Here is a 226,597-nt window from a genome sequence, read left to right as displayed (position 1 = left end):
CGCCGCCGATGGCAGCCACAAGCCCGATTACCAGCCGGGCATGGAAATCCAGGCCAAGTACACGCTGTTTGCCGAAGGTGCCCGTGGCAACCTGACCAAGCAGATGAAAGCCAGGTACGACCTCGAGGCCGATTGCGAGCCGCAGGTCTATGGACTTGGCATCAAGGAGCTGTGGGACATCGACCCGGACAAGCACGTGCCGGGCCGCGTGATCCACACGCAGGGCTGGCCGCTTTCCGAGAGCGACACCTGGGGTGGCGGTTTCCTCTACCACCAGGCCAACGGCCAGGTCGCGCTCGGTTTCGTCACCGCGCTCGATTACAAGAACCCTTATGTCTCGCCGTTCCAGGAATTCCAGCGCTGGAAGACGCATCCGGCGATCCGCGAATACCTGGAGGGCGGCACCCGCGTTGCCTATGGCGCGCGCGCCATCAACGAGGGTGGCTGGCAGTCCGTGCCCAAGCTTGCCTTCCCCGGCGGGGCGCTGGTGGGCTGCGCGGCGGGCTTCGTCAACGTGCCGCGCATCAAGGGCAGCCATACCGCGATGAAGAGCGGCATGCTGGCCGCAGAGGCAGTCGCTGCGGCGATTGCGGCCGGGCAGGAACACACCGAGGTCAGCGAATACGAAGCGAACCTGCGCGAAAGCTGGATCGCTACCGAGTTGAAGAACGTGCAGAACGCCCAGCCGCTGGTCGCCAAGTTCGGCGGAGATATCGGCACCGTGCTCGCAGGCGCGGACATGTGGCTGCGCACCATGGGCCTTGGCCTTGGCGCGATGGGCCACCATCGCGACTACGAAGAGACGCAGCGTGCCGACCTGCACCAGCCGATCGACTATCCCAAGCCCGACGGCAAGATCAGCTTCGATCGCCTGACCAGCGTCTCCTACTCCTTCACCAACCATGCCGAGGACCAGCCCAATCACCTGAAGGTGGCGGACCTGGAACTGCAACGCGAAAGCGAGCTGGGTGTCTACGCCGGCCCGTCGACCCGCTATTGCCCGGCAGGCGTCTACGAATGGCTGATCGAGGAGGGTGAGGAGCCCAAGTTCCAGATCAATTCGCAGAACTGCGTCCACTGCAAGAGCTGCGACATCAAGGACCCGAATCAGAACATCAACTGGACCACGCCCGAAGGCGGCGGCGGGCCGAACTATCCGAATATGTGAGGAGGGCTTGGTCCTTCGCGAAACAGCATATGCCAAGATCAACCTCGCGCTGCATGTTCGCAGGCGGCGCGAGGACGGCTATCACGAACTGGAGACCCTATTCGCCTTCGTCGATGCGGGCGATGAACTTGCGGCCCGCAAGGCTGAGGCGGACCGGCTGACCACGGTCGGCCCGTTCGCACAGGCGCTGGAAAACCCGTTCGACAATATCGTGATGCAGGCACTGGGCGCCTTGCCTCGGCCTGACGGTCTCGACGTAACGCTGGAAAAGAACCTGCCGGTGGCAGCCGGCCTTGGCGGCGGCTCTGCCGATGCGGGCGCGCTGTTTCGACTGGTGGAGCAGGCCTACGGTCTCCCCGACGACTGGCATGCGCGGGCCGAGAAACTGGGTGCAGACGTTCCCGCTTGTGTCCGCAGCGAGATGGCCGTGGGTCGTGGCACCGGCACCGAACTGGAGCCGGTGGAGAACGACATGGCAGGCATGGCTGTGCTGCTGATCAATCCGCTGGTTCCCGTCCCGACGGGGCCGGTGTTCAAGGCATGGGACGGGATCGATCGCGGCCCGCTTCCCGGAGGGTCTGCGCGCAAGATCGCGCAAGAGGGGCGCAACGATCTGCGTGACCCAGCTATCGGAATTTGCCCGGAAATCGCGGAAGTGTTGCAAGCGCTGGCAGCGACCGACCCGTGGATGCACGAGATGTCCGGTTCCGGGGCTACGTGCTTTGCCCTTTATGAAACGGCGGAAATCCGCGATATAGCGGCGCAAAAGCTGGCATCGGGCCATTCTGGCTGGTGGCAGATGAAAGGACTTTTGCGATGAGCGAGACGGTCTGCCGCCTGATCGGCGAGGCCAGCAAGGGCGGTATTGTCGCGGTTTGCGACCACGCCTCCAACCGGGTGCCCGAAGGCATCGAGCTGGGCGTGTCAGCCGCCACGATGGAAAAGCATATTGCCTGGGACATCGGCGCTGCCGGCGTTTGCGAACGCCTGGCGCGGCGGCACGGCATTCCCGCGCTGCTGAGCGACATCAGCCGGCTGGTGATCGACATGCACCGCGAGGAGGAATCCGACGCGCTGATCCCGATCAATAGCGACGGCATCCTGATTCCCGGCAATATCGGCGCCAATCGCGAGGCGCGGCTGAAGGAATACCATCGGCCTTATCACGAGGCGCTGGAGGCTTGGTTCGACGCAGTTGAGCCGGGGCTGATCCTCTCGATCCACAGCTTCACGCCCGAACTGGAAAGCAAGCCCGATGAAGAGCGTCCGTGGGAAATCGGCCTGCTCTACAACGAGGATGACCGCGCCGCGCAGCACGCCATCCGCCTGTTCGGCGAGCTGGGTGTGACGGTGGGCGACAACGAGCCCTATTCGGGCAAGCAGCTTAATGCGACGATGAACCGCCATGCAGAGGCCAAGGGCCGTCCCTATTGCGCGATCGAGATCCGCAACGACCTGATCTCCACCGAAACGGGGCAGGCGCGCTGGGCTGCGATCATCGCCGACGTCGCCGGCCGGGTGAAGCTGGCGCTCGATACCTTCGAGTAGGGTCGGATCATAAATCCGGCTTAGCCGCGGAAAAGCATTTCCTCTTTCGGACCCCGACCCGCTTCCTCTAGGGTTCGGCCAAAGATTCAGACCGAGATTGCCCATGCCTGCTTATCGTTCCCGTACCTCCACCCACGGCCGCAACATGGCCGGTGCCCGCGGCCTGTGGCGCGCCACCGGCATGAAGGATGGTGACTTCGGCAAGCCGATCATTGCCGTTGTGAACAGCTTCACCCAGTTCGTGCCGGGACACGTGCACCTCAAGGACCTTGGTCAGTTGGTCGCGCGTGAGATCGAGGCGGCAGGCGGTGTGGCCAAGGAATTCAACACCATCGCCGTGGATGATGGCATCGCCATGGGCCACGACGGCATGCTCTACAGCTTGCCGAGCCGCGACCTGATTGCCGACAGCGTCGAATACATGGTCAACGCCCACTGCGCCGATGCCATGGTGTGCATTTCCAACTGCGACAAGATCACCCCCGGCATGCTGATGGCTGCCATGCGCCTGAACGTGCCCTGCGTCTTCGTTTCTGGCGGACCGATGGAAGCAGGCAAGGTTGTGCTGAAGGGCAAGGAAGTGGCGCTCGACCTGGTCGATGCCATGGTGGCTGCGGCCGATGACAGCATGACCGACGAGGAAGTGGCCGAGATCGAACGCTCGGCCTGTCCGACCTGCGGCTCGTGCAGCGGTATGTTCACCGCCAACTCGATGAACTGCCTGACCGAGGCGCTGGGCCTCTCGCTGCCGGGCAATGGCTCGCAGCTGGCGACCCACTCGGACCGGCAAGGCCTGTTCGAGCGGGCCGGGCGGCTCGTGGTCGCTCTCGCCAAGCGGTATTACGAGGAAGACGATGCCAGCGTGCTGCCGCGCTCCATCGCCAGTTTCGAGGCGTTCGAGAACGCCATGAGCCTCGATATCGCCATGGGCGGTTCCACCAACACGGTGCTGCACCTGCTGGCCGCAGCGCACGAGGCGGGCGTGGACTTCACCATGAAGGATATCGACCGGCTGAGCCGCAAGGTGCCTTGCCTGTCGAAGGTCGCCCCGGCCAAGCAGGACGTGCACATGGAAGACGTCCACCGTGCGGGCGGCATCATGTCGATTCTGGGAGAGCTTGACCGCGCCGGCCTGCTGCATACCGCGCTGCCCACGGTCCATTCGCCCACCATGGGCGATGCGCTGGACGACTGGGACATCGTGCGCACGGGCAATCCGAAGGTGCACGAATTCTACAAGGCCGCCCCGGGCGGAGTGCCGACGCAGGTCGCCTTCAGCCAGTCCCGCCGCTGGGACGAGCTGGACATGGACCGGGAAGGCGGGGTGATCCGCAGCGCCGAACATGCCTTCTCGCAGGACGGTGGCCTCGCCGTGCTCTACGGCAATATCGCGCTCGATGGCTGCATCGTGAAGACCGCCGGCGTGGACGAAAGCATCCTCAAGTTCACCGGCCGCGCGCGCGTCTACGAGAGCCAGGATGCCGCTGTTGCCGGAATCCTGGGCGACGAGGTGCAGGCAGGCGAAGTGGTGGTGATCCGCTACGAAGGCCCCAAGGGCGGGCCGGGGATGCAGGAAATGCTCTACCCGACCAGCTACCTCAAGTCGAAGGGCCTTGGCGCCAAGTGCGCGCTGCTGACCGACGGACGCTTCTCCGGCGGCACTTCGGGCCTGTCGATCGGCCATGCTTCTCCCGAAGCGGGTGAGGGCGGCGCTATCGCGCTGGTCGAGACCGGCGACATCATCGCCATCGACATTCCCGGCCGCACGATCAATCTCCAGATCGACGACGAGGAACTTGCCAGCCGCCGCGCGGCCATGGAGGCCAAGGGCGATGCCGCCTGGCAGCCCGCAGAGAAGCGCGAACGTCGGGTCTCTCCTGCCCTGCAGGCCTATGCTGCGATGACCACCAGCGCCGCCAAGGGCGCCATTCGTGACGTGACGCAGGTAACGCGGGGCGCGAAACCGTGAGAGCGGTCTGCCTCGCCGGTGTTGTCGCCCTGCTGACGGCAGGATGCAGCGAGGCTGGCGACGCATCCTCCGCCCCCGTGGCTGACGGGGGAACCCTGATCGATTGCTCGCTCAACGGCGCCGGCGGCTTCGGGCGCGACTGCACCATGGAACGGGCCGAGCAGGACGGTGAGAGCTTCGTTATCGTGCGCCACCCAGATGGCGCGTTCCGGCGTTTCCAGCTTGGCGTTCCGAACCGCGGTCTGGTGACTGCCGACGGAGCACAGCCAGCCGAGGTCACCGACATGGGCGGCTATGTCGAAGTTCGCGTCGGGTCGGACCGCTATCACCTGCCGGTGGCCGAGTGATGGCTGCTGCCCCGCACCAGATCCTCACCGCCGCGCAGATGCAGGAGGCGGAGCAGGCGCTGATCGCGGCGGGCGACAGCGTCGAGACGCTGATGGAACGTGCCGGTGCCGGTGCCGCCGACTGGGTATGGCGCATGGCTGCGGGTCGTCCGGTCACCGTGCTGTGCGGCCCCGGTAACAATGGCGGCGACGGTTACGTGATCGCGCGCGTCCTCTCGGAGCGCGGATTGAAGGTGCAGGTCGTGGCCCCGCTCGAACCGTCTACCGATGCAGCCAAGACCGCACGGCGGAAATGGGGAGGAGAGCCGGTTAGCCACGCGCAAGGCAGCGTGTTCGTCGATTGCCTGTTCGGTACCGGCCTCGGGCGTCCTTTGGGCGATGACCTGCTGGCGCACCTGCGCACCCTGGCCGATGCGCATGAGCTGCGGGTTGCCACCGACCTGCCCAGCGGCATCGACAGCGACAACGGCGAGGCGCTTAACGAGGGCTTGCCCAGCTATCATCTCACTGTTTCGCTGGGAGCGTGGAAGCACGCGCACTGGCTGATGCCCGCCATGGCAAAAATGGGAGAGCGCAGGCTGGTGGATATCGGCGTGAGCAAGGTGCACGGCGCCGCCCGTCTCTCGACACCGCCGCGCCTTTCCGCCCCGACACCCGATGCGCACAAGTATTCACGCGGCCTGCTGGCCGTCATTGCAGGGCAGATGCCCGGCGCTGCGATCCTTGCTGCGCGCGCGGCCCAACATGGCGGGGCGGGCTATGTGAAGATCTTCCTCGACGAGGAAGACGATCCCATCGACGCTCCGGCAGATCTGGTGGTGGAGCGCGGCTCGCTGTTCCAGCTGGTGCGCGACCACCGGATCGACGCCTTCCTGATCGGCCCCGGCCTTGGTCGCAGCGAAGCGGCACAGTCCCGGCTCGACTGGGTGCTTGCCTGCGACGTGCCGACAGTGGTCGATGCCGATGCCCTGACGCTGCTCGAGCCGCCGATGCTTGAAGACCGCGAGTGGCCGATCATCGCCACCCCGCACGCGGGCGAACTGGAGACCATGGCGCGCGCCTTCGACGCCGTGGGCCTCGACCGGATGGAGCAGGCCACCGAACTGGCCGAGGGCATCGAGGGCGTGCTGGTGGCCAAGGGGCCCGACACGCTGATCGCCGCTCAAGGTGCCTCGCTCGCCATCATGCCACCTGCCACCAGCTGGCTCAGCACCGCCGGAACGGGCGACGTCCTCGCTGGCCTGATCGCCAGCCGCCTCGCCAGTGGAGCCAGTCCGCGCAAGGCGGCGGAGCAGGGCTGCTGGCTGCATTCGCTGGCGGCGGGCAATTGTGGTCCGGTTTTCACCGCAGGCCAGTTGATCGAAGCTATCCCTGCAGCCTACGCGCAATTGCTGTGAACGAAGAGTCGACGATTGTCCGCATCGCCGCCAAGGGCGATGGCGTTACCGCTGACGGTCGGCACGTTGCCGGTGCCGCGCCGAGCGACGTGCTGCGCGCCGATGGCTCGCTGGAGCACGGCCCGCATCACGCCACGCCGCCGTGCCGTCATTTCGGCACCTGCGGGGCATGCCAGTTGCAGCATTGCGATGATCAGACGCTGGCCAATTTCGTGCGCGACCGCGTGCTGCATGCCGCCCAATCTCAAGGACTCGAGCCTAAGGTTGTGGCCGCGCCCGCCATGTCGCCGCCGCACTCGCGTCGCCGTGCCAGCCTGCGCGCCATCAATGGCGGTGGTCGTCCGCTGATCGGCTTCACGCAGGCCGGTTCGCACAAGGTCGTCGACATGCGCGAATGCCATGTGCTGCTGCCGGACCTGTTTGCGACGATGGAGGCCCTGCGCGGCTATTTCGCGAAGCTGAAGGGGCGCTATTCCATCGGCATCGAGATGACGAAGGTCGACCAGGGCGTTGACCTTGGCCTGACGGGCTTCACGCCCGAAGGCCTCGACCAGACCGAGGACCTGCTCGATTTCTGTCGCGACCGGAAACTGGCCCGGCTCACGCTCGACTACGGTTTTGGCGCGGAAGGCTTCTGGGAGCCGGAGCCCGTCACCGTGACGCTGGGCGGAACGCTCGTGGCATTTCCGTCCGGTGCCTTCCTGCAGGCGACCGACCATGGCGAGGCGGCGCTGGTCGGCGCGGCGCAGGAGTGGCTGGCGGGTTCGGCGCAAGTCGCGGACTTGTTCGCGGGGCTGGGCACCTTCGCGCTCTCGCTGAGCGGCGTGAACAAGGTCATGGCTGCCGAAGCGGACCTTGCGGCCATCACCGCGCTTCGGACAGCTGCCAATCGTGGAGGATTGCCGGTCGAAGCGCTCCATCGCGACCTGTTCCGCAACCCGATGCGGGCAGACGAACTGGCATCGCTTGATGGCGTGGTGCTCGACCCGCCGCGTGCCGGTGCGCGGGCGCAGGTGGAGCAGGTGGCGCAGAGTAGCGTCGAACGAGTGGTCTACATCAGCTGTAACCCGTCAAGCTGGGCGCGTGATGCCGTGCAGCTGAAGGAGGCAGGCTATCGCTTGGTCGAGCTGCGCCCGGTGGGACAGTTCCGCTGGTCAACCCATGTCGAGCTGGCCAGCCTGTTCCTGAAGGACTGATTCGACGAGGTCCTGCAGTTCCACGCGGTCCGCACCGCCCGAGAATGCGTGATCGGCGCCTTCGAGGACCAGCACCGTTCCACCGCCTCGCCAGCCGGCCCTGAAGGCCTGCCCGGTGCGATCCAGGCCGGATACGAGAAACACCACCTTGCCGGTGAACTCCGCCATGCCGTCCTGCATCTCGGCCATCAAATGGCTTTGCGGCTGACGGAAGGAGATGGCGCGGCGCAGACCGGCCAGCAACTTGCCGAGCGAGACTCTGCCCGTCAGCAGCCGCTTCCATTCGCCTGGACTGCGCAGCTTCCCGGCGTAGCGGGATCGGACTGCTGCCGCGGCCTGGCCTGCATCATCGTCTTCATCGAAGGACCACGGATTGCTGAGGACAAGCCCCTGGCAACCCGCGCCGCCTTGCAGCATCAGCGCGCTGGCAGCATCGCAATTGCCGTAGGCGACGATGCGCCGGAGATGCGGGCTGGCTTTGCGGAAGGCGGTGATTGCAGCCGCGATGTCCGCCGCGGAAGAGCGAAAGCCGCCGTTCTCGCCCTCGCTGTCGCCAACGCCGCGGCGGTCGAACCGGAAGACGGGATAGCCGCGTTCCTTGATTTCGTCGGCAAGGTCAGCCTGGCCGGCGAAGGGGCCGCTCCTGATTTCGTTGCCGCCGCTGACGATAAGCAGGCCCACCGCGCCGGTGGTTTCGTCGAGGGTGCCAACCAGCGTCGATCCCTCGCACGTGAACTGCACGAAACGCCGGGTCATACCAGCCACTCCTGCACGATCCGCGCAAGCGCTTCCGACTGTTTGCCGTCCTTGGACGGCTCGGCGCGCAGCCAGAGGCCGGGACCGCCGAGCTGCGGTTGTGCGATTGCCAGGTCGGTGGCTGGGGGATCGGCAGCTTCAAGGTCGCGGATCAGTTGCGCGGACCAATCGTAGCCGACCATGCACAGGCCTTCCTTGCGACCTTCCGCCAGTTCGTCTTCCATCTTGAGATGGACCCCAGCCTCGCGTTTCTGCATCAGGTGCGCGCGGAGCAGGCCCCGCAGGATCTTCGCGCCGGAGACCGGGGCATACTGCGCTGTCGGCAGGTCGACCGTGGCAACCAGGCACCCGCCGCGGATTGACAGTGCGTGAGTAGCGCCGAAATGCTGCGCTGCGCCAGCCATGGCCGCTCGCCATTTCGCCAGGTCCTGTTCGAACGGCCAGTCGAGGCTCTCGTTGGTTCCCGGCAGGTCAGGCAGGAAGGTGTCGATGCCAGCCGCGTCCAGCCGCCGCATCGTTTCGACGGTGAAGCGCCGGAGCTTGTTGGCTTCATCGAACAGCGCCGGGATCACCAGCAGGCGACGCTCGCGCTGCCGGTCGAACGTCAGCGCGTATTCGTCAAATCCGGCAGGGGAGGGCCAGCTTGCCGCTAGCATGACGCGTCACGCGTTGTTGCGCTTGTCCGCGAGGAAGGACAGCAGGCCGCCGTAGGTCTCCAGCATTTCGCCGTCGACCTCGTCATCCTCGATGAGGATGTCGAGCCGGTCTTCCAGTTCGGTGAGCAGGCCGGCGACCGCCATCGAATCCAGTTCGGGCAGGTGTCCGAAGAGGCCGGCATCGTCGTCGAGTTCTGCCAGGCGTTCTGCCGAGAGGCCGAGGACGTCGGAAAGAACCTGGCGCAGGACGAGATCGGTCTCGCCCGCCTGTTCGGAAAGCGCGGGAAGGTTGGTCGCCATGATTTCTGCGCCCTAGCCATGGGAAAGCGCGGAGACAAGCTTGCGTGCGGATTTGCGGGCGGCGAGCGGCCAGTTGCGCGGCGAAGCGGCGCGCAGGCAGGTAAGCTGCCAGCGGGTGCGGACCTGCTCCATCCAGTCGCGCTTGTAGGGATCGTCGCCGGTGCCGAAGTCGACCATCTCGACGCCGTCCACATCGATCACCCGCTCGAACAGCGCGGCGGTCAGCGTGGTGCCGGGGGAGAGCTTGTGCGCATCCTTCCGGTGCGCCAGCTTGTGGATGTAGGCGGTTGCGCCATCGACGGTCCAGAACTGCGCCGCGACTGCCTGGCCCTCGTGATGGGCGATGGCGAAGCGATAGCGCCCGGCTGCGCTCTCGGCCTCCGCGAAGCCACGCAGCAGGGCTGGATCGCCTTCCCCGGGCTTCCAGCTGTCGGCGTAGATGTCTTCGTATGCGGCCCAGTCCGCGGGATCGAAGCTGTCGGTAACGTGCACCTCCACCTTCTTCGCCTTGCGCTTCAGCGTGGTGCGCAGCGGACCGGGGCGATCGGCGAGGAACTCGGCGTAGCTGCGTCCGGCCACGCGCAGCACGTGATTGGTGTCGCAAGGCTCGGCGAAGACCAGCCAGCCTGCCATGCGAAAGGCGAGGATCATGCGCTGCATCGTGCCGTCCTCGTCGGGCAGCTTGGTCAGCAATACGCGGTCGGTATGCTTGGCCAGGTCGCGCGCCAGCTCCTCCAGCAAGGTGGGTGACGTCACGCCACCGCTGCGCAGGTCACGCCAGGTGAAGGCATACCAGTTGGTCAGCGCTTCCCAGCCGTCGTCGCCCTGCCGCAAGGGGAGGGCGACAGCCTGGCCATCGGTACGGGCGGTGGCGATCAGCGGGGTCATGCCGCTCTGTTCGAGCAGGGCGAACCATTCCGGCCGGGCAAAAGGGCCCTCGCCAGACCAATCAAGGTCTTGCAGATCGTTAACCGTGTCGTGATAGCTGATGGCCGTCACTTCGCTCGTCCAATTCCCGGGAACCCGATGTCCTCTGCGCCTGATCCAATACCCTATCCGCTAGACCACCTCGCCATGCGCGGGGCGGATGCGGATCCGGCACTGGTCCTGCGCCGCGAAACCCTTAGCTGGAAGGACTTAAGAACCCGTGTCGCGCACATGGCGGGCTGGCTGGCCGCGCAGGGCCTGGAGCCGGGCGCGCGGGTGGCGACATGGGCGGCGAAGGGCGAGCTGACTTGCCTCATGCCGCTGGCGGCGGCGCGGGCAGGGCTGGTGCACGTGCCGATCAATCCGCTGCTCAAACACGCGCAGGTTAAGCATATTCTTGAAGATAGCGGCGCGAGCCTGCTGCTGGCGAACGCGGCGCGGATCGCTTCGCTGCAAGATGGCGACGCCACATGCCCGATTGTCGAGGAAAAGGCGGTTTCGGAGGCTCTCGGTGCCGCTCAGCCGCTTTCTGCACCCTCTGAAGCGGACCCGGAATCGGTCTGCGCCATCCTTTACACAAGTGGCTCGACGGGCCGGCCCAAGGGCGTTGTGCTGAGCCATGCGAACCTGTGGCTGGGCGCCGTCAGCGTTGCGCATTACCTAGGTATGGCGCGCGATGACGTCACGCTGGCCGTGCTGCCGCTCAGCTTCGACTATGGCCAGAACCAGCTGCTTTCGACCTGGTATGCCGGCGGCAGCGTGGCTCCGCTCGACTATCTCACGCCGCGCGATGTGCTGAAGGCCTGCGCGAGGCATCAGGTTACGACTCTGGCGGCGGTCCCGCCGCTATGGGTGCAACTGGTGGCCCATGAGTGGCCGGAGGAAGCCGTGGTTGCGATGCGTCGGCTGACCAATAGTGGTGGCGCACTGACCGAAGACCTGGTGCGAGACTTGCGTGCTATCTTCCCGAAAGCACGGCTTTTTCCAATGTATGGCCTGACCGAGGCTTTCCGCTCCACCTATCTCGATCCGGCGCTGGTGGACGAGTTTCCGACCTCGATGGGTACGGCCATTCCATTCGCCGAAATTCTCGTCGTGGACGAGGCGGGAGAAGTGGCGAGCGAGGGTGAGCTGGTGCATTGCGGGCCGCTGGTAGCGCAAGGCTACTGGCAGGACCCGGAACGCACCGCACAGCGCTTCAAGCCTGCGCCTGCTGCCTCCAGCTACGGGGGAATGGCGGTATGGTCGGGCGACAGGGTGCGTCGTGCCGAGAACGGTTTGCTCTATTTCATCGGCCGCAGCGATGCCATGATCAAGAGCGCGGGCAATCGCATCAGCCCGCAGGAGATCGAGGAGGCGGTCATCGCGACAGGCTTGGCGGAAGAGGCCGTGGCATTCGGCGTGCCGGACGCGCAACTGGGCCATGCCATTCACCTGGTCGTGCGTGGCTCGGGCGATGAGGAAGGCCTGCGCGATGCGCTGCGCCGCGAATTGCCCAATTTCATGCAGCCGGCGGTGATTGAATGGGTGGCGGACATGCCGCTCAATCCGAACGGCAAGATCGACCGTGCCAGGCTGGCGAGGGAAGCGGCATGAAGGCGCTGGGACCGATACCGGCCGGATATTCGGCAATTGATGGCGAACTCGCGATCGGCGGCCGTCTTGCCAGCGCGCTGGCAGACGAGGCGGGCGATACGCCGCTGTTCGTCTATTCGCGTGACCTGATCGCGCAGCGCATCGCTGATCTGCGCGCAGTTATGCCGGAGCGTTTGAATATTCATTATGCCATGAAGGCAAACCCTTATGGCCCACTTCTCGAATTCATTGCAGATCTGGTGGACGGGTTGGATATCGCCTCCATCGGCGAGTTCGAAATGGCGCGCGAGGCGGGTTACCTGCCGCGCGAGATCAGTTTTGCCGGGCCGGGCAAGCGCGACGAGGAATTGCAGGCCGCAATCCGTGCGGGCGTGACGCTCAACCTTGAAAGCGAGGGTGAGGCCGAGCGTGCGCTGGATACTGCGAAAATGCTGGGGGTGACGCCGCGTCTGGCCATCCGGGTGAACCCTACCTTCGAATTGCGCGGTTCGGGCATGAAGATGGGTGGCGGCGCCAAACCCTTCGGCCTCGATGCCGACCGTGTGCCGGCTCTGGCGCGCAAGCTTGTCGACGCCGGCGTGAACTGGCGCGGGTTCCACATCTATTCGGGCAGCCAGGCGCTGGATGCCGAGGCGATTATCGAATCCCAGGGGCATGTGCTCGACCTCGCGGCACAGCTAGGTGCGGAGGCCGGCGTCGAAGTACCGCACCTGAACATGGGCGGCGGCTTCGGCATTCCCTATTTCGACAAGGACACACCGCTGGATATCGCGGCGGTCGGCGCGGCCCTGAAGGACCGTTTCGACAACTTGCCGGACATCCTTTCGGAAACCGAATTCGCCATTGAACTTGGCCGCTATCTCGTTGGGGAGGCTGGCGTTTATCTGACTCGCATCGTCGACCGGAAAGTGAGCCACGGCACCACTTACCTTGTTACCGACGGTGGCCTGCATCACCAGCTCGCGGCCTCCGGCAATTTCGGCACGGTGGTGCGTCGCAACTATCCGGTTGCCATCGCCACGCGCTTCGATGCGCCGCCGGAGGAAGAGGTGAATGTCGTCGGCTGCCTGTGCACCCCGCTGGATCGACTTGCCGACCAGGCCCACCTGCCACGCGCCGAGGTGGGCGACCTGGTCGCCGTTTTCTGCGCCGGAGCCTATGGCGCCAGTGCCAGTCCGTCCGCCTTCCTGGGGCAGGGACCGGCCTGCGAAATGCTCGTCTGAGCAACCTCCACGAATAGTCCCGATCCGGGACACCCCCTCACAAACCCCGCCACCAAGGCGGTTTTGGGCAAAAGGCTAACGCAATGTTCACCCTTTTTCGGGAGAACGCGAGGCGGATCCAAAGGGCGAATTGCGTCGACGGCACACCGGACCGTTGCAGCGATGCGCCCGACATTCGCGAAGGACGCTTTCGATGCGTAGCAAGACGCCGGTTCGTATCATCCTTGCCAGCCTGGGGGCAGCTGTCGGCCTGACCGGCTGCGGCGGCGGTGCCAATGGCCCGCAGCTTGAATCCGCGCGCTTCGTGGCGATGCAGGAGGAGCCGGGCGAGGAATACATCATCGGTCCGCTCGACAAGCTGACCATCCACGTATGGCGCAATGACGAGCTGGGGGCCGAGGTGCAGGTGCGCCCGGATGGCCGCATCACCACGCCGCTGGTCGCCGACATGCCCGCCGTGGGCAAGACGCCGACCATGCTGGCGGAGGACATCCGCCTGCAGCTCTCGCAGTACATCGAGGAGCCGCTGGTCACCGTCATCGTCAACGAATTTGCCGGGACGTTCAGTCAGCAGGTGCGCATCGTCGGGGCCACGGCCGAGCCGGCCTCGCTGCCGTACCGCGCCAACATGACGCTGCTCGACGCGATGATCGCGGTGGGCGGCCTCTCCGAATATGCCGCCGGTAACCGCGCAAAGCTGATCCGTTTCGATCGCCAGACCGGCCAGCAGCAGGAATATGCGCTGCGGCTGTCGGACCTGCTGCGTCGCGGCGAGAGCGACGCCAACGTGATGCTGCGCCCGGGTGACGTGATCATCATCCCGGAAAGCATGTTCTAAGGGAAGGGCAGGGCATTGAACCAACTTCTCGAGGAATTGCGCGCAGGGCTGTGGGCGGTGTGGAACCGTCGCTGGCTGGCGCTGGCCGTGGCCTGGGGTACCTGCCTGCTGGGCTGGCTGGTCGTCGCGCTGATCCCCAACACCTACGAGAGCGAGACGCGGCTGTTCGTGCAGCTGGATGACGTGCTGGCCGAACAGATCGGCATCGGTGCCGCAAGTCGCGCCCGTGACATCGAGCGCCTCCGTCAGACGCTGGTAAGCTCGGTAAACCTCGAGAAGGTGGTCAACACCACCCGTATCGGAGACAGCGTTTCGACGCCGACCGAGATGGAAGCCGCGATCGAACGCCTGACCGAGGACATCGAGGTCGTCAGCGAAGGCGAGAATATTTTCGAAATCACCGCGTCGAGCGGTCGTGGCGACTTGTCCGAAGCCGAGAATGCCGAACTGGCGCAGACCATCGCCCAGCGCATGATCGACATCTTCCGCGAGGAAAACCTCGGTAGTGCACGGCAGGACATGCAGGAATCGATCGAGTTCCTGAACCAGCAGCTGGCCGCGCGCGAAGCGGAACTGGCCGCTGCGGAAGAACGTCGTCTGGCCTTCGAAGCGGCCAATCCCGACCTGATCGGCGGCGCGCAGGCCATTGCCCAGCAACTGGCCGCCACCCGCGCCGAATTGCGGAGCGTGGAGGCCGACCTCGCCGCTTCGCAGAGTGCGCTCGCCGCGCTCGAAGGGCAGCTTTCGAACACGCCGCGCGTGCTGGTTACGCCGGGCTCCGGCGGTCCGCAGGCCTCGCTGGCGCAGGCGGAAGCCCAGCTTGCTGCAATGCGCGCGCGCGGCCTGACCGAAGAACACCCCGACATGGTCGCGGCCCGGCGCACTGTCGCCAATCTGCGAGAAGCAGCGCAGTCCTCCGGCCCGACTGGCGGCACCAACAATCCTGCCTACACCACGCTGCTGTCGATGCGCGTGGAGCGGGAATCGAACGTGCAGTCGCTGCAGTCGCGTGCTGCAGCGCTGCGTTCCGAGATCGCTGCGATCATGGCCAGCCAGGCGCGCGAGCCGGGCGCCGCGGCGGAAGCCCAGCGCATCAGCCGCGACTATGACGTGCTGCGCGAACAGTATGACCAGTTGCTGCAGGATCGCGAGGAACTGCGCCTGCGCGGCCAGGTCGAAAGCGAGCGCAACGCCGTGCAGTTCGAGGTGGTCGATCCGCCCACCACGCCGCGCTCACCCGCTGCGCCGAACCGTCCGCTGCTGCTGTTTGCAGTACTGGTGCTGGGCCTGGGTGCCGGCGCGGGGACCGCCTATGCGCTGAGCAAGCTCGGCTCCACCTTCGCCACGGCGAATCAGTTGGAGCGCAGCTTCGGCCTGCCGGTGATCGGCACGATTTCGCACACTTTCACCGAGGCCGGGCGCGAACTGCGCGCGAAGCGCCTCAAGTATTTCGCAGCCGGGGTCGGTGGCCTTGGCGTCATGTTCGTGGTGCTGCTGGGCGTCGAGCTCATCCAGCGCACGACGGTGGCGTGAGGGGAGACGAGCGATGACCGAACAGCGCAAGCTTCCCGATCCGCCCAAGACGCTGCTGGAACGTGCCGAAAGCATGTTCGGCCTTGGCGGCTACAAGCCCGCACCGGTGCCTGATGAACTGGCGAAGCCGGTCAACCGCCGCGTGTCCAAGCGCAAGGAAGAGGCCAGTCCCGCAGAGGTCGCCAAGCCTGCCGCGCAGGCACCGGTCGCGCCATCCGTGCCGGAAGTTGCACCCGAGCCGGTCTATGAGGACGTCCGCTTTCCCGATGCAATCCACCCGGTCGATCGCGATTGCCTTGCCCGCCACGGCCTGATCCAGCCGGAAGGGCAGGTTACCGCGCTGCTGGAGGAATTCCGTATCGTGAAGCGCCGCGTGCTCGCGGCCGTGCGCAAGGCGCAGGAAAGCGGCTCGGACGCAATGGCGCAGCGGGTGCTGGTCTGCTCGCCGCTGCCGGACGAGGGCAAGAGCTTCTGCGCGGTCAACCTGGCGCTGGCCATGGCTGCCGAGAAGGATAGCGAAGTCCTGCTGGTGGATGCCGATTTCGCCAAGCCGTCCGTCCTCAAGATGCTGGGCCTGCCCAAGGGGCCTGGCTTCATGGACGTGCTCGCGCGCGACGACCTGAAGGTGGAAGACTGCGTGCTGGCGACAGACATTGCCGGGCTGCACGTGCTGCCTGCGGGCAATCACACCACCTCGGACAGCGAATTCCTCGCCAGCCATCGTACGGCAGAGGTGCTCGATCGGCTGACGCGCGGCTCGCCCAAGCGCATCGTGATTTTCGACAGCCCGCCGGCACTGGCGGCTTCGCCCGCCGCCGAGCTGGCGAACCATGTCGGCCAGGCAATCGTCGTCGCCCGCGCGGATCGCACCGGGCAGAGCTCACTGGAAGACGCGCTTACGCTGCTGTCTGCCTGCCCCGACATCAAGCTGCTGCTCAACGCGGCCCATTTCAGCCCCAGCGGCAGGCGCTTCGGCGCCTACTACGGGGAGGAGGCGTAGCCATGCGCAAGGTCCGCACAGTCTCGCTGACGCTGGCGATGGCGCTGGTTGCCCTGCCGCACGCGGTGACGGCACAGGATCGTCCTGCTGCCGAGGCGCAGACTGGCGACAGCGACGACCGTGACACCCGCACCGGCGGCGCCGAAGTCGTGCCCTATATCGAAGCAGCGCAGGTCGTCACCGCGCAGCTGGAGCCGGGCAACGACGTGCTCACCTACACCCAGCTTGCCGCTGGGGTGGATGCGACCGTCGTGGGCCGCAACAGCGCCGCTTCCGCCTCGGTGCGCTATGAACATTCGATCGGCTACGGCGATGCCCGCGATGTCGATACGATCTCCGGCATCGCGCGTGGCTCGTTGGCGCTGGCGCAGCGCGGAGTAACACTGGAAGCCGGTGCCCTGGCTTCGCGGACGCGGGTGGAAGGTTCCGGCTTTACCTCCATCGGCGGCCTGATCGACGCCGATTCCACCAGCCAGATCTATTCGGTCTACGCCGGCCCCTCGATCCAGAGTCGCAGCGGCCCGGTCGAGGTGAGCGCTGCCTACCGCCTTGGTTACACACGCGTGGAATCGCCCGACGTGGTGTTGGTGACGCCCGGTGCGAAACCAGTCGACTACTTCGACGACAGCCTGACCCACAATGCCACGGCCCGCGTCGGCGTGGCCCCCGGCACCGTCGCCCCCATCGGGGTAGGCGTGGGTGCAGGCTGGAACCGCCAGGATATCTCCAACCTCGATCAGCGGATTGACGACCGTTACGTGCGCGCCGACGTGACCGTGCCGGTCTCGCCCAATGTCGCGCTGCTTGGCGGGGTCGGTTACGAGGATGTCGAGATCTCCAGCCGCGATGTGCTGCGCGATGGCAACGGCGACCCGGTCATCGGCCCCGACGGTCGCTTCATCACCGACGAAAGCCAGCCGCGCCAGATCGCTTACGAAACCGACGGTCTGATCTGGGACGTCGGCGTCCTGTGGCGGCCCAGCCGCCGTACCTCGCTGGAGGCGCACGTCGGTCGTCGGTATGGCTCAACGACCTACTACGGTACGCTGTCCTACCAGCCGAACACGCGCTCGGGCCTCAATGTCTCGGTCTACGACAGCATTACCGGGTTCGGCGGCCAGCTGACCACGGCGCTGGACGGGCTGGGCACCAATTTCGCTGCCTATCGCAACCCCATCTCGGGTGACCTGGGCGGCTGCGTGGTTGGCCTCGAAGGCAACAATTGCGCGCTGGCACGGCTTGGCTCGCTGCGTTCCTCGGTATTCCGCAATCGCGGTGTCGCACTCAGCTATGGCCGTTCCGCCGGACGCACCTCGTTCGGCATCGGCGCGGGTTACGACCGCCGCAGCTTCATCGGCGGAGAGGATACCATCCTCGCCGACTTCGACGGCCTGACTGACGAGACCTTCTGGATTGCCGCCAACCTCCACCGCGAATTGGACCGCGATTCCGGCCTCTATGCCGGGGCCTACGCCAGCTGGTTCGCCGGCGGTGACCAGTCGCTGGGCGACGGCTTCGGCTATTCCGCCTCGCTTGCCTACAACCGCCGCATCTGGCGCCGGCTGAGCGGCACGGCCGCAATCGGCCTGGATGGCTTCAACCGCGACGATCTGCCCGATTATGCCGCCGCATCGGCCCTGCTGGGCCTGCGCTATTCGTTTGATTGACGGGTCAAAAGGAGACCAGACCCATGTTCGACAACTTCTATGGCCTTACCGGTAAGCCGTTCCAGCTTACCCCCGATCCGGAATTCTATTTCCGCTCGATCACGCACCGCAAGGCGCTGTCCTACCTTGGCTATGGCCTGGCGCAGGGTGAGGGCTTCATCGTCATCACCGGCGAGGTTGGCGCGGGCAAGTCCACGCTGGTTGCGCACATGATGCAGAGCCTCGATCCGAACCAGGTAACCGTGGCGCAGGTCGTCACCAGCAAGCTGGACGAGGAAGAGGTGATCCACGTGGTCGCTGCCAGCTTCGGACTGGATATCGAGGGCCACGACAAGGCGACGGCACTGACCGAAATCGAGAGCTTCCTGCACGAGGAAGCTCGCGAAGGGCGCCGCTGCCTGCTGGTCATCGACGAATCGCAGAACCTCTCGGTCTCCGCCTTGGAGGAACTGCGGATGCTGTCGAACTTCCAGTTGGGCAATCACCCGCTGCTGCAGACTCTGTTGCTGGGACAGCCGGAATTCCGCACGACCTTGCAGGGTGACGAACGGCTCGAACAGTTGCGCCAGCGCGTGATCGCGGCGCACCACCTGGAGCCGATGCAGAAGGGTGAGATCGAGCCCTACATCACCCATCGCCTGAAGAAGGTGGGCTGGGACGGCAACCCGGCGTTCGACCAGCGCGTGTTCGCCGAGCTTTTCGAAGCCAGCGGCGGCATTCCGCGCCGGATCAACCAGATCGCCAACCGGCTGATGCTGCTGGGTGCGGTGGAAGAGCGCTCGCGCATCGACGCCGCCATGCTGCAGAACGTGCTGAAGGAAATGGACGAGGAGCGCGCCTTCCCCGAAGCCGCGCCTGCGCCGATGCCGGAAGTCGAAAAGAACTTCGAGCCGGTCGGAGCCATGCCCACCACGCCGCGCGTCGATGAGGAGATGCTGCAGCAGGCATTGTCGGAACGCGATGTCCAGATTGCCGAACTGCAGCAAGCCATCGTCGAACTGGCGCAGCAGCAGGACGCCGCGCGCGCCGAGACCGAGAATCCTGAAATCGAGACCTTGCGCGAGCAGCTCGCGCGGGTCGAGGCAAAGTGCTTCGAACAGGAACGCACGATCCGCCAGACGCTGACCATGCTCATCGACTGGATCGAAAGCGAGATGGATTCGAGCAAGGCCGCCTGAGGAGCCGCCACGCCGTGAACGCGATTACATTCGATCCGATGTCCGGACGTCCGGGGCCGATCATCAACGGCCTGTCGGTCGATGTCGAGGACTGGTTCCAGGTGGGCGCGTTCGAGGACGTAATCGAACGCGACCAGTGGGGCTCGCTCGACGATCGCGTTGACCATAATGTCCGGGCCATCCTCGACCTGTTCGACGAAGCCGGGGCCGATGCGACCTTCTTCACGCTGGGATGGGTAGCACAGCGACACGGCGCCCTGCTGCGCGAAATCGCCGTTCGCGGGCACGAAATTGCCAGCCATGGCTGGGACCACCAGCGCGTGTTCCGCATGACGCCGCAGGACTTCGCTGCCGACATCGATCGAACGCGCAAGGTGCTGGAAGATGCCAGCGGCGTTGCGGTGAAGGGCTACCGCGCGCCCAGCTTCTCCATCGATGCCCGCACGCCCTGGGCCTTCGAGGTGCTGGAAGAGCAGGGCTATCTCTATTCGTCCAGCGTCGCGCCGGTGGCGCATGACCATTATGGCTGGCGCGAGGCACCTCGCTTCGCGTTCAAGCCCCTGCCTGACGGCAAGCTGCTGGAACTGCCGGTGACCACCGCGATGTTTCGCGGCAAGCGCCTGGCTGCCGGCGGCGGGGGCTTTTTCCGGGTGCTGCCCTATGCCTTCAGTCGCTGGGCGATCCGGCAGGTCAACCGGCGCGAGCAGCGCCCGGCGGTGTTCTATTTCCACCCCTGGGAGATCGATCCCGGCCAGCCACGTGTCGCCGGTGCGCCGCTGCGATCGCGACTGCGCCATTACACCAATCTCGATCGCATGTCGGGCAAGCTGGAACAGTTGGTGCGCGAATTCCGCTGGGGCCGGATGGACGCTGTCGCCAAGCGCGAAGGGCTGCGCTTGCGGCTCGAACGGGCGGTAGGACAATGAACGCGCCGTTCGCCCTGACCCGAGAATATGTGCGCGAGGCAGACCTGCGCCAGTCGGACGAGGTGGCCCGGATCGAGGGCTTTGTCGCGGAGCATGGCGGCAGCTTGTTCCACCGGCCTGTTTGGCTGCAGGCCGTGGAAACAGGCACGGGGCAGCGCGCACTGGGCCTGGTGGCGGAAAAGGCCGGGGTGCTGACGGGCTGGCTGCCGCTGACGGAAGTCCAGTCGCCGTTTTTCGGCCGGATGCTCGCGTCCAGCGGCTTTGCGGTCGAAGGGGGCATCCTTGCCGAGACGGACAAGACGGCCGCCAAGCTGGGCAGGGCGGTGCGCGAACTTGCCCTGCGGCGGGCTTGCCCGACGGTGGAACTGCGCGGTGGCCCGGCAGGGGCCGAATGGACCGTCCGGACGGACAGCCATTGCGGCTTCGTCGCGCCCCTGGCCGCTGACGACGACGAGCAACTGAAGTGGATTCCCCGCAAGCAGCGCGCGGAAGTTCGCAAGGGCCTGCGCAAGAACCTGCGCGTCACCACCGGCACAGCGCCGGTCGACCGCCGGGCCCATTACGCGGTCTATGCAGAGAGCGTGCGCAACCTTGGCACGCCGGTCTTTCCGAAGAGCCTGTTCGACGCCGTACTGGACAGTCTCGATGCTGATATCCTGACGGTGTGGGACGGGCAGGACCCGGTCGCCAGTGTCCTGTCGCTGTATCATGGCGGCGCGGTCATGCCGTACTGGGGCGGGGGCACCTGGGCGGCACGGCAGCTGCGGGGCAATGACCGGATGTATTTCGAGCTGATGCTGCATGGCCGCCACCGCGGCTGCGACCGGTTCGACTTCGGGCGCAGCAAGACCGGTAGCGGCGCCTATCACTTCAAGAAGAACTGGGGTTTCGAGCCGGAACCGCTGTCCTACGCCACCTGGACGGCACTGGGACACGAAGCGCGCGATGCCGACCCGACCAGCGACAGGCACCAGGCGCGCATCTCGCTGTGGAAGCGCCTGCCGTTGCCCATCGCCAATCGCATCGGACCCCTTATCGCGCGCGGCCTTGGTTGAGGGGGCAGGGATGAATGGTGATATCCTCTTCCTCGCCCACCGCCTGCCGTTTCCGCCGGATCGCGGTGACCGGATCCGCTCGCACCACGTCCTGAAGGCACTGGCGCAGATTGCGCCCGTTCATGTGGGCTGCTTCGTCGACCGCGAGGAAGACCGCGCGCACGTGCGCGATCTGGATCGCGTCACCGGGTCGCATTGCGCGGTGCTGCGCGACAAGCCGGTGGCTCTTGCGGGGCTGGAGGCGCTGCTGCGCCGTGAACCCGTCAGCCTGAGCGCCTTTCGCAGCGGTAAGCTGGCGCGCTGGGTCGAGAACCTGCTCGCCAGCGACAGGATTGGCGCGATCTACGTGTTCTCCGGCCAGATGGGACAATTCGTTCCGCAGCATTGGTCCGGGCGACTGATCGTTGACCTGGTCGATGTCGATTCCGCCAAGTTCGAGGCATATGGCGCTGCCGGTCAGGGGCCGCGCAGCTGGATCGACAGGCGCGAAGGTCGCCTGCTTGGCTTGGTAGAAGCCGATCTGGCACGGCGTGCGGATCGCACCCTGCTGGTGAGCGAGGCGGAAGCTGCCCTGCTGTGCGCAAGGGTTGGCAAGGTCGATGGTATCGAGGCACTGCGCAACGGTATCGATTGCGACGCTTTCGATCCCGCCAGGGTCGCGCCGCATCCCGAACTCGTCGGAACTCCCGGTCCGCACATCGTCTTCACCGGCCAGATGGACTACGCGCCGAACGTCGCAGCGGTGCAGCGGTTCGCGGTGAACGTCATGCCCAGCCTGCGTGAGCGTTTTGCGGAGGCGACATTCCACATCGTCGGTCGTGCACCGACGGCGGAGGTGCTCGCGCTGGGCAAGGCCGATGGCGTCCGGGTCTGGGGCGAAGTTCCCGACGTAAAGCCCTTCCTTGCCGCTGCCGACCTTGTCACCGCGCCGCTCACCATCGCCCGGGGCGTGCAGAACAAGGTGCTGGAGGCAATGGCGATGGAGCGTTGTGTGCTCCTTTCGCCCGAGGCCGCAACCGGCATCGAGACGACCCACGGGGAGCATTACGCGATCGCGGCCAGCGACAATGAGATGATTGCCGAAGCAATCGAACTCCTTGCGCGCGCGCAGGATCGCGCGATCATCGGCAAGGCCGCGCGCCGTTTCGTACAGCAGGAGATGAGCTGGCCCGCCATGCTCTCGCGGCTGCCCGAAATCGTATTGGGTGACGACGCTAACGGGGGCTGTCGCGATGCCGCCTGAGGTCGGTTCCCTCAAGCGCGGCTCGCTTGCCGCGAGCATTACCCCGCAATGGCAGCAACCGCTGCTGTGGCTGGCGCTCGCCTGGGCTGTCTCGATTGCGCTGCACGCTGCAGACTGGGTCGCCATGGTCGGGCAATGGTGGGACAGCTCCACCTACAACCATATCCTGCTGGTTCCCGGCATCCTCGCCTGGTTGGTGTGGCAACGCGCGCCGGAGCTGGCAAAGCTGTCTCCGCAAGCGTGGTGGCCGGGGCTCGCACTCATAGCAGGGGCGCAGTTCCTCTGGCTGCTGGGCGACATCTCCGCGACGGCTACGGCTAGCCAGCTGGGCGCCGTCCTGTCGCTGCAAGCGGCAACCGTGGCCCTGCTGGGGCCGCGTGTGGCGTGGGCGCTGCTGTTCCCCATTGCCTATGCCACCTTCCTCGTCCCGCTGGGTGACGAACTGGTGCCGGCACTGCAGATGATCACCGCCGAAATCACCATTGCACTGACGCAGGCGAGCGGCGTGCCGGCCATGATCGAAGGCGTGTTCATCGATACGCCAGCCGGCCTGTTCGAAGTCGCCGAGGCCTGTTCGGGCGTGAAGTTCCTGATCGCGATGATCGCGCTGGGTACGCTGATCGCGCATGTCTGCTTCCGCTCGTGGAAGCGACGAGCCATCTTCATGGCGGTTGCAGTGACGCTGCCGATCATCGCCAACGGCATTCGCGCCTGGGGCACGATCTACATCGCCCAGTCGCAGGGGATCGAATTCGCCGCCGGGTTCGACCACGTGTTCTACGGATGGATTTTCTTCGCGCTGGTGATGGCCACGCTGCTGGCGATTGGCTGGAAGTTCTTCGACCGCTCTACCAGTGACAGTTTCATCGATGGCGAACGGCTCGCCGCCGCCGACTGGCCGATGCCGCTGGAACGATTCTCTGGTGCTGCATTGCACGTTCTTCTGAGCGTGCTGGCGATGGTGACCGTGTTCAGCGCGTGGTCGGCAAGTGCGCGCGGTGTCGAGGCGGAGCTTCCGCCGGTCATCGACCTGCCTGCCGTGCCGGGGTGGGAACGCTCGGTCATCGAGCAGTCCTATCCATGGCAGCCGGGAATGCAGGGTGCGGACCACAGGCTGATCGGTGCCTATCGCAATGCGCAGGGTCAGGTCGTCGATGTGACCTTTGCCCTCTACGCAGCGCAGGACGAAGGACGCGAGGCGGGCGCTTTCGGGCAGGGCGCTCTTCCGCTCGACAGCGAGTGGCGCTGGCTGTCTGCCGCCGATGCACCCGAAGGTGGGCAGGGCGACCGCCTGCAGGCGCTGGGCCAACACCAGCGCGTGGCGCAGACCTGGTTTCGCCATGGCGACTGGACCGGCAGCAGCCGGGCGCAGCTGAAATTGCTCAACATGCGCGACAGGTTGCGGGGCATTCCGGTGCCAACCTCCATGCTCATCATTTCCGCCGAGGATACCGCTTCGCAGGATGCCGAAGCCGCGCTGGCCGACTTCCGTCAATCCACCGCCGAGATCGGTGAATGGATGGACGCTGTCGCCGGGCTCGACTAGTCCGCCCTGCATGTGCGGGATCGCCGGCCTCTTCCACTGCGGCACGATCAAGCCGGTCCACCCGGGCCGGGTCGAGATCATGACCGAGGTGCTTGCCCATCGCGGCCCTGACGGTGCGGGCGTCTGGACGGGGCCGGGCGTAGGGCTTGGACACCGCCGACTATCGATCATCGACGTCGAGGGTTCGCCGCAACCGATGCAATCGCCGTCGGGCCGATCGGTGGTCAGCTTCAACGGCGAAATCTACAATTTCCGCGAACTGCGGCGTGAGCTGGAGCAACTTGGCGCCGAATTTCGTACCGAAGGCGATACCGAGGTCATCCTTGCCGCGTGGGAGCAATGGGGCACTGATTGCGTGCGCCGCTTCAACGGCATGTTCGTCTTCGCGATCCACGACCAGCGCGATCGTACCCTGTTTCTCGCCCGCGACAGGCTGGGGGTGAAGCCACTCTTCTACGCCGAGCTGTCGGATGGCTCGGTCGCCTTCGCGTCGGAGCTGAAGGGGCTGCTGGTCCACCCGCTGATGCGGCACGAGGTCGATCCGCTGGCGGTGGAGGACTACATGGCCTGGGGCTACGTGCCCGACCATCGCTCCATCCTGAAGGGCGTTCGCAAGCTGCCTGCCGGACATACGCTGCTGCTGAAGCACGACGCCCCGGTGCCCGAACCGCAGCAATACTGGGACGTCTCCTTCGAGAACCGCCACACGGCCAAGGCACGCGATCTCGAGGCTGAATTGCTGCACCACCTGCAGGAAGCGGTGACGAGCCGGATGGTATCCGACGTTCCGCTTGGCGCTTTCCTCTCGGGTGGAGTGGATAGCTCCACGGTCGTTGCCTTCATGGCCGAGGCGAGTCGGCAGCCGGTGAAGACCTGCTCCATCGGGTTCGACGTCGCCAGCGCGGACGAGACCAGTCACGCCGAGAAAGTCGCGCAGTTGTTTGCCACCGATCACCGCGCGCGGACAGTCAGCGCCGACCAGTTCGATGTCATCGACACCATCGCGGGCATGTTCGACGAGCCCTTCGCCGATGCCTCGGCCCTGCCGACCTGGCGGGTCTGCCAGCTGGCGCGGGAGAATGTCACTGTCGCGCTGTCAGGCGATGGTGCGGACGAGGCGTTGGCGGGGTACCGCCGGCAAGTGTTCCATGCGCACGAGGAGCGGCTGCGCGACCTGATCCCGACCACGGTGCGCGAGAAGGTGCTCGGCCCGCTGGGCCGCGCCTATCCCAAGGCGGACTGGGCGCCGCGTCCCCTGCGCGCCAAGACGACCTTGCTCTCGCTCGCCGGCTCGGGAGAGCGGGGCTATGCGCGGGCGCTGGCAGTCGTTCCCCCGGAGATCCGTGGCGGACTGTGGTCAGAGGGCTTTGCCGCGCAGTTGGGCAGCTATCGCGCGGAAGACCCGCTGCTGGAGATGATGCGCAATGCCCCCGTGCGTTCCGGTCTCGATGCCGCGCAATACGTCGACCTGAAGTTCTGGCTGCCTGGCGACATCCTCACCAAGGTCGACCGCACCAGCATGGCTGTGAGCCTGGAAGCGCGCGAGCCGCTGCTGGATCACCGCCTGGTCGAGTTCGCCGCTGCCTTGCCGGAGAAGCTGCGGGTTCGCCGCACGCAGGGCAAGTGGCTGCTCAAGAAAGCGATGGAGCGCTATCTGCCGGAAGACATCCTCTACCGGCCCAAGCAGGGCTTCGTCACCCCGATTGCCGAGTGGCTGCGCGGTCCGCTGGCGGGCAAGGCGCGTGGCATTTCCAAGAGCGCCATGCTGGCGCGTACAGGGTGGTTCGACAATGATCGGCTCGCCGTGATCGCCGAGGACCACATCTCCGGACGCTCCGACCATTCGCGGCTGCTGTGGCAGCTCATCATGCTCGATCGTTCATTGGCGAGGCTGGGGATTACCTAGCCCGCAGCGCCGTGGCCCAGCGCCATGTACTCGTCGCTCTGCATTTCCTTGAGGCGGCTGACCGTGCGCTCGAATTCGAAGGCACCGTCGCCTGATGGATAGAGGTTCTCCGGTTCCGCCGCAGCCGTGGCGAACAGCTTTACGCGGTTCTCGTAGAGTGCGTCGATCAGCGTGACGAAGCGCGCGGCCTCGTTGCGCATGTCCTTGCCCATCTGCGGTATGCCGACGATGATCACCGTGTGATAGGCCTGTGCGATGGCGAGGTAATCGGGCGCCCCGCGCGCCTGTTCGCACAAGCGCTTGAAACTGAACACGGCCACGCCCTTCAGGCTCTTGGGCACATGCAGCATGCGTCCGCCGCCCACGTCCAGTTCGGCGCTGGGGACGTTCTTTGCATCTTCGGGCGGATAGTCGGTCAGGCGGAAGAAGGCCTCGCGCACCTTGGCCGTGGCTTCGTCGCCGATCGGCGTGTGCCAGGTTTTCAGACCGGCAATGCGTTCCAGCCGGTAGTCGGTCAGCCCGTTCAGTTCGACCACGTCCATCTCGGCATGGATCAGGTCGATGAAGGGGAGGAAATGCTCGCGGTTCAGTCCGTCCTTGTAGAGATCGCGGGGAGGGCGGTTGCTGGTGGTGACGACGGTGACGTTCAGTTCGCAGATCAGCTGGGTGAACAGCCGGCTCATGATCATCGCGTCGGCCGAGTTGTTCACCACCATCTCGTCGAAGGCGAGCACCTTGAGGTCTTTCGCAAGCGCCTGGGCCACGGGCGGGATCGGGTCGCCGCTCTCGCTCTTGCGGGCTTCGCGCAAGGCGGCGTGGACCTCCTGCATGAAGGCGTGGAAATGCACGCGGCGCTTTTCCGGAATGTCGAGCGAGGCGTGGAACAGGTCCATCAGCATGGACTTTCCGCGTCCCACGCCGCCCCACATGTAGACGCCCTGCGCGCGCACCTTCTTGCGGCCGAACAGCTGGCCGAGCAGGCCGCCCGATTGCTCTGCTTCCAGCTCACGCTCCAGCGCGTCGAGCCGCTCGGCAGCGCGGCGCTGGTCCGGGTCGGCGCGTAGCTCGCCGGCAGCGATCAGGCGTTCATAGCGGGCGAGGACGCCGCTCAGACGTGCCTCTCGGCCTGCATCTTCTTGATTTCGGCGATCGCCTTGGCGGGCGACAGGCCCTTGGGGCAGACATTGGCGCAGTTCATGATCGTGTGGCAGCGATACAGGCGGAAGGGATCTTCCAGTTCGTCGAGCCGCTCACCGGTCATCTCGTCGCGGCTGTCGGCCAGCCAGCGATAGGCCTGCAGCAGAATCGCCGGGCCAAGGAACTTGTCGCTGTTCCACCAGTACGACGGGCAGGAGGTGGAGCAGCAGGCGCACAGGATGCACTCGTACAGGCCATCCAGCTTCTCGCGCTGTTCGGGCGACTGCAGGCGTTCCTTGCCCGAAGGCGTGGTGGAAACGGTCTGCAGCCACGGACGGATCGAGGCGTACTGCGCGTAGAAGTGGGTGAAGTCGGGAACGAGGTCCTTGATCACTTCCATGTGCGGCAGCGGGGTGATGCGGATATCGCCCTTCACGTCCTCGATCGCGGTGGTACAGGCGAGGCCGTTCTTGCCGTTCATGTTCATCGAGCACGACCCGCAGATCCCTTCGCGGCAGGAACGGCGGAAGGTCAGCGTCGGGTCGATCTCGTTCTTGATCTTGAACAGCGCGTCGAGGACCATCGGGCCGCACTCGTCGAGGTCGATCTCGAAGGTGTCGTAGCGCGGGTTTTCGCCGCTGTCGGGATCATAGCGATAGATGCGGAACTTGCGGATCCGGCCGCTTGTCTCGGCCTTGTGAACCTCGCCGTCCTTGCGGATCTTGCTGTTCTTGGGGAGGGTGAAGGTAGCCATGAAAATTCGTCCCTATCGCTTGCGCGTCCTATCTAGCCATACCTGCCGATAGGGCAAGTCGCAGGCACCACACCGGCAGGGAAAATCTGCTTTCTCCTGCTAATGTGGAACACATGGAACACTGTCCTGGGCAGGAAACCTGAGCCCCATATAGGCACTCGCAAAGGCGCGGAAATACGAGACTTTGGACGGGTGGAAACGGGCATGGTGTGCCCCTAGGTCGGGCAACGGCTCGTAGGAAAGGAAGCCCATGGCATTCACGCGTGCAGCGGTTTTCGGCAGCAGCGGCGGAATTGGCGCGGCGCTGGTGGAGGCACTGGCCATGCGCGGGATCGAGGTGTTTGCGGGTTCGCGCTCAGGTGCAGGCCCGGATTTGCCGCGGGTGACCCCGTTTCGGTTCGATTTCGACGATGAAGCCTCGATTGCCGCCGCGGCAGAGGGTTGGCGTGACGCGCCACCCGATCTCGTGATGGTAACCACCGGCGTGCTGACGCTGGAGAACGGCACCGGACCCGAACGCAGCTACAAGCAGGTCGACCCCGAGGCGATGGCGCGGGTGCTCTATCTCAACACCATCGGGCCGGCCCTGGTGGCAAAGCACGTGCTGCCGCTGTTCCCGCGTAATGCGCCTGCGACCTTCGCCGCCATCTCGGCCCGGGTCGGCTCCATTTCGGACAATCGCATCGGTGGCTGGCACAGCTATCGCGCCAGCAAGGCCGCGCTGAACCAGCTGATCCGCAATTTCGCCATCGAGTTGGGCCGCACGCACAAGCAGGCCGTGGTCGTCGGCTTGCATCCCGGAACGGTCGACACCGCGCTGTCCAAGCCGTTCCAGTCCAATCTGCCAGAAGGCCAGCTGATCACGCCGGAGAAGTCGGCGTCATGCCTGCTGGACGTGATCGACAACCTCGCTCCCGCGCAAAGCGGCGGGCTGTTCGACTGGAAGGGAAAGCTGGTCGAACCCTAGCTGATCAGCGCATTGCGGCGCCAGCATTCCGCCAGCAGGGTTTCCATCAGGTCTGCATGGCTGAAGCCGGCCTGGGCGGCGGCCTTGGCCATCACCTTTTCCGACCACAGGTTGCAGTTGAGGTTGATCTCGATGAAGTTGATGTCGCCGGTCTTCAGGTCGACGCGGAACTCTATGCGGCCATAGTCGAAGGGCACGAATTCGCGAGCGACCTTCCTCGCCATTTCCTCGATCTTCGGGGCCAGTTCAGGATGGTCGAACCGCTTCAGCGCCGCCTTCTCCGTATTCGGGACAAGGTCGCGCTTTTCGTAATAGGTCCACAGCTTCTGCGTGTTCTCGCGCTCGTACCACAGCATCGGCAGGGCCACCGGCTCGTTGTCGATGGTGATGAAGGCGCACTGCACATCATACCCGTCCAGATAGGGTTCCACGATAGCATCGTGGCCCTGGCCGTGGATGTCGGCCAGCGCATTGGTTACCCCGTTCCAATCGAAGGCATCGGATATGCCCCAGCTGGCGGAGGAGGCATTGGGCTTGATCACCCAGCGGCCATCGGGCGAGGGCGGCAGGTCCTGTTCCAGCACCGGGGCACCGCGGCGATAGCAGAACCACGGCGCCGTCGGCACTCCCGCGTGAGTCGAAACCAGCTTCGAGACCGACTTGTCGTCGCCCAGCCCGCGCAGGAAGGGCATCGCCCCCAGGTACGGGATGCGGTGCATGTTGCACAGGATGGGGATCAGCATTTCGGAGTTCACGAAGCCCCCGCGATTGAGCAGCGGGAACACGAAGTCGACGTCAGGCCGTGTGAACAGCACGTCATAACTGTTTGCAAACTGGAGATTAAGCCCAAGGCCTTCCAGCGTCGTGCGCACCTCGTGGTGATAGATGGCGTGGTTGCCGTCCTCCGGGTGCATGCCGCCGCCCCACAGGGCGTGCTTCGCCATGAACAACATCCGCACGCGCTCTTTCGCCTCTTCGGGGATGCGGAGCGGGGCAATTTCTTTGCTCATGGCGGGCCTTTTCATGGGGTGCGGGATATCGCTCGCCCGTTAGGCCCAAAGCATAGGTCGCGCAACGGGGTGTGCGATTTGCGATTGCAAAATGCGCCAATCCGGCGAAACTGTGCGACGAAAGCCCTTGGGGGAGGCGCTATGGGATTGGCCCAGTGGTATGACGAGACCATCCTGCCGAAGGTGGTCAAGTTTGGATGCGGTTCGGAGGACGTCGACGAACTGCGGCGCCAGGTAGTGCCTTTGGCAAAGGGCGCAGTATTCGAATTGGGGTGCGGCGGTGGCTATAACCAGCGGCACTACGATCGCGAGGCAGTCACCAGCTTTTCCGGCATCGATCCGAACGCCAGCCTGCTGCAAGACGCCCGGCAGCGGGCGGCTGAAAGAGGGTGGGACGCCGATATTCGCGAAGGCAAGGGAGAGGCCATCCCGTTTGGCGATGGCGCCTTCGATACGGTTGTCTGCACCTACACCTTGTGCTCGGTCGACAATCCGCAGCAGGTCCTGTCGGAGATGCGCCGCGTGCTGAAGCCTGGCGGGCGGCTGCTGTTCCTTGAGCATGGCAAGGCGCCTGACCCAGGCCCGGCGAAATGGCAGCGACGGATAGAACCGGTGTGGAAGCACCTGGCCGGCAACTGCCACCTCACGCGCGAAGTCGGCGGCTCGATCCGCAAGGCCGGATTCGAGATCGAGCCGATCGGACAGGAATATTTCGAGAAGGCCCCGAAATGGGCGGGCTGGATGGAATGGGGAATGGCGCGGCGCGCCGGCGCCTGACGGCTCAGGCGTCCGGGGCGATTTCCGGCTTGGGAATGTCCATTCCCAGCCGCTGTCCCAGCACCCACTCGCAGATGGCATAGGTACGCTCGTTATCGACATCGATGGCGAGCGCGCCGTCTTCGAAGATCACCGGCTCCAGCTTCGCTCCGAAGCGCTTGCCGACGCGGCGCAGGCCGTTGGGGAAGGTGACGAGACCAAAGCGCATCAGCAGGATGTTGAACAGGCCCACGGCCCGCAACAGGCGACCGGGATTGGCCTGGAACTGGCCGCCTTCACGGAAAATTTCCGCCGCGTTCAGTCCCTTGCGGTTGGCCAGCCCGTATAGGTTGCAGTTCGCGTAGCCGGCATCCTTGAAATCGTAGAATCCGCGTTGGCCCTGGCGGTGCACGGCCCATACACGTTCGCGGGTGGTGACGCCGATAACCCCGTCGGCTTCGCGCATCGCCTCGCGGACCTGTTCGAAGCCATCGTGGGTCAGCAGCACGTTGTCGGCGGTGGTGACGACGAAGGGACCGTCTTCGCCTTTCGTCGCCGCCAGCACGCTTTCAACGATGTTGGGATTGCTGTCGACCAATGTGATCGGCATCCCGCGACTGCGGAACTGTTCCAGCACGGTGTCGACTTCGGCCTGTCCCTCCGGCTCCAGCACCACGCGAATCTCGCGGATGGCGGGCAGGGTGGTCAGCGCTTCCATCACGTGCTCGATCAGCGGTCGCTCGCAAATCGGTGCCAGGCACTTGTGGCTTACTCCCGCGCGCGCGGCGAGGGGGTTGACGACGCCAGTGCGCTGGGCAGCCAGCACGATGACGGTTACCGGTAGCGGATCCATGGAAGTGCTCCTGCGCCCGGGCGCGATTAGTTACCGAAGGTGCGCTGCCACCAGCCACCGCGACGCGGTGAGCCGTCGTCTTCGACACCATCGGCATCGGCGACGTCTGCCTCGGGTTGGTCTGCGGCAGCTTCCGGCGCAGCGACTTCGGTGACGGCGGGACCGTCGTCACTGCTTTCATCCGTTGCCTTGGCGACCGTTTCCGCCTTCTTGCGACGGGTGCGCTTCGGCTTGGGAGCTTCTTCGGCCGCAGGTTCCTCGGCCTTGGGTTCTTCCTTGGCTTCGGCGGTGTCGGACTTCTTGCGACGGGTGCGCTTCTTCGGCTTCTCTTCCTCGGCAGGAGCTTCCTCTGCCTTGGCTTCTACCTCGCCCTCGCCCTCGGCCTCTTCCTTGGGTTCGGCCTTCTTCCGACGCGTGCGCTTCTTCGGCTTGGCCTCTTCGGCAGGAGCTTCCTCTGCCGGAGCTTGGGCCTCGGCGTCAGCGGTCTCCTCTTCCTTGGCTTCGCTGTCCTGCGATTCCTCGGACTGGTCCTCGTCCTGGCGCTTGCGATTGCGGTTGCGTCCGCCGCGACGGCCACGGCGGCGACGGGGCTTGCTTTCGCCGTCTTCGCTGTCGTTCTCGGCGCTGTCGTCGGCCGAACCTTCCTCGCCATCGTCCTCGGACGAGTCTTCGGAGTCCTCGTCCTGCTGGCGGTTCTTGTTGCGGCCACGGCCACCGCGACGGCGGCGGCGGCGCTTCTTGCGCGAAGCGCCGTCATCATCGTCCTCGGCGGCGGTATCGTCGTCGTCTTCCTCGATGTCGTCGTCGTCATCGTCGTCGATGATCGGGTCGAACTTCGGCGCGGAAGAGGGCTTCGGACCGGACGAGGTGACGCGCATCTTGGCGCCTTCGTCCTCGCCTTCCGGCTTCACTTCCACGGTCACGCCATAGCGTTCCTCTATCTCGGCAAGGTCGGCGCGCTTGGCGTTGAGCAGGTACACGGCCGCTTCGGTGGAGGCATAGAGCGTGATTACCGTGCCCTTGCCCTTGGCTGCCTCGTCCTCGATCAGGCGCAGGGCCGACAGGCCGGCGGAGCTGGCGGTGCGGACCAGGCCGGTGCCGTCGCAGTGCGGGCACTGGCGCGTGGTGGCTTCGAGTACGCCGGTACGCAGGCGCTGGCGGCTCATCTCCATCAGGCCGAAGCCCGAAATGCGGCCCACCTGGATGCGCGCGCGGTCGTTCTTGAGCGCATCCTTCATGGCGCGCTCAACCTTCCGCACGTTGCCGGTGCGCTCCATGTCGATGAAGTCGATCACCACCAGGCCGGCCATGTCGCGCAGGCGCAGCTGGCGGGCGATTTCACGCGCGGCTTCAAGGTTGGTGTGCAGCGCGGTCTGCTCGATCCCGTGCTCCTTGGTGGAACGGCCCGAGTTGATGTCGATCGACACCAGTGCCTCGGTCGGGTTGATGATCAGGTAGCCACCCGATTTCAGCTGCACCATCGGGTCGTACATCGCCGACAGTTGGTCTTCCGCGCCGTAACGCTGGAACAGCGGCACGGGGTCGGAATAGTGCTTCACCCGCCGTGCGTGGCTGGGCATCAGCAGCTTCATGAAGGCCTTGGCGGACTTGTAGCCCTCTTCGCCCTCGACCACGACTTCCTCGATCTCGCGATTATAGATGTCGCGGATGGCGCGCTTGATGAGGTCCGAATCCGAATGGATCATGCTCGGCGCGCTGGAACCCAGCGTGCGTTCGCGGATCTCGTCCCACAGGCGGGCGAGATAGTCGAAGTCGCGCTTGATCTCGGTCTTGGTGCGCTGGAGCCCGGCGGTGCGAACGATCAGGCCCATCGACTTGGGCAGTTTCAGCTCGTTCACGATCTGCTTCAGGCGCTTGCGATCCCCGCCGTTAGAAATCTTGCGCGAGATGCCGCCACCGTGGCTGGAATTGGGCATGAGGACACAGTAGCGGCCAGCCAGCGAGAGATAGGTGGTGAGGGCGGCGCCCTTGTTGCCACGCTCTTCCTTGGCGACCTGCACCAGCAGCACCTGGCGGCGCTGGATGACGTCCTGGATCTTGTAACGGCGACGCAGAGCCTGGCGCTTGGCGCGAGCCTCGTCGATTTCCTTGGCACGCGAGCCGCCGCGACGGCCCTGACGACGCCCGCGAGCACGACCGCGACCACGCGGCTTTTCCTCGCCGCTTTCGCCGTCGTCTTCTTCGGAATCGTCCGCGTCTTCAGCGGCATCTTCGCCGTTTTCTACGTGGCCATCCTCGATGGTGGCGACGTCGTCCTTCTCGCTGGTGTCGATCTCCTCGACACCGGCTTCCGGCTCGTCGTCATCCTCGTCGTCGCCGTCACCAGCGTCCAGTTCGGCGTCCTCGCCGTCCTCGTAATCGTCTTCCTCGGCGCGAAGCTTGGCTTCTTCCTCGGCCGCAGCCTGCTCTTCGGCGAGCAGGGCTTCACGATCGGCTGCCGGGATCTGGTAGTAGTCGGGATGGATTTCGCTGAAAGCGAGGAAACCGTGGCGATTGCCGCCGAAGTCGACGAAGGCCGCTTGCAGCGACGGTTCGACCCTGGTGACTTTTGCTAGGTAGATATTGCCCTTGATCTGCTTGTGCTCGGCAGATTCGAAGTCGAACTCCTCAATCCGGTTTCCCTTGAGCACCGCCACCCGCGTTTCTTCCGGGTGGCGCGCATCGATAAGCATGCGCGTTGCCATTGAATATTCTCCGGGCAGCCGGCCCTGCTCCAGCGTGGCTGGGGGATTGCGGCTGCCGATATGTGTGGGTCTCGCGTGTTGTGCGAGAATCAAAGATCATCACCCCGTCGCCAATCTGGCAAACGGAAGTGCGAAACGTGTCTGTCGCATTGAAAAGGCGCAGGGTTTTCGTCTGCGCTGGAAGCCCCGCAACCGTCGGCAACCCCTGCGGGTGCTGTGCGGTTAGCTGGCTGTAACTTTGCATTGCGGCATCAACCTGTAAGCTAGGCCCGGTAGCGCATTAGGGCGGTTCCCGGGCGGCCGTGGCGACATTTCGCCCCGACAAGCAATTAGCTAGCAGCCGGGGAAAGCCACGGCAACCTTGTTGCGCATCTACGCAAATTTCCCTTCTGTCTGCGGAGATCACGGCGCCTTCACGGCGCGCCAGAGAGGATGTGAGCCAGCCTGTATGTCGCAGCGCTTGCAGATCGGCCTGCTGTTTTCCCTCCCGGTGCTGTTGCTGGGGGCGCTCTATGCGGTCGGCGCAGCGATACCCGTGCCGGTATTGTGGCGTGATTACGTGGTTCGCGTGCCCTTGCCGGAGGAAGGCGGGACGATCGGCCTTCCCGAAATCCTTGGTCCCGACGATCCGACTCGCCCGCTGATCGTGATCGACGCAGGGCATGGTGGGCCTGACCCGGGCACCGTGAGCGAGGATTATCGCGAGAAGGCCATCGTGCTGGGCCTCGCCCGCGCACTGCGGGACAGGCTGCTGGAGGAAGGCGGCATCCGCGTCGCCATGACGCGGGATGACGACAGCTTCATCGTGCTGGATGAACGCGCCGAGATTGCCCGTGCGCTGGGGGCGGACCTGTTCCTGTCGATCCACGCCGATTCCGCCGGCGACCGCGAAGGCGTGACCGGTGCCAGCATCTACACGCTGTCGGAAACCGCCTCTTCCGAGGCTGCCGCCCGGTTCGCGGAGAAGGAAAACAGCGTCGACGTGGTCAACGGGGTGGACCTTTCCGGGCAGGACGAGACGGTGAATGCCATCCTCGTCGAACTTTCCCAGCGGCGTACGTCGGAGCAGTCTGTCGAATTCGCCGAACTGATCCAGCGCGAGGGGGAGGGCGTGCTGCGCTTCCATCCCCAGGCACGGCGTTCTGCCGCCCTGGCCGTGCTGCGGGCGCCCGATGTTCCCGGCGTATTGTTCGAGGCCGGCTTCGTCACCAACCCGGAAGACGCGGAGAGGCTGGCCTCGGCCGAAGGGCGAGAGCGATTTGCCGATGCCATGGCCCGCGCCATCCGCATCTATTTCGCGCGCCAGTCGGGGGCGACCTGACCACTATTCATTCTGGCGCCAGCATGACTTGGCATGTAAGGCGCAGGACAAGCCTATGACGAACGACATTTCTTCCACCCTGCAGACCGCCTGGGGCCGATTCCGCGACAGCACCAGCTGGCTGGGCGAGCCCTTGCGCGCGGCCTGGCGGGAAAAGCGCTGGTTCCGCATCGGCGGTTATCTGGTCGGCTTCGGCCTGGTCATGACCCTGCTGGGTTGGATCTTCCTGACGCGTGATCTGCCCGACGCCGAGACGCTGCTGGATTACGAGCCGAACCTGCCCACCGTGGTGCGCGGCGTGGATGGTGAAATCGTCCACCGCTACGAGCGTGAGCGACGCATCGAGCTGCAGTTCAAGGATTTCCCCGAGCAGCTGATGAACGCCTACATCTCGGCCGAGGACGAGACGTTCTGGACCCACGGCGGCATCGATGCCGGCGGCTTCATCAACGCCGTGATCGACTACGTTTCCAAGATGGGGTCTGACGAGCGCGCCGTGGGCGGCTCCACCATTACCCAGCAGGTCGCCAAGAACATCCTCGTCGGCAACGAATACTCGGTGACGCGCAAGCTGCGCGAGATGATCCTGGCCACCCGCATCGAGGGCATTCTCTCGAAGGAAGAGATCATCACGCTCTACCTCAACGAGATCCCGCTCGGCCGTCGCTCGCATGGCGTGCAGGCCGCGTCGCTGGCCTATTTCGACAAGGACGTGGGCGACCTGGAGCTGCACGAGATGGCCTATCTGGCGATCCTGCCGCGTGCGCCCGAAGTGTACAGCCGGGAAGCCAATTTCGAGACCGCGCGGGCGCGCCGCAACCTCGTGCTCGACCAGATGGAGGACAATGGCTTCATCACTGTCGCAGAACGTGATGCGGCCAAGGCTCGCCCGCTGGGCATCGTCCAGGGCCAGCGGCGCGAGCGCTTTGCCGATGCCGGCTATTTCCTCGAGGAAGTCCGCCGCGAACTGATCGAGCGTTTCGGCGAGGAAGCTGAGGACGGCCCGAACAGCGTCTACGCCGGCGGCCTGTGGGTGCGGACCTCGCTCGACACCGAGCTGCAGGATGCGGCCCGCGATTCGCTGCGTGCGGCCATGCTGCGCTATCACGGAAACCGGGGCTGGGAAGGGCCGATCGCCACGATCAATCCCGACAACGGCGACCTGACCGAGCAGCTGCGCAGCTCCTATCTCTCGATCAATTACCAGAACTGGCGGGTGGGCGTGATCACCGCGCGCAGCGGCGCGTCCGCCACCATCGGTTTTGCCGACGGCGTGGAGGCTCCGCTGACCGATTTCGCCGATGCGGTGAAGGTGGGCGATGTCGTCGCCGCTTCGCCGAATGGCAACAGCTGGCGCCTGCGCACCGTCCCGACGGTATCGGGCGGGTTCCTTGCCATGGCGCCCGACACCGGCCGCGTGCTGGCCATGCAGGGCGGTTTCGATTCACGCCTCGGCAGCTTCAACCGTGCGGTGCAGGCCAATCGCCAGCCCGGTTCGACGGTGAAGCCCTTCGTTTATGCCACCGGTCTCGAAAACGGGATGACTCCGGCATCGATGATCCCGGACGAGCAGTACTGCTACTATCAGGGCGCTAACCTTGGTGAGCACTGCTTCACCAACTTCGGCGGTGAGCGCGGCGGCGGCGAATACCCGATGCGCTACGGACTGGAGCAGTCGAAGAACCTGATGACCGTCCACATCGCCATGGATTCGGGCATGGAGAACGTGGTCGATACCTTCGAGCGCGTGGGCCTTGCCGAAGAAGGCGCCTACGACCCGCTGCCCGCCATCGCGCTGGGTGCGGGCGACACCACGGTCGAAAAGATGACCGCCGCCTATGCCATGCTGGTCAATCACGGGCGCCTCAACGATCCGACCGTGATCGACTATGTGCAGGATCGCCATGGCCGCGTGATCTGGCGCGCCGACGAGCGCGAATGCACCGGCTGCAACATGGACGAGTGGGATGGCGAGCCGATGCCGCGCTTCGGCCGTCGCGGACGGCAGGTGCTGGATGCGCGCACCGCCTTCCAGACCGTGCACATGCTCACCGGCGTGGTCCAGCGCGGTACCGCCGTGCGCCTGCGCTCTCTCGACATGCCGCTGTTCGGCAAGACCGGCACCAGTTCCGGCCCGACCAATGCCTGGTTCGTCGGCGGCTCGCCCGATATCGTGGCGGGCACCTATCTGGGCTTCGACCAGCCACGCAACATGGGTGGGTGGATCCAGGGCGGCAACACGGCGGCGCCGATCTTCCGGCAATTCGTGGAGGAGACGCGCGACCACTGGAGCGGACGCCCCTTCATCGCCCCGCGCGGCGTGCGCATGGTCCGCGTGGACCGGCGCACCGGGCGCCGGGTGTTTGACGCCTGGCCGACGGACGATCCGCTCGCGCCAGTCATCTGGGAAGCCTTCAAGCCCGATACCGAACCGCGCCGGAACCAGCGGCAGGACGAGATCGACGCCATGCGCGAGCTGATCATCGCCCAGCTGCGGCGCCAGCGCGATGGCGCCTTCGACCGCACCAACCAGGGTGAGCGCGAGGACTTTGCCGAGGAGCAGGGCGGCATCTACTGATGCGACGCAGGCCACTGGCACTTCCCACTCTCACCGGCCCCTGCTAGGCGCGCCAACTCATTTTGGAAGGACACTTGTTATGCGTGCCGAAGGGCAGGCCCATATCGACCGGATCGAAGCGGCGCTGGCGCTGGTGCGCAAGTCGCTGGACTGGGAACACGCGCTGCGTCGCCTCGACGAGCTGGAGGCGCGCGTGCAGGACCCGGATCTGTGGAACGACCCGAAGCAAGCCCAGGCCATCAGCCGCGAGCACAAGACGCTCAAGGACGCCGTGGAAACGGTGAACGAGATCTCATCGGAGATGGCCGATGCCACCGAATTCGTCGAAATGGGCGAAGCTGAGGGTGACGATGACGTGGTCGCCGAAGGCCTCGCCAGCCTGTCGGCGCTGGCCGACCGGGCCGACCGCGACAAGGTGAACGCGCTGCTGTCGGGCGAGGCGGATGCCTACGACACCTACCTGCAGATCAATGCCGGCGCCGGCGGTACCGAGAGCCAGGACTGGGCCGAGATGCTGATGCGCATGTATGCGCGCTGGGCCGAACGGCGCGGGTTCAAGGTGGAAACGGTCGAATATGCCGCCGGCGAACAGGCGGGCATCAAGTCCGCCACGCTGCTGATCAAGGGCGAGAACGCCTATGGCTATGCCAAGACCGAGAGCGGCGTGCACCGCCTCGTCCGCATCAGCCCCTACGACAGCTCCGCCCGTCGCCACACAAGCTTTTCCAGCGTGTGGGTCTACCCGGTGATCGACGACGACATCGACATCGAGATCAACGAAGGCGACCTGAAGATCGACACCTACCGCGCTTCAGGCGCGGGTGGCCAGCACGTCAACACGACCGATTCCGCCGTGCGTATTACCCACAAGCCGACCGGCATCGTGGTCGCCAGCCAGAACGATCGCAGCCAGCACAAGAACCGCGCCACCGCGATGAACATGCTGAAGGCGCGCCTCTACGAGGCCGAACTGGCCAAGCGCGAGGCCGAGGCTGCCGGTGAATATGCCGAAAAGACCGAGATTGGCTGGGGCCACCAGATCCGGAGCTACGTCCTCCAGCCGTACCAGATGGTGAAGGACCTGCGCACCGGCGTTACCTCCACCGCTCCGGGAGACGTGCTGGACGGCGACATCGACGATTTCATCGCCGCCGCGCTGGCCCAGCGCGTGACCGGCGAAAAGGTCGATGTGGAGGACGTGGAGTAGCCCCCGGCGTGGGGCTGTCCACGCTGCCAATGCTTGCAAGGGAGGCGGTGGACGACGCCGCAATGGAGCTTTGCCAAGCCAGAATGCACAAGCTAGAGCCGCTGGGATGAACCGGAGGGTCATTACTGCTGCACTTGGAGCACTGGGCGCATGCCTGGCGCTGGCCGCCTGCGACGTGGCGGAGGAAGACCGTCCGCTGACCGCGCGCGACTTCCCCCGTCCCTATCGCCCGGTGTCCGACCTGGGCAGCAATGCCTTCTCTACGGAGCAGGTGCGCGACGACCGCCGCGAGGCAGCCACCGTCATGGACTGGGCCAATATCATCCGCGGCATGACCGTCGCCGATATCGGTGCGGGCGATGGCTATTACACGGTACGCCTGGCGGCGCGCGTTGGCGCAGATGGGCGCGTGCTGGCGCAGGATATCGACGAGGACGCGCTACGGCGCCTGGGTAACCGGGTGGAACGCGAGCGCCTCGACAACGTTTCCATCGCGCTCGGCGATCCGGACGATCCGAAGCTGCCGGAGAACAGCTTCGATCGCATCTTCATGGTACACATGTACCACGAGGTGACCGAGCCCTACGCGCTGCTCTGGCGCATGCGCCCGGCGCTGCGTGAAGGCGGCCAGGTGATCGTCGTCGACGTCGACCGCCCATCGTCGGAGCACGGCATCGACCCGCTGCTTCTTTCTTGCGAATTCCAGCGGGTCGGCTATCGCCTCATCGAACTCGAGCGCAAGCCTGAGATCGCTGGCTATATCGCTCGTTTCGAGGTTGCCGGAGAACGTCCGGAACCCCGCGACATCGAACCATGCGTCCAACCGGGCGAAACTGATACCGAGTTCTCCCTCACGATCGATGAGGAGAGCTCTTCTGGGGATAGTAATGAGTTTCAAGGGTCTTAAACCCATCAACTACGGCGGCCGCGAAGTCTGGCCGCTGATCGAGGGCGGCAAGGGTGTGTCCGCGACCAACCACGCCAGCAGCGGCGCCTGGGCGGCGGCCGGCGGCATCGGCACGGTCAGCGCGGTGAATGCCGACAGCTACGATGCCGAGGGCAAGATCATTCCGCAGGTGTACGATCAGCTGACCCGCAAGGAGCGGCACGAGCAACTGATCCGCTATGCCATCGACGGCGCGACCGAGCAGGTGAAGCGAGCCTACGACATCGCCAGCGGCAAGGGCGCGATCAATATCAACGTGCTGTGGGAAATGGGCGGCGCGCAGCAGGTCCTGGAAGGCGTGCTGGAGAACTGCAAGGGCCTGGTGACGGGCGTGACCTGCGGTGCCGGCATGCCCTACAAGCTGGCCGAGATCGCCGCGCGGTTCGAGGTCAACTACCTGCCGATCATCAGTTCCGCCCGTGCCTTCCGCGCACTGTGGAAGCGCAGCTATCACAAGGTGTCCGAACTGATGGCCGCGGTGGTCTATGAAGATCCGTGGCTGGCCGGCGGGCACAACGGCCTGTCCAACGCCGAAGATCCGACCAAGCCGGAAGATCCCTATCCCCGCGTTGCCGCCCTGCGCGAGACGATGCGCAAGGAAGGCGTTTCCGAGAACGTGCCGATCGTGATGGCCGGCGGCGTCTGGTACCTGCGCGAGTGGGAAAACTGGATCGACAATCCCGAGTTGGGGCAGATCGCCTTCCAGTTCGGCACCCGTCCGCTGCTGACCGAGGAAAGCCCGATCCCGCAGGGTTGGAAGGACATGCTGCGCACCCTGGAGCCGGGCGACGTGCTGTTGCACCGCTTCAGCCCTACGGGCTTCTATTCCAGCGCGGTACGCAACCCGTTCCTGCGCAACCTGGAAGCCCGCAGCGAACGCCAGATTCCCTATTCCAAGGTCGAGGCCGGCGAGCACACCGTGCAGCTGGACGTGGGCGTGAAGGGAAAGAATTTCTGGGTCACCCCGAAGGACCGTGATCGTGCCCGTGAATGGGTGGCGGCAGGCTATACCGACGCGCTGAAGACGCCGGACGATACTGTGGTGTTCGTGGGTGCCGAAGAACGTGCCGAAATCCGCAAGGACCAGGCCGACTGCATGGGCTGCCTGTCGCATTGCGGTTTCTCGTCGTGGAAGGACCATGACGACTACACCACCGGGCGCCTGGCCGACCCGCGCAGCTTCTGCATCCAGAAGACGCTGCAGGACATTGCCCATGGCGGCGACGTGGACCAGAACCTCGCCTTCGCCGGGCACGCGGCATACCGCTTCAAGGAAGACCCGTTCTACTCGAACAACTTCACCCCCACGGTAAAGCAGCTGGTCGACCGGATCCTGACCGGCGACTAACCCCGATTGTCATCGCGCTGCGCGGTCTCCGCTGGATCGGCCAGCAGGCGGCTGCGCAGGCGATTGATATGCTGCAGGCGCCCGAGGTCGAACGCGGATTCCAGGTGCAGGCCGAAAGCCTGGCCATCGGTCCAGCGGACCTGGCCGCGCAGTTCGTCACCCGTGGCAAGGGTGATGCAGACATGCTCGCCGATGTCGGGAAGCTGGCCATGCGTGGTCGCCCCGACGCCGAATTGCGAGATATCGCGCACCACCACTTCCTGCGGCGTCGCGTATTCGCATTGCATCAGTCCGCTGACTTCGGTGCGCTCCCGATTCTCACGCGGAACGTGCCTGCGTGGCGGTCCGTCGGTCCTCTTGCCTTCCGCAATCGCGCTGCGGTCACCCATGGGCTGCATGTCCGGTCTCCGTAATCTCGCCGGCAAATGGCAACGCCAGCTTGGTCCCTTCGGAGAGAGACCCTATCTAGCAGCAAGCGAAGATTGTTCTGCCGTGCGACCAGGGGTTTGTACCTAGTCGCGCAGGAGGTCCGGATATGACTGCCAAGCCGCCGCCATTGCGAAACACCCTGCGGGAAGGGCTGGCGGTTCCGCGCGTGCTGCTGAACCCGCTCCGGCTGCCCAAGCGCGGTGTCGATATCGGACATGGGCGCGCTGCGGTGGTCATCCCCGGCCTGACCACGGGCGACATTTCCACCTCCTTGCTGCGGCGGACCTTGCGCGCGCGCGGCTTCCAGCCCGAGGGGTGGCGGCAGGGCATCAACCTCGGGGCCGATCCGGCCAAGCTGCACGTGCTGGAGACGCGCATCGCGCAACTCCACCAGCAGACCCACCAGAAGGTGGTGCTGATCGGGTGGAGCCTTGGCGGGCTGTATGCGCGCGTGCTGGCGCACCGGCTGCCCGAACATGTCGACATGGTGGTGACCGTGGCCAGCCCGTTTTCGGGCGATCGCCACGCCAACCGCGCGTGGAAGCTCTACGAGGCCATCAACGACCACACGGTCGACAACCCGCCGTTTTCAGAGCCGCTGTCGGACAAGCCGCCGATCCCGACGCTGGCGGTATGGTCCGCCACCGATGGGATTGTCGCGCCCGAATGTTCACGCGGTGAACAGGGCGAGAGTGATGTCACCCTGCAGATCGACGCGCCGCACTTCACGCTCTGCACCTCGCGCCGCTGCATCGAGCAGATCCTCGCCAAGATGGCGGAGATGGAGGCGGCGCCGGCCTGACCTATTCGTGCAGGTGCCAGCTACGCTCGCCGTGGCTGGTCTTGTCGAGGCCTTCGACTTCCTCGTCTTCCTTGACCCGCATCGGAATGAACAGCGAGACGCCGATGGCGATCAGCGCGGTTGCGATGGCGGAGAAGATGGCGACGACGACGATACCCAGGGCCTGCACGCCGACCATTCCGAACATGGTCACGCCTTCGTCATAGCCCGTGCCGCCGAGGTCGACGGACATGAACACGCCAAGCAGCAGCGTGCCCAGCATGCCGCCGACACCGTGGACGGCGAAGACGTCGAGCGAATCGTCGATGGCCAGCTTGTTCTTCACCGCGACGATGGCGGCGTAGCAGACCACCGCGGCAAGGATGCCGAACAGGATGGCGGCACCCGGCGAGATGAACCCTGCCGCCGGGGTGACCGTTGCGAGGCCGGCAATCGCGCCCGTGGCGAAGCCGACGTTGGTCGGTTTGCCGAACTTGATCTTCTCGATCAGCACCCAGAGCAGGGCGGCCGTGGCGGCAGCGGTGTGAGTGTTGATGATGGCCATCGAGGCATCGTCCGTGGCGGTCAGCGCGCTGCCGCCGTTGAAGCCGAACCAGCCGACCCACAGCAGCATGGCGCCCAGCATGGTGAGGCCCGGTGCGTGCGGCAGCAGGGCGCTGGACGGGAAGCCCTGGCGCTTGCCTAGCAGCAGGGCGATGACGAGGGCTGATGCGCCGGCCGTGGTATGCACCACCAAGCCGCCGGCGAAATCGAGCACGCCCATCTCGCCAAGCCAGCCGCCGCCCCAGATCCAGTGTGCGACCGGCGCGTAGACGATGAGGCCCCAGATTGCGGTGAAGGCGAGCACCCAGCCGAACCGCGCCCGGTCCACCCAGGCACCAACCATCAGCGCCGGCGTGATAGCGGCGAAGGTGAGCTGGAACATGGCAAAGGTGCTTTCGGGGATTGTCAGCCCGTCGCGCACGGCCATGAGGTCGATCAGCATCCATGCCCGGCCATCACCCAGCCAGCCGCCGGTCGTATCGCCGAAAGCCAGAGTGTAGCCGACCACGACCCACAGGATCGACGCGACACCGGCAACCGCCGCCACCTGCAGCATCACCGAAAGGAAGTTCTTCGCGCGCACCAGTCCGCCGTAAAACAGGCCCAGTCCCGGCAGCGTCATTAGCAGCACCAAGGCGGTGGCGACGAGGATCCAGGCGGTATCGCCGCTGTCGTTCTGCGCGATATTGGTGAATTCCCCGGCGGTCTCGACAACCTCCTGGGCAAGGGCGGTTTGCGGCAGCGACAAGAGTGCCGTGGCGGCGGCCAGTTTGCGAAGCATTCGTGTTCCCCTCACTCCCGCACTGATGGCGAGATTACGTCCGGGCGCCCTGTTAGGACAGATTGTTCCAATTGGGCAAGATGCACCGCGATTATTGCCGCGTTTGCACACAAGCGGCTAATCAGGGCGCATGTCCAAGTGCCTGCGACTCGCTGTCATCGCCTCCATTTTCGCCGCAACACCCGCCGTCGCTCAGGACGTGGAGTTGCCCTACTGGGCCAGCATCGACACGGAGGTGGCTAACATGCGGGTAGGGGCTGGGGAGCAGTTTCCCATCGAGTGGGTCTATACCCGCGAGGGATTGCCGGTGAAGGTGATCCGGCTGATGCAGGGCTGGCGTTATGTGCAGGAGCCCGACGGGACGACGGGCTGGATTTCCGCCAGCCTGCTGAGCCGGGAACGCACGGCAATCGTGACCGGAGACGGACTTGCCCCGATGCGGGCCGAGCCGGGTGATGGAAGTGCCCTCAAGTGGAACCTCGAACCGGGCGTGCTCGGCCTGCTGGGTGACTGCCAGGATGGCTGGTGCGAACTCGACGTCGACGGTCATGCGGGATGGGTCGAACAGCGGCGGCTATGGGGTGCAGGCGAACCCTAAGGCGCAAAAGAAAAGGGCGTCCGCGCGGGACGCCCTTTCCGACTGGAGTAGGTGACGGTCAGCTGACCTTGGTCACCGTGTCTGATTCACCGTCGGCCCCGGTGACGGTGACGCTGCCGTCTTCGCCCACTTCACCGAAGGTGTAGCAGTCTTCCTCGTCAGGCTCTTCACCTTCGGCGGTATCGGTGATGAAGCAGGTCGTGCCATCGTCGGCCGAGCGCCAGGTGCCGGTTTCTACGACTTCGCCATCCACCGTGACGGAAGTCGTCCCGTCCTCGTTGATGGTCGCGCTCCATTCCTCGCCTTCATCAGTCGTGCCGTTGTAGGTGCCGACCACGGCCGCCACTTCGACTGCTTCTTCGACGACCGCTTCTTCCTCGGCCACCTCGGCCTCGCCGCCGCAGGCTGCAAGTGCCAGGACGCCGGTAATGATTACCAGTTTACGCATAGTATTTCCCCCTATTGAGACTGCCGACACTACGAAGAATGGCGGATGAAGCAAATACAAAAAGGGCGGCCCGCAAGGACCGCCCTTCAAGCGTTGATATAGCAATGGCTTAGCTGACTTTGGTCACGGTATCGACTTCCCCGTCAGAGCCTGTGATTTCCATCGTGCCGTCTTCGCCGAGTTCCCCGAAGGTCATGCAATCTTCCCATTCCTCGCCTTCGTCGTCGGTGCCGGAAAGACAGACCTCGCCCTCTTCATTGCGCGCCCAGGCGATTGTTGGATTCGCTTCGCCGTTGACTTCGGTATAGGCGGTGCCATCGGCATTGATGTAGCCGGTGACTTCGTTGCCCTCGTCATCGGTCCAGGTATAGGCGCCGACTGCCGGATCAACCTCGGCAACCTCTTCCTCGACCGCTTCTTCCTCGGACACCTCGGCTTCGCCGCCGCAGGCCGCGAGCGCCAGGACGCCGGTCACGATTACCAGTTTACGCATTTAATCTCTCCCCCTGTTGAGGCGGAGAAAGGTAATTTATCCTCGTATAGTTTGCAAAAAGAAAGGGCGGCCAAAGTTGACCGCCCTTTCATTGATAGAATTGAATGAGTTAGCCTTCGAAGCTGTAGCTCATCGTTTCTCCATCGGCACCGGTAACGTCCATCATGCCTTCTTCGGCACCAGGCTGGATGTTCCAGCAATCTTCGCCGTCACCGCCTTCTGCAGTCAGGCAGGTACCGCGAATATTGTCTTCCCAGGTGCCGGATTCCACCATCTCGCCACCCTCGCTGACGGTATAGGTGCCGTCCGCGTTCAGCGCGACCGATACTTCGACGCCTTCCGGATTGGTGGAGGTGTAGGTGCCGGCGCTCGTGTCGGGGATCACGGCATCGACTGCATCGTCCAGGCTTTCGTCTTCCACCGGGTCATCGGCAGAACCGCCACAGGCTGCGAGAGCGAAAGCACCGGCGACTGCAATAATCTTCTTCATCATAACTTCCCTGTTGCTAGGATTGGAGTGAACCCGGCCAGCCTGGAGGGCAGCAACTTTCGTCCCCCTGAACCGGCTGGTTGGGTGGGCGACTATGTGTCGCCCACGTGATCTTCAAGGCTGCCTTCGACCGGCACGACCGTAGAGACATCACCGGCCTCGGACGTGGTTTCCATGCTGCCATCGGGCTGTGTCGGGCCATCTTCGAAGCAGGCTTCATCCTCGTCACCTTCCACCAGGAAGCAGGTCTTGCCACCCTTCATGAAGATGACGCCGCCCGTCGCGTTGCCTTCGGCGTCGACGCGCGAGAAGGTCATGCCCGGGTGGATCTCGATGTAGTCGACCTCGCCGCCGCTGCGGGTCACCTGGTAGGTGCCGGGCGCAACCGCCTCGAAACCGGGGGCATCGCCTTCGAGCATGGTATCGCCGGTTTCGGCAGCGACCTCGGTAGTCTCGGCGTCCTCGGCGGTGCCGTTACAGGCAGCCAGCGCAAGCGCGGTGCCGATAGCGATGAATGTCCTCATGTCGAATTCCCTTCCAGTTCCCATTCGCACCATGTTGTGCACTCACAGGAAGGTAATGCAAAGGACGGACTTGCGGTTCCGCCCTTTGCCTAATCAGTGACTTCAGACGAGTTCGACCGCCACGGCCGTGGCTTCGCCGCCGCCAATGCAAAGCGAGGCGATGCCGCGCTTCTTGCCCTGCTGCTTCAGGGCGTTGAGCAGGGTGACGATGATGCGCGTGCCGCTGGCGCCGATCGGGTGGCCAAGCGCGGTGCCGCCGCCGTTCACGTTGATCTTCTCGTGGGGGATGCCGATGTCGCGCATGGCGAACATTGCGACGCAGGCGAAGGCCTCGTTGACTTCCCACAGGTCGACATCGTCGACGCTCCAGCCGGTCTGCTCGAGCAGCTTCTGGATCGCGCCGACCGGGGCGATGGTGAACTCTTCCGGAGCCTGCGCGTGTGCAGTGAGGCCGATCACGGTCGCCACCGGGGTCAGGCCCTTGGCGTCGGCCACGCTCTTGCGGGTCAGCACGACAGCCGCCGCGCCGTCGGAGATCGAGGACGAGGTCGCAGCGGTAATGGTGCCATCCTTGGCGAAGGCCGGGCGCAGCTGCGGGATCTTGTCAGGACGGCCCTTCGACGGGGCTTCGTCGGTATCGACGGTCACATCGCCCTTGCGGGTGGAGAAGGTGACCGGAACGACCTCGTCGGTAAAGGCGCCGCTGGCGATGGCGTTGTTGGCACGCTCCAGCGAGGCGATCGAGTAGTCGTCCATCTCCTCGCGGGTGAGCTGGTACTTGTCGGCCATGTCCTGCGCGAAGGTGCCCATGGCACGGCCTTCTTCGTAGGCATCTTCGAGGCCGTCGAGGAACATGTGGTCGTAGACGCGGTCATGGCCTAGGCGCGCGCCGCCGCGATGCTTCTTCAGCAGGTAGGGCGCGTTGGTCATGCTCTCCATGCCGCCCGAAACGATCACGTCGACGGTGCCGGTGGCGAGCGCCTCTGCCCCCATGATGACGGTCTGCATTCCGCTGCCGCAGACCTTGTTCACCGTGGTTGCCTGTGCCGACAGGGGCAAGCCGGACTTCACGGCGACCTGGCGGGCAGGGGCCTGGCCAAGGCCGGCCGGCAGCACGCAGCCCATGTAGACGCGGTCCACGTCCTCGCCGGCAACGCCCGAACGCTCCATCGCGGCCTTCACTGCGGTGGCGCCAAGGTCGGTCGCGGAAACGTCGGCGAGGGCGCCCTGCATGCTGCCCATCGGGGTGCGGGCGTAGGAGAGGACGACGATCGGATCGGCTTCGTTGAAAGTGGCCATGGGGGACTTGCCTTTCGGGTTTGGGATGGCTGTTCGAATTGGCGTCTGTCTAATGCTGCATTGCAACAAATGCAAACTTCACGGAATGCAGATAGGGGTGCCTCATGCACCAACGCAAGACGTCTGACAGGTGAGTCGAATGGCAATCGAAAATGAACTGAAACTCATGCTGGAAAAGCAACGGGATGCCTTCGTCAAGGCTCGGCCCGAGCCGCTCTCCGTGCGTCGTGACCGGCTCGACCGGCTCATCGCGCTGGTTGCCGACAATGCCGAGGCGCTGTGCGATGCCATGAACGAGGATTACGGCAACCGCTCGCCGGTGCAGAGCATGATTTCCGACGTGCTCGTCTCGATCCAGTTCGCCAAGTATTGCCGCAGCAAGATGGGCCATTGGGCCAAGCCAGACCGGCGCAGCGTACAGTTCCCGCTCGGCGCGCTGGGGGCAAAGGCGGAGGTGCGCTACGAGCCGAAGGGCGTGATCGGCATCATCAGCCCGTGGAATTTCCCGGTAAACCTCGCTTTCGGTCCGCTGGCGCAGGTGCTGGCGGCGGGCAACCGCGCGATGATCAAGCCAAGCGAGTTCACTCCCGTCACCAGCCAGCTGATCGCCGATCTGGTCGGCCAGCATTTCGCGCCAGAAGAAGTGACCGTAGTGACGGGCGGTGTGGACGTGGCAACGGCCTTTGCCAGCCTGTCGTTCGACCACCTGGTCTTCACCGGTTCCACCGCCACCGGGCGCAAGGTGATGCAGGCGGCAGCGGCGAACCTCGTTCCCGTCACGCTGGAGCTGGGCGGCAAGAGTCCGGTGGTCATCGGCAAGAGTGCGGACCTGGAGCGCGCAGGCTCGCGGATCGTATCGGGCAAGCTGATGAACGCGGGCCAGATCTGCCTCGCGCCCGATTACCTGCTGGTGCCCGAAAACATGGAAGACGGCGTCATCGCGTCACTCGAGCTTGGCGTCATGAACCAGTACCCTACGCTCCGCGACAATCCCGACTATGCCAATGTCATCAACGACCGGCAGTTCGCGCGGCTGCAGCAGATGGTCGAGGATGCCCGCGCCAAGGGCGGGGAGGTCATCGAGATCAATCCGGCCGGAGAGGACTTCTCCGCGGGCAACCAGCGCAAGATGCCGCTGACGGTGATCCGCAACGCGACCGACGACATGCAGGCAATGCAGGAGGAAATCTTCGGCCCCGTCCTGCCGATCCTGACCTACGGCGAAGTCGACGAGGCGATCGGCCGCATCAACCGCAGCGACCGGCCGCTTGGCCTCTACTACTTCGGTGACGACGCCGAGGAGCGCGAGCGCGTGCTTGGGCAGACCATTTCCGGCGGCGTGACGGTGAACGACGTAATCTTCCACGTCTCTGCCGAAGACCTGCCTTTCGGCGGTATCGGCCCGAGCGGCATCGGCTGCTACCATGGCCCAGAAGGCTTCCGCGAGTTCAGCCACGCCCGCGCCGTGTATACGCAGCCCAAGCTGGACGTGGCCGGACTGGCCGGTTTGAAGCCGCCTTTTGGCGAGCGGGCAAAGAAGCTGTTGAAGCTGATGGCCCGCAAGTAGAGTGATTGACCTGGTGAGGGGAGGGGACAGGTTCGTGGACATGATGCGCTTCAGCGCCTTGCCAATGGCGACCGTGTTGCTTGCCGCCTGTGCTTCCTATCCGGAACCGCCCGCCGTCACAGCGTCGGGCGAGGTGCCAGACGCTTGGTACCCGGTTGACGCCACTTCCGGCCAGATCACCGACGTCGCAGGGCTGGAGGCCCTGGTCGAGGCCTTTCCCAATTCCTCTTCGGTGCGGTTGCGGCTGCTAAACGCCCTACTTGCGGCAGAAGACCTGCCGCGAGCACTGCAAGTTGCGGAGAGTCTGGCTGCCCACGGCTATGCTTTTTCACCGGCAGCGCGCGAATACCTGCGGGGGCAGATCGAGGGAGAGGCTCCCGCATGGCTTGCGGCCAATGCGCAGATCGCCGCGTCGCTTGCCACCAGCGAGGTTGTGGCGACCATTCCGGCGGAGGCACGGTTGCCGGAAAGTCTGGCGGTAAAAGCGGATGGATCATTCCTTGTCACAACTGTCGTCTCGCGTGAGCTTTGGTCCAACAGCGGGGGCGAGTGGGAAGAGCAGTCCTTGCCACTGGCTGGCAATCTGAGCGGTGTGCGCCTGGGTCAAAGGGTCGTAGTTGTCGCATCCGGAAATCTTGGCATGTTGGGCGAGGGAGAGGCATTCGCGTCCGGTATCTTTGCACGTCAGTCAGGCAACCAGTATTCCCTGCACCGCGCGCCGGAGGGCGTGCAATTCTCCGACATTGCCGTTGGTGACGATGCGACGCTCTATGCCAGCGATCCATTGGGCGGCGGTGTCTATTCCAGCCCGATCGAGGGTTTGCGCTTCTTGCAGCTTGTCCCGCCGGGCGTGCTGCGCTCACCGCAAGGGATAGCGCCAAGCGGCGATGGCTCGCGCCTCTACATCAGCGACTATCGCTACGGCCTCGCCATGATCGATCTCGAGTCAGGCGAAGTCTCGCGGCTTGCGGCGGACATTCCTGTCCTGCTCGACGGCATCGACGGCCTCTGGCTTCACGAGGGTGAACTCATCGCCGTGCAGAACGGCGTGAACCCGATGCGGATCGTTGCCCTGCGGCTCTCCGAAGACGGGAATCGCATCATCGGCGTGCGCACCCTGGAGCGCGCCAATCCGGAATGGACCGAACCGCTCGGCGGCGACATTCACGAAGGCGCGCTCTATTATATCGGCAACGGCAGCTGGGACCTTTTCGAAGAGGGCGGGGTGCTGCGCGAGGGTTCCGAATTGCGCGAGACGCACATCCGTCGCCTCGAACTTGCGGAGAAACCCACGGATTAGGCGCAACTGGACCTTCGGACCGCCTTGCATCGCGGCATGGCTTTGCCTAGACGCGCCTCGCAAACCTCAGCAATCCGAGTCCGTCCGTGGTCGACCTCAGCCAATACTTTCCGATTCTGCTCTTCCTCGCCATCGCTGTGGCGCTGTCGGCAGCTTTCGTGTTCTTGCCCATGGGTGTTTCCCGCCTCACCGGCGCGCACAACCCGCAGGCCGAGAAGCTCACCGAATACGAATGCGGCTTTCCCGCTTTCGAGGACCCGCGCAGCCAGTTCGACGTAAAGTTCTATCTGGTGGCGATCAGCTTCCTGCTGTTCGACCTTGAGGCGGCATTCCTTTTCCCATGGGCGGTCAGCCTCGACATCACCGGTTGGCCGGGCTGGATCGGGATGATGATCTTCCTGACCATCCTTGCCATCGGGCTCGCCTATGAATGGAAGAAGGGAGCGTTGGACTGGCAATGACCATGCAATCCCAAGCCAATCCCTTGCAGAATGCGCCGACTGCGCAGGCTGGCGAAATCAAGCAGCCTGACCAGGATTATTTCAACGCGCTGCAAAGCGAAGTGAACGACAAGGGCTTCCTCGTCACCTCGACGGAAGACCTGTTCCAGTGGGCCCGCACCGGTTCGCTGTGGTGGATGACCTTCGGTCTCGCCTGCTGCGCGGTGGAGATGATCCACGTCAACATGCCGCGTTACGACATGGAGCGTTTCGGCGTCGCTCCGCGCGCCAGCCCGCGCCAGTCCGACGTGATGATCGTTGCCGGCACGCTGTGCAACAAGATGGCCCCGGCCCTGCGCCGCGTTTACGACCAGATGTCGGACCCGAAATACGTCATCTCGATGGGCAGCTGTGCCAACGGCGGAGGCTACTATCACTACAGCTATTCGGTTGTCCGTGGCTGCGACCGCATCGTGCCGGTCGACATCTATATCCCGGGTTGCCCGCCGACTGCGGAAGCGCTGCTCTATGGCGTGATGCAGCTGCAGCGGAAGATCCGCCGCGTCGGGACGATCGAACGATGAGCGCGCTCAGCACTATCTCGGCCCGCAAGGTCGGCGCCGTTGCGCTGGGTGCGCTGGCGACCGGTGCGCTGGCCGTGGGCGCCGTGGCGCTGGGCCGCCTCGTCATCGGCAAGCTCAGCATCGGCTCCGGCCGGGTCAAGCGGCTGGAAATCGACGAGCTGATCGTCGGCAAGGTCATTCGCAAGGAGGATGCGGAGTAATGAGCGTCCTGCATTCCGCCCCCAAGTTCGCCTCCAACGAAGGCGTGCGCGACGCGCTGGTCGCCGCGCTGGGCGATCACGTGGTCGAAGCTCGCGAGGAGCATGGCGAAATCCTGCTCACCGTGAAGCGCACCAGCATCGAGACCGCGCTGCGCATGCTGCGCGACGACCACGATTACCAGCAGCTGATGGAAATCGCCGGTGTCGACTACCCCGGCCGCGTCGAGCGGTTCGAGGTCGTCTACATGCTGCTCAGCCTGACCAAGAACCACCGCGTGATGGTGAAGGTGAGCACCGACGAGGACACCCCGGTTCCCACCGTCACCACGCTGTGGCCGGTTGCCGGCTGGCTGGAGCGCGAGGTGTTCGACCTCTACGGCGTCACCTTCGAAGGCAACACCGACCTGCGTCGCATCCTGACCGACTACGGTTTCGAAGGTCATCCCTTCCGCAAGGACTTCCCGCTGACGGGTTATACCGAGCTGCGCTATTCCGAAGAGGAAAAACGCGTGGTGTACGAGCCGGTCGAGCTGGCGCAGGATTTCCGCAGCTTCGACTTCACTTCGCCGTGGGAAGGTGCGGACTATGTGCTGCCGGGCGACGAGAAGGCCGAAGCGCCAGAGGTGGACAAGCCCAAGACCACCGAAAGCGCCAAGCAGACCGGTGCCGGCGCGAATGCGGATGACAAGGCGGCCGAGGATACCGAAGCCGATCCGCCTGCCATGGATGACAAGGAGGACGGCGAATGAGCGGCCTCGTCCAGGAAACCTCACCGACCACCGACGGCGAGGAAATCACCAACTACACGATCAACTTCGGCCCGCAGCACCCTGCCGCGCACGGCGTGCTGCGGATGGTGATGGAGCTCGACGGCGAGATCATCGAACGGATCGATCCGCACGTCGGCCTGCTGCACCGCGGCACCGAGAAGCTGATCGAGTACAAGACTTACCTGCAGGCGCTGCCGTACTTCGACCGGCTCGACTACTGCTCGCCGCTGGCGCAGGAATACTCCTACGTCCTCGCGATCGAGAAGCTGCTGAATGTCGAGGTTCCCGAGCGCGCCCAGTACCTGCGCGTGCTGTTCGCCGAGCTGACCCGCATCTGCAACCACATGCTCAACATCGGCGCGCACGTGATGGACGTCGGCGCGATGACGCCGAACCTGTGGGTGTTCGAACTGCGCGAGGACTGCCTCAACTTCTTCGAACGCGCGTCGGGCGCACGCATGCACTCGGCCTGGTTCCGTCCGGGCGGTGTGCACCAGGACGTGCCGCTAAAGCTGCTGACCGACATCGGCGACTGGGTCGACGGACGCCTGCCCGAACTGTTCGGCGACGCGATGAGCCTGGTGCAGGACAACCGCATCTTCAAGCAGCGCAATGTCGACATCGCCGTCGTTTCCAAGGAAGACGCGATCAAGTGGGGCTTCTCCGGCCCGATGATCCGCGCTGCCGGCATCCCGTGGGACTTGCGCAAGGCGCAGCCCTACGACGTCTATGACCGGATGGACTTCGAAGTCCCCGTCGGCACCAATTCCGACTGCTACGACCGCTTCATGGTTCGTTGCGAGGAAGTCTACCAGTCGGCCCGCATCATCAAGCAGTGCCTGGCGGAAATGCCCGAAGGCCCGATCTGCACCGACGACCGCAAGGTTTCGCCGCCCAAGCGCGCCGAGATGAAGCAGTCGATGGAAGCGCTGATCCACCACTTCAAGCTCTATACCGAGGGCTTCCACGTGCCCGCGGGCGAAGTCTACGTGGCGACCGAAAGCCCCAAGGGCGAATTCGGCGTCTACCTGGTCAGCGACGGTTCCAACAAGCCGTACCGCTGCAAGATCCGCCCGACGGCGTTCAGCCACCTGCAGGCAATGGACTTCATGTCCAAGGGCCACATGCTGCCCGACGCGACCGCCATCCTTGGCGCCATCGACGTGGTGTTCGGGGAGTGTGACCGTTGATCCTGCGCGAGATCTTCATCTTCGTCGCAGCTTTTGCGGCGTTCGCTTCGGCCGTGGCCGCCTACCTGGCGGCATTTCACGGCGAGGCTTCGCTGAAGGAAGTTTTGTCCACCGCCTTTGCCGCGGTGGTCGGCCTCTACGTGGGCCGTTTCATCGAACGGAGGCTGGCTGATGGCCGCTCGTAAGATCGCCACAGATACCCCCGAACTGCGCGAGCGTTGGGGTGGCTGGACTTTCACGGACGCCAACCGTGAGAAGGCCGACTGGCACATCAAGAAGTATCCCGAAGGCCGCCAGAAGAGCGCGGTCATGCCGCTGCTCGACCTGGCCCAGCGGCAGGTTGGCGAAGAGACCAACACGCAGGGCTGGCTGCCGCTGCCGGTGATGGAATATGTCGCCGACTACCTGGGCATGCCGATCATCCGCGTGCTGGAAGTCGCGACCTTCTACACCATGTACAACCTTGAACCGGTTGGGAAATTCCACGTGCAGGTCTGCGGTACCACGCCGTGCATGCTGCGCGGCTCGGATGACCTGATCGCCGCCTGCAAGAAGCGCGGGATGAAGGCCGGGCACGTCTCCGAAGACGGGCTGTGGTCGTTCACCGAGGTGGAATGCATGGGCAACTGCGCCACCGCGCCGATGGTGCAGATCAACGACGACAACTACGAGGACCTGACCGCCGAACGGCTCGACAAGGTGCTCGACGCGCTGGCCGCGGGCGAGCAGCCGAAGACCGGCACGCAGGAACCGGGTCGTCACACGTCGGAGCCTGCGGGCGGTCCGACGTCGCTGAAGGACATGGTCACCGAGAACCACGACTATCGGGGTGAGTGGTGACCGATCAGATCATCCCCATCCTCGTCGCGGTCGTGCTGATCGCCATCGCCTGGAAGGTGCTGAAAGGCATCGTCAAGACGATTGCGCTGGTCGCCATCCTCGCCCTGGTAGCAATCTTCGTGTTCGGAGGCTTCGCCTGATGCTGGCTGACAAGGATCGCATCTTCACCAATGTCTACGGCTTCCAGCCGTGGAACCTCGACGCTGCCCGCAAGCGCGGCGACTGGGACGATACCAAGAACCTGATGGCGAAGTCGCAGGACGACATCATCGAGGAGATCAAGGCATCGGGCCTGCGTGGGCGTGGCGGCGCTGGCTTCCCCACCGGCATGAAGTGGTCCTTCATGCCGAAGGAGAGCAAGGATGGTCGTCCGTCCTTCCTCGTTATCAACGCCGACGAATCCGAACCCGGGTCGTGCAAGGACCGCGAGATCATCCGCCACGATCCGCACAAGCTGATCGAAGGCGCGCTGATCGCCGGTTACGCCATGCGCGCGCGAGCTGCCTACATCTACATTCGCGGGGAGTACATTCGCGAGGCTGAAACGCTGCAGGCCGCCATCGACGAGGCCTATGACGCCGGCCTGATCGGCAAGAACGCCAGCGGCACGGGCTACGATTTCGACGTCTTCATGCACCGCGGTGCGGGCGCCTACATCTGCGGTGAGGAAACCGCGATGATCGAAAGCCTCGAAGGCAAGAAGGGGCAGCCCCGCCTGAAGCCGCCGTTCCCGGCCGGCGCGGGCCTCTACGGCTGCCCGACCACGGTCAACAACGTGGAATCGATCGCCGTGGTGCCCACCATCCTGCGGCGCGGCGCCAGCTGGTTCGCCAGCTTCGGGCGCGAGAACAACAAGGGCACCAAGCTGTTCCAGATCAGCGGCCACGTGAACAACCCGTGCGTCGTCGAAGAAGCGATGAGCATCACCTTCGAGGAGTTGATCGAGAAGCACTGCGGCGGCATTCGCGGCGGGTGGGACAACCTGCTGGCGGTGATCCCCGGCGGTTCCTCGGTGCCGCTGGTGCCGGGCGAGCAGATCCGCAGCGCGCACATGGATTTCGACGGGCTTAAGGAGCTGGGCTCCGGCCTCGGCACCGCCGGCGTGATCGTGATGGACAAGTCGACCGACATCGTCCGCGCCATCAGCCGCCTGTCCTACTTCTACAAGCACGAGAGCTGCGGCCAGTGCACGCCGTGCCGCGAAGGCACGGGCTGGATGTGGCGCGTGATGGAGCGCCTGCGCGTGGGCGAAAGCTCGCCGGCAGAGATCGACATGCTCTACGAGGTCACGAAGCAGGTCGAAGGCCACACTATCTGTGCGCTTGGCGATGCCGCTGCCTGGCCGATCCAGGGCCTGCTGCGTCACTTCCGCCCGGAACTGGAGCGTCGCATCGCCGAACGCGAAGCCTCGCTGGCGGAGGCTGCCGAGTGAGGCGACTGCTCGCCTTGATCCTGTTTGCGGCGCTGATTGTCGTCGTCGAGCCTGTCGCGACCGGCAGCAATGCCGCGCTCGCGCAGAGCAACAACGACGACTACACGCCGCTGAATTCGCGCATCCCGCGCTCGCGCCAGTTCCCCACCATGCCGCGTTTCGTCCCACCCTCGGAAGTCTCCGAAGTGACGCGTCGGCGCAGCCTGGGCATGGTCGATCATTTCGCCAACTGCATCTGGGACCGTTCGAACGAAGACGGTCTGGACCTGCTGGCGCGGACCGATTTCGGTTTCCGCAACTTCGAGCAGATTGGCATCAGCAACAACGAGATCGGCGACTACTACCCGGTGCGCACCTGCCTGCGCCGCGTCGCCAGTCGCAACAACACCGGCGTGCAGCTGAGCTACAATGCCGAGTCGATGCGTCGCTGGTATATCCAGGCCGCCTATCTCGACATGTACGAGGACGGCGCCACCTGGGTGCAGCCCGGCTACGTCGTCGGGGAGCGCGAGTATCCGCTTTCTGCCGGCAACCCGATGATCCACTCGGCCATGATGCTGGCCGACTGCGTCGTGGCGCAGGACCCGCATGGCGCGGACCTGTTCTACCGCACCGAGCCGCAGTCCGAGGAAGAGTCCGCCGCGCTGCGTGCGCTGGTCCCGGCGATCAGCCCCTGTGTCCCGCAGGGCCAGGAATTCACCCTCGATCCGTTCGCCATGCGGGTGTGGCTGGGCGAGGGGCTATGGCACGCGTCGCAGACGCTGGCACCGCCGCCGGCAGGCGCCGAGCTGGAGGGCGAGGACTGATGCGCGCACTATTGCCCGCTCTTGCCGCACTGGCACTGGCCGCACCGGCCGCAGCCCAGATCAACGGCTCCGCCTCCGGGTTCTCCGATGCGCCGACACAGGCGAGCGAGGCCGAATACTGGAGCATGCTCGGCCAGATGGGCACCTGCCTTGCCGAGCAGAAGACCGAGGAATCGACCGCTTTCCTCGCCAGCAATATCGACAGCAGCGACGAGGACGCCGCGTTTGACGCGCTGTTCCACCGTTCGCGCAACGGCTGCATGGGCAATTTCGTCCAGGCCGGCTTCCTTCGTTCGCATGTGCGCGGCGTGGTGGCCGAAGGCCTGTTCGAAGCCCTCCCGGACGCGACTGTCGAGGCCTTCATCGCCGCGCCGCCGACCGGTCCCGAGGTGATCGCCTCGCTGCACGATTTCGCCCGTTGCTATGTCGTCGCCCATCCGGCAGAGGCGCGCGCCTTGCTGCGCGAAACCCGCGTGGCGACGCAGGGCGAGCTTGAATTCATCCGCACCATCGCTGCCGATTTCGCACCCTGCCTGCCGCAGGATCGCGAAGTCCGGTTGCGTCCCACCAGTGTGCGCATGGCCATTGCCGAGGCAGCTTATCACGCTGCCACCGGTGGTGGAGTTCCGATTATCCAGGGTGCCGAATAATGCCTAAGGTCACAGTAGACGGACAGGAAATCGAGGTCCCCGCAGGCGCTACCGTCCTGCAGGCCTGCGAACAGGCGGGGAAGGAAATCCCCCGCTTCTGCTATCATGAGCGGCTGTCGATTGCCGGCAACTGCCGCATGTGCCTGGTGGAAGTGAAGCCGGGGCCGCCCAAGCCGCAGGCGTCCTGCGCGCTGCCCGCCACCGAGGGGCAGGAAATCCGCACCGATTCCGAAATGGTGAAGAAGGCGCGGGAAGGGGTGATGGAGTTCCTCCTCATCAACCACCCGCTCGACTGCCCGATCTGCGACCAGGGCGGCGAATGCGACCTGCAGGACCAGGCCATGGCCTATGGCCGTGGTGCCTCACGCTACCACGAGAACAAGCGTGCGGTGACGAGCAAGAACATGGGCCCGCTGATCAAGACGATCATGACCCGCTGCATCCACTGCACCCGTTGCGTGCGCTTCTCCGAAGAGATCGCCGGGGTGGACGAAATCGGCGCGCTCTATCGCGGCGAGGACATGCAGATCACCACCTACCTGGAACAGGCCGCCAAGCACGAGCTGTCGGCCAACGTGATCGACCTGTGCCCGGTCGGCGCGCTCACCAGCGGCCCCTATGCCTACGAGAGCCGCCCGTGGGAGCTGAAGAAGACGCTGGGCATCGACGTTTCCGACGCGGTGGGTTCCAACATCCGGATCGACAGCCGTGGCCGCGAAGTGCTGCGCGTGCTGCCGCGCATCAACGATGACGTGAACGAGGAGTGGATCTCCGACAAGGCGCGCTACCAGGTCGACGGCCTGACCCGGCGTCGCCTCGACAAGGTCTTCATCCGTCGTCGCGGCAAGCTGCAGGCTGCCAGCTGGGACGAAGCGTTCAAGAAGATTGCCAAGGAAAAGCCGGGCAGCAGCATTGCCGCCATCGCGGGTGACATGGTGGATTGCGAAACCATGTTCGCGGCCAAGGCGCTGCTGAAGGCGAGCGGTTCCGACCTGATCGAGAGCCGCCAGACCGGCATGGACTACGACACGTCCAACCTCGCTGCGGTGAACTTCAACAGCACCTTCGCCGGGATCGAGGAAGCAGACGCCATCCTGATCATCGGCAGCCACGTGCGCTGGGAAGCCCCGCTGGTGAACGTCCGCCTGCGCAAGGCCGCCAAGCGCGGTGCCAAGGTATTCATCGTCGGCCCCGAGTGGGAAACCACCTATCCGGCCACTTTCCTGGGTGACGACCTGGCGGTGCTCGACAGCCTGCCGACTGCAGTCTCCGACGCCTTCAAGGATGCCGACAAGCCTGCCGTCATCCTCGGCGCCGCAGGTTTCGGCGCGGGAGCGCATGGCAAGGCACTGGCGCTCGCGCACGAACTGGGCGCAGAATTCAACGCGCTGCACATCTCGGCTGCCCGCATGGGCGCGCTGATGCTGGGCTTCGCGCAGAAGGGCGGCCTCGCCGACGTGGTCGAGGCCAAGCCCAAGGTGGTGCTGGCGCTGGGCGCGGACGAAGTGGACTGGAGCCAGTTCGACGGTTCGCTGAAGGTCTACATCGGCCACCACGGCGACAAGGGCGCGCACGCGGCGGACATCATCCTGCCCGCCGCCGCCTATACCGAGAAGCCCGGCACCTATGTGAACACCGAGGGCCGCGTGCAGATGTCCGACAAGGCGATCTTCGCTCCCGGCGATGCGCGCGAGGACTGGACCATCCTGCGCGCGCTGGCTGATGCGCTGGGCGTAAGCGTCGGCTTCGACAGCTTCGACCAGCTGCGCGATGCCATGGTCGCAGAAGTGCCTGCGCTGGGCCTGGAAGGGCTGGCCGACTACGGTCCGCTGCCCGCGGCCCCGGCCAATGCCGCGGCTTCCGGCAGGATCGGGCAGCCGATCAAGGACTTCTACCTCACCAACCCCATCGCCCGTGCCAGTACGGTGATGCAGCAATGTTCGGCTGAACTGCTGCACGGCGATGAGCTGAAGGAGGCAGCGGAATGACCGAGTTCTTCGTCTCTCTCGGAATGGATGAGGGCTGGGCCCTGTTCGTCGCCTCGATTGTCGGCATCCTGGCCATCGCGCTGCCGCTGATGCTGGCCGTTGCCATGATCATCTATGTCGACCGCAAGGTGTGGGCGGCGATCAACCTGCGTCGCGGTCCCAACGTGGTCGGCCCCTTCGGCTTGCTGCAGAGCTTCGCGGACGGCCTGAAGGTGTTCCTGCAGGAAACCATCATTCCCTCGGCCTCGAACAAGGGCATCTTCCTGCTCGCGCCGATCATCACCTTTACCGTGGCGTTGCTCGCCTGGGCGGTGATCCCCTTCGATGCGGGCGTGGTGCTGGCGGATATCAACGTCGGCCTGCTCTACATCCTCGCGATCTCCTCGCTGTCGGTTTACGGCATCACCATGGCGGGCTGGGCTTCGAACTCGAAGTACCCGTTCTTCTCCGCCATGCGCGCCGCGGCACAGATGATTTCCTACGAAGTCTCGATCGGCTTCATCCTCGTATGCGTGGTGCTCTACGCCGGGACGTTCAACCTCAGCGACATCGTCGATGCGCAGAAGGGCCACGGCCTCGGCTTCGTGAACGGCTACTGGTTCAACCTGCTGCTGTTCCCGATGTGGGTGGTGTTCTTCATCTCCAGCCTCGCGGAAACGCAGCGCGTGCCGTTCGACCTGACCGAAGCGGAAAGCGAGCTCGTCGCCGGTTACCAGACCGAATACAGCTCGATGGCCTTCGCGCTGTTCTGGCTGGGTGAGTATGCGAACATCCTGCTGATGTGCGCGCTCAACACGCTGCTGTTCTTCGGTGGCTGGCTGCCGCCGGTGGAGATCGAGGCGCTGTACTGGGTGCCGGGCATCGTCTGGTTCCTGCTCAAGACCTTCTTCTTCTTCTTCATGTTCAGCTGGGTGATGGCGACGGTTCCGCGCTATCGCTACGACCAGCTGATGCGGCTTGGCTGGAAGGTGTTCCTGCCGATGAGCCTGATTTTCGTCGTCGTTATCTCGGGATGGCTGATGTTTACCCGTTACGGAGGTGCGGCATGACCGTCGCGCAGCTCGTCAAGTCGTTCACCCTGTGGGAGTTCGTGAAGGCGCACGCCCTCACGCTGAAGTACTTCTTCAAGCCCAAGGTGACGATCAACTACCCGTTCGAAAAGAACCCGCTCAGCCCGCGTTTCCGCGGTGAGCACGCCTTGCGCCGCTATCCCAACGGGGAAGAGCGCTGCATCGCCTGCAAGCTGTGCGAGGCCGTCTGCCCGGCGCAGGCGATCACCATCGAAGCGGAACCGCGTGACGACGGCAGCCGCCGTACCACGCGTTACGACATCGACATGACCAAGTGCATCTACTGCGGCTTCTGCCAGGAAGCCTGCCCGGTGGATGCCATCGTCGAAGGGCCAAACTTCGAATACGCGACCGAAACGCGCGAGGAACTGCTCTACGACAAGGCGAAACTGCTGGCGAACGGGGACAAGTGGGAGCGGGCGATTGCCGCGAACCTTGAAGCCGATGCGCCGTATCGATAGGGGGCGCGCGAAACCGTCATGACCGTCTTTACCTTCTATCTCTTCGCCGCGCTCGTGATCGCCTCCGGTGCGATGACGATCCTCGCGCGCAACCCGGTCCACAGCGTGCTGTGGCTGATCCTCGCCTTCTTCAATGCGGCCGGCCTGATGATCATCGTCGGCGCCGAATTCCTCGCCATGCTGCTGGTCGTCGTCTACGTCGGCGCAGTCGCGGTGCTGTTCCTGTTCGTCGTGATGATGCTCAACATCGATTTCGCCGAGATGCGCGCCGGTTTCATGAAGAATGCACCGCTCGGATTTGCGATTGCCCTCATCCTGCTGGCCGAACTGGTTCTGGGCATCGGTGCCTACCGTGCCGGCAACCTCACGCTTGGCACGCCGGACGGCAGCGCCGCTCCGCTGGTGGGTGAAAGCAACATCGAGAGTGTCGGTGCGCTGCTCTACAGCCAGTACCTGTTCCTGTTCGAGATAGCCGGCATCATCCTGCTGGTAGCCATGATCGGCGCCATCGTGCTGACCCACCGGGAGCAGGGGCATCGTCGTGGCCACCAGGATATTGCCAAGCAGAATGCCCGTCGTCCGGAAGAGGCGACCCGCAACACGCAGCCGGAAGTCGGCAAGGGGGTGGAGCTGTGATCGGTATCGAACACTATGTCGTCGTCAGCTCGATCCTGTTCGTGCTCGGCGTGCTCGGCATCTTCCTCAACCGCAAGAACATCATCGTCATCCTGATGGCGATCGAGCTGATCCTGCTGGCGGTGAACATCAACCTGGTGGCCTTCAGCGCCTTCCTGAACGATCTCACCGGACAGGTCTTCGCCATGTTCGTGCTGACCGTGGCCGCTGCTGAAGCAGCCATCGGCCTCGCCATCCTCGTCATTTACTTCCGTAACCGCGGCTCCATCGCCGTGGACGACGTCAACCGGATGAAGGGATAGACCTTGAACTCCATCCTGATCATCGTTTTCGCGCCCCTGCTGGCCGCCATCGTGGCGGGGCTGGGCGGTCGCTGGATCGGTCACACGGCTGCCAAGCTGGTGACCACGGGTGGCCTGTTCCTTGCTGCCGCGCTGAGCTGGCCGATCTTCCTGTCCTTCGTGGGCGGAACCGGCGAAGCCAGCGTTACGCCGGTGCTGACCTGGGTGCAGTCCGGCGCCATGACCTTCGACTGGGCGCTGCGCGTCGACACGCTAACCGCGGTTATGCTGGTGGTGATCACCACCGTTTCCGCGCTCGTCCACCTCTACAGCTGGGGCTACATGGAGGAGGATCCGGACCAGAGCCGGTTCTTCGCCTACCTCTCGCTGTTCACCTTCGCCATGCTGATGCTGGTGACCGCCGATAACTTGGTGCAGATGTTCTTCGGTTGGGAAGGCGTGGGCCTCGCCAGCTACCTGCTGATCGGCTTCTGGTACAAGAAGCCCAGCGCCAATGCCGCCGCAATCAAGGCCTTCGTGGTCAACCGCGTGGGCGACCTCGGCTTCATGCTCGGCATCTTCGGCACCTTCCTGGTGTTCCAGACGACCAGCATCGACGCCATCCTGGAAGCCTCGCCGGCCATGGCCGGCAGCACCATCACCTTCATGGGTGCGCGCTGGGATACGATGACGATCCTGTGCCTGCTGCTGTTCGTGGGTGCCATGGGCAAGTCCGCACAGCTGGGCCTGCACACCTGGCTGCCGGACGCGATGGAAGGCCCGACCCCGGTCTCCGCGCTGATCCACGCCGCCACCATGGTGACGGCGGGCGTATTCATGGTCTGCCGCCTGTCGCCGATGTTCGAAACCTCGGCCGATGCGCTGGCGGTCGTCACCGTGATCGGTGCCGCCACCTGCTTCTTCGCCGCGACGATCGGCACCACGCAGTGGGACATCAAGCGGGTGATCGCCTATTCCACCTGCTCGCAGCTGGGTTACATGTTCTTCGCCGCCGGTGTGGGTGCCTATGGCGCGGCCATGTTCCACCTGTTCACGCACGCCTTCTTCAAGGCGCTGCTGTTCCTTGGTGCCGGCTCGGTGATCCACGCCATGCACCATGAACAGGACATGCGCTATTACGGCGGCCTGCGTAAGCACATCCCGCTCACCTTCTGGGCGATGATGTTCGGCACGCTCGCGATCACCGGTGTGGGTGTCTATCACCTTGCTGCAGGTTTCGCGGGCTTCTGGTCGAAGGATGCCATCCTCGAAGTCGCCTATGCTGCCGGTACCGAGTATTCGACGCTCGCCTTCTGGCTGGGCACGATCGCCGCGCTGCTCACCAGCTTCTATTCCTGGCGCCTGATGTTCCTCACCTTCTGGGGCAAGCCGCGCTGGATCGAGAGCGAGCACATCCAGCACAGCGTGCACAAGACGCCGGAAGAGGCGGGCGAGGACACCACCGGTGGGTATCACCCGCACGAGAGCCCGTGGACCATGCTGGTGCCGCTGGGCGTGTTGAGCCTCGGCGCGATCTTCGCCGGCCAGGTGTTCCACACCCCGTTCCTCGACGGCGTCGACTTCTGGAACGGCTCGATCGCCTATGACGAGCACCTGATGCACGCCATGCACGAGGTGCCGTACTGGGTGAAATACGCCGCTTTCGTGGTGATGCTGATTGGCCTCGCCAGTGCATGGTACGCCTACATCCGCAACAAGGACGTGCCGCGCGAAACCGTCGAGCAGCTCGGCCCGGTATACCGCTTCATCTACAACAAGTGGTATTTCGACGAGCTCTACAATTTCCTCTTCGTGAAGCCCGCATTCTGGCTCGGTCGCCTGTTCTGGAAGAAGGGTGATGAGGGTACGATCGATCGCTTCGGCCCCAATGGCATTGCCTGGGTGGTCGAGCGCGGCAGCGGCCTCGCGAAGAAGGTCCAGTCCGGTTATCTCACGAGTTACGCACTGATCATGCTGCTAGGCCTTGTCGCCGCTATCACCTGGGTGCTGTTCTGATGGGCGACTTCCCGATCCTGACCGCCATGCTGGTGGTGCCGCTCGTCGGCGCCATCCTGTGCCTGTTCCTCGACGCCAAGCCTGCGCGCATGGTCGCGCTGCTGGCCACGCTGATCGACCTTGCCTTGGGCATCCTGCTGTGGGCCAATTTCGATATCGGCGGGGCGCAGTGGCAGTTCACCGAGCGCGCGAGCCTGTTCGCAGGCTTCGAATATGCCCTGGGTATCGACGGCATCGCGCTGATGCTGATCATGCTCAGTGTCTTCCTGATGCCGATCTGCATCGGGGCGAGCTGGGAAGCCATCACCAAGCGCGTGGGCGAATACATGTCCGCCTTCCTGCTGATGGAAGTGCTTATGATCGGCGTGTTCGCCGCGCAGGACATCTTCCTGTTCTACATCTTCTTCGAAGCCGGCCTGATCCCGATGTACCTGATCATCGGCGTCTGGGGTGGCCAGAACCGCATCTACGCGGCCTACAAGTTCTTCCTCTACACGCTGCTCGGCTCGGTGCTGATGCTGATTGCCATGCTGTGGATGGTGAACGAGGCCGGCACGACCTCGATCCCCGTCCTGATGCAGTACGACTTCGCGCCCGAGGCGCAGACCTGGCTGTGGCTGGCCTTCTTCGCCAGCTTCGCGGTGAAGATGCCGATGTGGCCGGTCCACACCTGGCTGCCCGACGCGCACGTGCAGGCGCCCACCGCCGGTTCGGTGATCCTGGCCGGCGTGCTGCTGAAGCTCGGCGGTTACGGCTTCATCCGTTTCAGCCTGCCGATGTTCCCCGATGCCAGCGCCGACTTCGGTTGGCTGGTCTGGGGCCTGTCGATGGTGGCCGTGGTGCTCACCAGCCTGATCGCGCTGGTCCAGCACGACATGAAGAAGCTGATTGCCTACTCCTCGGTCGCCCACATGGCGATCGTGACCGTGGGCCTGTTCGCCTTCAACGTGCAGGGCCTGGAAGGCGCGATGATGGTGATGCTGGGCCACGGTCTGGTGTCGGGCGCGCTGTTCCTCTGCGTCGGCGTTATCTACGATCGCCTGCACACCCGCGAGATCGACCGTTACGGCGGCCTCTCCATCAACATGCCGGCCTATGCCACGCTGTTCATGCTGTTCACGATGGCCAGTGTCGGTCTGCCGGGCACCAGCAACTTCGTCGGTGAATTCCTGTCGCTGGCAGGCATCTACCAGGCGAACAGCTGGGTGGCCTTCGTCTGCACCACCGGCATCATCCTGGGCGCGGCCTACATGCTCTACCTCTATCGCCGCATCTGCTTCGGCGAGCAGAAGAACGCCGATGCCGCGGCCATGCCCGACCTGTCCCTGCGCGAATACCTGCTGCTCGGCCCGATTGCCGCAGCGGTGCTGTGGATGGGCGTCTATCCCGAAAGCTTCCTTGCACCCATGCGCTCCGACATCGAAATCCTCGACGCCCGCCTTGCCGCTGCCGCACCCGAAGGTGACGCGCAACTGGCCATCGGGGAGGGCGCACCTGCCGAAGAAGAGCATGCCGAAGGGGAGGCCCACTGATGGACATTGCAACCTCCCTTGGCCTGATCGCGCCTGAGATCATCCTGTCCCTGTCGGGGCTGGCGCTGCTGCTGGTTGCCGCGTGGGGCGGCGACAAGGCCGCTCGCGTTATCTCGATTGCCGCAGCCATCGCGCTGGGCGGTGCCTTTGCCCTGGTCGCGCCTGCCGTCTGCGCCGGCGCTTCGGGTCCGGACACGCTGGCCTTCGGTGGCCAGTTCCGCGCCGATGCCTTCGCCGGCCTCGCCAAGCTGATGATCTTCGCCGCCAGCGGTGCCGCCCTGGTCGTCGCGCCGCGCTTCTTCGAGCGTGCGGGTACCATGCGGGCGGAATTCCCGGTGCTGGTGCTGTTCGCCGCCCTCGGCATGAGCATCATGGTCTCTGCAGCGGACCTGGTGACGCTCTACATCGGCCTCGAACTGAACTCGCTCTCGGCATACGTGCTTGCCGCTATCCTGCGCGATGACGAGCGTTCGGCCGAAGCCGGCCTGAAGTACTTCGTGCTGGGCGCCCTGGCTTCCGGCATCCTGCTGTTCGGTATGAGCCTGACCTACGGCTTTGCCGGCACCACCAACTTCACCGGCATCGCCACCGCCGTTTCCGGCGGCTTGAGCATGGGCCAGATGTTCGGCCTGACCTTCGTGCTGGCGGGCCTTGCCTTCAAGATCAGCGCCGCGCCGTTCCATATGTGGACGCCGGACGTCTACGAGGGCGCGCCCACGCCGGTCACGATGTTCTTCGCCAGCGCCCCCAAGGTCGCGGCCATCGCCCTGCTGGCGCGTGTCGCCCTGGAAGCTTTCGGCTCGCAGGCCCTGGCGTGGCAGCAGATCGTCATCTTCGCCGCGCTACTCTCCATCGTGATCGGTGCGCTGGGTGCCATCGGGCAGCAGAACGTCAAGCGACTGCTCGCCTATTCCTCGATCAACAACGTTGGCTTCATCCTGATCGGCCTTGCCGCAGGTACCGTGGCCGGCGCGAGCGCAATGATGGTCTACCTCGCCATCTACGTGGTGATGACCGTCGGCAGCTTCGTCGCCGTGCTGCTGCTGCGCGACGCGGACGGCAATCCGGTGGAAGGCATTTCCGACCTCGCCGGCCTGTCGACCACCCGCCCGGCGCTGGCATGGTGCCTGATGGCGCTGATGTTCAGCCTGGCAGGCATCCCGCCGCTGTTCGGCTTCTGGGGCAAGTTCGTGGTGTTCCAGGCCGCTGTCGAGGCCGACCTCGTGGCGCTAGCCGCCATCGGTATCGCCGCCAGCGTGATCGGCGCATTCTACTACATCAAGATCGTCAAGGTGATGTTCTTCGATGAGCCTGCCGACACCGTAAAGGGCGAAGCCGACACGCCGCACTGGGCCTTGCTGGCAATCTGCGCCGTGCTCATTTCGCCGCTCGGCTACCTGCTGACGGGCTGGCTGGGCAACCTGGCCGACATGGCCGCCGCCTCGCTGTCGCTCGCCTTCTGACTTGACGCCGACGATCGAGTACATCCCTGAAACCGGCAGCACCAATGCCGACCTGCTGGCGCGCATCGCCGGTGGCGAGTTGGTGCCGGAGGGGCATTGGCTGGTAGCCGATCGCCAGACTGCCGGTCGCGGCAGGCAGGGCCGCAGTTGGATCGATGCGCCGGGCAATTTCATGGGCTCGACCGTGGTGCGCCTGCACGAACGCGACCCGTCTCCTGCGACGCTCAGCTTCGTGGCGGCCTTGGCAGTCTACGAAACCGTGGTTCCCCATGTCGGTGCCCCGCAATCGCTGATGCTCAAGTGGCCCAACGACGTGCTGCTGGCAGGCGCGAAGTTCTGTGGCTTGCTGCTGGAAATGGCGCAGGGGGCCGTGGTGATCGGGATCGGGGTCAACCTGGCGGCGGCGCCGGAGATAGAGGGACGCAAGACCGATGCCCTTGCGGGCCTGTCCCGCGACGCCTTCGCCGAGGGGCTGGCCGCACAGCTGGCACTGGAGCTGCAGCGCTGGCGCGAATTCGGCCCCGAGCCGATCATGCGCCGGTGGCAGGCGGCTGCGCACAAGCCCGGTACACCGCTTGGCGTGCATGGCCGCGAGGGCGAGCAGCTTTCCGGCACCTTCGATGGCCTAGACGCGGCAGGCGCGCTAAGGCTGAAGCTGCCCGACGGGACCGTGCAGGTGATCCACGCGGGTGATGTAATGCTGGAGGACGGCTGATGCTTCTCGCAATCGATGTCGGCAACACCAATGTGGTCTTCGCCCTGTTCGAGGGGACAGAGGTGCGCGCCCGCTGGCGCATCGCCACCGATGGCCGGCGCACGGGCGACGAATATGCGACCTGGCTGCTGCAACTACTCGCCATCGAGGGGATCGAGCGCAGCACGATCAAGCGTATCATCTTCGGTTCGGTGGTGCCGCGCGCGAACCACAACCTCACCGTGCTGGCGCAGAAGTATTTCGGGATCGAGCCGCTGGTGGCGGGCGAGGGCAAGGCCGCCTGGGATTTCGAGATCGACGTCGAGCAGCCGCACACCCTGGGTGCGGACCGCGCGCTCAACTGCATCGCCGCGCACGAACTGGTGGGTGGGGACATGATCGTGGTCGACTTCGGCACCGCCACCAAGTTCGAGGCGGTTGACTTCAACGGCGCCTACAAGGGCGGCATCATCGCGCCGGGGATCAACCTTTCGCTCGATGCGCTGGTGGGCAACACCGCCAAGCTGCCGCGCATTGCCATCGCTGCGCCAAAGACCAGCAGCGTCATCGGACGTAATACCGAAGACCAGATGTTGATCGGCGTCTTCTGGGGCTATGTCGCCATGATGGAAGGACTGATCGACCGCATGAAGGCCGAGATCGGCCGACCGGTGAAGGTCGTCGCCACTGGCGGCCTGGCCATCCTGTTCGACCAGAAGACCGACATTTTCGATGTCACCGATACCGACTTGACGATCCGCGGCCTGCAGATCCTCGCTGACCGTGCCGGAGCCAAATGAAGAAGAATTTCAAGCCCGAAGACGAATTGCTGTTCCTTGCCCTCGGGGGCTCCGGCGAGATTGGCATGAACGTCAATCTCTACGGCTGCCAGGGCAAGTGGCTAATGGTGGACCTGGGGATGAGCTTCGGCTCGAACGAATACCCCGGTACCGAGCTGATGTTCGCCGATCCCGAATTCATCGAGGAACGGTCCGAAGACCTGCTCGGCATCGTGCTGACCCATGCGCATGAAGACCATATCGGCGCGATTCCCTATTTCGCCGCCGAACTGGACGTGCCGCTCTATGCCACGCCCTTCACGGCAGACCTGATCATCCGCAAGCTGGACGAGGCGGGGCTGACCACGCAGGTCGAGCTCAACGTGATCGACGATGACCACGGCGAAATCGACATTGGCCCGTTCACCATCACCTACATCCCGCTCGCCCACTCGATTGCCGAGGGCAATGCCCTGCTGATCGACACGCCGCATGGCCGCGTGTTCCATACCGGCGACTGGAAGCTGGACGAGGAGCCGCAGATCGGCACCCCCGCCACCGACGAGGAACTGACCGAGATCGGCGACGAGGGCGTGCTGGCCCTCGTCTGCGACAGCACCAACGTCTTCAATCCCGCGCCTTCGGGCAGCGAGGGGGCGGTTTATCGCGGGCTGCTGGAAGAAGTGCAGAAGCATGCGGGCAAGCGCGTGCTGGTGACGACCTTCGCCTCCAACGTCGCGCGCCTGCAGACGCTGGGCGAGGTGGCCAAGCGCACCGGGCGGCAGCTGTGCGTTGCCGGCCGCTCGCTCGACCGCATCATCGAGGTGGCGCAGGCCAACGGCTATCTCGAAGAATTCCCGCAGACGGTCGATTTCGACGGTGCCATGTCGCTGCCGCGTGGCGAGGTGATGATCCTTGCCACCGGCGGGCAGGGCGAGCCGCGCGCCGCGCTTAGCCGCATTGCCGAAGACACCCACCCGCTGGGCCTCGACGAGGGCGACGTGGTGCTGTTCTCGAGCCGCGTCATTCCGGGCAACGAGATCGCCATCGGTCGCATCCAGAACATGCTGGCCGAACGGGGCATCACCATGGTGACCGACCGCCAGAGCGAAATCCACGTTTCCGGCCATCCTGGCCGGCCCGAACTCGAAGCCCTCTATGGCTGGCTGCGACCGGAACTGCTGGTGCCCGTGCACGGCGAGATGCGGCACATGCAGGAACAGGCCCGCCTAGGTCGCGCTTCGGGCATCCCGCAGGCCGTGGTGCAGAAGAACGGCGACATCATCCGGCTTGCTCCCGGCACACCGGAGAAGCTGGCAGAGGTACGTACCGGTCGGCTGGTCCTCGACGGCGACATTATCGTCCCCGCCGATGGCGATGCCATCACCATGCGCCGCCGCCTGTCGCGCGATGGCATGCTGATCGTCGTGCTCGATGGGCAGGGCGGGGTCCAGATCGAAGGTGTCGGCCTGCCGCTGGACGAAGACTACGGTGATTTCGTGGAGGAAGCGGAAGCCGATGTGATCACCGCGATCGGCAAGCTGAAGGGCGGGCGTGCCCGCGATCGCGAGGTCGTCTACGAGGCAGCGCGCCTCGCAGCGCGCCGCGCCGCACAGCGCTGGTCCGGCAAGAAGCCGCAGACCAAGGTAATCTTCGCAGGCGAGTGACACGATGAAGCTGACCTCCATCATAGCCATCTATGCCCTGTTCTGGGTGATGAGCGCCTTCCTGCTGCTACCCTTCGGCGTGAGGACTGCCGACGAAGCGGGCGTGGAGAAGGTGCCCGGACAGGCAGACAGTGCTCCCGTCAACTTCCGTCCCGGCCGGATCGCCTTGCGCGCCACCATGGTGGCGGCCGTGCTGACGGCGCTCTACATCGCCAATTACGAGCAGGGCTGGATTACCGTCGAGGACATCAACATCTTCGGCACGCCGCCCGGCACGGAGCCGGCGCAGGACTAGTCACGCAGCCGGTCGATGGCCTGGGCAAGGATCACGTAGAGCTTGCCCATGTCGGACGAGAGCAGCGTCACCGCCATGGCATTGCCGTCGCGGGTGGAGAGCACGCCGCGCAGCATCGCCTCGAAATCGTGGATGTAACGGTTCACCACGTCACGGAATTCGGCGTCCTCATCGTAGATCTCGTGGATCTGGTGGACTTCCTTACGATCGAGCAGGCGCACCGCGCGCCGGGTGAAGATGCCGCGGTCGCCACGCAGGTAATTCGCCCACTGGGTGTCGCCGACATCGTTGTCGAAGGCCTTGGTAATATCGATAGCGGCTGAATGCAGCGCTTCGGTGATGAGCGCGGTGCGACGCGAGAAATCGTTGTCGACCTGCTCTTCGGCCCGCGCCCTGGCGTATTCCACCCGCTGTTCCAGATTGTCGGCCAGTTCGGCCACACGATCGAGCTGGTCGCGCAGCATGCGGGCGGTTTCGCGTCCGGAACTGTCCGCGCGCTGGGTCGCGGCCTCCAGCTCGGCAATCGTCGTCTCCGCATTGCGCCGCATGGCTTCCGCAAGCTGTTCGCGACTGGCCTCCGCGACCTGCTCCGCCAGCGCTGCCACGGCTGCGGTCTGGTCGGTGCGCAGGTTCTCCAGCACGTCCTTGGAGGTATTCGAGAGCAGTTCGATGGCTTCGCGCAGTTCCTGCGAAGTGCGCTCGGCCACCTGCTCCGTTTCGACGGCGACGGCCGCCAGCTTGTCTTCCAGGCTCTGCAGGTCTTCACGCGTGGCCGTGCCTGTCTCGCGCGCCTCCTGCAGCTGGATGGCGAGGCTGGCGCCGCGCGTTTCGGTCTCCGTGACCAGTTCGTGCAGTTCGTGCGCCGTGGTGCCGAACGCCTGTAGGCGCTTTTCCGCGCTTTCCACGGCATCGGACAGCGCGCCTTCGGAATGATCTGCCGTGGAGCGGATGATTTCCAGCAGGCGCACACTGTCGTCGGTCAGGCGGGTAAGAAACTGGCCATTGTCCTCCAGCACCGCTCGGCTCTGCGACAGGCGGTCTGCCAGCAGGTCGGCCGCGTCCGACAGCGATCCGCTGGTGCTTTCCGCCTGCGAGCCAAGTTCCTTCATCTGCGCATCCAGCGCGGTCAAGCGCTCTGCCAGGCCTTCGCCCCGCTCGGCGAGGCCGGCGACATGCGCCAGGTGCTCTTCCTGCCGTTCGGCAATGCGTTGATCGAATTGCGCAAGGCGCTCTTCCAGCGCGGCGAGGGCGTCCGCTTCCTGCTGCTGGTGCTGTTCACGCCGCCGCGAGAAATCCTCCTCGAAGGCGGTCATGCTGCCTTGCAGGTGCTCGTCCACCCGCTGCGCTTCCTCGTGCAGGGCGGCAAGCCGGACGCGGGCATTGGTCATCGCCGATTCGTCCAGCTTGATGACGCCTTCCAGCACCTGCTTCATGCGCTCTTCCAGCGCGTCGATAGCCTTGGTCCAGCGGTTGGCGGCGGCTTCCTGTCCGCCGTCCATCTCCTGTACCAACCGTTCGCCTTCCACCCGCAGCGAGACCAACCGCTCGCGCATCAAGGCGGAGGCTTCGGATTCGCGCTTGCGCAGCGCCTCCGCATCGTCGGAAAGCTGGCGAGCCAGTGCTTCGGAGCGTGTTGCGATCGCGTCGATCACGCGCTCTTCCGACTTGTCCAGCTCGCGGCGGAATTCGTCGCCTTGCGCCCGCAAGCGTTTGAACCGCTGCGAGGCCAGGTCTCCCAGTGCCACCAGCTGTTCCTCGAAGCCCCGCAGAGTCGCTTCGACTTCTTCGTTGACCTTGGCGACATGGGCTTCGCCTGCCTCGCCGAAGGTGTTGAGCCGTTCGAAGGCGGCGATCAAGGCGTCGACCTGCCCCTGGGCGGTGTTGCCCGCCTGGCCGATCTGGTTGTTCATGTCGCGCGCGGAATTGGCGATCACCGGCAACTGGTCGCGCAGGGCCTCCATATTGCTCACGGCAGTTTCGCTGACGCGGCCGATCGATTCGATCTGTGCGCTGTTCGTGTTGAGCAGGTCTTCGATATGCGACGCATTGGCCGTCAGGTTCTCGCTTGCCATGCGGCCGAACGTCTCGAGATCGCGGCCTTGCGCCTCGATGAAGTTGCGCGCCAGGGCGAGTTCGCGGTTCACCACCAGCAACCGCCGCTCCAGCTGCGAGGATTCGCGCGACAGGGCGCGCGCGGCGTCGGAGAAACGATTGGCTTCGCGGCGGCTGTTGCGCATCGCCAGCAGGTACAGCCCGATGATCAGCACCATGGGCACCGACCACTGCACGATCCAGTCGATCCACTGTGCCGGCGCGGCGCCGGCGAGCATGGCCTGATGGTGGACCCATCCGAAAAAGCCCGTCCAACCCAGCGTCACGAGGCTGGTCAGCGCCGGGGCAACCCAGGTGAAGCGCGGTCCGATCGGCTCGTCATCCCAGTACTGCTCTTCGTAGACCTCGTCCTCGGATGTCTCGTAAGCATCGGCTTCGACCGCTGCTGGAGCGGTCGTTTCCGGCGTTTCGCCTGCACTGGACGAAGCAAAGGTGCGCCTGCGGTTCATCATTAACTCCTACCACAGGGCAAAAAGCTTGGAACCCCAAGGATTCTCCGCTTTCCCCCGCGAAAGGTGGTTAATGCGTTTTTCGGAAGCTTGCGCGCGCGAATGGCTTGGCAGCCCGGCAGCAGGTGCCTAGCACTGTGGGACATGTCGTGGAGTAAGGCCTGATATGCGCGCCTGCCTGATCAGCCTGCCCGAGTCTGGCGGACAAGCCTTGCCGTCGATCGCCGGCAAGTCGCTGGCGCGGCGACAGCTGATGTTCGCGCGCGAGGCAGGCTGTACCAGCGTGATCGCCTTTGGCGGCGGTGCGTCGGCCGATGCTATCGACCTGCGGCATGCGGCTGAACGTAGCGGTATGAAATACCAGGTTATTTCCACCAGCCACGCATTGCCGGGCATCATCGGGGACGAGGACAGCCTGCTGGTGCTGCAACCCGGTCTGCTACCGGAATCGCGGGCGGCGCTGGACCTGCTGCGAGCCGAAGGCGACCGCGTACTGGTGGTTTCCGCCGGGCCAGGCGTAACCGCAGGACTGGAGCGGATCGACCTTGACCGCGCCTGGGCCGGGGCCCTCACCATGCCGGGGCGCTGGCTGGGGAAGCTGACCGGCTTGCCCGAAGATATCGCGCCGCACGGTGCTCTCCTGCGCATTGCGCTCCAGCACCGCCTGCCCGAAGCGCGCCTCGCCGACTCGACGCTCGACGAGGGGCGGTGGTCGGTCATCACCACCAGTGAGGCCGCGCGTATCCGTGCCGCCGAGTGGCAACGGACGCACCTGGGCGAGACTTCGCCGGGCGCCATGTCGCGTTGGCTGGGCAGGGGTCTCGTGACCGGACCAGGGAGCGGCCTGCTCGACAAGCGCTATGCCCGGCCGGCCATACTGGCAGTGGTTGCCGCCTTGCTGGGCGGCGGCATTGCCGGGGGCTTCTATGAAATGCCGATCCTTGGCTTCGCCCTGGTGGCCGCGGCGGTCCCGGTCCTGGAGGCCTTCATCGCCATTTCCCGGCTCGGCGTCGCGCCATTCGGCAAGCTGAAGCGTTGGCCGTGGCTTCGTCGGGCCATCGATGCCGCCATCCTTGCGCTTGGCATAATGGCCATCGACAGCCTTTTGCACCGGGCGATATTTCCGCCCCTGGTCCTCGGCGCGGCATTGCTGCTGCTTGATCGCCGCCAGCTCCCCAGTTGGCTGGAACCGGCGCGGGATCGCATGCTGGTTGCGGGCCTGGTTGCCATTGTTGCGGCCCTTGCAACGCCGGAACTTGCCATCATGCTGGCGGGTATCCTCGTGCTCTTGGCCAATATCGCGCCAGATCGCGGCTAACGCGGGCTTAACCAAGCTACGGTATGGCCCGAAGCATGAACGAATCCGGCAATACCCCGTCTTCCGCCGAGGCCATGGAAGACCTTTTGCGTGCCGAACTGGCGCAAGGCGACGTCATCCTGGCGACCGCCCGCCCGATCCTGCGCCACCTGCTGGCGCACGACGAGCACGCGCTGTTCAGTGACGAAGTGATCGCCCGGATTCGCGGGATGATGACGAGCCTCGCCAGGCAGCTGATGCTGGAACTGGCGAAAACCGCTGCAATCGGCGATCGCGGAGCCTTCGCCGACGAACGCCAGGATGAACTGGCTGTCGAACTGATGGAAGACACCGCGCTGCTGGGCCATGCCCATGCGCTGATCATCGAGGCGCAGATGGCGGATCGCCTGCAGCATCGCAGCGGCATCGACCCGGTGCTGTCGCCGCTGATGCAGGAACTGGCCGCATCGAACGAACAGGCGACGGCTGCGTCCGCCATGCGCGTGGTTGCAGCACAGGCGCGCTTCATGCAGCAGGTGCGGCGGATGGAAGTGCCGCTGGCCGAATTGCCGGCGGAACTGTTCCACAAGGTCACCAGCCTGCTCGACAGCCATGGCGCGGAACATTCCGCTGCCGCGAAGGAGACGCGCAAGCGCCTCCGCAAGGAATTCGACGAAGGTGATGGCCGTATCGGGCAGATCACCCGCCTGATCATGGCGATGGGCAAGAAGGCGCAACGCGCGCTGGCCGTGGACCATGCCGGGCTGGCCATCTTCACCACCGCGCTAGCCATGGCTTCCGAACAGGATCGCAACGTGGTGGTGCTGTCGTTGGGCGAGAACCAGTGCGCGCGCCTGGCCCTGACCCTGCGGGCGGCAGGTCTTGGACCGGATGCCGTGACCGAGCAATTCCTCTACCTGCACCCGGAGGTGACGCTTCCGGAAGGTTTCGACAGCCTCCGCGTCGAGCGCGCGATCGACTTGCTGGGTTCCACTTCGCTCGACATGGCGAACTGATACATGGCCTCGGTGCCTCCCCAGATTACCCGCGCACGAACCGATGCGCACGATCGCCTGGTGGAGGCTGACGAACCCCTGGCGAGCTTCCACATGCGCGCTGGTGGCGAATTGCCAGGCGCGCTGGTCACGCCCGCATTGCTGGAAATGGTCCGCAAGGCCCGCGTTTACGGACTCCGCCTGGCGCGCATGATCAAGGCGCAGGACGACAGCGAACAGGTAACGGCCTGGGTCGAGGTCGAGCCGGAAGGCGAAGGCGCCACGATCGCCATTGCCGACTGGCAGGCGGAACCGCTGGCTGTTGCGCCCCGCCTTGAAGGCAGCGAGAACAAGCTGGCTCTGTTGCGCCACGCCGCCGGACTGTCGGCGCGTCTTGGCCCCTCGCAGGAAATCCTGGCAGTGGATTGCACGGCGGAAGACCTGGCCGAGATCGCGGCGCAAATGAGCGAGGGCACCGGACAGAACTGGACCGAGTTCGTCTCGCCGGCGGCCGGCAAGCATCACCAGCCCCTGCATTGGCGACTGCTCGATGGCGCCTCGGTAGAGATCCCCGGTTCGTCGCGGGCCTGGGGAGTGCATCTCGTGCCCCTCGGCAAGCCGCAGCCGGGAAGTGCCGGCTTCGAACTCTACCTGGTCCCGCGCAAGGCGACGCCCGATCCCGCTCCCGCCCCGGAGCGAGAAACCGAGCGGCCGAACGGCATCGGCCGGGAGATCGCCCCGGTCCTGCGCCAGCCTGTCAGCCGCATCATCGCCAACGCGGAGACGATCCGTACGCAACTGGCCGGGCCGCTGGCGGATGAGTACAGTGCCTATGCCGCCGACATTGCCGCTGCCGGCGAACACCTGCTGGCGCTGATCGACGACCTGACCACCCTCGAACTGGTCGAGGACGAGGAGTTCGAGACCGCGCCGGACAAGATCGACCTTGGCGACGTGGCGCGACGGGCCGTGGGTATCCTCGGTGTCCGGGCACGCGAACGGGGAATTGTGCTGGACGCCCCGAAGCCGGGAGAGAACGTGCCGGCGATCGGTGAATTCCGCCGGGTTCTGCAAGTCCTGCTGAACCTGATCGGCAATGCCATCCGCTACTCTCCGGAAGGCGGGCAGGTTTGGATCCGCGCGGAAGTCGAGGATGGACGCGCGCGCATTACCGTCGCCGACCAGGGCGAGGGGCTGGACGCGGAAGAGCAGGCAAAGGTCTTCGCCAAGTTCGAACGGCTAGGCCGCAGCGGCGACGGCGGTTCCGGCCTCGGCCTCTATATCTCGCGTCGACTTGCCGAAGCCATGGACGGTTCGCTCACGGTCGAAAGCGCGAAGGGGCAGGGTGCCCGCTTCACGCTTGACCTTCCGACATTCGAAGAGCGGCGCAAGAAGCCGCGCTGACGTTTACCGCTGGTCGAGCGGCACGTAGTCGCGCTGCGTCGGTCCGGTATAGAGCTGGCGCGGGCGACCGATGACCTGGCCGGGATCGGAAATCATCTCGTTCCACTGCGCCACCCAGCCCACGGTACGGGCGAGGGCGAAGAGCGCGGTGAACATGGTAGTCGGGAAACCGATCGCCGACAGGATGATGCCCGAGTAGAAGTCCACGTTCGGGAACAGCTTCTTTTCCTTGAAGTAATCGTCGTTCAGGGCGATTTCTTCCAGCTGCAGGGCGGTTTCGAACACCGGGTCCTTCACGTTCAGCGCCTCGAACACCTCGCGCACGGTCTTCTGCATGACCGTCGCGCGCGGATCGTAGTTCTTGTAGACGCGGTGACCGAAGCCCATCAGGCGGAACGGGTCGTTCTTGTCCTTGGCGCGCTCGATGTAGTGCGGGATGCGATCGGGCGTGCCGATTTCGCGCAGCATGTTAAGCGCGGCTTCGTTGGCGCCGCCGTGCGCCGGACCCCACAGGCAGGCGATGCCGGCGGAGATACAGGCGAAGGGGTTGGCGCCCGACGAACCGGCCAGGCGCACGGTGCTGGTCGAGGCGTTCTGTTCATGGTCGGCATGGAGGATGAAGATCCGGTCCATGGCCTTTTCGACCGCCGGGATGACCTCGTACTCCTCTGCCGGCACGCCGAACGTCATGCGCAGGAAGTTGCCGGTGTAGCTGAGCGAGTTCTGCGGCTGCATGAAGGGCTGGCCAACCGCATACTTGTAGGCCCAGGCCGCAATGGTCGGCATCTTGGCGATCAGGCGGTGGCTGGAAATCTTGCGGTGCTCGGGGTCCGAGATGTCGGTGCTGTCGTGATAGAAAGCCGACAGCGCGCCGACCACGCCGCACATCACCGCCATGGGGTGCGCGTCGCGACGGAAGCCCTGGTAGAACTGCCGCATCTGGTCATGCAGCATGGTGTGATAGGTGATGGTGTTGGTGAAGTCGTTGTATTCGTCCTGGCTCGGCAGTTCGCCATTGAGCAGCAGGTAGGCGACTTCCATGAAGCTGGAATGCTCCGCCAGCTGTCCGATGGGGTAGCCGCGGTGCAGCAGGACGCCTTCGTTGCCGTCGATGAAGGTCAGCGCGCTTTCGCAGCTGGCCGTGGACTTGTAACCCGGGTCGAACGTGAATTTGCCGGTCTTGCCGTAAAGCTTGCGGATATCGATGACATCGGGGCCGCAGCTACCTTCCAGTGTCGGAAAGTCGTAGCTTTCGCCGCCTACCGTCAATTCTGCCTGCTTGTCAGCCAAAGCCGTTCTCCTTCAATAAGTTAAACGCCGCAATCCAGACAGCGTCTCAGCTGCCTGCCTGGGCGTCGATCCGCGCAAGGCTCTCTTCTCTGCCGAGAAGCACCAGCACATCGAAAATACCGGGCGAGGTGGTCTGCCCTGTCAGTGCCGCACGAAGCGGCTGCGCGAGTTTGCCGAGACCGAGATCCAGCTCCTCCGCATAGGCCTTCAGATTGGCCTCCAGCGCCTCGATTGTCCAGTCCGTTTCCGCCTGCAACCGGCTTGAAATCGCCGCCAGGCGCTCGCGCGCCTCGTCGTCGAGCAGGGCCGCCGCCTTTTCAGTCATTTCCAGCGGGCGCTGCTTGAACAGGAAGGCTGCGCCATCGGCCAGTTCGTTCATGTCGCGAGCGCGGGTCTTGAGCACCGGCATGGCCTGTTCGAGCAGTTTCTCGTCCGCTTCGGGGCCGATCAGTTCCGCTGCCAGCCTGGCCAGGCGAGCATCGTTGGCGGCGCGAATGTAATTGCCGTTCATGTTCAGCAGCTTCTTCATGTCGAAGCGGCTCGGGCCCTTGTTCACGGCGTCGATATCGAACAGCGCGATGGCCTCTTCGCGGCTGAATTCCTCCTGGTCGCCATGACCCCAGCCAAGGCGCAGCAGGTAGTTGAACAGCGCTTCGGGCAGGATGCCCATCTCGCGATAGTCGCGCACACCCAGCGCGCCGTGGCGCTTCGACAGCTTGGCGCCATCGTTGCCGTGGATCAGCGGGACGTGGGCATAGGTAGGCTCGTCCCAGCCTTCCTCGATTCCCTGCATGGCGCGGATCACCTGGATCTGGCGAAAAGCATTGTTGAGGTGGTCGTCGCCGCGGATGATGTGGGTGCACCCCATGTCCATGTCGTCGACCACGACGGCCAGCATGTAGGTGGGCGTGCCGTCGGCACGCAGCAGGATGAAATCGTCGATCTCGCGATTGTCCACCTTCACGCGGCCCTGCACGGCATCCTCGATCACCGTCTCGCCGCCCTCGGGCGTCTTGATGCGCACGGTGAAGGGCGCGCCTTCAGGGGCTTCCGAGGGGTCACGGTCGCGCCAGCGGCCGTCGTAACGCAGCGGTTGCTTGGCGGCGCGCTGCTGTTCGCGCATTTCGGCGAGTTCTTCAGGCGTGGCGAAGCACTTGTAGGCCTGGCCCGCGTCCAGCAGCTTTTGCGCCACTTCCGCGTGCCGCTCGGCCCGCTGACTCTGGAACACCGGCTCACCATCGAATTCGAGGCCGAGCCAGTCCAGCCCGTCGAAGATTACGTCGATCGCTTCCTGGGTGGAACGCTTCTTGTCGGTGTCCTCGATGCGCAGCAGGGCCTTGCCGCCGTGATGGCGGGCATAGAGCCACGAAAAAAGCCCGGTGCGGGCATTGCCGATGTGCAGGAAGCCGGTGGGGCTGGGCGCAAAGCGCGTCACGACCGGACGCTGCACAGAACCATCACCACTCGAACTTGCCATAACCCTCTGTTTCCTGTCCTATATTTGCATGGCGACGCGCCAGCCACCATTGGTCCCGATGGGGGACGAGCAGGGCGATGCTGCGACGCAGCACACGCCTTGGCGAAAGCGCGCGTCTTTGTCCAGCGTGGCTACGTTTGCCGAGCGATTCCTGGCCGATTCCGGCTTCGATCGCGGCCCGTGGATGGCAGTCGCCATGGCAGCCGGGATCGGCGTCTGGTTCGTGCTCGATACGCCGGGCGCGTGGATCGCCAGCATGGCCGTAGGCCTGCTCTGCGCAATCGGTGCGGTGGCCTTGTGGAAGGGGCGGGAGACCCGTGTCCACCTCGTCGGGGCACTGGTCGCTTGCGGCCTCCTGTTGGCCTTCGGGACAGGGCTGGCATGGACCCGCTCGGAGCTGGTCGGCGCCGAGGCTTTCGAGCGACCGGTTTCGGGCACCTTCATGGGCCGCGTGCTGGAGCGTATCGAGCAGCCGGCGCAGGACCGCGTGCGCCTCGTCCTGGCCATCCGCCACCCGGACACCGGCGAGGCAGCCAAGGTCCGCGTGAATGTGCCGTCCGAGGAGGATGATCCGGCTTTCGGCGAAGGCGCATTGCTGCAATTGCAGGCCCGACTGATGCCGCCTGCCGCACCCATGTTGCCCGGTGGCTACGACTTCGCGCGCACGGCCTGGTTCGAAGGATACGCTGCCACGGGCAGCGTGCAGGGCGCGGTGACAGTGATCGAGCCGCCGGACACCGACGAAGCCTTGATTGCCGGATTACAGCGGCGTCTATCGGCCCATGTGCGCGAGCAATTGGGTGGCTCCGCCGGCAGCATTGCCGCCGCCTTCGCCAGCGGAGACCGCGGCGCGATCGGCGAGGCGGACGAAGATGCCATGCGCGATGCCGGGCTGACCCACCTGCTATCCATCAGCGGGCTGCATGTCAGCGCTGTTATCGCGGGAGCATACCTGCTTGCCATCCGCCTGCTGGCCCTGTGGCCATGGCTGGTCCTGAGGGTGCGCTTGCCAGTAGCGGCCGCTGCGATCGCCGCCCTGGCCGGTATCGGCTACACCTTGCTGACCGGAGCGCAGGTGCCGACGGTGCGCAGCTGCATTGCCGCGCTGCTGGTACTGGTTGCGCTTGCCCTTGGGCGTGAACCCTTGTCCTTGCGCATGGTGGCGGTCGCGGCGGCGGCCGTGATGCTGTTGTGGCCGGAAAGCCTGGTCGGGCCGAGCTTCCAGATGAGCTTTGCCGCCGTCATCGCCATCGTCGCACTGCATAATGCGGGGCCGGTAAAACGCTTCCTGGCAACGCGCGAGGAAAGCCGCACGAGGTGGTTTGCCAGACGCGCGACGATGTTGCTGGTGACCGGCCTCGTGATCGAAGTCGCGCTGATGCCGATCGTGCTGTTCCACTTCCACCGGGCGGGCGTTTACGGCGCCTTTGCCAACGTCATCGCCATTCCGCTGGTGACCTTCGTCTCCATGCCGCTGATTGCGCTGGCCCTGGCGCTGGACCTCGTCGGGCTGGGAGCGCCCGCCTGGTGGCTTGCAGGCCAGTCGCTCGACCTCTTGCTGGGCATTGCGCACTTTACCTCCAGCCAGCCCGGCGCCGTGAAGCTGATCCCGCAGATGACCCTGCCGACGATACTGCTGTTTGTTTCCGGCGGGCTCTGGCTGGCACTGTGGCGGGGCAAGGCACGGCTATGGGGCCTGGCACCTGCTGCACTCGCTACGCTGGTATTGCTGCGCACGCCGATCCCTGATGTGCTGGTTTCGAGCGATGGCCGCCATGTCGGCATTACCGGTGAAGGCGAACAGCTGCTGGTGCTGCGCAATTCGCGCAGCAGCTTCACCCGCGACAACCTGCTGGAACTCTCCGGTGTCGAGGGCGAACCTTTACCGCTAACCGAGTGGCCGGGGGCACGGTGCAGTTCCGACTTCTGCGCCATCACCCTGGAACGCGGTGGCCGGGAATGGGAACTGCTGATGAGCCGCAGCCGGAACATTGTTGCCGAACGGGCGCTGGCCGCGGCTTGCGAGCGTGCCGATATCGTCGTGTCCGATCGCTGGCTACCGAGTTCGTGCGCGCCACGCTGGTTGAAGGCGGATGGCCGGATGCTGTCGCAAAGCGGCGGACTGGCAATTGTCCTCGGTGAGGAACCACGGCTAACCAGCGTCGCCCAATCGCAGGGCGAACATGGCTGGTGGCGCGGCCGGCGGAAAGATTAATCGCAGCGCACATGCAAACGGAGGCGAACCCGCCGGGGTCCTCCTCCGCCCAGAATCCCTGCGTCAGGTCAGTGGTAGCGGCGCAGCAGGCCCGCGAGCTTGCCCTGAACCTTCACCTGCCGATCTTCATAGACCTGCGGATCGTAAGCGGCATTGGCCGGATCGAGCCGGATCTTGCCGCCATCGTGGTACAGGTACTTCAGCGTCGCTTCCTCGTCATTGACGAGTGCCACCACGATATCGCCGTCGCGGGCAGTATCGGCCTTCTTCACCAGCGCGAAGTCACCGTCGAAGATGCCCGCTTCGACCATAGAGTCGCCGGAGACTTCGAGCGCATAATGCTCACCCGAGCCGAGCAGCGCGGCAGGGACGGGCAGGGTCTGGCTGTCTTCCAGCGCCTCGATCGGGACACCGGCGGCAATCCGGCCGTGCAGCGGGATTTCGATCACGTCATTGGCAGCCTGAGGCTGGTTGGCAGGAGGCGTGGTCACCTTGGCGACGGCCTCCGCCCCCTTGCCGCCCATGTTCTCCGGCATCTTCACCACTTCAAGCGCGCGCGCGCGGTTGGGCAGCCGGCGGATGAAGCCGCGTTCCTCGAGCGCGGAAATCAGGCGGTGCACGCCCGACTTGCTCTTCAGGTCGAGCGCTTCCTTCATCTCTTCGAAACTCGGAGAAATGCCCGACTCTTCGAGCCGGCGATGGATGAACAGCAGCAATTCGTGTTGCTTGGCAGTCAACATGGGTGAACCCCTTCCGCAATGTTCCACTTCCGCAATGTTCCACATGGGGAACGAATACGGAACAAGTATGAAACAGATTCGCTCAAGTCAAGCGTTACCGCCATTTTGGAGCGGATAGATCGGCACCAGTTGGCCATCCGCGACTGCCGGAGCTGCGATATCGCGCCGGATCAGCGCTTCGGCGGCGGCGAGAGCCCGCAGGGCGCTACTGTCGCGCTCGTCGATGGGTTCGATACCGCCGTTGACGATCCTGCCGCGCAGGAATTCCGTCCGAGAGCCGCCAGCCTCCAGCTGCCCTCTCAAGGGCATCAGCAAGGTTCTTGGCAGCACGTCGCGGGCGCCCGCCAGTTTGCGCAGCAGGGGAAGCAGGAACAGCCAGGCGGTGACGAAGCTTGAAACGGGGTTGCCCGGCAGGCCCAGGATAGTGGTCTGCCCCTTGCGGGCGACCATAAGCGGCTTGCCCGGCTTGATCGCCACGCGCCAGAAATCGATCGCCGCTCCCCATTGTTCGAGCGCCGGCTTCATCAGGTCGTGATCGCCGACTGATGCTCCGCCGCTGGTAACGATGACATCGGCCTCCGATGCCCGTTCGAACGCGTCGACGACATCAGCCAGCTGGTCGCGGACCGGTCCGATCCGGACGATGTTGGAGGTGAGCGACGCGCCGAGGGCGGCAAGGGCGGGGCCGTTGCTCGCCGGGATCTGGTGCGGGCCGCAATTGGCAGGATCGGTGCAGAGTTCGTCGCCGCTGTCGATCACGGCCAGCCCGGGCAGGCTTGGTGCGGAGATCTCTCCGTGACCGGCAGAGATCGCCAGGGCGAGTTGCGCAGGGCCGATACGGGTGCCGGCGGCAAGCACTCGGTCGCCATCAGCGAAGTCGAAGCCCTCGCGTCGGATATGGCGCGGTGTCGGGCCGTCCTCGTTCGAAAGGGTAAGCCTGTCGCCGTCACGGATCGCATTTTCCTGCAACAGCATTGCGCCCGTCCCGGCAGGCATATGCGCACCGGTCGAGATGCGGGCTGCTTCGCCGCGCCTGATCTCGCCTTGGTAGGGATGTCCGGCAGCACTTTCACCGACCACGCGCCACGGACCTGCAAGATCATCCCCGCCGACCGCGTAGCCATCCATCGCCGACAGATCCGCCGGGGGCTGGGTACGGCGGGCGCGCAGGTCTTCCGCGAGGTACCGGCCGATCGCCCGTTCGACAGGCACCTGCTCGACCGGAAGCGGGGACACCAGGTTGCACAGCCGGGCTTGAGCTTCCTCAAGCGGGATCGGTTTGGGCGGTGCCACCTTGCGATTACTCCGCGCGCCAGTCGCCGCTCTTGCCGCCGGTCTTCTCCAGCAGGCGGACGTTCTCGATGACCATGCCTTTCTCCAGCGCCTTGGCCATGTCGTAGAGAGTGAGCAGGGCGACCGAGGCAGCCGTCAGGGCCTCCATCTCGACCCCTGTCTTGCCGGTCAGCGCAGCGCGGGCCGTCACCTCGACCCAGTCTTCGGCGAAGGCGAAATCCACGCTGACGGTGTCCAGCGCCAGCGGATGGCACAGCGGGATCAGTTCGCCGGTCTTCTTCGCCGCCATGATGCCGGCAATGCGCGCGGCGGACAGCACGTCTCCCTTCGGGCCGCTGCCGTCGCGAACGGCGGCCAGCGTGGCAGGCGACATGAGGATACGGCCTGCAGCGGTTGCGCTGCGAGCCGTTTCGGGCTTGCCGCCGACATTCACCATACGGGCAGCGCCCTTGTCGTCGAGATGGGTGAGCTTGCTCATGCGGGAAGCCTATCGCAGCCCGTCGCTAGCCTTGCAACAAACGCCGCGTGGCAGCTTCGACATCGTCCTGTCGCATCAGGCTCTCTCCGACCAGGAAGCAGCGTACGCCGGACTGCGCCAGACGTTGGCAATCGGCATGGCTGTTGATGCCGCTTTCGCCCACCAGCAGGCTGCCTTCCGGCGCCAGCGGTGCAAGCCGCTCAGTGGTGGCGAGATCGGTGGTGAAGGTCTTCAGGTCGCGATTGTTCACACCGATCAGGCGCGAGCGGAGATAGGCCGCGGCGCGTTCCATCTCCTCTTCGTCATGCACTTCGACCAGCACGTCCATGCCCATGGCGAGGGCCGCAGCCTCGATTTCCGCCATCAGCGCATCCGACAGGGCGGCAACGATGATCAGGATGGCATCGGCACCGATCGCGCGGCTTTCGGCCACCTGCCAGGGATCGACCATGAAATCCTTGCGCAGCACCGGCAGCGCGCAGCTGGCGCGGGCATCGAGCAGGTAATCCTCGTGACCCTGGAAATAGGGCGCGTCGGTCAGCACCGAAAGGCAGGCAGCACCGCCGGCGGCATAGTCCATGGCGTGCTGGTGAGGGCGGAAATCGTCGCGAATCAAGCCTTTGGAAGGAGAGGCCTTCTTGATCTCCGCGATGAGCCCGAAGCCATCGCGGGACTTCTCTTCCAGCGCTGCCCGGAAACCGCGCGGCGCCGAAGCCTCGCTCGCTAGCAGTTCGAGATCGGCCAGCGTCCGTTCCGCCTTGCGGGCAAGCACTTCCTCGCGCTTGGTGGCGCAGATTTCTTCCAGCTTGTTCACTTGGCGGCCGCAATCCAGCAATCGAGCAGCGCCTTGGCGAGGCCCTTGTCGAGCGCCTCGGCGGCCTCTTCCACGCCTTCCTTCCAGGTCTCGACTTCGCCGGCCACGATCAGCGCGCCGGCGGCGTTGAACAGAACGGCGTCGCGATAGGGGCCGGGCATGCCCATCAGCAGCGCCTGCAGCGCCTTGGCGTTGTGCTCCGGATCGCCGCCGCGAATGGCCTCGACCGGCGCGTGCGGCAGGCCGGCATCCTCGGCAGAGACGCGGCGCATCGTCACCTCGTTACCCCGAACATCGGCAACCTCGTTGCCTTCGTCGAGGCTGAGCTCGTCGAGCCCCTCGTCACCGGAGACGATGAAGGTCCGCTCGGTGCCGAGGCGGGCCATGGCATCGGCATAGATCGGGACATAGGCCGGGCGGGCGATGCCGATCAGCTGGCGACGCACGCGGGCCGGGTTCGACAGCGGTCCCATCAGGTTGAAAATGGTGCGCTTGGCCAGCTTTTGCCGAATGGGCTGGATGCGGGCCATGGCCGGGTGGTGGTTCTTGGCGAAGAGGAAGCAGATGCCGATCTCGCGCAGGGTGTGCTCGGCAGTGCGACCGGCCGCGTCCATGTCGAGGCCCAGAGCCTCCAGCGTATCCGCTGCCCCGGCCTTGGAACTGGCTGCGCGGTTTCCGTGCTTGGCCACCGGTACGCCGCAAGCCGCCACCACCAGCGATACCGCGGTAGACACGTTGAGCGTGTGGTGGCCATCGCCGCCCGTGCCGCAAACGTCGATGGCGTTCGCTGGAGCGTCGATCGGGATCAGGCGTGCGCGCATTGCGCGGGCCGCGCCGGTGATTTCCTCGGCGCATTCGCCGCGATCCGACAGGTCGGACAGGAACTTTGCGATCTCCTCGTCAGACGGCTTGCCGTCCAGCATGTCGGCAAAGGCCTGTTCGGCCTCGGCCTCGGTCAGCGGGTGTTCGACGGAAGGTAGCACGCTCATGCCATCATCCTTTCCGGCACCTTGGCCTCCAGCCCGCAGATCCGCAGGAAATTGGCGAGCAGGTCATGCCCGTATTCGGTCGCAATGCTCTCCGGGTGGAACTGCACACCGTGGATCGGCAGGTCCACGTGGCGGAAGCCCATCACGCAGGTGCCGTCGAGGCCGGGAGTCTCGCTGGTGGCATTGACCACCAGGCAATCGGGAATGTCCTCGACGATCAGCGAGTGATAGCGGGTGGCGGTGAAGGGCGAGGGGATACCCGCGAACACGCCCGTGGAATCGTGATCCACGGGTGAGGTCTTGCCGTGCATCAGGCCGCCGCGCGCCACGCGTCCGCCGAAGTGCTGGCCGATTGACTGGTGGCCCAGGCACACGCCCAGCAGCGGACGCTCCGCATCGGCGCAGGCCGCCACCAGGTCCAGGCTGACGCCCGCCTCGTTCGGGGTACAGGGGCCGGGCGAGATCAGGATACCCGCAGCATCACTGGCGATCGCCTCGCGCGCGGTGATCGCATCGTTGCGCACCACGTCCACCTTCGCCCCCAGTTCCATCAGGTAATGGACGAGGTTGAAAGTGAAGCTGTCGTAGTTGTCGATGACCAGAATGCCGCTCATGTGACGCCCATTGCCTGCCTGACGCTCATGTTCAAGCCGATTTGCCTGCCAATTCGTCCGTCGCGCGGACGAGACCGTCGATAATGCCCGGTTCGCCGGCGCTATGCCCGGCATCGTGCACGATGCGTAGATCGACTTCGGGCCATGCCTTTTTCAGCTCCCAAGCCGAAACCGGCGGGGTGCAGATATCGTGGCGACCCTGCACGATAATGCCGGGAATGCCCTTCAACTTGTCCGCATCCCTGAGCAGCTGCGCTTCCTCGAGGAAGAAGTCCTTGAGGAAGAACAGCGCGCAAATCCGGGCGAAGGGCATGGCCTTGGCCGGATCGGCGAAGCTGTCGAGCAGTTCGGGGTCGGGCAGCAGGGTGGCGACATTGCCTTCCCACAGCGACCATTCGCGCGCGGCTGCCAGGCGGATTTGCTCGTCGTCGCTGGTAAGGCGATCATAATAGGCCTGCACCAGGTTGCCGCGCTCGGCCTCCGGGATCAGGCCGCTGAAGGAATCCCACTGCTCGGCCATGATCTCGCTGGCGCCATAGGTGTAGAGCCAGTCCTTTTCCTTCTGGCGGCCGAGGAAAATGCCACGCAGCACCAGTTCGCTGACGCGCTCGGGATATTTCTGCGCATAGGCGAGGGCGAGGGTGGATCCCCAGCTGCCGCCGAACACCTGCCAAGTCTCGAACCCGCACATCTCGCGCAGACGCTCCATGTCCTCGACGATGCGCCAGGTATCGTTGTGCTCGATCTCCGCAAAGGGCAGCGACTTGCCGCAGCCGCGCTGATCGAACAGCACCACGTCGTACAGTTCCGGGTCCCACTGGCCGCGATGCGAGGTGCTGATCCCGCCACCAGGGCCGCCGTGCAGCATGACGGCAGGCTTGGCCCCTTTGGTGCCGACCCGTTCCCAGTAAAGCGAATGGCCTTCGCCAACGTCCAGCATGCCGCTGTCGAAGGGTTCGGTGACGGGATAGAGCGAACGGTATTCGGGCATCAGGGTTCTCTTTCGGTAACGACGATCAGCGGCCCGATTTCCGGTCCGGTGTCGAGCCGGCCATTGGGAGGGTCCCACATCTGGGAAACGCTGCCGTCGAGGAACAGGGCGTTGTCGATTTCCAGCACATCGCGATAGAGCCGCGCCAGCTTGCCGAAGCTTACGGGGGCCTCGCTGATGACGAAATGGGCGCGTCCGGCGAGGTCGACACCCACGGCATTGCGGGTCTTGCGACTGCTGCCATCGGGCGCAAAGCGGCCATGCAGCTCGCCATCGATCACCAGCATCGGGCCGGACTGGGTAGCGAAATGGGGTCGATCCTCCACGTCGCGGGCGAAGCGGCGGGTGTCCCACACCCGCCATGGCCCGGCAGGCGTCTCGCCGAAAAAGACGCCGTTCGGGAGCATGTGGAAGTTGCCAGGCCCATCATTCTCGTTGAGCACCGTCAGGCGCAGGCCATCCTCGACATAGTAGCCGATGGGCTGGCCTTCGGGATCGAACATGCCGCCGTTCATCACCAGCGCGATCACATCCGCCCGATCGCCCATCTCGTCGGCATAGATCTCCAGCGAGCGATAGGGCTTGTCGCTTTCCTCCGGCGAGAGATCCATGGCGATCTCGTGGTCACCGGGCTCCGCCACGCAATGCGTGAAGGGCGAGTCCTCGAAACGCAGCGGTTCGCAGATCGAAATGCGCTCGGGCTTTTCGTCGCCCTCGCTGCGGATGGAGCAGGCGGCCAGCACCAGCAGCAGGGCAAGGGCGGGCAGACCCTTCACTGGCCGAAGCCCGGCTCGCTGGCGACCTCCACGGCTTCACGTGCGGCGGCGATCAGCGCACCGGCCTTGTGGCGGCATTCGGCGGCTTCGTAGGCGGGGTCGCTGTCCGCGACGATACCGGCGCCAGCCTGCACATGCATCACGCCATCCTTAAGCACCGCAGTGCGCAGCACGATACAGCTGTCGACCGAGCCATCGGGAGCGAAATAGCCGACGCCGCCCGCGTAGGGGCCGCGCGTCTCCGGCTCCAGCTCGGCGATGATCTCGCAAGCGCGGATCTTCGGCGCGCCGCTGACGGTTCCCGCGGGGAAGCCCGCGAACAGCGCGTCGAGTGCGTCCTTGTCGTCCGCCAGTTGGCCGACGACATTGCTGACGATGTGCATCACGTGACTGTAGCGCTCGATGGTGAAACTGTCGGTGACGGTCACGCTGTCCGACGCCGCCACGCGGCCCACGTCGTTCCGGCCAAGGTCGAGCAGCATCAGGTGCTCGGCACATTCCTTGGGATCGGCCAGCAGACTCTTCTCGTTCGCCTTGTCCTCGCTCTCCGTCGCGCCGCGCGGACGGGTGCCGGCAATGGGACGGATGGTGACTTCGCCATCGCGCACACGCACCAGGATTTCCGGGCTGGAGCCGACCACGGCGAAGCCGGGCAGGTCGAGGAAATAGAGGAAGGGCGAGGGGTTCACCCGCCGCAAGGCGCGATAGAGCGCGATCGGCGGCAACGGGAAGTCGCAGGTGAAGCGCTGTGCCAGCACCACCTGGAAGATGTCGCCGGCGGTAATGTAGTCCTTGGCCTTGAGCACGATGCGCTCGTAGTCGGCCGGGTCTATCACCGCTTGCAGTTCGAGTTCGGGCGCGCTGGCGAGGCGCTCTGCTTCGGGCACCTTCTCGCCAAGGCGACGCAGCGCCTCGTCGATCCGGTCGGTGGCGCGTCCGATCTTGCCTGCGGGCTCGGCATCGTCGGCCCACAGCGGCGCGATCAGGTAGAGGCCGTCAGTCAGTCGATCGAACACCAGCACCAGCGCCGGGCGGGCAAACAGCATGTCCGGCAGGTCGAGGTCACTCTCGGGTGCGCGCGGCAGGGTCTCAACGAGACCGATGGTCTCGTAACCGAAATAGCCGACCAGGCAGGCGAGGGCGGGCGGCAGGCCCGCGGGCATGTCGATCCTGCATGCCTGTGCCAGCGCGCGGAGCTCAGACAGGCTGTCGGCGGGCAGCGGCTCGAAGGCCTCCCGGTCATGCCGCCACTGGCGATTGATCTCCGCGGCAGCGCCGGTGGCACGGAACATCAGGTCCGGATCGAGGCCGAGCAGGCTGTAGCGCCCGCGAATTTCCCCGCCTTCCACCGATTCCAGCAGGAAGTCGCCGCGCCCCTGCTGCATCAGCTTCAGTGCCGCGCCGATAGGCGTTTCGGTATCCGCGACCACGCGCCGCCAGACGAGGGTGTTGCGCCCCGCGTTCAGCGCTTCGAGCGCTGCTTCGGCATTGTGCGGAGCGGCTGTCACACCTCGTTGCCCATTATTGGGTGAGGCCGAGCAGCTGCGAACGAACGGCGTCGATCGCGGGCTGGTTGGTCTCGACCTCCAGCGCTTCCTGCGCACCGGCGATGAACTGGGTGACATATTCCTCGCCCACCATGCCGCCGAGCTGCTGCCTGGCCTGCGCCAGCAGCGGATCGTCGGCGGCAAGTTCCGGCGCCTGGATCTCGTCGAGCTGGACGACGAACCAGGTGTTGGCTTCGTCCATTTCCACCCGCTTGGTGGTGCCTTCGGCCATCGAGAAGAACAGGATGCTGGCGCGCGAGAGCTGTCCCTGGGCCGCCAGTTCGCGGCGGCTGAGATTGAGGGGCTCCGGTGCGGGCAGGCGAACATCTTCCTCGGCCAGGGCCTCGGCCAGGGTCGCGCCGCCCTCGACGCGCTCCAGCACCCGGCCAGCGGCCGCGCCAGCCTCGGCCATGCCGCGTTCGCGGCGCCAATCGAGCGTCACCTGCTCTTTGATTTCGGCCAGCGGCGCAGTCGCGCTGCGGGTGATCTGCGAGACTTCGAACAGCAGGAACTGCTGCCCCGGCACGATCTCCGCCAGTTGCGGCTGACCTTCGTCCATCTGGAAAGCGAAATCGAGCACGCGGGCCAGTTCCTCGGGTGCGCGTTCCGGGCGTTCGTAGACCTGACCCGTGGCGATCAGCGGCTGCGTCGTAGCGAGGTCCAGGCCAAGTTCGGCAGCGGCCTCGGACAGGCTGCGGCCATCGGCGAATTCGTCTTCGAGACGCACCGTCAGCTCGTTCAGGGCGAGGCGGCGACGCTCTTCCTGCAATTGCTGGCGGATGTCGGGGGTGGCCTGCGCCAGCGTCTGGCCGGCGATCTGGTTTACCTCATCCACGCGCAGCACGTACCAGCCCAGCTCGCCGCGCTGCGGACCGACAAGGGCACCTTCCGATCCAGCGAAAGCGGCTGCTGCCACCTCGGCGGAAGTCTGCGACTGGAACGCGGCGCGGTCGATGGCTTCGATACTGACCGTATCCAGCCCCTTGGACCGGGCCGAAGCCTCCAGCGCCATGCCGCCGTTCACCTCGTCGATAACCGCCTGGGCTGCTGCCTCGGTCGGCACCACGAGCTGGGTAAAGCTGCGCTCTTCGCTGGCGGCATAGATCGCCGCATCGCGCTCATAGCGACGGGCAACCTGCTCGTCCGTCACCGGAGCCAGGTCACCAAGCGCGGAGTCGTCGAAGGTGACGTAGCGCAGCACGCGGCGCTCCGGGCGAATGTAGCTGCCGCGATTGGCCTGGTAGTAGCCCTGCAGTTCTTCCTCGCTGGGATCGCCTTCTGGCGCGAAGGCGGCCGCAGGGATCGGGACGGCGCTGCCGATTCGCCGCTCGTTGTTCAGCGCGGCATAACGGCGGGTGATGCTTTCGGGCAGCGTCGCGGAATAGGCGATGGGCAGCACCAGCTGCCGGGCCAGCAAGCCCATGCCGAGGTCGTCGCGCACCGTGGCTTCGGACAGGCCCTGCTGCTGCAGCGCCTGGCGGAAGCTGTCGGCGCTGAAATTGCCGTCGATCCCGCGGAAGGCCGGGATGGTCACGATCTCGCTATCGATCAGGCGCGGCCCGGCGCGCAGGCCCAGCATCTCGGCAAAGCCGCCGATCGCGGCGCGGCTGATCATCTGGTCGAGCACATCCTCCATGCCGCCCTGCGAGACGAAGGCTTCCATCGTGATCGTGGGGTTGTTGGCCCGCTCCTGCGTCACGGCGCTGTTCACGCCGGTAATCAGGTCCGAGGTCGAAATCCGGCGATCGCCCACCACGGCGACACGGTCACCGCCGGTGACACCGCCGAACATGCCGGTGTTGGCGACATCGGAACTGGCGAAGGCAATGGCGATCACGCCAAGGAATGCCAGGGTGACGCCGATACCGAGTTTCGACTGGAAAAACTTGCGGAAGAGCTGGATCATCGATCTGTCGTTTTCTGTATTGCTGGGCAGGCGGACGGGATGCCGCTGCGCGGGATTGCGGCCGCTTTATCCGCCATGCGACTCTCCCGCAACAGCAAGACGCGGCTTTCCGTCAAAGTGGAAAACCTGCTTTGACAAGCAAGTGGTGGCGGACTAGCGCGCAACTCACTATTTATGCGATCCAACCACGCGTTGGGTGCGCAGCATATTGAAATCACGGAAATCGAACGAAAAATGTCCAATCGACCCTATATTGTCGGCAACTGGAAGATGCACGGAACCCGCGCCATGCTGGCCGAAGCGCGCGCAATTGACCGAGCAGCAGAGCGGCTGATCAAGGTTGAAGTTGCCCTGGCACCGCCGTTCACGCTGATTCACGCCTGTCGCAAGGAAGCGACGCTGATCGGCATCGGCGCGCAGGACGTGCACCCCGCCGATGGCGGCGCGCACACCGGTGACGTGTCGGCGGCCATGGTCAAGGATGCCGGTGCCGGCTTCACCATCGTCGGCCACAGCGAACGCCGCGCGGACCACAAGGAATCGAACGCGCTGGTCAAGCAAAAGGCCGAAGCCGCGATCGAGGCAGGCATGAACGTCATCGTCTGCGTCGGCGAGACCGAGGAAGAGCGCGATGCCGGCAAGGCCGAAGCCGTCGTCGGCCGCCAGCTGACCGGCTCGCTGCCGACCGGCGAAGGCGTGGCCGAGAAGGTGACCGTGGCGTACGAACCGGTCTGGGCCATCGGCACGGGCCGTACGCCCACCGTGGACGATATCGGTGCCATGCACCGTCACATTCGCGAGAAGCTCGTTTCCATCTTCGGCGAAGCCGGAACGGAAATCCGCATTCTCTATGGCGGTTCGGTGAAGCCGGACAACGCTGCCGAACTGCTGGCTGCCGATGAAGTCGGCGGCGCACTGGTAGGCGGTGCCAGCCTGACGGCCGAAAGTTTCCTCGGCATCATCATCGCCGCTGCCGAAGGCGAGGGCGACTGAGCGCCGGCGCCCTGTCCCTTGTGGGGCGGGGCGAGGGCGACTACATGACGCTGCAACTCAAGACACAGCAAGAATTGCCATGACCCTGTTTATCTTCCTCACCGTCATCCAGGCCTTCATCGCGGCAGGCCTCGTTATCCTGGTGCTGATGCAGCGCTCCGAAGGTGGCGGCCTCGGCATCGGTGGCGGTGGCAGCCCGGGCGGCATGCTGTCGGCCCGCGGCGCGGCGGACTTCCTGAGCCGCGCGACCAAGTGGTTCGCGATTCTGTTCGTTGCCCTGTCGATCGTGCTGGCCGCGGTGGCGGTGGACGCTTCGGGACAGCGCGACTTCGACGAAACCCTCGATCGCACGACCACTTCGGCTGCGGATACCGCTGGTGATGATGCCTCGGCCGCGGAAGTTCCCGCCGAAGACCCGCTTGCCGATCTGGGCGAATAACTTTTTCCGCAGGTGATCTGCTCGCAGCGGTGAAAATCTTCACCAAAGCGCTTGCGCCGAATCCGTTACGGGCCTTAAGGCCCGACTCCCATGGCGCGGTACATTTTCATCACCGGCGGCGTGGTCTCATCGCTCGGCAAAGGTCTCATGGCGGCATCGCTTGCCGCCCTGTTGCAGGCGCGCGGCTACAAGGTCCGCATCCGCAAGTTCGACCCCTATCTGAATGTCGATCCCGGGACCATGAGCCCCTACCAGCACGGCGAGGTCTACGTCACTGACGACGGGGCCGAAACCGATCTCGATCTCGGCCACTACGAGCGGTTCACGGGCGTCTCGGCGCACCAGAACGACAACATTACCTCGGGCCGCGTCTATCGCGACATCATCGCCAAGGAGCGCCGCGGCGACTACCTGGGCGCCACGGTGCAGGTGATCCCGCACGTCACCGACGCGATCAAGGAATTCGCGCTCGCCGACCAGGGCGACCACGATTTCATCCTGTGCGAGATCGGCGGCACGGTGGGCGACATCGAAAGCCTGCCGTTCATGGAAGCCATCCGGCAGCTGCGCAACGAGCTGGAGCCGGACCAGACGGTGTCGGTCCATGTCACGCTGGTGCCCTATATCGCGGCCGCAGGCGAACTGAAGACGAAGCCCACGCAGCACTCGGTGCGCGAACTGGCCTCGCTCGGCATCAAGCCCGACGTGCTGCTTTGCCGCTGCGAGCACCCATTGCCCGATGGCGAACGCCAGAAGATCGCCAACTTCTGCAACGTGCGCAAGGAATCGGTGATTCCGGCGCTCGATGCCAGCAGCATCTACGCGGTGCCGCAGCAGTACCATGCAGAGGGCCTCGACAGCGAAGTGCTGCGTGCTTTCGGCATCACCGATGCACCTGCGCCCGACCTCACGCGCTGGGCCGACGTGGTCGACCGCTACGAGAACTACGAGGGCGAAGTCACTATCGGCGTGGTCGGCAAGTATGTCGGCCTGCCCGATGCCTACAAGTCGCTGAACGAGGCGCTGGTGCATGGCGGCATGGCCAATCGCACCAAGGTCAACATCAAGTGGATCGACGCCGAAATCTTCGAGCAGGACGATGCCGAGATCGCCGCCGCGCTGGAGCCGATGCACGGGATCCTAGTGCCGGGCGGCTTCGGAGAACGCGGTTCGGAAGGCAAGATTGCGGCGGTACGCTTCGCCCGCGAGCGGAAGGTGCCTTTCTTCGGCATCTGCCTCGGCATGCAAATGGCCTGCATCGAGGGCGCCCGGAACACCGCCGGCATCGCCGAAGCTTCATCCACCGAGTTCGGCGAGACCTCGGAGCCGGTGGTGGGCATCATCACCGAATGGATGAGCAAGGAAGGCCTGCAGCAGCGTTCGGCAAGTACCGACCTGGGCGGCACCATGCGACTGGGGGCCTATGACGCCAAGCTGGCCGGCAACAGCCACGTCTCCGGCATCTACGGCGGCGCGACCGAAATTTCGGAGCGCCACCGCCACCGTTACGAGGTCAATTCGGCCTATATCGATGTGCTGGAAGAGGGTGGATTGATCTTCTCCGGCATGTCGCCGGACGGCCTGCTTCCCGAAATCGTCGAACGGCCCGATCACCCGTGGTTCGTCGGCGTGCAGTTCCACCCGGAATTGAAGAGCCGACCGTTCGATCCGCACCCCTTGTTCAGCGGTTTTATTGCGGCTGCTCTCGAGCAATCACGACTTGTTTAGAATACCTTACTCGGCATAGTTGCCCGTGCTTTAACACTTTGCCGGATTCTTGGGAAAAACATCTTGCCATGGCCTGTGGGCAGGGCGTACCCCGTGCCCATGGGTCAGACGGGGCGTAATTTGATGCCTGACCTTGAGGTTTGGCGAACGTTCACATACTGATGACTCAATAAGTTCAGACCGGCCCCACGAGGGCAGCAGGGAGTCTCCCGCGTGTAGTCGGCTCGGTCTTGCTTTGTGAGGCAGGCTGTCTCTTGCGACCCGGACAGCCAGTTTCAGAAGCGAGTCGGCGCTGATGCGTCGAGGGGGCGAGGCTTTAGCGGGCCTCGCCCCCGATCATTTCCGGATCAGGTGAAGACTTGGCGATCAGGCGGCGTCGGCCTGGTCGTCGCTGTCGTCCTTGTTCTCGATGACTTCGAGCTTGTTGCCGCCGACCTTGATCTTCTTCGGCTTCATCGCTTCCGGCACTTCGCGCACCAGGTCGATCACCAGCAGGCCATCGGCCAGGTCGGCATTCTCGACACGGACATAGTCGGCCAGTTCGAAGCGGCGTTCGAAGCCACGGTTGGCGATGCCCATATGCAGCATCTCGCCCTCGGACACCTCGTCACGCTTCTTGCCCTGGACGGTGAGCAGGTTCTGCTGCGCGGTGATGTCGAGGTCGCCAGGCTTGAAGCCGGCAACGGCGATGGTGATGCGGTAGGCATCCTCGTCGCGGCGCTCGATGTTGAACGGGGGATAGTTGTCGCCGGTATTGCGGGCGTTGTTTTCGAGCAGGTCGAACAGACGGTCGAAACCCACGGTGGAACGGCGATAGGGGGAGAAATCAAAACGGTTCATTTGCAACAAATCCTCTTTTGAGCAATTTGACATGTATGCGGACCCGCATTCGGCATCCGCAGTACTTGAGATAGGTCGGCTCAAGGCGGTTTCAAGCATCGCCGGAGCCCCGAAGACGAAGGAAGTTTCGTGAGCGCGCCCAAGGTCGAAATCTACACCAAGATGTATTGCGGCTACTGCCACCGCGCCAAACGCTTGCTGGACCAGAAAGGCGTCGAATACAGCGAGTACGACATCACGCTGGGCGGCCCCAAGCGCGAGGAAATGCTCGAGCGCAATCCCGATGCCCGCACCGTTCCGCAGATCTTCATCAATGACCAGATCATCGGCGGCTCGGACGACCTCGCGGCGCTCGACCGCGAGGGCAAGCTGGACGCCCTGCTGGGTCTGTAAGGCTCACTGACCGATGCCGCGCATTGCCATCCTGCAGATGACCTCGGGCGTCGATCCGGCGGACAACGCCGACCGGATCGTGACGGCGGCGCGGGAAGCGGCGGGGGCGGGGGCGGAGATGCTCTTTACCCCGGAGATGGCGGGCCTGCTGGACAAGGATCGCAAGCGCGCAGCCGCCAATATCGTGCCGGAAAGTGAAAATCGTCAGGTCGAAAGGATTGCCGATGCGGCCGCGCAGGGTGGCATCTGGATAGCCTTTGGCCTCCCCGTGGCGCGCGAGGACGGGCGCTGGGCCAACCGCACGCTGTTGTTCGATGCACAAGGCAATGTGGCCGCCCGCTATGACAAGATCCACATGTTCGATGTGGAGCTGGATACCGGGGAGGCCTGGCGCGAATCTTCGGCCTATATGCCCGGCGAGCAGGTAGTGACCGTACCCGATACACCGCTCGGCCGGCTCGGACTGACCATCTGTTATGATATCCGTTTTCCCGCGCTTTTCGAAGAACTTGGACGGCGCGCTTGCGATGCCATCGCAATTCCCGCAGCCTTCACCGTTCCCACTGGCCAGGCCCATTGGCACCTGCTGCAGCGGGCCCGGGCGGTGGAAGCCAGCGCCTTCGTCATCGCCGCCGCACAGGTTGGCGAACATGCCGACGGACGGCGAACCTATGGCCACTCGCTGATCGTCGATCCCTGGGGCGAGGTATTGCTGGACATGGATGGCGAAAATGCCGGCTTGGGGATCTGCGAGGTGTCGCTCGATCGCATCACCGAGGTTCGTCGACAGCTTCCCAGCCTTGCCAACAAGCGCGATATCCCTAAATCGCAGTCGCAATGATCGTATTCGACCTCTCCTGTGACAACGGCCACCGTTTCGAGGGCTGGTTCGGCTCGTCCGAAGACTTCGTCTCCCAGAAGGAGCGTGGACTGGTGAGCTGTCCGCAATGCGGTTCCGATGCCGTCAGCAAGGCGCCGATGGCCCCGGCCGTGGGCAAGAAGGGCAACCAGCAGCCCGCCATGCCGAATGCCAAGGGCAAGAATGTCTCCAACGCGCCGATGACGCCGGAAGTGGCGGAAGCGCTGGAGCAGCTGGCCAAGGCACAGGCAAAGGCGCTGGAGAACAGCACCTGGGTGGGCAAGGACTTCGCCGAGCAATCGCGCGCCATGCACTATGGCGAACGCGAGCATGAAGCGATCCATGGCGAGGCCAGCCTGGAGGAAGCCAGGGAACTGCTGGACGAAGGCGTACCCGTCGCGCCGCTGCCCCTGCCGGTGGCACCGCCTGACGACGTCAATTGATTGTCAGCGGCTATTCTCCCTCTTAGAGAAAACAGCGAAGCGCCCGTAGCTCAGTTGGATAGAGCATCGGATTCCTAATCCGGGGGCCACAGGTTCGAATCCTGTCGGGCGCACCAAAGGGCAGCATCCTGCGAAGGGTGCTGCCCTTTGGTTTATCCGGGGCAGATCTGCAGCGCCCAAAAGAAAAGGGCCCCTCCCGAAGGAGAGGCCCCGTTCTCTTGAGCTGTCGCTCTTCGATTAGAACCGGAGGTTCGCACCGAAGTAGAAGCGACGGCCGTTGGTGTCGTAGAACAGCGAGTTGAACGAACCACCCGGCAGACCCGGTCCCGTGCCCGGCTCGTTGGCCAGGTTGCGGTTACCCAGCGGCGGAGCCTTGTTGAACAGGTTCTGCACACCGAAGCGCAGGTTGATGTCGTCCGTCACAGCGTAGGTGCCGTTCAGGTCGAAGATGTTGTAGCTCGGGAAGCCGGTGGTCTGGTTCGGACCAAACTGAGCTTCCGAAGCGTCTTCGATCGAGGGCAGGTGCTGCCACTGGACGCCGAGGTAAGCCGGACCCCAGTTGTAGCCGAGCGTCGTGAGGACACGATACTCGTACACACCGGTGTTCAGGCCGTTCTCGCCCGTACCCTGCGTACCGACATAGTCGACGATCGGCACAACGCCGGCCAGCGCGGTCGATTCAAAGTGCAGCAGGTAGTTTGCCAGCACGTTGAGGTTGACCGAGCCCGGACCGACATCGAAGCCCCAGTCGAGCTGGACGTCGATACCCGACACGCTGAACTCACCGTTGTTCACATAGGTGCGGCTCACGTTGCCGAGGCCACCGTTCTGCGCGTTACGCGGAACCAGCTGACAGAACTGCGAGTTGGCGATCGTGGTCGGATCGTTGCTCGCCCATGCGGGGTTCAGGGCCGGGTCGTAGCACTGCTGCAGTGCCACAGCCACGGTCTGTTCACCGATGGCGTCTTCAACCGAGATGTCGAACCAGTCGACCGACAAGCGGAAGCGGTTGAACAGCGGGTTGTCGAGCGGCGAGGTGATCACCACACCGGCAGTCCAGGTATCGGCGGTTTCCGGAACCAGGTTTGGGTTACCAATGGTCGTCGGGAAGGCAAAGCCGAAGGTACCGGAAGCCGATGCGCCATTGACGTAAGTGCCATCTGGGGCTTGCTGATAGAAGAAGTCATCAGCGGTCAGGTCTCCGGACTGGTTCATCTGCACACGGCAGACGGCTTCGACGCCGGCACCGTTGGCATTGGCATTGTTCGCCGAGAACGACAGCGGGTTCAACTTCGAGCAGGGGTCACCAGCAGTGTTCACACCGAAGGTCTGCTGCGCCGCAAGGAACAGCTCGCCGATGTTCGGTGCGCGTTCCGCGCGGTTGTAACCGCCACGGAAACGCAGCCAGTCGGTGACTTCCCAGTCGCCCAGGATCTTGTAGGTGTAGCTCGTACCCGTGGTCGAGTAATCCGAGATACGACCGCCAAGCTCCAGATTGAACTGCTGGATGCCCGGAACGTCGGAAAGAAGCGGGATCAGCAATTCGCCGTACACTTCCTTCACGTCGAACATGGCGTCGACGTTGCCGCTCGGGTAGATGCCCAGCGCCTGGTCCTGGAACGAGCGGCCCTGAGTGGTCAGGGTATCGTTGTCGAACTGGAACTGCAGCTCGCGATAGCTGGCACCGATCGCGGCACCGACTTCACCGGCAGGCAGGTCGAACAGGCCGCCGGCGATGTTCGCTTCGACGATGGTCTGCGTGACTTCCGAACGGTTCTTCAGGTCGGCACGAACGGCTTCGAGACAGTCCTCGGAAATACCGCCAGCCGGCTCGATGTAGAAGTTCAGGCCAGAAGTACACCGGCCGGTCGAAGCACCGAAGCCACCCGAAGTCGAGTTACCCTGGACTTCGAAGCCTTCACCGAAGTTCGGTGCACCCAGCACAGCGCGCATACGCTCGAGCGAGTACACACCGGTCTGCTTGGCGTAGGTCGACGAGATACCGTGGCTGACGAACAGTTCCCACGACAGGCTGGTGGAGGGGATATAGCCCTCGAGGCCGGCCGTCAGGTTGTAGGTCGTCACGTCCGTGAAGGTTTCACGATCGTCCGGCAGCAGCGCCTGAATGGTGAACGGAGCGTCCGGATTCGGACGGCTGTCGAGCAGCGTCCAGAGGTCGTCCGGCAGCTGGTCACGATCAAGCTGGGTCGGGTCTGCGGTTGCCCCCCAACCGGCGAAGATCGGGCCCGGCTCGTTACGCGTGTAGGTCTCGACGTGGCTGAAGAGGCCCTGTGCGAACACACCGACCCAGTCGTTGATCTCGTAGTTGCCGCGGGCGAACAGGTTGTAACGCGTCAGCGGCAGGATCAGGTACAGGTTGGTGTTGTTCTGCGAAATGGTGCCGTTCGAGCTTACCTGGTACGGGCGACCACCATTGGCCAGCGTAAAGTTGCTATTGCCAAAGCCACCAAAGTTGGTGGTGAACGGCGTACCATCCGGCTGCACGAACACGGTCTGGCCGAACCGCGGCCCTGCGGCCGCCGGGCCAAATACAGTGCTGAAGTCCGGCAGGTTGCCGAAGCCGAAGTTGATACCCGGCGTGTCGATGAAGAACTGGGTACCGCCGATGGTCGGGTCGGCCCACAGTTCCTGGTACCATTCGCGATCACGCAGGTAGTTGGCTTCGCGAGTGTTCATCGACATGGCGATCGACACGTTGCCGCGGCCATCGTCGAAGTCGGAACCCATGATGCCCGACAGCTGGTATTCGAAGTTGTCGCCTTCCTGGGTGATGCCGAAGTTGGCGTCCAGTTCGAGACCTTCGAAATCCTTCTTCAGGATGAAGTTGGTAACACCAGCCACAGCGTCGGCACCGTAGGTAGCCGAGGCGCCGCCCGAAATCACTTCGATGCGCTCGATGGCAGCCGACGGGATGGTCGAGATGTCAACCACGCCCGAGGCGTTGCCCGGCGTACCGCGGCGACCGTCGATCAGGACGAGATTACGGTTGGAACCGACACCGCGCAGCGACACGGTCGCAGCACCCGGCGTGTTGGTTGCCGTCGGCTGGATGTCGCCACCCTGCGTCGGCGTCTGGGCCGGAACGAACTGCGGCAGACGGTTCAGGTTGGATTCGATGGCAGCCGTGGCCGAGTTGGCCAGGAAACCTTCATCGATGGTCGTCATCGGGCTGTTGGCCTCGAAGTCGCCGGCAATACGCGAACCGGTAACGACGATGCGCTCGCCTGTCGTACAGGCGGGGGCATTGGCGTTAGCAGGATCGTTACAATCGACGTCCTGTGCCATAGCCGGTGCCGCCAAGCCGAGCGTGCTGGCACCACCGGCCAGCAGCAGCGCCTTGAAGACCTGCTGATTGTTAAAGCTCCTCACTTTGTGCTCCCTTCACAGTGGTGGCAGGAACGCACTGTGCGAACCTGCCGGGTTTCATCGTCCCACAGAAAATGCCCGGGCCATGGCCGGCAAGCACCCTGGTTGCCGACGCATGTCTGCGGGAACTGCAAAACTGACGGTTGAGTTCGGAGGACAGATGCAAAGAGGCCAGAGCCGGGGAAACCGGTCCTGTGTTGGCGCTGTAGCGCGCTGCCTGCATGCATTCCTCCCCCGGTGGACCAACCGTTGAATCGGTCACTTTCTCACCGGTTCCAAGACATATTCGTGCTCGTTGATAGTGTCTAGTCAGGTCTGGCCAGGCGCTGTGGACCTATGCGCCATTGGGTCCCGTTTCGCTCATCCGAAGGTTTGAAACGCGGCATGCTTTCGCAATTGTGAAATTAATTTCCCGCTATTAATCAATGCTCTAGAGCGTGCGCGGGTCATTCCGCGCTCCGATGCGCAATAAAGTGTTGCTAACCTGCATCGCATTGAAACTTCGTGGCGCACCGATCTTGTTGACCGTGTCCGAAATGCCGTGAACGGCGCAGACTCGCGTCATTTGTGGACGAAGCCGCCGCTCAAGGCCCGCTTCGCTGTTCAAACCGGCCAAAGTCAATTATGCCGCGTCCAAGCAACAAAAGTGCATGATGATGAACACGTCTCGGGAGAACAGGCAGGTCAAGGCTGGCGACAGGGCCGTACCGCAGTGGCGGGCTGTCCTGATGGATCGCGCGAAGGCGGTCTATGCCGACGGACCGGAAGCGGCGAGCGATGGCAAGGCCGTCGAGGAACTGACCGGCTTGCTCGGTCCGATGGCCGAAGAGGCAACGCGGATCGTCGAGGCCTTCGCTCTCGGTGCCCGTTCCAGCGACGGGGTCACGGGGGCGGGCAACACTGTCCCGCCGGAGTTTTCCACCCGGCTGTCGATCATTCTCAACGGTTTGGCGCCAGAGGCGGAAACCCACCGGGCAGGGCGCGACGATCCGCCCAATGTCATCCAGCAGGACCTGTGGCAGCTGCTCTACAAGGTGCGCGAGAGCGCGGAACTCTCCTACGCCCGCGAGATCGACCTGGTCGAACTCGATCGGCGTATCCTGTTCCTGTTGCGGAGCCAGGGCGCGCTGGTGCCGGCCGACATTTCCAGTGCGGTCGGCGTCGACAAGGCGCAGGTGAGCCGCTCGGTGAAGCGGCTGCTGGAACTGAAGATGGTCGAGCGCGACCAGATCCGCGCTCCCGTCAGCCTGACCCGCAAGGGCACCGCATTAAGCGATCGCCTGTTGCGCCTGGCCGAGCTGCGCAACCGCGAGCTGACTTTCGATATCGGCGACGAGGAGCTGGCACAGTTCTTCGCGGTGATTGAAAAGCTGCTGCACCGCGCGGTCATGCTCTACGAGCAGGAGCGGGCGCTGAGCCAGGGCGAGGTGAAGTCGCTCAATCCGTTCGCCATCGATCCGGCCTATGAGCCAAGTTCGGGTCATCCCATCGTGATCGAGCGCGGACGGATCATCTCACCGCTGATGACGCTTTCCGCCTACTTCAGCCGCAGTGGAGCTTTGACCTTCAAGCGCCTGACGAACCTGTCGAATTTCGAGAGTTGGGTGCTGAACGAAATCGCCCTCGACGCGCCGATCGACTGGAACACGCTGGTCTCCAGGCTGGACCGCGACCACAGTCAGGCGGGACGCACGGTCCGCGCCTTGGTCGAGCGTGGTCTGATCGAGCGCGCTGGTCAGCCAGGCCGCCGTCACGGCAAGTTCAGCCCGACGGCCGAGGGGCAGCGCCTTTTCGAAATCATCCAGGAGGCCAGTCGCCAGCGCAGCGCCTTCCTGATGGCCCCGCTGTCCATGCCGGAACGCGAACAGTTCCTGGCAACCTTTGAAAAAGTCAGGCGAAATGCCGTCGTGCAGCTCGAGCGCGAGCGCACCTTCGACGAACTCGACCAGAAATAACTGGGACTGGATCTGCTAGTAGGTCGGCAGCGTCCTAGCGGACGCGGCGGACGCGCACCGATGCCTGGCTGTCGTAGGTCAGCAGGAAGCTGCCCAGCGAAGCACGGTCGATCTCGACACGATCACCCACGCGCGGCGGGCGATAGGAGAAGGGCACGCCTTCGGTGAAGATCCACTGCGCGCCGTCTTCCAGCGTGATGAGGTAAATCCCGCGTTGCTGCTGGCTGACCGCGCTGACGCGGGCGGTCAGCTCGTCCAGCTGACCGGCGGGCGTTTCGAAGCGTTCCGGCGTGCGAATGTCCTCACGGCCGAAGCCCGAGGGCCCCTGGGTGTTGAGCGGAGCGCCCGCACCACCCGTCGGCGCCGCCATCGAACCAGGAACCGAGTTGCGGGGCTGGCCGCCGGCGGAGCGGATATTGTTGTCGTAGCAGGCGAGACGCGCGGTCGGATCGTCGATCTGCGCACAGTTGCGCAGGATGTTCAGCACGATCTCGTCGCTCACCTGCGCAGCGGCCGGGGCGGCCAGCAGGGTGAGCGGGATCGATGCGGCGGCAAGCGTAAGTGCGCGAAACGCGGTCATGGTGTCGAAAAACTCCTCTCGTCGCGCGAGTGATGGCGTGGAAGGAGTTTCGGTGCAAGGGGATTGCGCCGCGCTGAACAATTCAATGCGGCGCTTTTCCCCATGCATTGCCTTGGAAATCAGGCGTCGACCGTCTTGGCATCCTCAACATCGAGCACGCCGCGGCGAATCTGGTCGCGCTCCATGCTCTCGAACAGGGCCTTGAAGTTGCCTTCGCCGAAGCCCTCGTCACCCTTGCGCTGGATGAATTCGAAGAACACCGGGCCGACCTGCGCCTCAGCGAATATCTGCAGCAGCAGGCGAGGGCTGCCGCCTTCGGTCGTACCATCCAGCAGGATGCCGCGCATCTTGAGCGCTTCGACGTCCTCGCCATGGCCGGGCAGGCGTTCGTCGAGCATCTCGTAATAGGTCGCGGGCGGGGCGGTCATGAAGGGCACGCCGAAGTCCTTCAGCTTGTCCCATGCCGTCACGAGGTCGTCGCAGATCAGCGCGATATGCTGGATGCCTTCGCCGTTGAATTCGCGCAGGAATTCCTCGATCTGGCCCTTGCCGCCTTCGCCTTCCTCGTTGAGCGGGATGCGGATCTTGCCGTCGGGCGCGGTCAGCGCCTTGGACGTCAGGCCGGTGTATTCGCCCTTGATGTCGAAGAAGCGGATTTCGCGGAAGTTGAACAGCCGCTCGTAGTAATCCGCCCAGTAGGACATGCGGCCGGTATAGACGTTGTGCGTCAGGTGATCGATGACATTGAAGCCGGCGCCTTCCGGGTACTTCTCCACACCGTCGAGGTATTCGAAGTCGATGTCGTAGATGGACAGGCCGTTGCCTGCGTCATCCTGATAGCGGTCGATCAGGTAGACGATCGCGCCGCCGATGCCGCGGATGGCGGGGATGCGCAGTTCCATCGGACCGGTTTCGACCTGCACCGGCTCCGCGCCGCGCGCGAGCAGTTCGGAATAGGCCTTGGCGGCGTCCTTCACACGGAAGCCCATGCCGCAGGCCGACGGGCCGTGTTCGCGGGCGAAGAACCAGGCCGCACTACGCGGCTCGTAATTGGCGATCAGGTTGATCTGCCCCTGTCGCCACAGCTGCACGTCCTTGGACCGGTGGTTGGCCACATGGGTGAAGCCCATGGCCTGGAACACGGGTTCGATGACGCCCTTTTCGGGAGCGCAGAATTCGACGAATTCAAAGCCGTCGAGGCCGATGGGGTTTTCGAAGAGATCAGTCATAGTTTCATATGTAACCTGTTTGCGATTTTCACGCAACAGCCAATCGGCCTGTCGACTGTTCGGAAGCTTTCCACCGAATCCGCTTGAATCGGCAGGGGCTTTGTGATTCAAGGTTAACCATGAACGCACTCGCTCACCGCAGGGACATCATTCGCGAAAGGATCGTGAATACTGTCGCCCTGCTGGTGCTGATGTTGATCGGCGGTCTCGCCCTGATCGGCCCTTCCGGAATCCTCGCCTGGGGCGAACACTCGTCGCGCCTCGAAGAGCACGAGGCGCGCATCGCCCAATTGCAGGAGCGCCGGGCGGAACTGGCCAACCGCGTCGCACTGCTCGATCCGCAGAATGTCGATGCCGACTATGCCGACGAACTGGTGCGCCATAACCTCAATGTGGCCCACCCGGACGAGTTCGTCGTCGAGCTCGAACCGATCGACTGAGCTGCCTCTGCGGCACGCCGCATAATCAAATTTCACCGCATAGGTAAATTGCCCAAAAGTCGCGTTGCCACCGCGCTGCAACCGCGCCTATAGGCGGTTCGCAAGCACGAACCGCGCCGCAAAGGCGCCAGAATTGGGGATGACATCTTGGCCAAAGCCTCCAGCTCCACCAGCGGAAAAAGCAAGCGCGCACCCGCGAAAAACCCTGCAACTTCGGGCGATAACGGCGAGGAATTCGCGCTCCGCTCGCTGCAGGACGCACTGGAGAAGAGCAAACGCTACAAGGCCAGCGCTGAAGAGCTGATGCACTTCTACGAGCAGATGCTGCTCATCCGTCGATTCGAGGAGAAAGCCGGCCAGCTTTACGGCCTCGGCCTGATCGGCGGTTTCTGCCACCTCTACATCGGCCAGGAAGCCGTCGCCATCGGCCTGCAGTCCGCGCTCGACAACGACCGCGACAGCGTCATCACCGGCTACCGCGACCATGGCCACATGCTGGCCTACGGTATCGACCCGAAGGTCATCATGGCCGAGCTGACCGGCCGCGCTGCCGGCATCTCCAAGGGCAAGGGCGGCTCGATGCACATGTTCAGCACCGAGCATAAGTTCTACGGCGGCCACGGCATCGTCGGCGCGCAGGTCGCGCTGGGTGGCGGCCTTGCCCTCGCGCACCAGTATAACGAGGACGGGGGCCTGTGCCTCGCCTACTTCGGTGACGGTGCGGCCAACCAGGGCCAGGTCTACGAGACCTTCAACATGGCCGCGCTGTGGAACCTGCCGATCGTCTTCGTGGTGGAGAACAACCAGTACGCCATGGGCACGGCGGTGAAGCGCTCCAGCGCGGAGACCGAGTTCTACCGCCGCGGCACGGCCTTCCGCATCCCCGGCATGGACGTGAACGGGATGGACGTGCTGGAAGTGCGCCAGGCTGCCGAAATCGCCTTCAAGCACGTGCGCGACGGCAACGGCCCGGTGCTGATGGAATGCAACACCTATCGCTATCGCGGTCACTCCATGTCCGATCCGGCCAAGTACCGGACGCGCGAGGAAGTGCAGGACCAGCGTGAGAAGAACGACCCGATCGAGCGCGTGAAGAAGGATCTTGGCGCCGCCGGTATTGACGAGGACAAGTTGAAAGAGATCGACAAGGCCATTCGCGCCCAGGTTTCCGAAGCCGCCGACTTCGCCGAAAGCTCTCCCGAGCCCGATGCGAGCGAACTCTACACCGAAGTCCTGGTCGGGGAGTATTGATCGATGGCTATCGAACTCAAGATGCCCGCCCTCTCGCCCACCATGGAAGAGGGCACGCTGGCCAAGTGGCTGGTGAAGGAAGGCGATACGGTTTCCGCCGGCGACGTGCTGGCCGAGATCGAGACCGACAAGGCGACGATGGAATTCGAATCCATCGACGAAGGCACCGTCGGCAAGATCCTGGTTCCCGAGGGAACCGAAGAGGTGAAGGTCGGCACGGTCATCGCCATCCTGGCAGGTGAGGGGGAGGACGTGTCCGACGCAGCCCCCGCGGCTGCCCCGGAAGCTGCCGAAGCCGCGCCGGAAGCACCTGCTGCCGCTGCAGCCGAGAAGCCCGCCGCGAAGGAACGCGCTGCAGACCCGGATATCCCCGCAGGCACCAATATGGTGAAGCTGACGGTGCGCGAGGCCCTGCGCGACGGCATGGCCGAAGAAATGCGCCGCGACGAACGCGTGTTCGTGATGGGTGAGGAAGTTGCCGAGTACCAAGGCGCCTACAAGGTGACCCAGGGCCTGCTCGACGAATTCGGCCCGAAGCGCGTGATCGACACGCCGATTACCGAGTACGGCTTTGCCGGCATCGGCACTGGCGCGGCCATGGGCGGCCTGCGTCCGATCGTCGAGTTCATGACCTTCAACTTCGCCATGCAGGCGATCGACCACATCATCAACTCGGCGGCCAAGACCAATTACATGTCTGGCGGCCAGATGCGTTGCCCGGTAGTGTTCCGCGGCCCCAACGGCGCGGCCAGCCGTGTCGGCGCACAGCACAGCCAGAACTACGGTCCGTGGTACGCCAGCGTGCCGGGCCTTATCGTGATCGCCCCCTATGACGCGTCTGACGCGAAGGGCCTGATGAAAGCCGCCATCCGTTCGGACGATCCGGTGGTCTTCCTCGAGAACGAGCTGGTCTACGGCCAGAGCTTCGAAGTGGCCCAGCTCGACGACCATGTCCTGCCGATCGGCAAGGCGCGCATCATGCGCGAGGGTTCCGACGTCACCATCGTGGCCTATTCCATCGCCGTGGGCGTGGCCCTGGAAGCCGCCGAGGAACTGGCGGAACAGGGTATCGACGCCGAGGTGATCGACCTGCGCACGCTGCGTCCGCTCGACACCGCGACGATCCTCGAAAGCCTGGCCAAGACCAACCGCCTGGTCATTGCCGAAGAGGGCTGGCCGACCTGTTCGATCGCTTCCGAAGTGATCGCCGTGTGCATGGAGGAAGGCTTCGACCACCTCGACGCACCGGTGCTGCGCGTGTGCAACGAGGACGTGCCGCTGCCCTATGCGGCGAACCTCGAAAAGCTGGCGCTGATCGACAAGGACAAGGTCGTCGTCGCCTGCCGCAAGGTGACCTACAAGGATTGATGCAGTTGCGCGGCCGGCTCAGCCGGTCGCGTAGTTGATGCCGCCGTAGGCGCTGCACTCCGCCATCGGGTCGGGGTTCGACTGGTCGTGCTGGTAGATCTGCGTCAGGTCCCGATCGGCACGCACGGGATAGCTGGCGATGACGTGGATGGTGCCGTCATTGAAGGTGAATGGCGCACCGATCAGCGACTGGTAGTCGTAGCTGATCTCCACGAACATCACTGCCTCGTCATCGAAGGCGATAACCTCCTCTCCGGCTGGTCCCATGCCGGGGAAGTCATCTGTATTCCTGCCATCCCCTTCGACGCCGTAGGAGCTGTTGACTTCCTTGTTGCCCACGCAGCGTTGCCAATGGATGTATTGCTGGCCGTCGGTGCCGGGGACCACTTCGAGACTGCTCAGGATGACGCGGCCATGTTCGTAAAGATCGATGCTCTGGCCGCCCTGCAGGTGCGCACCGTAGAACAGGTCGTTGATGTCGCCTTCGTAGATCTTGCGGTCTTCCAGCATCGACTGTTCACCGATCCGTGCCGCGTTGTCGGCAATCTGGCTGGCGAGCTGCGACACCTTCATCTGCACCAGCACGCGATTGGCCGTTTCCATGCCCATCAGGCCGAGGCCGAGCAGGAACGGGAACACCAGCGCGAACTCGGTCATCGCCACGCCGGAGCTATGCCGGGCAAGACGGCGCAGCATGCGGGGGAGGGCGAGCATCATAGGCAATTCCCCACGCGCACCGAGGTGTCCTGCAGGCTGTAGGGCTGGTTACGCAAGACCGTGGTCGCCCGCACCGTCACTTCCGGGTCCATGGCCAACAGGCTCGGGAGGGGGAAGGCGCGGTCGAAAGTCGCCGAAACCTCGTACAGCACCGCATCGCGGGCGCCGCTGCTGCCGGACTTGGACCGGTCCTGGTCCCACTGGCCATTGCCGTTGGAATCCTCGAACGGCTCGTTGTCGTTGCAGGTGCCGTCGCTGTTTGTGTCGGTGAACTCCTCCGGTTCGCCGATGTCGATGTAGTTGGTGTAGGCCTTGCGGCTGAAGCTGAGCGTCGCGCCGGGCACAACGTTATGCACCGCGCGCTCCACCGCCCGGTCCAGCGCGGCAGGATTGGTGGCATAGCCTTCGATGGTGGAATCGCGGGCGGCTTCCTGCACTGCGCCTTCGATCATCGTATCGGCGTAGAAATTGTAGGTCAGGTCGAACAGCCCCATCAGCGTCATGCACAGCACCGGGGCCAGCAGCGCGAACTCGGCTACCGTCACGCCCTCGTCGTCGCGGACCAATTGGAGAGCCAGCGCGCGCATCAGTTCGAAATCCTCAGCTCGCTGATCGACCTGGCAATTGCCTCGAAAGCCGCGTTCAGCTCTGCGGCATTGGATGCCTGGAAATAATGCCCTTCACCCGCACACTGGGTCATCAGATCGGTCAGCGACGTGCCGAAGGCAACCACCCAGACCGTGACATTGCGGTTCTTCACCTGGTCGCAAGCCACGGAAAAGCGGTTCTCGATCGTTTCCGTCAGCGTGATGCTGGAATCATCAGGATCCCACCGACGCTGGTCGAGGCCATCGACCCCGTAGGTGCCATAGGAAAGATCGTAAGGCTCGGTCTGCCCATCGGTCATCCAGATCAGGTGACGGCTGCGCGCGCCGGTGGCCGGGTCGGCATTCTCGGAGGCGAAGATGCCCGTGGGGGAGATCAGCCGCCCACCCCAGATCATGCCGATATCGTGATAGGTTGCCCCATTGGCGTGCAGCGTAGCGAGATAGGAGTCGAGTTCGTCGGCATCCATTTCGTCCAGCTTGCGCGCGGCGGGAGGACAATCCGAGAACCAGTAGTTGCCCGGCGCCACATACTCCTTGGTGGTGCGATGGTCGCGCGTGTCGAAATCGCCGCTGCCGTTGGTCTCGATCCGGCGGATGTAGATCTCGTCAGGATAGCGCGGGCGCCACTGGGTCGAGGGGTTGCCGGCCTGCGGCACCAGGTCGATATCCAGGTCCAGCGCGCGGCTGAAATCGACATTCGCATAGTCGGTGATCTGGTAGGTATCGCGTTCCTCGATGCAGCCGCCAACTTCCGAACGCCAGTTGCTGACGTCGCGCGTCACGGGGGTGTAGAGCCACATCGGCCGGTCGAAGTTCGGCACTTCGCGGACCTGTTCGTAAGTTTGCACGTAATTCGTGTCGGTCTGCGCCTGCACCTGGCAGGTGGTGCCGCTACGCGTTGTGCGATAGCGCGTGCCGTTCATCACCCGCTCCATCGGCGTGATGAACAGCACGGCCTCCGGATCGCCCTGGACTTCCTGCCGGGGATCCCCGGTCTCGCTCTCAGTATAGGACCACTGGTTCTGAGGTTGTCCGCCCGCGCACCGATAGTACCCGGAGCTATCGACACTGCTCGATTCCACCCAGGTGGCGGCATATGTGCTGACCGTCGTCCAGTTCGAGCGTTGACCCGAAACGTAGCGCCAGTTGCGCGTGTAGGTGCGCCCCAACTCCTCGTTCGGGATCGTGACGCCCGTGTCCTCGCGGCCCTGGTAGGTCCAGCTGTCCACCATCCATTCGTCGCGCAGCAGCCCGCCCACGTTGACGTTGGCGGCATAGGGCACGAAGCCGTAGCGGATCTCTGTCCCTGCGGCCTTGCTGGCCTCGATCTGCGCGTGGAACCGGCGGATAACCGCCTTCACGGAGTCGAGCCGCGACAGGCTGTCGCCCGGATTTCTGCGGCGCATGGAGCCGGTAACGTCCAGCACCATCATCACGTCGAGGTCGCTGAAGTTCAGGATCGCCTCGCAGTCGACGACAATGTCCATTGTCTCGTGCCCGAACACCTGCATCAGCGTGGTCGGCACGTCGACACGGGCTTCACCGGAAATCGCGAAGTTCTCCTCCAGCGTCATCTGGAACGCGCGGTTCTCCGTACCGTAAACGCCGTTGCGGAAATTGATGTTGAAGAAGCGCTGGCCGGTGGCTGCGACGTCCTCTGGCACCACTCCGTCCACGGCGACGCTGGAACCCAGCCGTTGGCGGGCGGCCAGCACGCCGGCATCGCAGGCCTGCTGGAGCCGTGAATGAGCGAGATATCCGCGCCCCATGTCCACCCCGCCGCCAATCAGCGCCAGCAACGGAAACAGCGCCGCGGCCAGCATGGCAGCGACGTTACCCGCACTGTTACGCGCGAGGCGTTTCAGGAAACGCGAGGCAGGCTCGCGCAGCGAGGGAATCAGGGCGCTCACGTATCCTGCCATAGAGGCTTCCCCTAAGGCCGGCGTTACCAGCCAGGGTTAAGATATTCATGATTCCCGGCAAGCCGCGCATTGGCGGTGCCCGGCCTATTCCTCGAGCAGGAAGATCGGCCGGGTGTAGCGAACGAAGGGAAATTCGATCCCGGCGAAGCTGAGCAGGCTGTCGATCTGGTACGAAACCGTAATCGACAACTCGCGGGCGCCGTTCACGCGCTGGTTGGTGGCCGTGTCCACGTCGGCATTGAAGCGGTTCTGGTCGAGCAGGTAGGGCGCGCCCAGCGCATGGTTCTCGGCAAAGGTCTCGATCTGCGAGTTCGTCAGGTCGTTGCCGGTCTGGTATTGCACCATGGCATAACGCGCGACGTCAGCCGAAAGGCTGCGCAGCGCATTGTAGTTCTGCATGGCAATGCCGACCTGCAGCACACCCATCAGCATCAGCAGCAGGGCCGGGCCCAGCAGGCCGAATTCGATCGCCATTGCTCCGGTTTCGTCACGGCGCAATTGCTGGAGGAGGGTAGGGATACGCTGCATGGCGGTTATCCGATCTGCACGGTGCGGCTGACGTAGTAGTCGAAACCGGCGCCGACGCCCCATTCGGTCCAGATCGGGTCGTAGCGGTCTTCGATTTCGAGCAGGATGAACTTGTATTCGGTCACGCTGCCGCAGCTGTCGGCGGTATTGGTGTAAGCGGTCGAGGTGCCGCAGCGATAGGTCGGCGTAACCGCGACGGACACCGTGCCACAGGTTGCGGCCCCCTCGACGATGGTGGGATCCGTGCTGCCGCAAAGCGAAGTCGCCAGGATATCACGCACCGTGTTGCGCTCGTTGGAGGTTTCCGGCGCGGCGGCGCGCACGACTGCCGCAGCTTCGGCGGCCGCGCTCTGCAGTTCGGTCTGGCGGGCAACCATGGTGCTGACCTCGAACCCGCCGAGGGCCAGGATCAGCAGGACCGGCGCGACAAAGGCGGTCTCGATGGCCATCGAGCCACGGTCGTCGCCACGGATGCGGCAGAAACGGGCGAGGGCGTTCATCATGCGACCAGCCTCACTTTCGCAGCCGTGCTGACGACGGTGGTTTCCTCACTGGAATCCGCCGGGCAGAAGGTTTCCATGTCGGTCGTGCCGGTGATGGTAATCCTGGCCGATGCAATCATCAGGCACTGGCTGGTGACCGTCGCGGTGCCGGCGAAGAACACTTCGCTGTTCGGGAAGTACATGGTGCCGTTCAACACCGTGGCGGCGTTGCCGTTGATGCTGTGGCCGTTGGTGCCTGCACCCGGACCGTCACGATCCTCGAACACCAGCATGCCGGCCAGTTCGTTGGCGTCGCTGGGCGAGAGGCCGGCAGCGATCAGGTCCGAAGCGGTCATCGCTGTCAGGTTGATGTCGGCCCCGCCGTTGATCTGGATCGAGGCGCCATCATACAGGACGAACATCACGCCCGCGCCGGTCACTTCGTGCTGACCGTTGATGATCAGCGAGCCGCCCACGATGTTGTAAACGCCCGGCGCGAAAGCGGTGTCGCAGCCGATATGGATATTGGTGTAGGTGCCCGGACGGACGTTGCCTGCCTGGCCACCATCGACCACGGTCACGTCCGAATAGGTCGTCGTGCGCTCGAAGTCACGGCGACGCCATTTCTTGTTCTGGCCAGTGCCGCCAAGGTCGCTCCAGGTCGTCTCGGATTCAACCGTCGTTCCTTCGACCGTGCCATTGGGCACGACGATGTCGTTGTCACTGGAGGTAACGTCGCTGTCCTCCAAGGGACTGGCAGGGCCGGCCCAGGGCGTGACATTGTTGCGGTTCGGACCTTCCCAATAGGAATAGTCGATGACCGTGTGGATCTCCACGTCGGCATAGGTCGTGTCGCTTTCGGCCGTACAGCTGTAGGTACGCGAAATCTGCGATTCCGTGGGGTTGGGCGGGCTGAGGCTTGCAAACGGATCGTAGAGACCGTCCATGTACTCCATGATCACGTCGTCGGTGTTCAGCTCGAACCATTCGTCCACACCGCCGGCGGAAAGGATCCAGCCTGCGTCGACGGTCGGGCTGCCGTTCACCTTGATCGACAGGTCGTCGGTCGACAGCGCGGCAAGGCCGCAGCTGGCGGTCAGCACCGAGCTGCCGCCGATGGTGATGGCGCCTTCGTCGTCTTCGTCGATGGCGATCAGGCAGCTGGTAAAGGTCACGCCTTCCTCGAAGGTAGCCTGCGCATAGGCGTAGATCGTCGCCGTGCGGCCGGTGAGGAAGCTGGTGAAGGGCAATTCCTTCGTCGCCGTGGCGGACACGGCGACCGAGTTGTTGCTGCCGCCGGCGAAGTTCGCCAGCTGGATGGTCGGCGCGGCGTTGAAATCGTCGGTGACCGACAGGTTCGCCTGAAATTCCTGGGCGGCGCGGGTCTGATAGGTGTCTTCGGTCTCGGCTTCGGCGCGAGCCCAGGCACCGGCCACGGCCGCCTGGTCGACGGCGAACTGCAATTCACGCTTCCACATGTACCATTGGGTCATATCGACACCGAGCCCGGCACCGCCGATGAGGACCGGCATGCCAAGCGCCACCAGCAGGGTGGCGTTGCCGCTGGAGCACCCGGCGAGTTGCCCGAACTTGTCGCGCATGAATTTACGGATCATCGATCACACCTGCAATTTATCTGCGAACCGCGGATATTTACGGCTAGCGTGGTTTCGCGGATGTAACGCAGGGGAGTTAACAAGCCGTTGGTATTAAGTCGGTGGTGACCAAGGCGTGGCGGACTTGTGTTCGGGGTTTTCAGCCGCTGGCGGATAGCACTTTGACTTACCGGGAGAATTCGTATCAAGCGCGCCGCGACCATGACTGACGAATTGATCGAAACACTGCCGTTGGCGCAGCGACTGGCGCTGTCCTACGCCCCCCGGGAATCGCGCTCCGCGACGCTTTCGCTGCTCGCGCTCGATGCCCGGCTGGCGGGAATCGTCCGCGGCGGGGGCGAGGCTGTCATCGCGCAGATGAAGCTGGCCTGGTGGCGAGAGCGACTGGTGCAGCGTCCCCGCGATTGGCCCGAGGGCGAGCCGTTGCTGGCGGCCATGCGCGACAGCTTGCCGGAACCGCTGGGCCTCGTCTCGCTGGTCGATGGCTGGGAGCAACTGCTGGCCGACAGCCTGGACGAAGCGGCCATCAACGAGTTCGCCACGGGACGAACGGTCGCTTGGCAACTGGTCGGGCGCGGTCCTGCCGTGGTCCAGGCCGCGCGCGAATGGGCCTTGGTCGACCTGGCGCTCAACCTTGGCCAGCAGGCCGAGCGCGAAGCAGTCCTGGCCGTGGCAAGCGCGGAGCCGTGGGAGCGAGCGTCCCTCCCGCGCGACATGCGGACCCTGGCGGTGCTGCACGGACTGGCGCGGCGCGCCTTGCGCAAGGGCAGCGACGAACTGCTCGATGGTCCCGGCGCCATGGCCACGGCGTTCCGCCTTGGCATTGCCGGGCGATAGCGTAAACTACCCAAAGCTAAGGGGATTTACGCATGAATCGAGTCATCCTCGGGGGATTCCTAGCCCTGGTCATGGTCGGGTTGGGACTGTTCTGGATGCAGGGCAGGGCGCAAGTTGAACGCGGCGCCCCACCTCCTGATCCGGCTGCCGAGGAGATCGGGGATCCCGATGCCCTGCCGCTGGCCGATGCCGGTGACCTGACCGGCCCCGAACCGCCCGAAGCCAGCGAGCTGACGCGCGAACAGCGCCGCTTCTTCCGCTACGATCGCAATCGCGATCTGAAGATCACGCGGAACGAAATGCTCTCGACCCGCACCGACGCCTTCCGGCGGCTCGATACCGACGGCAACAACCTGCTGACCTTCGAGGAATGGGCCATCACCACCAGCGACCGGTTCGCGGAAATGGACGCCAACGAGGACAACGAGCTGACGCAGGCCGAATTCGCCACCAGCGCGCCGGCGCCGCGTGCTTCGTCTCGCCCCAGCTGCGACTGTTAGGCAATCAGGCGGGGACGGTTTCCAGCCCCGCAAGCCACTCGCCGAAATCCGCCTTGGCGCGATCGGTATAGGCTTCCTTGCGCTGCTTCTTCGGCACGTGGTCGAGCGTGGGGAACAGGCCGAAATTGACGTTCATCGGCTGGAAGTGGCTCGCTTCGGCATCGCCCGTGATGTGGCTCAGCAGCGCGCCCATGGCGGTCGTGGCCGGGGGCGGCGTCCATGCTTCGCCCGCCAGCTCGGCAGCCGCCATCATGCCTGCCAGCAGGCCGACTGCGCTGCTTTCGACATAGCCCTCGCACCCGGTCACCTGTCCGGCAAAACGGATGTGCGGCGCGCTCTTCAGGCGCAGCTGGCGGTCGAGCAGTTCGGGCGAATTGATGAAGGTGTTGCGGTGCATCCCGCCAAGCCGGGCGAACTCGGCGTTTTCCAGCCCCGGAATGGTGCGGAACAGTTCCACCTGCGCGCCGTATTTCATCTTGGTCTGGAAGCCGACCATGTTCCATAGCGTGCCCAGCTTATTGTCCTGCCGCAGCTGCACCACGGCATAGGGCCAACGGCCCTGCGGGTGCTCTTCCGTGCGGTCATGCGGATTGTCGAGGCCGACGCCCTTCATCGGGCCGTAGCGCAGGGTTTCGAGACCGCGCTCGGCCATCACCTCGATCGGCATGCAGCCGTCGAAATAGGGGGTGTCGGCCTCCCATTCCTTGAAGTCGCCCTTTTCGGCATCGAGCAGGCCCTGGACGAAGGTTTCGTACTGTTCCTTCGTCATCGGGCAGTTGATGTAGTCGCCATCCTCGTTGGAGGCGGAGGTCGTCTTGTTCCAGCGCGACTGGATCCACGCCTTCGACATGTCGATGCTGTCGCGATAGACGATCGGGGCGATGGCATCGAAAAAGGCGAGGCGATCCTCGCCGGTCGCCTTGACGATCGACTGCGCCAGGCTGGCCGCGGTCAGCGGGCCGGTGGCGACGATGGTCAGGCCCTCGGCGGGCAGTTCGTCCACCTTCTCGCGCACGATCTCGATGTTCGGGTGCGCTTCGAGAGCCCTCTGTACCTCTTCGGAGAACACGTCGCGGTCCACCGCCATGGCGCTGCCGGCGGGCACGCGGGCCTTCTCGCCGGCGGCCATAATGATGCTGTCGAGCCGCCGCATCTCGTGGTGCAAGAGGCCGACCGCGTTCTTGGTGTCGTCGTCGGAACGGAAGGAATTGGAGCAGACGAGTTCGGCCAGCCCGTCGGTCTGGTGGGCAGGGGTTTCCCCGCCGCCGCCACGCATCTCGCTCAGTCGCACGCGAATGCCGCGCTGCGCCAGCTGCCATGCTGCTTCGCTGCCGGCCAGTCCGCCGCCGATAATGTGTACCTGGTGAGTCATTGTAGGCGCAGATAAGCTGGTTGACGCCGAATTTCGAGGGCCTATCCCGGCATCCATGAAAATTGGTTTCTTGCGAAAGCTTCTCCCCCTCCCAATTGCGTTCCTTGCTGCACTGGTCGCCTCTCCGGCTCTGGCGCAGGCAGACTGCCCGGATGCCTGCTACACGATGGCGCAAGCGCGTGAGGATCTCACCTTCGCCTATGAGCAGCTGCAGGCCGAGCACGTCGACCTCTATGGCCGTCGTCCCAAGGCCGAATACGACGCGCATTTCACGCGCCTCCTGCAGTCCATCGACGGACCGGTAGCGCGCCCGGAATTCCACCTGATTCTGCATGACTTGCTGGCCTACGGAAACGTCGCGCACGCCAAGGTGGAGGCGGCGATCTACGACCAGATTGCGCGCATCCAGGCCGGGGAAGCGATCATTCCTCTGTCGGTCGTCTACCATGGCGAGGCGATGCTGACCGATCGCTGGGCCGCGGAAGGCAACGCCCTGCCGCCGGGTTCGCGCATTACCGCGCTGGGCGACCTGACAATTGCCGAGTTCGAGGCCGAAGCGCGCCGCATCCTCTCGGCCGACACGGACCGGCTGCTGCGTGCGCAGCTCGAGTTGACGCTGCCCGCCATCTTGCCGCTGGTCTTTGGCGAGGTTGAGGCGCTGGAAGTCGCCTATGTCGATCCTGCTGGACAGGCACGCACCTTCGCCCTGCCATCGGTGAGCTACGGCGAGATGGCGGCCATCCAGGATGCCCGCCCGGTTCCCGGACCGGATCGCAATTCGTCCGCACGTGTGGCTCGTGATCTGGGTGACGGCGTATTCTACCTGCAACCCGGTCCATTCTTCGCCTTGCCCGAGGAGCAGGGCGAAGGCGGTGAATCCTACGACATCGACGTGTACGACGACTTTGTCCGTCAGGCCTTTGCCGATGCCAACGCAAGCGGCGCGCAGGACCTGATCGTGGACCTGCGCGGCAATCCCGGTGGCGACGTTAGCTTTTCGGATCTCATCGTCCGACGACTGGTGCAGGAGCCCTACCGCTTTGCTTCACGCTACGAAGTGCGCGCCGGCGCCAACACGCTTGCCAATTGGCAGGATATGGACCCGACGCGCCCGGATCTGACCGGCCGTGTGGCAGCCGCGCTGGCCGAGGCTCAGGAAGGTGAAGTCGTCGCCATCGATCTGCCGCTCATACAGCCCCTACACGACCATCGTTTCGACGGCCGCGTGTGGTGGCTTACAGACCGCCATTCCTACTCCAACGCGGCGGTACTGGCCGCGATGGTGCAGGATCTCGAAATCGGGACGGTAATCGGCGAGGCCACCTCGGACCTGCCTTCCACCTATGGGGCGACCGAGAGCTTCACCCTTCCGCATTCGCAGCAGCCGGTGACCTATCCGAAGTCGTACATGGTGCGTCTGTCGGGCGATGAACGCGCACGCGGTGTGATCCCCGATTTCGTGATCGCCCCGAACCCCGTCGGGGAAGAACGCGACCTGATGCTGGATACCGTGCTGGTGCAAATACGGCTTACGCGATAACGCTGTGTAACTATGCCGCGTCGCGCCCTCGTCCAGAAACGCCCGTACCTGCTGCTCAGCCTGCTGGCGGCCATTGCCTACTTCTATCTGCAGGCGAGCGAGCTGCCGGAACTGTACCTCTGGCCGATCAAGGGCAGCGCCTGCGCCTTCCTGGCGATCTACTGCTGGCTACGGCACCAGAGCGACGATGCGCGGCTGATGGCGGGGGCCATGGCCATGGCCAGTATTGCCGACATGGCGATAGAGTTCAGCCTGGAGGTGGGCGCGGGGATCTTCATCCTGTTCCACATCCTCGCCATCAGGGTGTTCACGCGCAACAACCAGGGGCCGCTGTCGAAGCGCGACAACTGGGTGTTCCTGCTGATCCTGATCGGCACGCCAATCGCCGCCTACCTGCTGCCCTATGATCGCTCCACGGCCTGGCTGGTGGCGCTCTATGCCGCCGTCCTCGCGATCATGGCCGCCTCTGCTTGGGCGAGCAATTTCCCGCGCGCCAAGGTGGCGGCTGGTGCGATCCTATTCGTGATTTCCGACCTGCTGATCTTTTCCGGCATGGGGCCGCTGTCGGGCAGCCCGATCCCGCAATACCTCGTCTGGCCGATCTACTATCTCGGCCAGTTCCTGATCACTGTCGGCGTGATCACCACCTTGCGCAAGCGCGATCCCGAATTGCGGGTGGTGCAGGGCGGGGGGCACTAGTCGCGAGCGACGTACCGCTCCAGCCTGTCGATGATCGATCCCTGCGCCTCGGGACGCCATTGCAGCCGGACGTGTCGCTCGGTCCCGTCTTCAGACTCGACGAACAGGGACAGTCCATCCTCGTAAGGCAGGAAGTTGTGGCCGCGGAAGGTCCAGCACTCGCCCACCGAGTGGGCAATTTCGTCAAAGTCCTCGAATTCGGCGATGACGCGATAGCGCTCGCCAACGACAAGGTGCTTGAAGCTGCTTTGCTGCATCGATGCTGTCCCGCTGGCCGATCAGGCGTACCAGCGGGACCGTAGCATCAATCCTCGCCGGTATCCTCGTCGAGGTTGTCGTCCGAATGCAGCGTGGTGTGCGGCTCGGTCTCGTCACCGCCGCCGCGACGTTCGAGCATTTCCTCGACCACGGCTTCTTCGGCATCGTTCTCCGGACCTTCTTCCTCGTCGATGCGCGCGGCGCCGACGATCTTCTCGCCCTTCGAGACGTTGAAAATGCGGACGCCGGAGGAGCCGCGCCCGATAATCGAGAAGCCTTCATGGCTTTCGAAACCGCCGGGAATCAGGTGGCGGAAGTTGACCGGCAGGCGGATCAGCTTGGCCTGGTCGGTCACCAGCATCAGCTGCATGCCGTGGCGCACGGGGAAGCTGGCGACCACCGGGCCGTTGCGATCCACCTTGCTGGGCGTGCCGATGTTGGTGAGTCCCTGGCCGCCGCGACCGATGGTGCGGTACTCGTAAGCCGAGGAGATCTTGCCATAGCCGTTGGCGGTGATGGTGAGAATGAACTCCTCTTCCTCCGCCATCTTGGCCATCTCGTCGGCCGACAGCGTCGGCTCCACGTCGTTGTTCTTCCACGCCGCTGCGCGCAGGTAAGCCTCGCGCTTCTCCATGTCGGCTTCGAGCTTTTCCAGCACGGCCAGCGAAACGACCTTGGCGTCGTCCTTCAGCGCCATCCCGCGAACGCCGATGCCGGTGCGGCTCTTCGTCTCGCGGGCGTCGGTGGCGGCGAAGCGGATGGCCTTGCCCGCGTCGGAGGCGAGGAAGATTTCCTGGTCCTCGGTGAGCAGGCGCACGCCGATCAGGCGGTCGCCGCTGCCCTCGACAAAGCCCATCGCGTACTTGCCGTTCGACGGCACGTTGGTGAAGGCATCCATCGAGTTGCGACGGACCATGCCCTGTTCGGTGGCGAAGACGATGTTGAGCGCAGCCCAGTCCTCTTCGTCCTCCGGCAGGGGCAGCACGTTGGTGACCCGTTCGTCGTCGCCCAGCGGCAGCAGGTTCACCATCGGGCGACCCTTGGTCTGCGGCCCGCCTTCGGGCAGCTTCCACACCTTCAGGCGATAGACGCGGCCCGTATTGGTGAAGAACAACACCGGGTTATGCGTCGAAGTTACGAACATTTCGACGACAGCGTCCTCGTCCTTCGTCGCCATGCCGCTGCGGCCCTTGCCGCCGTGGCGCTGGGCGCGGAAGGTGTCGAGTGGGGTGCGCTTGATGTAACCGCCGTGGGTCACGGTGACGACCATGTCCTCGCGCTCGATCAGGTCCTCGTCGTCGATGCCATCCCATGCCGGCGCGATTTCGGACACGCGCGGCGTGGCGAACTGGTCGCGCACTTCCTGCAGCTCTTCGCGCATCACGCCGTACAGCTTGGCCCGGTCGGCCAGGATCGAGAGATACCATTCGATCTTGTCGGCCAGTTCCTTCAGCTCGTCGCCAATCTCGTCGCGGCCGAGCGCCGTCAGGCGGTGCAGGCGCAAGTCGAGGATGGCCTTCACCTGCCGTTCTGACAGGCGATAGGTGCCGCCGGCTTCGTCCTTGCTCGGCTCGATGGCTTCCACCAGCGCGATATACTGGGCGATGTCGCCGATCGGCCATTCCTTGGCCAGCAGCTTCTCACGGGCAATCTGCGGGTTCGACGACCCACGGATCATCGCTACCACCTCGTCGAGGTTGGAGACGGCGACCACGAGGCCCAGCAAGACGTGCGCCCGGTCACGCGCCTTGTTCAGTTCGAACTTGGTGCGGCGGGTGATGACCTGCTCGCGGAAGGCGATGAAGCTGGAGATGATGTCGCGCAGGTCCAGCGTTTCGGGGCGACCGCCGCGAATGGCCAGCATGTTGGCCGGGAAGCTTGCCTGCGCCGGCGTATGGCGCCACAGCTGGTTCAGGACCACTTCGGGCGTGGCATCGCGCTTGAGGTCGATCACCACGCGCACGCCGGCGCGGCTGCTCTCGTCGCGGATGTCTGAAATGCCCTCGATCCGCTTGTCCTTCGCCGCCTCGGCAATCTTCTCCACCAGCCCGGCCTTGCCGACCTGGTAGGGGATGGAGGTGAGCACGATGGACTGGCGATCGCCGCGTCCGGTCTCGATCTCGTGCCGGCTGCGCTGCAGGATGCTGCCGCGACCGGTGGTGTAGGCAGACCGCGCGCCGGACTTGCCGAGGATCAGCGGCGCCGTGGGGAAGTCAGGCCCCGGAATGATCTCGTGCAGCTGCTCGGCCGTGATGCCCGGATCGTCCATGTAGGCGAAACAGCCGTCGATTACCTCGCCAAGGTTATGCGGCGGGATGTTGGTGGCCATGCCCACCGCGATGCCGCCCGCGCCATTGACCAGCAGGTTGGGGAAGCGAGCGGGCAGGACCGAGGGCTCCTGCCGGGAACCGTCGTAGTTGTCGACGAAATCGACCGTGTCCTTGTCGAGGTCTTCCAGCAGCGAGTTGGTGACCTTGGCCAGACGGCTTTCGGTGTAACGCATGGCCGCGGGGGGATCCGGGTCCATGCTGCCGAAGTTGCCCTGGCCGTCGATCAGCGGCACACGCAGCGACCACGGCTGCACCATGCGGGCGAGGGCATCGTAGATCGCGCTGTCGCCGTGGGGGTGGTACTTGCCCATCACGTCGCCGACGATCAGCGCCGACTTGCGGTACGGACGCCCGGCAACATAACCGCCTTCCTGCGAGGCGAAGAGAATACGCCGGTGGACCGGCTTCAGGCCGTCGCGCACGTCGGGCAGCGCTCGGCTGACGATCACGCTCATCGCGTAATCGAGGTAGCTGGTCTTCATCTCCTCGACGATGTCGATGCGTTCGAATTCGCCGGGAGATTCGGGCGGTGTGAGGGTGTCGGATTCGTCGCTCACGAAATATGCGGTCCATTATCGTTCTGGTTGGCCCCAAATGTAGGGATTGGGGGGCGCCAGCACCATAGGAGGGCAGGGCAAAAGCCTAGCAAAACTGCCCTTTTTCCACATCTGGGGGCCGCTTTCCTGAATTTGCGGCCAGAGCTGCGTTAAATCGCCATTCAGCGCGCAATCTGTAGGACACATTTGCAATCTCGGACGCCCATGTGCATGAGGCCAGCGCCGAGAAAGACGGGCAGGACGAAAAGCCTGCCTGACATGAATTTACCAGGAGAGAATACCATAATGCTTCGCGCTTTCCGCACCACTCGCCGCAAGTCCGTTCGTTCGACGGTTGCCGGTTTCGCTCTTGCCATCGCCCTGGCCGGCGGCGTTGCCGTTGGTTCGACTGCCATCACCTCCGAAACTGCCCAGGCGCAGAACTCGCGCGGCTTTGCCGACGCGTTCGGCCCGGTCGCCGAAATGGTGCAGCCCGACGTCGGTAATTTCGAAGGCGCTCGCGCCGCGATCCCGACCGTCATCGCCGCCATCGAGAACGAGAACGACCGTCAGGTGGCGGGCAACCTCATCCTCAACATCGGCAACAACCTGAATGACGCCTCGCTGCAGATCCAGGGTCTGCAGATGATGGTCGACAGCGGCCTGCTGCCGCCGGAGCAGGTTGCCCAGTACAACTCGTTCATCGGCCGCCTGGCCTTCCAGAACGAAGACTGGCCGACCGCCCGTGCCGGTTTCGCCGCGGCCCAGGCCGCCGGTTTCAGCGATCCGGAAGTCGACCTGGTCGCACTGACGGCCGAGACCTACGCCCGCGAAGACGACATTGCCGGTGCGGTGAGCTACACCATGAGCCAGGTCGAGGCGCGCGAGGCTGCCGGCCAGACCGTGCCCGAAGCATGGCTGCTGAGCCGCCTGCAGGACACCTACGACTTCGACATGTCCGCCGAGGCGCTGGCCATCTCCGAAGCGCTGATCCGCAACCACCCGACCCAGCGCAACTGGCAGAACACGCTGCGCATCGTGAACCAGCTGTTCGAGCTGGAACCGGAAGTGCGTATCGACCTGTTCCGCCTGATGCGGCTGAACGACGCCATCGTCGATCGTTCGGAATATGTGCGCTACATCGAGGATCTCGATCCCCGCGTGATGTCCAACGAAGTGCAGCAGGTGCTGGCGCAGGGCCTGGACAATGGCGTGTTCGAAGCCGGTGACGTCTACTACACCGAAGTGAAGGCCATTGCCGACCAGCGCGCGCCGCAGGATCGTAACGGTATCGATCGCATCGTTGCCGAAGGCGAGAACGGCGATGCCCTCGACGCCATCGGCGCCGGTGACGTGCTCTACTCGATCAGCGACTTCGCCCGTGCCGAAACCATGTATCGCACCGCGCTGGAACGCGGCTACGACGCCGACACGGCCAACACCCGTATCGGCATCACCCAGGCGCAGCAGGGCAACTACGCTGCGGCGGTCGAGACCTTCGGCCAGGTGCAGGGCCAGCGTGAGCCGGTGGCCCGCATGTGGACGGCCTACGCCAACTACATGATGGCTGAGGGCGCCTAAGCCCTAACCGTCCAGTGACAGAGTAACGGCGCGGAAGCTTCGGTTTCCGCGCCGTTTTCTTTGTCTCAGACGTTGAACTTGAACAGCAGGATGTCGCCGTCCTGGACGACGTAATCCTTGCCTTCCTGGCGCAGCTTCCCGGCCTCGCGCGCGGCACTTTCCCCGCCGAGAGTGACGTAATCTTCGTAGGAAATCGTCTCGGCGCGGATGAAGCCCTTCTCGAAATCGGTGTGGATTTCACCGGCAGCCTGCGGCGCCTTGGCCTCGGCCGGCGTGGTCCACGCGCGGGCTTCCTTCGGGCCGGCGGTGAAGAAGGTCTTCAGGTCCAGCAGTGCGTAGCCGGCGCGGATCACGCGGGCGAGGCCGCTTTCCTCGAGGCCCAGCTCAGCGAGGTATTCCTTGCGGTCTTCCGGGTCCATGCCGACCAGCTCGGCCTCGATCGCGGCCGACACGACCACGGCTTCGGCACCTTCGGCCTTGGCCTTCTCGAACACCTTCTCGGACAGCGCATTGCCGGTCGCCGCCTCGTCTTCGGCGACGTTGCAGACGTAGAGCACAGGCTTGGCCGTGAGCAGCTGGGCCTGTTCGAACAGGCGTGCTTCCTCGTCGTCCTTCGGTTCCGTCAGGCGCGCGGGCTTGCCATCGCGCAGCAGGTCCAGCGCCTGGCCCAGCACGCTGGCGAGCGCCTTGGCTTCCTTGTCCCCGCTGGTGGCCCGGCGCTTGGCGTTCTCGACACGCTTTTCCAGGCTTTCGAGGTCCGCCAGCATCAGCTCGGTCTCGACCACCTCGGCATCGGCGATCGGGTCCACCTTGTTGGCGACGTGCTGGATGTCGTCGTCCTCGAAGCAGCGCAGCACGTGGACGATGGCGTCCACCTCGCGGATGTTGCCGAGGAACTGGTTGCCCAGGCCTTCGCCCGCGCTGGCGCCTTTCACCAGGCCGGCGATGTCGACGAAGCTCAGCTGGGTGTGGATCACCTTCGCGCTCTTGGCGATCTCGGCAATCTTCTCGAGCCGCGCATCGGGCACGGCGACCTGCCCGACATTGGGCTCGATCGTGCAGAACGGATAGTTCGCGGCCTGTGCGGCCTGCGTTTCGGTAAGAGCGTTGAACAGGGTCGACTTGCCGACGTTGGGCAGGCCGACGATCCCGCAGCGGAATCCCATGGGTTTCGTGCCTTTGTGCGAATTGGATGTCAGTTGCGCGCGCCTTAGCCGCCACGCGGGCACAATACCAGCATTGCCGTGGTGAAGGGGTTCTCAACCATTTCGGCCTATGGCGGTTGCCATGAAGACACTCCGCAATTCCACCATCGGCGCGTTGGCACTGGTCCTGGCAGCCTGTGGTGTTTCACCTGAAGAACGCCTTGACCGTGCCGAGCAGGCCTATGCCGAGCATCGCTTCAACGAAGCCCGGCTGGACCTTGGTGCGCTGTTGCAGGAAGACGAGGCCAACCCCGTCGTACTGGAACTGATGGCACGCACGCAATTGCAGATGGGCAATGGCGAGGCCGCCCGCGCCACACTCGACCGCCTGGCCGCGACAGGGCAGCGCCCCGACGATTTCAACCTGCTGCTGGCCGAGGCCATGGTGTTGCAGGGCGAGTGGGAAAGCGCGCTCGCCGCCGGGGAATCGGTTGGCAGCGCCGAGGGCCTGCGGATCGCCGCCTTGGCGCATCTGGGCCTGGGAGGCGCCGAGGCCGCGGCGGAGGCTTTTGCCCGCGGGGCAGCGGCCAGCGGCAACCGCTCACGACTCTACGCGGACTATGCCCGTTTCGAATATCAGCGCGGCAATGCCGGGCGCGCAGTGGAACTGGCGCGGCAGGCGCGCGAAGCCGATCCCGAAGGTCTCGATGCGCTGCTTGCCAGTGCCCAGATCGCCCAGTTCCGTGGCGCAACTGGCGAAGCCTTGCGCTTCTTCGAACGGGCCCATGAAGCCTGGCCGGAGTCGCGCGCTGCCCTGTTGGGTCGCATCGGCGTGCTGGGCGACAGTGGCCGGCTGGCCGAGGCGCGTCCGCTGATCGAGGATGCCACGAAGCGCAACCCCGAAGACCCGGACCTTCGCTATCTCACGGCACGCCTGGCGGCCGAAGAGGGTGACTGGCGCGAGGTACGCGAAATCCTGCAGGCGGACGAGGATCGCGACGACGCGCGCCAGCAGTTGCTCTATTCACGCGCGCTGGTGGAGCTGGACCTCCCCGAACTGGCCCTTCCGCGCCTGACCGCGCTGTCGCGGCAGGCTCCGGCGAGCGCGGAGGCGCGTCGCCTGCTGGCACGGGCGCAGCTGGCGACCGGCAATGCCGCAGCCGCCTATGACACCATTCGTCCGCTGGCGAACAGCGCACAGGGCACCCCGCGCGACCTCGCCCTGTTTGCCGAAGCCGCGCGCGCAGCGGGACGCACGGACGATATTGGCGCCGCGCTTGCCAGTGCGCCGCCCGAGGAACGCGTGGCCAACCTGCTGGCGCAGGCAGACGGGCACCTTCGCAACGGTCGCTGGCGCGCTGCCATCGCCGCCTATGAGGACCTGCGGGGCTGGACCGGCGATTCCAACGCCATGGTCCTGAACAACCTGGCCTATGCCAAGAGCCGGGTAGGGGAGGCCGAGGAGGCCCTGGAAATCGCGCAGCGGGCCCTGCAGCTGGCACCGGACCAGCCCAACATCATGGACACCGCCGGATGGCTGATGGTGCAGACCGGCACCGATCGCGCCCGGGGCATCGAGCTGCTCGAACGTGCCGCCCGGCTGGCGCCGGACAACAGCACCATCGCCGAGCACCTGGCGGCCGCGCGCAGCGGATAGGCACGGCCCAAAAGGAAAAGGCGCCGCCCCGCGAGGAACGGCGCCTTTCTGATCATTTCACCCGAAGATCAGGCGTAGGCCGGTTGCAGGCCGCCTTCGCTTTCTTCGTCGCGGCGGCGACGGCGCAGCAGGCCGAGACCGGCGAGGGCGAGGGCGAACAGGCCCATCATGCCCGGAGCCGGAACCTGCGTGCCGCTGGTGCTGCCGGAAGTCGTAGTGCCCTGGCCGCTGGCCGAGGTCACGTCGCCGGCACCGGTGATGCCCTGGTAACGCACGTAGAAGTCATCGAGCGTGATCGACGATGCGTCCGGATCGAAGTTGAGCGTCAGCGTGCCCGATCCGCTCTGGCCCTCGGCAACGCCGCCGCTGTTGGAGCAGGAACCGCTGTTGGCCGCCTTGAAGCAAACGTCCACCGCACCGATCTGGTTCGGATAGCTGGGATCGTTGGCGGCGCCATCGGTGACGAAGGCAAAGCTGTAAGCACCATCGACACTCGCGCCGGAAATGTCCGGATCGACGTTGAAGGCGAAGCTCGAAAGGTTCGATGTCAGCCCGCTGTCGGTGGTGTTGTTGACCTGGTAGCTGAACGAATAGCTGTCGCCGGTCACTTCATCGAGAGTGAAGGTGATCGAGCTCGACAGGCCGTCAACGGTGTTGCCGGCACTGTCGACGAAGCCATCGAAATCAATGGTGAAGCTGCTGCCGATATCACTGCTGTCCAACGTGATTGGATCGGCCAGAGCCGGCGAGGCGACGCCGACCGTGGCGAAGGCCAGAACAGCCGCGAAAAGTCGTTTCAACATCCGAATACCCCCTAGGAATGTGGTTGACGCATGCGAAGCAATTGCCGTGCCATGTCGCGGAATCCGGGGCTGACGATGGTTAACGGCCTTCCCGGAGAGTCGCATTTGTAAGAATTCTCGACGGTTCACCGAAAATTTGAACTTCGCGCCTAATGAGACTGGCGATGAAAACGGTGCGTCATTTCCTGACAATTTGCGCGGCAATTGGCCTCGGCAGTTGTTCCTTTCTGGGGAGCGATGCGCTGACTGACGCGCAACAAGCATTCGACGCGCAGGACTATATCGCCGCGCGCGACCTCGCGCTGGCGGCGCTGGTCGACGACGGCGACAATATCGAGGCGCTCGAGCTGTTGGCGCGCGCGCAGCTGGCCATGGGGCAGGGCGAAGAGGTGCTGGCGACGATCGAACGCATCCGGCAAGCCGGCGGCAATCCCGGCGAACAGACATTGATCGCGGCCGAAGGACGGCTGCAGGCAGGCGACGTCACCGGCGCTCGGGAACTGATCGGTGACGATGCCAGTGCCGAAGCCTGGCGCCTGCGGGGCTTGCTGGCAGCGCTGGAGAATGACGAAGCCGGGGCCATGGAAGCCTTCCTGCGAGGCCGCAGGGCTACCGGCGAAAAGGCCAAGCTCTACAGCGCGGAGGCCAGCTTCCATCTCAATCGTGACAACCTCCAGGCAGCGGAAGAAGCCGTTGCCCTGGCACAGGATGCCGCGCCCGATCGGGTCGAGACGCTGTTCGTTGCCGCCCGCCTTGCCGACGCGCGAGGCGAGCATTTCCAGGCGATGTCGCAGTACCTGCGGATCATCGAGATCGTGCCGCTCGACCGGCCGGCGCTGCTGGCCGCCATCGGGGCTGCGGAAGCAGCCGGTGAGCGCGACGTCACGCGTCACCTGATCGCCTATGGTGCGCAGACCCGTCCGCTGGATCGCGAATTCGTCTACCAGCAGGCGCGGGTCGAGGCTTGGGATGGAGACTGGGAGGCGGTCCGCCAGCGACTGCAAGCGAGTGAGGCGGAACTGCAGGACCACGACCCCGCGCGCCTGCTCTACGCCGAGGCGCTGCTGAACCTGGGACAAGTGGAAACGGCGCGGGCGATAGCCGGTCCGATCATTGCCCGGCGTCAGGGGGATGCCGCAGCCATGCGCCTGCAGAGTGCCATCGAGGCCGCCAGCTGAGCGAGCGGTCGCTCAGTCCTGCATCTTCAGCGCATATTCGCTCATGAAACGCGGGTCGTCGCCCGCTGCCAGCCATTCTGCACAGCTGCCGATGGCGCCGAGCATCTGGACCAGGTCGTCCTGCTCCGCCTTGGCGTAGTTGCCGAGCACGTGGCCGGTCACCCGGTCCTTGCTACCGGGATGGCCGATGCCGATCCGTACCCGGCGGAAATCGGGGCCGAGGTGGGCGTCGATCGAACGCAGGCCATTATGGCCGGCGGTGCCACCTCCTTGCTTCACCTTGACCTTGAACGGGGCGAGATCCAGCTCGTCGTGGAAGACCGTCAGTGCCTCCACCGGCAGCTTGTAGAAGCGCAATGCCTCGGCGACGCTGCGGCCGCTTTCGTTCATGAAGGTGGCGGGCTTCAGCAGCAGGATCTTCTCGCCGCCGATGCGACCTTCCTGCAGCCAGCCCTGGAACTTCTTCTGCGTGGGCCCGAAATCGTAGATGTCGGCAATGACGTCGCACGCCATGAAGCCGACATTGTGCCGGTGCATGGCGTAACGCGGTCCGGGATTGCCGAGGCCTACCCAGAGTTGCATGGGGTTGTTCCCCTTTAACGCTGACCCTGCGGAATGCCCGTCTGCGGGACCTGCTGCACGGTGTTGGCCTGACGCGAGGTGTTGTCGAGGATCTGCATCACCGACAGGTAGAAGTTCGCGCAGACGTTGGCGAATTCATCCAGCTGCGCGGGCGAGGCACCGTTGATGGCCTGCTGCGCGCTGCGGAACTGGGCCACGGCATCGGCCGAGGAATAGTGGCTGATGCGCCCGGCATAGAAGGCCGAGATGATCGTCAGGTTGTTGAGGATATCGACCCGCTGGGCAGCGGGCAGGGTAGTGTTCGCCATCAGCAGCGAGCGGCGCTGCTGCATCAGCACGAAGCACTGGAAATCCTGCGGGTCACTGGGCAGCACGCCAGCCTGCTGGGCAGCGGCCGGGGCCGGCGCAAGGGTCGAAACCCCGGCCAGCCCCATGCTCAATGCTGCGAGCGAGGCGAGCGTGCTGCGCAGCATCACTCGCTCTTCTCTTCCTGCTCTTCGGCAGCGTCGGCGTCTTCGCCCTGCTCGGTGGCAGGCACGGCATCCGCTTCGACCTCTTCGCCTTCCTCGGCTTCGCTCTCGGCGCGCTTGAGCGCGGACGGAGCAACCACGGTGGCGATGGTGAAGTCACGATCGGTGATCGCGCTTTCGGAACCCTCGGGCAGGGTCAGGGCGCTGATGTGGATGGAGTCGCCAACTTCCAGGCCGGTAACGTCGATCTGGATCTCGCTGGGGATCTTGTCCGCTTCGCAGACCAGTTCCAGTTCGTGACGGACAACGTTGAGCACGCCGCCCTTCTTGAGGCCGGGGCTGTCTTCTTCGTTGACGAAGACGACCGGGATGGCGACCTCGATCTTCGCATCCTTCGAAAGGCGCAGGAAATCGACATGGACGGGACGATCGGTGACCGGGTGCAGGGACACATCCTTGGGCAGGGTGCGGACCTTCTTGCCGTCGGCTTCGATCATCACGATGGAATTCATGAAGTGACCCGTCATCAACTGCTGGACCAGCAGCTTTTCCTCCACGTGGATGGGAGTGGGTTCTTCCTTGCCGCCATAAATGACAGCGGGTACGCGGCCTTCGCGTCGCAACGCACGGGAGGCTCCCTTGCCAGCCCGTTCGCGCAACTCGGCCGGCAGGTTCAGAGCGTCGCTCATCAGTAATGCCTTTCGATTGCGGTAATGTACTTCCGCCGCGCCTCCAGGGATGACATCGGCAGGAAGGGCGCGCGTTTAGCAGGATTGCGGCTTATTGCAACTACTGGATGCGCCTGACGGTGAAGCCCTGCTCACCCAGCATCTCGACCACGCTTTCGCTGCCGACCAGGTGTCCGGTGCCCACGGCGACGAAAGGCGCGCGCCCTTCGTCGATCAGCGCGGAAATCTGCGCCGTCCAGCGGCGGTTGCGATCGGTCAGCAGCACGCGGCGCAGTTCGGGCGAGAAATCCAGCGCGGAATTGACATGCTCGCCCATGGTCTCCGCATCTCCGCTGACCCAGGCCGAGAGCATGGCATCGCTTCCGCCCTGGGCGTGGACGCGGGCGACGCCGTAAAGCAGGTCGCTCTGCGCAGCCTCGCTCAGCGTGTCGAACATGTTCATCTGCCGACCGTAGCTCTCCAGCCCGACGATCTCGTCGGCGGCAGCAATCATCGCGCGGTCGACACCGTTGCGCGGATCGCCGGTGCGCACCGCACCCGACAGGGTGAGGGCCGCGGCCCAGGTCTCGATGTCGGTAAAATCGTCATCGTCCATGTCGGCCGCCTGCATCAGCGCGCGCAGCTCGTCACGCTCGGCCGGCTCGACACGAGTGGACAGGGGTGGCTGGCCCGGCGTGCGGGACAGCGTCTCGATCAGCGTCTGGCCGTACTCGGCGTCGAGATTGGTCACCTCCACCACCAGCACGCCCGACTGCGAGAAGGCATCGTCGAGCATCGGGGTGCCCCAGATCAGGTCAGGCGGCAGGGCGTGGACCGTGCCGAACAGCCAGCCCTTTTCGCCTTGAGCGTTGCTGACTTCCCAGATGGCCGGGGAAGCCTCGGGCCACTCGCTTTCGGGCACGAACTGGTCGGCACAGCCTGCCAGCCACAGCGTCCCGGCCAGAGCCAGGGATTTGAGCAGCCTGCCGATCAATGCCCGACCCGCTCCGCCGCGAAGCCGCGCTCTGCCAGGTAAGCCTGCACGCTGCCGTCGCCGGCCAGGTGACCAGCGCCGACGGCGATGAAGACGGTTCCGGGCTGGTCCATGCGGTTATCGATCCATTCTGCCCAATTCGCGTTCCGGCTCGTAAGCAGCGTTTCGACCACCGCCGGATCGGTCATTTCCTCGTTGATGATGGCGGCGAGGCCTTCCGCATCACCAGCCATCCACCTGTCGACCATCGTGCGTAGGCCGTTGCCGAGTTCAGGCAGGTTTTCGACCGTCTCGTCAAGCAGGTCGAGCTGCGATTCCACCGGCAGGCTGTCGAGGAAGAGGAACTGCTGCTCCAGTGTCTCGAACGCGGCGCGATCCTTGCCTTCGATATAGGCATCCAGCGTCCGCTCGACGCCCAACGAGGGATCCAGACCCTGTTGCACCAGGCCAATCTGCAGGATGTTCATGTAGGCGAACCACGGCTCGAACTGGTCGAGCGGTTCCAACGGCAGACCGATGGCCTCTACGACGGCTTCGTATTCGGCCCGGTCTTCCTCGCTCATCAGGTCGCGCAGTGTGCCACCGGTGGTGAGCTGGGCCAGCTGCATCTGCATCTGCGCGATCGCCAGCGCCTCGGGCGGCGGAGCTTCACCGGGGACGACCTCCGGAATGGCGCTGGTATCGACTTCGGAAACGAACTGGCCGGCGCTGACCAGCGCCTGCTCGATCTGCGGGGTGAACCAGTCAATGCCCTCGGGCAGGAAGTGGACGGTGCCGAACAGGTAGACCGTGGTATCCTCGTCAGCCACACGCCACAGCGCCGGACCGGAGGGGCCGGACGCCTCTTCCGCTGCTGCCTCGTGCTCCTGCGTTGTCACCGCGTCGGGATAACCGGCACAGGCCGCCAGGCTGAGGGCGGCAAGCGCGGCGAGGGGGGCGAACAGCTGCTTCATCATTGGCTCCGAGGCAGGATTTGGAGGGTGCGGCGCATGCCTAGCGCCTGACCGGTTTCCGCAAGGTGTATGCGGCCTGTTTTCCGTGATTATAGAGGCTTCGGCATGACTGCTGACAGCCGTCAATTGATCCGCTCGGCCGCAAGCCCGCGTTCTTCAAGCTTCGCCAGCACCGAATCCGAACCTTCGAAATGTCCGGCGCCAACCGCCAGCAACACCGTGCCGGGCTGGTCGAGCCGATCTTCCAGCCACTGCGCCCACCGGGCATTCCGGCGATTGAGCAGCACCTCGTGGAAGGTCTCGCCGATCGTGCCGACACCGAAGCCGAGATCGAAGTCTTCTGCCACCTCACCGCGTGCCCAGGCATGCTCCATCGCCCAGTAGGCATCGCCGGTCAGGTTGTTTGCATGCGCGTCGTAAAGCCCATGCAGCGTCTTGCCGCCCCATGCGCGCAACTGCATGTCGAGCTCACGCACGACCTCGGTATCGTTGACGCGGAACAGTCCGTACATCACGCGTCCGAAGTCCTCGATGGACTCGATCGGGCGGCCGCTGGCGGTAAATTCCCGCTCCAGCACGGTCTCGACACCATATTCGTAGCTGGAGGGATCGCTTTCCAGGCCCGCCTGCCCGAAGCCGAGCAGGGCCACCATGACCGGCAGGGAATCGACATATTCGAAGGGCATTCCGGACATCGCCACCAGTTCCCGCCAGCGCGTGCGTCCGAGCGGGGACAGCTGGCGTGAAGTGGGCGTGCGCGAGGTGAGGACGTTGGCCAGCTTCGGGCTGATCGCCTCCATCATGCCGTCGCTTTCCTCTTCGGTGGTTTCCACCACCAGCACGTCCGCCTCGTCGATGATCGCGTCGAGCTGCGGATTGCGCCAGCGGAACCCCTCCGGAAGCAGATGGATGGTGCCGAGCATGTAGATGGTGGTGTCCTCGTCCGACAGCTTCCAGATCGCCGGGGCGGGTTCGTAATCCTGCGTGAAGGCGTAAGGATTTGCCTGCTGCGCCGCCAAAGGTGCGGCAAAGGCCGTTGCCAGCAGTGCGAACGGGGCCAGCAATCGGCTGAGAATACTCGTGCTCATGCGGGGTTTTCGTCCATGCTTCGCGGGCCAAGTCAAGCAGTCTTCGCGCCTGCGGCATTGACGCTCGACAGGCGTTGAGCCATTGCGCGCGGCGAAATGAGTAGGCCCATGGACCGCAACCCGCAAAAGAGCTTCCAGGACATGATCCTCGCCCTCCATGATTTCTGGAGCGCGCAGGGCTGCCTGATCCTGCAACCCTATGACATGCGCATGGGTGCGGGCACCTTCCACACGGCGACCACGCTGCGGGCGCTGGGGCCGGAACCGTGGAACGCCGCCTTCGTGCAGCCGTGCCGTCGCCCGACCGATGGCCGCTATGGCGAGAACCCGAACCGGTTGCAGCACTATTACCAGTACCAGGTGATCCTGAAGCCGAGCCCGTCGGACATCCAGGAGCTTTACCTGAAGTCGCTGGAAGTGATCGGCATCGATCCGCTGAAACACGATATCCGCTTCGTCGAGGACGACTGGGAAAGCCCGACGCTGGGCGCCTGGGGCCTGGGCTGGGAAGTCTGGTGCGACGGGATGGAAGTCACCCAGTTCACCTATTTCCAGCAGATGGGCGGGTTCGACTGCAAGCCGGTGGCGGGCGAGCTGACCTACGGTCTGGAACGCCTCGCCATGTACATCCAGGGCGTCGACAACGTCTACGACCTCGATTTCAACGGGCAGGGCGTCTCCTACGGCGAAGTCTTCCTCGAAAACGAGAAGCAGATGTCGAAGTGGAACTTCGAGGTCGCCGACACCGATGCCCTGTTCGACCTGTTCAACAAGGCCGAGGCGGAGTGCCGCAACTCGCTGGAAGCCGACGTTCCGATCGCCGCCTACGAGCAGGCGGTGGAAGCCAGCCACCTTTTTAACCTGCTGCAGGCACGCGGCGTGATTTCCGTGCAGGAACGCGCCAGCTACATGGCCCGCGTGCGCGACCTGGCGCGCGGTTCCTGCGAGAAGTACGCGGAGAAGATGACGCCCGAGTGGCAGGCCAGGTATCCGGAGTGGTCGCTATGAGTGATTTCCTCCTCGAACTGCGCTCCGAAGAAATCCCCGCCCGCATGCAGGCCGGTGCCCGCGCGGAGCTGGAAAAGCTGTTCCGTCGCGAGATGGATGCTGCCGGTGTCGCCGTGGGCGAGGTCGCCGTCTGGTCGACCCCGCGCCGGCTGGCGCTGATCGCACGCAACCTGCCCGAAGCGACCAAGGCCGTGTCCGAAGAGGCCAAGGGCCCGCCCGTCGGCGCGCCGGACCAGGCCGTGGACGGCTTCTGCCGCAAGAACGGCGTGACCCGCGACGAGCTGGAAGTGCGCGACCTGAAAGGGCGCGAGACCTACTTTGCCGTCAAGAGCATTCCCGGTCGCGCCACGGCGGACCTGCTGGCCGAAGCCATCCCCGCCATCGTGCGCGATTTCAGCTGGCCCAAGTCCATGCGCTGGGGCGCGGCATCGCTCTCCACCGAAAGCCTGCGCTGGGTGCGTCCGCTGTCGGGCATCGTGGCGCTGCTGGGCGACGACGTGGTCGAGTGCGAGGTGCATGGGGTCGCGTCCGGCGCGGTGACGCTGGGTCACCGCTTCCACCATTCGGGCGACATCACCATCGGCAATGCCGACGACTACGCGATGAAGCTGCGTGCCGGCCATGTGATCGTGGATCACGAGGAACGGCAGGACCTGATCCGCGAACACGCGGCCCAGGTCGCCTCCGAAGCCGGCCTCAAGCTGGTCGAGGACGAGGGACTGGTAATCGAGAACGCTGGCCTGACCGAATGGCCGGTGCCGCTGCTGGGCCGTTTCGACGAGGACTACCTCGACGTGCCGCCAGAGGTCATCCAGCTCACCGCTCGCGTGAACCAGAAGTATTTCGTCTGCGAAGACGGGCAGGGCAACCTGGCCAACGCCTTCGTCTGCACCGCGAACATCGCAGCCGCCGACGGCGGCGCGGCGATTGTCGACGGCAACCGCAAGGTGCTGGCAGCCCGCCTTTCCGACGCGCGCTTCTTCTGGGAACTGGACCAGAAAACCCCGCTGGCCGACCATGCCAGGAAGCTGGAGCGGATCACTTTCCACGAGAAGCTGGGCACCGTCGCCGACAAGGTCGAGCGCGTGGCCAAGCTTGCGGAATGGCTGGCCACCGAAGGCATCGTGCCGAACTGCGATCCGGCGTTGGCTCGACAGGCCGCGCGCCTCGCCAAGGCCGACCTCGTCACCGAGATGGTCGGCGAATTCCCCGAACTGCAGGGCCTGATGGGCGGGTATTACGCCGAGAAGCAAGGCCTGCCGCAGGAAGTTTCCGAGGCCATTCGCGATCACTACAAACCGGTGGGGCAGGGCGATGACGTGCCGACGGCGCCGGTTACCGTGGCGGTGTCGCTGGCGGACAAGCTGGATACTTTGGTCGGTTTCTTCGCCCATGACATGCGACCAAGCGGATCAAAGGATCCATTCGCTCTCCGTCGGGCAGCTCTTGGTGTAATCGCAATAATTGTCGAAAACGGGCTCCGAGCAAGCATTAGGCAAACCGAGTTCGAAAAGGCGACCGGAGCCCGAAATCCTCGGTTGGTCGACTTGGATATCGCGCTCGAAAACTCGCTCAATGACCTCATCGGGCTGACAGATCAGGCCGTCATCGAAGAAGTCACACGGCGAGAACGTGCTTCATATGAGGCGGAGATCAAGGCGCGCGTCAAAGAGATTAATTGGTCGCTCCTCGACTTCTTCGCCGACCGCCTCAAGGTCCAGCAACGCGAAGCGGGCGTTCGCCACGATCTGATCGACGCGGTCTTCGCACTTGGCGGGGAGGACGATCTTGTTCGCCTGCTCGCCCGCGTCCACGCGCTGCAAAGCTTCGTCGAAACCGACAACGGCACCAACCTGCTCGCCGGGTACAAGCGTGCCGCCAATATCCTCAAGAAGGAGGAATGGCTCGGCGTCGAGGGCGAGATTGCGCAGACCGGCGAGGAAGACCCGCTGGCGCAGGTCGACGATCCGGACCTGAAGGCCGTGGTCGACGCCAAGATGGCCGAGCGCCATGACCGCGAACTGTCCTACACGCCCGAACCCGCCGAAAAGGCCCTGATCGACGCGCTGGATGCCGCGGAACCGCAGGCCGCGCAGGCCATCGAACGGGAGGACTTCGCAGCCGCCATGTCGGCGCTGGCTTCCCTGCGCGCGCCGATCGATGCGTTTTTCGACGAAGTGACCGTGAACGACGAAGATGGGGACAAGCGCGCGGCCCGGCTCGACCTGCTTGCACGTTTTCGTGCTGCAGTGCACAACGTCGCGGATTTCTCGAAGATCGAGGGATGAGAATTGCTACCTAGAACACTGTTCCATGTGTTCCACATTGCAGGAAACACGAAGCGCAAATGACGCAGACGGTCTACACTTTCGGCGGCAACGCACCGCACGACGATCCCCGCCAGAAGGACAAGACCGTGACCGGCGGCAAGGGCGCCAACCTGGCCGAGATGGCCAGCATCGGCCTGCCGGTGCCTCCGGGCTTCACCATCACCACCGAGGAATCGGTCCGCTACCTGAACCAGGGCGAGGACTTCTCCGCCAAGCTGCGCGCCGACGTTACCACGGCGCTGGCGCATATCGAGAAGAGCGTGGGCAAGACCTTCGGCGATCCCGCCGATCCGCTGCTCGTCTCGGTCCGCTCGGGCGCGCGCGTTTCGATGCCGGGGATGATGGACACCGTCCTCAACCTCGGCCTCAACGACAAGACCGTCGAAGGCCTGCTGGCCACCAGCGGCCACCCGCGCTTCGCCTGGGACTCCTATCGCCGCTTCATCCAGATGTATTCGGACGTCGTGCTCGGCCTCGACCACGGCCTGTTCGAGGAAGCGCTGGAAATCGCCAAGGAAGACCGCGGCTACTTCTCCGATACGGAGATGAGCGCGGAAGACTGGCAGGAGCTGGTCGGCGAGTTCAAGCAGATCGTGCTGGCCGAACGCGGCGAACCGTTCCCGCAGGACGTGCAGGAGCAGCTGTGGGGCGCGATCAAGGCCGTGTTCGACAGCTGGGATTCGGACCGCGCCAAGGTCTATCGCCGCCTGAACTCCATTCCGGGCGACTGGGGCACGGCCGTCAACGTCCAGGCCATGGTGTTCGGCAACATGGGCGAGACCAGCGCCACCGGCGTCGCCTTCACTCGCGATCCCTCGACCGGCGAACGTTCCTACTACGGCGAGTGGCTGGTGAACGCACAGGGCGAGGACGTGGTGGCAGGCATCCGCACTCCGCAGTACCTCACCAAGGCCCGCCGCGAAGCTGCCGGTGCCGAACTGCCGAGCATGGAAGAAGCCATGCCCGAGGCTTACGCCGAGCTCGCCCGCGTGTTCGACCTGCTGGAACGTCACTACAAGGACATGCAGGACATCGAGTTCACCGTGCAGCAGGGCAAGCTGTGGATGCTGCAGACCCGTTCGGGCAAGCGCACCGCCAAGGCCGCGCTGAAGATGGCGGTGGACATGGTGGGCGAGGGCCTGATCGACGAGGAAACCGCGATCCTGCGCGTCGATCCGATGGCGCTCGACCAGCTACTGCACCCGACGCTCGATCCCGATGCGGAACGTGACGAGTTGGCCAAGGGCCTGCCCGCGTCGCCGGGTGCCGCATCCGGCAAGATCGTGCTTGACGCCGATACCGCCGAACTGTGGGCCGGGCGCGAGGAGGACGTGATCCTCGTCCGCGTCGAGACTTCGCCCGAAGACATTCACGGCATGCATGCAGCGCGCGGCATCCTGACCGCGCGTGGCGGCATGACCAGCCACGCCGCCGTCGTTGCCCGCGGCATGGGCCGCCCCTGCGTCTCCGGCGCCTCGGCCGTGTCGATCAACCTCGATAACCGCACCCTGCGCATCGGCAGCCGCGAACTGAAGGAGGGCGATGTCATCACCCTCGACGGCGCGACCGGACAGATCATGGCGGGCCGCGTGCCGACCATCGAACCGGAACTCGCCGGCGACTTCGGCGTGCTGATGGACTGGGCGGACAAGCATCGCCGCATGAAGGTGCGCACCAACGCCGAAACGCCCGAAGACTGCCGCACCGCGCGCGGTTTCGGCGCGGAAGGCATCGGCCTGTGCCGCACCGAGCACATGTTCTTCGATGCAAGCCGCATCAGCGCCGTGCGCGCGATGATCCTGGCCGAGAGCGAGGAAGGCCGCCGTGCCGCGCTCGCCCGCCTGCTGCCCGAACAGCGCAGCGACTTTGCCGAGATCTTCCGCACCATGGCGGGCCTGCCGTGCACGATCCGCCTGCTCGATCCGCCGCTGCACGAATTCCTCCCCACGCGGGACGAGGAATTCGCGGAATTGTCGGATAGCCTTGGCCTGGGTGTCGACCACCTGAAGCGCCGCGCAAACGAGCTGCACGAGTTCAACCCGATGCTCGGCCATCGCGGCTGCCGCCTCGGCATTACCTTTCCCGAAATCTACGAGATGCAGGCGCGCGCAATCTTCGAGGCGGCTTGCGAAGTCACCGCTGAGGGCGGCGAGCCGGTCGTCCCCGAAGTGATGATCCCGCTGGTTGCCACCCGCAAGGAGTTGGAAATCCTGCGCGCACTGGTCGAACGCGTGGCCGAGGAAGTCTTCGCCGAGAAGGGCGCCAAGGTGGATTACCTCGTCGGCACCATGATCGAGCTGCCGCGCGCCGCGCTGATGGCGCATGAAATCGCGCATGAGGCGCGGTTCTTCTCCTTCGGCACCAACGACCTGACGCAGACCGCGCTGGGCGTGAGCCGCGACGATGCCGGCCGCTTCCTTGCACCCTACGTCGACAAGGGCATCTACGAGCGCGATCCCTTCGTCAGCCTCGATGTCGATGGCGTCGGCCAGCTGGTCGAACTGGCTGCCGAGCGTGGCCGCTCGACCCGCGAGGACATCAAGCTGGGCATCTGCGGCGAGCACGGCGGCGACCCGGAAAGCATCGCCTTCTGCGAGAAGGTGGGCCTCGATTACGTCAGCGCCTCGCCCTACCGCGTGCCGATTGCCCGACTGGCGGCGGCACAGGCAGCCTTGCGCGCCGCGAAGGCCTAACGCCGCCCGGTCAGGGTGATGATCTCGAAGGTCTCGCTGACCTTCCCGTCCTCGTCCGCCTGAGCGAGGAAGGCCGCGCGGGCACGCTGCAAAGCATCGCGACCGAGTGGAGGCGCCGGCTTGGCGAGGGCGCTGCCCAGGCCATGGGCGCGCAGGTCCTGCACGAGCCGGTCGAGCGAGCCGTAACGGACGGTCAGAACGAAGCTGTCGACCACCGGATCGCGCCATCCGGCACGACCCAGCAGGGCCGGAGCAGAACGCGGATCGACGAGCGGATGCATCCGTGCTGCCGGACGGTCCGGCTCGGCATCTATCATTGCCCGCCGCAGCTTGCCGAGGCTCGCGCCGCCGACGAAGCTGGCGATGGCAAGGCCCTCGGGCGTCAGCAGCTCGCGCATCTGGATCAGCGCGCCTGGCAGGTCGTTGACGGTGTCGAGCGAGCCAATGCTGGCGACGAGATCGAAGCTCTGCGATGTCGCCGCGACCGGGGTGTCGAAGTCGCCGGCAAGGAACGTGGCTTCGCAACCGACTGCCTCGGCCAGCGCCTTGCTGCCGAGGCCTTGCAAAGCCGCTGTCTTGGACGTGTGCCGCACGAAGGCCAGACGTTCGAGAATATCCTCGATCATCGTCTCGAACAGGAAGTGATCGCCACCCAGTCGCCGGGCGCGATCGTACCGCGCCTGCTTGCGGACGGGAGAGAAGATTGCCGGTGGTGCCGTTGCCATGCGCGCTTGCCTACCGACACCGGCGCGGGCAGCATAGCCCGAATGGCATTGAAACACGCTTTCGCACCGCTGGTAGACCTGATTTATCCTCCGCGCTGCCCGCTTTGCGGTGATGCCATCGCGGCACAGGAAGGACTGTGCACCGATTGCTGGTCCACGCTGGAAATTCCGCCGCGAGAAGACGGCGTAACTGCCGCAACGCTCTACAACGACACGGCGCGCCGGCTGGTCCTGAATTTCAAGCACGGGCGCAAGATCGCGCTGGCAGGGATGATGGCGCGGCAGATTGCGGCCCGCCTACCCGAACTGGACGGCGAGTGGCTGGCGGTGCCCGTGCCGCTCCATCGCGTGCGGCTTTGGCAACGCGGTTACAACCAGTCGGCCCTGATCGCGGGCGAGCTGTGCAAGCACGGGCACACCACGCTGCTGGTCGACGGGCTGTTGCGGCCCAAACGCACCCCGAGCCTTGGTGGGCTGGGGCGGGCAGAGCGCGCCAAGGTGTTGCAGGGCGCGATCACCGTGAATCCGGCCCGGCGAGAGCGAATCGCCAGTGCGCAAATCCTGCTTGTGGACGACGTGCTGACCAGTGGCGCGACCAGCAAGGCCTGCCGCGCCGCACTGAAGCAGGCTGGCGCGCGCAAGGTGCACGTGGCCTGCTTCTCCCGCGTGCTGGATCACCAGGGCTGAAAGCAAAACACCCGGGGTGTTAGCCCGGGTGTTCGCGTGACGATTTCGCTGGAACCTTCGCGCGAGCCCCCCAGCAGGCGCGTCGGCTCCAAACCCTCATGACCTGATGCCCCCGTTCGTTCAGTAGGCACCAGGACCCCCCATTCCCTGGCCGGAATGGCAGTCGGCTCGTCAAGCCGAACCGCATTCATCCCATTGAAAGGTTCAAAGGCAAACCGCTTTTGTCTCAGATGATAGTATTTGGGACAGGATTGTGATTATCGTGCAACAAACGAGTATGTAGACTGCAACTTGTTGTGCATTTGCGAAAGGACAGAAGCGATTTCCGACCCTGAGACGAATCGAGAATCCGGGCGCACCTTCATGCCCAAGTTTGACGCGGCAGGGTTGCTGAGCGCGGTGGTGCAGCATGCCGAGACAGGCGAAGTCCTGATGGTCGCCTTCATGGATGCCGAAGCGCTGGCCATGACGCGCCAGACCGGCGTGGCGCACTTCCATTCGCGCAGCCGGGGCAAGCTGTGGAAGAAGGGCGAGACGTCCGGTCACGTGCTTAACGTCCGGCAGGTGCTGGTCGACTGCGACCAGGACGCGCTGGTGATCAAGGCATTGCCTGCCGGGCCCACCTGCCATACCGGCGCACGCAGTTGCTTCTATCGCCAGCTCGATGGCGAATGGCTTTCGCAGGTGGAGAATACCGAATGACCGGCTGGAGCGCGCCCACGCGCGATACGCTCTTCGTACTGAACGACGTGCTCGGCGTGACCGATTGCGAACTTCCCGGCTACGATGCACTGGACGAGGACACCGTGCAGGCGGTCGTCGAAGGCATGGGCAAGTTCTGCACCGAGGTGCTGGCGCCGCTAAACCCCGTGGCCGATGCCCAGGGGTGCACGCGTCACGACGATGGCAGCGTGACCACGCCCGAAGGTTTCAAGGAAGCCTACGCGCAGCTTGTCGAATCCGGCTGGAACACGCTGGCCGCGGCAGAGGAATACGGCGGGCAAGGCATGCCCCACGTGCTGGGCACGGTCTTTGAAGAGTACATGAATTCCGCCTGCCCGGGCTTCATGATGTATCCCGGCATTGTCGGCGGGGCGACATCGACCATCATCGCCTCCGGCTCCGACCATCTGAAGGACAGCTACGTCCCCAAGATCATCAGCGGCGAGTGGCTCGCCACCATGGCACTGACCGAAGGCCATGCCGGCACCGACCTCGGCCTGATGCGCACCAAGGCGGAGCCGCGCGGCAACGGCACCTATGCGCTGAGCGGGGAAAAGATCTTCATCTCCGGCGGCGAGCACGACCTGACCGACAACATCGTCCACCTGGTGCTGGCCCGCGTTCCCGACGCGCCCGCCGGGTCGCGCGGTATCTCGCTGTTCCTCGTGCCCAAGATCCTGCCCGACGGCGAGCGCAACACGCTCTCCTGCGCGGCGATCGAACACAAGATGGGCCTCAACGGTTCGGCCACCTGCGTGATGAATTTCGACGGTGCGACAGGCTGGCTGCTAGGCGAAGAGAATGCCGGCCTCGCCGCGATGTTCATCATGATGAATGCCGCGCGGCTTGGCGTGGGTGTGCAGGGCCTCGCCCATGCCGAACACGCCTACCAGCGCGCCGCTGCCTATGCGCTGGAGCGCATGCAGGGCAGGGCGATGGGCGAACGGCCCGATCCGTCCGCCCCGGCGGATTCGCTGCTGGTCCACCCCGACGTGCGCCGCCTGCTGCTGGACGCGCGTGCCTTTGCCGAGGGTTTCCGGGCGCTGGTGCTATGGACGGCGATGCAGATCGATCGCTCGCACACCGCGCCGAGCAAGGAAGAGCGGCAGGAAGCGGACGCGCTGGTGTCCTTCCTCACTCCGGTCATCAAGGCCTATGGCACCGATCGTGGCTTCGAGACGGCGGTGGACATGCAGCAGGTCTTCGGCGGGCACGGCTACGTCAAGGAATGGGGCATGGAACAGATCGTGCGGGATGCCCGCATCGGCATGATCTACGAAGGCGCCAACGGCGTGCAGGCGATGGACCTTGCCGGACGCAAGCTGGCCAAGGACGGCGGCCAGGTCGCCACCCGCTTCGCGCAGATGGTGGAGGCCGAGCTCGCCGATGCCCCGGAGTGGATCGCTGCTCCGATGGGCGCGGCGCTGGCCGACACGGCGGCCTCCGCGCGCTGGATCCTCGAACATGCCGCCGAAGACCCGAACAACCTTGGCGCCGCCTCCTATGCCTTCATGGAAATGATCGGCGTGGTCGCCATCGGCTGGATGTGGGTGCGCATGGTCAAGGCGGTCGATGGACGGGACGACGATTTCGCGACGGCCAAGCGCGTCACCGCGCGTCACTATGTCCAGCAGGCCCTGCCGGAAACGGCAGCCTTGCGGCGGCGGATCGAAGCGGGGGCGGAGAACCTCATGGCACTGCCGGCCGAGGAGTTCGTGCGACAGGTCTAGGCGTCGGTCTCGGCCTTGCGATAGGCGTCGTCCCACACGGCGAGTTCGCGCTTGGCTTCGGTCACGAAGGGACTGTGCTTGATGTAGGCCATGAAGGCGCGGGCGACCCAGCTGGCCGGCCAGCGTAGCGGACGTCCGACCTGGCACAGCAGGATGATGCGCGGCTGGTCCGTGCGGTTCCACACCTCGTGTTCGCAGGTATCGTCGAAAATCGTCCACTCGCCGTCGCGCCAGTGCAGGTCCTGGTCCTCGACCTGGATCGTGCAGTCCTGCCACTTGTCTGGCACGGACAGCCCGAGGTGCGCGGTGAAGAAACTCTTGCTCACACCGCGATGGCGAACGATGTGCGCTCCGGGCGCCAGGATCGAGAAGAAGGCCGAGTTGAGCTGCGGAATGCGATTCGCCAGGGCAAAGGTCCTGGGCGCGCGGGCGATGTTTTCCGGCACCTCGTTGCCGTAGCCGATCAGGAAGAAGCTGCGCCAGCTGTCGTCCTGCGCGATGCGGCGATGGTCCGGCGAAATGCGCCGGAGCGGCGGAATGGCGTCGACCTGGCGATATATCGCCAGCGCCTCGTCGCGAATGTCCGTCCAGTGCGCGGCGATTTCCGCCGTCCAGTCGAACAGGGCAGGGTCGAGCACAGGTTCGTCGGGAATCTTCGAATACTTGGCGCCCCACGCGTTCAGCGCGTGCCGCCGCTGCTTCAGCCAGCGGTACAGAAACGAGCGTTTGCCATCACTGGCGTTTTCAAGCGATTCCACTTTCCCTTTCCCCCGGAAAAGCGACCCACCCCATCAGCTTATGGCGCAGTGCAGCATGGTTCAACCCCTTGGGGTCAGGAGGACATGCACTCGTCGAAAAGCGAATGCATCGCCGCCCAGCTTTGCTGGTCGGCACTGGCATCGTAGGCCGTGGCGGGATTTTCCGTCGGGGCGGGATTGGTGAACCCGTGTTTCACGCCAGAATAGGAGTGGAAATGCCAGTTGGCCCCGGCGCGGTCCATTTCCTGCCAGAATTTCAGCACCTGTTCGCGTGGCACCATCGGATCGGCATCACCATGGCAGACGAGGATGCGCGCGCTCACGCTGTCCCGCTGGGCCGGGACCTGCGTGTCGAGCAGGCCGTGGAAACTGACCGCGGCATCGACCGGGGCACCTTCGCGGGCGAGTTCCAGCGCCGCCTGTCCGCCCATGCAGAAGCCGATGACGAAGAAGGGCAGGTCCTTCACTTCCTCGATCCGGGCGAGCGCCCGCAGCGATGCCCGCAACCGCTGGCGATAGAGTTCCGGCGCTTCGCGGATTTCGCCGGCGAACAGGCGAGCCTCGTCGAAACTGGCCGGCGTCTTGCCGTAGAAATCGGCGACCAGTGCCAGGTAACCGTCTTCCGCCAGCGAGCGGGCCTTGGCCTCCACCGCAGCGGTAGGATTCATGATGGTCGGAAACACCAGCACGGCAGCGCGAGGCGAACCTTCAGGGCGTGCCAGCAGGCCGGTCAGCGCCGTACCCGCGTCCTCGTAAGCGACCTTTTCGAAGCCGCTCATTCGGTCGGCAGGAAATCGGGCACGGAGAGATAACGCTCGCCGGTATCGTAGTTGAAGCCCAGCACGCGGGTGCCCGCTTCGAGCTCCGCCAGCTTGCTCTCGATTGCCGCCAGCGTCGCGCCCGAACTGATGCCCACCAGCAGGCCTTCCTCGCGGGCGCAGCGACGCGCCATGTCCTTGGCTGCCTCGGCATCCACGGCAATCGCGCCGTCGATGGCGTTGGTGTGGAGGTTCTCGGGGATGAAGCCGGCGCCGATGCCCTGGATCGGGTGCGGGCCGGGCTGGCCTCCGGAAATCACCGGAGAGAGCTCCGGCTCCACGGCAAAGGCCTTCATGCTCGGCCAGGCCTTCTTCAACTCCTCCGCGCAACCGGTCAGGTGGCCGCCGGTACCGACGCCGGTGATGAGGTAGGCGGGCGGGGCGTCCTTGAAGTCGGCGATGATCTCCTGCGCGGTCGTGCGCGCATGCACATCGACATTGGCCGGATTCTCGAACTGCTGCGGCATCCACGCGTTCCCGGTAGACTCGACCAGTTCGGCAGCGCGTTCCAGCGCGCCCTTCATGCCCTTTTCCTTGGGCGTCAGGTCGAAGCTGGCGCCATAGGCCAGCATCAGGCGGCGACGCTCCAGGCTCATGCTTTCGGGCATGACCAGGATCAGCTTGTAGCCCTTTACCGCGGCCACCATGGCAAGGCCGATACCGGTGTTGCCGCTGGTCGGTTCGACGATCGTCCCACCTGGCTTCAGCGCGCCGGACTTCTCCGCATCCTCTACCATCGCCAGCGCGATGCGATCCTTGATCGAGCCGCCGGGATTGGCCCGCTCGCTCTTCACCCAGACCTCGTGATTGGGGAACAGGCGCGACAGGCGGATGTGCGGGGTGTTGCCGATCGATTGCAGGACGTTGTCGAACTTCATGTGTCAGCTTCCCTGTTTTGCAGGCTCGGAATGCGGGTCGTCGTCGCCTTCTAGCAGATTATCGGGCGGATCGAAGGTCTTGGTAGTGCGTAGCACCGGAAACAGTACGGCCCACAGGCCGACGGTAATGATTGCCCCGGTTCCGCCCAGCGCCACCGCTGCGACCGGGCCGATCAGGAACGCGAGGCTGCCGGAGAAGAAGTCGCCGAACTCGTTCGATGCACCGATAGTGAGCAACGACACGGCTGAGACGCGGCCACGCTTGTCATCGGGCGTGTGCAGCTGGATCAACGACTGCCGGATGTAGACCGAGATCATGTCCGCCGCGCCGACGATGAACAGCATGGCCAGGCTCAGCGCCATATTCGTCGAGAAGGCGAAGACGACGGTCGCCAGGCCGAACACGGCGACGGACCACAGCATCTTCGGGCCGACATTGTTCTTCAGCGGCCGGAACGAGAACCACAGCGCCGTCAGCGCGGCGCCGATAGCGGGGGCCATGGCCAGCTGGCTGAGGCCGCTGGCGCCGACCTGCAGGATGTCGCGCGCATAGACCGGGAACAGCGCGGTCGCGCCGGCCAGGAAGACGGCGAACAGGTCCAGCGTGATGGAGCCGAGCACCATCTTGTTCTGCCAGACATAGACCAGCCCTTCGCGGACCTGCTGGATGGGCTTGGCCGGAGCCTTCTTCTTGCCGCGCGGCACTTCGCCGATGAAGGAAAGCGAGGTGATCGCCACGGCGAACAGCATCGCAGCCACGGCATAGGGCAGGAAGGGTTCGACCTCGTACAGCACTCCGCCCACTGCCGGACCGACGATCATCCCGGTCTGCCAGGCAATCGAAGACAGGGCGATGGCATTCGGCAGGATGGCCGGCGGCACCAGGTTCGGCGCCAGGGCCGACAGGGCCGGGCCGGCAAAGGCGCGGGCGATGCCCAGGAACACGGCGATGGTGAACAGCACCGGCAGGCCGATAGCCTCCTGCCAGGTAAAGGTGGCCAAAGTCGCCGCGCAGAGCAATTGCAGCAGCACCGTGATGCGACCGAGGTTGCGACGGTCGAAATGGTCTGCCGCCAGACCGGTGAACGGCGTCAGCAGGAACAGCGGCACAAATTGCAGCAGGCCGATCAGCGCCAGCTGGCCGGACGCTTCGGCCACGCTCATCCCGCCATCGCGCGCCAGGTTGTAGGTCTGCCACCCGATGATCAGCAGCATCGCATATTGCGCCAGTGTCATGCACAGGCGCGCGACCCAGTAGGCGCGGTAATTGGCGATGCGGAAGGGAGAGTTTGCGGTGCTCACCCGCGCGCAATGGCAGCGTGAATGGCGCTTGCCAAGCTAGTCAATGTAGCAGGAGCTAAAGTCTGTCGCTGGAGTCAGCCGCGACGACGCAGCGCCGGGTTCGGCTGCATCTCGGCAATCATGCCCTGGAAGTCGTCGAATCGGATGATCCGTTCGAACTGGAAGCCGGCGCGATCTTCGGTCACCCAGATGCAGTAAGCTTCGATCCGGCCTACGGAGGGAAGGCGGATGATCATGCGGTCGCCACGGTTAACGCCCTCCGCACCGTCGATCATGAAGCCATGAGCGGAGATGTTGCAGATGTGCATGGTGACATCGCCGTGCTGCAAATGCTCGGCGATGACCGAATAGTCGACCGGATGGCGCGTGGAGCGCCGCATATCGGTGACGGAGAGCTGAGCGCCGCCTGCCATAGGATGCCACTTCCTTCCGAGTTAATGGACGGGAATGTTACTGGCACCCAATGGTGGATTTTTGGTAAAGTCAGGCTCCGCGAAGGATACCGTGGCGTTTCTTACCTAGGCTGATGCGGGCCTCGTCTCCGGGCGCCAACTCGACCAGGAAGCCGGGGTCGGATACGGTTTCATCTTCAAGCTTAACCGCGCCTTCGGCCACTTTGCGCTTGGCCTCGCCATTGGACTTTGTGAAGCCAAGTTCGGTTAATGCAGCGCCGATCCGAATTCCCCCCGCAGCCACTTCCAGCACCGGCAAGTCATCGCCCTTGCCGCCGCCGGCAAAGGTCTGCTCGGCGGTGGCGCGAGCCGAGGCCGCAGCCTCTTCGCCGCGCACCAGCTTGGTGACTTCGTCGGCCAGGACGATCTTCGCCTGGTTGATCTCGCTGCCTTCGAGCGCTTCGAGCCGGGCGATCTCTTCCAGCGGCAGGTCGGTGAACAGCTTCAGGAAGCGGCCGACGTCGCGGTCGTCGGTGTTGCGCCAGTACTGCCAGAAGTCGTAGCTCGGCAGCTGGGCCTCGTTCAGCCACACGGCACCTGCGGCGGTTTTGCCCATCTTCGAACCGTCGGCCGTGGTCAGCAGCGGTGTCGTCAGACCGAACAGTTCGGTACCGTCCTTGCGGCGGGCCAGTTCCATGCCGTTGACGATATTGCCCCACTGGTCGCTGCCGCCCATCTGCAACCGGCAGCCGTAGCGGCGGGCCAGTTCCATGAAGTCGTAGGCCTGCAGGATCATGTAGTTGAATTCGAGGAAGGTCAGCGGCTGCTCGCGCTCGAGCCGCAGCTTCACCGAGTCGAAGGTGAGCATGCGATTGATGGTAAAATGGGGTCCCACGTCACGCAGCAGCTCGATATAGCCGAGGTCCGCCAGCCATTCGTCATTGTTGACCATCACCGCGTCGGTCGGCCCGTCACCGAATGTCAGCAGCCGTTCGAACACCGTGCGGATGCCGGCAATGTTCTCGTCGATGAGTTCGGGCGTGAGCATCTTGCGGCTCTCGTCCTTGCCCGAAGGGTCTCCGATCTTTGTAGTGCCGCCACCCATCACGACGATCGGTTTGTGCCCAGTCTGCTGCAGGCGGCGCAGCATCATGATCTGCACCAGCGAGCCGACGTGCAGCGAAGGCGCAGTGGCGTCGAAACCGATATAGCCGGGAACGGTTTGTCGCGCTGCGAGGGCATCCAGTCCCGCAGCGTCCGTCACCTGATGGACATAGCCCCGCTCGTTGAGCAATCGCAGCAAATCGGATTCGTAAGTCGTCATTTCGGGGGATTTGGCGCCTTGATTTGTAATGGACGGGGGCGACTAGCACGGGGAACTTCTCTTGCAAACGCATGATCTGGTCGCACATGCTGCGCATCCGCCACTCGCTGTCCGCCGGGTGGAAGCGCGGGTACTCTCTCTCACGGATAACTGGATGCGCGTGCGCTGGCGCATCGACGGGGTGGACAAGCTGGTCCTGCCGTCATTCGCGGGGAAAGGCCGGGCGGACAACCTCTGGCAGACCACCTGCTTCGAGCTGTTCATGATGGAGAAGGACGGCACGCCGTCCTACAGCGAATTCAACCTTTCGCCGTCGGAGCGCTGGGCCGCCTACGATTTCGCCGACTATCGCGAGGGCATGAGCGAACGCCCGTTTGCGCGGGAACCAGACTGCACCATGCGGGTGGGCAATTCGATGGCGATCTTCGACGCTTCGCTGCCGCGCGCACAGATGCCGGAACCGCCTGCTGCCATCGGCCTTTCTGCGGTGATCGAGGAGCAGGGCGGGGTGAAGAGCTACTGGGCGCTGTCGCACCACAACGAAAAGCCGGATTTCCACGATCCCGCTTGCTTCTCGGCCTGTCTTGCGCGAACCCGCGCTGCATGAAATTCGGAATAGACCGGCTGCTGGCCGAAGCTGAGTTACGCAAACCGCTGGAAGGCAAGCGGGTGGCGCTGGTCGCGCACCCAGCTTCCGTCACCGCTGACCTGACCCACAGCCTCGACGCGCTGATCGCAGCGGGCGTGAACGTCACCAGCGCCTTTGGCCCGCAGCACGGGCTGAAGGGCGACAAGCAGGACAACATGGTGGAGACCGCGGACGAGATGGACCCGGTCTACAACATCCCGGTCTATTCGCTCTACGGCGAGGTGCGGCGTCCCACCCCGGCGATGATGGACAGCGCCGACGTGTTCCTGTTCGACCTGCAGGACCTCGGCTGCCGCATCTACACCTTCGTCACCACGCTGCTCTACCTGCTGGAAGAGGCAGCGAAGACCGGCAAGAGCGTATGGGTGCTCGATCGCCCGAACCCGGCAGGGCGGCCTGTCGAGGGCACCAGGTTGCTGCCCGGGCACGAAAGCTTCGTCGGTGCCGCCCCCATGCCGATGCGCCACGGGCTGACCATGGGCGAAATGGGTCACTGGTTCGTCCGCCACTTCGGGCTCGACGTCGATTACCGCGTCGTCTCCATGCACTACTGGCTGCCCGAAGGCCCCGGCTTCGGCTGGCCGGAAAATCGCATCTGGATCAATCCGAGTCCCAACGCCGCCAACCTGAACATGGCCCGCGCCTATGCCGGGACGGTGATGATCGAGGGTGCGACGCTGAGCGAGGGGCGGGGCACTACCCGCCCGCTCGAAGTGCTGTTCGGCGCGCCCGATGTCGATGCCAAGGCCGTTCTGGCCGAGATGCAGCGTCTGGCGCCCGACTGGCTGGCCGGCTGTGCGCTGCGGGATTGCTGGTTCGAACCCACCTTCCACAAGCACGTCGGCAAGCTCTGCAACGCGCTGATGGTGCATGCAGAGGGCGCGTTCTACGATCACAACGCCTTCCGCCCGTGGCGCCTGCAAGCACTGGCCTTCAAGGCGATCCGCAATCTCTATCCGGACTACCCGATCTGGCGCGGCAAGGACTTCAAGTACGAATACACGGATGACGTCCTCGCCATCGACGTGATCAACGGCGGGCCGGCCTTGCGCGAATGGGTCGATGACCCCGCCGCGCAGCCGGGCGATCTCGACCAGCTGGCGGGCCGCGATGAAGCGGAGTGGCGCGAAGAAGTGGCGGAACTGCTGCTTTACTGAAGCGGGCGCAGCAGCAGCGCGTCGCGTTCCTCTCGCGGCACATCACGTACATCGCCGTTCCTGCTGACCAGCAGCACGTCGCAGCGGTCGATATCGTAGTCGACGGCGTAGTACATCAGCGGCTCTTCGGGACTGGCAGTGCCACGCTGGAACAGCGGCGGTTGGCCGCTTTCCTCACGCACCTGCTGGACCGTGTCGAAACACGCCTGCTCACGGTCTGCCGGCTCGACAGCAAGCGCGGGAGGGGTGGAGTCCATGTCCGGTGCGCGCTCCTGCTGGGGTGCGAGGCCGAGCAGCGGGACGGCAATGACGGGCAATATCAGTTTCATGGCCAAGTCTCCGTTGCGCTCAATCTAACATTGCGGAACAAGGGAGACAAACGACAGGAGAGGCCATGCTCACGCTCTACAGTTTCGGACCCGGCGCCAATTCGATGAAGCCCACGCTCGCGCTTTACGAGAAAGGGCTGGAATTTGAGCACAAGCTGCTCAACCCGGCGAAGTTCGAACACCATTCGGAATGGTACAAGGCGATCAATCCGCGCGGGCAGGTTCCGGCGCTGGCGGACGACGGCAAGATCATCACCGAGAGCACGGTCATCTGCGAATACCTGGAAGATGCGCACCCGACCGAGGTGAAGCTGCGCCCGGCCAGCCATTACGACACCGCGATGATGCGCATCTGGACCAAGTGGGTGGACGAGTATTTCTGCTGGTGCGTCTCCACCATCGGCTGGGAACGGCACGTTAGCAAGATGGCCCGCGCCCTGTCCGACGAGGAGTTCGAGGCGCATGTTCAGAAGATCCCGATTCCCGAACAGCAGGTGAAGTGGCGCCGCGCGCGCGACGGCTTCCCACAGGAGGAACTGGACGATGCTATGGCCAAGATTCGAATCTCGGTGAAGCGGCTGGACGACCACCTGCGCGACAACGAGTGGCTGGCGGGCGGGGTCTATTCGCTGGCCGACATCTGCAACTTCGCCATCGCCAACGGCATGCAGCACGGCTTTGCCGAACAGGTGAATGAAGCCGACACGCCGGGCCTGGTCCGCTGGATCGATCAGATCAACGCAAGGCCCGCGGTGAAGGCAATGTTCGCCAATGTGCCACGGGAATTTTGAACGATTTCGGCACCGGCTGCATTTTGTGAGACTTGCGTTAAATCGGCAGTAACCATGGAAGCGTAGGCCCGATCCCAACACCTAGAACGGGGACCGCGCTTTTATGAAACACCAGGCTATTTCGCAGCCTCAATTCACCGATATCGACGGCATCTCGCGCCTTTGCGGGGATGTCACCGTCGGCTGCTCCGACGTGGCCGGCGTCGTGCAACGCGTCATCGACAGCTTCGGCAAGCTCCATCGCGAACACGAATCGCTCAAGACCACCGTCAACGAGCTCGAAGAAGACCAGAAGCTGGTCACCGACGCTTGTGACGAATCCCGCCTGCTGTCCGAACGCGCGCTGGAGCGCCTCGAAGCCGGCCGTTCGCACATCGGCGCCTCGCTTTCGCAGATCAGCAACCTGCTGGAAGCCGTACAGGCCCTCACCATGCACGTCACCGGCTTTGCCGCGGCCATGGAGCAGGTGAAGCGGACCTCGCAGGAAATCGAGGAAATTGCCGACAACACCAACATCCTCGCGCTGAATGCCACGATCGAGGCGCACCGTGCGGGCGAGGCCGGTCGTACCTTCTCCATCGTTGCGAACGAGGTGAAGAGCCTGGCCGGCGACGCACACCGCGCCAGCAAGGAAATCACCCGCACGATCGAAGCGCTGGAAGGTGAGGCCGAGCAGGTCATTGCCAAGATTAGCAGCGGTGCCGAAGACAGCGCCGCGGCCCGCAAACAGGTCAGCCAGATCGAACAGACGATCAACGAGGTTTGCGACCTCATCGGCGAAGTCGATGGCCAGAACGACCAGATCGTCCGCAATTCCTCCAAGATCGGCGAACATGTGCACAAGGTGCAGGGTGTGCTGGGAGGCTTCTCCAACGTCGTGTTCGACAACGAGGAGCACCTGCAGAAGGCCCACGATCGTATCGAATCGCTGGAGATGACCGCCAGCGGCATGTTCGACGCGCTGGTGAAGGCCGGCCTGTCGCCGGTCGACAGCGCCATGGTGGAAAAGGCCCAGGCAAACGCCATCGAGATCATCTCCGCCACCGAAAAGGCCATTGCCAATGGCGAGATCTCTCCGGCGGCGCTGTTCGACACCGACTATCGCGAGATCCCCGGCAGCAATCCCAAGCGCTATCGCACCGCGCTCAACGATTGGGCAGACAAGGTCTGGCAGCCGATGCTGGATCGTTTTGCCGCTGCCGATGGCCGGGTGGTCGCCTCCGCCTGCACCGACATGAACGGCTTCCTACCGACTCACCTGTCGAAGCATTCGAAGAAGCCGACAGGTGACGTTGCCTACGATACCGAGCATTGCCGCAATGGCCGCATGATGCTGGGCCCGATCGACCAGCACGCCAAGCTCAGCGCCGATCCCTACATGATGGCGGTCTATCGTCACGAGGGCGACGGCAAGGCCTACCGCGTGGTACGCAACGTCTACGTGCCGATTACCATCGATGGCCGTCGCTGGGGCGACCTGGAACTGGCCTACTGCCTCGAATGACCATGGCGGCGGCCCGCTAGTCGGTGCCGCCTGCCAGCGCGATGGCGCGCATGGCCAGCAGGTTGAACGCCTGCTGGTCGACCGCGCTCGCGGGATCGTTCCAGCTCATCGTGACGGCGATGTGATGGCCATCCGCAGCCTGCAGCAGCCAGGTCAGGTTGAGCACGCCAGGCTCAGACCCGCCCTTGTAGCCCGCATATTGCCAGTCCGCGCGCACGCTGTCCGACATGGCCGGGTTCACCGCCATGATTTCCAGCGCCGTGCGATCTTCCAGCTCGGCCAGCCGCACAAGCAGGCCCGCGATATCCGCGGGTGTGGCAATCCATTCAACATCGATGGCATTGGGCACGCCGGCAAAGGCCGCCATGATCTCGCCCTCGCTGCGCTCGATCGCCGAAATGCCTTGCAGCACGGCGAGCCGCTCGGCCGTTCCGGCAGCCGCATATTCGCCCAGGTTCACGTCATCGCCGGACTTGAGGACGAACATCTCGCGGGTGGTGAGGAAGGGGAAGGTGGCGTCCGGGTTGCTGTGCCCGGAGGCAACGACTTCCGCCTCCACCGCATCGCGCCCCAGCACGGCCATCAGCTGGTCGGTGGCTGTATTGTCGCTGATGGAGATCATCAGCGTCGCCAGCGTATGCAGCGTCACCGGCGCGCCTTCGGGCCAGTCCTGCAATTGCCCGCTGGGATAACTGCGCTCGGTCAGCGGCACGACATCGTCCCAGTCGCGCTCTCCCGCGGCGATCGAACGGGCGAGGGCAGAGAGGACGTAGAGCTTGAAGGTGGAACCGATGGCGAAGGGCCGGTCAATGTTGTGCCCGGCGATGACTTCGCCGCCGGCGGTCAGTTCGCTGACGAGGATGCCCGTCGCGCCGGGAAGGGCGGCCAGGTCCGCCAGCACCTGTTCCACGCTGTCGTCAATGGGGCGAACGTCGGTGATGCGAAAGCCGGTAATCTCGAAAGGTTCGCTGCCTTCGATGACGAAGGTCCCATTGGCCAGACCCCGTTCGAACCGGATGGCGATATTGGCAGCCGAGGGACCGAGAGCATCTACGGTTTCAATCCCGATCAGCGGCCCGAACTGCGCCTCTAGCTGCTGCTGGATCGCTGCGAACTGCGCCTCGGGCACGGCGTTGACGAACGGATCGGCGAAGACCTCGTCATAGACCGCAGCTCCACCCATGGCCGCAACGATGTCTTCCGCGCGCTGCTCGAGGCGCTCGGAGTCCTCGGCGGTCTGGCCGAGGGCGGGGCTGGCTGCCAGCAACAGCGCCGCGAATGCGGTATGAAAGGCTTTCATTGCAGTCACTCCGTCGCATCGGATCGGTGTATTGCAATGATAAGACGCTTGCGCGTCAGGCGTCAATCAGGTCCCGGTCCAGCTCGCCCGCGCGGTTCTGGATGAAGTTGAAGCGGTGTTCCGGATTGCGGCCCATCAGCTGGTCGACCAGTTCCTTTACCGCGAAACGCTGTTCGTGCTGTTCGGGAAGGGTGATGCGCACCAGTGACCGGGTTTCCGGGTTCATGGTAGTTTCGCGCAGCTGCTGCGGGTTCATCTCGCCAAGGCCCTTGAACCGGCTGACTTCGACCTTCTTGCCCTTGAACACGGTCTCTTCGAGTTCCGCGCGGTGGGCGTCGTCGCGGGCGTAGGCGCTCTCCTTGCCCGCGGTCAGGCGATAGAGCGGCGGCTGCGCGAGATAGAGATGCCCCTTGCGCACCAGCTCCGGCATTTCCTGGAAGAAGAACGTCATCAGCAGCGTGGCGATATGCGCGCCGTCGACGTCGGCGTCGGTCATGATGACGATGCGGTCGTAACGCAGGTTCTCCGGGTCGCATTCCTTGCGGGTGCCGCAGCCCAGCGCCAGCGTCAGGTCGGCGATTTCCGAGTTCGCGCGGATCTTGTCGGCGGTGGCGCTGGCGACATTCAGGATCTTGCCGCGAATGGGCAGGATTGCCTGCGTCTTGCGCTCGCGCGCCTGCTTGGCGCTTCCGCCTGCCGAATCGCCCTCGACGATAAACAGCTCGGTCTCGGCATCGGTCTCGCCGCTGCAATCGGTCAGCTTGCCGGGCAGGCGCAGCTTCTTCGCATTGGTGGCAGTCTTGCGCTTGATCTCGCGTTCCTGCTTGCGCTTCAGCCGCTCTTCCATCCGTTCCATGACCGAACCCAACAGCGCGCGACCGCGCTCCATGTTGTCGGACAGGAAGTGATCGAAGTGGTCTCGCACCGCGTTCTCGACCAGGCGCGCCGCCTCGGGCGAGGTCAGGCGGTCCTTGGTCTGGCTCTGGAACTGCGGGTCGCGGATGAACACGCTGAGCATGATCTCGGCGCCGGTCATCACGTCGTCAGCGGTAATGTCCTTGGCCTTCTTGGTGCCGGTCAGCTCGCCGAAGGCGCGCAGGCCCTTGGTCAGTGCGGCGCGCAGGCCCTGTTCGTGGGTGCCGCCATCGGGCGTGGGCACGGTGTTGCAGTACCAGCTGGACGAACCGTCGGACCACAGCGGCCAGGCCACGGCCCACTCGACCCGGCCCTGCTGCACGCCGTCGCTTTCCGGGAAGTCCTGCGTTCCGGCGAAGAAATCGGCGGTGACGCATTCGCGCGCGCCCACTTCCTCGCGCAGGTGGTCTGCCAGGCCGCCGGGGAACTGGAAGGTCGCCTCCTGCGGCACCTCTTCGGAGGCGAGCGAGGGCGCGCATTTCCAGCGGATTTCCACGCCCGCGAACAGGTAGGCCTTGGAGCGCGCCAGCTTGAACAGCCGCTTTGGGTTGAACTTGCGGTCACCGAAAATCTCGGTGTCGGGCACGAAGGTGACGCTGGTGCCGCGCCGGTTCGGCGTATCGCCGACCTTGGCGATCTTGCCTTGCGGCATGCCTTTGGAAAATTCCTGTGCGAAGACCTGCTTGTTGCGCGCCACTTCCACCCGCGTGTGGCTGGACAGCGCATTGACCACCGAAACGCCAACGCCATGCAGGCCCCCGCTGGTGGCATAGGCCTTGCCCGAGAACTTGCCGCCAGAGTGCAACGTGGTGAGGATTACCTCCAGCGTGGACTTGCCGGGAAACTTGGGATGCTCGTCAACCGGGATACCGCGACCGTTGTCGGTGATGGTCAGCTTGTTGCCTTCCTCCAGCACCATTTCGATGCGGTTGGCGTGGCCCGCGACGGCTTCGTCCATGGCATTGTCGAGCACCTCGGCGGCGAGGTGGTGCAGCGCGCGGTCGTCGGTGCCACCGATATACATGCCGGGGCGGCGGCGGACGGGCTCCAGCCCCTCCAGCACCTCGATCGAGGAGGAATCGTAGTCGCCCCCGCCTTGCGGGAGCTTGGCGTCGAAAAGGTCGTCACTCATGCCATGGCTATAGGCGCGGGGAATCCCGCGAAACAAGCGGCCTGGGCGAAGTTATCCGGCGATCAGAAGCCTGTGGGCGCCGGGCTGACGACGGAGAAGGCGCCGTTGTCCACCTGGCGGACCTCCATCGTCCGTTCGCCGATGCCGTTGCTCTGGAAGCGGATCGGGCCGTCGAGGCCAAGGAAACCGCCTTCCTGCAGCAGCAGGCCCGCCGGCAGGTCGGTTCCGGCACGCCAGTCGCGGGTCAGGCGCAGCGTCAGCAGGACGGCGTCATAACCAAGCGTGGCGATGCGGAAGGGCTGCTCGCCGAAACGCGATTCATAGCTGTCGGCGAACTGGCGGTAACGATCGTCCGACACGGCCGAGAACCACGCCCCGCGCATGGCACCTGCACTCAGCAGGCCCTCCTGGCGGCTCCACAGCTCGGTACCGAGGATCGAGGGCAGGGCATCGCCCACTTCCTTCAGGCGCGGCGCGGCCAGGGCGGCCAGGCGCGCACTGTCGGCGATCAGCACGGTGTCGAAACCGCCGGTCTCCGCCAGGCGCTCCGCCGCGCTGATGATCGAGGTATTGCCGCGATCGTAGCGCTGCACGTCGACGATGGTGACATTGCGCGCCAGCGCCGCCTGTTCCGCCGCGGCCGTGGTGCGGTTGCCATAGTCCCCGCGCGGGGCGAGGATGGCGATGCGCCGTGCACCCTGATCGACGGCGAAGTTCACCGTGCGGAAAACCGACTGTTCGGGAATGTGCCCCATCACGAAGACGTCGGCGCGGGCGACGGTGGTGTCGTTGGAGAAGGTAATCAGCGGCACGTCGGCAGCGCGGGCCTGCGCCAGGACCGCACCGACATTGTCGCGCTGGAGCGGGCCGAGGATCAGCTTGTTGCCATCGGCAATCGCGCGGCTGGCCGCGTCGCCGGCCCCGGATCCGGTATCGTAGGTGGTGATGCGCAGGTTCTCGGCGCCCGTATCGAGCAGGGCCATCGTGGTGGCGTTGGCGATCGACTGGCCGACGTCGGCATTGCTGCCGCTCAGCGGCACCAGCAGGGCGACGCGGTGGCGGCCTTCGTCATCGGGCAGCACGGCCTCGGCAGGCCCGGTCGGCTGCGTCACCACGGGGCCGGAGCGATCCGGTGCGGTGGTGTCGCCGCCGGGGATAACCTGGCACGCTGCGAGCAAAATCGTGCCCGTCACCACCAACAGAATACGCTGCAATTTACCGAACATGCTTGCTGTCTCCGCTCAAGATGGTCCATGCGCATCGCGTGAGCGAGCAAGACGGACCCCTTTCTCCCGGCCTCTATATAGTCGCGACCCCGATTGGCAATCTCGGCGACATCACCATGCGCGCAGCCGACGTGCTGGCACGGTGCGACGGGATCGCCTGCGAGGATACGCGGGTCACGCAGAAGCTGATCCGCCACCTCGGGATTTCGAAGCCCTTGTGGCGCTATGATGACCACTCCGCCCTGAACGACCGGCAACGGCTGGTGGAATCGATGCAGACGCGCGCCGTGGCGCTGGTAAGCGATGCGGGAATGCCGCTGGTCTCCGACCCCGGCTTCCGCCTGGTGCACGATGCGCGGGAGGCAGGGGTACCCGTCACCGTGCTGCCGGGCGCCAATGCCCCGCTAGCGGCGCTGGCGCTGTCCGGCCTGCCCAACGACCGTTTCCTGTTCGCCGGCTTCCTGCCGCCCAAGGACAAGGCCCGGCGCGACGTGCTGGAGGAACTTGCCCCGGTCCGCACGACGCTGATCTTCTTCGAGACCGCGCCGCGCCTGACCAAGAGTCTTGCCGCCATCGCCGAGGTACTGCCGGGCCGCGAGGTGGCGGTCGCGCGCGAACTGACCAAGCTGTACGAGGAATGCCGCAGCGGCTCCGCCAAGGACGTGCTGGCGCATTACGAGGCGCATCCTCCCAAGGGGGAGATCGTGCTGCTGGTCGGCCCTCCCGTGGAGGTCGAAGCCAGCGCCGAGGATGCCGACGCCATGCTGCGCGAAGCGCTGAAGACCGAAAAGGCCTCCAAGGCCGCTGCGCAAGTCGCCAAGGCCACCGGGCTCGATCGCAAGCTGCTCTACGCCCGCGCCATGGAGTTGAAGGGCCAGTGAAGCGCCAGCTTGCCGAAGCCAGCGGCCGCAAGGCCGAGGACGAGGCTGCCGCATGGCTGGAAGCGCAAGGCTGGGAAATCGCCGCCCGCCGCCGCAAGACCAAGGTCGGCGAGATCGACCTGATCGCACGGCAAGAGGGGCTGGTTGCCTTCATCGAAGTCAAGTGGCGCAAACGCGTGGCAGACCTCGATCTCGCCATTGACGAGTACCGCCTGCGCCGTGTCGCCGCCGCCGCCGAAAGCGTGGCGCATGAATATGCTACAGGCGGGGAAGACCTGCGCGTCGACGTCATCCTGCTTGCGCCGGGGGCCGAGCCACGCCACATCGTCAACGCCTGGCAACCCTAGGAGTACCCATGAGCCTGCGTGTCGCTGTCCAGATGGACCCAATGGAAAGCATCAACATCGCTGGCGATTCCAGCTTCGCCCTGATGCTGGAAGCGCAGGCGCGCGGCCACAAGGTCTGGCATTACGACGTCAGCACGCTGGCCTATCGTGACGGCCGGATCACCGCCTGGGCCAAGCCGGTGACGGTGCAGCGGGTGGAGGGCGATCACTTCACCGCCGGCGAATTGCAGCGGATCGACCTCGCCACCGATATCGACGTGGTGCTGATGCGGCAGGACCCGCCCTTTCACCTCGGCTACATCAGCTCCGCGCTGCTGCTAGACCGGCTGAAAGGCACCACGTTGGTCAGCAACGATCCGCGCGAAGTCGTGAACGCGCCGGAGAAGATGTACGTCCTCGAATATGCGCAGTTCATGCCGCCAACGCTGATCACGCGCACGCTCGAAGATGTGACGGAATTCCAGCGCGACCACGGCGCCGTCGTGGTCAAGCCTCTCCACGGGAATGCCGGCAAGGCGATCTTCAAGATCGATGCCGATGGCACCAACACCAGCGCCCTGCTGGAAGTGTTCAACCAGACCTGGCCGGAACCGCACATGGTGCAGCCCTTCCTTCCCAGCGTGGCCAAGGGCGACAAGCGGATCGTCCTGGTGGATGGCGAAGTCGCGGGCGCGATCAACCGCCGGCCGGGGGAGGGCGAATTCCGCTCCAACCTGGCGCGAGGGGGCTCTTCCGAAGCCAGCCAGCTGACGCCGCGCGAGGAGGAAATCTGCGCTGCCATGGGGCCGGACCTGAAGCGCCGCGGCCTCACCTTCGTCGGCATCGACGTGATCGGCGGCGAATGGCTGACCGAGATCAACGTGACCTCGCCCACCGGCATCGTCGCCATCGACAAGTACAACGGCACCAACACGCCCGGCATGATTTGGGACGCGATGGAACGCCGCCACGCGGCGATGTAATCCGGACCGATCGGCCGCTGCGGCGGTTATTCCACCATGGACACCCTCATCATCGACCTGATCGGACGGGGCGGATACCTCGGCATCTTCCTGCTGATGGTGCTGGAAAACGTCATCCCGCCAGTGCCCAGCGAGGTCATCATGGGCGTGGGCGGACTGCTGGTGCAGCGCGGCGAGATGCAGTTCTGGCCGCTGCTGCTGATCGGCACGGCTGGCACCGTTGCCGGCAACTACTGCTGGTACTGGCTGGGCGACAGCGTCGGCTATCAGCGGCTGGAGCCCTTCGTCGATCGCTGGGGCCGCTGGCTGACCGTGGACTGGGACCACATCGCCAAGGCGCAGATATTCTTCGTCCGGCACGGTCACTGGGTCGTGTTCTTCCTGCGCTTCTCGCCCTTCCTGAGGACGATCATCTCGTTGCCTGCGGGGCTGGCGCATATGCCCAAGCTGAAGTTCCTCGCCTTCACCTTTGCCGGCTCGCTGGTGTGGAACGCGCTGCTGATCAAGGGCGGCGAGTGGCTGGGTCACTGGCTGGAGGATTCGCAGAACGTCCTCGGCTGGATCATCCTCGGCATGATCGGCGTGACCGTGGTCGCCTATGTCTGGCGGCTGCTGACCTGGGTGCCGCGGCCAAAGCGGCAGCGGCAGGACTAGTCGTTCTCGCGCGGATGGGCGGAGCGATAGGCTTCCAGCATCTTCGCCGCATCCACCTTGGTATAGATCTGCGTCGACCCGAGGCTGGCATGGCCGAGCAGTTCCTGCAGGCTACGCAGGTCCGCGCCCGAACCGAGCAGGTGCGTGGCGAAAGAGTGGCGCAGGGCATGCGGCGTGGCGGTGGAGGGCAGGCCGAGCGCCTTGCGCGCCCGCGCCATCGCCTTCTGCACCATGCCCTGTCCCAGTGGTCCACCCTTGGCCCCGCGAAACAGCGCTGTCCCGCTTTCCAACGAGTATGGGCAGACCTTGGCATAGGCCGCCACCGCCTCGCGGACGATCGGCAGCATGGGGACGACGCGTTGCTTGTTGCCCTTGCCGGTGACGACAAGTGTCTCACCCAGTGGCAGGTCATCGGCCTTCAGCGACAGTGCCTCGGCAATGCGCAGGCCGGCGCCGTACATCAGCAGCAGCACGGCGGCGTCGCGCCGGCCGGTCCAGCTTTCACTGGCCGTGGCTTCGACCATCTCGGCAAGGCCGGCAGCCTCGTCCGGCGTGACCGGGCGGGGTAGGCCCTTCTTGATGCGCGGACCGCGCAGGCGCGGGGCCGTGCCTGGCTCGGCCCCCACCTGTTCGCGGGCAAAGGCGATGAACCCCTTGAGCGCGGACAGTTCCCGTGCCGCCGAGGCATTGCCGATCCCCTCCGCCCGGCGCGAGGCGAGATGCCCTCGCAGGTCGCGCATGGTGACGGCGGCGACGGCAGGCCAATCAGCCAGGTCGAGACCGTCGAGCAAGCGCGCCGCCGTCGCGACATAGGCGCGCACCGTGTGCGGGCTGCGGCGGCGTCCGGTGGCGAGGTGGCCATGCCATTCCTCGAGGAGGTCGGCGCGGCTCATGCGGTCACCAGTTCGTCTGGCACCAGTTCCGCCAGCAGGGCATCGAGCAGCGGCATGCCGGCAGGCGTGACGCCGATCCGATTTTCGTCCTGCCAGGCGAGGCCGAGCCCCGCGTAATGCGCCAGCTTGTCGCTTGCGACGAGGCGCTCGACCGGGATGGCAAAGCGCTGCGAAAGGGCTTCGAGGTCGACGCCCTCGGCAAGCCGCAGCCCCATCAGCAGAGCCTCGGACAGCTGCTCCCCGACTCCGAGCGCACGCTCCTCCTTCAAGCCATGGCCATTGCGGGCAACGGCATCGAGCCAGTTCTCCGGCTTGCGATGGCGCATGGTGGCCGTCCCGCCACGCCGCCCGTGCGCGCCGGGGCCCACGCCGCAATAGTCCTGGTAGCGCCAGTAGGTGAGGTTGTGCCGGCTCTCCTCTCCGGGGCGGGCGTGGTTGCTGATCTCGTAGGCTGGCAGGCCGGCGGCAGAGGTCATCTCCTGCGTCAGTTCGAACAGGTCCGCCGCCCGGTCATCGTCGAGCGGCGTAAAGCCGCCGCGCCGAACATCGGTGGCGAAGCGCGTGCCGGGCTCGATGGTCAACTGGTAGAGCGAAAGGTGTCCGGTGCCGTGGCCCAACGCGCGCGCCAGCTGCTCGCGCCATTCGGACTCCGTCTGGTCCGGCAAGGCGTAGATCAGGTCGAACGAAACGCGCTCGAATGCCTTCTGTGCCGTTTCCAGCGCGTTCAGTCCCTCTTGAGCATTGTGCAATCGGCCAAGGAACCTGAGCGCCGCATCGTCGAGCGATTGCAGCCCCAGAGAAACGCGATTGACCCCGGCGCTGGCAAGGCTGGCAAAGTTCGCGGCCTCTACCGAGGACGGATTGGCCTCCAGCGTGATTTCGATGTTCGGGGCAAAGCCCCACAAGGCCTCCGCCTCGCGCAGCAATGTCTCGACCAGTGCGGGCGGCATCAGCGAGGGCGTGCCGCCACCAAAGAAGACCGAGGTCAGCGCCTCGCCACCCGCGACCTGCGCTTCATGCCGCATGTCCGCCAGCAGGGCCTCCTGCCACACGTCCACCTCCACGCTTTCGCGCACGTGCGAGTTGAAGTCGCAGTACGGGCACTTGGCGAGGCAGAAGGGCCAGTGGATGTAGAGCGCTTTGGCCATGGGCGTTTCAGGCTCCGTTAACCGCCGCAAGTCAAGGTTGCGGCATGGGAAATGGACGGGTCTTTGCAGCCGCGTTGGCGGTTCTTGCGGGCGTTCTGGCTGTCGCCGCGCCGCTTTCGGCGCAGCAGCGCGATGCCATCAACCCTTTCGCCGTGGAGCTGCTGGAAGCGCACAACGATGCCCGCGAGGACGTGGGCGTGCCGCCGCTGGCCTGGAGCAGCCGACTGGCGCAGGAGGCTCATGACTGGGCGCAGCACCTCGCTCGGCAAGGCCGCATGGTCCATGCTGAACGCAGCCTGCGCAACGGATCGGGCGAGAACCTGTGGATGGGCCATGCGGGATATTACAGCGCCGGGACCATGGTGGACGGCTTCATCGCCGAGCGTCGCCACTTCCGGAACGGCACCTTTCCGCAGGTGTCGACCACCGGCGACTGGCGCGATGTCGGGCACTACACGCAGGTGATCTGGCGCGACACCCGCGAACTTGGCTGCGCCGTGGCGCGCGGCGAGACCTACGATTTCCTCGTCTGCCGCTATTTCCCCGCCGGGAATGTCTACAACCGTCGCGCCTATTGACCGAACTGGTCTGCCACCAGCTTGGCGAAGGCATCGGCGCGGTGGCTGATGGCGTGCTTTTCCTCGGGTTGCAGCTCGGCGAAAGTCACCTCGCGGCCAACGGGCACGAAGACCGGGTCGTATCCGAACCCCATGGTGCCGCGTGGCGGCCAGGTCAGGGTGCCGTCGGCGCGGCCTTCGTAGACCGCGTATTCGCCGTCCGGCCAGGCGAGGGCGAGGACGCAGGAGAACCAGCAGTCCCGCGGGGCATCCGGCCCCTTGGCCTGCAGCATCCCTTCGACCTTGCCCATGGCCATGTACCAGTCACGGCCCGGCTCGCCCTCGAACCACTGCTTCTCCGCCCAGTCGGCGGTGTAGACGCCGGGGCGACCATCCAACGCCGCCACGGATAGGCCGCTGTCGTCGGCGAGGGCGGGGAGGCCCGAAGCCTCGGCCGCCGCCCGCGCCTTGATCAGCGCGTTCTCGACGAAAGTCTTGCCGGTCTCCGGTGGCTCCGGCAGGCCCAGCGAGCCTGCCGAAATGCACTCCAGCCCATAGGGATCGAGCAGCTTGCCGATCTCCTTCAGCTTGCCCGCGTTGTGCGTGGCAATGACCAGTTTCCCGCCGCCGAGCTTCCGCGTCACTTGGTTGCCTCGTCCTGTGCCTTGAAGATCTGTGCACAGCCCATCTGCGCCAGGCGCAACAGGCGCAACAGCCCTTCCTCGTCATAGGTCGCGCCTTCGGCAGTCGCCTGCACCTCGGCGATCTGGCCGCCTTCGATCAGGACGAAGTTGGCGTCGGCATCGGCACCCGAATCCTCGTCATAGTCGAGGTCCAGCACCGGGGTGCCCTGGTGGATGCCGCAGGAAATCGCGGCAATCTTGGCGGTGAGCGGGTCTTCCTTGATCTCGCCCGCCTTCATCAGCTCGTTGACGGCCAGGCGCAGCGCCACCCAGGCGCCGGAAATCGAAGCCGTGCGGGTGCCGCCATCGGCCTGGATCACGTCGCAATCGAGCGTGATCTGCCGTTCGCCGAGCTTTTCCATGTCGCAGACAGCGCGCAAGGAACGGCCGATAAGTCGCTGAATTTCCTGCGTGCGGCCGCTCTGCTTGCCCTTGGCCGCTTCGCGCGAACCACGGGTGTGCGTGGCGCGGGGCAGCATCGAATATTCGCCGGTGACCCAGCCCTGGCCCTTGCCGCGCAGCCACGGCGGGATCCGTTCTTCGATGGAAGCGGTGCACAGCACGCGCGTATCGCCAAAGCTGATCAGGCAAGAGCCCTCGGCATGCTTGGTGAAGCCGGTTTCGATGGTGATGGCGCGCATTTCGTCGGGCGCGCGGCCGGAAGGTCGCATGAGATTCTCCAGTGAGGTTTGCGCGAGTGGCACTAGCGACTAGATAGGGCGCTGTCATGGCTTCTCCACCGATCTCCGAATTGACCAACCGCGCACGGGAGATTTTCCGCCTGGTGGTGGAGGATTACCTCGCCAGCGGACAGCCGGTCGGCTCCAAGACCTTGGCGCAGCGCGGGGAAGTGAACCTGTCTCCTGCTTCCATCCGCTCGGTGCTGAGCGAGCTGGAGAGCTTCGGGCTGCTCGCCGCGCCACATACCAGCGCCGGACGGATGCCGACCGACCTTGGTCTGCGGCTGTTCGTCGACGGCATCATGCAGGTGGCCGAGCCGACGCGCGAGGAGCGCGCCGCGATCGAGAAGCAGCTTGCCGAACCCGGCCCGATCGAGGAGGCGCTGGAGAACACCAGCGCGCTGCTCTCCAGCCTGTCCGGCGCAGCAGGCATGGTAATGGTGCCCCAGCGCGAGCAGCGGCTGGCGCAGATCAACCTCGTGCCACTGGATGAACGCCGCGCCCTCGCGGTGCTGGTGGGCGAGGATGGCAATGTCGAGAACCGCGTTCTCCAGCTTGCCGAACCCGCTTCCGCCAGCGCCTTGCAGGAGGCCAGCAACTACATCTCGGCCAAGCTGGGCGGACGCACGCTGAACGAGGCTGCCAAGGCGATGCAGGCGGAAATCGCCAGCGGTCGCAGCGCGCTGGACGAAGCCAGCAGGCAACTGGTCGAAACCGGGATTGCCACCTGGAGCACCGATGCTTCCAAGCGTCCGGTGCTGATCGTGCGGGGCGCCTCGAACCTGCTGGACGAGAGCGCCGTGAGCGATCTCGACCGTGTCCGACAGCTGCTGGATGACCTTGAAAACAAGCAGTCGGTTGCACAACTTCTGGACAGCGCACGCGAAGCTGAATCGACGCGCATCTTTATCGGCGCGGAAAATCGGCTATTCGCCCTTTCCGGTTCGTCGGTCATCGCCGCCCCCTATCGCGACCGCGAGGGCAGGGTGGTTGGTGTACTCGGCGTGATTGGTCCGACACGGTTGAATTACGCCCGTGTCGTTCCAATGGTAGACTTCACCGCCCACTCGCTGGGCAAGAGAATTGGTTAGCAGGACAGATGAGCGACAACGATACGAACCGTGACGAAGCGGTTGAAAAGGAACTCGAGGGCGTGCCCGAGGAATTTCTCGAGAAGAGCGATGCCGAGACTGTCGAGGAAGACACCAGCAGCCTCGACCAGGCGCTCGACCGCCTTCGCGACGATCTGGAAACTGCCAAGCAGGAAGTTCTCTACGCCAAGGCAGAGACGCAGAACGTTCGCCGCCGCCTGGAAAAGGACATCCAGGATGCCCGCAACTATGGCGCCACCGGCTTTGCCCGCGACGTGCTGAGCGTGGCCGATAACCTGGCGCGCGCCATCGACGCGGTGCCGGAAGACCTGCGCGAGGACAGCAAGTTCAAGGGTCTCGTCACCGGCATCCAGGCGACGCAACGCGAGCTGGACAAGGTGTTCAGCCAGCACGGCATCAGCCGCATCGCAGCCATGGGCCTGCCGCTGGATCCGAACCAGCACCAGGCGATGATGGAAGTGCCCACGAATGACGCCGAGCCCGGCACCATCGTGCAGGAAATGCAGGCCGGCTACATGATCAAGGACCGCCTGCTGCGTCCCGCCATGGTGGGCGTGGCCAAGAAGCCGGACTAACTCAGGCCGGGGCCTTCGCTGCCTCGATCAACGCGACCAGCTCGTCGCTCGACCACAGGTCGGCGAAGATCCGCCCCATGGTATGCAGGGTGGCGGCATGCTCGTGCTCGGTCGAGGCACCATTGGCATCGGGCGCGAAGATCACCCGGTAATTCGCCTGCATGGCATCGCGCGCGGTGCTTTCGCAGCAGCAATTGGTCATGGTGCCGGTGACGATCACCGTGTCGATGCCGCGTTCCTGCAGGATTTCGTGGAGGTTGGACGCGCCGGGGAAGAAGGCGCTGAAGCGCTGCTTCTCCACCGCGATATCGCCATCCTCCACCTCCAGCGCGGGCCATAGCTGCCAGTAGTGCGAACCGCGCTGGAAGGCGGCCTTGTGCGTGCCTGCCGCAGGACCGAACCGCTCGTAGAAAGTCGACCAGCTGGGATCGTCCGGTCCCGGCGTGGTGTACTGGACGAAGACGTTCAGCCCGCCCGCTTCGCGCAGGGCTTTCGAGATGCGATTGATCGGTTCGGCCACGTCGCGGGCCGCAGGCACTTCTACCGGCGCGCCTTCCTCGACGAAGCCGTTCTGCATGTCGATGACCAGCTGCGCCGTGCGGCGCGGGTCTATCGCCAGGCGGACATTGCGCGTTCCGCCGCGTTCCTCGGACACGCGATCGAGGATTTCGTGGTGATCGGTGGTGTGTGGCATCGGCAGCTCTCCCTGGCGGTGTTATCCGTCGGGAGTGCTGCCGATGCAAGCAGCCTCAGGCCACCACCTGCGATCGGTTCTCGTCGCGGTGCTTTTTCAGGTACTTCATGAAAGGCGTCCCGCCGGTGCCGACATCGGGGTCGTTTCCGGCAATGCTGCCCGCCTGCTTGTTGATGTAGCTGGCCGCGTACTCGAGGTGCCGCGTGCGGAAGCGCGCGCCCTGTTCGAGACAGGCGTTGAACGCATCCTTCAAACTCTGGCTGCCCGATGTGCCCACGAATTCACGCAGCGTCGATTGCACGGCCAGGTCTTCGATGAAGCGGCGGTGCTGCACGGGGCGATACTGGTGCAGTTCGGTCAGGAAGTGCTTCAACGGATCGTCGCTGTGGCCGACGCCCAGCAGCGCATCCATCGCCGGGACGATGGAGCTTTGCGAGCCGGTCTGTCCGCGCAGCGCCTGCGGCTTGCCTTCGAAACGGTCGACGCCCTCGTAAACGAGGCCGCCGTCCTTCAGCGCCGGATTGTTGGCCCAGCCATGGATATAGGGGCGCACGCGGTGGAAGTAGCAATAGGGATCGCACTTCTCCGGCATCCGCGCGAAGTGACCATAGATCCGCTCCCACGCGGCATCCATTTCCACCAGCAGGCGCTCGGCCTCGGCGGTGTCGCCCTGCTTGGCCACCGTCACCAGCCTGGCGGCATTGTCCAGCAGCACGCCGGCCTCTGCCTCGATGGCGACGTGGACCAGCACGAACCAGTTCTCATCGACACCGCCGAGGAAGTTCTGGTGCATGGCGATGTTGTCGAGCGTGATGCCGCCCGACTTGTCGAGGCGGTACCAGTTGTCCAGCACATAGCCGGAATAGGGCAGCAGAGGCGCTTGGCCGAGGCGATCCGCGATCGCCACCATCGGGCGGGCAAGATTGGCTGGAAGGTGAATGGGCGGCTCGTCTTCGCCCCAGACATAAGCCTGCACCAGGAAGGAATAGTGCACCATCGAGGTGCGGACCTCTTCCTCGGCGGCTTCGCGGGCCCATTCCTCCAGGCCGGGATCGGCCAGCTGGTTCAGGAAATGGCGGATGCGACCGGAAGTCATCAGGGCGGAAAGGTTGCCTGCCGCCTGCAGGACGCCCTCGAATTGCGAGGGCAGGGTGATTTCGTCGATCTCGTAATGCGAAAGGTAGCCCCGCTCGCGCGACAGGCCGTAGTCAGATAGCTCCATGTGAAAAACCACTGCGCCGGGCGCGGGTTGGGCCGCCCGGACAATGGTGGAGGTGGTATCAATTGAAACCTTCTGGAGCAAGCGAGCTAGCGGGTTGCCCCCGGAAAGTTCACCAGCACATCATAGGCCGACGGATCGCCAACGCCTGCCAGTTTGAAACCGTTGCGCAGCATGAAGGCATGTTCGACGATGCGCGCCTGCTGCTCGATGCCGTACTTCTCCAGCGGCCAACCGGGCTTGAGCGTGTAGTCGTATTTCGCCCAGGGCATGCGGTTGAAGATCAGGTACCAGTCGCCTCGTGTCTGGGTCTGCCAGACATGCGTCATCTCGTGGATGAAGAGCGCCTGTCGCTGGGTCGGCTCGAAGGCGAAGTCGTCACAATAGGCGCTGCCGAGCGGGTGAAAGTGGATGTGCCCGCGCGGCGCCATGGTGACGCGCTTGGGCTGGAAGAAGGCCCACTTCCGCCGCCTGATGCGGACCTTGGAATAGTCCACCGCGTCACCGAAAATGCTGCGTGCCAGGGTGACCTCGCCAGCCGTCAGCGGCCGTTCGCCGCCGATGGGGCAAGAGGCCGCCGCCGGTTCGCTCATTCGGGAGCGTCACCCGGGGCGCGGATTTCCACCGGGAAGCTGCACTTGTCGCCGCCCACGAAGGTGAGCGTGACCTCGGTCTCGCCGCCGACTTCCTGCGTGCCGTCCGGTGCCATGGCCATGACGTGCACGGTCTCCGGCTCGAACACGATGGTTTCCCCCGCCGGAACGTCCAGCTGCATCAGCTCGTCCATCGACGGTTGCAGGTTCCATTCGCCCATCTGGTGCAGTGCCGCGCTGCCGTAGCCCAGCACGTCCGCGGCGCGGATCATGTAGTTGCGCTCTGCCGAATTCTCGATGCTGAAATAGACCGCCGACGGGTTCCCCTCGACTGCCGCCAGCGCCATCCAGCCACCGGTCACGGAAACGCCGGGCGGGCAATCGGGCGCTTCGGCAACCGGCTCTTCCGCCGGCTCGCTGCCGCATGCTGCCAGGCCAAGGATTGCCGCACCGGCCAGAATGAACTTCGATTTCATCGGATTCCCCTCTCAAAATCTCAGGCAATTTCTAGGCACCTCGCTCCCTTGTGCCAAGCAAAAGCGCACCTATATCCGGCCTCGATACACAGCTTTTACCGAGCTGCCGAACGGCTTCGCCACGGGATAGGGAAGCCAAAAGTGCAGCGTCCAACACTAAGAGAGATGGGAAATCCATGAGCAAGATTATCGGTATCGACCTTGGCACCACCAACAGCTGCGTCGCTGTGATGGAAGGCGGCAAGCCCAAGGTAATCGAAAATTCCGAAGGCGCGCGCACCACGCCGTCGATCGTGGCCTTCACCAAGGATGGCGAGCGCCTGATCGGCCAGCCGGCCAAGCGCCAGGCCGTCACCAACCCCGACAATACCCTTTTCGCGATCAAGCGCCTCATCGGCCGCCGCTTCGACGACCCCACCACCAAGAAGGACATGGACCTCGTCCCCTATGACATCGTCAAGGGCAAGAACGGCGATGCCTGGGTGGAAGCGGGCGGCGAAGAATACTCGCCCAGCCAGATTTCCGCCTTCATCCTGCAGAAGATGAAGGAAACCGCCGAGAGCTATCTCGGCGAAACCGTCACCAAGGCGGTCATCACCGTTCCCGCGTACTTCAATGACGCGCAGCGCCAGGCGACCAAGGACGCCGGCCAGATCGCCGGTCTCGAAGTCGAACGCATCATCAACGAACCGACTGCGGCCGCGCTCGCCTATGGCATGGACAAGGAAGACGGCAAGACCATCGCCGTCTATGACCTTGGCGGCGGCACCTTCGACGTGTCCGTCCTCGAAATCGGTGACGGCGTGTTCGAAGTGAAGTCGACCAACGGCGACACGTTCCTCGGCGGCGAAGACTTCGACAACGTGATCGTCGATTACCTCGCCGAAGCTTTCCAGAAGAAGGAAAACATGGACCTGAAGAGCGACAAGCTCGCTCTGCAGCGCCTGAAGGAAGCTGCCGAAAAGGCCAAGATCGAGCTGTCCAGCTCGCAGTCGACCGAAGTGAACCTGCCCTTCATCACCGCGCGCATGGAAGGTGGTTCCTCCACCCCGCTGCACCTGGTGGAAACGCTGTCGCGCTCCAAGCTGGAACAGCTGGTGGGCGACCTGATCAAGCGTACGCTGGATCCGTGCAAGAAAGCGCTGGAAGATGCCGGCGTCACCAAGGACGGTATCGACGAAGTGATCCTGGTCGGCGGCATGACCCGCATGCCCAAGGTGCGCGAAGTTGTGGAAGAGTTCTTCGGTTCCAAGCCGCACACCGGCGTGAACCCGGACGAAGTGGTCGCCATGGGCGCCGCCATCCAGGCCGGCGTGCTGCAGGGCGACGTGAAGGACGTGCTGCTGCTCGACGTGACCCCGCTGTCGCTGGGCATCGAGACGCTGGGTGGCGTGTTCACCCGCATGATCGACCGCAACACCACCATCCCGACCAAGAAGACGCAGGTCTATTCCACCGCCGAGGACAACCAGGGCGCGGTGACGATCCGCGTGTTCCAGGGTGAACGCGAAATGGCGGCCGACAACAAGCTGCTCGGCCAGTTCGACCTGGTCGGCATCCCGCCCGCTCCGCGCGGCGTGCCGCAGATCGAGGTCACCTTCGACATCGACGCCAACGGCATCGTCAACGTGTCCGCCAAGGACAAGGGCACCGGCAAGGAACAGCAGATCCGCATCCAGGCCTCGGGTGGTCTCAACGAGGCCGACATCGAGCAGATGGTGCAGGATGCCGAGAAGTTCGCCGAAGAGGACAAGAAGCGCCGCGAGGCTGCCGAAGTCCGCAACAATCTTGACAGCCTGGTCCACGCGACCGAAAAGCAGCTGGAAGAGAACGGCGACAAGGTCGACGCTGGCCTGAAGGGCGAGATCGAGACCGCCGTCAAGGAAGCCAAGGAATCCCTCGAAGGCGACGATATCGACGCCATGAAGGCCAAGAGCGAAGCCCTGACGCAGGTCGCCATGAAGATGGGCCAGGCCATCTATGAAAAGGAACAGGCCGCTGGTGCCGAGGCTGCTGCCGACGAAGCCGCCAGCGAAGACGCTTCCAAGCCTTCGGAAGAAGAGGAAGTGGTCGAAGCCGAGTTCACCGAAGTGGACGACGAGAACAAGTCCTGAGGCTAACGATGGACAAGCCAGCCGCCACCGACGCTTCCCGCGCCGGTGGCGGTGCGGTTTGGGGGTTCACGAATGTCCGCGACTGAGATCGATTTTTACGAACTGCTCGGCGTGTCCCGTGATGCGGATGGCGCGACGATCAAGTCCGCCTATCGCAAGATGGCGATGAAGTATCACCCGGACCGCAATCCGGGCGATGCCGACGCGGAAGCCCAGTTCAAAGCCTGCGGCGCCGCTTACGAGGTGCTGAAGGACCCGCAGAAACGCGCCGCCTACGACCGCTATGGTCATGCCGCCTTCCAAAACGGCGGCCCCGGCGGTGGCGGCATGGGTGGTGCCGATTTCGGCGACCTTGGCGATATTTTCGAAACGATTTTCGGCAGTGCCTTCGGCGGTGGCGGCGGTGGCGGCCGTGCACGCCCGCGGCGCGGTGCTGACCTGCGCTATGACCTGCGCGTCTCGCTGGAAGAAGCCTTCCACGGCAAGACCGATGAAATCACCGTGGAGATCGCCGCGCAGTGCGACACCTGCGAAGGTTCCGGCGCCGAGCCGGGCACCGGTCGTCGTCGCTGCGAACTGTGCGGCGGCCACGGCAAGGTCCGTGCGCAACAGGGCCTGTTCGTAATCGAACGTCCGTGCCCGACCTGCAGCGGTCGTGGCGAAGTGCTGGAGCAGCCCTGCTCCGGCTGCCGCGGCGAGGGCCGGGTGGACAAGGAACAGACGCTCCAGGTGGAGGTGCCGCCGGGCGTCGACAACGGCACCCGCATCCGCCTCTCGGGCAAGGGCGAGGCCGGGCCGCAGGGCGCGCCTCCGGGCGATCTCTACATCTTCGTGCACGTGCAGCCTCACTCGGTCTTCGAACGCGAAGGCACGGCGCTGTTCACGCGCGTACCGGTCAGCTTCACGGTTGCAGCGCTGGGCGACACGATCGAGATTCCCGGTCTCGACGGCGAAATGCACGCCATCGACATTCCCGCCGGCATCCAGTCGGGCAAGCAGCTGCGCAAGCGCGGTGCGGGCATGCCCGTGTTGCAGGGCCGTGGACGCGGTGACCTGGTGGTCGAAGTCATGGTCGAAACGCCGACCAAGCTCACCTCGCGCCAGAAGGAACTGCTGCGCGAATTCCGCGAGACCGAGACGGGCGAGGAATGCCCCGAAAGCCGCGGCTTCTTCAACAAGCTGAAGGATGCGTTCGGGGGTTAGTCCCCGCCCATCCTGGCGATAATCTCTGCCCGCAGGGATTCGACCAGTTTCCGGTCGCAGGTCCCGCGCTCCAGCTCCTCGTCGCAGATGGCCAGGAAGGCATCGCGCTGGCACGCCAGTAGCGAGGCATGGTCGATGCTGCCGGGCACCGTCGAGCAGATCAGGTCGATCATCCGCTCCGCCCCGTGGAAACGGCCCCAGAGGTAATCGTTCTCGCGGTAGGCGCGGCTGAAGAAGGCGCCAAAGTTGAAGAACTCGGTCCCGCGTAGCGTGGCCGCCGTGCCGCCGTCGCGAATGGCCGATGCATCCTCCGGGCTGATGCGGTCGACCTTGACCGGGTCGTATTCGGTCAGGCCCTCGTTCCGCAGCAGGGGCAGGGTGGCGACGTCATAGTAGGGGAAGCCGAGATAGGCGAGCAGGACACGCCGGCGCAGTTCCTTGGGCATGGCGTCCAGCGCCTCCGCCAGCAGGACTTCGGCCGCCTCGTCCGTCTCGCGCAACCGACGCCGGTCAGCCAGGGCATCGAGGAATTCGCCCGGGGCCTCCATCGCCCTTGCGGCAATGTCTCCGAAGTCCTCTCCCAGTCCCTCGATGTCCTCCTTGGCAAAATAGAGCGCCAGCACCTTGTAGATGGCATCGCGGGCATCCTGCAGGCCGTCGTCGGGAATCGCGGGGTCGATTTCCCAATCGCGCGACAACCGGCGGGCGATCAGGCGCAGGCGGCGGATGCGATAGGCCAGGTCATGGTCGCGGAAGAAGACGATGGCTTCGTCGCTGGCGCCGCCACCCTTGCCACCGGCCAGAGACGCCATGCCACGCATTTCGATTTCACGCCGCAGTCGCGCCGCGATGACATGCGCCATCGGGCGATCCGGGCTGTTGGATGCCGTGCGTGCCAGTTCCGCCAGGCGATCGATAATCCCGGTCAGCTTCGCCTGGGCGTAGGAATGGAAGGCATAGCCCGACCGTTCGGCCGCAGCCTGCTGCGCACGGCTGCGCCAGTTGGCGAGGCGTTTCACGTTGGGGCGGTCGAGGAACAGCGTGCGGCCGAACAGCTTGTCCACCGCCGCCTCCACCTCGGGGCGCAGTGCGGCGACCATCTTGCGCAGCTTTTCCGCTTCGCGCGTCTGCCGCTCCAGCACGTCGAGGTTGTCACGGATCGGTTGTTCGCGCGGAATGGCGGAGAGCGAACCGGCGATGGCAGCGAAGAAGCCAACCGGCTTGATCTCGTCGCCGGCTTCGGGCCGCTGGCGGCGCGGCGACGGGTCGATATAGACGAAGCGCCGGTCGACCTCGCGCTGGGCGGGCCGGGAGGTGAGGGCGGCGATTGCCCCTTCGAAGGGCGCATTCACCAGCACCGACCCATCCACCAGCGCCACATGTTCCGTCGTGCCCTGCTTCACATGGGTCGGCATGATCCGCCGCAGAAATTCCGCACGCCCCGGCCAGTCGCCGTTGCAGAGCTCGTCGATCTCCGACAGCCGCACCGGCGGGAAGGCCCCGGGGAAGCTGGCTGTGGCGCGGGCCGCAAGCGTCAGCTCGCACAATTGCGCCAGGTCGTGGCCCCCGACAGCCGGTGTCTGCGCGCGAAAGCCGATCGGCATGCGGTGCTCGGGTTCTTCCACCTGGGCCGGGCTGTGCAGGCGCAAGGTCTCGTTGCGCCCACGGAAATCGGTGGCCGTCACCATCAGGTCCAGCGGATGGCGCGGCGGCAGCAGCGGCGCTTCGGCAGGTCCCGCGCTCATCGCCTGCAAGGCATCGTGGATCAGCTGGCTGAAGCCGGGGCCGGAGAACGGCGGTTCGAACCAGCGTCCGCGAACCAGGTTGGAGATCTTCCGGCGCACCTCGCGCTGCGACTCTACCGCCACGGTTTCTTCCACCGTATTGCCGGGGCCGCGGGTCAGGTACCAGACGATGGGTCGCATGTAGGCGCGCGCCAGGGGCGACCACGGCCTGGCTTCGGGCGCTACCAGTCTTTCGACGTCGGCGGTCTCCAGCCACAGCTCGGTCAGCGGTTCGAGGCTGCGTCCGGAATGGATCGCCTGCGCCAGGAAGACGGCATTGATACCGCCCGCGCTGGCGCCGGTGATGATGTCGGGCAACATGCGCAGGCGCAGGTCGTGCTCGGCCTCCACCCGTTCCAGCATGGAATGGTAGACATATTCCACGCCGGTCGGGCGTTGTTCGTCCGGATCGTGGAAGGCGCGGCTGGCGCGGGCTAGCTTCCAGATCTCCTTGGTCACGCCGTGCATGTAGACGGCGAGGCTGACACCGCCGTAGCACACCAGCGCAATCCGGAGTTCTTTCTGCCGCATGGACGCCTTGATGGCAGATGGTGAAGCCGCTGGCCAGCACACTTGCGTTCCACTTCTGTTCCGGTTAGCAACCGCGCATGGCAAAGCCCAAGAAGCGTTTCATCTGTACCGAATGCGGCAGCGTCGCATCGCGTTGGCAGGGCCAATGTACGGACTGTTCCGAATGGAACACGCTGGTGGAAGATGCTCCCGACACCAAGTTCGCCGCCAAGCACGATTTGTCGAGCGGGGGCAGGGCGATAGCCTTCGAATCGCTCGATGCGCCCACCCGCCCGCTGGAACGCAATTCCACCGGCATCGGAGAGTTCGACCGCGCGCTGGGCGGCGGACTGGTTCCGGGCGCGGCCATCCTGATGGGCGGCGAGCCGGGCATCGGGAAATCCACCCTGCTGCTGCAGGCAGCGGCGAAGATCGCGCAGGACGGCGGATCGGCGGTCTATGTCAGCGGGGAGGAGGCGACCGGGCAGGTGCGCATGCGTGCGGCTCGGCTCGGCCTGTCGAAAGCTCCGCTCAAGCTGGCCGCGGCCACCTCGGTCCGCGACATCCTGACCACGCTGGGGCAGGACGATGCGCCGGACCTGCTGGTGGTCGATTCTATCCAGACCATGCACTCCGACATGATCGAAGGGGCACCGGGCACCGTCAGCCAGGTGCGCGCCAGCGCCTTCGAGCTGATCCGCTACGCCAAGGAAAAGGGCACCGCACTGGTGCTGGTCGGGCATGTGACGAAGGATGGCAATATCGCCGGCCCGCGCGTGCTGGAGCACATGGTAGATACCGTGATGAGCTTCGAGGGGGAGCGCAGCCACCAGTATCGCATCCTGCGGTGCCTCAAGAACCGCTTCGGCGCAGTGGACGAGATCGGCGTCTTCGCGATGGAAGGCCACGGCCTGGACGAGGTGGGCAATCCCTCCTCGCTGTTCCTCTCCGGCCGGGACGAACCCATCGCCGGCGCCGCCGTGTTCCCCGCGCTGGAGGGCACGCGGCCGGTACTGGTCGAAATCCAGGCACTGATCGTCCGCCTGCAATCCGGGGCCACCCCGCGGCGGGCCGTGGTCGGCTGGGACAATGGCCGGCTGGCCATGCTGCTGGCAGTGCTGGAATCGCGCTGCGGGCTGAACTTCTCGACGGCAGAGGTCTATCTCAACGTGGCCGGCGGCTATCGCCTGTCCGACCCTGCAGCCGATATCGCCGTGGCGGCGGCACTCATCAGTGCCCTGGCCGACAGGCCGCTGCCCGCCAGCGCCGTCTGGTTCGGCGAGGTAGCCCTTTCCGGCGAAGTCCGCCCGGTCGCGCACGGAACCGTCAGGCAGAAAGAATCGGCAAAGCTCGGATTCAAAACGGCATTTGGTCCACAGGATGGGGGACAAGACGTGGCTGGCTTACGATATACGGATGTAGCATCGGTCGCGTCGCTCGTTGACCGGGTCATGGCATCGGCATAAGTTCCGCGCCCGATGACGGGCTTTGATATCATTGTGCTGCTGATCGTTGCGGTCAGCGCCATCGGCGGCTTCATGCGCGGCTTCGTGCAAGAAGTTCTTTCCCTAGCAGCATGGGTATTGGCGATTTTCGCCATCCGTTACCTGCACACGGACCTCACGGCCGCGATCCTGGAGTTCATGGGCTCGCCCGTTACCGCCTCGATACTTGCCTTCGCGCTGCTGCTGTTGATCCCTTATGCGGCCATGAAGCTGATTGCCCGTGTCGCCGGTCGCAGCGCCCGCCAGTCCATCCTCAGCCCGATCGACCGTGTACTCGGCTTTGGCTTCGGCGCACTCAAGGGCGTCGTCATCGTCGTCGTCGCTTTCTCGCTGCTGGTGCTCGGCTACGACACGGTCTGGGGCGCCAAGGGCCGACCAGTTTGGATCGCCGAGGCGCGAACCTATCAGCTGGTCGACGCCGGCTCGCGCGCGATGGTGCAGATCATCGCCGAGCGCCGGGCGCGCCTGCAAAGCGATGAAGAGGGCTGATGAGCGCGGAGAAGCTCTACACGCCTGAAATGCTCGCCGCCGCGGTCGAGCTGGCAAAGTACCCACCCGTCGAATCCGCAGCCCTGCATGGCGCGGCACGATCTCCTGCTTGCGGGTCTACGCTCGCCGTGGACCTGTCGCTGGATGCGCAGCAAAGCATTGACCGCATTGGGCTGAAGGTGCGCGCCTGCGCCGTCGGACAAGCCGCCGCCGCCGTTTTCGCGCGGCATGCTGCCGGCCGCAGCATCGCAGAGGTGTGCCAGGCGCACGACGCGCTCGCAGCATGGCTGGAAGGGGCGAGTGACGCCCCCGACTGGCCGGATATCGACCTGATCGTCCCGGCCCGCGATTATCGCGGCCGGCACGGCGCCATGCTGCTGCCGTGGAAGGCGGCGATGGAGGCCCTTTCCAGCGCTGCTGCGGCAAGCTAATCCCGTCCACCTGACTATCGGGGGACCGCATGGCGAGCACAGCCGCAACGACCGTACACCAGCCCACCCAGAAGGAAATCCGCCTCGTCATCGGCGCGAGTTCGGCGGGCACCATCTTCGAATGGTATGACTTCTTCATCTACGGCACGCTGTTCACGCTTATCGGGCGCGCCTTCTTCCCCAGCGATAACGAAACGCTGCAGGTCCTGCTCGTCTGGGCCGGTTTCGCGATCGGCTTCGGCTTCCGCCCGCTGGGTGCGATCATGTTCGGGTACCTGGGGGACAAGCTCGGCCGCAAGTACACCTTCCTCGTCACCGTCACGCTGATGGGCATTGCCACCGCCGGTGTCGGATTGGTGCCCAGCGCCGAGAGCATCGGCCTGTGGGCGCCAGCCATCGTGATCGTACTGCGCATCCTGCAGGGCCTCGCCCTCGGTGGGGAATATGGCGGTGCGGCGATCTATGTCGCCGAACATGCGCCTCCCGAGAAGCGCGGCTTCTACACCAGTTTCATCCAGGCGAGCGTGGTCGGCGGCTTCGTCCTCTCGATCGTCGTGGTCCTGCTGTGCCGCGCAATCATTCCCGAAGCAGCCTTCGAGGAATGGGGCTGGCGCGTACCTTTCCTGCTCAGCGTCGTGCTGCTCGGCATCTCCTTGTGGATGCGCCTGAAGCTCAATGAAAGCCCGGTCTTCCGCGCCATGAAGGAAGAAGGGAAGATGTCGGGCAACCCCTTCGTCGAGAGCTTCACCTATCCCGGCAACAAGAAGCGCATCTTCATCGCGCTGTTCGGCATCACCGGAATCCTCACTACGATCTGGTACACGGCCTTCTTTTCCAGCCTCTCGTTCCTCCAGCGCGACATGCGGCTCGATCCATCGCTGGTGGAGATGATCCTGCTGGTGGCGGGCCTGATCTCGATGAGCTTCTTCGTCGTGGTCGGCAAATGGTCGGACAGGGTGGGGCGCAAGAAGCCGATCCTGGTCGGGGCGATCATGACGCTGCTGCTGGTGTTCCCGATGTTCTGGATGATGGGCAAGCTCGCCAATCCCGGCATCGAGGAAGCGGCGGCTGCCAATCCGGTGGTGGTGACGGGCACCCAGTGCACCACCGATCCCTTTGCCGACCTGTTCGACCGCGAACAGACCGATTGCGGCAAGGTCCTCGAAACGCTCACCGCCAGCGGCGTGCCCTACGAGCGGGTGGAGGCCGACACGCTCGGCGTTACCGTCGGCGGCGAGGCGATTGCGCTGGGGGACGACTGGCTGGACGATGGCGCTGCACGCCGTGCCGGCCTGCAGGAAGCCTTGTCGGCACGTGGCTATGACTTCTCGGTGCAGCAGCCGCCCTTCATCAACATCGTCGGTATCGTGGCGATCCTGCTGGTAATCTCGGCTTTCTCGGCGCTGACCTACGGTTCCGTCGCCGCCCTGCTGACCGAGATGTTCCCGCCGCAAATCCGCTATTCCTCGATGTCGATCCCCTATCACATCGGGGCGGGCTACCTTGGTGGTTTCCTGCCGCTGATTGCGGGCTTCATCGTGGCGCGAACCGGCGATGTCTATGCCGGCCTATGGTACACGTGGGTAGTCGTCGCCTTCGGCGTGATCGTGGCATGGTGGGGCATTCCCTCCGGCCCGCCGAAGGATTTCGAGGACGCCGAATCCACATGAAGCAGGCCCTGCTTGCCGCGGTCATGGCAATCGTCCTGGCAGCCGTTCCGGCAAGCGCGCAGGACAAGCCGGCACAGGCTCCGCCGCCGCCCGTAACAGTTCGGCAGGCGGCGCCGCCAATGCCGCAGGCCCTTCGCGACGCCTATCGCGATTTCTGCGGTGACGACCATGCCTCGGTGTCGCTGGAAGGCTTCGGCAATTTCAGGGTGACCCTCACGCCGCAGCGGCGAGGGCCGGACATGCTGGCCGAATGCGCCGACACGCTCGAAGCCGCGCGCCTGACGCCCGTCCAGAATATCGACACCGCCCTGATGGCGCTGTCGTTCCGGCCATTCGCGCCGTTCTGGCCGACCATGGAAGAGCGCTGGGGAAGCGATCTCCAACGCCTGCGAGACCAGCTGGAGGAAGAGGCTCGCGACGCACGGGATATTGGCCTCGGCCTGTCGATGGCATCCTTCGTGCGCCGCGATATCGCCCGTGCCGCAGGCCTGCGCGATCTCGGCTATGTCGAGGAGGCACTGGCCATCCTCGATGCCACGCGCGACGAGCTGGAGCAGGGCAGCGAGCGGAGCCGGCAGCGCCAGGAATTCGAGCGCACCATGATCGCGGCCTATCGTGCCAGCACGGTCACCCTGATGCGCGGCGATCTCGCTGCGGCAGGAGTGCTGGCGGACTTCCTCGAAGGCTTTCCGGAAGAAAGCGAATACCGCCTCAACCCGCTGATCAACTACGCGGCCTATCTGGCGGAGGGCGGTGACCATGATGCCTCGTACCGTATCATCCGGCCGGCCTATGACGATTTCCGCGGACGGGGCTACAGCCCGGAATCCTATCAGCTGGGTGGGGCGGACCGTGAGTTTGCCTGGATCCTCGCCTGCAACCGCTGGCACATGGACAAGGCCGAAGCCGCGCAGCCATTCATCGACATCGTGCGCAACGCGCCCGAACAGCCGCGGGACGAGTATTTCGCCTACATCAAGCGCTCCACCACCATCCAGCGGCGCATGTATCGCTGCATGGGCGATGCAGAGGGATGGTTTGCGCAATATGCGGATGGTTCGCTGCCCGCGCTTGATCCGGCATGGGTCCTGCTGCAGCCGGCTTCCACGGACGACAACGGCCCGCTGGCGGACTGGACGATGCCGGAGGACATAGCCGAGCGATTTGCGCGAATGTACCGCGTATTGCCGGAAAGCTTCACGCCCGCCCTGCAAAGATGGCAGGGTTCCGCGCGGACCGCCTCGTGAGCCTTCCCGCACCCCCACCGGCGAGCTTGCGCCTGCGCATCGACCGTGATGCACTGGCAGGCAACTGGCGTACGCTGGATCGGCTATCGGGCACCGCCACGGCCGGTGCAGCGGTCAAGGCCGATGCCTATGGACTGGGGGTGGAACACGTGGTGCCGGTGCTGCGCGAAGCGGGCGCGCGGCAGTTCTTCGTCGCACACTGGAGCGAGGTCGCCGACGTGCTGGCGCACACTTCGGGCGAGAGCACTGCGGTCCTGCACGGCGTCGCCAATGCCGAAGAGGCTGCCTATGCCAAGGCGACGGGCGCGATCCCCGTGATAAACTCGCTCGCCCAGGCGCAGGTCTGGCATGCAGCAGGTGGCGGCACATGCCACGTCATGGTGGATACGGGGATCAATCGCCTCGGTCTGTCTCCGGACGAGATCGGCAGCGCCGAGGTTCAGTCGCTCGAAGTCGACACCTTGTTGTCCCATCTCGCCTCGGCCGACGAGGATAGCCCGAAGAACGACCAACAGCTGCGTAGCTTCCGCGAGGTCGTCGCGACATTGCCGGCCCGCCAGGCCAGCCTCGCCAACAGTGCGGGAATCGCCCTGGGACCGGACTACCACTTCGATCTGACACGTCCCGGACTCGCGCTGTACGGAGGCGTTCCCCGGCCCGAGCTTGACGGCGAGATCAAGTCGGTGGCCGAGATCGAGGCTGCGGTGCTGCAAGTGCGGAATCTCGCGGCTGGCGACACGGTCGGTTACAATGCAAAGTGGACGGCGAAAGAACCGACAAGGATCGCAATAATTTCACTTGGTTATGCCGACGGAATATTGCGCAGTTGGGGGAATTCGGGTGCATTGCACCATGCTGGGACGGTCCTGCCGATCCTTGGCAGGATCTCGATGGACATGATTGCCGTAGACTGCACCAAATCGGACGTCACGGAAGGTGATTTCTGTAGTCTTTTCTATGGCTTGCCGCAGGCTGCTGAGAAATCGGGACTTTCGCAATACGAGTTGCTGACGGTCCTCGGCCAGCGATTTGATCGGACCTCCTGACACGCCTGATTGCAAATTCGATGTTGCAAGTGCTAAGTTGGCTCCAGTCGCGCGTTCCAGGGAGCCATAAATGGCCGAAAAGAATAAATCGGGCGAAGAGCCCATCATCATCAAGAAGTACGCCAACCGGCGCCTCTACAACACCCAGTCCTCGAGCTACATCACGCTCGACGACCTCGCGCGGATGGTGCGCACGGGCGTGGACTTCCAGGTGCTCGACGCCAAGACTGGGGCCGACATTACCCATGCAATCCTGACGCAGATCATCATGGAAGAGGAAGCCAGCGGCGAACAGATGCTGCCGATCAGCTTCCTGCGCCAGCTGATCGCAATGTACGGCAATTCGATGCAGGCGATGATGCCGCCTTACCTCGAAGCGGCGATGGCCAACTTCCAGACCAACCAGTCGGCGCTGCAGGAAGCCTTCCAGTCGAACATGGGGGCCGATGCCCTGTCGAAGATGGCGGAATCGAACATGGCCATGTTCAATGCCGCGGCGAGCGCCTTCATGCCCGGCGCGGCAACAGCTCCGGCCCCGACTGCTGCCCCCGCGGAGGATACGGACGATATCGATACGCTGCGCAAGCAGATGGCGGAAATGCAGCGCAAGCTGGACAAGCTCGGCAAGTAGCTTTCACAAGATCTCGGTCGCTCGCCCCTCGACTTGCAACGCGCAGGTCGGCATGGGGGCGGGCACCTTGAACAGCATATTCGGATTCACAAGATGTCTGCCATTCGCCATGCCCTGAACACCAAGCGCGAGGACGATTTCGCCGCCTGGTACCAGGAAGTCATTTCTGCTGCCGACATGGCCGAGGAATCGGGCGTGCGCGGGTGCATGGTCATCAAGCCGTGGGGCTATGGCATCTGGGAGCGCATGCAGCGCCTGCTGGATGACCGCATCAAGGCGGCCGGCGTGCAGAACGCCTATTTCCCGCTGTTCATCCCGCTCGCCAATTTCGAGCGCGAGGCGGCGCACGTCGACGGCTTCGCCAAGGAAATGGCCGTGGTCACCCATCACCGCCTGATCGCTGACGGGAAGGGCGGGCTGATCCCCGATCCCGAAGCCAAGCTGGAAGAACCGCTGGTGGTTCGTCCGACATCCGAGACGATCATCGGCGATGCCATGAGCCGCTGGATCCAGTCGTGGCGCGACCTGCCGCTGATGCTGAACCAGTGGGCCAATGTCGTGCGCTGGGAAATGCGCACCCGCATGTTCCTGCGCACCAGCGAGTTTCTCTGGCAGGAAGGCCACACCGCCCACGCGACGCAGGAAGACGCCAAGGCCGAAACCATGCGCGCGCTGGAGATGTACCGCGCCTTTGCCGAGGAAGACCTCTCGCTGCCCGTGATCGCGGGCGAGAAGCCGGAGAACGAACGCTTCCCCGGCGCTGTCGAGACCTGGTCGATCGAAGCCATGATGCAGGACGGCAAGGCGCTGCAGGCGGGCACCAGCCACTACCTCGGTACCAATTTCGCCGAAGCCGCCAACATCCGCTACCAGGACAAGGAAGGCGGCCAGGCGCTGGCGCATACCACCAGCTGGGGCGTTTCCACCCGCATGGTGGGCGGTGTCATCATGACCCACGGCGACGACGACGGCCTGCGCGTGCCGCCTGCCATCGCGCCGTTCCAGGTCGTGATCCTGCCGATGCTGCGCGACAAGCCCGAGGACGAGGCCGTCATCGACTATTGCGAAGGCCTGCGCGCTGCCATCGCCGGCCAGCAGGTGCTGGGCGAGCCGGTGCGCGTGTTGCTCGACACCCGTCCGGGCAAGGCGGCGGCCAAGCGCTGGGACTGGGTTCGCAAGGGCGCCCCCATCATCATCGAGGTTGGCGGCCGTGACATGGAAGGCGGCGTCGTCAGCCTGCTGCGCCGCGATGCGCTATGGGATTTGGAAACCGGCAAACCTGCCTTCCAGAACCCCACCAAGGATGCAGCGGCGCAGGCCGTCCCGGCTCTTCTCGCGGAAATCCAGACCGGCCTGTTCGAGGAAGCCCGCGAGCGCCGCGAGGCGAATATCGTGCGCGATATCGACACGATGGAGGCGCTGGCCGAATTCTTCGGTGCGGACCGCAAGTATCCCGGCTGGGTCGAGGTGCAATGGTCCAAGCCCACGGGTGAGGGGCTGGCCAAAGTGGAAGAGCAGCTGAAGGCGCTCCGCCTCACCTTGCGCAACGTGCCGATGAACGCGCCGCCCGCAGACGGCACCTGCATTTTCACCGGCGAACCGGCCGTCGAACGCGTCTACGTCGCGCGCGCCTACTGAGGCAGACGCGCGCGGCGCATCGCGTCAGTCTTCGGGCAGGCCGCGTTCCAGTTCTTCGCGGAAGGCGTCGAACGAGATTTCCCGGCCCACGAATTCACGCACCAGCTCTGCTGCCGGACGCGTGCCGCCCGGCTCCAGCACGAGGCGGCGATAGGCGTTTGCGGTTTCGGGATTGGTCATGCCCTCGGCCTTGAAACGGCTGAACATGTCGGCCGCGATGACCCGCGACCAGCCATAGGTGTAGTAAGCCGCGCCATAGCCATCGAGGTGGCCGAAGGCGGCCTGCATCTGGCCGTTCGGGTTGAGCGGCACCAGCGAATAGTCCTGCTGCCATTCGCGCGTCGCCGCGCCCAGGTCGTCCGGCACAGGCTGAGTGTAGAAGTTGTACGAAGTCGCGGTCAGCCCCAACTGGCGCATTTCCCAGGTGCCCTGATTGAAATAGCGCACGCGGTTCATCCGCTCGACCAGGTCGCGCGGGATCGTTTCGCCAGCCTCGTTCACGGCGAAGGTGGCCAGGGTGTCATAGTCGTAGACCCAGTTTTCCAGGATCTGCGAGGGCGCCTCGATGAAGTCCCACTCGACATTGATCATCCCCATGCCGGCATACCGGTTACGGCTGCCGAAGACGAAATGCAGGATGTGTCCGAATTCGTGCAGGAAAGTGGTGACCTGCCCGTGCTCCATCAGACCATCGGGCATGTTCTGCACCAGCGCGGCCACCGGCACGCCGCCATCGGGCGAACCGAGATAGAGCGGCACCACGTTGGCGTGGGTATACTTGCCGGGGCGCGGATGGGAGTCGAGGTAGAAGTAGCCGATCACCTCACCGTCCTCGACGAGCTGGTAAGGCTCCACGTCCTCGTGCCAGACCGGCGTATCCCAGGGTTGCACCTCGACCCCGAACAGGCGTTCGGTCAGCGCCCAGATGCCGTCACGCACGTTGTCGTGCTGAAAGTACTGCCGTGCTTCCTGCGGGTCGTAATCGTAATTGGCCTGCTGCACCTTGGGCGTCAGCCACGACAGCTGGTAGGATTCGATCTGCTCCGCCCCGGGGCGCAGTTCCTGCAGCATGGCGAACAGCTGGGCATAGTCCGCCTCGGCCACCGGGCGCGCAGCCTCGTCGGTCTGCTGGATCAGGTCCTCCACCTTGTCGGTGGTGTCGAGCATGCGGTCGGCAAATTGCAGTTCCGCATAGTTGTTGAAGCCGACCAGCTCGGCCAGTTCCTGCCGCAGCGTGAAGATTTCGCGCAGCACTTCGTCATTCTGCGGCCAGGCACGCTGGCCATAGACGTCGGCATAGCGGCGACGCAGGTCGTCGCTTTCCGCATAGGTCATCACCGGCGCATAGTCGGGCGTGGCGGAGGTGAGGGTGATCATCCCGTTCTCACCCACCGGGTGCGCATCGATGTAGTCCTGCGGCAGCCCGGCCAGTTCCTCCGGCGCGACTTCGATCGTGCGCACGTCCTCGGCGATATTGCGCGAGAATTCAGCGCTCAGTTCGGCCAGGCGATCGTTGATTTCCTGCACGCGGGCGCGACCATCCTCGTCCAGTGCGACACCGCTGCGGCGGAAGCCGTCGAGGATGCTTTCCATGTAGGTCTGCGTGGTCTCGTCAGCTTCGGAAACGTCGAGCGCAGCCAGACGCTCGTAGATCGGGCGCGACAGGCTGATTTCGCTGCTCAGGCCCGCAATGCGCACCGAACAGGCGCCGCCGGCATCGCGGGTTTCCGCCGTGCCCATCACCTGCTGGTACAGGCTCGCCTCGAACGAACCCGTCAGCAGGAAGGACTGGATCGCGTCGTACCGCTCCAGCGTGTTGTCGATGGTCGGCTCGGCGGTGTCGCCCAGCATGGCATCGCGGCGGAGGTCCACCTGTTCGACGTAGTACTGGCAGCGCTCGGCGATCTCCTCGACGGTCGGATCATGCATGAACGGGCCGACAAGGTTGCTGACATCGGCAGCCTGGGCCGGAGCGGAAAGGGCGGTGGTGGCGACCAGCGCCAGCGTGAACTTCTTCATCGAAAACTTCCCCCAAATGCCCGAGACGGGCAGGAATGCGCGCTGGCGTAGCGGCAAGCGGTTGCAGCTGCAATCATGTGTCTTGCCAAGCGCGGGCAATTGCGCGAATTCTCGACAAATGCGTTACCTGATCCTGCCAGCGGCAATCTGCGCCGCCTTCGCCACCCCTGCAATCGCCCAAGACGACGTCGCCGCACCGGTATCTGCAGATCGCCTGCAAGCCGATGTCGAGCGCATGGTCGCTTTCGGCACACGCCATACGCTGTCCGGCCTCGATGGCACGGATCGCGGCATCGGGGCGGCGCTGGCCTGGGGCAGGACCGAATTCGAGGAAACCAGCGCGGCTTGCGGCGGTTGCCTGGAAACGCGCTATGTCGAGGCGGAAATGGGCGGACGGCGCATTCCCGAGCCGGTACTGATCCGCAATTCCATCGCCATCCAGTGGGGCACCGAACGGCCGAACGAGGTCGTGATCATCCAGGGCCATATCGACAGCCGCGTCTCCGACGTCATGGACGCGGAAAGCGAAGCTCCGGGGGCCAACGACAATGCCAGCGGCAGTGCGCTGGTGCTGGAAGCGGCGCGGGCGCTGAGCCAGCGGCAATATCCGACGACCATCGTCTTTGCCCTGCTGATGGGCGAGGAGCAGGGCCTCTACGGCGGGAACCTGCTGGCCGATTACGCCACCGAGCAGGGCTGGACCGTCAAGGCCGTGCTCAACAACGACGTCGTCGGCGGCTCCTGCGGGTCCGACGGCACCTGCGATGCCGATCACGTGCGTGTCTTCTCCGAAGGCGTGCGCGCCGATGCCGACGAGGCAACACGCGCCCGGATGCGCAGCATGGGCGGTGCCAACGACAGCCCGAGCCGCAACCTCTCGCGCTTCCTCGATCGCCTGGCCGAAACCGATGCCGAGGGACTCGATGTGCGCCAGACCTGGCGGTCGGACCGCATGGGGAGGGGTGGGGACCACCTGCCCTTCCTCGACCGGGGTTATCCCGCCATCCGCTTCTCGGTCGCCATCGAGGACTACGAACACCAGCACCAGGACCTGCGCGTCGAGGACGGCGTGACCTATGGCGACACCGTGGACGAGATGGACTTTCCCTATCTCGCGCTCGTCACCCGCCTGAACGTGCGCGCTGCCGATGTGCTGGCCCGCGCGCCGATGCCGCCGGTGGTGCAGGGCGACGGGATTGTCCGTCCCGACGTGCTGCTGGAATGGGAGCCGGTGGCAGGCGCCACGCGCTACAACGTCTACCGCCGCCGCACCGACGAGCGCGACTGGACGCTGCGCACCACGCTCGAAAGCGATGAAGCGGCGGATCTCAATTCCATCATCCTTGCACCCGATCGCGGCGATGACTGGATCTTCGGCGTCAGTTCGGTCGCGGCTGATGGTGCGGAAAGCCCGGTCTCCAGCGCCGTGCCGGGTGGGGGTTTCTATCCGCTGCCGGTCGACAGCGAAGGCTAGCGTCCCCATATGGCGGGTAAATGAGCAAACGCCCCAATACCCGCAAGTTCCAGGGCCTGCCCAGCAAGGAGCAGGTTCTTGAATTCATTCGCGAATCCACCAACGTCGTCGGCAAGCGCGAGATCGCCAAGCATTTCCGCCTGAAAGGGCAGGAAAAGATCGCCCTGAAAGCGCTGCTGAAAGACATGGCCGAGGAAGGCCTGATCGACGGCAAGAAGAGCGCCTTTCACCGCATGGGCGGCGTGCCCAAGGTCACGGTCCTGCGGGTGGTCGATATTGAGGATGGCGAGCCGATTGCCATCCCCGACAGCTGGCAGCCGGACGATGCCTCTCCGCCGCCGCGCCTGCGGGTGATCGAGCGCAAGAAGCAGGCCGCGCTGCGCACTGGCGACCGCATCCTTGCGCGCACCGAAGAGGCCGGGAAGGGCTGGCTCGCCCACCCGATGAAGAAGCTGCCGTCCAGCGAGATGGCCATGCTTGGCGTGATCGAGATCGACGGCAGCGGGCAGGCCTGGCTCGCCCCGGTCGACAAGCGCATCCGCAGTTCCGCCAAGGTCTCCGATGTGGGTCAGGCCGAAGAGGGACAGCTGGTGCTGGCCGAACCGGCCGGGCGCGGGCGCAACAGCTCGATGAAGGTGACGGAGGTCCTCGGCGACCCGCTGGCGCCGCGCAGCTATTCGCTGATTGCCATCCACAAGTACGGCATCCCGCATATCTTCCCGCAAGAGGTGCTGGCCGAGGCGCAGCAGGCCGCGAAACTGACGCTCAGCGAGGAGAAGCGGGAAGACCTGCGGCACCTGCCCATCGTCGCCATCGACCCCGCCGACGCGCGCGACCACGACGACGCGATCTGGGCCGAGCCGGACGGCAAGGGCGGCTTCAACGCCGTCGTGGCGATTGCCGACGTGTCCTACTACGTCCGCCCCGACAGCAAGCTGGATCGCGAGGCGCGCAAGCGCGGCAATTCGGTCTATTTCCCGGATCGCGTCGTACCGATGCTGCCCGAAGTGCTCTCCGCCGATGTCTGCTCGCTCAAGCAGGGGCAGGACCGCGCGGCCATGGTCTGCCACCTCGCCATCGACAAGGACGGCAACGTCACCGGCTGGCGCTTCACCCGCGCCATCGTGCGGCTGGCCGAGAACATTGCCTACGACGATGCCCAGGCCGCCATCGACAGTGGCAAGGCTCCAGAGCACCTGCAGCACCTGTGGGAAGCATGGAAGCTGCTTGCCTCTGCCCGGACGGCGCGCGATCCGCTGGAACTGGAGCTGCCTGAACGCCGCGTGATCCTGGATGAGCAGGGCAAGATCGTCGAAATCGCCGTGCGTGAGCGACTGGACGCCCACCGCGTGGTCGAGGACTTCATGATCGCCGCCAACGTCGCCGCGGCGAAGGCGCTGGAAAGCAAGGCCAGCCCGGTCGTCTACCGCATCCACGAGCCGCCGACGCGCGAAAAGCTGATCGCCCTGCGCGAGTATTTCGACAGCATCGGCAAGAAGCTGGCGCTGGGACAGGTCGTCACGCCCGGACTGTTCAACCGCATGATCCGCGACATCGGCGACGAGGGCGAGAAGGCGCTGGTGATGGAGGCCGTGCTGCGCAGCCAGACGCAGGCCTACTACGGCCCGAAGAATGTCGGTCACTTCGGCCTGGCGCTGGGCAGCTATGCCCACTTCACCTCGCCCATCCGCCGCTATTCGGACCTGCTCGTCCACCGCGCGCTGGTCGATGCCTATGGCCTGGAACAGCCCAAGCCCAAGGGCGGGGCGATTCCCGCGCATTCGGGCCTGTGCCAGCGCGATCGCGAGGACCTTGCCAAGATCACCGACGCTATCAGCATCACCGAACGGCGGGCGATGGAGGCCGAGCGCGACACCATCGACCGCTATGTTGCGGCCTGGCTTTCCGCCCGCGTCGGCGAGGTGTTCCAGACGCGCATCACCGGCGTGCAGAAATTCGGCTTCTTCGCCACCATCGTGAACCTTGGCGGCGACGGGCTGGTGCCGATTTCCACCTTGGGCCGCGAATACTTCCGCCACGACGAAGGCGCCCATGCGCTGATCGGCGAGGAGACCGGCACCCGCTACACCGTCGGCGACGTGCTCGAACTGCGACTGGCAGAGGCAAATCCGCTCACCGGCGCACTGAAATTCGAGCTTCCCGAAGGCAACGGCGGCCAGCGGATCGAACCGCGCGGACGCCGTCCAGAGAAGAAGCCCCGCCGCGACAGGAAGGGCAAGCACCTGGTCGGCAAGCGCGGTCGCCCCGGAAACATCCGCCATCAGGGGCGCAAGAAACGCTGAATCGGAACCTCCCGATGCCTCCCCATGTTGGTGAGGCAAAGGAGATTTCGATCATGCTCAAGCCCGGCGATACCGCCCCTGACCTCGACCTGCCGCTGACCATCGACGCGCGCATCAAGCTGTCCGACCAGACGCCGGACAACTTCACCATGCTGGTGTTCTATCGCGGCAAGCACTGCCCGATCTGCCGTAAGCAGCTGGAGGAAATCGGCAACCGGCTGGACGATTTCACCAGTCGCGGCATCAATGTCTTCGCCATCTCGATGGACAGCCCGGAACGCGCGGCGGTCTCGCACGAGGAATGGGACACGCACGACCTGCCGCTGGCGCACAGCCTGAGCGAGGAGCAGGCCCGCGAATGGGGCCTCTACATCTCGCAAAAGCGCGAAGGCAGCCAGGAGCCTGAAGTGTTCAGCGAACCCGGCATGTTCCTGCTCTACCCCGACCGCAAGCTGTACTTCGCGGTAACACAGAACGCCCCGTTCACCCGCCCGCCGATCAACGACCTGCTGAGCGGAATCGATTTCATCACCAAGAACGATTACCCTACGCGCGGCACGCTAACTTAAGCGGTCGATTTCCTCGGTCGTCAGGCCACCGGGAACGATGAACAGCGGACATTGCAGGCCGCCGGCATGGGTGGAAAAGTGCGTCACGAGCGGCCCCGGCGGGCCTTCGGATGCGGCCCCCAGCACCAGCGCAGCCACCTCCGGATGGTCGGACAGGTATTCATTGATAACGGTCTTGCCGTCCCCCACGCGCACGGCGATCTGCGGCATCTTGCCGCTTTCGTACATCAGCTCGCCAGCGGCGGAATTGGCAAGGACTTCAGCACGATCGCGGGCCTCTTCCTCGATCGTCGCCTGCACCCCGCCAAAGGCATTGAACGCCTGGCGCGGGACGAGGGCCAGCAGATGCACGACGCCGCCGGTCTTCGCCGCACGGCGCGCGGCGAAGCGCAGGGCGACGTGCGACTCCTCCGTCTCGTCGATAATGGTGAGATAGACCCGCATGCTTTGTTCTCCCGTAGACTTGGTATCGGGCGAAACCTAGAATTCCGCAAGATAGCTTGCCCCTCGCGGCCAAATTGGCCAATGAGCGCACGACACGACATCCAAGCAGCCAGGGAGCCTCCGCTTCAATGCCGATTGCCATCAAGATGCCCGCACTTTCACCGACGATGGAGGAGGGCACACTCGCCAAATGGCTGGTCAAGGTTGGTGACCAGGTATCCGCCGGCGACATCATGGCCGAAATCGAGACCGACAAGGCCACGATGGAGTTCGAAGCGGTAGACGAGGGCACCATTGCCCATATCCAGGTGGAAGAAGGTACCGAGGGCGTTTCCGTCGGCACCGTGATCGCCACGCTCGCCGAAGACGGCGAAGACGTGGGCGACGTGCAGCCGATGGGCGACGGCGCCGCCGCGCCGGCTCCGGCACCCGCTGCCGCCGAAGAAAAGGCCGAGGCCGCACCCGCCGCCGCACCGGCTCCTGCACCCACTCCCGCTCCTGCACCGGCCGCCGCCTCGGGCGACCGCATCATCGCCTCGCCGCTGGCGAAGCGCATTGCCGAGCAGAAGGGTATCGACCTTGCCACCGTGAAGGGCACCGGCCCCAACGGTCGCATCGTCAAGGCCGACGTCGAAAGCGCCAAGCCCGGTGCCGCCGCGCCTGCCGCTGCGCCCGCTGCCGCTCCGGCCCCGGCTGCCGCTCCGGCGGAAGCGCAGGATTTCGGCATCCCGCACGAGGTCGAAAAGCTTTCCGGCATGCGCAAGACGATCGCGCGCCGCCTGACCGAGTCCAAGCAGCAGGTGCCGCACATCTACCTGACGGTGGATATCCGCCTCGATGCTCTGCTGAAGCTGCGCAGCGAGCTGAACGCGGCGCTGGAGCCGCAAGGCGTGAAGCTGTCGGTCAACGACATGCTGATCAAGGCGCTGGCCAAGTCGCTGGAACAGGTGCCAGAGTGCAACGTGCAGTTTGCAGGCGATTCCATGCTGAAGTTCAAGCGCGCCGACATCTCGGTGGCGGTCAGCATCCCGAACGGCCTGATCACCCCCATCGTCACCGATGCGGGCAGCAAGGCGATGAGCAAGATCAGCACCGAGATGAAGGACCTTGCCACCCGTGCGAAGGACGGCAAGCTGGCCCCGGAAGAATACCAGGGCGGCACCGCCAGCCTGTCCAACATGGGCATGTTCGGCATCAAGCAGTTCGAAGCCGTCATCAACCCGCCGCAGGGCATGATCATGGCCATCGGCGCGGGCGAGAAGCGCCCCTATGTGGTCGATGACAGCCTGCAGATCGCCACGGTGATGAGCGCCACGGGCAGCTTCGACCACCGCGCCATCGACGGTGCCGACGGCGCCCAGCTGATGAAGGCCTTCAAGGAACTGTGCGAGGCGCCGCTGGGGCTGGTGGCTTGAGCGGAGCCGCGGAACACCGCGATCCCGCCATCCGCGTCACCGCCATGCCGGCCGACGCCAATGCCTATGGCGACATTTTCGGCGGCTGGCTGATGAGCCTGATGGATTCCGGCGCGGGGCTGGTCGCCGCGCGGCGGGCGAAGGGCCGGGCGGTTACCGTCGCGATGGACGCGGTGGAGTTCCACAAGCCGGTGAAGGTGGGAGACGAGGTCTCCGTCTATGCCGATATCGTCAAGGTCGGCCGCACCAGCATGGTGATCGCCACCGACGCCTATCGCCGCGATCGCCATTCGGAAGACGAGGAGCTGGTCACCTGTGCCAAGTTCACCTTCGTCGCCATCGACGATGCCGGCAAACCGCGTCCGGTCGATGCGGAGGGCGCGGCATGATTGGCGTTGCCTACAGCGCGTTCCAGCCGGCAGGCGAGAGGCAATGCCTCGCCATGCTTCCCGCCTTGCCGACCGTCAATTTCAACACGGGATCGGGCCCGGAGTTTTCCTCTCCAGGACAGTGTTCCAAGTGTTCCACATTAGCTCATCCGATCTGAAGTCAGGACAGTAAAATGGCCAACAATTACGACGTCATCGTTCTCGGTTCCGGCCCCGGCGGCTATGTCGCGGCAATCCGCTGCGCGCAGCTGGGCCTGAAGACCGCCATCGTCGAACGGGAACTGCTGGGCGGCATCTGCCTCAACTGGGGCTGCATCCCCACCAAGGCGCTGCTCCGGTCTGCGGAAATCCTGCATTACGCCCAGCACGCCAAGGATTACGGCCTGAAGATCGCGGGCGAGATCGAGGCAGACCTGGAAGCCGTGGTGAAGCGCAGCCGCGGCGTCGCCAAGCAGCTGAACCAGGGCGTCACCCACCTGATGAAGAAGAACAAGATCACCGTCCACATGGGCGAGGGCACGCTGACCGGCCCCACCAGCCTGACGGTGAAGGGCGAGAAGGGCGAGGAGAAGCTCACCGCCAAGCACGTGATCGTGGCTACCGGTGCGCGGGCACGCGACCTGCCGTTCGCTCCGGCTGACGGCAAGCGCATCTGGACCTATCGCACCGCCATGACCCCGCCGGAAATGCCGAAGAAGCTGCTGGTGATCGGTTCGGGTGCCATCGGCATCGAATTTGCCAGCTTCTACAACGACATGGGCTGCGATGTTACCGTGGTCGAGATGCTCGACCGGATCGTGCCGGTGGAGGACAAGGACGTCTCCGCCTTCCTTGAAAAGAGCCTCACCAAGCAGGGCATGACCATCATGACCGGCGCCGGCGTGGAGGACATCAAGGCCACCGACAAGGGCGTGATCGCCAAGATCAAGGGCAAGGACGGCAAGGTTGCGACCACCGAGTTCACCCATTGCATCGTCGCCATCGGCATCGTGCCCAACACCGAGAACATCGGTATCGAGAAGCTGGCCGAGCTGGATCGCGGCTTCATCCAGATCGATCCCTATGGCCGCACCAAGTCGAAGGGCCTGTGGGCCATCGGCGACTGCACGCCGGGTCCGTGGCTGGCGCACAAGGCAAGCCACGAGGGCGTAACCACCGCCGAAGCCATCGCGCAGGAGCTGGGCAACAAGGATGTCCACCCGCACCCGCTGGATCGCGGCAACATCCCGGGCTGCACCTACTGCCACCCGCAAATCGCCAGTGTCGGCCTGACCGAGGAGAAGGCGAAGGAAGCCGGCTACAAGGTGAAGGCGGGCACTTTCCCCTTCATCGGCAACGGCAAGGCCATCGCTCTGGGCGAGGCCGAGGGTTTCGTGAAGACCGTGTTCGATGCCGCCACGGGCGAACTGCTGGGGGCGCACATGGTGGGCGCGGAAGTCACCGAGATGATCCAGGGCTTCGTCGTCGGAAAGACACTGGAAACGACTGAGGCCGAGCTGATGCAGACGGTGTTCCCGCACCCGACCATCTCGGAATCGATGCACGAAAGCGTGCTCGCCTCCTACGGACGCGCGCTGCACATCTAAGCCGCGTGACAAGGCGCGGCTTTGCGGCTAGCTGGCACGCGCTCGGTCGGATGGGTGGCAGAGCGGTTGAATGCACCGGTCTTGAAAACCGGCAAGGGTGCAAGCCCTTCGTGGGTTCGAATCCCACCCCATCCGCCAGCTTCAGGGCCAGACGGTTTCCTTGCTGCCGGCGAATTTGGCGATCACGCCGGCCAGCGCCTGCAGCGAAATCGGCTTTGCCAGGTGGTCCTGCATTCCCGCATCCAGCACCCGTTCCCGGTCCTCGGGAAAGGCATTGGCGGTGAGGGCGACAATCGGCAACCTGTGCAAGTCGAACCCGCTTCCGCGCAGTAGCCGCGTCGCTTCGTAACCGTCGACTTCGGGCATCTGGATATCCATCAGCACGAGATCGTAGGGCTTGCCGGCACCCTCTGCCGACCTGACCTGCTCAACCGCCGCAGCACCGTTGCCGGCAATGCCATGCTCGACCCCGAGCTTGTCGAGCATGGCCGTCATCAGCAGCTGGTTGACGTCGTTGTCTTCCGCCACCAGCACCCGCGCACCCTGGACGAGCGGCGTCAGCTGGGTTCCCTCGTCGCGCGCCGCGGCAGAGGCGCTGGTCGTGACCAAGGGGACGGAAAGCGTGAAGCAGGAACCTTCCTGCAGCTCGCTTTCCACGGTCAAGGTGCCGCCCATCAGCAGCGCAAGCTCACGCGAGATGGCAAGCCCGAGGCCGGTGCCGCCAAATCGCCCGTGGATGTCGGGGGTAGCCTGTTCGAAGTGACCAAAGATAGCGTCGAGCTTCCCGCCAGCGATGCCGATGCCGGTGTCCCTGACGGCCAGGTTCAACAGCGGGCCATCCACCCCCTCGGCGACTTCGGCGACGAGGGTAACCGTGCCGCTGTCGGTAAATTTCACGGCATTGCTCAGCAGGTTGAGAATGATCTGCCGCAGACGCAGCTTGTCCGCCCTTATCCAGCGCGGGACATCCGAGGCCACGACCAGCTCGCAGCGGACACCCTTTGCCTCTGCATCCGGTTCGACCAGTGCACGCGAGCCGCGCAACAAGTGGGGCAGGTCGGTCGCCTTCTCCCGCAGTTCCAGCCGTCCGGCTTCCACCTTGGAGAAGTCCAGCAAGTCGTTGAGCAGCGGCATCATGCTGTGGCTGGACTCGATGATCTGCCGCGCCTGCCCCTGCTGATCACGGTTCAGCCCGGAATTCGCCAGCAATTCGGCAAACCGGATAACGCTGTTCATCGGCGTACGGATCTCGTGGCTCATATTCGCCAGAAAGGCGCTTTTCGCCGCGACCGCAGCCTCGGCCTTGTCGCGCGCTTCCTGCAGTTCCCGTGCCGCCGCGAAGGTGTCGGTGATGTCCTTGAACACTCCGACGACGCCAACGACCTCTCCCGCAACCGATTCCTCACACTGCCCCACCGAAACGACATGGCGAAGGGTGCCGTCCGGCCGGACGATACGAGCCTGGAACGAGAAGTCTTCCATCTGGTCGATGGCGCGTTCGAGCGCCCTCTGCACGATTTCGCGATCCTCGGGGTGGTAGAATTCGACCGCCTTCTCGAGACTGGGAATGAAGTTGGCCGGTACGCCGTGAATCTTGTACACCTCATGTGACCAGAACAGGCTGCCGCTGACCAGGTCCACCTTCCAGTGGCCGACATTCGCCATGGCTTCCGCCATCTGCAGCAGGCGAGTGCTTTCGCGCAGGCGTGCGCGCTCTTCTTCGGACCGCAGTTCGTCGTTGGTTCGGTCGGAGATGTCGCGCACGGTGCCGACGAATTCCTTCACCAGGCCCGTCTCGCTATCGGTAATCGTCCGGAAGTTCGCTTCGAGCCAAACGTAGTGGCCATCCTTGTGCAGGTGCCGGTACCGGGCAATCCGCGCCTTGGCACCGCGCAGCAGGCTCTCGCTCACTTCCAGCGTGTGCGCCCGATCATCCGGATGAATGCCGGCCAGCGGCGACTGGCCGACCATCTCTTCGACGTCGAACCCGAGGATTTGCTTACAGGCCGGGGACACATACCGGCGCACCCTGTCGGAACCGATGATCACCCGCATGACGCCCGGGTCATCCGGGAACCCGTCGAATTTCGCACGACGATCCGCTGCAATGGCAAGGCCGGCGGGCGAATCAGCCTGCCATCGCCCCCACATGAAGCGCGCGAAAGTGACTGCGATTCCCCCTGCCAAGAAGGCCAGTACGGGGTAGACCACGGTGGACAATCGATGAACTCCCTGAATTCATTCGCGGGCGATTGGGAACGTTGCCATTCGCGCCCACCCGGTCCATGTTCGTTGCATGACACAACCCATTTCGTTTGCCCATCTGGACCTGATCGAACAGGGTGAGCTGGAGCGCATGATGGACTCGGTTGGTGCAAAAGCTCTGAGCGCCATCATGCGTAGATTTGCCCAAAGCAGCACAACCCAGGCTGGCAGGATCGCAGGGTTCATCGAGTCAGGCGACCACGGAGCGGCTTGCGCAGAGGCGCGTTCGCTGAAGGGGGCAGCTGCTGTTGTAGGGGCCTCCAGACTGGAAGCGATTGCTGCTGTCATCGAGGCCGCACCGGACACAGCTGGCCGAAACGAGATATGGGAATTGCAGGGGATCGTTGCCGAAACGAAGGCATGGATCGAGGCGAACCTGCAGCCGACGAACCCCGATTAGCTTGCGGTGCCTGTACCTGCTCCGTCAATCGCGAGGAAAACCTCGCACAGATTGGTCGCGGCCTCTCCATTCCCCCTCGTGACAGCCGTTAAACGGCGCGCTAGGAATTGTACAAAGTCAACGATGGGCCGCGTAACGGCCACGGGACAAGAGAGAGGACCGACAGACAATGACCCGCAAGATTTGCGCCTTGCTTGCCGCAACCGCTGCCATGACTACCGCCACGCCTGCATTCGCCCAAGGCGCCTGCACGCGCGACCAGCTGCAGGAAATGGCCGACAGCTGGGTTGCCGCCATCGAGCAGGGCACGATGATGACCATGCAGCTGGGCGAGTGGGTCGACTACAATGAGAACTTCGGTCGCGCCTCGCTCGGCGGCTTCCTGAGCCCGGCAAGGGAGGTGAACTGGCATCTGGCACTGCTCGACACGACCACCTGCCAGGTGTTCGTCGAAGCCGTGATGAAGGATGCGGAAAACCCCATCGTCACCGCCACGCAGTTTGGTCAGGGGTTTTTCGGCGTCGGCCCGTTCGACAACATCGTCACCGACGAGGGGGACTGGCTGTTCGACGCGGAAGCCACCTATGAATACGCCCGGCGCGAGGACTGGGGCATCATTCCCGAAGGCGAGCGCGCCAGCCGGGAAGAGCTGATCGCTGCTGCCGACGCCTATCTCGACCTGTTCAACGATCCCACGGTCGAGGTGCCATGGGGCGAGCCCTGCGCGCGGCTGGAAGGCGGCATCTACTCCGGTCGCGGTGAGCCGACCGACACCTGCAATGTCGGCGTGCCCGAGGGCGTGGAACTGGTGAACCGTCGCTATGTCGTCGACGTGGACAAGGGGGCGGTGAACGTCTTCCTCGAATTCGGTGAGAACCGCCGTCCCGACAGCCACACGTTCCGGGTCGAGAATGGCAAGCTCCGTTACGTGCACACGGTAACCTATTGCGAGGAAGAGAATTGCGGCTTCGGGCCGTTCTCCGAAATGCTGGAGCGCAACCCGAACATGCAGCCGCCTTACGCCCCGCTCGACGAATAGGCGTACGCCAGCGGCACTTGGCCGCATTGCGCATTTCCGGGGATTCCATCGGCAGGCAGCCTGCATTAGGCTGCCTGCCATGATGTTTCCCAGACTGCGCCGCATCGGCGCTCTTGCCGCCGCGATCGTGCTGACAGTCACTCCTGCTACCGCGCAGGAGGAGCCTTTCGACGAGTATCTCGCCACCGTCGCGCAAAAGGCGCGGGGGGAGGGCGTCAGCCAGGCGACCATCGACAGGGTCTTCACCGGTCTCACGCCGCACTCGCGCGTGCTGGAACTGGACCGCGACAACGTGTCCTCGGGTGGCTCGGTCAATCCGGCAACGGGCTTCGCCTGGATGTCCAGCTACCTTCGCCGTCACAATACGCCCTCACGGATCTCCGGCGGAGTGCGCAAGCTCGCCGAAGTGCGTCCATTGGCCGCAGAGGTGGAGCGGCAATATGGCGTCCCGGCCGAGATACTCGTCGCCATTTGGGGACATGAGACGGCCTATGGCGCGGTGATGGGCAGCTTCGACCTGCCGCGCTCGCTGGCCACCTTGGCTTGGGATGGGCGCCGCCGCACGCTGTTCGAACGCGAACTGATCGACGTGCTCAAGATGGTCGACCAGGGTGTCCCGCGTGACCAGCTTACGGGCAGTTGGGCAGGAGCCTTCGGCAACGGCCAGTTCCTGCCGAGCGTCTACCTCCGGCTGGCCGTCGATGGCGACGGCGATGGCGACCGCGACGTGTGGACCAGCGACGTCGACACACTGCATTCGATCGCCAACTATTTCCGCGATGCCGGATGGCGCACGGGGGAACCATGGGCGGTACGCGCCTACGTGCCGAATTCCGCCAACCTTGCCGGGATCGAGAACCGCGTCACATCGCCCGTGTGTCCGCGCGTGCACGAGCGCCACAGCCGCTGGCTGACCGTCCGCGAGTGGCGCGAACGCGGCGTGGAACCGCGCGCACCCATCGGCGATGACGTTATGGCTGCCCTGTTCGAACCCGATGGCCGGGCCGAGCCGGGCTACCTCTTAACGCAGAATTATAAGGTTATCCTCGAATATAACTGCTCGAACTATTACGCGATGAGCGTGGGGTTGCTTGCAGATGAGATTGCCCGATAGCCAGAAAGTTCGCGCATTTGCGCGCCTTACGGTAACCATGTCGTTTGCCGCTGCACTGGCGGCTTGCGGCTCGTCGCGCGATGCCGGGCTGGCTTCGGTTGCCGCCACGCCCGCCGCCAACGGCCCGCAGGCGGACTACCCGATCACCGTAGGCGCGCCCTATACCGTGGACGGCATCACCTACACGCCGGTCGACGTCTTCAACTATGACGAGGTCGGCTACCTGACCGCCGAAACGGGCACCATGGGTTATACCGGCGCGCATCATACGCTGCCCGTTCCCAGCTATGCCGAAGTGACCTCGCTGGAGAGCGGACGGACAGTGCTGGTGCGGCTGGAACGCCGCGGTCCGATGGATTCCACCCACCTCGTCGCCCTGTCGCCGGCAGCCATGGCGCAGCTGGGCGCCACGGCGGAAACCCCGGTCCGCCTGCGCCGCGTCAATCCGCCGGAGGAGCAGCGCGCCATGCTGCGATCAGGCAATGCCGCGCCCTTGCGCATGGATACCCCGATGTCGCTGGTTTCGGTTCTGCGCCGCCGTTTGCCGGCCAGCGGCTCGGCCTCGCTGAGCGCCGACGCGGCAATTCCCCAGCCGATCGAGACGGTCGAGGTTGCCGCTTCAACTGCAACACCGGCTCCTGCCGCGGAGCTCCCGTCCGCCGATGGGCCGGCGGAGTATGTCGCTGCGGTCGAAGTGCTGGTGCCAGCGCCGGTGGAGCTGGAAACCAGCGTAGCCGAAGCCCCAGTGGAAACCGCGACCGTGGCCGAAGCCGCCGTCGAACCCGCACCGGAAGTGGCGGAGGCGGAGGTCGAAGCTGAAGCGCAGCCCGCTGCCGACGGCCGATTCATGGTTCAGGCCGCGACCTTTTCCACCATCGAGCGGGCGCGCAGCGCTGCCAACGTGCTGGGCGGCGAAGTATCGCAAGCCGGACGCTACTTCCGTGTTCGAACCGGCCCCTTCGCAACCCGTGGAGAAGCCGAGGCGTCGCTCGCCAATGTCCATCGCGCGGGCTATACCGACGCTCGAATCCTGACCAGCGGCTGAGCCTGCATCTCCGCCGCTTTCGTGTGGTGGAGTGCGTGTGCGTTATCTGAGAGGACTGGCAATCGCGGCAGCAGCGCTTGGCCTGGCCGCCACTCCTGCCAATTCCGCCCCGTCTCCCGCTCCGGTGCCGCAGGAAATACCGGTCGGGCTGCTGGTCGACCTGTCGACCGGGCAGACGCTGTTCTCGCGCGAGGCGGAACGCCGCTTTGTGCCCGCTTCGGTCACCAAGGTGATGACCGCCTACACCGCCTTCAAGTTGATCGAGGATGGCGAACTGCACCCCGGCATGACTTTCGCCTATTCGGAAGAGCTGGAGGAAGCCTGGTACAACGAAGGCTCCAACATGTTCCTGCGGGCGGGGGATCAGCCGACCATCGGCCAGCTGCTGCTGGGCATCACCACCGTATCCGGCAATGACGCGAGCGTGGCACTGGCCGTGGCTGCCACCGGTTCGCTGGAGGCATGGCTGGACCTGATGAACGCGAATGCGCGCGAACTGGGCATGCGCAACACGCATTTCGGCTCTGCCAATGGCTATCCCGACGGCGGGCAGACCTACACCACGGCAGAAGACCTGGTGACCCTCGCGCGGGCTATCACGCAGGATTACCCGATTCTCTACCGTCGCTATTTTGGTCATCGTACCCTGCGCTGGGGCGACATCACGCAGGCCAATCACGATCCGGTCACCGGCCGGGTGAACGGCGCTGACGGCATGAAGACCGGTTACACGCGCGAGGCCGGCTTCACCTTCCTGGGCTCGGCAGAGCGAGAGGGCAGGCGACTGGTCATGGTCCTGGCGGGGGCGCCTGACGGACCGCTGCGTGACCGGACCGCGCGGGCCTTGCTGGAATGGGGGTTCGACGAGTTCGAACAGCGCACCGTGGTGCCCGGCGGCTTCGAGGTCGGCAGCGCGCAAGTACAGGACGGTGCCGCGCCGCAGGTGCCGCTTCGCACACCGCACAATGTCACGGCGGCAATCCCGCGAGAGGCGCAGGAGCAAGCCAACTGGACGATGGAAGTCGTCTATCGCGGTCCGATCCAGGCGCCGATCATGGAAGGTGACCGGATTGCCCGCTTGCGCCTCAGCGTCGATGGCGAGATAGCCATGGAAGTGCCGCTTGAAGCGGCCCAGTCGGTGCCGCAGGCCAATGTCCTGCAACGGATTGCCAATGCATGGAGGAAGTGGACGGCGTGAGCAGCGGGCGTTTCATCAGCCTTGAAGGTGGGGAAGGTGTGGGCAAGTCGACCCAGGCCGCCATGCTGGCCGATGCCTTGCGCGCCCGTGGCATCGAGGTTGTGCTGACGCGCGAACCAGGCGGCACGCCCGGAGCGGAGGCTATCCGCAAGCTCCTGCTCGACAGCGAACTTGAAATCGGCGGCCGCACCGAAGCACTGCTGTTCGCCGCCGCACGCGCGGACCATGTCGAGAAGACCATCGCTCCGGCGCTCGATCGCGGCGCCTGGGTGGTGTGCGATCGCTTCGTCGATTCGTCACGCGCCTACCAGGGCGGCGGGGATGACCTGTTCGACGATGCCATCATGGCGCTGCACAATATCGGTTCGTGGGGGCTGATGCCGGACCTGACATTCCTGCTGCAGGCCGACAGCGAGGAGGTGGCACAGCGCCTGGCGGAACGCGATGGCGACAATTCGGATCGCATCGGTGGCCGGTCTGCCGCCTATCACGCAGGTGTCGCCGAACGCTTCCGCACGCTGGCCGCGAGCGATCCCGAACGCTTCGTCGCCATCTCCGCCGAAGGCACGCCCAGCGAGGTGCACGAGAGGATCATGCGCGCGATGGCGCCGCTGACAGGTGAGGGCGGGTGAGCTACATTGGCCATGACGAGGCCTGGGCCGAGTGGCGCCGCGCCTTGTCCGGCGAGCGGATGCACCACGGCTGGATCCTCTCTGGCCGCAAGGGCGTGGGGAAATCCGCCTTCGCACTGGCCGCCGCGCGCGAACTGGTAGCGGAAGACGGCATCCCCCAGCCCGAAGGCGACCATCCGGACATCCGCTATCTTACCCATCCGCCCAAGAACGATGCCGAGGCGCGCAAGCAGGCGGACGGCAAGCCATACGAGCTGGCGCGCAACATCAAGATCGACCAGATCCGCGAACTCCAGCGCCGGCTGACGACGCGGCCCACGCTGGGCAGCCGTCGGGCGGTCATCATCGACCCGGCCGACGACCTAGAACCGGGCGCGGCCAACGCGCTGCTCAAGAGCCTGGAGGAACCGCCACAAGGCACTTTCTTCCTGCTGATCGCCCATCGGCTGGGCAGGTTGCTGCCGACGATCCGTTCGCGTTGCCCGGTGCTGACGTTTCCGCGCGTGTCCGATGCCGACATGGACGCCATCCTCGCGCGCGAAAGTCCGCAGGCCAGCGCCGATATGCGCGAGGCTGCAATTGCAGCTGCCAGCGGCTCTCCCGGTGCAGCCATCGATTTCGTCGAACTGGACCTGGGCAAGATCCACCAGCTGATGCGCGAAGTCGTCGATCGCGGCGATCCCGACTTTGCCCTGCGCGGCCAGCTGGCGGCCGCCATGGGCGCCCGTCCGAGCCGGGAAAAGCAGCTTGCCGCCATCGAACTGGCGCGCGCAGTCGTGGCTGATCGCATGCATGGCGTCACCGGGCGGCAAATCCCGGCACTGGTCGAAACCCACGGTGCGCTGGTGCGGCTTGCCGGGCAGGCACCGACCTACAATTTCGACCCCGGATTGCTGGTGATGGAAATCGGCACCTTGCTCGCCAACCTTGCGGCTTCTAGTGAAGCCGCCAATGCCTGACACATTCTACCTCACCACCGCGATTCACTATCCCAATGGCAAGCCGCATATCGGCCATGCCTACGAGACGATTGCCGCTGACGTGCTCGCCCGCTTCCATCGCCAGATGGGGCGTGAAGTGCGCTTCCAGACCGGAACGGACGAGCATGGCCTGAAAATGGCGCAGAAAGCGCGCGAACTCGGCATGACGCCGCGCGCGCTGGCGGACGAGATGTCCGGCTATTTCCGCGAACTCTTCGACCGGTTGGACATAAGCTACGATCGCTTCATCCGCACGACGGAGGAAGAACACTATCGTGCCAGCCAGGCGATCTGGCAGGCGATGGAGGCCAATGGCGACCTCTATCTCGACCGTTACGAGGGATGGTACTCGGTCCGCGACGAAGCCTATTACGACGAGAGCGAACTGGTCGAAGGCGAGGGTGGGGAGAAGCTTTCCCCGCAGGGCACCCCGGTGGAGTGGACCGCCGAGGAGACCTGGTTCTTCCGCCTGTCGAACTACGCCGACAAGTTGCTGGCATTCTACCGCGAGAATCCCGACTTCATCCGTCCCGAAAGCCGCCGCAACGAGGTGATGCGTTTCGTCGAGGGCGGCCTGCGCGACCTTTCGGTCAGCCGCACCAGCTTCGACTGGGGTGTGCCGGTGCCGAACAGTGAAGGCCACGTGATGTATGTCTGGGTGGATGCGCTCACCAACTACCTCACCGGTCTCGGCTATCCTGACGAAACGGAAGAGATGGCCAAGTTCTGGCCCGCCGACCTGCACCTGATCGGCAAGGACATCGTGCGCTTCCACACGGTCTACTGGCCGGCCTTCCTGATGAGCGCCAATATCGCACTGCCCAGGCAGGTGTTCGGCCACGGCTTCCTGCTCAATCGCGGGCAGAAGGAGAGCAAGTCGCTCGGCAATGTCACCGATCCGGGCGAACTGGTCGATGCCTATGGCGTGGACACACTGCGCTATTTCCTGCTGCGCGAGTTCACCTTCGGACAGGATGGCAGCTATTCACAGGAAGCCATTGTAAACCGAGCAAATTCGGAACTCGCCAACAGCTTTGGAAACCTCGCGCAGCGCACGCTGTCGCTGCTGTTCAAGAATTGCGAGGGCAACCTGCCGCCGATCAGCGGGCACACTGCTGAGGACAACGAGCTGTTCGCCCATATCGATCGGGTGATCCACGAGGAAATGCCCGCTGCCTATGCGGACCTCGCCTTTGCGCAGGCATTGGAGGCGTGGATGGGCGCCGTATTCGCCTGTAACGCCTACATCGACGCGCAGGCGCCCTGGGCGCTGAAGAAGACCGATTTCGAAAGGATGAAGACCGTGCTCGCCACGCTCTACATCTGCATCGCGCAATTGGCCGTGGCGGTCATCCCGGTCATGCCGGGGTCGATGGCGAAGCTGCTCGATGCCATGGGTATCGATCCCGAACTGCGTACGCCCGAGGGTATTCGTTCGCACTGGTACTCGCCGCTCGCCGAGAGCGATTACCGGATCGAGAAGCCGCAGGGCATTTTCCCGCGGCTGGAACTGCCTGAAAGCGAGGGGGAGGGCGCGCAATGACCGTTCACGCCCCGCTGATCGACAGTCATTGCCACCTCAATTACGAGGGGCTGGTGGAACGCCAGCAGGACGTGCTCGCCAATGCGCGCGCCGCCGGTATCACCGGATTCCTCAATATTTCGACCCGCGAACGCGAATGGCGCGACATTGTCGCCACGGCGGAGCGGGAACCCGATGTATGGGCCACGGTGGGCATCCATCCGCACGAGGCTGACAAGCATGCCGACCTCGGCCGCCAGGTACTGCTCGACGCGACGAACCACGAGCGGGTGATCGGCATCGGCGAAAGCGGGCTGGATTACTATTACGACAAGTCCGATCGCGCCGTGCAGCGCGACCTGTTCCGCATGCATATCGGGGTAGCGCGCGAAACCAGGCTGCCGATCGTCATCCACACGCGCGACGCGGAAGAGGACACTATCGAGATCCTGCGGGACGAGATGGAGAAGGGCGCCTTTCCGGCGCTCATTCACTGCTTCACCGCCTCGGCCGACTTCGGCCGCAAGGTACTGGAACTGGGCCTGACGATTTCGCTCTCGGGCATCGTGACCTTCAAGAACGCCCGCGAAATCCAGGAATTCGTGCCCGAAATCCCGCCGGAGCGACTGCTCGTCGAGACTGATAGCCCGTTCCTGGCACCGGTCCCGCACCGCGGGAAGACCTGCGAGCCGGCATTCGTTCGGCATACCGCCGAATTCGTGGCCGAACTCCGTGGTCAGCCAGTCGAGGAAATCGCGGCAATCACGTCCGCCAACTTCTTCAACTTGTTCACGAAAGCCGAGGCCCCTTCGTGAAACTGATCGTCCTTGGTTGCGGTACGTCAACCGGGGTTCCGCGCATCGGTAACGACTGGGGTGAATGCGATCCGGCGGAGCCGAAGAACCGGCGGAGCCGGGTTTCGATTATCGTCGAAAGCAACGAGGGTTCGCGCCTGCTGGTGGATACGTCGCCGGACCTGCGCTCCCAACTGCTCGCCAACAATATCGACAAGGTCGATGGCGTATTCTGGACGCATGACCACGCCGATCATTGCCACGGTATCGACGACCTGCGCCCGATGCGCTTCGGCAGGACCGCCGGCATTCCCGGTTTTGCCTCAAACGAGACCTGCCACAGGCTGCGCAATCGCTTTGGCTACGTGTTTGCCGGCCAATATGGATATCCGACAATAGTCGAGCTGAAATCGCTCGATACCTTGCGGATCCATGCCGGATTTGGCGTCGAGAGCGTGGAAATGCCGCACGGACCGATCACGACAACCGCATATCGCTTTGAAGCTGACGGGAAATCAATCGGTTATGCGACGGACTTCAGTGAGATTACCGACGATATGGTCGATCTGTTCTACGAGATCGACATTCTGGTGACCGATTGCCTGCGCCGTGAGCCGCACCCGACGCATGCCAGCCTGGCAGAGGCGCTGGAACTGGCCGAACGAACGCGCGCCGGCACGACGGTGCTGTCGCATCTCGACAAGAGCATGGACTATGCGACGCTGAGCAGCGAAATTCCCGACAATGTCCTGGTGGGATACGACGGAATGGAGCTGGTCGCATGAATGATGGAGCCATCGTTTCAATCGTCGCCTTGGTCGGCTGGCTGGTGCTCGCGCTCGGCGCATACCGGTCGCATCGCATCAATGCGTCAAGAACGGTGCGCATGGCTCTGATTTGGCTGTGTATCTTCACGGGTATCGCGCTGGTGTTCGGAATGGTGATCTGACCGAAAGCCCCCCTCGCAGCCTCTAATATATTTTACATAATATATATTATCATCCCAAGGTAGCTTTCCGCATGGCCGACCAGATTTCCCGCCTCCTCTCGATCATGGCCCGGCTGCGTGATCCCGAGCATGGCTGCGAATGGGATGTCGCGCAAAACTTCAAGACGATCGCGCCGTACACGATCGAGGAAGCATACGAAGTCGCCGACGCCATCGAGCGCAACGACATGGCTGACCTGCGTGGCGAACTTGGCGACCTCCTGCTGCAAGTCGTCTTTCACGCGCGCATGGCTGAGGAAGCCGGTCATTTCACCTTCGACGATGTTGCGCGCGCCATTTCGGACAAGATGGAAGCCCGCCATCCGCATATCTTCGGCGACGAAGGCGGCGTCATGGACGGCCAGCGCTGGGAAGACATAAAGGCCGCAGAACGGGCGGACAGCGGCGCTGAGAGCGCGATGGACGGCGTGGCGCCGGCGCTACCGGCCCTCATGCGTTCCGAGAAGCTGCAAAAGCGTGCCGCGCGGGTCGGGTTCGAGTGGCATGACGTCAAAGGGCCCCGAGACAAGCTGCTCGAGGAGATCGACGAGCTCGAATCCGCTTCGGACGAAGAGAAACTTGTCGAGGCTGGCGATGTCCTCTTCGTCGCCGTGAACATCATTCGGCGCTACGGCGTCGATGCCGAAGAGGCCTTGCGCGCTTCAAACGCCAAGTTCGAACGCCGTTTCCGGGCCATGGAGCAAATGGCGACTGCCGACGGGAAGGATTTCGCCAGCCTCTCGCTCGATGAGCAGGAGGAATACTGGCAGCGCGTCAAACGGGCGGAGGGCTAGGCGCCCAGCGCCTCGAACCGGCCGAGTTCCTTCTCGGTCAGCCGCACCTCGATGCGGCGCAGCGGACCGCCCTCTCCCTCGCCTGCATCCTCGTCTGACAGCACTTCGCCATGCGCGTGCAGCCAGGCAATGCGCTGGCCGTCGGCCGCCGGCAGGACCAGCGAGTGCAGTCGCGCACCCTGCGTCAGCAACGCGCCCAGCTTCTCGCGCAATTCCTCGACGCCTTCGCCGGTGACGGCGGAAATCGCCATGACCTTGTCGTCTTGCGCGGCAACCTCGCCCAGTGCCTCGCGCTGTTCGTCGCTCAGCAGGTCCCACTTGTTCCAGACCTCGAGGATCGGCGTGGCCTCCCCTTCCCCAGCGTCTTCGACCACGCCCAGTTCGCCCAGCACGTGCAGCACCTGCTTCTTCTGCGAGGCGCTGTCCGGGTTGGCGATGTCGCGCACGTGCAGCACGATGTCAGCCGCGGTGACCTCTTCCAGCGTCGCGCGGAAGGCGGCGACAAGCTGGGTCGGCAGGTCGGAGATGAAGCCCACAGTGTCCGACAGGATCGCCTTTTCGACGCCCGGCAGGGTGATGGCGCGCATGGTCGGGTCCAGCGTGGCGAAGAGCAGGTCCTCGGCCATGACGTCAGCCCCGGTCATGCGATTGAACAGGGTCGACTTGCCGGCATTGGTATAGCCCACCAGGGCGATGACCGGCCAGGGTGCCCTGCCCCGCCGCTTGCGGTGCAGTTCGCGCGTCTTGCGCACCTGTTCCAGTTCCCGGCGCAGCTTGGCCATCCGGTCGCGGATCATCCGGCGGTCGGCCTCGATCTGCGTTTCACCGGGTCCGCCGAGGAAGCCGAAGCCGCCACGCTGGCGCTCGAGGTGAGTCCAGCTGCGGACCAGGCGGCTCTGCTGGTAGTCGAGATGCGCCAGCTCGACCTGCAAGCGACCTTCAGCCGTCGATGCCCGCTCCCCGAAAATCTCGAGGATCAGGCCGGTACGGTCGATCACCTTGCGGCCGATCTTGTCTTCCAGGTTGCGCTGCTGGATTGGCGTCAGTGCACCATCGACGATGACCAGTTCGGCCTCATGCAGCTCACAGTCGGTGGCGATGCGCTGCACCTGCCCTTCACCGAACAGGGTGTTCGGCCTCACCATGCGCACGGGCAGGACATAGCTGTGCGCCACGACTATGCCGATGGCGAGCGCAAGCCCCTCGGCCTCGGCCAGGCGGGCATCGGGATCGTCGTCGCGCCGCTGCGCGCGAATATCGGGGCATATGACGAGGGCGCGCGCACCGCGCGTCACCTCGCCTTCAATGTCGTCGTCGAAAATCAGTCGTCGCTTTCGTCGTCATCCAGGTCATCGGTCAGGTCGACCGGGCTGGCGGGCTGGATGGTCGACACCGCGTGCTTGTAGGCGAGCTGGACGTATCCGTCACGTTCCAGCAGCATGCAGAACAGGTCGAAGCTGGCGATGCGTCCCTGCAGCATGACGCCATTCACGAGGAACATCGTTACCTGCACCTCGGCATCGCGCACGCGGGAGAGGAAGATGTCCTGCAACAGGCGCTGCTTGCGACCGGCCAGCGGTCCAGGGCCGAACTGGTCGGCATCCATCGGCTGGCCGGGCATGATCGTGGAGATCGCGTGCTTGTAGACCAGCTGGGACTGCCCGTCGCGACGCAGCAGGATGGAGAAATTGTCGAACCAGGTGACGATACCCTGCAGCTTCACGCCCTTGACGAGGAACATAGTCACCGGGATTTTCTCCCGACGCAGGTGATTGAGGAAAACGTCCTGGAGATTGGCGCCCTTGCCGGAATTGGCAGGCTTGGCGCTCGCCTCGGGCTCAGCCGCTGCTCGCGGGCGTGCCGAAAGTGTACCTTTGGTCATTTACCTGACTCCATTTTCTTGGCGGCGCATGGCCGCAGTCTGGTGGCCCGGTATGACAAAACCGTGACTCACCGCTACACATCGTTGTGCGGTGCAGCATATCAAGAAGTGGAATGCACAAGCAAGGCGAATTGTTCCACCTCGCCTGCAAGAAGTTCTATTCCTTGTCGCCGTTCCCGTTCCGCTCGTTCATTCCAAGCAGCTTCAACTTACGGTGCAAAGCCGACCGTTCCATGCCGATAAAGCCGGCGGTCTTGGAGATATTGCCAGAAAAACGGCGGATCTGGATGCGCAGGTATTCACGCTCAAAGCTCTCGCGCGCCTCGCGCAGGGGAACACCCATCAGCGTTGACATTCCACCACCGCTTTCGTCGGAACCTCCGGTCACTTCGGGTGGCAACATGTCCGGCGTGATGGTGCCGAATTCCTCGCGCGGGGCGAGGATAACGGTGCGTTCGATTACGTTGCGCAGCTGGCGCACGTTGCCGGGCCAGTCGTAGGCTTGCAGGGCGGCCAGCGCTTCGGGCGCGATGGTCGGCGGCTCCAGCCCCTGCTCGCGGGCATAGCGAGTGAAGAAATGCTCGGCCAATGCGGGAATGTCGTCGCGGCGCTCGCTCAGCGGCGGGATGGCGATCGGCACCACGTTGAGGCGGTAGAACAGGTCCTCGCGGAAACGCTTTTCCTCGATCTCCGCCAGCAGGTCGCGCGCAGTGGAGGACACCACGCGAACGTCCACGCCAACCTGCCGGTTGCCGCCGACGCGCACGAAGCTCTGGTCGGTCAGCACGCGCAGGATGCGCGCCTGCGTGCTCTCCGGCATGTCCGCCACCTCGTCGAGGTAGAGCGTGCCACCGTCGGCGAGTTCGAGGAGGCCGGGCCGCACCAGCTTGCCGTCAGCCTCTTCGCCGAACAGTTCGGACTCGAACCGCTCCGGCGTGATGCGAGCCGAATTGACGGTGACGAAGGCCTTGTCGGCACGCGGGCTCCAGGCATGGAGCAAGCGCGCGGCAACTTCCTTGCCCGCCCCAGCCGGGCCGCTCACCAACACGCGGCTGCCGGTATTGGCAACCCGCTTCAGCGTGGCGCGCACGGCGTTGATGGCGCTGGAATTGCCCGTGAACTCGTCGGGCGAGGCCATGCCCTCGCGCAGCCGCTCGTTCTCGCGGCGCAGGCGCTCGGTCTCGGTCGCGCGTTCGACGAGGTGCAGCAGCTTTTCCGCTTCGAACGGCTTTTCGATGAAGTCCATCGCCCCGCGGCTGACAGCGGAAACCGCCGTATCGACGTTGCCGTGTCCGGAGAAAATGATCACCGGCAGGTTCGGTTCGCGCGCCTTGATCGCATCGAGCACTTCCAGCCCGTCCATCGGGCTGCCGTGCAGCCATACGTCCAGCAGCACGAGGCTGGGACGCCGCTCGTCCACCATTGCCAGCGCCGTATTGCTGTCGCCAGCGGTGCGGCATTCGTAGCCTTCGTCGCTGAGGACACCGGCCACGAGATCGCGAATATCGCGTTCATCGTCCACGACCAGGATATCGAGTGCCATTCAATGCTCTCCTGCAATACTCATTCGGCTGCTTCGCTGCGTTCGCCCGGTTCCTCCGGGTGGATTGCAAAGCGCAAGGTTGCGCGGGTGCCGCCTTCGGGCAGCGAAGCGAATTCGAGGTCACCGGAGTGCTCCTCGACAATCTTCTTCACGATCGCGAGGCCGAGGCCGGTGCCCTTCTCCCGCGTGGTGACATAGGGTTCGATGACATTAACCCCGCCTTGCGGCAGGCCGACGCCATTATCGGTGACGTCGATGTGCATGTGCTCACCGTGGATCGACATGGCCACGTTGATCCTGGCTCGCCAGTCTGCCTCGGCATCGGGGATCAGCGATTCCACTGCTTCGGCGGCGTTCTTGAGAACATTGGTCATCGCCTGCCCCAATTGGTGCCGATCACATTCGATGGGCGGGATCTCGCCCTCGACGGAGAAGCCGTAGCTGATTTCCGGATGTGCGACTTCCTGCAGGAACAAGGCTTGCCGGACCAGGTCGACGGCGTCCTCCTGGCGGAAGACAGGCTTGGGCAGGCGTGCGAAGCTGGAGAATTCGTCGACCATCTTCCTGAGGTCGCCAACCTGCCGGATGATGGTGCCGGTGAGCTCATCGAACAGCTCGGTATCCTTCTCGATCAGCTTGGAATAGCGCCGCTTGAGGCGCTCGGTGGCGAGCTGGATCGGCGTCAGCGGGTTCTTGATTTCGTGCGCGATGCGCCGGGCGACGTCGGACCATGCGGCCTGGCGCTGGTCGAGCAGCTGTCGGGTAATGTCCTCAAAAGTGATGACGTGACCTTCGGTCGCCGGCGCCAGTTGCACGGCCAGGGTCAGCAGTTCCCCGCCGCGGCTGATCTGGATGATCTCGCTTTTGGCACCTTCGTCCACCAGTGTGGCAAGCTGCGGCGCAACCTCTGCCAACGGCATTTCCACCGGCACCGGTCCTTCGCTATCGAGCAACAGGCGCTGGGCCGAGCTGTTCATCAGCAGGATCCGCCCTTCCCCGTCGATGGAGACGATACCGGCGGTGATGGATTGCAGCACCGCCTCGATGAAGGCCCGGCGCTCATCCAGCTGCTGGTTGGCGCCGATCAGGGCATCTGTTTGCCGTTCAATCTGCGCCGACATGCGGTTGAAGGCGCGGTTGAGCAGACCGATCTCGTCCGGCCCGGTGCGCCCCTCGACGCGCATGGCATAGTTGCCGGCACCGATTTCCTGCGCCGCGTCGGCCAGGTCCGCCAATGGCTTCACCTGTCGGTCGGCAAAGCGCAACGCCGCCCACACCGCCAGGGCAACCAGCGCGAGCGAGACCCCGAACAGCGCGAAGTTGAACTGCAGCTGCAATACCCGCGCCCGCTGGGCCAGAGCTTCGTAACTTTCCACCACGTTCTGCGCGCGCTGGTACTGCGAAAGCGCTTCAGCATCGGAATCCCGCGCAGCATAGAGGTAGAGGCCGAGTGGACGATCCAGCACCACCACCGCCTCTGTGCGTTCCTCGGTCGCCCGCACAAACACGGCTTCACCGCCCTGCAGCCCTTCCACCGCATCGGCCGTGATGCGCTGGCGTTCCATATCCTCGTCCGGATCGGCGATGACGATGACGCGGAATTCGCCATCCTCGGCCTGTTGCAGGATAGCGCTCTCGCTCAGCTCGCGATTGAATACCTGGAGGAAATACTGCTCCTGGAATTCGACACTGGCCATGTTCATGAATTGCAGGAAGAAGCGCAGATCGCTGGCCATCGCCAACGTGTTGTCACCCACGGCGCGCTGGTTCTGATCGTAATAGCCACGCGCAAGGTCATTCGCATTGTCGAGGATTCCGCGAGAATCGTCACTGAACCAGAATTGCACGCCCGACTGGAACAGGATCGACGCGAACACCGCCACGAAAAGCGTCGGGATCGCCGCCAGCAGAGAGAAGAAGAACACCAGGTTCACGTGCAGGCGACCGGTGGTACCCCCTGCCCTGCGCTTGGCAATTCGGCGACCCCAGAGGACGATCAGCCCAAGCGCCGGCAACAGAGTGCCGACCAACATTGCCGCAGCCTGCCATGACGGCACCGGCTCGCCGTCGCTCGGCCTGCCTGACAAGGTGAGCCAGACGGTCAGCACCATGATGGCAAGCGCAACGTAACAGGTAATTTCGAGCCAGAAGAACAGGTTGATCCGGCGCGCGGTGACGGCCGCCTGGCGCAGCAGGCGCGAGCGTTTCGGCGTTACCGATACCGCGTCAGGAAGTGGCTCAGAAGACACGTTGCAAGCTTACAACAGTGCTGTTGCACTTCCGCAAGAGAAAACTGCCAGCCATCCACCAACAGGTGCTTAGCCGCGCGCGAAACCTTCCGGATCGATGTCCAGCTCGGACAATCGCTTGCGCAGGGTATTCCGATTGATTCCAAGCAATTGGGCCGCTCTCACCTGATTGCCGGAGGTCTTCGCCAAGGCATGGCGGAAAACCGGCTTTTCCAGCTCGGCAAGAGCGCCATGGTAGAGGTCGCCATCGGCAAATTCTGACCGTTCAAGCCAGCGAGTGATTGCCCCGCCGAGGTCCATTCCGCTTTCGTCGGGCTGGGCCCTTTCGCCCTCGTCCAGCAACGAACAGACGGTTTCGGCATCGATCACGTCCTCGCGCGCCAGTAGCGCGGCGCGAAACACGAGGTTGCGAAGTTCACGCACGTTTCCGCGCCAATACTGCTCCGCCAGCAGTTTCGCAGCATCGTTGCCGAGCGTGCGTTTCGGCAACCCCTCCGCCGCCGCCAAAGTGAGAAAATGCCGGGCAAGCGGTGCAATGTCGTCGGCCCGATCCCGCAGCGGCGGCAGCTTTATGGGCACGACATTGAGGCGATAGTAGAGGTCCTCACGAAAGCCACCTTCCGCGATCAGCGGCATCAGGTCACGATTGGTCGCGGCGATGATCCGCACGTCGACCGCGATTTCCTCGCTGCCGCCCACGCGCCGGATGCGGCCCGACTGCAATGCGCGCAGCAGGCGGGTCTGCGCTTCCGGCGGCATGTCGCCGATTTCGTCGAGGAACAGCGTGCCCCCCTGTGCCTGTTCGAACTTGCCGATGCTGCGCGAAGTCGCGCCAGTGAAGGCGCCCTTCTCGTGCCCGAACAACTCGCTCTCGATCAGCTCGCGCGGGATGGCGGCGGTGTTGACCGGCACGAACGGACCGGACTTGCGCTTGCCGAGCTGGTGGATCGCCTCGGCCACCAGTTCCTTGCCGGTGCCGCTTTCGCCCAGCACCAGCACCGTCAGGTCGTTATGCAGCACGCGGGTGATGAGGCGATAGACCTCCTGCATGGCCTGACTGCGACCGATCAGCGGCAAACCGTCGGGCGGCTCGCTATCCTCGCCCGTCTTTGCCTTGCGCGATTCCGCCGCCTGACAGGTGGCGCGAACCAGTTCGTCGAGGTCGAACGGCTTGGGAAAGTATTCGAAGGCGCCGCGATCGGTGGCGCGTACAGCAGTGTCGAGCGTGTTTTGCGCGGAGAGGATGATCACCGGCATGTCCGGGTAGGTGTCGCGGACGACTCCCAGCGTCTCGATACCGTCGCCGTCCAGCAGCATCACGTCGGTCAGCATCACGCTGTATTCGTGTTCGGCCAGCGATTCATCGCGGCAGGCGACGGTATCGCAAGTATCTACGGTGAAGCCCTCATCCTCCAGCGCCGCACGGATCACCGTGGCGATGGCGTTATCGTCTTCGACCAGCAAGGCGCGGCGGCTCATGCTCTTCCCTCCTTATCGCGCCATCGGCAGGTGGACGCGGAAATGCGTCAAGCCTGCCGCTTCGTCGCGTTCGTGGCTCACGCGTCCGTCCATGTCGCGCACCAGCTTCTGCACCAGGGCAAGGCCAAGGCCCTGCCCGTTGGTCTTGCTCGACACGAACGGCTCAAAAATCTCGTCGCGAATGGCGGGGTCGATGCCCGGCCCATTGTCGCTGACGGTAATCTCGATCGGCAGTTTCACCGGTCGGCCGAGACGAATGACATTCATCACCAGCCCGCTGACAAAGCGCGTCTGGATGGTGACCTGCGGGGCCACGCTTTCAGCGCAGGCATCGCGGGCATTGGCCATCAGGTTGACCAGCACCTGCACCAGCGCGCCTTCGTTGGCGAGCACCGGCGGTAGCGAGGGATCGAATTCCTCTTGCCAGGCGATAGCATCGTCGCTGGCGATCTTCACGGTCTCGTAGGCACGATGGATCGCCGCGTGCAGGTTGACCGGCTGCACCGGCTCCGCCCGTTCCCGGCCAAGGCGCTGCATACGGTCGATCAGCTGGGCGATGCGATCGACCTCGTCCGCGATCAGGTCGGTCAGCGGTTTCTGAACCTCACTCGCCTTGCGGGCGAGCAGTTGTGCCGCACCGCGGATGGCGGCCAGCGGGTTCTTGATCTCGTGCGCCAATACCGCCGGGCCACGTAGCGTGCCGCGACGCTCGTAATCCTCAAACCGCTCGCCCTGCATGGCATCCGACAAGGTCAGCACGCGCCAACCAGACTGACCCTGCACGGTCGAGACCGTCAGGTTGAGACGCAGGTCACGATTGCCGACCCTGGCGTCGATCCCGCGCGCGTAGAGCTGGGTATCAGGCACGCTGAGGCGGCCGGCCAGGTCAGCCTGATTGAAGGCAATCACCTCCAGCAGCTGCTTGTTCAGCAGACGCCGGGCACTGAGACCCAGCAGGTTTTCGGCCGCCGGGTTTACTTCGCGAATTTCGAGATCAGGAGAGAGCAGCAGCAGCGCAAAGCTCAGCCCGTTGATCTGTTCGCGCGCGGCGGGGAGCGTGCGATCGACCTCGTTCACGCGGCCCGTCGCCGCAGAAACGGCTCGTAGAACCGCTCCAGCTCACCCAGCACCTGCTTCGGATCGTCGATGAAGTTCACCTTGTTGCGGAACTCCGCCGAGCCATGCATGCCCTTGGTATACCAACCCAGGTGCTTGCGGGCGATCTTCACGCCAACGTCCGCGCCGTAGTGCTCAAGCATCTCGTTGTAGTGCTCGGTGACGGTTTCGTACTGGTCGTCGAAAGTGGGGCTCTCCAGCTTCTCGCCGGTGCGCCACCAGTGCATCACCTGGCCCAGCAGCCACGGCTTGCCATAGGCACCGCGACCGATCATGAGCCCGTCCGCGCCGGACTGCTCCAGGGCCTTTGCAGCGTCGGGGATCGAACAGATATCGCCGTTGACGATAACCGGGATCGACACTGCCTCCTTCACCTTGCGGATGTAGCTCCAGTCGGCGCTGCCCTTGTACATCTGGTTGCGCGTGCGGCCGTGGACGGTGATCATCTTCACGCCCAGGTCCTCGGCAATGCGACTGAGTTCGGGGGCGTTGAGGCTGGCATGGTCCCAGCCCATGCGCATCTTCACCGTCACCGGCACGTTGACCGCCTTCACCGTCGCTTCCATCAGCTTGGTCGCCAGCGGCACTTCGCGCATCAGTGCAGAGCCAGCCAGCTGGCCCACCACCTTGCGCACCGGGCAACCGAAATTGATGTCGATGACGGCCGCGCCGTTGTCCTCCTGCAGCTTGGCCGCTTCGGCCATGCTCTCCGGATCGCAGCCGACCAACTGCATCGACACCGGCTCTTCGGTTGGGTGCCACTCTGCCTTCTGCACCGACTGGCGCGTTTCGCGGATGGCCGCCTCGCTGGCGATCATCTCGGTGACGTTGAGGCCCGAGCCATAGCGGCGCACCAGCGTGCGGAAGGGGCGATCTGTCACCCCCGTCATCGGCGCGAGCACGACCGGACAGTCGATCCGCACGGGACCGATATCGATCGGCTTGATCGCCGGAGGGGTGGGAAGTTCGCTCATTCTCGTAAACCGTGCCTAAAATATAGGCAGGCGCATAGTGGATTGCGAGGGGCGGCTCAAGCCGCTAGCGCGCCTGTCGCAATATGAGTGACCAGCTCCCTCCCCCTGCCCCGTCCATTGCCGCTGTCATCGTGGCCGCCGGCAAGGGCCTGCGTGCGGGACAGCCGTTGCCAAAGCAATTCGCGCCTTATGGTGACAGCACCGTGCTTCGCACCGCAGCCGAGCACCTGCGCGCAGGCGGCGTCGGCCTGATCTGTGTGGCGATCCCGGAGGGCGCAGACGACCTTGTGCGCGGCATGTTGCGAGGGTTGGAACCTTTTGTCCTCGTAACGGGAGGCGAGACGCGGCAGGAATCGGTCTACAAGGCACTTAACAGTGCATTTGCAGACCCTTACCCCGACATTGTCCTGATCCATGACGCTGCGCGTCCCGACTGTCCGCCTGACGTGATCGAACGGCTGGTTGCGGCTTGCGGCGACCGCGTCGGTGCCATTCCCGTCCTGCCCGTCGTCGATTCCATGATCGTAGCCGAAGACGGCAAGATGGCTGACAAGGCGGATCGCGAGAGCCTGCGCCGAGTGCAGACCCCGCAGGCCTTCACTTTCCTCGACGCCGTCTTGGCGCATAATGGATGGGAGGGCGCGAAGACTGCCGGAGACGATGCCCAGGTCGCCCGGGCTATCGGTATCGAGATTGCTCTCGTCGACGGCGACGAACGGCTGCGCAAACTGACATTTGCAGAGGATTTCATGAACGATACTGCCCCTGCCCTGCCCGTGCGGATCGGCTCGGGCTACGACGTGCACCGGCTGGCCGCTGGCGAGGAACTGTGGCTGTGCGGAATCAAGATCGACCATGACAAGGGGCTCGCCGGACACTCCGATGCGGATGTCGGCCTGCACGCGGTAGTCGATGCCGTGCTCGGTGCGATTGCCGCTGGAGATATTGGGCAGCATTTTCCGCCCAGCGACCCGCAATGGCGCGGCGCGCCGTCTGCACGGTTCGTCGAACATGCCGTGAAACTGGCCGATCAAGCCGGGTATGCCGTGGGCAATGTCGACCTTACCCTTATTTGCGAAGCTCCCAAGATCGGCCCCCACCGCGAAGCCATGCGCGCGAAGCTGGCGGAACTGCTGGGGGTCGCCGTGAGTTCTGTCAGCGTGAAGGCGACGACGACAGAGAAGCTCGGATTCACCGGGCGCGGCGAAGGCATCGCGGCACAGGCCGTGGCAACGCTGGTGGCGCGGCCATGACCGACGCACTGCTTCCTGAAGATATCCTCGTACTCGCCCGCAAGGTAGTCGAGGAAAACAAGGCCGCCGGCCGCAAGATTGCCTTGGCGGAAAGTTGCACCGGTGGACTGGTCGCCTCCGCGCTTACCGAAGTCCCTGGCAGCTCCAAGGTGTTCGATCGCAGCTTCGTCACCTATTCCAACGAGGCCAAGCAGGACATGCTTGGCGTCGAAAGCGACATCCTTGAGACCTTCGGCGCTGTCTCCGTCGCCTGTGTCTACGCCATGGCGCGCGGTGCGCTGGAGCGCAGCGATGCGGACGTGGCCGTGGCGATCAGCGGCATTGCCGGACCTGGCGGCGGGTCGGATATCAAGCCAGTTGGCACGGTCGTTTTCGCCCGCATGGTGCGCGGTGAAGAGGAACCGACTGCCGAAGAGAAGCTGTTCGACGACAACGGCCGCTCGGGCGTGCGTCGTCAGGCGACGCTTTGTGCGCTGGAGCTCTTGTTGCCGTAAAGCTCTTCCGCTCGCGCTTCGAAGGCGGTTACCATCTTGCGGAAGGCGCGGTCGATATACTGGCCCGCCAGCGTTTCGAACATGATGTTCTTGAAACTGAAATCGACCGCGAATTCGATCTCGCAGCAATTCTCGCCGCAGGACCGGAAAGTCCAGTTGTTGTCGAGGTCGCGCAGCGGCCCGTCGATATAGTGGACATTGATCGAGTTCGGACGATCCTTCACCACCTTGGAGGTGAACTTCTCGCGCAGGGCCTTGAAGCCGACCAGCATGTCCGCCGTCATTTCCGTGTCGCTGTCGCGCCGTACGCGGGTGGCGACGACCCACGGCAGGAACTCCGGGTACTTGTCGACGTCGGCCACAAGGTCGAACATCTGCTCTGCCGTGTAAGGCAGGCGGTGCGTTTCGCGGATCGAGGGCATCAGGCTTTCGCCTGCTTCGCCAGTTTCGCCTCCCGCGCAGCCTTCATCTCGGCGAAGTCGTCACCGGCGTGGTAGCTCGAACGAGTCAGCGGGCTGGAGGCAACCTGCAGGAAACCCTTGGCGCGGGCGATGGAACCGAAGGCGTCGAAAGCCTGCGGCGTAACGAAGTCTTCCACCTTGGCGTGCTTCGGCGTCGGCTGCAGGTACTGGCCCATGGTGATGAAATCGACATCGGCGCTGCGCATGTCGTCCATCACCTGATGCACTTCCAGGCGCTGCTCGCCCAGACCCAGCATGATGCCGGACTTGGTGAAGATCATCGGGTCGTGCCGCTTCACCTCTTCCAGCAGGCGCAGCGACGCGTAGTAGCGCGCACCCGGCCGGATGGTCGGGTAAAGCCGCGGCACGGTTTCCAGGTTGTGGTTGTAGACGTCGGGCCCGGCCTCGCAGATGGCTTCGACAGCCTCGCGCATCTTGCCGCGGAAGTCCGGCGTGAGGATTTCGATGGTAGTATTCGGCGTCTCGCGGCGCAGCGCCTGGATCACTTTGACGAACTGGCCGGCGCCGCCATCGGGCAGGTCATCGCGGTCGACGCTGGTGATGACGATGTGCTCCAGCCCCATCTGCGCGGCGGCGATGGCGGTGTTCTCCGGCTCTAGCGGGTCGACCATGCGGGGCATGCCGGTCTTCACGTTGCAGAAAGCACAGGCGCGCGTGCAGACGTCGCCAAGGATCATTACCGTGGCGTGCTTCTTCGTCCAGCATTCGCCGATGTTGGGACAGGCCGCCTCTTCGCAAACCGTGTTCAGCTTCAGGTCGCGCATCAGCTTGCGCGTCTCGTGATAGCCCTTGCTGACCGGGGCCTTCACGCGGATCCAGTCGGGCTTGCGCTGGCGCTGCGGGCGCTCGCCTTCGGGCTGCGGCGTATTGGAGAGGTCTGTCATTTCGCCGCCCACTTAGGCAAGCAAGGGGGATGGCGCAATGGTGTGTCTTGCAGGTCATAGACCGTTAGCCTAAGCGCCGCTGCATGGACTCGACCGCACTCCAGGCGCTGACCTCACCCGTCGTCTTGTTCTTCGTCTTGGGATTGCTGGCCGCTTTCGCCCGATCCGATCTCGCCATCCCCGAAGCCATAGCCAAAGGCATGTCGCTCTACCTAATGGCCGCCATCGGCCTGAAGGGCGGTATCGAGGTCGCTGAATCGGGTCTGGACGGTACCGTTCTTGCCGCCCTGGCGGCGGGCATCGGGGCCGGCTTCATCATGCCGATCTACGCCTACTGGGTGCTCAAGGGCTTCGGAAAGCTCGACAGGACCAACGCCGGCGCGGTCGCCGCGCATTACGGTTCGATCAGCGTCGTCACCTTCGTTACCGCAGTGGAAATCCTCAGCGCGCAGGGCCAGCCGCCCGCCGGCTTCATGGTCGCGGTGATGGCCTCCATGGAAAGCCCGGCCATCCTTGCCGGTCTGCTACTTGCCCGAGGTCTTGGCTCCAAGGACGGGCGCAGCGGCAAGGAAATGCTGCACGAGGTGCTGTTCAACGCCTCGGTCGTGTTGCTGCTTGGTGCCTTCGTGATCGGCATGATCGCCGGGCCGACCGGTTTTGCCGACGTTCGTCCGTTCTTCGATGGACTGTTCAAGGGCATCCTCTGCCTGTTCCTGCTCGACATGGGCCTGATTGCGGCGCGCCGCATCATGGACAATCGCGCCGTTACCTGGCGCCTGGCGCTGATCGCCATTGCCCTGCCGCTGGTGAATGGCGCGATCGGCACGGTCCTTGGTGTCGGCATCGGTCTCGACACCGGCTCTGCCGCGGCACTGGGCGTGCTCTGCGCCAGTGCGAGCTACATCGCCGTGCCTGCCGCCATGCGCCTCGCCCTGCCGGAAGCCGACCCCGGCATCTACCTGACCATGTCGCTGAGCATCACGTTTCCCTTCAACGTGCTCGTCAACATCAGCCTGATCAGCATGCTGGCCGCGGCATTGACCGGCGCAGGAGGCTAATCGCCATGATCGAAACCGTTATTCGCAAGCGCATCGAGATCCTCGCCGACGCCGTGCAGGCGCGGAAGGTCACTGACGCGATCGACAAGGTCGGCATCACCGGCTGGACGATCACGCCCGTCACTTCGGGCAAGGGCCGCGAGGGGCGCTGGCGCGAAGAGCGCGTGATGGGCACGGACAAGGTCTTCGTGTTGACCGTCGCATCGCAGGAAAAGGCCACCGCCCTTGCGGAACTGCTCGCACCGATCCTGACCAGCCATGGCCTGCTGCTGACGATGTGGGATGTCGAAGTCATTCGGGGTGAGCGCTTCTAGTGCCGGAGTTCAGCGAACTGCTGAAGGGCTATCGCCGCTTCCGGGCAGAAGGGTACCCCCGCCAGCGGGCCCGTTACGATCGGCTCGTGGCGGAGGGTCAGAGCCCCAAGCTGATGATCATCGCCTGTTCCGACAGCCGCGTCGATCCGGCGCAGATCTTCGACGTCGATCCGGGCGAGATCTTCGTGGTCCGCAATGTCGCCGCGCTCGTCCCGCCGTTCGAGACCTCGCCGGGCCAGCACGGGGTTTCCGCCGCGCTGGAATTTGCAGTGAACTTTCTGGAGGTGCGCCAGATCGTCGTCATGGGACACGGCATGTGCGGCGGCTGCAAGGCTGCCTTGACGCAGGAAATGCACGGCTGCCGTCCCGGCGAAGGCGGCTTCGTGGCGGACTGGATCAGCCTGCTGGACGAGGCCCGCGAGCCGGTGGCGAAGCAATTCGGCACCGAAGGTCGTGAAGCCGAACGGGCGATGGAGCTTGCGGCGGTGCGCGAGAGCCTGAAGAACCTGCGCACTTTCCCTTGCGTGCAGCAACGCGTCGCCGACGGTTCACTGAAGCTGCGCGGCACCTTTTTCGCGATTTCGGAAGGCGTGCTCTACCATCTGGAGAACGAGAGCGACGAGTTCGAACCGATTGAATAGGCCAGCCCTGCCCTTGCGCTCCAACAAGCGCAGCGCCATGTGTTGAGCCATGCCTGAAGCCGCACTCAAGAACATCGCCCTGCTGATCGACGCCGACAACGCCAGCCATGCTGGTATCGACCCGGTGCTGACGGTGCTCGCCGAACTGGGGCAAGTGAACATCCGCCGCGCCTACGGCAACTGGGCCAAGCCGGCGCTGTCCAACTGGAACAAGATTTCCCATCGCTACGGCTTGCAGCCGGTGCAGCAGTTCGACCTGACCAAGGGCAAGAACGCCACCGACATCGCCATGACTATCGATGCGATCGACCTGCTAAATGCCGGCAAGGTCGATGGCTTCGGCATCATGAGCAGTGACAGCGATTTCACCCCGCTGGTCACCCGCCTGCGACAGGACGGGCTGATCGTCTACGGCTTCGGCAGCGACAAGGCCCCCGAAGCCTTCCGCACGGCATGCACCCGGTACATCGATGTCGATAAGCTGATCCGCACCTCTTCCGACGAGAGCGGCGGCAAGCAGTCCGAGGCGATCGACGCCGAACTGATCGAACTGCTGGGTGCGGCATGGAAGGCCGCCAGCCGCGACGACGAAGGGTACGCACGCCTGCACGAGGTCGGCCAGATCGCCGGCAACCGTTCCAGCTTCGACGTGCGCAACCACGGCTTCAAGCGCCTGTCGGACCTGATCCGCGCCGCTGACGACAACTTCAAGCTGGAACGCCGCGAGGACCAGCAGCTCTACGTCAAGCGGCTGCGCTGACGGGCACGAATTGCGGCGTCGGACATTGCTATCCCTGAGACAGACAGGGAGCAGGCCGCGCGATGGTCGACAAGTCCGAGAAGTTCAGCCAGCTCGTGCGAGTTGGCTATTTCAGCCGCGCCATCCTCTATTCGGTGGTCGGCCTGATCGCCCTCACCAGTGCGGGAAAGATTGCCGCGGGTACTGACGGCGCCTTCCGCGCCATCGAGGATTTCCCTGCCGGATCGCTGGTGCTGTGGCTGATGGTGGTGGGCCTCAGCGCCTACGGCCTGTTCCGCCTCGCCAGTTTCGCTTTCGATATCGAAAACCAGGGCGCCGACACCGTCGGTTGGGCCAAGCGCATCGGCCATGCCGGCAGCGGCATCGGCCATTTTGCTCTCGCCTATGCCGCCTTCGAATTCGCCACCACCGAGGGAAGCTCAGGCCAAGACAGCGCGCAGGCAGCTGCTTCCGGTTTGCTCTCGATGGAATTTGGCGGACTTGTGTTGGGACTGCTGGGCTTGGCTTTCTTCCTTGCCGCGCTCGACCAGGCAAAGAAGGGCATCACCGGAAATTTTATGCATCGCATCCTGTCCGGGGCCCCGCGCTACACGCGGCAGCTTGGCACGGTGGGCTACCTCGCCCGCACTATCGTCTTCGCGATTATCGGCTGGTCGCTGGTCAATGCCGGCATGATGTCCGGCGGCAGCGAACAGGTGCTTACCCTTGGCGATGCTGTCGCCACGCTGGCGGGCAATGGCGCGGTGTTCACCCTGGTTGCTATCGGCATGATTGCTTTCGGCCTGCTGAGCCTGATCCTGGCCCGCTACCGGTGCATTCCCGATCTCGATCCGGAAGGCCGGATTCCCTCCTTCAGGGCGTAGGTTGAAATATACCCCCTAGGGGTATAAGTCTGCGCTGATGCAAAAGGTTGCCCGACTATACCGAATGGTGATGCCGAAGCACGTGTGTCCCTACGGACTCAAGGCCAAGTGGCTGCTTGAGCGCAAAGGGTTCACGGTGGAAGATCACCCGCTGACGACGCGTGAGGAAACCGACGCGTTCAAGGCGGAGCACGATGTCGCCACGACGCCGCAAGTCTTCATCGCTGGCGAACGCATCGGGGGATACGACGCATTGCGCACGCATTTCGGCAATCCGCCGAAAGCCGATGGTGAAACCAGTTACACGCCCGTCATCGCGGTATTCGCCGTCGGGCTCGGCCTTGCCCTCTCGCTCAGTTGGTGGAGCCTTGGCACCCCGATGACAATCCGCGCGGCAGAGTGGTTCGTGGCCTTCAGCATGGCCATGCTCGCCATGCTCAAGTTGCAGGACGTGGAGAAATTCTCCAGCATGTTCGTCGGGTACGATCTGCTGGCGCGGCGCTGGGTGCCCTACTCCTATCTCTACCCGTTCCTGGAAGCGCTGGCGGCGATCCTGATGGCGGGTCACCTGCTGCCCTGGCTGTCGATTCCCGTCGCCTTCAGCATCGGCACGATCGGGGCGGTCAGCGTGTTCTACGCGGTGTACATCCAGAAGCGGGATATCAAGTGCGCCTGTGTGGGCGGCAGCGGAAACGTACCGCTGGGTTTCGTCTCGCTGACGGAGAACCTGGCGATGATGGCAATGGCCATCTGGATGCTGGCCCGGTACGCGCTGGCGTGATCAGGCGCCGCAGTTGACCGTGCCGGAACCCTGGTAGACGACCCGGTCCCAGCGATCGCGCAGCCAGATCGTGCCCTCGTAATTGATAGCGCCGCCGTCGCCCACCTGCTCGCCGCTCGCCTTGTCCTCGATATTCAGACGCAGTGAGTATTCGCGCGCGTTGTAGAGTGACCAGGTCTTGGCAGGCAGTTCGCGCGCCCCGGGATCGGCGGCGAAGCGCATCATCTCGCCATTGATCTTCATATAGGCATCAACCTCGCGGGCGATTACCCGCGCGCCCATGCTGGTGCCGGGCGCATAGGCGCAGGACAGCCCGAACAGGTCGTTGGCCTCCAGGTCCGGGTAGAGGATCGCGTCGGGCACCACTTCGACCAGCGGCGGCTCGACACTGTTGGCCTCGCGCACGCGCTCAGCAATGCGTTCGTTTTCCGCAGCCTGCTCTTCCGGCGTCAGCTCCCTTTCGCAGGCGGTCAATGCCAGTGCCGCGCAGATTACGATCGGCCAGCGCATCAATGTCTCCCGAACAGCTTTTCGACGTCTTCCATCGACAGTTTTACCCAGGTTGGACGTCCGTGATTGCACTGCCCTGAACGCGGCGTGCTTTCCATCTCGCGCAGAAGGGCATTCATCTCTGCGACGTTCAGCGGCCGCCCTGCCCGTACGGACCCGTGGCAGGCCATGGTGGCAAGGACGTGCTCGATCTTCTCGCCAAGCAGTAGCGAGGAACCGTGCTTGGCCAGGTCGTCGGCAAGGTCGGTCAGCAAGGCCTCGGGATCGGCACGTTTCAGCGTGCCGGGCACGGCGCGCACCAGCATGGCGCCGGGGCCGAAGCGTTCGATCACCAGCCCGAGCGGGGCAAAATGGTCGATCTGCTCTTCCAGGCGGTCGCAGGAAGGCTCGTCCATTTCGACGACCTCGGGCATCAGCAAGGCCTGGCTGGCGGCGACCTTGTCGGCTGCCCCTGCTGCGCGCAGGCGCTCGAGCACGATCCGTTCATGGGCAGCGTGCTGGTCGACGATGACCAATCCATCCTTGGCTTCGGCAACAATGTAGGTGTTGGCGACCTGGCCGCGGGCGATGCCCAGCGGATAGTCCTCGGCTTCCTCTGGCAAGGCCTCGGCGGCTTCTGCCCGGCCCTGCGGCGCAGCCAGCGTGTCCGCCATGGTATCCCAGGCAGTGCGGGCCTCGGCAACGCGCGTCGGCGACGGCTGCGACCAGTCCCGTCCGGAGGAGATCGAGCGCATTGCCGGGGCCGGCTCGTCGCGCGTCGGCTCGACTTGCCAGCGGCTCATCGCGCCACTGTCAGGCGCCTGTGCGCTGCGGCGGTCCCCGGTGGAGAGCGCCTGCCGCAGCCCGCTGACGATGAAGCCGCGTACGGCCTGCGCGTCGCGGAAGCGCACTTCGGTCTTGGCGGGATGCACGTTCACGTCGACATCGGCGAAAGGAATCTCGAGGAACAGCGCCAGCACCGCATGGCGATCGCGTGCCAGCATGTCGGCATAGGCGCCGCGCACCGCACCAGTCAGCAGACGGTCCTTCACCGGGCGACCGTTGACGAACAGGTACTGGTGATCGGCAATCCCGCGGTTGTAGGTCGGCAGGCCCGCGACACCGCTCAGGCGCATGACGCCCTCGCCCGAGGGCCGCTCCAGCTCGATTTCGACGCCGTTGTCGGCCAGTTCGCGGGCGACGATCTGGGCAACGCGTGCGGTCACCTCTTCGCCGGGCTGAACCTGGAAGATGCGGCGGCCCCCATGCTCGAGGGTGAAGCCGATATCAGGCCGCGCCATGGCGAGGCGTTTTACCACATCCTGGCAGGCGGCGTACTCACTGCGCGGCGTGCGCAGGAACTTCCGACGCGCGGGGATCTTGCCGAACAGGTTCTCCACCCGCACCCGCGTTCCCGGGGGCAGTGCGGCCGGACCTTCCTCGACCAGTGCGCCGTGGTCGACAACGCGTTTCCAGCCCTGTTCCGCACCCTGCGGGCGGCTTTCGAGCGTCAGCCTCGAAACGCTGGCAATCGAGGGAAGCGCCTCGCCCCGGAAGCCAAGCGTCGCCACCTGCTCGATAGCCTCATCCGGCAGTTTCGAGGTCGCGTGCCGTTCCAGCGCGAGCGACATCTCCTCCGGTGACATGCCGCAGCCGTTATCGGTAATCTCGATGGACCCCAGCCCGCCGTCGACAATCGAAACGCTGATCCGCGTCGCCCCAGCATCGATGGCATTCTCCACCAGTTCCTTGAGCGCGGAGGCCGGACGCTCCACCACTTCACCCGCGGCGATGCGGTTAACGAGGGTTTCGGGAAGGCGGCGAATTTGGGGCATCCGGCCATACTATCGACCGCTTGTCGTATTTTCGAGGCGAACCGGGGCAAAAGCGCCCCTTTGTCGACAAATTTTTTGGCCTTTCGCGGCATGTCAGGTTACAGAGCGCCACCTTTCGTAAAACCTTGGGTTGCTACGCGGAGTCCCTGCAGCAGCACGCTTATCTAAAATACGGATTTCCCGATGAGTTCTTTCTTTTCAAATCTCTTCAAATTCGGTTCGCAGAACATGGCCATCGACCTTGGGACGGCCAACACGCTGGTTTACGTGCAGGACCGCGGCATCGTGCTCAACGAGCCCTCCGTCGTCGCGATCGAGACGATCAACGGCGTGAAGCGCGTCAAGGCAGTGGGCGATGATGCAAAGCTGATGATGGGCAAGACGCCCGACACGATCGAGGCCATCCGCCCGCTGCGCGACGGCGTGATCGCCGACATCGAGATCGCCGAAGAGATGATCAAGCACTTCATCCGCAAGGTGCACGGCAAGCGCACGCTGCTGCGTTATCCGGAGATCGTGATCTGCGTTCCCTCGGGTTCGACCTCGGTCGAAAAGCGCGCTATCCGCGACGCCGCCAGCAATGCCGGCGCATCGGAAGTCTTCCTGATCCTCGAACCGATGGCCGCTGCCATCGGCGCCGACATGCCGGTGACCGAGCCGGTCGGCTCGATGGTGGTCGACATCGGTGGTGGCACGACCGAGGTGGCGGTGCTGTCGCTGCGCGGCCTGGCCTATGCCACGTCCGTGCGCACGGGCGGTGACAAGATGGACGAAGCCATCGTTTCCTACGTCCGTCGCCACCACAACCTTTTGATCGGTGATTCCACCGCAGAGCGCATCAAGAAGGACTACGGTGTCGCCACCGTGCCCGAAGACGGCGTTGGCGAATCCATCATCATCAAGGGCCGCGACCTGGTGAACGGCGTCCCCAAGGAAATCACCATCAACCAGGCACATATCGCCGAGGCCCTGTCCGAACCGATCGGTGCCATCGTCGAAGGCGTGCGCATCGCGCTGGAGAACACCGCGCCCGAACTGGCAGCCGACATCGTCGACCAGGGCATCGTGCTGACCGGTGGCGGCGCGCTGATCCGCGGCCTGGACGATCACATCAAGGAAGAAACCGGCCTGCCGGTCAGCATCGCCGAAGATCCGCTCTCCTGCGTTGCCATCGGTACCGGCAAGGCGATGGAAGACCCGATCTACCGCGGCGTTCTGATGTCGGCATAAACGAGGGATAGCAGGAGGAGCCGGCGGTTATGGCACCGCCCTCGGGACAACAGCGATCGGGATCGAACAAGAAGGCACAGCTGGGGCTGTTTGCCGGCTACGTCGCTGCGGGTCTTGGCGCCATCCTGGGCATCCTGCTGCTGGCCATTTCACTGTGGCGGCCGGAGACCTTCTACGGTCTCCGCTCCATGGCCGCCGATGCCGCA

Annotated in this window: 213 protein-coding genes and 2 tRNA genes (2 of these 215 running past the window's edge); 131 read left to right on the top strand and 84 right to left on the bottom strand. The window is 64.6% G+C overall.

Annotated elements, in window-relative coordinates; genetic code table 11:
- The 7 genes from OZN62_RS02750 to OZN62_RS02720 form a co-directional block, all read left to right on the top strand.
- Window positions 1-1,168: the 3' portion of an electron transfer flavoprotein-ubiquinone oxidoreductase gene (locus OZN62_RS02750; RefSeq protein ID WP_269101223.1), read on the top strand. The gene continues 476 nt to the left of window position 1, outside the view; 1,168 of the gene's 1,644 nt are visible here — the last part of the coding sequence; its start codon lies beyond the left edge, outside the window; the stop codon is at window positions 1,166-1,168.
- 7 nt (window positions 1,169-1,175) lie between these two features.
- On the top strand, window positions 1,176-1,988 hold the full coding sequence (locus OZN62_RS02745; protein WP_269101222.1) for a 4-(cytidine 5'-diphospho)-2-C-methyl-D-erythritol kinase: 813 nt from the start codon (window positions 1,176-1,178) through the stop codon (window positions 1,986-1,988).
- Entirely contained in the window at window positions 1,985-2,716 is a 732-nt protein-coding gene (locus OZN62_RS02740; RefSeq protein ID WP_269101221.1) for an N-formylglutamate amidohydrolase, read from the top strand. The genes OZN62_RS02745 and OZN62_RS02740 overlap by 4 nt, the downstream gene beginning before the upstream one ends.
- Window positions 2,717-2,819: 103 nt before the next feature.
- Complete coding sequence (ilvD, locus tag OZN62_RS02735; RefSeq protein WP_269101220.1) at window positions 2,820-4,685, top strand: dihydroxy-acid dehydratase; 1,866 nt, start codon at window positions 2,820-2,822, stop codon at window positions 4,683-4,685.
- A 77-nt stretch (window positions 4,686-4,762) separates the two neighbouring features.
- Window positions 4,763-5,032, top strand: coding sequence for a hypothetical protein (locus OZN62_RS02730; protein WP_269101219.1), 270 nt, complete (start codon window positions 4,763-4,765; stop codon window positions 5,030-5,032).
- Window positions 5,032-6,429, top strand: coding sequence for an NAD(P)H-hydrate dehydratase (locus OZN62_RS02725; RefSeq protein ID WP_269101218.1), 1,398 nt, complete (start codon window positions 5,032-5,034; stop codon window positions 6,427-6,429). The genes OZN62_RS02730 and OZN62_RS02725 overlap by 1 nt, the downstream gene beginning before the upstream one ends.
- Entirely contained in the window at window positions 6,426-7,625 is a 1,200-nt protein-coding gene (locus tag OZN62_RS02720) for a class I SAM-dependent RNA methyltransferase (protein WP_269101217.1), read from the top strand. Before OZN62_RS02725 ends, OZN62_RS02720 begins: the two co-directional genes overlap by 4 nt.
- Here the strand turns inward: OZN62_RS02720 and OZN62_RS02715 are convergent.
- From OZN62_RS02715 to OZN62_RS02700, 4 genes are read right to left on the bottom strand one after another with little or no spacing between them, the layout of a single operon-like run.
- A complete protein-coding gene (locus OZN62_RS02715) occupies window positions 7,584-8,381 on the bottom strand; it encodes a hydrolase 1, exosortase A system-associated (RefSeq protein WP_269101216.1) in 798 nt (265 codons plus the stop codon). The two genes, OZN62_RS02720 and OZN62_RS02715, sit on opposite strands and share 42 nt — an antisense overlap.
- Window positions 8,378-9,037 (bottom strand): hypothetical protein, encoded by a 660-nt coding sequence (locus OZN62_RS02710; protein ID WP_269101215.1) that lies wholly within the window; start codon window positions 9,035-9,037, stop codon window positions 8,378-8,380. The genes OZN62_RS02715 and OZN62_RS02710 overlap by 4 nt, the downstream gene beginning before the upstream one ends.
- Window positions 9,038-9,043: 6 nt before the next feature.
- On the bottom strand, window positions 9,044-9,337 hold the full coding sequence (locus OZN62_RS02705) for an acyl carrier protein (RefSeq protein WP_269101214.1): 294 nt from the start codon (window positions 9,335-9,337) through the stop codon (window positions 9,044-9,046).
- Window positions 9,338-9,349: 12 nt separating this feature from the next.
- A complete protein-coding gene (locus tag OZN62_RS02700) occupies window positions 9,350-10,336 on the bottom strand; it encodes a GNAT family N-acetyltransferase (RefSeq protein ID WP_269101213.1) in 987 nt (328 codons plus the stop codon).
- Window positions 10,337-10,363: 27 nt separating this feature from the next.
- Here OZN62_RS02700 and OZN62_RS02695 point away from each other — a divergent pair, with 27 nt between their 5' ends.
- From OZN62_RS02695 to OZN62_RS02640, 12 genes are all read left to right on the top strand, one after another.
- Complete coding sequence (locus tag OZN62_RS02695; RefSeq protein ID WP_269101212.1) at window positions 10,364-11,860, top strand: acyl-CoA ligase (AMP-forming), exosortase A system-associated; 1,497 nt, start codon at window positions 10,364-10,366, stop codon at window positions 11,858-11,860.
- A complete protein-coding gene (locus OZN62_RS02690; RefSeq protein ID WP_269101211.1) occupies window positions 11,857-13,083 on the top strand; it encodes a pyridoxal-dependent decarboxylase, exosortase A system-associated in 1,227 nt (408 codons plus the stop codon). The genes OZN62_RS02695 and OZN62_RS02690 overlap by 4 nt, the downstream gene beginning before the upstream one ends.
- Before the next feature lie 193 nt (window positions 13,084-13,276).
- On the top strand, window positions 13,277-13,921 hold the full coding sequence (locus OZN62_RS02685; RefSeq protein ID WP_269101210.1) for an XrtA/PEP-CTERM system exopolysaccharide export protein: 645 nt from the start codon (window positions 13,277-13,279) through the stop codon (window positions 13,919-13,921).
- Window positions 13,922-13,936: 15 nt separating this feature from the next.
- The gene (locus OZN62_RS02680; RefSeq protein WP_269101209.1) at window positions 13,937-15,454 is read left to right on the top strand and encodes an XrtA system polysaccharide chain length determinant; all 1,518 of its coding nucleotides are present in this window, start codon (window positions 13,937-13,939) and stop codon (window positions 15,452-15,454) included.
- Between the two features lie 13 nt (window positions 15,455-15,467).
- Window positions 15,468-16,454, top strand: a complete 987-nt coding sequence (locus tag OZN62_RS02675; protein WP_269101208.1) for an AAA family ATPase — start codon at window positions 15,468-15,470, stop codon at window positions 16,452-16,454.
- Window positions 16,455-16,456: 2 nt separating this feature from the next.
- The gene (locus OZN62_RS02670) at window positions 16,457-18,121 is read left to right on the top strand and encodes a preprotein translocase subunit YajC (protein ID WP_269101207.1); all 1,665 of its coding nucleotides are present in this window, start codon (window positions 16,457-16,459) and stop codon (window positions 18,119-18,121) included.
- 23 nt (window positions 18,122-18,144) lie between these two features.
- A complete protein-coding gene (locus OZN62_RS02665; protein ID WP_269101206.1) occupies window positions 18,145-19,299 on the top strand; it encodes an XrtA/PEP-CTERM system-associated ATPase in 1,155 nt (384 codons plus the stop codon).
- A 38-nt stretch (window positions 19,300-19,337) separates the two neighbouring features.
- Entirely contained in the window at window positions 19,338-20,225 is an 888-nt protein-coding gene (locus OZN62_RS02660) for an XrtA system polysaccharide deacetylase (RefSeq protein ID WP_269102209.1), read from the top strand.
- On the top strand, window positions 20,222-21,280 hold the full coding sequence (locus tag OZN62_RS02655) for a FemAB family XrtA/PEP-CTERM system-associated protein (RefSeq protein WP_269101205.1): 1,059 nt from the start codon (window positions 20,222-20,224) through the stop codon (window positions 21,278-21,280). Before OZN62_RS02660 ends, OZN62_RS02655 begins: the two co-directional genes overlap by 4 nt.
- 10 nt (window positions 21,281-21,290) lie before the next feature.
- Window positions 21,291-22,523 (top strand): TIGR03087 family PEP-CTERM/XrtA system glycosyltransferase, encoded by a 1,233-nt coding sequence (locus OZN62_RS02650; RefSeq protein ID WP_269101204.1) that lies wholly within the window; start codon window positions 21,291-21,293, stop codon window positions 22,521-22,523.
- A complete protein-coding gene (gene xrtA, locus OZN62_RS02645) occupies window positions 22,513-24,069 on the top strand; it encodes an exosortase A (protein ID WP_269101203.1) in 1,557 nt (518 codons plus the stop codon). Before OZN62_RS02650 ends, xrtA begins: the two co-directional genes overlap by 11 nt.
- A gap of 10 nt (window positions 24,070-24,079) precedes the next feature.
- Window positions 24,080-25,975, top strand: coding sequence for an XrtA/PEP-CTERM system amidotransferase (locus tag OZN62_RS02640; RefSeq protein ID WP_269101202.1), 1,896 nt, complete (start codon window positions 24,080-24,082; stop codon window positions 25,973-25,975).
- Here OZN62_RS02640 and zapE read toward each other — a convergent pair.
- Both zapE and OZN62_RS02630 read right to left on the bottom strand, forming a co-directional pair.
- Window positions 25,972-27,087 carry a cell division protein ZapE gene (zapE, locus tag OZN62_RS02635; RefSeq protein ID WP_269102208.1) on the bottom strand — a complete coding sequence of 372 codons (1,116 nt, stop codon included), beginning with the start codon at window positions 27,085-27,087 and terminating at the stop codon, window positions 25,972-25,974. The two genes, OZN62_RS02640 and zapE, sit on opposite strands and share 4 nt — an antisense overlap.
- Complete coding sequence (locus OZN62_RS02630; protein WP_330848755.1) at window positions 27,084-27,866, bottom strand: succinate dehydrogenase iron-sulfur subunit; 783 nt, start codon at window positions 27,864-27,866, stop codon at window positions 27,084-27,086. The genes zapE and OZN62_RS02630 overlap by 4 nt, the downstream gene beginning before the upstream one ends.
- A gap of 250 nt (window positions 27,867-28,116) precedes the next feature.
- On the opposite strand from OZN62_RS02630, the gene OZN62_RS02625 reads away from it, so the two are divergent.
- Window positions 28,117-28,833, top strand: a complete 717-nt coding sequence (locus OZN62_RS02625; protein ID WP_269101201.1) for an SDR family NAD(P)-dependent oxidoreductase — start codon at window positions 28,117-28,119, stop codon at window positions 28,831-28,833.
- Here OZN62_RS02625 and OZN62_RS02620 read toward each other — a convergent pair.
- Window positions 28,830-29,843: a D-alanine--D-alanine ligase family protein gene (locus tag OZN62_RS02620; RefSeq protein ID WP_269101200.1), complete on the bottom strand. Its 1,014-nt coding sequence runs from the start codon at window positions 29,841-29,843 to the stop codon at window positions 28,830-28,832. The two genes, OZN62_RS02625 and OZN62_RS02620, sit on opposite strands and share 4 nt — an antisense overlap.
- Before the next feature lie 141 nt (window positions 29,844-29,984).
- Here OZN62_RS02620 and OZN62_RS02615 point away from each other — a divergent pair, with 141 nt between their 5' ends.
- Entirely contained in the window at window positions 29,985-30,620 is a 636-nt protein-coding gene (locus OZN62_RS02615) for a class I SAM-dependent methyltransferase (RefSeq protein WP_269101199.1), read from the top strand.
- Between the two features lie 4 nt (window positions 30,621-30,624).
- Here the strand turns inward: OZN62_RS02615 and OZN62_RS02610 are convergent, their stop codons facing one another.
- Both OZN62_RS02610 and OZN62_RS02605 read right to left on the bottom strand, forming a co-directional pair.
- On the bottom strand, window positions 30,625-31,452 hold the full coding sequence (locus OZN62_RS02610) for an NTP transferase domain-containing protein (RefSeq protein ID WP_269101198.1): 828 nt from the start codon (window positions 31,450-31,452) through the stop codon (window positions 30,625-30,627).
- A gap of 26 nt (window positions 31,453-31,478) precedes the next feature.
- A complete protein-coding gene (locus OZN62_RS02605) occupies window positions 31,479-34,157 on the bottom strand; it encodes an Rne/Rng family ribonuclease (protein ID WP_269101197.1) in 2,679 nt (892 codons plus the stop codon).
- A 448-nt stretch (window positions 34,158-34,605) separates the two neighbouring features.
- Here OZN62_RS02605 and OZN62_RS02600 point away from each other — a divergent pair, with 448 nt between their 5' ends.
- The 5 genes from OZN62_RS02600 to OZN62_RS02580 all read left to right on the top strand — a co-directional run bounded on the left by OZN62_RS02600 (window position 34,606) and on the right by OZN62_RS02580 (window position 41,557).
- Complete coding sequence (locus OZN62_RS02600; RefSeq protein ID WP_269101196.1) at window positions 34,606-35,478, top strand: N-acetylmuramoyl-L-alanine amidase family protein; 873 nt, start codon at window positions 34,606-34,608, stop codon at window positions 35,476-35,478.
- A gap of 55 nt (window positions 35,479-35,533) precedes the next feature.
- Window positions 35,534-38,056, top strand: coding sequence for a penicillin-binding protein 1A (locus tag OZN62_RS02595; RefSeq protein ID WP_269101195.1), 2,523 nt, complete (start codon window positions 35,534-35,536; stop codon window positions 38,054-38,056).
- A 79-nt stretch (window positions 38,057-38,135) separates the two neighbouring features.
- A complete protein-coding gene (gene prfB, locus OZN62_RS02590) occupies window positions 38,136-39,263 on the top strand; it encodes a peptide chain release factor 2 (RefSeq protein ID WP_269101194.1) in 1,128 nt (375 codons plus the stop codon).
- Between the two features lie 106 nt (window positions 39,264-39,369).
- A complete protein-coding gene (locus OZN62_RS02585) occupies window positions 39,370-40,170 on the top strand; it encodes a class I SAM-dependent methyltransferase (RefSeq protein WP_269101193.1) in 801 nt (266 codons plus the stop codon).
- Window positions 40,151-41,557 (top strand): NAD(P)H-dependent flavin oxidoreductase, encoded by a 1,407-nt coding sequence (locus OZN62_RS02580; RefSeq protein ID WP_269101190.1) that lies wholly within the window; start codon window positions 40,151-40,153, stop codon window positions 41,555-41,557. Before OZN62_RS02585 ends, OZN62_RS02580 begins: the two co-directional genes overlap by 20 nt.
- On the opposite strand, the gene OZN62_RS02575 is transcribed toward OZN62_RS02580, so the two are convergent.
- Window positions 41,554-41,946, bottom strand: coding sequence for a hypothetical protein (locus OZN62_RS02575; protein WP_269101187.1), 393 nt, complete (start codon window positions 41,944-41,946; stop codon window positions 41,554-41,556). The two genes, OZN62_RS02580 and OZN62_RS02575, sit on opposite strands and share 4 nt — an antisense overlap.
- A 146-nt stretch (window positions 41,947-42,092) precedes the next feature.
- Between OZN62_RS02575 and OZN62_RS02570 the strand changes: the two genes are divergently transcribed.
- Window positions 42,093-42,788: an alpha/beta hydrolase gene (locus tag OZN62_RS02570; RefSeq protein ID WP_269101186.1), complete on the top strand. Its 696-nt coding sequence runs from the start codon at window positions 42,093-42,095 to the stop codon at window positions 42,786-42,788.
- Window position 42,789: 1 nt separating this feature from the next.
- Here the strand turns inward: OZN62_RS02570 and OZN62_RS02565 are convergent, their stop codons facing one another.
- Entirely contained in the window at window positions 42,790-44,112 is a 1,323-nt protein-coding gene (locus OZN62_RS02565; RefSeq protein WP_269101185.1) for an ammonium transporter, read from the bottom strand.
- Between the two features lie 130 nt (window positions 44,113-44,242).
- Between OZN62_RS02565 and OZN62_RS02560 the strand changes: the two genes are divergently transcribed.
- Window positions 44,243-44,710, top strand: coding sequence for an SH3 domain-containing protein (locus OZN62_RS02560; protein WP_269101184.1), 468 nt, complete (start codon window positions 44,243-44,245; stop codon window positions 44,708-44,710).
- Window positions 44,711-44,768: 58 nt separating this feature from the next.
- Here OZN62_RS02560 and OZN62_RS02555 read toward each other — a convergent pair whose 3' ends face one another.
- The 5 genes from OZN62_RS02555 to OZN62_RS02535 form a co-directional block, all read right to left on the bottom strand.
- Complete coding sequence (locus OZN62_RS02555; RefSeq protein WP_269101183.1) at window positions 44,769-45,158, bottom strand: hypothetical protein; 390 nt, start codon at window positions 45,156-45,158, stop codon at window positions 44,769-44,771.
- 109 nt (window positions 45,159-45,267) lie between these two features.
- On the bottom strand, window positions 45,268-45,651 hold the full coding sequence (locus OZN62_RS02550; protein ID WP_269101181.1) for a hypothetical protein: 384 nt from the start codon (window positions 45,649-45,651) through the stop codon (window positions 45,268-45,270).
- A gap of 109 nt (window positions 45,652-45,760) precedes the next feature.
- Window positions 45,761-46,144 (bottom strand): hypothetical protein, encoded by a 384-nt coding sequence (locus tag OZN62_RS02545; RefSeq protein WP_269101179.1) that lies wholly within the window; start codon window positions 46,142-46,144, stop codon window positions 45,761-45,763.
- A gap of 89 nt (window positions 46,145-46,233) precedes the next feature.
- Window positions 46,234-46,665 carry a hypothetical protein gene (locus tag OZN62_RS02540; RefSeq protein WP_269101177.1) on the bottom strand — a complete coding sequence of 144 codons (432 nt, stop codon included), beginning with the start codon at window positions 46,663-46,665 and terminating at the stop codon, window positions 46,234-46,236.
- Between the two features lie 102 nt (window positions 46,666-46,767).
- Window positions 46,768-47,964, bottom strand: coding sequence for a thiolase family protein (locus OZN62_RS02535; RefSeq protein WP_269101176.1), 1,197 nt, complete (start codon window positions 47,962-47,964; stop codon window positions 46,768-46,770).
- A 139-nt stretch (window positions 47,965-48,103) separates the two neighbouring features.
- Between OZN62_RS02535 and OZN62_RS02530 the strand changes: the two genes are divergently transcribed.
- From OZN62_RS02530 to OZN62_RS02410, 25 genes are all read left to right on the top strand, one after another.
- Window positions 48,104-49,531, top strand: coding sequence for a coniferyl aldehyde dehydrogenase (locus OZN62_RS02530; protein WP_269101175.1), 1,428 nt, complete (start codon window positions 48,104-48,106; stop codon window positions 49,529-49,531).
- 43 nt (window positions 49,532-49,574) lie between these two features.
- A complete protein-coding gene (locus tag OZN62_RS02525; RefSeq protein ID WP_269101174.1) occupies window positions 49,575-50,831 on the top strand; it encodes a hypothetical protein in 1,257 nt (418 codons plus the stop codon).
- An 86-nt stretch (window positions 50,832-50,917) separates the two neighbouring features.
- Entirely contained in the window at window positions 50,918-51,292 is a 375-nt protein-coding gene (gene ndhC / locus OZN62_RS02520; protein ID WP_269101173.1) for an NADH-quinone oxidoreductase subunit A, read from the top strand.
- Window positions 51,283-51,855, top strand: coding sequence for a NuoB/complex I 20 kDa subunit family protein (locus OZN62_RS02515; protein WP_442864406.1), 573 nt, complete (start codon window positions 51,283-51,285; stop codon window positions 51,853-51,855). Before ndhC ends, OZN62_RS02515 begins: the two co-directional genes overlap by 10 nt.
- A complete protein-coding gene (locus OZN62_RS02510; protein WP_269101172.1) occupies window positions 51,852-52,055 on the top strand; it encodes a hypothetical protein in 204 nt (67 codons plus the stop codon). Before OZN62_RS02515 ends, OZN62_RS02510 begins: the two co-directional genes overlap by 4 nt.
- Window positions 52,055-52,804, top strand: coding sequence for an NADH-quinone oxidoreductase subunit C (locus OZN62_RS02505; RefSeq protein ID WP_269101171.1), 750 nt, complete (start codon window positions 52,055-52,057; stop codon window positions 52,802-52,804). Before OZN62_RS02510 ends, OZN62_RS02505 begins: the two co-directional genes overlap by 1 nt.
- Entirely contained in the window at window positions 52,801-54,015 is a 1,215-nt protein-coding gene (locus tag OZN62_RS02500; protein ID WP_269101170.1) for an NADH-quinone oxidoreductase subunit D, read from the top strand. Before OZN62_RS02505 ends, OZN62_RS02500 begins: the two co-directional genes overlap by 4 nt.
- Window positions 54,012-54,200 carry a hypothetical protein gene (locus OZN62_RS02495; protein WP_269101169.1) on the top strand — a complete coding sequence of 63 codons (189 nt, stop codon included), beginning with the start codon at window positions 54,012-54,014 and terminating at the stop codon, window positions 54,198-54,200. Before OZN62_RS02500 ends, OZN62_RS02495 begins: the two co-directional genes overlap by 4 nt.
- On the top strand, window positions 54,187-54,855 hold the full coding sequence (gene nuoE / locus OZN62_RS02490) for an NADH-quinone oxidoreductase subunit NuoE (protein WP_269101168.1): 669 nt from the start codon (window positions 54,187-54,189) through the stop codon (window positions 54,853-54,855). The genes OZN62_RS02495 and nuoE overlap by 14 nt, the downstream gene beginning before the upstream one ends.
- Window positions 54,852-54,995: a hypothetical protein gene (locus OZN62_RS02485; protein ID WP_269101167.1), complete on the top strand. Its 144-nt coding sequence runs from the start codon at window positions 54,852-54,854 to the stop codon at window positions 54,993-54,995. Before nuoE ends, OZN62_RS02485 begins: the two co-directional genes overlap by 4 nt.
- Window positions 54,995-56,287, top strand: coding sequence for an NADH-quinone oxidoreductase subunit NuoF (gene nuoF, locus OZN62_RS02480; RefSeq protein WP_269101166.1), 1,293 nt, complete (start codon window positions 54,995-54,997; stop codon window positions 56,285-56,287). The genes OZN62_RS02485 and nuoF overlap by 1 nt, the downstream gene beginning before the upstream one ends.
- On the top strand, window positions 56,284-57,093 hold the full coding sequence (locus tag OZN62_RS02475; RefSeq protein ID WP_269101165.1) for a hypothetical protein: 810 nt from the start codon (window positions 56,284-56,286) through the stop codon (window positions 57,091-57,093). Before nuoF ends, OZN62_RS02475 begins: the two co-directional genes overlap by 4 nt.
- Entirely contained in the window at window positions 57,093-57,743 is a 651-nt protein-coding gene (locus tag OZN62_RS02470; RefSeq protein WP_269101164.1) for a hypothetical protein, read from the top strand. The genes OZN62_RS02475 and OZN62_RS02470 overlap by 1 nt, the downstream gene beginning before the upstream one ends.
- Window positions 57,743-59,731, top strand: a complete 1,989-nt coding sequence (nuoG, locus tag OZN62_RS02465; RefSeq protein WP_269101163.1) for an NADH-quinone oxidoreductase subunit NuoG — start codon at window positions 57,743-57,745, stop codon at window positions 59,729-59,731. Before OZN62_RS02470 ends, nuoG begins: the two co-directional genes overlap by 1 nt.
- Window positions 59,728-60,780, top strand: a complete 1,053-nt coding sequence (nuoH, locus tag OZN62_RS02460; RefSeq protein ID WP_269101162.1) for an NADH-quinone oxidoreductase subunit NuoH — start codon at window positions 59,728-59,730, stop codon at window positions 60,778-60,780. The genes nuoG and nuoH overlap by 4 nt, the downstream gene beginning before the upstream one ends.
- Window positions 60,777-61,262, top strand: a complete 486-nt coding sequence (gene nuoI / locus OZN62_RS02455; RefSeq protein WP_269101161.1) for an NADH-quinone oxidoreductase subunit NuoI — start codon at window positions 60,777-60,779, stop codon at window positions 61,260-61,262. The genes nuoH and nuoI overlap by 4 nt, the downstream gene beginning before the upstream one ends.
- An 18-nt stretch (window positions 61,263-61,280) precedes the next feature.
- Window positions 61,281-61,898 carry an NADH-quinone oxidoreductase subunit J gene (locus OZN62_RS02450; RefSeq protein WP_269101160.1) on the top strand — a complete coding sequence of 206 codons (618 nt, stop codon included), beginning with the start codon at window positions 61,281-61,283 and terminating at the stop codon, window positions 61,896-61,898.
- Window positions 61,895-62,200 (top strand): NADH-quinone oxidoreductase subunit NuoK, encoded by a 306-nt coding sequence (gene nuoK / locus OZN62_RS02445; RefSeq protein WP_269101159.1) that lies wholly within the window; start codon window positions 61,895-61,897, stop codon window positions 62,198-62,200. The genes OZN62_RS02450 and nuoK overlap by 4 nt, the downstream gene beginning before the upstream one ends.
- A 3-nt stretch (window positions 62,201-62,203) precedes the next feature.
- Complete coding sequence (gene nuoL / locus OZN62_RS02440) at window positions 62,204-64,195, top strand: NADH-quinone oxidoreductase subunit L (protein ID WP_269101158.1); 1,992 nt, start codon at window positions 62,204-62,206, stop codon at window positions 64,193-64,195.
- Window positions 64,195-65,727 carry an NADH-quinone oxidoreductase subunit M gene (locus tag OZN62_RS02435; protein ID WP_269101157.1) on the top strand — a complete coding sequence of 511 codons (1,533 nt, stop codon included), beginning with the start codon at window positions 64,195-64,197 and terminating at the stop codon, window positions 65,725-65,727. The genes nuoL and OZN62_RS02435 overlap by 1 nt, the downstream gene beginning before the upstream one ends.
- Entirely contained in the window at window positions 65,727-67,190 is a 1,464-nt protein-coding gene (nuoN, locus tag OZN62_RS02430) for an NADH-quinone oxidoreductase subunit NuoN (RefSeq protein ID WP_269101156.1), read from the top strand. The genes OZN62_RS02435 and nuoN overlap by 1 nt, the downstream gene beginning before the upstream one ends.
- A gap of 1 nt (window position 67,191) precedes the next feature.
- Entirely contained in the window at window positions 67,192-67,905 is a 714-nt protein-coding gene (locus OZN62_RS02425; protein ID WP_269101155.1) for a biotin--[acetyl-CoA-carboxylase] ligase, read from the top strand.
- Entirely contained in the window at window positions 67,905-68,684 is a 780-nt protein-coding gene (locus tag OZN62_RS02420) for a type III pantothenate kinase (RefSeq protein WP_269101154.1), read from the top strand. The genes OZN62_RS02425 and OZN62_RS02420 overlap by 1 nt, the downstream gene beginning before the upstream one ends.
- The gene (locus tag OZN62_RS02415) at window positions 68,681-70,330 is read left to right on the top strand and encodes a ribonuclease J (protein WP_269101152.1); all 1,650 of its coding nucleotides are present in this window, start codon (window positions 68,681-68,683) and stop codon (window positions 70,328-70,330) included. Before OZN62_RS02420 ends, OZN62_RS02415 begins: the two co-directional genes overlap by 4 nt.
- 4 nt (window positions 70,331-70,334) lie before the next feature.
- Window positions 70,335-70,625: a DUF1467 family protein gene (locus OZN62_RS02410; RefSeq protein WP_269101151.1), complete on the top strand. Its 291-nt coding sequence runs from the start codon at window positions 70,335-70,337 to the stop codon at window positions 70,623-70,625.
- On the opposite strand, the gene OZN62_RS02405 is transcribed toward OZN62_RS02410, so the two are convergent.
- The gene (locus OZN62_RS02405) at window positions 70,622-73,189 is read right to left on the bottom strand and encodes an ATPase (protein WP_269101150.1); all 2,568 of its coding nucleotides are present in this window, start codon (window positions 73,187-73,189) and stop codon (window positions 70,622-70,624) included. The genes OZN62_RS02410 and OZN62_RS02405 overlap by 4 nt on opposite strands.
- A 163-nt stretch (window positions 73,190-73,352) precedes the next feature.
- Between OZN62_RS02405 and OZN62_RS02400 the strand changes: the two genes are divergently transcribed.
- Genes OZN62_RS02400 through OZN62_RS02390 form a run of 3 tightly spaced genes read left to right on the top strand, consistent with a single transcriptional unit; the run spans window position 73,353 to window position 76,882 of the window.
- Entirely contained in the window at window positions 73,353-74,504 is a 1,152-nt protein-coding gene (locus OZN62_RS02400) for a hypothetical protein (RefSeq protein WP_269101149.1), read from the top strand.
- A 35-nt stretch (window positions 74,505-74,539) separates the two neighbouring features.
- Entirely contained in the window at window positions 74,540-75,499 is a 960-nt protein-coding gene (locus OZN62_RS02395; protein WP_269101148.1) for a hypothetical protein, read from the top strand.
- 3 nt (window positions 75,500-75,502) lie between these two features.
- A complete protein-coding gene (locus OZN62_RS02390; RefSeq protein WP_269101147.1) occupies window positions 75,503-76,882 on the top strand; it encodes a sensor histidine kinase in 1,380 nt (459 codons plus the stop codon).
- Between the two features lie 3 nt (window positions 76,883-76,885).
- Here the strand turns inward: OZN62_RS02390 and OZN62_RS02385 are convergent, their stop codons facing one another.
- Together OZN62_RS02385 and gltX are read right to left on the bottom strand one after the other, a co-directional pair.
- Entirely contained in the window at window positions 76,886-78,172 is a 1,287-nt protein-coding gene (locus OZN62_RS02385) for a citrate synthase (protein WP_269101146.1), read from the bottom strand.
- Between the two features lie 46 nt (window positions 78,173-78,218).
- Window positions 78,219-79,649, bottom strand: coding sequence for a glutamate--tRNA ligase (gene gltX, locus OZN62_RS02380; RefSeq protein ID WP_269101145.1), 1,431 nt, complete (start codon window positions 79,647-79,649; stop codon window positions 78,219-78,221).
- A gap of 28 nt (window positions 79,650-79,677) precedes the next feature.
- Here gltX and OZN62_RS02375 point away from each other — a divergent pair, with 28 nt between their 5' ends.
- The gene (locus OZN62_RS02375; RefSeq protein WP_269101144.1) at window positions 79,678-81,864 is read left to right on the top strand and encodes a ComEC/Rec2 family competence protein; all 2,187 of its coding nucleotides are present in this window, start codon (window positions 79,678-79,680) and stop codon (window positions 81,862-81,864) included.
- A 68-nt stretch (window positions 81,865-81,932) separates the two neighbouring features.
- On the opposite strand, the gene lexA is transcribed toward OZN62_RS02375, so the two are convergent.
- The 10 genes from lexA to OZN62_RS02325 form a co-directional block, all read right to left on the bottom strand.
- Window positions 81,933-82,604 carry a transcriptional repressor LexA gene (lexA, locus tag OZN62_RS02370; RefSeq protein ID WP_269101143.1) on the bottom strand — a complete coding sequence of 224 codons (672 nt, stop codon included), beginning with the start codon at window positions 82,602-82,604 and terminating at the stop codon, window positions 81,933-81,935.
- Window positions 82,605-82,691: 87 nt separating this feature from the next.
- A complete protein-coding gene (locus OZN62_RS02365) occupies window positions 82,692-83,897 on the bottom strand; it encodes a molybdopterin molybdotransferase MoeA (protein WP_269101142.1) in 1,206 nt (401 codons plus the stop codon).
- Between the two features lie 7 nt (window positions 83,898-83,904).
- Window positions 83,905-84,375: a cyclic pyranopterin monophosphate synthase MoaC gene (gene moaC / locus OZN62_RS02360; protein ID WP_269101141.1), complete on the bottom strand. Its 471-nt coding sequence runs from the start codon at window positions 84,373-84,375 to the stop codon at window positions 83,905-83,907.
- A 25-nt stretch (window positions 84,376-84,400) separates the two neighbouring features.
- Complete coding sequence (trpC, locus tag OZN62_RS02355) at window positions 84,401-85,189, bottom strand: indole-3-glycerol phosphate synthase TrpC (protein WP_269101140.1); 789 nt, start codon at window positions 85,187-85,189, stop codon at window positions 84,401-84,403.
- On the bottom strand, window positions 85,186-86,178 hold the full coding sequence (trpD, locus tag OZN62_RS02350) for an anthranilate phosphoribosyltransferase (RefSeq protein WP_269101139.1): 993 nt from the start codon (window positions 86,176-86,178) through the stop codon (window positions 85,186-85,188). Before trpD ends, trpC begins: the two co-directional genes overlap by 4 nt.
- Window positions 86,175-86,792 carry an anthranilate synthase component II gene (locus OZN62_RS02345; protein WP_269101138.1) on the bottom strand — a complete coding sequence of 206 codons (618 nt, stop codon included), beginning with the start codon at window positions 86,790-86,792 and terminating at the stop codon, window positions 86,175-86,177. The genes trpD and OZN62_RS02345 overlap by 4 nt, the downstream gene beginning before the upstream one ends.
- 31 nt (window positions 86,793-86,823) lie before the next feature.
- Window positions 86,824-87,783 (bottom strand): prolyl aminopeptidase, encoded by a 960-nt coding sequence (gene pip, locus OZN62_RS02340; RefSeq protein WP_269101137.1) that lies wholly within the window; start codon window positions 87,781-87,783, stop codon window positions 86,824-86,826.
- Window positions 87,783-88,559: a phosphodiester glycosidase family protein gene (locus OZN62_RS02335; protein ID WP_269101136.1), complete on the bottom strand. Its 777-nt coding sequence runs from the start codon at window positions 88,557-88,559 to the stop codon at window positions 87,783-87,785. The genes pip and OZN62_RS02335 overlap by 1 nt, the downstream gene beginning before the upstream one ends.
- Window positions 88,556-90,067, bottom strand: coding sequence for an anthranilate synthase component I (gene trpE, locus OZN62_RS02330; protein ID WP_442864385.1), 1,512 nt, complete (start codon window positions 90,065-90,067; stop codon window positions 88,556-88,558). The genes OZN62_RS02335 and trpE overlap by 4 nt, the downstream gene beginning before the upstream one ends.
- Before the next feature lie 13 nt (window positions 90,068-90,080).
- Window positions 90,081-92,012, bottom strand: coding sequence for a peptidylprolyl isomerase (locus tag OZN62_RS02325; RefSeq protein ID WP_269101135.1), 1,932 nt, complete (start codon window positions 92,010-92,012; stop codon window positions 90,081-90,083).
- Between the two features lie 234 nt (window positions 92,013-92,246).
- Between OZN62_RS02325 and tpiA the strand changes: the two genes are divergently transcribed.
- From tpiA to OZN62_RS02310, 3 genes are all read left to right on the top strand, one after another.
- On the top strand, window positions 92,247-93,005 hold the full coding sequence (gene tpiA / locus OZN62_RS02320) for a triose-phosphate isomerase (protein ID WP_269101134.1): 759 nt from the start codon (window positions 92,247-92,249) through the stop codon (window positions 93,003-93,005).
- A 79-nt stretch (window positions 93,006-93,084) separates the two neighbouring features.
- Window positions 93,085-93,444: a preprotein translocase subunit SecG gene (gene secG, locus OZN62_RS02315; protein ID WP_269101133.1), complete on the top strand. Its 360-nt coding sequence runs from the start codon at window positions 93,085-93,087 to the stop codon at window positions 93,442-93,444.
- Window positions 93,445-93,534: 90 nt separating this feature from the next.
- Window positions 93,535-95,172 carry a CTP synthase gene (locus OZN62_RS02310; RefSeq protein WP_269101132.1) on the top strand — a complete coding sequence of 546 codons (1,638 nt, stop codon included), beginning with the start codon at window positions 93,535-93,537 and terminating at the stop codon, window positions 95,170-95,172.
- A 366-nt stretch (window positions 95,173-95,538) separates the two neighbouring features.
- On the opposite strand, the gene OZN62_RS02305 is transcribed toward OZN62_RS02310, so the two are convergent.
- On the bottom strand, window positions 95,539-96,012 hold the full coding sequence (locus tag OZN62_RS02305) for an Hsp20 family protein (protein WP_269101131.1): 474 nt from the start codon (window positions 96,010-96,012) through the stop codon (window positions 95,539-95,541).
- 129 nt (window positions 96,013-96,141) lie between these two features.
- On the opposite strand from OZN62_RS02305, the gene grxC reads away from it, so the two are divergent.
- From grxC to OZN62_RS02285, 4 genes are all read left to right on the top strand, one after another.
- Complete coding sequence (grxC, locus tag OZN62_RS02300) at window positions 96,142-96,405, top strand: glutaredoxin 3 (protein ID WP_269101130.1); 264 nt, start codon at window positions 96,142-96,144, stop codon at window positions 96,403-96,405.
- Between the two features lie 13 nt (window positions 96,406-96,418).
- Window positions 96,419-97,246: a carbon-nitrogen hydrolase family protein gene (locus OZN62_RS02295; RefSeq protein WP_269101128.1), complete on the top strand. Its 828-nt coding sequence runs from the start codon at window positions 96,419-96,421 to the stop codon at window positions 97,244-97,246.
- Entirely contained in the window at window positions 97,243-97,707 is a 465-nt protein-coding gene (locus tag OZN62_RS02290; RefSeq protein WP_269101127.1) for a DUF1178 family protein, read from the top strand. Before OZN62_RS02295 ends, OZN62_RS02290 begins: the two co-directional genes overlap by 4 nt.
- Window positions 97,708-97,746: 39 nt before the next feature.
- A tRNA-Arg gene (locus tag OZN62_RS02285) sits at window positions 97,747-97,823 on the top strand.
- A 121-nt stretch (window positions 97,824-97,944) separates the two neighbouring features.
- Here OZN62_RS02285 and OZN62_RS02280 read toward each other — a convergent pair.
- A complete protein-coding gene (locus OZN62_RS02280; protein ID WP_269101126.1) occupies window positions 97,945-101,097 on the bottom strand; it encodes a TonB-dependent receptor domain-containing protein in 3,153 nt (1,050 codons plus the stop codon).
- Window positions 101,098-101,822: 725 nt separating this feature from the next.
- Between OZN62_RS02280 and OZN62_RS02275 the strand changes: the two genes are divergently transcribed.
- On the top strand, window positions 101,823-103,049 hold the full coding sequence (locus OZN62_RS02275) for a MarR family winged helix-turn-helix transcriptional regulator (RefSeq protein WP_269101125.1): 1,227 nt from the start codon (window positions 101,823-101,825) through the stop codon (window positions 103,047-103,049).
- Window positions 103,050-103,083: 34 nt separating this feature from the next.
- Here the strand turns inward: OZN62_RS02275 and OZN62_RS02270 are convergent, their stop codons facing one another.
- Window positions 103,084-103,629, bottom strand: a complete 546-nt coding sequence (locus tag OZN62_RS02270) for a hypothetical protein (RefSeq protein ID WP_269101124.1) — start codon at window positions 103,627-103,629, stop codon at window positions 103,084-103,086.
- 119 nt (window positions 103,630-103,748) lie between these two features.
- A complete protein-coding gene (hppD, locus tag OZN62_RS02265) occupies window positions 103,749-104,858 on the bottom strand; it encodes a 4-hydroxyphenylpyruvate dioxygenase (protein WP_269101123.1) in 1,110 nt (369 codons plus the stop codon).
- A 119-nt stretch (window positions 104,859-104,977) separates the two neighbouring features.
- Between hppD and OZN62_RS02260 the strand changes: the two genes are divergently transcribed.
- From OZN62_RS02260 to OZN62_RS02250, 3 genes are all read left to right on the top strand, one after another.
- A complete protein-coding gene (locus OZN62_RS02260; protein ID WP_269101122.1) occupies window positions 104,978-105,298 on the top strand; it encodes a septum formation initiator family protein in 321 nt (106 codons plus the stop codon).
- Between the two features lie 147 nt (window positions 105,299-105,445).
- Complete coding sequence (pdhA, locus tag OZN62_RS02255; protein WP_269101121.1) at window positions 105,446-106,549, top strand: pyruvate dehydrogenase (acetyl-transferring) E1 component subunit alpha; 1,104 nt, start codon at window positions 105,446-105,448, stop codon at window positions 106,547-106,549.
- Window positions 106,550-106,552: 3 nt separating this feature from the next.
- Window positions 106,553-107,917 (top strand): pyruvate dehydrogenase complex E1 component subunit beta, encoded by a 1,365-nt coding sequence (locus tag OZN62_RS02250; protein WP_269101120.1) that lies wholly within the window; start codon window positions 106,553-106,555, stop codon window positions 107,915-107,917.
- An 18-nt stretch (window positions 107,918-107,935) separates the two neighbouring features.
- On the opposite strand, the gene OZN62_RS02245 is transcribed toward OZN62_RS02250, so the two are convergent.
- The 6 genes from OZN62_RS02245 to OZN62_RS02220 all read right to left on the bottom strand — a co-directional run bounded on the left by OZN62_RS02245 (window position 107,936) and on the right by OZN62_RS02220 (window position 113,790).
- Window positions 107,936-108,634, bottom strand: coding sequence for a TadE/TadG family type IV pilus assembly protein (locus OZN62_RS02245; protein ID WP_269101119.1), 699 nt, complete (start codon window positions 108,632-108,634; stop codon window positions 107,936-107,938).
- Entirely contained in the window at window positions 108,631-109,221 is a 591-nt protein-coding gene (locus OZN62_RS02240) for a TadE/TadG family type IV pilus assembly protein (RefSeq protein WP_269101118.1), read from the bottom strand. Before OZN62_RS02240 ends, OZN62_RS02245 begins: the two co-directional genes overlap by 4 nt.
- A complete protein-coding gene (locus OZN62_RS02235; protein WP_269101117.1) occupies window positions 109,221-111,164 on the bottom strand; it encodes a Tad domain-containing protein in 1,944 nt (647 codons plus the stop codon). The genes OZN62_RS02240 and OZN62_RS02235 overlap by 1 nt, the downstream gene beginning before the upstream one ends.
- An 84-nt stretch (window positions 111,165-111,248) precedes the next feature.
- Window positions 111,249-111,638 (bottom strand): TadE/TadG family type IV pilus assembly protein, encoded by a 390-nt coding sequence (locus tag OZN62_RS02230; protein WP_269101116.1) that lies wholly within the window; start codon window positions 111,636-111,638, stop codon window positions 111,249-111,251.
- Between the two features lie 59 nt (window positions 111,639-111,697).
- Window positions 111,698-112,195: a TadE/TadG family type IV pilus assembly protein gene (locus tag OZN62_RS02225; protein ID WP_269101115.1), complete on the bottom strand. Its 498-nt coding sequence runs from the start codon at window positions 112,193-112,195 to the stop codon at window positions 111,698-111,700.
- Complete coding sequence (locus OZN62_RS02220; RefSeq protein WP_269101114.1) at window positions 112,192-113,790, bottom strand: TadE/TadG family type IV pilus assembly protein; 1,599 nt, start codon at window positions 113,788-113,790, stop codon at window positions 112,192-112,194. Before OZN62_RS02220 ends, OZN62_RS02225 begins: the two co-directional genes overlap by 4 nt.
- A gap of 201 nt (window positions 113,791-113,991) precedes the next feature.
- Here OZN62_RS02220 and OZN62_RS02215 point away from each other — a divergent pair, with 201 nt between their 5' ends.
- Together OZN62_RS02215 and OZN62_RS02210 are read left to right on the top strand one after the other, a co-directional pair.
- Window positions 113,992-114,627, top strand: a complete 636-nt coding sequence (locus tag OZN62_RS02215) for a squalene/phytoene synthase family protein (RefSeq protein WP_269101113.1) — start codon at window positions 113,992-113,994, stop codon at window positions 114,625-114,627.
- Between the two features lie 32 nt (window positions 114,628-114,659).
- On the top strand, window positions 114,660-115,127 hold the full coding sequence (locus tag OZN62_RS02210; protein WP_269101112.1) for a hypothetical protein: 468 nt from the start codon (window positions 114,660-114,662) through the stop codon (window positions 115,125-115,127).
- 4 nt (window positions 115,128-115,131) lie between these two features.
- Here OZN62_RS02210 and trmFO read toward each other — a convergent pair whose 3' ends face one another.
- The gene (trmFO, locus tag OZN62_RS02205) at window positions 115,132-116,499 is read right to left on the bottom strand and encodes a methylenetetrahydrofolate--tRNA-(uracil(54)-C(5))-methyltransferase (FADH(2)-oxidizing) TrmFO (protein WP_269101111.1); all 1,368 of its coding nucleotides are present in this window, start codon (window positions 116,497-116,499) and stop codon (window positions 115,132-115,134) included.
- Between the two features lie 166 nt (window positions 116,500-116,665).
- On the opposite strand from trmFO, the gene OZN62_RS02200 reads away from it, so the two are divergent.
- Together OZN62_RS02200 and OZN62_RS02195 are read left to right on the top strand one after the other, a co-directional pair.
- Entirely contained in the window at window positions 116,666-118,039 is a 1,374-nt protein-coding gene (locus tag OZN62_RS02200; protein ID WP_269101110.1) for a S41 family peptidase, read from the top strand.
- A gap of 12 nt (window positions 118,040-118,051) precedes the next feature.
- Complete coding sequence (locus tag OZN62_RS02195; RefSeq protein WP_269101109.1) at window positions 118,052-118,738, top strand: lysoplasmalogenase; 687 nt, start codon at window positions 118,052-118,054, stop codon at window positions 118,736-118,738.
- Here the strand turns inward: OZN62_RS02195 and OZN62_RS02190 are convergent.
- Window positions 118,735-118,995, bottom strand: coding sequence for a DUF3601 domain-containing protein (locus OZN62_RS02190; RefSeq protein WP_269101108.1), 261 nt, complete (start codon window positions 118,993-118,995; stop codon window positions 118,735-118,737). The genes OZN62_RS02195 and OZN62_RS02190 overlap by 4 nt on opposite strands.
- A 47-nt stretch (window positions 118,996-119,042) precedes the next feature.
- On the bottom strand, window positions 119,043-121,883 hold the full coding sequence (gene gyrA / locus OZN62_RS02185; RefSeq protein ID WP_269101107.1) for a DNA gyrase subunit A: 2,841 nt from the start codon (window positions 121,881-121,883) through the stop codon (window positions 119,043-119,045).
- Window positions 121,884-122,168: 285 nt separating this feature from the next.
- On the opposite strand from gyrA, the gene OZN62_RS02180 reads away from it, so the two are divergent.
- Window positions 122,169-123,443 carry a tetratricopeptide repeat protein gene (locus OZN62_RS02180; protein WP_269101105.1) on the top strand — a complete coding sequence of 425 codons (1,275 nt, stop codon included), beginning with the start codon at window positions 122,169-122,171 and terminating at the stop codon, window positions 123,441-123,443.
- A 65-nt stretch (window positions 123,444-123,508) separates the two neighbouring features.
- On the opposite strand, the gene ychF is transcribed toward OZN62_RS02180, so the two are convergent.
- On the bottom strand, window positions 123,509-124,609 hold the full coding sequence (gene ychF / locus OZN62_RS02175) for a redox-regulated ATPase YchF (protein WP_269101104.1): 1,101 nt from the start codon (window positions 124,607-124,609) through the stop codon (window positions 123,509-123,511).
- Window positions 124,610-124,730: 121 nt separating this feature from the next.
- Here ychF and OZN62_RS02170 point away from each other — a divergent pair, with 121 nt between their 5' ends.
- On the top strand, window positions 124,731-126,245 hold the full coding sequence (locus OZN62_RS02170; protein ID WP_269101103.1) for a tetratricopeptide repeat protein: 1,515 nt from the start codon (window positions 124,731-124,733) through the stop codon (window positions 126,243-126,245).
- A gap of 68 nt (window positions 126,246-126,313) precedes the next feature.
- Here the strand turns inward: OZN62_RS02170 and OZN62_RS02165 are convergent, their stop codons facing one another.
- Window positions 126,314-127,048, bottom strand: a complete 735-nt coding sequence (locus OZN62_RS02165) for a cistern family PEP-CTERM protein (RefSeq protein WP_269101102.1) — start codon at window positions 127,046-127,048, stop codon at window positions 126,314-126,316.
- A 164-nt stretch (window positions 127,049-127,212) separates the two neighbouring features.
- Between OZN62_RS02165 and OZN62_RS02160 the strand changes: the two genes are divergently transcribed.
- On the top strand, window positions 127,213-128,226 hold the full coding sequence (locus tag OZN62_RS02160) for a tetratricopeptide repeat protein (protein WP_269101101.1): 1,014 nt from the start codon (window positions 127,213-127,215) through the stop codon (window positions 128,224-128,226).
- 12 nt (window positions 128,227-128,238) lie between these two features.
- On the opposite strand, the gene pth is transcribed toward OZN62_RS02160, so the two are convergent.
- The 6 genes from pth to OZN62_RS02130 form a co-directional block, all read right to left on the bottom strand.
- On the bottom strand, window positions 128,239-128,808 hold the full coding sequence (gene pth, locus OZN62_RS02155; RefSeq protein ID WP_269101100.1) for an aminoacyl-tRNA hydrolase: 570 nt from the start codon (window positions 128,806-128,808) through the stop codon (window positions 128,239-128,241).
- 14 nt (window positions 128,809-128,822) lie between these two features.
- Window positions 128,823-129,281 carry a hypothetical protein gene (locus tag OZN62_RS02150; protein ID WP_269101099.1) on the bottom strand — a complete coding sequence of 153 codons (459 nt, stop codon included), beginning with the start codon at window positions 129,279-129,281 and terminating at the stop codon, window positions 128,823-128,825.
- On the bottom strand, window positions 129,281-129,967 hold the full coding sequence (locus OZN62_RS02145) for a 50S ribosomal protein L25/general stress protein Ctc (RefSeq protein WP_269101098.1): 687 nt from the start codon (window positions 129,965-129,967) through the stop codon (window positions 129,281-129,283). The genes OZN62_RS02150 and OZN62_RS02145 overlap by 1 nt, the downstream gene beginning before the upstream one ends.
- 100 nt (window positions 129,968-130,067) lie before the next feature.
- Window positions 130,068-130,940 carry a TraB/GumN family protein gene (locus tag OZN62_RS02140; protein WP_269101097.1) on the bottom strand — a complete coding sequence of 291 codons (873 nt, stop codon included), beginning with the start codon at window positions 130,938-130,940 and terminating at the stop codon, window positions 130,068-130,070.
- Complete coding sequence (locus tag OZN62_RS02135; protein WP_269101096.1) at window positions 130,937-131,896, bottom strand: TraB/GumN family protein; 960 nt, start codon at window positions 131,894-131,896, stop codon at window positions 130,937-130,939. Before OZN62_RS02135 ends, OZN62_RS02140 begins: the two co-directional genes overlap by 4 nt.
- A 119-nt stretch (window positions 131,897-132,015) precedes the next feature.
- Window positions 132,016-132,981 carry a TraB/GumN family protein gene (locus tag OZN62_RS02130; RefSeq protein ID WP_269101095.1) on the bottom strand — a complete coding sequence of 322 codons (966 nt, stop codon included), beginning with the start codon at window positions 132,979-132,981 and terminating at the stop codon, window positions 132,016-132,018.
- Between the two features lie 108 nt (window positions 132,982-133,089).
- On the opposite strand from OZN62_RS02130, the gene OZN62_RS02125 reads away from it, so the two are divergent.
- Genes OZN62_RS02125 through ppdK form a run of 3 tightly spaced genes read left to right on the top strand, consistent with a single transcriptional unit; the run spans window position 133,090 to window position 139,012 of the window.
- Window positions 133,090-133,989: a glycine--tRNA ligase subunit alpha gene (locus OZN62_RS02125; protein ID WP_269102204.1), complete on the top strand. Its 900-nt coding sequence runs from the start codon at window positions 133,090-133,092 to the stop codon at window positions 133,987-133,989.
- Window positions 133,986-136,277 carry a glycine--tRNA ligase subunit beta gene (glyS, locus tag OZN62_RS02120; protein ID WP_269101094.1) on the top strand — a complete coding sequence of 764 codons (2,292 nt, stop codon included), beginning with the start codon at window positions 133,986-133,988 and terminating at the stop codon, window positions 136,275-136,277. The genes OZN62_RS02125 and glyS overlap by 4 nt, the downstream gene beginning before the upstream one ends.
- A 59-nt stretch (window positions 136,278-136,336) precedes the next feature.
- Window positions 136,337-139,012, top strand: coding sequence for a pyruvate, phosphate dikinase (gene ppdK, locus OZN62_RS02115; RefSeq protein ID WP_269101093.1), 2,676 nt, complete (start codon window positions 136,337-136,339; stop codon window positions 139,010-139,012).
- On the opposite strand, the gene OZN62_RS02110 is transcribed toward ppdK, so the two are convergent.
- A complete protein-coding gene (locus OZN62_RS02110; RefSeq protein ID WP_269101092.1) occupies window positions 139,009-139,737 on the bottom strand; it encodes a methyltransferase domain-containing protein in 729 nt (242 codons plus the stop codon). The two genes, ppdK and OZN62_RS02110, sit on opposite strands and share 4 nt — an antisense overlap.
- Window positions 139,738-139,779: 42 nt before the next feature.
- Here OZN62_RS02110 and OZN62_RS02105 point away from each other — a divergent pair, with 42 nt between their 5' ends.
- From OZN62_RS02105 to OZN62_RS02095, 3 genes are all read left to right on the top strand, one after another.
- Complete coding sequence (locus OZN62_RS02105) at window positions 139,780-140,424, top strand: ComF family protein (RefSeq protein WP_269101091.1); 645 nt, start codon at window positions 139,780-139,782, stop codon at window positions 140,422-140,424.
- A 321-nt stretch (window positions 140,425-140,745) separates the two neighbouring features.
- A complete protein-coding gene (gene hisI / locus OZN62_RS02100; protein ID WP_269102202.1) occupies window positions 140,746-141,126 on the top strand; it encodes a phosphoribosyl-AMP cyclohydrolase in 381 nt (126 codons plus the stop codon).
- Window positions 141,123-142,877, top strand: a complete 1,755-nt coding sequence (locus tag OZN62_RS02095; protein ID WP_269101090.1) for an acyl-CoA dehydrogenase C-terminal domain-containing protein — start codon at window positions 141,123-141,125, stop codon at window positions 142,875-142,877. The genes hisI and OZN62_RS02095 overlap by 4 nt, the downstream gene beginning before the upstream one ends.
- On the opposite strand, the gene OZN62_RS02090 is transcribed toward OZN62_RS02095, so the two are convergent.
- The 6 genes from OZN62_RS02090 to tyrS all read right to left on the bottom strand — a co-directional run bounded on the left by OZN62_RS02090 (window position 142,874) and on the right by tyrS (window position 148,349).
- Complete coding sequence (locus OZN62_RS02090; RefSeq protein WP_269101089.1) at window positions 142,874-143,635, bottom strand: aspartyl/asparaginyl beta-hydroxylase domain-containing protein; 762 nt, start codon at window positions 143,633-143,635, stop codon at window positions 142,874-142,876. The two genes, OZN62_RS02095 and OZN62_RS02090, sit on opposite strands and share 4 nt — an antisense overlap.
- Window positions 143,636-143,709: 74 nt before the next feature.
- Window positions 143,710-144,414 (bottom strand): dienelactone hydrolase family protein, encoded by a 705-nt coding sequence (locus OZN62_RS02085; protein WP_269101088.1) that lies wholly within the window; start codon window positions 144,412-144,414, stop codon window positions 143,710-143,712.
- The gene (gene cysK / locus OZN62_RS02080; protein WP_269101087.1) at window positions 144,411-145,331 is read right to left on the bottom strand and encodes a cysteine synthase A; all 921 of its coding nucleotides are present in this window, start codon (window positions 145,329-145,331) and stop codon (window positions 144,411-144,413) included. Before cysK ends, OZN62_RS02085 begins: the two co-directional genes overlap by 4 nt.
- A gap of 3 nt (window positions 145,332-145,334) precedes the next feature.
- The gene (locus OZN62_RS02075) at window positions 145,335-146,633 is read right to left on the bottom strand and encodes an MFS transporter (RefSeq protein ID WP_269101086.1); all 1,299 of its coding nucleotides are present in this window, start codon (window positions 146,631-146,633) and stop codon (window positions 145,335-145,337) included.
- A 74-nt stretch (window positions 146,634-146,707) separates the two neighbouring features.
- Window positions 146,708-147,046, bottom strand: coding sequence for a PilZ domain-containing protein (locus OZN62_RS02070; RefSeq protein WP_269101085.1), 339 nt, complete (start codon window positions 147,044-147,046; stop codon window positions 146,708-146,710).
- Window positions 147,047-147,116: 70 nt separating this feature from the next.
- A complete protein-coding gene (gene tyrS / locus OZN62_RS02065) occupies window positions 147,117-148,349 on the bottom strand; it encodes a tyrosine--tRNA ligase (protein ID WP_269101084.1) in 1,233 nt (410 codons plus the stop codon).
- A gap of 154 nt (window positions 148,350-148,503) precedes the next feature.
- Here tyrS and OZN62_RS02060 point away from each other — a divergent pair, with 154 nt between their 5' ends.
- Both OZN62_RS02060 and OZN62_RS02055 read left to right on the top strand, forming a co-directional pair.
- Window positions 148,504-148,956 (top strand): DOMON-like domain-containing protein, encoded by a 453-nt coding sequence (locus tag OZN62_RS02060; protein ID WP_269101083.1) that lies wholly within the window; start codon window positions 148,504-148,506, stop codon window positions 148,954-148,956.
- Window positions 148,953-150,155 (top strand): exo-beta-N-acetylmuramidase NamZ family protein, encoded by a 1,203-nt coding sequence (locus OZN62_RS02055; protein WP_269101082.1) that lies wholly within the window; start codon window positions 148,953-148,955, stop codon window positions 150,153-150,155. Before OZN62_RS02060 ends, OZN62_RS02055 begins: the two co-directional genes overlap by 4 nt.
- On the opposite strand, the gene OZN62_RS02050 is transcribed toward OZN62_RS02055, so the two are convergent.
- Entirely contained in the window at window positions 150,149-150,484 is a 336-nt protein-coding gene (locus tag OZN62_RS02050; protein WP_269101081.1) for a hypothetical protein, read from the bottom strand. The two genes, OZN62_RS02055 and OZN62_RS02050, sit on opposite strands and share 7 nt — an antisense overlap.
- 65 nt (window positions 150,485-150,549) lie before the next feature.
- Here OZN62_RS02050 and OZN62_RS02045 point away from each other — a divergent pair, with 65 nt between their 5' ends.
- Complete coding sequence (locus OZN62_RS02045; protein ID WP_269101078.1) at window positions 150,550-151,275, top strand: glutathione S-transferase family protein; 726 nt, start codon at window positions 150,550-150,552, stop codon at window positions 151,273-151,275.
- 103 nt (window positions 151,276-151,378) lie between these two features.
- On the top strand, window positions 151,379-152,779 hold the full coding sequence (locus tag OZN62_RS02040) for a methyl-accepting chemotaxis protein (protein ID WP_269101077.1): 1,401 nt from the start codon (window positions 151,379-151,381) through the stop codon (window positions 152,777-152,779).
- Window positions 152,780-152,795: 16 nt separating this feature from the next.
- Here the strand turns inward: OZN62_RS02040 and OZN62_RS02035 are convergent, their stop codons facing one another.
- The 3 genes from OZN62_RS02035 to OZN62_RS02025 all read right to left on the bottom strand — a co-directional run bounded on the left by OZN62_RS02035 (window position 152,796) and on the right by OZN62_RS02025 (window position 157,352).
- The gene (locus tag OZN62_RS02035; RefSeq protein WP_269101076.1) at window positions 152,796-154,079 is read right to left on the bottom strand and encodes a serine hydrolase; all 1,284 of its coding nucleotides are present in this window, start codon (window positions 154,077-154,079) and stop codon (window positions 152,796-152,798) included.
- Between the two features lie 55 nt (window positions 154,080-154,134).
- Complete coding sequence (gene parE / locus OZN62_RS02030) at window positions 154,135-156,126, bottom strand: DNA topoisomerase IV subunit B (RefSeq protein ID WP_269101075.1); 1,992 nt, start codon at window positions 156,124-156,126, stop codon at window positions 154,135-154,137.
- 62 nt (window positions 156,127-156,188) lie between these two features.
- Window positions 156,189-157,352, bottom strand: coding sequence for a penicillin-binding protein activator (locus OZN62_RS02025; RefSeq protein ID WP_269101074.1), 1,164 nt, complete (start codon window positions 157,350-157,352; stop codon window positions 156,189-156,191).
- Between the two features lie 38 nt (window positions 157,353-157,390).
- On the opposite strand from OZN62_RS02025, the gene rsmI reads away from it, so the two are divergent.
- From rsmI to OZN62_RS02005, 4 genes are read left to right on the top strand one after another with little or no spacing between them, the layout of a single operon-like run.
- Window positions 157,391-158,233, top strand: coding sequence for a 16S rRNA (cytidine(1402)-2'-O)-methyltransferase (gene rsmI, locus OZN62_RS02020; protein ID WP_269101073.1), 843 nt, complete (start codon window positions 157,391-157,393; stop codon window positions 158,231-158,233).
- Window positions 158,230-158,580, top strand: coding sequence for a YraN family protein (locus tag OZN62_RS02015; RefSeq protein WP_269101072.1), 351 nt, complete (start codon window positions 158,230-158,232; stop codon window positions 158,578-158,580). Before rsmI ends, OZN62_RS02015 begins: the two co-directional genes overlap by 4 nt.
- Window positions 158,581-158,588: 8 nt before the next feature.
- Window positions 158,589-159,542, top strand: a complete 954-nt coding sequence (gene gshB, locus OZN62_RS02010; RefSeq protein ID WP_269101071.1) for a glutathione synthase — start codon at window positions 158,589-158,591, stop codon at window positions 159,540-159,542.
- 36 nt (window positions 159,543-159,578) lie between these two features.
- Window positions 159,579-160,196, top strand: a complete 618-nt coding sequence (locus OZN62_RS02005) for a DedA family protein (RefSeq protein ID WP_269101070.1) — start codon at window positions 159,579-159,581, stop codon at window positions 160,194-160,196.
- On the opposite strand, the gene OZN62_RS02000 is transcribed toward OZN62_RS02005, so the two are convergent.
- Window positions 160,193-161,089, bottom strand: coding sequence for a tyrosine recombinase XerC (locus OZN62_RS02000; RefSeq protein WP_269101069.1), 897 nt, complete (start codon window positions 161,087-161,089; stop codon window positions 160,193-160,195). The genes OZN62_RS02005 and OZN62_RS02000 overlap by 4 nt on opposite strands.
- On the bottom strand, window positions 161,086-162,237 hold the full coding sequence (gene hemW, locus OZN62_RS01995; RefSeq protein WP_269101068.1) for a radical SAM family heme chaperone HemW: 1,152 nt from the start codon (window positions 162,235-162,237) through the stop codon (window positions 161,086-161,088). Before hemW ends, OZN62_RS02000 begins: the two co-directional genes overlap by 4 nt.
- A 74-nt stretch (window positions 162,238-162,311) precedes the next feature.
- Here hemW and OZN62_RS01990 point away from each other — a divergent pair, with 74 nt between their 5' ends.
- Window positions 162,312-162,815, top strand: a complete 504-nt coding sequence (locus OZN62_RS01990; RefSeq protein ID WP_269101067.1) for a CAP family protein — start codon at window positions 162,312-162,314, stop codon at window positions 162,813-162,815.
- Here OZN62_RS01990 and rdgB read toward each other — a convergent pair.
- Both rdgB and rph read right to left on the bottom strand, forming a co-directional pair.
- Window positions 162,809-163,438, bottom strand: a complete 630-nt coding sequence (rdgB, locus tag OZN62_RS01985; protein WP_269101066.1) for an RdgB/HAM1 family non-canonical purine NTP pyrophosphatase — start codon at window positions 163,436-163,438, stop codon at window positions 162,809-162,811. The genes OZN62_RS01990 and rdgB overlap by 7 nt on opposite strands.
- Window positions 163,435-164,148, bottom strand: a complete 714-nt coding sequence (gene rph / locus OZN62_RS01980) for a ribonuclease PH (RefSeq protein WP_269101065.1) — start codon at window positions 164,146-164,148, stop codon at window positions 163,435-163,437. The genes rdgB and rph overlap by 4 nt, the downstream gene beginning before the upstream one ends.
- Window positions 164,149-164,204: 56 nt before the next feature.
- On the opposite strand from rph, the gene hrcA reads away from it, so the two are divergent.
- Together hrcA and grpE are read left to right on the top strand one after the other, a co-directional pair.
- A complete protein-coding gene (gene hrcA / locus OZN62_RS01975; protein WP_269101064.1) occupies window positions 164,205-165,248 on the top strand; it encodes a heat-inducible transcriptional repressor HrcA in 1,044 nt (347 codons plus the stop codon).
- Between the two features lie 8 nt (window positions 165,249-165,256).
- On the top strand, window positions 165,257-165,844 hold the full coding sequence (grpE, locus tag OZN62_RS01970; protein WP_269101063.1) for a nucleotide exchange factor GrpE: 588 nt from the start codon (window positions 165,257-165,259) through the stop codon (window positions 165,842-165,844).
- Between the two features lies 1 nt (window position 165,845).
- Here the strand turns inward: grpE and OZN62_RS01965 are convergent, their stop codons facing one another.
- The 4 genes from OZN62_RS01965 to OZN62_RS01950 form a co-directional block, all read right to left on the bottom strand.
- Window positions 165,846-166,538 carry a cysteine hydrolase family protein gene (locus OZN62_RS01965; protein WP_269101062.1) on the bottom strand — a complete coding sequence of 231 codons (693 nt, stop codon included), beginning with the start codon at window positions 166,536-166,538 and terminating at the stop codon, window positions 165,846-165,848.
- 55 nt (window positions 166,539-166,593) lie between these two features.
- The gene (locus OZN62_RS01960) at window positions 166,594-167,760 is read right to left on the bottom strand and encodes an indoleamine 2,3-dioxygenase (protein WP_269101061.1); all 1,167 of its coding nucleotides are present in this window, start codon (window positions 167,758-167,760) and stop codon (window positions 166,594-166,596) included.
- Between the two features lie 86 nt (window positions 167,761-167,846).
- The gene (locus OZN62_RS01955; RefSeq protein WP_269101060.1) at window positions 167,847-168,350 is read right to left on the bottom strand and encodes a vgr related protein; all 504 of its coding nucleotides are present in this window, start codon (window positions 168,348-168,350) and stop codon (window positions 167,847-167,849) included.
- On the bottom strand, window positions 168,347-168,826 hold the full coding sequence (locus OZN62_RS01950; RefSeq protein WP_269101059.1) for a copper chaperone PCu(A)C: 480 nt from the start codon (window positions 168,824-168,826) through the stop codon (window positions 168,347-168,349). The genes OZN62_RS01955 and OZN62_RS01950 overlap by 4 nt, the downstream gene beginning before the upstream one ends.
- A 176-nt stretch (window positions 168,827-169,002) precedes the next feature.
- Here OZN62_RS01950 and dnaK point away from each other — a divergent pair, with 176 nt between their 5' ends.
- Together dnaK and dnaJ are read left to right on the top strand one after the other, a co-directional pair.
- The gene (gene dnaK / locus OZN62_RS01945; RefSeq protein ID WP_269101058.1) at window positions 169,003-170,940 is read left to right on the top strand and encodes a molecular chaperone DnaK; all 1,938 of its coding nucleotides are present in this window, start codon (window positions 169,003-169,005) and stop codon (window positions 170,938-170,940) included.
- 72 nt (window positions 170,941-171,012) lie between these two features.
- On the top strand, window positions 171,013-172,143 hold the full coding sequence (gene dnaJ / locus OZN62_RS01940) for a molecular chaperone DnaJ (RefSeq protein WP_269101057.1): 1,131 nt from the start codon (window positions 171,013-171,015) through the stop codon (window positions 172,141-172,143).
- Here the strand turns inward: dnaJ and OZN62_RS01935 are convergent.
- Window positions 172,140-174,458, bottom strand: coding sequence for a patatin-like protein (locus OZN62_RS01935; protein WP_269101056.1), 2,319 nt, complete (start codon window positions 174,456-174,458; stop codon window positions 172,140-172,142). The two genes, dnaJ and OZN62_RS01935, sit on opposite strands and share 4 nt — an antisense overlap.
- A gap of 77 nt (window positions 174,459-174,535) precedes the next feature.
- On the opposite strand from OZN62_RS01935, the gene radA reads away from it, so the two are divergent.
- The 8 genes from radA (at window position 174,536) to proS (ending at window position 183,094) form a co-directional block, all read left to right on the top strand.
- On the top strand, window positions 174,536-175,903 hold the full coding sequence (radA, locus tag OZN62_RS01930) for a DNA repair protein RadA (protein ID WP_269101054.1): 1,368 nt from the start codon (window positions 174,536-174,538) through the stop codon (window positions 175,901-175,903).
- 12 nt (window positions 175,904-175,915) lie between these two features.
- Window positions 175,916-176,431, top strand: a complete 516-nt coding sequence (locus tag OZN62_RS01925; protein ID WP_269101051.1) for a CvpA family protein — start codon at window positions 175,916-175,918, stop codon at window positions 176,429-176,431.
- Window positions 176,431-176,862 carry an iron-sulfur cluster assembly scaffold protein gene (locus tag OZN62_RS01920; RefSeq protein ID WP_269101049.1) on the top strand — a complete coding sequence of 144 codons (432 nt, stop codon included), beginning with the start codon at window positions 176,431-176,433 and terminating at the stop codon, window positions 176,860-176,862. Before OZN62_RS01925 ends, OZN62_RS01920 begins: the two co-directional genes overlap by 1 nt.
- A gap of 29 nt (window positions 176,863-176,891) precedes the next feature.
- Entirely contained in the window at window positions 176,892-178,532 is a 1,641-nt protein-coding gene (locus tag OZN62_RS01915) for an MFS transporter (RefSeq protein WP_269101045.1), read from the top strand.
- On the top strand, window positions 178,529-179,779 hold the full coding sequence (locus tag OZN62_RS01910) for a hypothetical protein (protein ID WP_269101043.1): 1,251 nt from the start codon (window positions 178,529-178,531) through the stop codon (window positions 179,777-179,779). The genes OZN62_RS01915 and OZN62_RS01910 overlap by 4 nt, the downstream gene beginning before the upstream one ends.
- A 26-nt stretch (window positions 179,780-179,805) precedes the next feature.
- Window positions 179,806-180,825: an alanine racemase gene (gene alr / locus OZN62_RS01905; protein ID WP_330848754.1), complete on the top strand. Its 1,020-nt coding sequence runs from the start codon at window positions 179,806-179,808 to the stop codon at window positions 180,823-180,825.
- A 70-nt stretch (window positions 180,826-180,895) separates the two neighbouring features.
- Entirely contained in the window at window positions 180,896-181,456 is a 561-nt protein-coding gene (gene phaR, locus OZN62_RS01900; protein ID WP_269101040.1) for a polyhydroxyalkanoate synthesis repressor PhaR, read from the top strand.
- Between the two features lie 93 nt (window positions 181,457-181,549).
- Window positions 181,550-183,094, top strand: a complete 1,545-nt coding sequence (proS, locus tag OZN62_RS01895; RefSeq protein ID WP_269101038.1) for a proline--tRNA ligase — start codon at window positions 181,550-181,552, stop codon at window positions 183,092-183,094.
- Between the two features lie 24 nt (window positions 183,095-183,118).
- Here proS and OZN62_RS01890 read toward each other — a convergent pair whose 3' ends face one another.
- Window positions 183,119-185,113 carry a M3 family metallopeptidase gene (locus OZN62_RS01890; RefSeq protein WP_269101036.1) on the bottom strand — a complete coding sequence of 665 codons (1,995 nt, stop codon included), beginning with the start codon at window positions 185,111-185,113 and terminating at the stop codon, window positions 183,119-183,121.
- A 118-nt stretch (window positions 185,114-185,231) separates the two neighbouring features.
- Here OZN62_RS01890 and OZN62_RS01885 point away from each other — a divergent pair, with 118 nt between their 5' ends.
- From OZN62_RS01885 to OZN62_RS01875, 3 genes are read left to right on the top strand one after another with little or no spacing between them, the layout of a single operon-like run.
- Entirely contained in the window at window positions 185,232-186,587 is a 1,356-nt protein-coding gene (locus OZN62_RS01885; protein ID WP_269101033.1) for a M28 family peptidase, read from the top strand.
- A 20-nt stretch (window positions 186,588-186,607) separates the two neighbouring features.
- Window positions 186,608-188,890 carry a ribonuclease R gene (gene rnr / locus OZN62_RS01880; RefSeq protein ID WP_269101030.1) on the top strand — a complete coding sequence of 761 codons (2,283 nt, stop codon included), beginning with the start codon at window positions 186,608-186,610 and terminating at the stop codon, window positions 188,888-188,890.
- Window positions 188,891-188,943: 53 nt separating this feature from the next.
- Window positions 188,944-189,459 carry a peroxiredoxin-like family protein gene (locus tag OZN62_RS01875; RefSeq protein WP_269101028.1) on the top strand — a complete coding sequence of 172 codons (516 nt, stop codon included), beginning with the start codon at window positions 188,944-188,946 and terminating at the stop codon, window positions 189,457-189,459.
- Here the strand turns inward: OZN62_RS01875 and OZN62_RS01870 are convergent.
- Complete coding sequence (locus OZN62_RS01870) at window positions 189,451-189,903, bottom strand: universal stress protein (RefSeq protein WP_269101026.1); 453 nt, start codon at window positions 189,901-189,903, stop codon at window positions 189,451-189,453. The two genes, OZN62_RS01875 and OZN62_RS01870, sit on opposite strands and share 9 nt — an antisense overlap.
- 128 nt (window positions 189,904-190,031) lie before the next feature.
- Here OZN62_RS01870 and OZN62_RS01865 point away from each other — a divergent pair, with 128 nt between their 5' ends.
- The 4 genes from OZN62_RS01865 (at window position 190,032) to OZN62_RS01850 (ending at window position 193,431) form a co-directional block, all read left to right on the top strand.
- Complete coding sequence (locus tag OZN62_RS01865) at window positions 190,032-191,318, top strand: pyruvate dehydrogenase complex dihydrolipoamide acetyltransferase (RefSeq protein WP_269101024.1); 1,287 nt, start codon at window positions 190,032-190,034, stop codon at window positions 191,316-191,318.
- Window positions 191,319-191,362: 44 nt separating this feature from the next.
- Entirely contained in the window at window positions 191,363-191,707 is a 345-nt protein-coding gene (locus OZN62_RS01860; RefSeq protein WP_269102201.1) for an acyl-CoA thioesterase, read from the top strand.
- A 173-nt stretch (window positions 191,708-191,880) separates the two neighbouring features.
- A complete protein-coding gene (gene lpdA / locus OZN62_RS01855; protein ID WP_269101022.1) occupies window positions 191,881-193,293 on the top strand; it encodes a dihydrolipoyl dehydrogenase in 1,413 nt (470 codons plus the stop codon).
- A gap of 48 nt (window positions 193,294-193,341) precedes the next feature.
- Window positions 193,342-193,431, top strand: a tRNA-Ser gene (locus OZN62_RS01850).
- A 3-nt stretch (window positions 193,432-193,434) separates the two neighbouring features.
- Here OZN62_RS01850 and OZN62_RS01845 read toward each other — a convergent pair.
- Window positions 193,435-195,444: a PAS domain-containing hybrid sensor histidine kinase/response regulator gene (locus OZN62_RS01845; RefSeq protein ID WP_269101020.1), complete on the bottom strand. Its 2,010-nt coding sequence runs from the start codon at window positions 195,442-195,444 to the stop codon at window positions 193,435-193,437.
- 145 nt (window positions 195,445-195,589) lie between these two features.
- Between OZN62_RS01845 and OZN62_RS01840 the strand changes: the two genes are divergently transcribed.
- The 12 genes from OZN62_RS01840 to mazG all read left to right on the top strand — a co-directional run bounded on the left by OZN62_RS01840 (window position 195,590) and on the right by mazG (window position 206,064).
- Window positions 195,590-195,958, top strand: a complete 369-nt coding sequence (locus OZN62_RS01840) for an Hpt domain-containing protein (protein WP_269101018.1) — start codon at window positions 195,590-195,592, stop codon at window positions 195,956-195,958.
- A 169-nt stretch (window positions 195,959-196,127) separates the two neighbouring features.
- Window positions 196,128-196,997 carry a hypothetical protein gene (locus OZN62_RS01835; RefSeq protein WP_269101016.1) on the top strand — a complete coding sequence of 290 codons (870 nt, stop codon included), beginning with the start codon at window positions 196,128-196,130 and terminating at the stop codon, window positions 196,995-196,997.
- Window positions 196,998-197,079: 82 nt separating this feature from the next.
- Window positions 197,080-198,111: a lytic murein transglycosylase gene (locus OZN62_RS01830; RefSeq protein ID WP_442864405.1), complete on the top strand. Its 1,032-nt coding sequence runs from the start codon at window positions 197,080-197,082 to the stop codon at window positions 198,109-198,111.
- A gap of 37 nt (window positions 198,112-198,148) precedes the next feature.
- The gene (locus OZN62_RS01825; RefSeq protein ID WP_269101012.1) at window positions 198,149-199,156 is read left to right on the top strand and encodes an SPOR domain-containing protein; all 1,008 of its coding nucleotides are present in this window, start codon (window positions 198,149-198,151) and stop codon (window positions 199,154-199,156) included.
- A 37-nt stretch (window positions 199,157-199,193) separates the two neighbouring features.
- On the top strand, window positions 199,194-200,354 hold the full coding sequence (locus tag OZN62_RS01820; RefSeq protein ID WP_269101010.1) for a D-alanyl-D-alanine carboxypeptidase family protein: 1,161 nt from the start codon (window positions 199,194-199,196) through the stop codon (window positions 200,352-200,354).
- A complete protein-coding gene (gene tmk / locus OZN62_RS01815) occupies window positions 200,351-200,986 on the top strand; it encodes a dTMP kinase (RefSeq protein ID WP_269101008.1) in 636 nt (211 codons plus the stop codon). Before OZN62_RS01820 ends, tmk begins: the two co-directional genes overlap by 4 nt.
- On the top strand, window positions 200,983-201,945 hold the full coding sequence (locus OZN62_RS01810) for a DNA polymerase III subunit delta' (RefSeq protein WP_269101007.1): 963 nt from the start codon (window positions 200,983-200,985) through the stop codon (window positions 201,943-201,945). Before tmk ends, OZN62_RS01810 begins: the two co-directional genes overlap by 4 nt.
- Window positions 201,938-203,509, top strand: coding sequence for a methionine--tRNA ligase (metG, locus tag OZN62_RS01805; protein ID WP_269101006.1), 1,572 nt, complete (start codon window positions 201,938-201,940; stop codon window positions 203,507-203,509). Before OZN62_RS01810 ends, metG begins: the two co-directional genes overlap by 8 nt.
- Window positions 203,506-204,303 carry a TatD family hydrolase gene (locus tag OZN62_RS01800; protein WP_269101005.1) on the top strand — a complete coding sequence of 266 codons (798 nt, stop codon included), beginning with the start codon at window positions 203,506-203,508 and terminating at the stop codon, window positions 204,301-204,303. The genes metG and OZN62_RS01800 overlap by 4 nt, the downstream gene beginning before the upstream one ends.
- A complete protein-coding gene (locus OZN62_RS01795) occupies window positions 204,300-205,067 on the top strand; it encodes an MBL fold metallo-hydrolase (protein ID WP_269101003.1) in 768 nt (255 codons plus the stop codon). The genes OZN62_RS01800 and OZN62_RS01795 overlap by 4 nt, the downstream gene beginning before the upstream one ends.
- Window positions 205,064-205,231: a hypothetical protein gene (locus tag OZN62_RS01790; protein ID WP_269101001.1), complete on the top strand. Its 168-nt coding sequence runs from the start codon at window positions 205,064-205,066 to the stop codon at window positions 205,229-205,231. Before OZN62_RS01795 ends, OZN62_RS01790 begins: the two co-directional genes overlap by 4 nt.
- 71 nt (window positions 205,232-205,302) lie before the next feature.
- Window positions 205,303-206,064, top strand: coding sequence for a nucleoside triphosphate pyrophosphohydrolase (mazG, locus tag OZN62_RS01785; protein ID WP_269100998.1), 762 nt, complete (start codon window positions 205,303-205,305; stop codon window positions 206,062-206,064).
- Here the strand turns inward: mazG and hflX are convergent.
- The 7 genes from hflX to dusB all read right to left on the bottom strand — a co-directional run bounded on the left by hflX (window position 206,061) and on the right by dusB (window position 215,307).
- Window positions 206,061-207,359: a GTPase HflX gene (gene hflX, locus OZN62_RS01780; protein WP_269100997.1), complete on the bottom strand. Its 1,299-nt coding sequence runs from the start codon at window positions 207,357-207,359 to the stop codon at window positions 206,061-206,063. The genes mazG and hflX overlap by 4 nt on opposite strands.
- Window positions 207,360-207,385: 26 nt before the next feature.
- Window positions 207,386-207,946 (bottom strand): RNA chaperone Hfq, encoded by a 561-nt coding sequence (gene hfq / locus OZN62_RS01775; protein ID WP_269100995.1) that lies wholly within the window; start codon window positions 207,944-207,946, stop codon window positions 207,386-207,388.
- A 157-nt stretch (window positions 207,947-208,103) separates the two neighbouring features.
- Entirely contained in the window at window positions 208,104-209,489 is a 1,386-nt protein-coding gene (gene ntrX / locus OZN62_RS01770; protein ID WP_269100993.1) for a nitrogen assimilation response regulator NtrX, read from the bottom strand.
- Window positions 209,490-209,509: 20 nt separating this feature from the next.
- Window positions 209,510-211,738, bottom strand: a complete 2,229-nt coding sequence (locus OZN62_RS01765) for a sensor histidine kinase (RefSeq protein WP_269100991.1) — start codon at window positions 211,736-211,738, stop codon at window positions 209,510-209,512.
- 69 nt (window positions 211,739-211,807) lie between these two features.
- On the bottom strand, window positions 211,808-213,217 hold the full coding sequence (locus OZN62_RS01760) for a sigma-54-dependent transcriptional regulator (RefSeq protein ID WP_269100989.1): 1,410 nt from the start codon (window positions 213,215-213,217) through the stop codon (window positions 211,808-211,810).
- A gap of 12 nt (window positions 213,218-213,229) precedes the next feature.
- A complete protein-coding gene (locus OZN62_RS01755; protein ID WP_269100987.1) occupies window positions 213,230-214,294 on the bottom strand; it encodes a two-component system sensor histidine kinase NtrB in 1,065 nt (354 codons plus the stop codon).
- A complete protein-coding gene (gene dusB, locus OZN62_RS01750; protein ID WP_269100984.1) occupies window positions 214,291-215,307 on the bottom strand; it encodes a tRNA dihydrouridine synthase DusB in 1,017 nt (338 codons plus the stop codon). Before dusB ends, OZN62_RS01755 begins: the two co-directional genes overlap by 4 nt.
- Before the next feature lie 83 nt (window positions 215,308-215,390).
- Here dusB and OZN62_RS01745 point away from each other — a divergent pair, with 83 nt between their 5' ends.
- Together OZN62_RS01745 and OZN62_RS01740 are read left to right on the top strand one after the other, a co-directional pair.
- A complete protein-coding gene (locus OZN62_RS01745) occupies window positions 215,391-216,560 on the top strand; it encodes a bifunctional 2-C-methyl-D-erythritol 4-phosphate cytidylyltransferase/2-C-methyl-D-erythritol 2,4-cyclodiphosphate synthase (protein WP_269100982.1) in 1,170 nt (389 codons plus the stop codon).
- Entirely contained in the window at window positions 216,557-217,054 is a 498-nt protein-coding gene (locus OZN62_RS01740; protein WP_269100981.1) for a CinA family protein, read from the top strand. Before OZN62_RS01745 ends, OZN62_RS01740 begins: the two co-directional genes overlap by 4 nt.
- Here the strand turns inward: OZN62_RS01740 and OZN62_RS01735 are convergent.
- Both OZN62_RS01735 and lipA read right to left on the bottom strand, forming a co-directional pair.
- A complete protein-coding gene (locus OZN62_RS01735) occupies window positions 217,015-217,476 on the bottom strand; it encodes a type II toxin-antitoxin system RatA family toxin (protein WP_269100980.1) in 462 nt (153 codons plus the stop codon). The genes OZN62_RS01740 and OZN62_RS01735 overlap by 40 nt on opposite strands.
- Entirely contained in the window at window positions 217,476-218,420 is a 945-nt protein-coding gene (gene lipA, locus OZN62_RS01730; protein ID WP_269100978.1) for a lipoyl synthase, read from the bottom strand. The genes OZN62_RS01735 and lipA overlap by 1 nt, the downstream gene beginning before the upstream one ends.
- A gap of 83 nt (window positions 218,421-218,503) precedes the next feature.
- On the opposite strand from lipA, the gene OZN62_RS01725 reads away from it, so the two are divergent.
- The 6 genes from OZN62_RS01725 to OZN62_RS01700 all read left to right on the top strand — a co-directional run bounded on the left by OZN62_RS01725 (window position 218,504) and on the right by OZN62_RS01700 (window position 222,837).
- Window positions 218,504-219,478: a sodium-dependent bicarbonate transport family permease gene (locus OZN62_RS01725; RefSeq protein ID WP_269100976.1), complete on the top strand. Its 975-nt coding sequence runs from the start codon at window positions 218,504-218,506 to the stop codon at window positions 219,476-219,478.
- Window positions 219,479-219,483: 5 nt separating this feature from the next.
- Complete coding sequence (locus OZN62_RS01720) at window positions 219,484-219,792, top strand: P-II family nitrogen regulator (RefSeq protein ID WP_269100973.1); 309 nt, start codon at window positions 219,484-219,486, stop codon at window positions 219,790-219,792.
- A complete protein-coding gene (locus OZN62_RS01715) occupies window positions 219,792-220,433 on the top strand; it encodes a carbonic anhydrase (protein WP_269100969.1) in 642 nt (213 codons plus the stop codon). Before OZN62_RS01720 ends, OZN62_RS01715 begins: the two co-directional genes overlap by 1 nt.
- A gap of 49 nt (window positions 220,434-220,482) precedes the next feature.
- Window positions 220,483-221,193 carry an NYN domain-containing protein gene (locus OZN62_RS01710; RefSeq protein ID WP_269100965.1) on the top strand — a complete coding sequence of 237 codons (711 nt, stop codon included), beginning with the start codon at window positions 220,483-220,485 and terminating at the stop codon, window positions 221,191-221,193.
- Between the two features lie 62 nt (window positions 221,194-221,255).
- The gene (locus tag OZN62_RS01705; protein ID WP_269100961.1) at window positions 221,256-222,056 is read left to right on the top strand and encodes a DUF1206 domain-containing protein; all 801 of its coding nucleotides are present in this window, start codon (window positions 221,256-221,258) and stop codon (window positions 222,054-222,056) included.
- Between the two features lie 37 nt (window positions 222,057-222,093).
- Window positions 222,094-222,837, top strand: coding sequence for a MauE/DoxX family redox-associated membrane protein (locus OZN62_RS01700; protein ID WP_269100960.1), 744 nt, complete (start codon window positions 222,094-222,096; stop codon window positions 222,835-222,837).
- Here OZN62_RS01700 and OZN62_RS01695 read toward each other — a convergent pair whose 3' ends face one another.
- Complete coding sequence (locus OZN62_RS01695; protein WP_269100959.1) at window positions 222,838-223,347, bottom strand: hypothetical protein; 510 nt, start codon at window positions 223,345-223,347, stop codon at window positions 222,838-222,840.
- Window positions 223,347-225,161 carry a DNA mismatch repair endonuclease MutL gene (gene mutL / locus OZN62_RS01690; protein WP_269100958.1) on the bottom strand — a complete coding sequence of 605 codons (1,815 nt, stop codon included), beginning with the start codon at window positions 225,159-225,161 and terminating at the stop codon, window positions 223,347-223,349. The genes OZN62_RS01695 and mutL overlap by 1 nt, the downstream gene beginning before the upstream one ends.
- A 183-nt stretch (window positions 225,162-225,344) precedes the next feature.
- Between mutL and OZN62_RS01685 the strand changes: the two genes are divergently transcribed.
- Together OZN62_RS01685 and mreC are read left to right on the top strand one after the other, a co-directional pair.
- On the top strand, window positions 225,345-226,391 hold the full coding sequence (locus tag OZN62_RS01685; protein WP_269100957.1) for a rod shape-determining protein: 1,047 nt from the start codon (window positions 225,345-225,347) through the stop codon (window positions 226,389-226,391).
- A gap of 29 nt (window positions 226,392-226,420) precedes the next feature.
- A protein-coding gene (gene mreC / locus OZN62_RS01680) for a rod shape-determining protein MreC (protein ID WP_269100956.1) crosses the window boundary here: on the top strand, window positions 226,421-226,597 show its 5' end (the start). Its footprint extends 720 nt past the window's final position; the window shows 177 of its 897 coding nt (coding positions 1-177); the start codon lies at window positions 226,421-226,423; its stop codon lies beyond the right edge, outside the window.

It is taken from the genome of Aurantiacibacter sp. MUD11 (assembly GCF_026967575.1).
Taxonomy (GTDB): Bacteria; Pseudomonadota; Alphaproteobacteria; order Sphingomonadales; family Sphingomonadaceae; genus Alteraurantiacibacter.
Note: the sequence above shows the minus strand (reverse complement) of the source record. Positions and strands in the feature narration are given on the sequence as shown.

What these genes read in the sequence shown, in the direction of transcription:
- OZN62_RS02740 (WP_269101221.1), top strand. Translation starts at nt 1,985, where the DNA reads ATGAGCGAGACGGTCTGCCGCCTGATCGGCGAGGCCAGCAAGGGCGGT.
- ilvD (WP_269101220.1), top strand. Translation starts at nt 2,820, where the DNA reads ATGCCTGCTTATCGTTCCCGTACCTCCACCCACGGCCGCAACATGGCC.
- OZN62_RS02725 (WP_269101218.1), top strand. Translation starts at nt 5,032, where the DNA reads ATGGCTGCTGCCCCGCACCAGATCCTCACCGCCGCGCAGATGCAGGAG.
- OZN62_RS02715 (WP_269101216.1), bottom strand. Translation starts at nt 8,381, where the DNA reads ATGACCCGGCGTTTCGTGCAGTTCACGTGCGAGGGATCGACGCTGGTT.
- OZN62_RS02710 (WP_269101215.1), bottom strand. Translation starts at nt 9,037, where the DNA reads ATGCTAGCGGCAAGCTGGCCCTCCCCTGCCGGATTTGACGAATACGCG.
- OZN62_RS02705 (WP_269101214.1), bottom strand. Translation starts at nt 9,337, where the DNA reads ATGGCGACCAACCTTCCCGCGCTTTCCGAACAGGCGGGCGAGACCGAT.
- OZN62_RS02695 (WP_269101212.1), top strand. Translation starts at nt 10,364, where the DNA reads ATGTCCTCTGCGCCTGATCCAATACCCTATCCGCTAGACCACCTCGCC.
- OZN62_RS02690 (WP_269101211.1), top strand. Translation starts at nt 11,857, where the DNA reads ATGAAGGCGCTGGGACCGATACCGGCCGGATATTCGGCAATTGATGGC.
- OZN62_RS02685 (WP_269101210.1), top strand. Translation starts at nt 13,277, where the DNA reads ATGCGTAGCAAGACGCCGGTTCGTATCATCCTTGCCAGCCTGGGGGCA.
- OZN62_RS02675 (WP_269101208.1), top strand. Translation starts at nt 15,468, where the DNA reads ATGACCGAACAGCGCAAGCTTCCCGATCCGCCCAAGACGCTGCTGGAA.
- OZN62_RS02670 (WP_269101207.1), top strand. Translation starts at nt 16,457, where the DNA reads ATGCGCAAGGTCCGCACAGTCTCGCTGACGCTGGCGATGGCGCTGGTT.
- OZN62_RS02665 (WP_269101206.1), top strand. Translation starts at nt 18,145, where the DNA reads ATGTTCGACAACTTCTATGGCCTTACCGGTAAGCCGTTCCAGCTTACC.
- OZN62_RS02660 (WP_269102209.1), top strand. Translation starts at nt 19,338, where the DNA reads ATGTCCGGACGTCCGGGGCCGATCATCAACGGCCTGTCGGTCGATGTC.
- OZN62_RS02655 (WP_269101205.1), top strand. Translation starts at nt 20,222, where the DNA reads ATGAACGCGCCGTTCGCCCTGACCCGAGAATATGTGCGCGAGGCAGAC.
- OZN62_RS02650 (WP_269101204.1), top strand. Translation starts at nt 21,291, where the DNA reads ATGAATGGTGATATCCTCTTCCTCGCCCACCGCCTGCCGTTTCCGCCG.
- xrtA (WP_269101203.1), top strand. Translation starts at nt 22,513, where the DNA reads ATGCCGCCTGAGGTCGGTTCCCTCAAGCGCGGCTCGCTTGCCGCGAGC.
- OZN62_RS02640 (WP_269101202.1), top strand. Translation starts at nt 24,080, where the DNA reads ATGTGCGGGATCGCCGGCCTCTTCCACTGCGGCACGATCAAGCCGGTC.
- OZN62_RS02630 (WP_330848755.1), bottom strand. Translation starts at nt 27,866, where the DNA reads ATGGCTACCTTCACCCTCCCCAAGAACAGCAAGATCCGCAAGGACGGC.
- OZN62_RS02625 (WP_269101201.1), top strand. Translation starts at nt 28,117, where the DNA reads ATGGCATTCACGCGTGCAGCGGTTTTCGGCAGCAGCGGCGGAATTGGC.
- OZN62_RS02620 (WP_269101200.1), bottom strand. Translation starts at nt 29,843, where the DNA reads ATGAGCAAAGAAATTGCCCCGCTCCGCATCCCCGAAGAGGCGAAAGAG.
- OZN62_RS02615 (WP_269101199.1), top strand. Translation starts at nt 29,985, where the DNA reads ATGGGATTGGCCCAGTGGTATGACGAGACCATCCTGCCGAAGGTGGTC.
- OZN62_RS02610 (WP_269101198.1), bottom strand. Translation starts at nt 31,452, where the DNA reads ATGGATCCGCTACCGGTAACCGTCATCGTGCTGGCTGCCCAGCGCACT.
- OZN62_RS02605 (WP_269101197.1), bottom strand. Translation starts at nt 34,157, where the DNA reads ATGGCAACGCGCATGCTTATCGATGCGCGCCACCCGGAAGAAACGCGG.
- OZN62_RS02600 (WP_269101196.1), top strand. Translation starts at nt 34,606, where the DNA reads ATGTCGCAGCGCTTGCAGATCGGCCTGCTGTTTTCCCTCCCGGTGCTG.
- OZN62_RS02595 (WP_269101195.1), top strand. Translation starts at nt 35,534, where the DNA reads ATGACGAACGACATTTCTTCCACCCTGCAGACCGCCTGGGGCCGATTC.
- prfB (WP_269101194.1), top strand. Translation starts at nt 38,136, where the DNA reads ATGCGTGCCGAAGGGCAGGCCCATATCGACCGGATCGAAGCGGCGCTG.
- OZN62_RS02585 (WP_269101193.1), top strand. Translation starts at nt 39,370, where the DNA reads ATGAACCGGAGGGTCATTACTGCTGCACTTGGAGCACTGGGCGCATGC.
- OZN62_RS02580 (WP_269101190.1), top strand. Translation starts at nt 40,151, where the DNA reads ATGAGTTTCAAGGGTCTTAAACCCATCAACTACGGCGGCCGCGAAGTC.
- OZN62_RS02575 (WP_269101187.1), bottom strand. Translation starts at nt 41,946, where the DNA reads ATGGGTGACCGCAGCGCGATTGCGGAAGGCAAGAGGACCGACGGACCG.
- OZN62_RS02570 (WP_269101186.1), top strand. Translation starts at nt 42,093, where the DNA reads ATGACTGCCAAGCCGCCGCCATTGCGAAACACCCTGCGGGAAGGGCTG.
- OZN62_RS02565 (WP_269101185.1), bottom strand. Translation starts at nt 44,112, where the DNA reads ATGCTTCGCAAACTGGCCGCCGCCACGGCACTCTTGTCGCTGCCGCAA.
- OZN62_RS02560 (WP_269101184.1), top strand. Translation starts at nt 44,243, where the DNA reads ATGTCCAAGTGCCTGCGACTCGCTGTCATCGCCTCCATTTTCGCCGCA.
- OZN62_RS02555 (WP_269101183.1), bottom strand. Translation starts at nt 45,158, where the DNA reads ATGCGTAAACTGGTAATCATTACCGGCGTCCTGGCACTTGCAGCCTGC.
- OZN62_RS02550 (WP_269101181.1), bottom strand. Translation starts at nt 45,651, where the DNA reads ATGCGTAAACTGGTAATCGTGACCGGCGTCCTGGCGCTCGCGGCCTGC.
- OZN62_RS02545 (WP_269101179.1), bottom strand. Translation starts at nt 46,144, where the DNA reads ATGATGAAGAAGATTATTGCAGTCGCCGGTGCTTTCGCTCTCGCAGCC.
- OZN62_RS02540 (WP_269101177.1), bottom strand. Translation starts at nt 46,665, where the DNA reads ATGAGGACATTCATCGCTATCGGCACCGCGCTTGCGCTGGCTGCCTGT.
- OZN62_RS02535 (WP_269101176.1), bottom strand. Translation starts at nt 47,964, where the DNA reads ATGGCCACTTTCAACGAAGCCGATCCGATCGTCGTCCTCTCCTACGCC.
- OZN62_RS02530 (WP_269101175.1), top strand. Translation starts at nt 48,104, where the DNA reads ATGGCAATCGAAAATGAACTGAAACTCATGCTGGAAAAGCAACGGGAT.
- OZN62_RS02525 (WP_269101174.1), top strand. Translation starts at nt 49,575, where the DNA reads ATGCGCTTCAGCGCCTTGCCAATGGCGACCGTGTTGCTTGCCGCCTGT.
- OZN62_RS02510 (WP_269101172.1), top strand. Translation starts at nt 51,852, where the DNA reads ATGAGCGCGCTCAGCACTATCTCGGCCCGCAAGGTCGGCGCCGTTGCG.
- OZN62_RS02505 (WP_269101171.1), top strand. Translation starts at nt 52,055, where the DNA reads ATGAGCGTCCTGCATTCCGCCCCCAAGTTCGCCTCCAACGAAGGCGTG.
- OZN62_RS02500 (WP_269101170.1), top strand. Translation starts at nt 52,801, where the DNA reads ATGAGCGGCCTCGTCCAGGAAACCTCACCGACCACCGACGGCGAGGAA.
- nuoE (WP_269101168.1), top strand. Translation starts at nt 54,187, where the DNA reads ATGGCCGCTCGTAAGATCGCCACAGATACCCCCGAACTGCGCGAGCGT.
- nuoF (WP_269101166.1), top strand. Translation starts at nt 54,995, where the DNA reads ATGCTGGCTGACAAGGATCGCATCTTCACCAATGTCTACGGCTTCCAG.
- OZN62_RS02470 (WP_269101164.1), top strand. Translation starts at nt 57,093, where the DNA reads ATGCGCGCACTATTGCCCGCTCTTGCCGCACTGGCACTGGCCGCACCG.
- nuoG (WP_269101163.1), top strand. Translation starts at nt 57,743, where the DNA reads ATGCCTAAGGTCACAGTAGACGGACAGGAAATCGAGGTCCCCGCAGGC.
- nuoH (WP_269101162.1), top strand. Translation starts at nt 59,728, where the DNA reads ATGACCGAGTTCTTCGTCTCTCTCGGAATGGATGAGGGCTGGGCCCTG.
- nuoI (WP_269101161.1), top strand. Translation starts at nt 60,777, where the DNA reads ATGACCGTCGCGCAGCTCGTCAAGTCGTTCACCCTGTGGGAGTTCGTG.
- OZN62_RS02450 (WP_269101160.1), top strand. Translation starts at nt 61,281, where the DNA reads ATGACCGTCTTTACCTTCTATCTCTTCGCCGCGCTCGTGATCGCCTCC.
- OZN62_RS02435 (WP_269101157.1), top strand. Translation starts at nt 64,195, where the DNA reads ATGGGCGACTTCCCGATCCTGACCGCCATGCTGGTGGTGCCGCTCGTC.
- nuoN (WP_269101156.1), top strand. Translation starts at nt 65,727, where the DNA reads ATGGACATTGCAACCTCCCTTGGCCTGATCGCGCCTGAGATCATCCTG.
- OZN62_RS02420 (WP_269101154.1), top strand. Translation starts at nt 67,905, where the DNA reads ATGCTTCTCGCAATCGATGTCGGCAACACCAATGTGGTCTTCGCCCTG.
- OZN62_RS02415 (WP_269101152.1), top strand. Translation starts at nt 68,681, where the DNA reads ATGAAGAAGAATTTCAAGCCCGAAGACGAATTGCTGTTCCTTGCCCTC.
- OZN62_RS02410 (WP_269101151.1), top strand. Translation starts at nt 70,335, where the DNA reads ATGAAGCTGACCTCCATCATAGCCATCTATGCCCTGTTCTGGGTGATG.
- OZN62_RS02405 (WP_269101150.1), bottom strand. Translation starts at nt 73,189, where the DNA reads ATGATGAACCGCAGGCGCACCTTTGCTTCGTCCAGTGCAGGCGAAACG.
- OZN62_RS02400 (WP_269101149.1), top strand. Translation starts at nt 73,353, where the DNA reads ATGCGCGCCTGCCTGATCAGCCTGCCCGAGTCTGGCGGACAAGCCTTG.
- OZN62_RS02395 (WP_269101148.1), top strand. Translation starts at nt 74,540, where the DNA reads ATGAACGAATCCGGCAATACCCCGTCTTCCGCCGAGGCCATGGAAGAC.
- OZN62_RS02390 (WP_269101147.1), top strand. Translation starts at nt 75,503, where the DNA reads ATGGCCTCGGTGCCTCCCCAGATTACCCGCGCACGAACCGATGCGCAC.
- gltX (WP_269101145.1), bottom strand. Translation starts at nt 79,649, where the DNA reads ATGGCAAGTTCGAGTGGTGATGGTTCTGTGCAGCGTCCGGTCGTGACG.
- OZN62_RS02375 (WP_269101144.1), top strand. Translation starts at nt 79,678, where the DNA reads ATGGCGACGCGCCAGCCACCATTGGTCCCGATGGGGGACGAGCAGGGC.
- lexA (WP_269101143.1), bottom strand. Translation starts at nt 82,604, where the DNA reads ATGTTGACTGCCAAGCAACACGAATTGCTGCTGTTCATCCATCGCCGG.
- moaC (WP_269101141.1), bottom strand. Translation starts at nt 84,375, where the DNA reads ATGAGCAAGCTCACCCATCTCGACGACAAGGGCGCTGCCCGTATGGTG.
- trpD (WP_269101139.1), bottom strand. Translation starts at nt 86,178, where the DNA reads ATGAGCGTGCTACCTTCCGTCGAACACCCGCTGACCGAGGCCGAGGCC.
- OZN62_RS02345 (WP_269101138.1), bottom strand. Translation starts at nt 86,792, where the DNA reads ATGAGCGGCATTCTGGTCATCGACAACTACGACAGCTTCACTTTCAAC.
- pip (WP_269101137.1), bottom strand. Translation starts at nt 87,783, where the DNA reads ATGCCCGAATACCGTTCGCTCTATCCCGTCACCGAACCCTTCGACAGC.
- OZN62_RS02325 (WP_269101135.1), bottom strand. Translation starts at nt 92,012, where the DNA reads ATGATCCAGCTCTTCCGCAAGTTTTTCCAGTCGAAACTCGGTATCGGC.
- tpiA (WP_269101134.1), top strand. Translation starts at nt 92,247, where the DNA reads ATGTCCAATCGACCCTATATTGTCGGCAACTGGAAGATGCACGGAACC.
- secG (WP_269101133.1), top strand. Translation starts at nt 93,085, where the DNA reads ATGACCCTGTTTATCTTCCTCACCGTCATCCAGGCCTTCATCGCGGCA.
- OZN62_RS02310 (WP_269101132.1), top strand. Translation starts at nt 93,535, where the DNA reads ATGGCGCGGTACATTTTCATCACCGGCGGCGTGGTCTCATCGCTCGGC.
- OZN62_RS02305 (WP_269101131.1), bottom strand. Translation starts at nt 96,012, where the DNA reads ATGAACCGTTTTGATTTCTCCCCCTATCGCCGTTCCACCGTGGGTTTC.
- OZN62_RS02295 (WP_269101128.1), top strand. Translation starts at nt 96,419, where the DNA reads ATGCCGCGCATTGCCATCCTGCAGATGACCTCGGGCGTCGATCCGGCG.
- OZN62_RS02290 (WP_269101127.1), top strand. Translation starts at nt 97,243, where the DNA reads ATGATCGTATTCGACCTCTCCTGTGACAACGGCCACCGTTTCGAGGGC.
- OZN62_RS02275 (WP_269101125.1), top strand. Translation starts at nt 101,823, where the DNA reads ATGGATCGCGCGAAGGCGGTCTATGCCGACGGACCGGAAGCGGCGAGC.
- OZN62_RS02270 (WP_269101124.1), bottom strand. Translation starts at nt 103,629, where the DNA reads ATGACCGCGTTTCGCGCACTTACGCTTGCCGCCGCATCGATCCCGCTC.
- hppD (WP_269101123.1), bottom strand. Translation starts at nt 104,858, where the DNA reads ATGACTGATCTCTTCGAAAACCCCATCGGCCTCGACGGCTTTGAATTC.
- OZN62_RS02260 (WP_269101122.1), top strand. Translation starts at nt 104,978, where the DNA reads ATGAACGCACTCGCTCACCGCAGGGACATCATTCGCGAAAGGATCGTG.
- OZN62_RS02250 (WP_269101120.1), top strand. Translation starts at nt 106,553, where the DNA reads ATGGCTATCGAACTCAAGATGCCCGCCCTCTCGCCCACCATGGAAGAG.
- OZN62_RS02245 (WP_269101119.1), bottom strand. Translation starts at nt 108,634, where the DNA reads ATGATGCTCGCCCTCCCCCGCATGCTGCGCCGTCTTGCCCGGCATAGC.
- OZN62_RS02240 (WP_269101118.1), bottom strand. Translation starts at nt 109,221, where the DNA reads ATGCGCGCGCTGGCTCTCCAATTGGTCCGCGACGACGAGGGCGTGACG.
- OZN62_RS02235 (WP_269101117.1), bottom strand. Translation starts at nt 111,164, where the DNA reads ATGGCAGGATACGTGAGCGCCCTGATTCCCTCGCTGCGCGAGCCTGCC.
- OZN62_RS02230 (WP_269101116.1), bottom strand. Translation starts at nt 111,638, where the DNA reads ATGGCGATCGAATTCGGCCTGCTGGGCCCGGCCCTGCTGCTGATGCTG.
- OZN62_RS02225 (WP_269101115.1), bottom strand. Translation starts at nt 112,195, where the DNA reads ATGATGAACGCCCTCGCCCGTTTCTGCCGCATCCGTGGCGACGACCGT.
- OZN62_RS02220 (WP_269101114.1), bottom strand. Translation starts at nt 113,790, where the DNA reads ATGATCCGTAAATTCATGCGCGACAAGTTCGGGCAACTCGCCGGGTGC.
- OZN62_RS02215 (WP_269101113.1), top strand. Translation starts at nt 113,992, where the DNA reads ATGACTGACGAATTGATCGAAACACTGCCGTTGGCGCAGCGACTGGCG.
- OZN62_RS02210 (WP_269101112.1), top strand. Translation starts at nt 114,660, where the DNA reads ATGAATCGAGTCATCCTCGGGGGATTCCTAGCCCTGGTCATGGTCGGG.
- trmFO (WP_269101111.1), bottom strand. Translation starts at nt 116,499, where the DNA reads ATGACTCACCAGGTACACATTATCGGCGGCGGACTGGCCGGCAGCGAA.
- OZN62_RS02200 (WP_269101110.1), top strand. Translation starts at nt 116,666, where the DNA reads ATGGCGCAAGCGCGTGAGGATCTCACCTTCGCCTATGAGCAGCTGCAG.
- OZN62_RS02195 (WP_269101109.1), top strand. Translation starts at nt 118,052, where the DNA reads ATGCCGCGTCGCGCCCTCGTCCAGAAACGCCCGTACCTGCTGCTCAGC.
- OZN62_RS02190 (WP_269101108.1), bottom strand. Translation starts at nt 118,995, where the DNA reads ATGCAGCAAAGCAGCTTCAAGCACCTTGTCGTTGGCGAGCGCTATCGC.
- OZN62_RS02180 (WP_269101105.1), top strand. Translation starts at nt 122,169, where the DNA reads ATGCTTCGCGCTTTCCGCACCACTCGCCGCAAGTCCGTTCGTTCGACG.
- ychF (WP_269101104.1), bottom strand. Translation starts at nt 124,609, where the DNA reads ATGGGATTCCGCTGCGGGATCGTCGGCCTGCCCAACGTCGGCAAGTCG.
- OZN62_RS02170 (WP_269101103.1), top strand. Translation starts at nt 124,731, where the DNA reads ATGAAGACACTCCGCAATTCCACCATCGGCGCGTTGGCACTGGTCCTG.
- OZN62_RS02165 (WP_269101102.1), bottom strand. Translation starts at nt 127,048, where the DNA reads ATGTTGAAACGACTTTTCGCGGCTGTTCTGGCCTTCGCCACGGTCGGC.
- OZN62_RS02160 (WP_269101101.1), top strand. Translation starts at nt 127,213, where the DNA reads ATGAAAACGGTGCGTCATTTCCTGACAATTTGCGCGGCAATTGGCCTC.
- pth (WP_269101100.1), bottom strand. Translation starts at nt 128,808, where the DNA reads ATGCAACTCTGGGTAGGCCTCGGCAATCCCGGACCGCGTTACGCCATG.
- OZN62_RS02150 (WP_269101099.1), bottom strand. Translation starts at nt 129,281, where the DNA reads ATGCTGCGCAGCACGCTCGCCTCGCTCGCAGCATTGAGCATGGGGCTG.
- OZN62_RS02145 (WP_269101098.1), bottom strand. Translation starts at nt 129,967, where the DNA reads ATGAGCGACGCTCTGAACCTGCCGGCCGAGTTGCGCGAACGGGCTGGC.
- OZN62_RS02135 (WP_269101096.1), bottom strand. Translation starts at nt 131,896, where the DNA reads ATGATGAAGCAGCTGTTCGCCCCCCTCGCCGCGCTTGCCGCCCTCAGC.
- OZN62_RS02130 (WP_269101095.1), bottom strand. Translation starts at nt 132,981, where the DNA reads ATGAGCACGAGTATTCTCAGCCGATTGCTGGCCCCGTTCGCACTGCTG.
- OZN62_RS02125 (WP_269102204.1), top strand. Translation starts at nt 133,090, where the DNA reads ATGGACCGCAACCCGCAAAAGAGCTTCCAGGACATGATCCTCGCCCTC.
- glyS (WP_269101094.1), top strand. Translation starts at nt 133,986, where the DNA reads ATGAGTGATTTCCTCCTCGAACTGCGCTCCGAAGAAATCCCCGCCCGC.
- ppdK (WP_269101093.1), top strand. Translation starts at nt 136,337, where the DNA reads ATGACGCAGACGGTCTACACTTTCGGCGGCAACGCACCGCACGACGAT.
- OZN62_RS02110 (WP_269101092.1), bottom strand. Translation starts at nt 139,737, where the DNA reads ATGGCAACGGCACCACCGGCAATCTTCTCTCCCGTCCGCAAGCAGGCG.
- OZN62_RS02105 (WP_269101091.1), top strand. Translation starts at nt 139,780, where the DNA reads ATGGCATTGAAACACGCTTTCGCACCGCTGGTAGACCTGATTTATCCT.
- OZN62_RS02095 (WP_269101090.1), top strand. Translation starts at nt 141,123, where the DNA reads ATGACCGGCTGGAGCGCGCCCACGCGCGATACGCTCTTCGTACTGAAC.
- OZN62_RS02085 (WP_269101088.1), bottom strand. Translation starts at nt 144,414, where the DNA reads ATGAGCGGCTTCGAAAAGGTCGCTTACGAGGACGCGGGTACGGCGCTG.
- cysK (WP_269101087.1), bottom strand. Translation starts at nt 145,331, where the DNA reads ATGAAGTTCGACAACGTCCTGCAATCGATCGGCAACACCCCGCACATC.
- OZN62_RS02070 (WP_269101085.1), bottom strand. Translation starts at nt 147,046, where the DNA reads ATGGCAGGCGGCGCTCAGCTCTCCGTCACCGATATGCGGCGCTCCACG.
- tyrS (WP_269101084.1), bottom strand. Translation starts at nt 148,349, where the DNA reads ATGACGACTTACGAATCCGATTTGCTGCGATTGCTCAACGAGCGGGGC.
- OZN62_RS02060 (WP_269101083.1), top strand. Translation starts at nt 148,504, where the DNA reads ATGCGCGTGCGCTGGCGCATCGACGGGGTGGACAAGCTGGTCCTGCCG.
- OZN62_RS02055 (WP_269101082.1), top strand. Translation starts at nt 148,953, where the DNA reads ATGAAATTCGGAATAGACCGGCTGCTGGCCGAAGCTGAGTTACGCAAA.
- OZN62_RS02050 (WP_269101081.1), bottom strand. Translation starts at nt 150,484, where the DNA reads ATGAAACTGATATTGCCCGTCATTGCCGTCCCGCTGCTCGGCCTCGCA.
- OZN62_RS02045 (WP_269101078.1), top strand. Translation starts at nt 150,550, where the DNA reads ATGCTCACGCTCTACAGTTTCGGACCCGGCGCCAATTCGATGAAGCCC.
- OZN62_RS02040 (WP_269101077.1), top strand. Translation starts at nt 151,379, where the DNA reads ATGAAACACCAGGCTATTTCGCAGCCTCAATTCACCGATATCGACGGC.
- OZN62_RS02035 (WP_269101076.1), bottom strand. Translation starts at nt 154,079, where the DNA reads ATGAAAGCCTTTCATACCGCATTCGCGGCGCTGTTGCTGGCAGCCAGC.
- parE (WP_269101075.1), bottom strand. Translation starts at nt 156,126, where the DNA reads ATGAGTGACGACCTTTTCGACGCCAAGCTCCCGCAAGGCGGGGGCGAC.
- OZN62_RS02025 (WP_269101074.1), bottom strand. Translation starts at nt 157,352, where the DNA reads ATGTTCGGTAAATTGCAGCGTATTCTGTTGGTGGTGACGGGCACGATT.
- gshB (WP_269101071.1), top strand. Translation starts at nt 158,589, where the DNA reads ATGAGCCTGCGTGTCGCTGTCCAGATGGACCCAATGGAAAGCATCAAC.
- OZN62_RS02005 (WP_269101070.1), top strand. Translation starts at nt 159,579, where the DNA reads ATGGACACCCTCATCATCGACCTGATCGGACGGGGCGGATACCTCGGC.
- OZN62_RS02000 (WP_269101069.1), bottom strand. Translation starts at nt 161,089, where the DNA reads ATGAGCCGCGCCGACCTCCTCGAGGAATGGCATGGCCACCTCGCCACC.
- hemW (WP_269101068.1), bottom strand. Translation starts at nt 162,237, where the DNA reads ATGGCCAAAGCGCTCTACATCCACTGGCCCTTCTGCCTCGCCAAGTGC.
- rph (WP_269101065.1), bottom strand. Translation starts at nt 164,148, where the DNA reads ATGCGACCTTCCGGCCGCGCGCCCGACGAAATGCGCGCCATCACCATC.
- hrcA (WP_269101064.1), top strand. Translation starts at nt 164,205, where the DNA reads ATGGCTTCTCCACCGATCTCCGAATTGACCAACCGCGCACGGGAGATT.
- grpE (WP_269101063.1), top strand. Translation starts at nt 165,257, where the DNA reads ATGAGCGACAACGATACGAACCGTGACGAAGCGGTTGAAAAGGAACTC.
- OZN62_RS01965 (WP_269101062.1), bottom strand. Translation starts at nt 166,538, where the DNA reads ATGCCACACACCACCGATCACCACGAAATCCTCGATCGCGTGTCCGAG.
- OZN62_RS01960 (WP_269101061.1), bottom strand. Translation starts at nt 167,760, where the DNA reads ATGGAGCTATCTGACTACGGCCTGTCGCGCGAGCGGGGCTACCTTTCG.
- OZN62_RS01955 (WP_269101060.1), bottom strand. Translation starts at nt 168,350, where the DNA reads ATGAGCGAACCGGCGGCGGCCTCTTGCCCCATCGGCGGCGAACGGCCG.
- OZN62_RS01950 (WP_269101059.1), bottom strand. Translation starts at nt 168,826, where the DNA reads ATGAAATCGAAGTTCATTCTGGCCGGTGCGGCAATCCTTGGCCTGGCA.
- dnaK (WP_269101058.1), top strand. Translation starts at nt 169,003, where the DNA reads ATGAGCAAGATTATCGGTATCGACCTTGGCACCACCAACAGCTGCGTC.
- dnaJ (WP_269101057.1), top strand. Translation starts at nt 171,013, where the DNA reads ATGTCCGCGACTGAGATCGATTTTTACGAACTGCTCGGCGTGTCCCGT.
- OZN62_RS01935 (WP_269101056.1), bottom strand. Translation starts at nt 174,458, where the DNA reads ATGCGGCAGAAAGAACTCCGGATTGCGCTGGTGTGCTACGGCGGTGTC.
- radA (WP_269101054.1), top strand. Translation starts at nt 174,536, where the DNA reads ATGGCAAAGCCCAAGAAGCGTTTCATCTGTACCGAATGCGGCAGCGTC.
- OZN62_RS01925 (WP_269101051.1), top strand. Translation starts at nt 175,916, where the DNA reads ATGACGGGCTTTGATATCATTGTGCTGCTGATCGTTGCGGTCAGCGCC.
- OZN62_RS01920 (WP_269101049.1), top strand. Translation starts at nt 176,431, where the DNA reads ATGAGCGCGGAGAAGCTCTACACGCCTGAAATGCTCGCCGCCGCGGTC.
- OZN62_RS01915 (WP_269101045.1), top strand. Translation starts at nt 176,892, where the DNA reads ATGGCGAGCACAGCCGCAACGACCGTACACCAGCCCACCCAGAAGGAA.
- OZN62_RS01910 (WP_269101043.1), top strand. Translation starts at nt 178,529, where the DNA reads ATGAAGCAGGCCCTGCTTGCCGCGGTCATGGCAATCGTCCTGGCAGCC.
- phaR (WP_269101040.1), top strand. Translation starts at nt 180,896, where the DNA reads ATGGCCGAAAAGAATAAATCGGGCGAAGAGCCCATCATCATCAAGAAG.
- proS (WP_269101038.1), top strand. Translation starts at nt 181,550, where the DNA reads ATGTCTGCCATTCGCCATGCCCTGAACACCAAGCGCGAGGACGATTTC.
- OZN62_RS01890 (WP_269101036.1), bottom strand. Translation starts at nt 185,113, where the DNA reads ATGAAGAAGTTCACGCTGGCGCTGGTCGCCACCACCGCCCTTTCCGCT.
- OZN62_RS01885 (WP_269101033.1), top strand. Translation starts at nt 185,232, where the DNA reads ATGCGTTACCTGATCCTGCCAGCGGCAATCTGCGCCGCCTTCGCCACC.
- rnr (WP_269101030.1), top strand. Translation starts at nt 186,608, where the DNA reads ATGAGCAAACGCCCCAATACCCGCAAGTTCCAGGGCCTGCCCAGCAAG.
- OZN62_RS01875 (WP_269101028.1), top strand. Translation starts at nt 188,944, where the DNA reads ATGCTCAAGCCCGGCGATACCGCCCCTGACCTCGACCTGCCGCTGACC.
- OZN62_RS01870 (WP_269101026.1), bottom strand. Translation starts at nt 189,903, where the DNA reads ATGCGGGTCTATCTCACCATTATCGACGAGACGGAGGAGTCGCACGTC.
- OZN62_RS01865 (WP_269101024.1), top strand. Translation starts at nt 190,032, where the DNA reads ATGCCGATTGCCATCAAGATGCCCGCACTTTCACCGACGATGGAGGAG.
- OZN62_RS01860 (WP_269102201.1), top strand. Translation starts at nt 191,363, where the DNA reads ATGCCGGCCGACGCCAATGCCTATGGCGACATTTTCGGCGGCTGGCTG.
- lpdA (WP_269101022.1), top strand. Translation starts at nt 191,881, where the DNA reads ATGGCCAACAATTACGACGTCATCGTTCTCGGTTCCGGCCCCGGCGGC.
- OZN62_RS01845 (WP_269101020.1), bottom strand. Translation starts at nt 195,444, where the DNA reads ATGTGGGGGCGATGGCAGGCTGATTCGCCCGCCGGCCTTGCCATTGCA.
- OZN62_RS01840 (WP_269101018.1), top strand. Translation starts at nt 195,590, where the DNA reads ATGACACAACCCATTTCGTTTGCCCATCTGGACCTGATCGAACAGGGT.
- OZN62_RS01835 (WP_269101016.1), top strand. Translation starts at nt 196,128, where the DNA reads ATGACCCGCAAGATTTGCGCCTTGCTTGCCGCAACCGCTGCCATGACT.
- OZN62_RS01830 (WP_442864405.1), top strand. Translation starts at nt 197,080, where the DNA reads ATGTTTCCCAGACTGCGCCGCATCGGCGCTCTTGCCGCCGCGATCGTG.
- OZN62_RS01825 (WP_269101012.1), top strand. Translation starts at nt 198,149, where the DNA reads ATGTCGTTTGCCGCTGCACTGGCGGCTTGCGGCTCGTCGCGCGATGCC.
- metG (WP_269101006.1), top strand. Translation starts at nt 201,938, where the DNA reads ATGCCTGACACATTCTACCTCACCACCGCGATTCACTATCCCAATGGC.
- OZN62_RS01800 (WP_269101005.1), top strand. Translation starts at nt 203,506, where the DNA reads ATGACCGTTCACGCCCCGCTGATCGACAGTCATTGCCACCTCAATTAC.
- OZN62_RS01790 (WP_269101001.1), top strand. Translation starts at nt 205,064, where the DNA reads ATGAATGATGGAGCCATCGTTTCAATCGTCGCCTTGGTCGGCTGGCTG.
- mazG (WP_269100998.1), top strand. Translation starts at nt 205,303, where the DNA reads ATGGCCGACCAGATTTCCCGCCTCCTCTCGATCATGGCCCGGCTGCGT.
- hfq (WP_269100995.1), bottom strand. Translation starts at nt 207,946, where the DNA reads ATGACCAAAGGTACACTTTCGGCACGCCCGCGAGCAGCGGCTGAGCCC.
- ntrX (WP_269100993.1), bottom strand. Translation starts at nt 209,489, where the DNA reads ATGGCACTCGATATCCTGGTCGTGGACGATGAACGCGATATTCGCGAT.
- OZN62_RS01760 (WP_269100989.1), bottom strand. Translation starts at nt 213,217, where the DNA reads ATGAGCCGCCGCGCCTTGCTGGTCGAAGACGATAACGCCATCGCCACG.
- dusB (WP_269100984.1), bottom strand. Translation starts at nt 215,307, where the DNA reads ATGAGCGAACTTCCCACCCCTCCGGCGATCAAGCCGATCGATATCGGT.
- OZN62_RS01745 (WP_269100982.1), top strand. Translation starts at nt 215,391, where the DNA reads ATGAGTGACCAGCTCCCTCCCCCTGCCCCGTCCATTGCCGCTGTCATC.
- OZN62_RS01740 (WP_269100981.1), top strand. Translation starts at nt 216,557, where the DNA reads ATGACCGACGCACTGCTTCCTGAAGATATCCTCGTACTCGCCCGCAAG.
- OZN62_RS01735 (WP_269100980.1), bottom strand. Translation starts at nt 217,476, where the DNA reads ATGCCCTCGATCCGCGAAACGCACCGCCTGCCTTACACGGCAGAGCAG.
- lipA (WP_269100978.1), bottom strand. Translation starts at nt 218,420, where the DNA reads ATGACAGACCTCTCCAATACGCCGCAGCCCGAAGGCGAGCGCCCGCAG.
- OZN62_RS01725 (WP_269100976.1), top strand. Translation starts at nt 218,504, where the DNA reads ATGGACTCGACCGCACTCCAGGCGCTGACCTCACCCGTCGTCTTGTTC.
- OZN62_RS01720 (WP_269100973.1), top strand. Translation starts at nt 219,484, where the DNA reads ATGATCGAAACCGTTATTCGCAAGCGCATCGAGATCCTCGCCGACGCC.
- OZN62_RS01710 (WP_269100965.1), top strand. Translation starts at nt 220,483, where the DNA reads ATGCCTGAAGCCGCACTCAAGAACATCGCCCTGCTGATCGACGCCGAC.
- OZN62_RS01705 (WP_269100961.1), top strand. Translation starts at nt 221,256, where the DNA reads ATGGTCGACAAGTCCGAGAAGTTCAGCCAGCTCGTGCGAGTTGGCTAT.
- OZN62_RS01700 (WP_269100960.1), top strand. Translation starts at nt 222,094, where the DNA reads ATGCAAAAGGTTGCCCGACTATACCGAATGGTGATGCCGAAGCACGTG.
- OZN62_RS01695 (WP_269100959.1), bottom strand. Translation starts at nt 223,347, where the DNA reads ATGCGCTGGCCGATCGTAATCTGCGCGGCACTGGCATTGACCGCCTGC.
- mutL (WP_269100958.1), bottom strand. Translation starts at nt 225,161, where the DNA reads ATGCCCCAAATTCGCCGCCTTCCCGAAACCCTCGTTAACCGCATCGCC.
- OZN62_RS01685 (WP_269100957.1), top strand. Translation starts at nt 225,345, where the DNA reads ATGAGTTCTTTCTTTTCAAATCTCTTCAAATTCGGTTCGCAGAACATG.